General features: G+C 38.0%; 187 protein-coding genes, 1 tRNA gene and 11 pseudogenes. 98 read left to right on the plus strand and 101 right to left on the minus strand.

Annotated elements, in window-relative coordinates; genetic code table 11:
- Positions 1–1,223: 1,223 nt before the first annotated feature.
- The 7 genes from ANA_RS09635 to arfB all read left to right on the plus strand — a co-directional run bounded on the left by ANA_RS09635 (position 1,224) and on the right by arfB (position 9,467).
- Positions 1,224–1,607, plus strand: coding sequence for a HetP family heterocyst commitment protein (locus tag ANA_RS09635; RefSeq protein ID WP_015079882.1), 384 nt, complete (start codon positions 1,224–1,226; stop codon positions 1,605–1,607).
- Positions 1,608–3,192: 1,585 nt separating this feature from the next.
- The gene (locus ANA_RS09640; protein WP_015079883.1) at positions 3,193–3,789 is read left to right on the plus strand and encodes a helix-turn-helix domain-containing protein; all 597 of its coding nucleotides are present in this window, start codon (positions 3,193–3,195) and stop codon (positions 3,787–3,789) included.
- Between the two features lie 21 nt (positions 3,790–3,810).
- The gene (locus ANA_RS09645) at positions 3,811–6,531 is read left to right on the plus strand and encodes a peptidase domain-containing ABC transporter (RefSeq protein ID WP_015079884.1); all 2,721 of its coding nucleotides are present in this window, start codon (positions 3,811–3,813) and stop codon (positions 6,529–6,531) included.
- 70 nt (positions 6,532–6,601) lie between these two features.
- Complete coding sequence (locus ANA_RS09650; protein ID WP_015079885.1) at positions 6,602–8,140, plus strand: HlyD family efflux transporter periplasmic adaptor subunit; 1,539 nt, start codon at positions 6,602–6,604, stop codon at positions 8,138–8,140.
- 140 nt (positions 8,141–8,280) lie between these two features.
- Complete coding sequence (locus tag ANA_RS09655) at positions 8,281–8,550, plus strand: hypothetical protein (protein ID WP_015079886.1); 270 nt, start codon at positions 8,281–8,283, stop codon at positions 8,548–8,550.
- Positions 8,551–8,624: 74 nt separating this feature from the next.
- Positions 8,625–8,882 (plus strand): hypothetical protein, encoded by a 258-nt coding sequence (locus ANA_RS09660; protein ID WP_015079887.1) that lies wholly within the window; start codon positions 8,625–8,627, stop codon positions 8,880–8,882.
- 171 nt (positions 8,883–9,053) lie between these two features.
- Positions 9,054–9,467, plus strand: coding sequence for an alternative ribosome rescue aminoacyl-tRNA hydrolase ArfB (gene arfB / locus ANA_RS09665; protein WP_015079888.1), 414 nt, complete (start codon positions 9,054–9,056; stop codon positions 9,465–9,467).
- Between the two features lie 132 nt (positions 9,468–9,599).
- Here arfB and uvrB read toward each other — a convergent pair whose 3' ends face one another.
- On the minus strand, positions 9,600–11,597 hold the full coding sequence (uvrB, locus tag ANA_RS09670; RefSeq protein ID WP_041457899.1) for an excinuclease ABC subunit UvrB: 1,998 nt from the start codon (positions 11,595–11,597) through the stop codon (positions 9,600–9,602).
- Between the two features lie 246 nt (positions 11,598–11,843).
- The gene (locus ANA_RS09675) at positions 11,844–12,407 is read right to left on the minus strand and encodes a Uma2 family endonuclease (protein WP_015079890.1); all 564 of its coding nucleotides are present in this window, start codon (positions 12,405–12,407) and stop codon (positions 11,844–11,846) included.
- A 291-nt stretch (positions 12,408–12,698) separates the two neighbouring features.
- Here ANA_RS09675 and ANA_RS26520 point away from each other — a divergent pair, with 291 nt between their 5' ends.
- The 5 genes from ANA_RS26520 (at position 12,699) to ANA_RS09695 (ending at position 17,166) form a co-directional block, all read left to right on the plus strand.
- On the plus strand, positions 12,699–12,872 hold the full coding sequence (locus tag ANA_RS26520; RefSeq protein ID WP_015079891.1) for a hypothetical protein: 174 nt from the start codon (positions 12,699–12,701) through the stop codon (positions 12,870–12,872).
- Positions 12,869–14,935 (plus strand): AAA family ATPase, encoded by a 2,067-nt coding sequence (locus tag ANA_RS09680; protein WP_015079892.1) that lies wholly within the window; start codon positions 12,869–12,871, stop codon positions 14,933–14,935. The genes ANA_RS26520 and ANA_RS09680 overlap by 4 nt, the downstream gene beginning before the upstream one ends.
- Positions 14,936–14,994: 59 nt before the next feature.
- On the plus strand, positions 14,995–15,555 hold the full coding sequence (locus ANA_RS09685) for a Uma2 family endonuclease (protein WP_015079893.1): 561 nt from the start codon (positions 14,995–14,997) through the stop codon (positions 15,553–15,555).
- A 113-nt stretch (positions 15,556–15,668) separates the two neighbouring features.
- Complete coding sequence (locus ANA_RS09690) at positions 15,669–16,142, plus strand: DNA phosphorothioation-associated protein 4 (protein WP_015079894.1); 474 nt, start codon at positions 15,669–15,671, stop codon at positions 16,140–16,142.
- 34 nt (positions 16,143–16,176) lie between these two features.
- The gene (locus ANA_RS09695) at positions 16,177–17,166 is read left to right on the plus strand and encodes an HNH endonuclease (RefSeq protein ID WP_015079895.1); all 990 of its coding nucleotides are present in this window, start codon (positions 16,177–16,179) and stop codon (positions 17,164–17,166) included.
- 10 nt (positions 17,167–17,176) lie between these two features.
- Here the strand turns inward: ANA_RS09695 and ANA_RS09700 are convergent, their stop codons facing one another.
- The gene (locus tag ANA_RS09700) at positions 17,177–18,775 is read right to left on the minus strand and encodes a DGQHR domain-containing protein (protein ID WP_015079896.1); all 1,599 of its coding nucleotides are present in this window, start codon (positions 18,773–18,775) and stop codon (positions 17,177–17,179) included.
- A gap of 180 nt (positions 18,776–18,955) precedes the next feature.
- Here ANA_RS09700 and dndC point away from each other — a divergent pair, with 180 nt between their 5' ends.
- The 9 genes from dndC (at position 18,956) to ANA_RS09740 (ending at position 28,382) form a co-directional block, all read left to right on the plus strand.
- Positions 18,956–20,581, plus strand: a complete 1,626-nt coding sequence (gene dndC, locus ANA_RS09705) for a DNA phosphorothioation system sulfurtransferase DndC (RefSeq protein ID WP_015079897.1) — start codon at positions 18,956–18,958, stop codon at positions 20,579–20,581.
- A gap of 210 nt (positions 20,582–20,791) precedes the next feature.
- Complete coding sequence (gene dndD, locus ANA_RS09710) at positions 20,792–22,780, plus strand: DNA sulfur modification protein DndD (protein ID WP_041458349.1); 1,989 nt, start codon at positions 20,792–20,794, stop codon at positions 22,778–22,780.
- Positions 22,781–22,866: 86 nt separating this feature from the next.
- A complete protein-coding gene (dndE, locus tag ANA_RS09715; RefSeq protein ID WP_015079899.1) occupies positions 22,867–23,262 on the plus strand; it encodes a DNA sulfur modification protein DndE in 396 nt (131 codons plus the stop codon).
- 15 nt (positions 23,263–23,277) lie between these two features.
- Positions 23,278–24,807 carry an AmpG family muropeptide MFS transporter gene (locus tag ANA_RS09720; RefSeq protein WP_015079900.1) on the plus strand — a complete coding sequence of 510 codons (1,530 nt, stop codon included), beginning with the start codon at positions 23,278–23,280 and terminating at the stop codon, positions 24,805–24,807.
- A complete protein-coding gene (locus tag ANA_RS09725; RefSeq protein ID WP_015079901.1) occupies positions 24,792–25,196 on the plus strand; it encodes a hypothetical protein in 405 nt (134 codons plus the stop codon). Before ANA_RS09720 ends, ANA_RS09725 begins: the two co-directional genes overlap by 16 nt.
- Before the next feature lie 311 nt (positions 25,197–25,507).
- Positions 25,508–26,851: an RNA-guided endonuclease InsQ/TnpB family protein gene (locus ANA_RS09730; protein ID WP_015079902.1), complete on the plus strand. Its 1,344-nt coding sequence runs from the start codon at positions 25,508–25,510 to the stop codon at positions 26,849–26,851.
- A 49-nt stretch (positions 26,852–26,900) separates the two neighbouring features.
- On the plus strand, positions 26,901–27,038 hold the full coding sequence (locus tag ANA_RS27045) for a hypothetical protein (protein WP_168204386.1): 138 nt from the start codon (positions 26,901–26,903) through the stop codon (positions 27,036–27,038).
- 18 nt (positions 27,039–27,056) lie between these two features.
- Positions 27,057–27,581: a GNAT family N-acetyltransferase gene (locus ANA_RS09735; protein WP_015079903.1), complete on the plus strand. Its 525-nt coding sequence runs from the start codon at positions 27,057–27,059 to the stop codon at positions 27,579–27,581.
- 42 nt (positions 27,582–27,623) lie between these two features.
- Positions 27,624–28,382, plus strand: a complete 759-nt coding sequence (locus tag ANA_RS09740; protein ID WP_015079904.1) for a HEAT repeat domain-containing protein — start codon at positions 27,624–27,626, stop codon at positions 28,380–28,382.
- A 54-nt stretch (positions 28,383–28,436) separates the two neighbouring features.
- Here ANA_RS09740 and ANA_RS23515 read toward each other — a convergent pair whose 3' ends face one another.
- The 4 genes from ANA_RS23515 to ANA_RS09760 form a co-directional block, all read right to left on the minus strand.
- Positions 28,437–31,433, minus strand: coding sequence for a diguanylate cyclase domain-containing protein (locus ANA_RS23515; RefSeq protein ID WP_015079905.1), 2,997 nt, complete (start codon positions 31,431–31,433; stop codon positions 28,437–28,439).
- 113 nt (positions 31,434–31,546) lie between these two features.
- Entirely contained in the window at positions 31,547–32,773 is a 1,227-nt protein-coding gene (locus ANA_RS09750; RefSeq protein WP_015079906.1) for an EAL domain-containing response regulator, read from the minus strand.
- Between the two features lie 183 nt (positions 32,774–32,956).
- Positions 32,957–34,282 (minus strand): TIGR03279 family radical SAM protein, encoded by a 1,326-nt coding sequence (locus tag ANA_RS09755; protein ID WP_015079907.1) that lies wholly within the window; start codon positions 34,280–34,282, stop codon positions 32,957–32,959.
- Positions 34,283–34,564: 282 nt separating this feature from the next.
- Positions 34,565–35,491 (minus strand): undecaprenyl-diphosphate phosphatase, encoded by a 927-nt coding sequence (locus ANA_RS09760; protein ID WP_015079908.1) that lies wholly within the window; start codon positions 35,489–35,491, stop codon positions 34,565–34,567.
- Between the two features lie 292 nt (positions 35,492–35,783).
- On the opposite strand from ANA_RS09760, the gene ANA_RS09765 reads away from it, so the two are divergent.
- Positions 35,784–37,763 carry an ABC1 kinase family protein gene (locus ANA_RS09765; protein ID WP_015079909.1) on the plus strand — a complete coding sequence of 660 codons (1,980 nt, stop codon included), beginning with the start codon at positions 35,784–35,786 and terminating at the stop codon, positions 37,761–37,763.
- Positions 37,764–38,159: 396 nt separating this feature from the next.
- Here the strand turns inward: ANA_RS09765 and uvrA are convergent, their stop codons facing one another.
- Positions 38,160–41,102, minus strand: a complete 2,943-nt coding sequence (uvrA, locus tag ANA_RS09770; protein ID WP_015079910.1) for an excinuclease ABC subunit UvrA — start codon at positions 41,100–41,102, stop codon at positions 38,160–38,162.
- 165 nt (positions 41,103–41,267) lie between these two features.
- Here uvrA and ANA_RS09775 point away from each other — a divergent pair, with 165 nt between their 5' ends.
- The gene (locus tag ANA_RS09775) at positions 41,268–42,023 is read left to right on the plus strand and encodes a Uma2 family endonuclease (RefSeq protein WP_015079911.1); all 756 of its coding nucleotides are present in this window, start codon (positions 41,268–41,270) and stop codon (positions 42,021–42,023) included.
- 349 nt (positions 42,024–42,372) lie between these two features.
- Here the strand turns inward: ANA_RS09775 and ANA_RS09780 are convergent, their stop codons facing one another.
- On the minus strand, positions 42,373–43,269 hold the full coding sequence (locus ANA_RS09780; protein ID WP_015079912.1) for an alpha/beta fold hydrolase: 897 nt from the start codon (positions 43,267–43,269) through the stop codon (positions 42,373–42,375).
- 713 nt (positions 43,270–43,982) lie between these two features.
- On the opposite strand from ANA_RS09780, the gene ANA_RS09785 reads away from it, so the two are divergent.
- From ANA_RS09785 to ANA_RS09800, 4 genes are all read left to right on the plus strand, one after another.
- On the plus strand, positions 43,983–45,443 hold the full coding sequence (locus tag ANA_RS09785) for an S-layer homology domain-containing protein (RefSeq protein ID WP_015079913.1): 1,461 nt from the start codon (positions 43,983–43,985) through the stop codon (positions 45,441–45,443).
- Between the two features lie 373 nt (positions 45,444–45,816).
- Positions 45,817–46,545 carry an HAD family hydrolase gene (locus ANA_RS09790; RefSeq protein ID WP_015079914.1) on the plus strand — a complete coding sequence of 243 codons (729 nt, stop codon included), beginning with the start codon at positions 45,817–45,819 and terminating at the stop codon, positions 46,543–46,545.
- 45 nt (positions 46,546–46,590) lie between these two features.
- Positions 46,591–46,663 (plus strand) — tRNA-Ala (locus tag ANA_RS09795).
- 235 nt (positions 46,664–46,898) lie between these two features.
- Entirely contained in the window at positions 46,899–50,444 is a 3,546-nt protein-coding gene (locus ANA_RS09800) for a P-loop NTPase fold protein (protein WP_015079915.1), read from the plus strand.
- A gap of 378 nt (positions 50,445–50,822) precedes the next feature.
- On the opposite strand, the gene bchL is transcribed toward ANA_RS09800, so the two are convergent.
- The 3 genes from bchL to ANA_RS09815 all read right to left on the minus strand — a co-directional run bounded on the left by bchL (position 50,823) and on the right by ANA_RS09815 (position 54,959).
- Positions 50,823–51,725, minus strand: coding sequence for a ferredoxin:protochlorophyllide reductase (ATP-dependent) iron-sulfur ATP-binding protein (bchL, locus tag ANA_RS09805; protein WP_015079916.1), 903 nt, complete (start codon positions 51,723–51,725; stop codon positions 50,823–50,825).
- A gap of 73 nt (positions 51,726–51,798) precedes the next feature.
- Positions 51,799–53,496 (minus strand): ferredoxin:protochlorophyllide reductase (ATP-dependent) subunit B, encoded by a 1,698-nt coding sequence (gene bchB, locus ANA_RS09810; RefSeq protein ID WP_015079917.1) that lies wholly within the window; start codon positions 53,494–53,496, stop codon positions 51,799–51,801.
- A gap of 170 nt (positions 53,497–53,666) precedes the next feature.
- Positions 53,667–54,959, minus strand: a complete 1,293-nt coding sequence (locus ANA_RS09815) for a ferredoxin:protochlorophyllide reductase (ATP-dependent) subunit N (protein WP_015079918.1) — start codon at positions 54,957–54,959, stop codon at positions 53,667–53,669.
- Positions 54,960–55,358: 399 nt separating this feature from the next.
- Here ANA_RS09815 and ANA_RS09820 point away from each other — a divergent pair, with 399 nt between their 5' ends.
- The 5 genes from ANA_RS09820 to ANA_RS09840 all read left to right on the plus strand — a co-directional run bounded on the left by ANA_RS09820 (position 55,359) and on the right by ANA_RS09840 (position 64,607).
- Entirely contained in the window at positions 55,359–55,553 is a 195-nt protein-coding gene (locus tag ANA_RS09820) for a hypothetical protein (protein WP_323294530.1), read from the plus strand.
- 132 nt (positions 55,554–55,685) lie between these two features.
- On the plus strand, positions 55,686–58,835 hold the full coding sequence (drmD, locus tag ANA_RS09825; protein ID WP_015079920.1) for a DISARM system SNF2-like helicase DrmD: 3,150 nt from the start codon (positions 55,686–55,688) through the stop codon (positions 58,833–58,835).
- 348 nt (positions 58,836–59,183) lie between these two features.
- A complete protein-coding gene (locus tag ANA_RS09830) occupies positions 59,184–59,507 on the plus strand; it encodes a hypothetical protein (protein WP_015079921.1) in 324 nt (107 codons plus the stop codon).
- Positions 59,508–59,510: 3 nt separating this feature from the next.
- Positions 59,511–59,987, plus strand: coding sequence for a type II toxin-antitoxin system YhaV family toxin (locus tag ANA_RS09835; protein ID WP_015079922.1), 477 nt, complete (start codon positions 59,511–59,513; stop codon positions 59,985–59,987).
- 390 nt (positions 59,988–60,377) lie between these two features.
- Entirely contained in the window at positions 60,378–64,607 is a 4,230-nt protein-coding gene (locus ANA_RS09840) for an Eco57I restriction-modification methylase domain-containing protein (protein WP_015079923.1), read from the plus strand.
- A gap of 1,212 nt (positions 64,608–65,819) precedes the next feature.
- On the opposite strand, the gene ANA_RS09845 is transcribed toward ANA_RS09840, so the two are convergent.
- The 3 genes and pseudogenes from ANA_RS09845 to ANA_RS09855 form a co-directional block, all read right to left on the minus strand.
- Entirely contained in the window at positions 65,820–66,083 is a 264-nt protein-coding gene (locus ANA_RS09845) for a DUF4351 domain-containing protein (protein WP_041457907.1), read from the minus strand.
- Between the two features lie 68 nt (positions 66,084–66,151).
- Positions 66,152–67,037 (minus strand): annotated as a pseudogene (locus tag ANA_RS09850) (Rpn family recombination-promoting nuclease/putative transposase).
- 395 nt (positions 67,038–67,432) lie between these two features.
- Entirely contained in the window at positions 67,433–67,630 is a 198-nt protein-coding gene (locus ANA_RS09855; protein ID WP_148279040.1) for a hypothetical protein, read from the minus strand.
- Between ANA_RS09855 and ANA_RS09860 the strand changes: the two genes are divergently transcribed.
- On the plus strand, positions 67,629–67,883 hold the full coding sequence (locus ANA_RS09860) for a UPF0175 family protein (protein WP_015079924.1): 255 nt from the start codon (positions 67,629–67,631) through the stop codon (positions 67,881–67,883). The two genes, ANA_RS09855 and ANA_RS09860, sit on opposite strands and share 2 nt — an antisense overlap.
- Positions 67,873–68,361: a DUF3368 domain-containing protein gene (locus ANA_RS09865; protein ID WP_015079925.1), complete on the plus strand. Its 489-nt coding sequence runs from the start codon at positions 67,873–67,875 to the stop codon at positions 68,359–68,361. Before ANA_RS09860 ends, ANA_RS09865 begins: the two co-directional genes overlap by 11 nt.
- A 3-nt stretch (positions 68,362–68,364) precedes the next feature.
- Here ANA_RS09865 and ANA_RS28175 read toward each other — a convergent pair whose 3' ends face one another.
- Positions 68,365–68,490: a hypothetical protein gene (locus ANA_RS28175; RefSeq protein WP_256380178.1), complete on the minus strand. Its 126-nt coding sequence runs from the start codon at positions 68,488–68,490 to the stop codon at positions 68,365–68,367.
- Here ANA_RS28175 and drmA point away from each other — a divergent pair.
- Both drmA and drmB read left to right on the plus strand, forming a co-directional pair.
- On the plus strand, positions 68,479–72,360 hold the full coding sequence (gene drmA, locus ANA_RS09870) for a DISARM system helicase DrmA (protein ID WP_015079926.1): 3,882 nt from the start codon (positions 68,479–68,481) through the stop codon (positions 72,358–72,360). The two genes, ANA_RS28175 and drmA, sit on opposite strands and share 12 nt — an antisense overlap.
- A gap of 104 nt (positions 72,361–72,464) precedes the next feature.
- On the plus strand, positions 72,465–74,345 hold the full coding sequence (gene drmB, locus ANA_RS09875; protein WP_015079927.1) for a DUF1998 domain-containing protein: 1,881 nt from the start codon (positions 72,465–72,467) through the stop codon (positions 74,343–74,345).
- A 442-nt stretch (positions 74,346–74,787) separates the two neighbouring features.
- Here the strand turns inward: drmB and ANA_RS09880 are convergent, their stop codons facing one another.
- A complete protein-coding gene (locus tag ANA_RS09880; protein WP_015079928.1) occupies positions 74,788–77,316 on the minus strand; it encodes a mannose-1-phosphate guanyltransferase in 2,529 nt (842 codons plus the stop codon).
- Positions 77,317–77,415: 99 nt separating this feature from the next.
- A complete protein-coding gene (locus tag ANA_RS09885; protein ID WP_015079929.1) occupies positions 77,416–78,828 on the minus strand; it encodes an RNA-guided endonuclease InsQ/TnpB family protein in 1,413 nt (470 codons plus the stop codon).
- 515 nt (positions 78,829–79,343) lie between these two features.
- Between ANA_RS09885 and ANA_RS09890 the strand changes: the two genes are divergently transcribed.
- Positions 79,344–79,538, plus strand: coding sequence for a hypothetical protein (locus ANA_RS09890; RefSeq protein ID WP_015079930.1), 195 nt, complete (start codon positions 79,344–79,346; stop codon positions 79,536–79,538).
- Between the two features lie 299 nt (positions 79,539–79,837).
- Here the strand turns inward: ANA_RS09890 and ANA_RS09895 are convergent, their stop codons facing one another.
- Positions 79,838–80,107 carry a YciI family protein gene (locus ANA_RS09895; RefSeq protein WP_015079931.1) on the minus strand — a complete coding sequence of 90 codons (270 nt, stop codon included), beginning with the start codon at positions 80,105–80,107 and terminating at the stop codon, positions 79,838–79,840.
- A gap of 339 nt (positions 80,108–80,446) precedes the next feature.
- Here ANA_RS09895 and ANA_RS24455 point away from each other — a divergent pair, with 339 nt between their 5' ends.
- Positions 80,447–80,650, plus strand: coding sequence for a hypothetical protein (locus ANA_RS24455; RefSeq protein WP_015079932.1), 204 nt, complete (start codon positions 80,447–80,449; stop codon positions 80,648–80,650).
- Positions 80,651–80,859: 209 nt separating this feature from the next.
- On the opposite strand, the gene pheT is transcribed toward ANA_RS24455, so the two are convergent.
- A complete protein-coding gene (pheT, locus tag ANA_RS09900) occupies positions 80,860–83,295 on the minus strand; it encodes a phenylalanine--tRNA ligase subunit beta (protein WP_015079933.1) in 2,436 nt (811 codons plus the stop codon).
- Between the two features lie 323 nt (positions 83,296–83,618).
- Here pheT and ANA_RS09905 point away from each other — a divergent pair, with 323 nt between their 5' ends.
- The 3 genes from ANA_RS09905 (at position 83,619) to ANA_RS09915 (ending at position 89,315) form a co-directional block, all read left to right on the plus strand.
- On the plus strand, positions 83,619–84,293 hold the full coding sequence (locus ANA_RS09905) for a Uma2 family endonuclease (RefSeq protein WP_015079934.1): 675 nt from the start codon (positions 83,619–83,621) through the stop codon (positions 84,291–84,293).
- Between the two features lie 71 nt (positions 84,294–84,364).
- Positions 84,365–88,327 carry an Eco57I restriction-modification methylase domain-containing protein gene (locus ANA_RS09910; protein WP_015079935.1) on the plus strand — a complete coding sequence of 1,321 codons (3,963 nt, stop codon included), beginning with the start codon at positions 84,365–84,367 and terminating at the stop codon, positions 88,325–88,327.
- Between the two features lie 268 nt (positions 88,328–88,595).
- A complete protein-coding gene (locus ANA_RS09915) occupies positions 88,596–89,315 on the plus strand; it encodes a Uma2 family endonuclease (RefSeq protein WP_041458352.1) in 720 nt (239 codons plus the stop codon).
- Here ANA_RS09915 and ANA_RS09920 read toward each other — a convergent pair.
- Positions 89,310–89,627, minus strand: a complete 318-nt coding sequence (locus tag ANA_RS09920; protein WP_015079937.1) for a hypothetical protein — start codon at positions 89,625–89,627, stop codon at positions 89,310–89,312. The genes ANA_RS09915 and ANA_RS09920 overlap by 6 nt on opposite strands.
- Before the next feature lie 17 nt (positions 89,628–89,644).
- Here ANA_RS09920 and ANA_RS09925 point away from each other — a divergent pair, with 17 nt between their 5' ends.
- Positions 89,645–90,004 (plus strand): hypothetical protein, encoded by a 360-nt coding sequence (locus ANA_RS09925; RefSeq protein WP_041457915.1) that lies wholly within the window; start codon positions 89,645–89,647, stop codon positions 90,002–90,004.
- Between the two features lie 14 nt (positions 90,005–90,018).
- Here ANA_RS09925 and bchI read toward each other — a convergent pair whose 3' ends face one another.
- Positions 90,019–91,137, minus strand: coding sequence for a magnesium chelatase ATPase subunit I (gene bchI / locus ANA_RS09930; protein ID WP_015079938.1), 1,119 nt, complete (start codon positions 91,135–91,137; stop codon positions 90,019–90,021).
- 491 nt (positions 91,138–91,628) lie between these two features.
- Here bchI and ANA_RS09935 point away from each other — a divergent pair, with 491 nt between their 5' ends.
- From ANA_RS09935 to ANA_RS09950, 4 genes are all read left to right on the plus strand, one after another.
- A complete protein-coding gene (locus ANA_RS09935; protein ID WP_041458353.1) occupies positions 91,629–92,996 on the plus strand; it encodes an AAA family ATPase in 1,368 nt (455 codons plus the stop codon).
- A gap of 170 nt (positions 92,997–93,166) precedes the next feature.
- Positions 93,167–97,996: an nSTAND1 domain-containing NTPase gene (locus ANA_RS09940; RefSeq protein WP_015079940.1), complete on the plus strand. Its 4,830-nt coding sequence runs from the start codon at positions 93,167–93,169 to the stop codon at positions 97,994–97,996.
- Positions 97,997–98,650: 654 nt separating this feature from the next.
- On the plus strand, positions 98,651–99,115 hold the full coding sequence (locus ANA_RS09945) for a hypothetical protein (RefSeq protein WP_015079941.1): 465 nt from the start codon (positions 98,651–98,653) through the stop codon (positions 99,113–99,115).
- A 47-nt stretch (positions 99,116–99,162) separates the two neighbouring features.
- A complete protein-coding gene (locus tag ANA_RS09950) occupies positions 99,163–101,043 on the plus strand; it encodes an ABC transporter ATP-binding protein (RefSeq protein WP_015079942.1) in 1,881 nt (626 codons plus the stop codon).
- 85 nt (positions 101,044–101,128) lie between these two features.
- On the opposite strand, the gene rnhA is transcribed toward ANA_RS09950, so the two are convergent.
- Both rnhA and ANA_RS09960 read right to left on the minus strand, forming a co-directional pair.
- Positions 101,129–102,037 carry a ribonuclease HI gene (gene rnhA / locus ANA_RS09955; RefSeq protein WP_015079943.1) on the minus strand — a complete coding sequence of 303 codons (909 nt, stop codon included), beginning with the start codon at positions 102,035–102,037 and terminating at the stop codon, positions 101,129–101,131.
- Between the two features lie 33 nt (positions 102,038–102,070).
- Complete coding sequence (locus ANA_RS09960) at positions 102,071–102,481, minus strand: GNAT family N-acetyltransferase (RefSeq protein WP_015079944.1); 411 nt, start codon at positions 102,479–102,481, stop codon at positions 102,071–102,073.
- Positions 102,482–102,990: 509 nt separating this feature from the next.
- On the opposite strand from ANA_RS09960, the gene ANA_RS09965 reads away from it, so the two are divergent.
- Positions 102,991–103,842 (plus strand): universal stress protein, encoded by an 852-nt coding sequence (locus tag ANA_RS09965; RefSeq protein ID WP_015079945.1) that lies wholly within the window; start codon positions 102,991–102,993, stop codon positions 103,840–103,842.
- A 146-nt stretch (positions 103,843–103,988) separates the two neighbouring features.
- Here ANA_RS09965 and psbM read toward each other — a convergent pair whose 3' ends face one another.
- The 5 genes from psbM to ANA_RS09980 form a co-directional block, all read right to left on the minus strand.
- On the minus strand, positions 103,989–104,093 hold the full coding sequence (gene psbM / locus ANA_RS24460) for a photosystem II reaction center protein PsbM (RefSeq protein ID WP_015079946.1): 105 nt from the start codon (positions 104,091–104,093) through the stop codon (positions 103,989–103,991).
- An 89-nt stretch (positions 104,094–104,182) separates the two neighbouring features.
- Complete coding sequence (locus ANA_RS09970) at positions 104,183–104,479, minus strand: 2Fe-2S iron-sulfur cluster-binding protein (RefSeq protein WP_015079947.1); 297 nt, start codon at positions 104,477–104,479, stop codon at positions 104,183–104,185.
- A gap of 133 nt (positions 104,480–104,612) precedes the next feature.
- Positions 104,613–104,750 carry a photosystem II reaction center protein K gene (locus ANA_RS24465; RefSeq protein ID WP_006195022.1) on the minus strand — a complete coding sequence of 46 codons (138 nt, stop codon included), beginning with the start codon at positions 104,748–104,750 and terminating at the stop codon, positions 104,613–104,615.
- 75 nt (positions 104,751–104,825) lie between these two features.
- Positions 104,826–105,962 (minus strand): tRNA guanosine(34) transglycosylase Tgt, encoded by a 1,137-nt coding sequence (gene tgt, locus ANA_RS09975; protein ID WP_015079948.1) that lies wholly within the window; start codon positions 105,960–105,962, stop codon positions 104,826–104,828.
- A 253-nt stretch (positions 105,963–106,215) separates the two neighbouring features.
- On the minus strand, positions 106,216–106,668 hold the full coding sequence (locus ANA_RS09980; RefSeq protein ID WP_015079949.1) for a hypothetical protein: 453 nt from the start codon (positions 106,666–106,668) through the stop codon (positions 106,216–106,218).
- A 211-nt stretch (positions 106,669–106,879) separates the two neighbouring features.
- Here ANA_RS09980 and cobS point away from each other — a divergent pair, with 211 nt between their 5' ends.
- The 3 genes from cobS to ANA_RS10000 all read left to right on the plus strand — a co-directional run bounded on the left by cobS (position 106,880) and on the right by ANA_RS10000 (position 108,554).
- Positions 106,880–107,656: an adenosylcobinamide-GDP ribazoletransferase gene (gene cobS, locus ANA_RS09985; RefSeq protein ID WP_015079950.1), complete on the plus strand. Its 777-nt coding sequence runs from the start codon at positions 106,880–106,882 to the stop codon at positions 107,654–107,656.
- A 255-nt stretch (positions 107,657–107,911) separates the two neighbouring features.
- Positions 107,912–108,277 (plus strand): hypothetical protein, encoded by a 366-nt coding sequence (locus tag ANA_RS09995; protein ID WP_200863818.1) that lies wholly within the window; start codon positions 107,912–107,914, stop codon positions 108,275–108,277.
- Entirely contained in the window at positions 108,267–108,554 is a 288-nt protein-coding gene (locus ANA_RS10000; protein ID WP_015079952.1) for a type II toxin-antitoxin system PemK/MazF family toxin, read from the plus strand. Before ANA_RS09995 ends, ANA_RS10000 begins: the two co-directional genes overlap by 11 nt.
- Before the next feature lie 431 nt (positions 108,555–108,985).
- Here the strand turns inward: ANA_RS10000 and ANA_RS10005 are convergent, their stop codons facing one another.
- From ANA_RS10005 to psbA, 6 genes are all read right to left on the minus strand, one after another.
- Positions 108,986–109,441, minus strand: coding sequence for a PPC domain-containing protein (locus ANA_RS10005; RefSeq protein ID WP_015079953.1), 456 nt, complete (start codon positions 109,439–109,441; stop codon positions 108,986–108,988).
- Positions 109,442–109,497: 56 nt separating this feature from the next.
- Positions 109,498–110,157, minus strand: a complete 660-nt coding sequence (locus tag ANA_RS10010; protein ID WP_015079954.1) for a ComF family protein — start codon at positions 110,155–110,157, stop codon at positions 109,498–109,500.
- Positions 110,154–110,630 carry a GNAT family N-acetyltransferase gene (locus tag ANA_RS10015; RefSeq protein ID WP_015079955.1) on the minus strand — a complete coding sequence of 159 codons (477 nt, stop codon included), beginning with the start codon at positions 110,628–110,630 and terminating at the stop codon, positions 110,154–110,156. Before ANA_RS10015 ends, ANA_RS10010 begins: the two co-directional genes overlap by 4 nt.
- 33 nt (positions 110,631–110,663) lie before the next feature.
- Complete coding sequence (locus ANA_RS10020; RefSeq protein ID WP_015079956.1) at positions 110,664–111,170, minus strand: hypothetical protein; 507 nt, start codon at positions 111,168–111,170, stop codon at positions 110,664–110,666.
- Positions 111,167–112,399, minus strand: a complete 1,233-nt coding sequence (locus ANA_RS10025) for an AAA family ATPase (protein ID WP_015079957.1) — start codon at positions 112,397–112,399, stop codon at positions 111,167–111,169. Before ANA_RS10025 ends, ANA_RS10020 begins: the two co-directional genes overlap by 4 nt.
- A 146-nt stretch (positions 112,400–112,545) precedes the next feature.
- Positions 112,546–113,628 (minus strand): photosystem II q(b) protein, encoded by a 1,083-nt coding sequence (gene psbA / locus ANA_RS10030; RefSeq protein WP_015078361.1) that lies wholly within the window; start codon positions 113,626–113,628, stop codon positions 112,546–112,548.
- A 276-nt stretch (positions 113,629–113,904) separates the two neighbouring features.
- Here psbA and cofG point away from each other — a divergent pair, with 276 nt between their 5' ends.
- The 5 genes from cofG (at position 113,905) to ANA_RS10055 (ending at position 117,528) form a co-directional block, all read left to right on the plus strand.
- Complete coding sequence (cofG, locus tag ANA_RS10035; protein ID WP_041457922.1) at positions 113,905–114,873, plus strand: 7,8-didemethyl-8-hydroxy-5-deazariboflavin synthase subunit CofG; 969 nt, start codon at positions 113,905–113,907, stop codon at positions 114,871–114,873.
- Positions 114,874–114,954: 81 nt separating this feature from the next.
- Entirely contained in the window at positions 114,955–115,797 is an 843-nt protein-coding gene (locus ANA_RS10040) for a hormogonium polysaccharide biosynthesis protein HpsJ (protein WP_015079959.1), read from the plus strand.
- 109 nt (positions 115,798–115,906) lie between these two features.
- Positions 115,907–116,410, plus strand: coding sequence for a hypothetical protein (locus ANA_RS10045; protein ID WP_015079960.1), 504 nt, complete (start codon positions 115,907–115,909; stop codon positions 116,408–116,410).
- Positions 116,411–116,547: 137 nt separating this feature from the next.
- Positions 116,548–116,964, plus strand: a complete 417-nt coding sequence (locus tag ANA_RS10050) for an MAPEG family protein (RefSeq protein WP_015079961.1) — start codon at positions 116,548–116,550, stop codon at positions 116,962–116,964.
- A 72-nt stretch (positions 116,965–117,036) separates the two neighbouring features.
- A complete protein-coding gene (locus tag ANA_RS10055; protein WP_015079962.1) occupies positions 117,037–117,528 on the plus strand; it encodes a YajQ family cyclic di-GMP-binding protein in 492 nt (163 codons plus the stop codon).
- Positions 117,529–117,572: 44 nt separating this feature from the next.
- Here ANA_RS10055 and ANA_RS24470 read toward each other — a convergent pair.
- A pseudogene (locus ANA_RS24470) lies at positions 117,573–117,683 on the minus strand (glutathione S-transferase family protein); the annotation flags it as partial.
- A gap of 593 nt (positions 117,684–118,276) precedes the next feature.
- Positions 118,277–118,453, minus strand: coding sequence for a hypothetical protein (locus tag ANA_RS26525; RefSeq protein WP_158310520.1), 177 nt, complete (start codon positions 118,451–118,453; stop codon positions 118,277–118,279).
- Between the two features lie 324 nt (positions 118,454–118,777).
- Here ANA_RS26525 and ANA_RS10060 point away from each other — a divergent pair, with 324 nt between their 5' ends.
- Complete coding sequence (locus tag ANA_RS10060) at positions 118,778–119,488, plus strand: tetratricopeptide repeat protein (RefSeq protein WP_015079963.1); 711 nt, start codon at positions 118,778–118,780, stop codon at positions 119,486–119,488.
- A gap of 142 nt (positions 119,489–119,630) precedes the next feature.
- On the opposite strand, the gene ANA_RS10065 is transcribed toward ANA_RS10060, so the two are convergent.
- Positions 119,631–120,041 (minus strand): slr1601 family putative cell division protein, encoded by a 411-nt coding sequence (locus tag ANA_RS10065; protein WP_015079964.1) that lies wholly within the window; start codon positions 120,039–120,041, stop codon positions 119,631–119,633.
- Between the two features lie 243 nt (positions 120,042–120,284).
- On the minus strand, positions 120,285–120,380 hold the full coding sequence (psaM, locus tag ANA_RS10070; RefSeq protein ID WP_006196319.1) for a photosystem I reaction center subunit XII: 96 nt from the start codon (positions 120,378–120,380) through the stop codon (positions 120,285–120,287).
- 82 nt (positions 120,381–120,462) lie between these two features.
- Here psaM and ANA_RS27580 point away from each other — a divergent pair, with 82 nt between their 5' ends.
- From ANA_RS27580 to ANA_RS10085, 3 genes are all read left to right on the plus strand, one after another.
- The gene (locus ANA_RS27580) at positions 120,463–120,720 is read left to right on the plus strand and encodes a hypothetical protein (protein ID WP_235081776.1); all 258 of its coding nucleotides are present in this window, start codon (positions 120,463–120,465) and stop codon (positions 120,718–120,720) included.
- On the plus strand, positions 120,698–121,990 hold the full coding sequence (locus ANA_RS10080; RefSeq protein WP_015079965.1) for an FGGY-family carbohydrate kinase: 1,293 nt from the start codon (positions 120,698–120,700) through the stop codon (positions 121,988–121,990). Before ANA_RS27580 ends, ANA_RS10080 begins: the two co-directional genes overlap by 23 nt.
- 101 nt (positions 121,991–122,091) lie before the next feature.
- Entirely contained in the window at positions 122,092–122,763 is a 672-nt protein-coding gene (locus ANA_RS10085) for a hypothetical protein (RefSeq protein WP_235081777.1), read from the plus strand.
- A 3-nt stretch (positions 122,764–122,766) separates the two neighbouring features.
- Here ANA_RS10085 and ANA_RS10090 read toward each other — a convergent pair whose 3' ends face one another.
- On the minus strand, positions 122,767–124,110 hold the full coding sequence (locus ANA_RS10090) for a protein kinase domain-containing protein (RefSeq protein ID WP_015079967.1): 1,344 nt from the start codon (positions 124,108–124,110) through the stop codon (positions 122,767–122,769).
- A gap of 542 nt (positions 124,111–124,652) precedes the next feature.
- Between ANA_RS10090 and ANA_RS10100 the strand changes: the two genes are divergently transcribed.
- Complete coding sequence (locus ANA_RS10100; RefSeq protein ID WP_015079968.1) at positions 124,653–125,501, plus strand: Rpn family recombination-promoting nuclease/putative transposase; 849 nt, start codon at positions 124,653–124,655, stop codon at positions 125,499–125,501.
- Positions 125,502–125,679: 178 nt separating this feature from the next.
- Here the strand turns inward: ANA_RS10100 and ANA_RS10105 are convergent, their stop codons facing one another.
- The 3 genes from ANA_RS10105 to ANA_RS10115 form a co-directional block, all read right to left on the minus strand.
- Positions 125,680–125,973 carry a type II toxin-antitoxin system RelE/ParE family toxin gene (locus ANA_RS10105; protein ID WP_015079969.1) on the minus strand — a complete coding sequence of 98 codons (294 nt, stop codon included), beginning with the start codon at positions 125,971–125,973 and terminating at the stop codon, positions 125,680–125,682.
- On the minus strand, positions 125,970–126,236 hold the full coding sequence (locus ANA_RS10110) for a ribbon-helix-helix domain-containing protein (RefSeq protein WP_015079970.1): 267 nt from the start codon (positions 126,234–126,236) through the stop codon (positions 125,970–125,972). The genes ANA_RS10105 and ANA_RS10110 overlap by 4 nt, the downstream gene beginning before the upstream one ends.
- Before the next feature lie 594 nt (positions 126,237–126,830).
- Positions 126,831–128,162: a serine/threonine-protein kinase gene (locus ANA_RS10115; protein WP_015079971.1), complete on the minus strand. Its 1,332-nt coding sequence runs from the start codon at positions 128,160–128,162 to the stop codon at positions 126,831–126,833.
- 595 nt (positions 128,163–128,757) lie between these two features.
- Here ANA_RS10115 and rpmI point away from each other — a divergent pair.
- The 5 genes from rpmI (at position 128,758) to ANA_RS10135 (ending at position 133,015) form a co-directional block, all read left to right on the plus strand.
- Positions 128,758–128,955 (plus strand): 50S ribosomal protein L35, encoded by a 198-nt coding sequence (gene rpmI, locus ANA_RS24480; RefSeq protein ID WP_015079972.1) that lies wholly within the window; start codon positions 128,758–128,760, stop codon positions 128,953–128,955.
- Positions 128,956–128,975: 20 nt separating this feature from the next.
- Positions 128,976–129,332 (plus strand): 50S ribosomal protein L20, encoded by a 357-nt coding sequence (rplT, locus tag ANA_RS10120; protein ID WP_015079973.1) that lies wholly within the window; start codon positions 128,976–128,978, stop codon positions 129,330–129,332.
- A 110-nt stretch (positions 129,333–129,442) separates the two neighbouring features.
- Positions 129,443–130,225 (plus strand): transporter substrate-binding domain-containing protein, encoded by a 783-nt coding sequence (locus tag ANA_RS10125; protein ID WP_041457928.1) that lies wholly within the window; start codon positions 129,443–129,445, stop codon positions 130,223–130,225.
- A 73-nt stretch (positions 130,226–130,298) separates the two neighbouring features.
- Complete coding sequence (locus ANA_RS10130) at positions 130,299–130,823, plus strand: tetratricopeptide repeat protein (protein ID WP_015079975.1); 525 nt, start codon at positions 130,299–130,301, stop codon at positions 130,821–130,823.
- Positions 130,824–131,032: 209 nt separating this feature from the next.
- On the plus strand, positions 131,033–133,015 hold the full coding sequence (locus ANA_RS10135) for a primary-amine oxidase (RefSeq protein WP_041457930.1): 1,983 nt from the start codon (positions 131,033–131,035) through the stop codon (positions 133,013–133,015).
- A gap of 77 nt (positions 133,016–133,092) precedes the next feature.
- Here ANA_RS10135 and chlP read toward each other — a convergent pair whose 3' ends face one another.
- A complete protein-coding gene (gene chlP, locus ANA_RS10140; RefSeq protein ID WP_041458359.1) occupies positions 133,093–134,313 on the minus strand; it encodes a geranylgeranyl reductase in 1,221 nt (406 codons plus the stop codon).
- Positions 134,314–134,509: 196 nt separating this feature from the next.
- Between chlP and ANA_RS24485 the strand changes: the two are divergent.
- The 3 genes and pseudogenes from ANA_RS24485 to ANA_RS10150 form a co-directional block, all read left to right on the plus strand.
- A pseudogene (locus ANA_RS24485) lies at positions 134,510–134,656 on the plus strand (zinc finger domain-containing protein); the annotation flags it as partial.
- Positions 134,657–134,692: 36 nt separating this feature from the next.
- A complete protein-coding gene (locus ANA_RS10145) occupies positions 134,693–135,700 on the plus strand; it encodes a hypothetical protein (RefSeq protein WP_015079979.1) in 1,008 nt (335 codons plus the stop codon).
- Positions 135,701–135,964: 264 nt separating this feature from the next.
- Entirely contained in the window at positions 135,965–136,180 is a 216-nt protein-coding gene (locus ANA_RS10150; protein ID WP_015079980.1) for an NAD(P)H-quinone oxidoreductase subunit O, read from the plus strand.
- 149 nt (positions 136,181–136,329) lie between these two features.
- Here ANA_RS10150 and ANA_RS10155 read toward each other — a convergent pair whose 3' ends face one another.
- The 4 genes from ANA_RS10155 to cysS form a co-directional block, all read right to left on the minus strand.
- The gene (locus ANA_RS10155) at positions 136,330–137,679 is read right to left on the minus strand and encodes a TldD/PmbA family protein (RefSeq protein ID WP_015079981.1); all 1,350 of its coding nucleotides are present in this window, start codon (positions 137,677–137,679) and stop codon (positions 136,330–136,332) included.
- 3 nt (positions 137,680–137,682) lie between these two features.
- Entirely contained in the window at positions 137,683–138,426 is a 744-nt protein-coding gene (locus ANA_RS10160) for a Uma2 family endonuclease (RefSeq protein WP_015079982.1), read from the minus strand.
- A 93-nt stretch (positions 138,427–138,519) separates the two neighbouring features.
- Entirely contained in the window at positions 138,520–139,956 is a 1,437-nt protein-coding gene (locus ANA_RS10165) for a TldD/PmbA family protein (protein WP_015079983.1), read from the minus strand.
- A gap of 128 nt (positions 139,957–140,084) precedes the next feature.
- Positions 140,085–141,545, minus strand: a complete 1,461-nt coding sequence (cysS, locus tag ANA_RS10170; protein ID WP_015079984.1) for a cysteine--tRNA ligase — start codon at positions 141,543–141,545, stop codon at positions 140,085–140,087.
- A 149-nt stretch (positions 141,546–141,694) separates the two neighbouring features.
- On the opposite strand from cysS, the pseudogene ANA_RS27585 reads away from it, so the two are divergent.
- From ANA_RS27585 to ANA_RS10180, 3 genes and pseudogenes are all read left to right on the plus strand, one after another.
- Positions 141,695–141,820: pseudogene (locus ANA_RS27585) on the plus strand (Uma2 family endonuclease); the annotation flags it as partial.
- Between the two features lie 210 nt (positions 141,821–142,030).
- Positions 142,031–143,134 (plus strand): CobW family GTP-binding protein, encoded by a 1,104-nt coding sequence (locus ANA_RS10175; RefSeq protein ID WP_041458360.1) that lies wholly within the window; start codon positions 142,031–142,033, stop codon positions 143,132–143,134.
- A gap of 179 nt (positions 143,135–143,313) precedes the next feature.
- A pseudogene (locus ANA_RS10180) lies at positions 143,314–143,475 on the plus strand (Uma2 family endonuclease); the annotation flags it as partial.
- Between the two features lie 5 nt (positions 143,476–143,480).
- On the opposite strand, the gene ANA_RS10185 reads toward ANA_RS10180, so the two are convergent.
- Together ANA_RS10185 and ANA_RS10190 are read right to left on the minus strand one after the other, a co-directional pair.
- Positions 143,481–143,900 (minus strand): hypothetical protein, encoded by a 420-nt coding sequence (locus tag ANA_RS10185; RefSeq protein WP_148279042.1) that lies wholly within the window; start codon positions 143,898–143,900, stop codon positions 143,481–143,483.
- Between the two features lie 514 nt (positions 143,901–144,414).
- Entirely contained in the window at positions 144,415–147,108 is a 2,694-nt protein-coding gene (locus ANA_RS10190) for a plasmid replication protein, CyRepA1 family (protein ID WP_015079988.1), read from the minus strand.
- A 431-nt stretch (positions 147,109–147,539) separates the two neighbouring features.
- Here ANA_RS10190 and ANA_RS24490 point away from each other — a divergent pair, with 431 nt between their 5' ends.
- Positions 147,540–147,716 (plus strand): hypothetical protein, encoded by a 177-nt coding sequence (locus ANA_RS24490; RefSeq protein ID WP_174783459.1) that lies wholly within the window; start codon positions 147,540–147,542, stop codon positions 147,714–147,716.
- A 337-nt stretch (positions 147,717–148,053) separates the two neighbouring features.
- On the opposite strand, the gene ANA_RS10195 is transcribed toward ANA_RS24490, so the two are convergent.
- From ANA_RS10195 to ANA_RS10210, 5 genes and pseudogenes are all read right to left on the minus strand, one after another.
- Positions 148,054–148,572: a GNAT family N-acetyltransferase gene (locus ANA_RS10195; RefSeq protein ID WP_015079989.1), complete on the minus strand. Its 519-nt coding sequence runs from the start codon at positions 148,570–148,572 to the stop codon at positions 148,054–148,056.
- A gap of 153 nt (positions 148,573–148,725) precedes the next feature.
- Positions 148,726–150,657, minus strand: coding sequence for a WD40 repeat domain-containing protein (locus ANA_RS10200; RefSeq protein WP_015079990.1), 1,932 nt, complete (start codon positions 150,655–150,657; stop codon positions 148,726–148,728).
- 3 nt (positions 150,658–150,660) lie between these two features.
- Positions 150,661–150,774, minus strand: a pseudogene (locus ANA_RS28510) (hypothetical protein); the annotation flags it as partial.
- Positions 150,771–151,328, minus strand: a complete 558-nt coding sequence (locus ANA_RS23520; RefSeq protein WP_015079991.1) for a toll/interleukin-1 receptor domain-containing protein — start codon at positions 151,326–151,328, stop codon at positions 150,771–150,773. The pseudogene ANA_RS28510 and the gene ANA_RS23520, both read right to left, overlap by 4 nt.
- A gap of 13 nt (positions 151,329–151,341) precedes the next feature.
- Positions 151,342–151,839, minus strand: coding sequence for a hypothetical protein (locus ANA_RS10210; RefSeq protein WP_015079992.1), 498 nt, complete (start codon positions 151,837–151,839; stop codon positions 151,342–151,344).
- A gap of 588 nt (positions 151,840–152,427) precedes the next feature.
- Here ANA_RS10210 and ANA_RS10215 point away from each other — a divergent pair.
- The gene (locus tag ANA_RS10215) at positions 152,428–154,053 is read left to right on the plus strand and encodes a hypothetical protein (protein ID WP_015079993.1); all 1,626 of its coding nucleotides are present in this window, start codon (positions 152,428–152,430) and stop codon (positions 154,051–154,053) included.
- 45 nt (positions 154,054–154,098) lie between these two features.
- Entirely contained in the window at positions 154,099–155,289 is a 1,191-nt protein-coding gene (locus ANA_RS10220; RefSeq protein WP_200863819.1) for a hypothetical protein, read from the plus strand.
- A gap of 195 nt (positions 155,290–155,484) precedes the next feature.
- On the opposite strand, the pseudogene ANA_RS28515 reads toward ANA_RS10220, so the two are convergent.
- The 5 genes and pseudogenes from ANA_RS28515 to ANA_RS10240 all read right to left on the minus strand — a co-directional run.
- Positions 155,485–155,793, minus strand: a pseudogene (locus tag ANA_RS28515) (transposase); the annotation flags it as partial.
- A 24-nt stretch (positions 155,794–155,817) separates the two neighbouring features.
- Positions 155,818–156,126 (minus strand): annotated as a pseudogene (locus tag ANA_RS28520) (transposase); the annotation flags it as partial.
- Positions 156,127–156,150: 24 nt separating this feature from the next.
- Positions 156,151–156,702 (minus strand): type I restriction-modification system subunit M N-terminal domain-containing protein, encoded by a 552-nt coding sequence (locus ANA_RS10230; RefSeq protein WP_041457935.1) that lies wholly within the window; start codon positions 156,700–156,702, stop codon positions 156,151–156,153.
- A gap of 442 nt (positions 156,703–157,144) precedes the next feature.
- Complete coding sequence (locus ANA_RS10235; RefSeq protein WP_015079995.1) at positions 157,145–157,531, minus strand: CopG family transcriptional regulator; 387 nt, start codon at positions 157,529–157,531, stop codon at positions 157,145–157,147.
- Positions 157,528–158,181: an AAA family ATPase gene (locus tag ANA_RS10240; RefSeq protein ID WP_015079996.1), complete on the minus strand. Its 654-nt coding sequence runs from the start codon at positions 158,179–158,181 to the stop codon at positions 157,528–157,530. Before ANA_RS10240 ends, ANA_RS10235 begins: the two co-directional genes overlap by 4 nt.
- 129 nt (positions 158,182–158,310) lie before the next feature.
- Between ANA_RS10240 and ANA_RS24505 the strand changes: the two genes are divergently transcribed.
- Genes ANA_RS24505 through ANA_RS10250 form a run of 4 tightly spaced genes read left to right on the plus strand, consistent with a single transcriptional unit; the run spans position 158,311 to position 160,150 of the window.
- Entirely contained in the window at positions 158,311–158,907 is a 597-nt protein-coding gene (locus tag ANA_RS24505) for an IS607 family transposase (protein ID WP_015079997.1), read from the plus strand.
- A complete protein-coding gene (locus ANA_RS27590; RefSeq protein ID WP_235081780.1) occupies positions 158,810–159,115 on the plus strand; it encodes a helix-turn-helix domain-containing protein in 306 nt (101 codons plus the stop codon). The genes ANA_RS24505 and ANA_RS27590 overlap by 98 nt, the downstream gene beginning before the upstream one ends.
- Positions 159,093–159,971 (plus strand): zinc ribbon domain-containing protein, encoded by an 879-nt coding sequence (locus ANA_RS10245; RefSeq protein WP_235081782.1) that lies wholly within the window; start codon positions 159,093–159,095, stop codon positions 159,969–159,971. Before ANA_RS27590 ends, ANA_RS10245 begins: the two co-directional genes overlap by 23 nt.
- Positions 159,965–160,150, plus strand: coding sequence for a hypothetical protein (locus ANA_RS10250; RefSeq protein WP_041457937.1), 186 nt, complete (start codon positions 159,965–159,967; stop codon positions 160,148–160,150). The genes ANA_RS10245 and ANA_RS10250 overlap by 7 nt, the downstream gene beginning before the upstream one ends.
- Positions 160,151–160,203: 53 nt before the next feature.
- On the opposite strand, the gene ANA_RS23525 is transcribed toward ANA_RS10250, so the two are convergent.
- Positions 160,204–160,695 (minus strand): hypothetical protein, encoded by a 492-nt coding sequence (locus ANA_RS23525; protein ID WP_200863820.1) that lies wholly within the window; start codon positions 160,693–160,695, stop codon positions 160,204–160,206.
- A 1,068-nt stretch (positions 160,696–161,763) separates the two neighbouring features.
- On the opposite strand from ANA_RS23525, the pseudogene ANA_RS27595 reads away from it, so the two are divergent.
- From ANA_RS27595 to ANA_RS10265, 3 genes and pseudogenes are all read left to right on the plus strand, one after another.
- Positions 161,764–161,883 (plus strand): annotated as a pseudogene (locus tag ANA_RS27595) (toxin-antitoxin system HicB family antitoxin); the annotation flags it as partial.
- A 60-nt stretch (positions 161,884–161,943) separates the two neighbouring features.
- Entirely contained in the window at positions 161,944–163,425 is a 1,482-nt protein-coding gene (gatB, locus tag ANA_RS10260; protein ID WP_015079999.1) for an Asp-tRNA(Asn)/Glu-tRNA(Gln) amidotransferase subunit GatB, read from the plus strand.
- Positions 163,426–163,713: 288 nt separating this feature from the next.
- A complete protein-coding gene (locus ANA_RS10265; RefSeq protein ID WP_051155171.1) occupies positions 163,714–164,064 on the plus strand; it encodes a hypothetical protein in 351 nt (116 codons plus the stop codon).
- Between the two features lie 129 nt (positions 164,065–164,193).
- Here ANA_RS10265 and ANA_RS10270 read toward each other — a convergent pair whose 3' ends face one another.
- A complete protein-coding gene (locus tag ANA_RS10270) occupies positions 164,194–164,667 on the minus strand; it encodes a type II toxin-antitoxin system YhaV family toxin (RefSeq protein ID WP_015080000.1) in 474 nt (157 codons plus the stop codon).
- Positions 164,664–164,864 (minus strand): type II toxin-antitoxin system PrlF family antitoxin, encoded by a 201-nt coding sequence (locus ANA_RS10275; protein WP_235081791.1) that lies wholly within the window; start codon positions 164,862–164,864, stop codon positions 164,664–164,666. Before ANA_RS10275 ends, ANA_RS10270 begins: the two co-directional genes overlap by 4 nt.
- 350 nt (positions 164,865–165,214) lie before the next feature.
- Here ANA_RS10275 and ANA_RS10280 point away from each other — a divergent pair, with 350 nt between their 5' ends.
- Positions 165,215–166,147 (plus strand): STM4504/CBY_0614 family protein, encoded by a 933-nt coding sequence (locus ANA_RS10280; RefSeq protein WP_015080002.1) that lies wholly within the window; start codon positions 165,215–165,217, stop codon positions 166,145–166,147.
- Between the two features lie 109 nt (positions 166,148–166,256).
- Here ANA_RS10280 and leuS read toward each other — a convergent pair whose 3' ends face one another.
- From leuS to ANA_RS10295, 3 genes are all read right to left on the minus strand, one after another.
- Positions 166,257–168,833, minus strand: a complete 2,577-nt coding sequence (leuS, locus tag ANA_RS10285; RefSeq protein ID WP_015080003.1) for a leucine--tRNA ligase — start codon at positions 168,831–168,833, stop codon at positions 166,257–166,259.
- 407 nt (positions 168,834–169,240) lie between these two features.
- Positions 169,241–171,418 carry a caspase, EACC1-associated type gene (locus ANA_RS10290; protein WP_015080004.1) on the minus strand — a complete coding sequence of 726 codons (2,178 nt, stop codon included), beginning with the start codon at positions 171,416–171,418 and terminating at the stop codon, positions 169,241–169,243.
- On the minus strand, positions 171,411–171,806 hold the full coding sequence (locus tag ANA_RS10295) for a hypothetical protein (RefSeq protein WP_015080005.1): 396 nt from the start codon (positions 171,804–171,806) through the stop codon (positions 171,411–171,413). Before ANA_RS10295 ends, ANA_RS10290 begins: the two co-directional genes overlap by 8 nt.
- A gap of 782 nt (positions 171,807–172,588) precedes the next feature.
- On the opposite strand from ANA_RS10295, the gene ANA_RS23530 reads away from it, so the two are divergent.
- Positions 172,589–172,984, plus strand: coding sequence for a hypothetical protein (locus ANA_RS23530; RefSeq protein WP_051155172.1), 396 nt, complete (start codon positions 172,589–172,591; stop codon positions 172,982–172,984).
- 100 nt (positions 172,985–173,084) lie between these two features.
- Here ANA_RS23530 and ANA_RS10305 read toward each other — a convergent pair whose 3' ends face one another.
- Positions 173,085–175,277: a hypothetical protein gene (locus ANA_RS10305; protein ID WP_015080006.1), complete on the minus strand. Its 2,193-nt coding sequence runs from the start codon at positions 175,275–175,277 to the stop codon at positions 173,085–173,087.
- Positions 175,278–175,335: 58 nt separating this feature from the next.
- Here ANA_RS10305 and ANA_RS10310 point away from each other — a divergent pair, with 58 nt between their 5' ends.
- Positions 175,336–176,649, plus strand: coding sequence for a proton extrusion protein PcxA (locus tag ANA_RS10310; RefSeq protein ID WP_015080007.1), 1,314 nt, complete (start codon positions 175,336–175,338; stop codon positions 176,647–176,649).
- On the opposite strand, the gene ANA_RS27600 is transcribed toward ANA_RS10310, so the two are convergent.
- The 11 genes from ANA_RS27600 to aspS form a co-directional block, all read right to left on the minus strand.
- Positions 176,608–178,062 carry a hypothetical protein gene (locus ANA_RS27600; protein ID WP_015080008.1) on the minus strand — a complete coding sequence of 485 codons (1,455 nt, stop codon included), beginning with the start codon at positions 178,060–178,062 and terminating at the stop codon, positions 176,608–176,610. The two genes, ANA_RS10310 and ANA_RS27600, sit on opposite strands and share 42 nt — an antisense overlap.
- Positions 178,063–178,100: 38 nt before the next feature.
- A complete protein-coding gene (locus tag ANA_RS10320) occupies positions 178,101–178,457 on the minus strand; it encodes a transposase (RefSeq protein ID WP_051155173.1) in 357 nt (118 codons plus the stop codon).
- A 192-nt stretch (positions 178,458–178,649) separates the two neighbouring features.
- Positions 178,650–179,840, minus strand: a complete 1,191-nt coding sequence (locus tag ANA_RS10325) for a TRC40/GET3/ArsA family transport-energizing ATPase (RefSeq protein ID WP_015080009.1) — start codon at positions 179,838–179,840, stop codon at positions 178,650–178,652.
- 43 nt (positions 179,841–179,883) lie between these two features.
- Entirely contained in the window at positions 179,884–180,276 is a 393-nt protein-coding gene (locus tag ANA_RS10330; RefSeq protein ID WP_015080010.1) for a DUF2358 domain-containing protein, read from the minus strand.
- 77 nt (positions 180,277–180,353) lie between these two features.
- Positions 180,354–180,833: a hypothetical protein gene (locus tag ANA_RS10335; protein ID WP_015080011.1), complete on the minus strand. Its 480-nt coding sequence runs from the start codon at positions 180,831–180,833 to the stop codon at positions 180,354–180,356.
- Between the two features lie 91 nt (positions 180,834–180,924).
- Positions 180,925–181,488: a hypothetical protein gene (locus ANA_RS10340; protein WP_015080012.1), complete on the minus strand. Its 564-nt coding sequence runs from the start codon at positions 181,486–181,488 to the stop codon at positions 180,925–180,927.
- Positions 181,489–182,219: 731 nt separating this feature from the next.
- Positions 182,220–183,482: a YcjF family protein gene (locus ANA_RS10345; RefSeq protein WP_015080013.1), complete on the minus strand. Its 1,263-nt coding sequence runs from the start codon at positions 183,480–183,482 to the stop codon at positions 182,220–182,222.
- 151 nt (positions 183,483–183,633) lie between these two features.
- Positions 183,634–184,101 (minus strand): EVE domain-containing protein, encoded by a 468-nt coding sequence (locus ANA_RS10350; protein WP_015080014.1) that lies wholly within the window; start codon positions 184,099–184,101, stop codon positions 183,634–183,636.
- Positions 184,102–184,192: 91 nt separating this feature from the next.
- The gene (leuD, locus tag ANA_RS10355; RefSeq protein WP_015080015.1) at positions 184,193–184,801 is read right to left on the minus strand and encodes a 3-isopropylmalate dehydratase small subunit; all 609 of its coding nucleotides are present in this window, start codon (positions 184,799–184,801) and stop codon (positions 184,193–184,195) included.
- An 82-nt stretch (positions 184,802–184,883) separates the two neighbouring features.
- Entirely contained in the window at positions 184,884–186,287 is a 1,404-nt protein-coding gene (leuC, locus tag ANA_RS10360) for a 3-isopropylmalate dehydratase large subunit (protein WP_015080016.1), read from the minus strand.
- Positions 186,288–186,439: 152 nt separating this feature from the next.
- Positions 186,440–188,227, minus strand: coding sequence for an aspartate--tRNA ligase (gene aspS / locus ANA_RS10365; RefSeq protein ID WP_015080017.1), 1,788 nt, complete (start codon positions 188,225–188,227; stop codon positions 186,440–186,442).
- 256 nt (positions 188,228–188,483) lie between these two features.
- On the opposite strand from aspS, the gene ANA_RS10370 reads away from it, so the two are divergent.
- On the plus strand, positions 188,484–190,529 hold the full coding sequence (locus tag ANA_RS10370) for a pentapeptide repeat-containing protein (RefSeq protein ID WP_015080018.1): 2,046 nt from the start codon (positions 188,484–188,486) through the stop codon (positions 190,527–190,529).
- 284 nt (positions 190,530–190,813) lie between these two features.
- Here the strand turns inward: ANA_RS10370 and ANA_RS10375 are convergent, their stop codons facing one another.
- The 3 genes from ANA_RS10375 to ANA_RS10385 form a co-directional block, all read right to left on the minus strand.
- Complete coding sequence (locus tag ANA_RS10375) at positions 190,814–192,157, minus strand: TRAP transporter large permease (protein WP_015080019.1); 1,344 nt, start codon at positions 192,155–192,157, stop codon at positions 190,814–190,816.
- Positions 192,158–192,165: 8 nt separating this feature from the next.
- Positions 192,166–192,789: a TRAP transporter small permease subunit gene (locus ANA_RS10380; RefSeq protein ID WP_051155174.1), complete on the minus strand. Its 624-nt coding sequence runs from the start codon at positions 192,787–192,789 to the stop codon at positions 192,166–192,168.
- 273 nt (positions 192,790–193,062) lie between these two features.
- Positions 193,063–193,827: a Uma2 family endonuclease gene (locus ANA_RS10385; RefSeq protein WP_015080021.1), complete on the minus strand. Its 765-nt coding sequence runs from the start codon at positions 193,825–193,827 to the stop codon at positions 193,063–193,065.
- A gap of 165 nt (positions 193,828–193,992) precedes the next feature.
- Between ANA_RS10385 and dctP the strand changes: the two genes are divergently transcribed.
- The gene (gene dctP / locus ANA_RS10390; RefSeq protein WP_015080022.1) at positions 193,993–195,132 is read left to right on the plus strand and encodes a TRAP transporter substrate-binding protein DctP; all 1,140 of its coding nucleotides are present in this window, start codon (positions 193,993–193,995) and stop codon (positions 195,130–195,132) included.
- A gap of 54 nt (positions 195,133–195,186) precedes the next feature.
- Complete coding sequence (locus tag ANA_RS28525) at positions 195,187–195,462, plus strand: type II toxin-antitoxin system HicB family antitoxin (RefSeq protein ID WP_371260333.1); 276 nt, start codon at positions 195,187–195,189, stop codon at positions 195,460–195,462.
- 73 nt (positions 195,463–195,535) lie between these two features.
- Here the strand turns inward: ANA_RS28525 and ANA_RS10400 are convergent.
- A pseudogene (locus ANA_RS10400) lies at positions 195,536–195,834 on the minus strand (type II toxin-antitoxin system RelE/ParE family toxin).
- On the minus strand, positions 195,831–196,058 hold the full coding sequence (locus ANA_RS10405; protein WP_015080025.1) for an addiction module protein: 228 nt from the start codon (positions 196,056–196,058) through the stop codon (positions 195,831–195,833). The pseudogene ANA_RS10400 and the gene ANA_RS10405 overlap by 4 nt, the downstream one beginning before the upstream one ends.
- A 194-nt stretch (positions 196,059–196,252) precedes the next feature.
- Between ANA_RS10405 and ANA_RS27605 the strand changes: the two genes are divergently transcribed.
- The 3 genes from ANA_RS27605 to ANA_RS10420 all read left to right on the plus strand — a co-directional run bounded on the left by ANA_RS27605 (position 196,253) and on the right by ANA_RS10420 (position 198,016).
- Entirely contained in the window at positions 196,253–197,251 is a 999-nt protein-coding gene (locus tag ANA_RS27605) for a hypothetical protein (RefSeq protein ID WP_015080026.1), read from the plus strand.
- A 140-nt stretch (positions 197,252–197,391) separates the two neighbouring features.
- Positions 197,392–197,610, plus strand: a complete 219-nt coding sequence (locus ANA_RS10415; protein WP_015080027.1) for a hypothetical protein — start codon at positions 197,392–197,394, stop codon at positions 197,608–197,610.
- On the plus strand, positions 197,588–198,016 hold the full coding sequence (locus ANA_RS10420) for a putative toxin-antitoxin system toxin component, PIN family (protein ID WP_235081796.1): 429 nt from the start codon (positions 197,588–197,590) through the stop codon (positions 198,014–198,016). The genes ANA_RS10415 and ANA_RS10420 overlap by 23 nt, the downstream gene beginning before the upstream one ends.
- Positions 198,017–198,193: 177 nt before the next feature.
- Here the strand turns inward: ANA_RS10420 and ANA_RS10425 are convergent, their stop codons facing one another.
- Positions 198,194–200,548, minus strand: a complete 2,355-nt coding sequence (locus ANA_RS10425) for an arylsulfatase (protein ID WP_015080029.1) — start codon at positions 200,546–200,548, stop codon at positions 198,194–198,196.
- 243 nt (positions 200,549–200,791) lie between these two features.
- Between ANA_RS10425 and ANA_RS10430 the strand changes: the two genes are divergently transcribed.
- Positions 200,792–201,067 carry a hypothetical protein gene (locus tag ANA_RS10430; RefSeq protein WP_015080030.1) on the plus strand — a complete coding sequence of 92 codons (276 nt, stop codon included), beginning with the start codon at positions 200,792–200,794 and terminating at the stop codon, positions 201,065–201,067.
- Here the strand turns inward: ANA_RS10430 and ANA_RS10435 are convergent.
- The 8 genes from ANA_RS10435 to ANA_RS10465 form a co-directional block, all read right to left on the minus strand.
- Positions 201,047–201,292, minus strand: coding sequence for a DUF4926 domain-containing protein (locus ANA_RS10435; RefSeq protein ID WP_015080031.1), 246 nt, complete (start codon positions 201,290–201,292; stop codon positions 201,047–201,049). The genes ANA_RS10430 and ANA_RS10435 overlap by 21 nt on opposite strands.
- Positions 201,293–201,313: 21 nt before the next feature.
- On the minus strand, positions 201,314–201,424 hold the full coding sequence (locus tag ANA_RS28530; protein WP_371260403.1) for a hypothetical protein: 111 nt from the start codon (positions 201,422–201,424) through the stop codon (positions 201,314–201,316).
- 240 nt (positions 201,425–201,664) lie between these two features.
- Positions 201,665–201,904, minus strand: coding sequence for a DUF6883 domain-containing protein (locus ANA_RS10440; RefSeq protein WP_083881455.1), 240 nt, complete (start codon positions 201,902–201,904; stop codon positions 201,665–201,667).
- Between the two features lie 632 nt (positions 201,905–202,536).
- On the minus strand, positions 202,537–202,974 hold the full coding sequence (locus tag ANA_RS10445; RefSeq protein WP_015080032.1) for a YidH family protein: 438 nt from the start codon (positions 202,972–202,974) through the stop codon (positions 202,537–202,539).
- Between the two features lie 42 nt (positions 202,975–203,016).
- On the minus strand, positions 203,017–203,358 hold the full coding sequence (locus ANA_RS10450; protein ID WP_015080033.1) for a DUF1622 domain-containing protein: 342 nt from the start codon (positions 203,356–203,358) through the stop codon (positions 203,017–203,019).
- A 167-nt stretch (positions 203,359–203,525) separates the two neighbouring features.
- Entirely contained in the window at positions 203,526–204,380 is an 855-nt protein-coding gene (locus ANA_RS10455; protein ID WP_015080034.1) for a bile acid:sodium symporter family protein, read from the minus strand.
- Between the two features lie 241 nt (positions 204,381–204,621).
- The gene (locus ANA_RS10460; protein ID WP_015080035.1) at positions 204,622–206,514 is read right to left on the minus strand and encodes a GTPase family protein; all 1,893 of its coding nucleotides are present in this window, start codon (positions 206,512–206,514) and stop codon (positions 204,622–204,624) included.
- A 202-nt stretch (positions 206,515–206,716) separates the two neighbouring features.
- Positions 206,717–207,433 (minus strand): biliverdin-producing heme oxygenase, encoded by a 717-nt coding sequence (locus ANA_RS10465; protein WP_015080036.1) that lies wholly within the window; start codon positions 207,431–207,433, stop codon positions 206,717–206,719.
- Between the two features lie 210 nt (positions 207,434–207,643).
- Here ANA_RS10465 and glmM point away from each other — a divergent pair, with 210 nt between their 5' ends.
- On the plus strand, positions 207,644–209,080 hold the full coding sequence (gene glmM, locus ANA_RS10470) for a phosphoglucosamine mutase (RefSeq protein ID WP_015080037.1): 1,437 nt from the start codon (positions 207,644–207,646) through the stop codon (positions 209,078–209,080).
- 108 nt (positions 209,081–209,188) lie between these two features.
- Positions 209,189–209,827 (plus strand): peroxiredoxin, encoded by a 639-nt coding sequence (locus ANA_RS10475; RefSeq protein WP_015080038.1) that lies wholly within the window; start codon positions 209,189–209,191, stop codon positions 209,825–209,827.
- An 86-nt stretch (positions 209,828–209,913) separates the two neighbouring features.
- On the opposite strand, the gene ANA_RS10480 is transcribed toward ANA_RS10475, so the two are convergent.
- From ANA_RS10480 to ANA_RS10490, 3 genes are read right to left on the minus strand one after another with little or no spacing between them, the layout of a single operon-like run.
- Entirely contained in the window at positions 209,914–210,804 is an 891-nt protein-coding gene (locus ANA_RS10480) for a hypothetical protein (RefSeq protein ID WP_051155175.1), read from the minus strand.
- Positions 210,788–212,233 (minus strand): AAA family ATPase, encoded by a 1,446-nt coding sequence (locus ANA_RS10485; RefSeq protein WP_015080040.1) that lies wholly within the window; start codon positions 212,231–212,233, stop codon positions 210,788–210,790. Before ANA_RS10485 ends, ANA_RS10480 begins: the two co-directional genes overlap by 17 nt.
- Positions 212,234–212,272: 39 nt before the next feature.
- Entirely contained in the window at positions 212,273–212,530 is a 258-nt protein-coding gene (locus tag ANA_RS10490; RefSeq protein ID WP_235081798.1) for an antitoxin family protein, read from the minus strand.
- A 257-nt stretch (positions 212,531–212,787) separates the two neighbouring features.
- Here ANA_RS10490 and ANA_RS10495 point away from each other — a divergent pair, with 257 nt between their 5' ends.
- On the plus strand, positions 212,788–214,899 hold the full coding sequence (locus tag ANA_RS10495) for a bifunctional arginine dihydrolase/ornithine cyclodeaminase (protein ID WP_015080042.1): 2,112 nt from the start codon (positions 212,788–212,790) through the stop codon (positions 214,897–214,899).
- Positions 214,900–215,198: 299 nt separating this feature from the next.
- Positions 215,199–215,816, plus strand: coding sequence for a hypothetical protein (locus ANA_RS10500; protein ID WP_015080043.1), 618 nt, complete (start codon positions 215,199–215,201; stop codon positions 215,814–215,816).
- A gap of 48 nt (positions 215,817–215,864) precedes the next feature.
- Here the strand turns inward: ANA_RS10500 and ANA_RS28535 are convergent.
- Positions 215,865–216,852 (minus strand): annotated as a pseudogene (locus tag ANA_RS28535) (Rpn family recombination-promoting nuclease/putative transposase).
- Between the two features lie 664 nt (positions 216,853–217,516).
- A complete protein-coding gene (locus ANA_RS10515) occupies positions 217,517–219,505 on the minus strand; it encodes a bifunctional serine/threonine-protein kinase/formylglycine-generating enzyme family protein (protein ID WP_015080045.1) in 1,989 nt (662 codons plus the stop codon).
- A 108-nt stretch (positions 219,506–219,613) separates the two neighbouring features.
- Here ANA_RS10515 and ANA_RS10520 point away from each other — a divergent pair, with 108 nt between their 5' ends.
- Both ANA_RS10520 and ANA_RS10525 read left to right on the plus strand, forming a co-directional pair.
- Positions 219,614–220,390 carry a Uma2 family endonuclease gene (locus tag ANA_RS10520; protein ID WP_015080046.1) on the plus strand — a complete coding sequence of 259 codons (777 nt, stop codon included), beginning with the start codon at positions 219,614–219,616 and terminating at the stop codon, positions 220,388–220,390.
- A gap of 77 nt (positions 220,391–220,467) precedes the next feature.
- Positions 220,468–220,965: a DUF2085 domain-containing protein gene (locus ANA_RS10525; protein ID WP_015080047.1), complete on the plus strand. Its 498-nt coding sequence runs from the start codon at positions 220,468–220,470 to the stop codon at positions 220,963–220,965.
- Positions 220,966–221,043: 78 nt separating this feature from the next.
- Here ANA_RS10525 and ANA_RS10530 read toward each other — a convergent pair whose 3' ends face one another.
- Complete coding sequence (locus tag ANA_RS10530; protein WP_015080048.1) at positions 221,044–222,042, minus strand: N-acetylmuramoyl-L-alanine amidase; 999 nt, start codon at positions 222,040–222,042, stop codon at positions 221,044–221,046.
- A 164-nt stretch (positions 222,043–222,206) separates the two neighbouring features.
- On the opposite strand from ANA_RS10530, the gene bchH reads away from it, so the two are divergent.
- A complete protein-coding gene (bchH, locus tag ANA_RS10535) occupies positions 222,207–225,899 on the plus strand; it encodes a magnesium chelatase subunit H (protein WP_015080049.1) in 3,693 nt (1,230 codons plus the stop codon).
- A gap of 13 nt (positions 225,900–225,912) precedes the next feature.
- Here bchH and ANA_RS10540 read toward each other — a convergent pair whose 3' ends face one another.
- The 3 genes from ANA_RS10540 to ANA_RS10550 form a co-directional block, all read right to left on the minus strand.
- Positions 225,913–227,118, minus strand: a complete 1,206-nt coding sequence (locus ANA_RS10540; protein ID WP_015080050.1) for an ABC transporter permease — start codon at positions 227,116–227,118, stop codon at positions 225,913–225,915.
- A gap of 137 nt (positions 227,119–227,255) precedes the next feature.
- Positions 227,256–228,578 (minus strand): efflux RND transporter periplasmic adaptor subunit, encoded by a 1,323-nt coding sequence (locus ANA_RS10545; protein ID WP_015080051.1) that lies wholly within the window; start codon positions 228,576–228,578, stop codon positions 227,256–227,258.
- A gap of 97 nt (positions 228,579–228,675) precedes the next feature.
- On the minus strand, positions 228,676–230,487 hold the full coding sequence (locus ANA_RS10550; RefSeq protein ID WP_015080052.1) for an ABC transporter ATP-binding protein: 1,812 nt from the start codon (positions 230,485–230,487) through the stop codon (positions 228,676–228,678).
- Positions 230,488–230,686: the final 199 nt, after the last annotated feature.

Genomic DNA, 230,686 nt, shown 5'->3' on the forward strand with positions numbered 1-230,686 from the left:
TAATAGTGAAAGGTTCATGGTGATCCAGTTTTTGCTGTCCAGATATAGCTACAGGTATTTTTTTATATAAAAGCAAACATATTGGTAATTTAGATTAATATCGAAACCCAGAGTATTAACAATAAACAATACTGTTAATTATGGAATTATTTTGTAATTGATATTTATTTTTATTGTCGTCAGAATTTTAGGACTTAAAGCTTTAGAGTGCCTACAAAGCAATGATTCTCATTAAAGTAATTATTATATAAAAATTAAATTTGTGGTAATTAAAGTTCATTTGTTTTTGAGCTATAGTTGCGACGACTATCTATATGCTACGGAGCATAGACAAAGGTGATTCGTAGTTTTTTTGCTTTGTATAACGATGATAACATCTGCCATTGAGATTAAAGTGGGGGGTAACACCCCTCATTTTTTGCCAACTGGGGACAAAAATCAAACTTGCACAAGACATAAGTAAATATCTAGATAAGTTCAGTAAATTTAACTTAAATCTTGCCACCTTGGCAGATGACATTAGCGACAAAAAATAGTATAAATAAAAATGTGGCTTTTGAAATTGAGAAATCAATGGTTTTCCTGATTCCATTCAGTAATTGTGAGCTTTTACAGCAAAAGCACCACAATTAATGGTAAGAAGTTATACAGCAGTAACTAGGGAGAAGCAGAAAATTTCCACTTGGAAATTTCAAGAGGACATAATTGCATCTACGAAAAGCTACGCCAAACTCAATTCCTCTAGGTAGAAACCACAGAAAAGGTAAATTTTTACCTTTGATTCATTGGTAAGTATAAATCTACAGCCCAGACACAATTAATACATATTATTTCTGTGATCTATAGATATTACTAAATGAAAACTGTAAGACTGCCCAGAAAATCAGGGTATACACGGCAAGGCACAGCAGTACACAGACTTGATTAAAAATAGTCAGGTTTTCAATCACAGGTCAGGTTATGGAAAAAATCATCAGGTCAAATGCGCGTTTTAGCTTAGTTAAATGGGTAATCGTAGAGATCCAGTTTTCTGATTCCCATTCCCGTCAGGTATCAATATTCGCAAGTACCGGACTTTTATCGAAAGTTGTTACTTTTCTCAACATCTGCCACCAATTGATTACCTATAGGTTCCGGTTGTTCCCGCAACAGCAATTTGGCTGAAGACCATCGCATTTGCTCCCAACTGGACTAATTTACTCAATTCAAAGATAACTAAGATTATGAATCAAGATATTGCTGGCAGTGGTAACAACTTAGAAGCAAAAATCCATCCTGAACAGTTAGACCAAGTCGTCGAAGCGATTTTGGCAGGGAAGTATTCTTGGGCTTGTGTTTTAATGTTGCGGTTTGTGGGCTATAATCCCATGCACTATATTCCTTATCGCACTTATAACCGCATATTGAAAGAAAACGCTCGCATGAGTCGCTTGAATACACAAAATCATGAAACTCTCAAAATTGCTAAACCACCCACAGAGAAAAGATCCGAAGGCAATCTGGCATCTAACTGTTTAAGCAAGATTAAGGATTTAGCTTATATGGAAGTTGGCGGCAAGCATCATGCTGAAGCACGCGCCAATGGTCGGGGAAAAAAGTCGGCATAGTTGCTGATTATATCGTAATTGCTTGTTACTCAGTATGATGCTCAATGTGAGTAACTGCAATTACTGAATCCTTCGTAAAGTTCTGCCACAATGGCAAATATACACTGGTAACATCTTATAAATTAGAAATAGCAACCTAAATAAAGGTTCATAGCAGACAAATTGCATTTTTCCCAAAAAACTGTTTGTGTCTGTACATGAAACATATAGGCTGATTGCTTTTGCATTCAGTTTTTCAATAATTAAATTCTCCATCAAGACTGATGAACCATGACTAAAGGTGGTTATTTTTCCTCAGAGGATGTTTGAAAACTTTCTCGTGTGGGATCTGACACCCGCATATCCCCCTAAATCCCCCTTTTTAAGGGGGACTTTGAGGAATTTAGCCCCCCTTTGTAAGGGGGGTTGGGGGGATCTCGATTAATTCTGATACTTTTCAAACATCCTCTCAGAAGCTTGAGCAGTTTTCAATTAGGGTGGTGGGTTGCCCTAATTAAATTGAGATGGCTAGATAACTTTTTCTAGCAAATTTCCTGTGACTAAGGTTTGGCTAACTTTGGTAATCAAGGTAGATGAGGAAACGGAAGGTCATGGTGAAATCATGCTCTTATTTGCAAATTTTTACTGTTATGTCAACTGGCAATTGATATAACTGCAATTAGAAGTTGTAATAATTTTACAGCTTCTTTTTCATGGATATAAAATTCTACAATAGGATTTACTAGAAATTACTAACCATATTTATAAGTAGGTGAACACAATAAAACCAAACTGTGTAAAGAAATGTAAAATCGCTGAAAACTTCTTTACTCTTGCCTCTGGTTACTGAGCGAAGTCGAAGTATTGCCTCTTGCCTCTTGCCTAGTGCTATGACGACAATTTTCAACGCCAACTTACTTATCAGCTTTAAGTTGATATAAATTTTATATGAAGAGATGATGAAGTTTAGATGAAGATTTTATTTTTTATATAAATTTTAGAAGAAGATATAGCAGAATTTAAAGATAACAATCAAAGCTTCATCACTTTTTTATCTAAACTGAATGGCTCAGTCTTAGCTATCGAGTAGACGATTTCATATTTAAGAACGTCTGCTGATGAGAGTTTTCTCATTTTAGGCTAGTGTAAGAGATAGATTACATCTTTCTGAGCTTATCTATTTTGGGGCTGCAATTTTTAGTACAATTGTTCCATAATTATTGGGTAATTAGAACTGCATGAACTTAAATATTTGAGGATTGATTAACTTCAATACCAGTGTTTACGAATATCTGGAAATCTAAATTAGAGATAGTATCATGCGCTAGGTAAATTTTGAGAATGATTAACTAATGCAGATAAATTTGGCATGAGAAAGCGAATTTTTTGGACTTTATTTATGGGTGTTTTACCAGACAGTGCTGTTTATTGAGGGACATAACAGCTATGCCTGCTGCATAGATATTGAGAATCACATAAATACTCATGAAACATCCTCCAAATTAAATACTGAATATCTGTGAAATTTCTGGCATCTGTCTTTGAGCAATCGATGTAACAGATAAATTTGCCCAAATTTGAAAGTAGAAGGCAACTGGTAAGAATTATGTCATCTTATTCTCATCAAAATCGGGTTATTGATATTTACGATGGTTATGAAAGTAAGTTTTTAACACCTTTTCAGCGAAAGGCATTGCTAAAAAATTTACAAAGCAATTCACAACCAGAATATCGGCGACGAATTGAGATTATGTTGTTAGCAGATATGGGCAAATCGCAAACTCATATTTGTGACATGATTGGTTGTTCTCAGGAGATGGCTAGGTATTGGATAGGTACTGCTGAGGCGGGGATGGCTCACAAATGGAATCAGCGCCCATTGGGTAGACCAAAGATTGTTAATCATCAATATATTGAAAGATTGAAGGAATTAGTCAATTCTAGTCCCCGTGAATATGGCTATGCTTTTGGTGATTGGACGGCGCAATGGTTGAGTAAACATTTAGCGAAAGAGTTGGGAATTCAAATTAGCGATCGCCACATTAATCGCCTCCTTAAACAAATGGGACTTTCTACTAAACATAAAAGTTCCCCATTGATAACTACTGAAAATCAGGATTTAGCAATTAAAATTAGTGATTTGCATTCTCCGCCTGAACCTAGTTTTCATTGGTCATTGAATCTCATGCAGACCAATAAATAATAGTGTTTTGGAGGTTAGGAAATGCTATCAGCGTTTTCTCAGGAACAGTTAGTTACACACATTAGGCAAGTCTTGGGTGATGGCTTATCAGATCAAGCAGTTATAGATTGTACCAAGGCTTTAGAAATTATTGAACCACCAGTAGCAAAGCAATTTTGGCAAGCGACAACAGCAAAGCCGGGAATTTATGTTGTGCTGACTGGTAAGGTGAGATTACTTGATAGCTCGAACAATTTAATTAATACTCTCACTTCAGGGTCATCATTTGGGGAGTTAACTTTATTTCCAGAACAAGATTTTAGCAGTTATGTGGCTAGAGCTTCTATGAATTTAAAGGTTGCCTATCTTCCCCAAGCAATATTAACTAAGGTAATGGGAGAGTTTCCTAGTGTTTATCATCTTTTGCTGAATAAGGCAGAGCTAATTAACACTGCGAATTCTTCAGAAATTCCGCTGATTGAAGCCCCAAGAACTGTAAATAGTGCCAATTTACCTCAACCAATAATTCCCCCACCAACACAAGTAAAAAAACGCCCTCAATACTTTCCTATTCCTACGGTAGTTGTTGGTAATTGGTGGCGTAAATTTACTAAACGCTATCCATTTTTTGAACAACAAAGTGCTGCTGATTGTGGTGCTGCTTGCTTAGTTATGGTTGGCCGTTATTGGGGAAAAAACCTGAGTATCAATCGGCTGCGGGATCTGGCTAATGTTAGCCGGAGTGGTGCATCCATGCGAAGTTTGAGTGCAGCAGCAGAAAGCCTTGGTTTTGCTACCCGTCCGGTGAAAGCCAGTTTGGATAAATTTGCCCAACAATCTTTACCAGCGATCGCTCATTGGCAAGGTAGACATTACATTGTTGTCTATGAAATTACCAAAAAACAGGTAATTGTTGCTGATCCCGCTATTGGCCAACGTCAGCTTACTATTAAGGAATTTCTTGCAGGTTGGACTGGTTACGCTTTACTATTACAGCCTACAACTTCACTCAAAAAAACGCAAGAAGCTAACACGCCATTTTGGCAGTTATTTGATTTAGTTAAACCGCATTTTCAGGTTCTCTTAGAAGTATTTATTGCTTCGGTATTAATTCAGGTATTTGGATTAATCACACCTTTATTTACTCAACTTTTATTAGATAGAGTCATTGTTCAAGGTAGCATCTTAACTTTAAATACTGTCGGGTTTGGATTGTTAATTTTTGGGTTGTTTCGGGTTGCTATTAATGGGTTAAGACAATATTTACTAGATCACACCGCTAACCGCATTAGTGTGGCTTTAATGGTGGGATTTATTAAGCATACATTTGGCTTACCTCTGTCATTTTTTGAGTCTCGTTATGTGGGAGATATTGTCTCTCGTGTTCAGGAAAATCAAAAAATTCAACGGTTTCTGACGGGTGAAGCTCTATCTATTGGCTTGGATTTATTAACAGTTTTTGTTTATGTGGGATTAATGTTTTGGTACAGTCCACCAATGGCATTAATGACATTGGCAATTGTGCCACCCTTTGTGTTATTAACATTCTTTGCCACACCATTTTTGCGGCGGATTAGTCGAGAGGTATTCACAGCAGGAACTTTGGAAAATAGTTATTTGATTCAAAGCTTGACGGGAATTTCTTCGATTCGCTCAATGGCTATTGAACAAACAGTTCGTTGGCATTGGGAAGAGTTGCTAAACAATTTAATCAAAAAGAACTTTAGTGGTCAAGTAATTAGTAATCAACTGCAATTAATTAGCTCTACTATTCAATCTTTAGCAAGTACAGGGTTGCTCTGGTTTGGCGCTTGGTTAGTCATTCAAAATCAACTTACTATTGGTCAGTTAGTTGCTTTTAATATGTTACTGGGTAATATTATTCAGCCTTTCCAACGATTAATTATTTTGTGGAATCAGTTACAAGAGGTGATTGTTGCTACAGAACGAATTAATGATGTACTGGAAGCACAACTAGAGGAAGATTTAGAACATAACCCTCGACAATTTTTACCGAGATTAATCGGGAGAATCCGTTTTCATAATGTTACCTTTCGCTATCATCCCGAAAGTGAGATTAATATTTTAGAAAATCTCAGTTTTGAAATTTTACCTGAGCAAACTGTAGCAGTTGTTGGGCGCAGTGGTTCTGGAAAAACAACACTTTCTAAGTTAATTTTGGGTTTATATCTAGCGACAGATGGAAGAGTTTTAATTGACAATCAAGATGTTACTAGTATTTCCTTACATTCTTTGCGATCGCAAATAGGAGTTGTTGATCAAGATACATTTTTATTTGGCGGAACAATTCGGGAAAATATCACAATTGCCCATCCAGAAGCCTCTTTAGAAGAGATTGTGGAAGCTGCCCAACTTGCAGGTGCAGATGAGTTTATCAAAAGGATGCCAATGGGTTATGAAACCCAAATTGGTGAAGGAGGCGGAATGTTATCTGGAGGTCAACGTCAACGGTTAGCAATTGCCCGGGCTTTACTGGGAAATCCGCGACTTTTAATATTAGATGAAGCTACAAGTCACCTTGATGCTGAATCTGAACGGATTATTCAGAACAACCTCAAAAAAATTCTGCAAGGACGTACAAGTGTAATTATTGCTCACCGTCTTTCTACAGTTCGTCATGCTGATCTAATTTTAGTTTTAGATCGTGGTGTTTTAGTAGAAAGCGGTACACATGAAGAATTAATTACCAAAAAAGGACATTATTTCTATCTCAATCAACAACAATTAGCACAAACAAATTAATTGTTTAATAACCAGATCCCCGACTTATTGAAGAAGTTGGGGATCTATAACCAGAATTCTAAAATTATTTATGCCACAGTCAGTTTACACACAACCAACAACTACCATAAAGCCGCAGAATCAAACTGAATCTACTGCTTTTATCCAAAATCAACCTCAGACTCAGACATTAAATAAAGCCCAAGATTGGTTTTATGGTACAGAAGAATTATTAGATGCTTTACCAAAAGTATGGACTCGTTCCATGTTGTATTTATTAGTCAGTTTTGCCGCAATTATTTTACCTTGGGCAATGTTAACTAAAGTTGATGAAACAGGAAGTGCTAGTGGCAGAATAGAACCCAAAGGGGCAACACAAAAATTAGATAGTGCGGTAACTGGTAGTGTAGTTGCTGTTAATGTTAAAGAAGGTGCAATCGTTAAAGCTGGACAGGTATTAGTAGAAATGCAATCTGATGTTTTACAAACAGAAATACAGCAAATAAAAGATAAATTAGATGGGTTAAAAAATCGACAATCTCAACTGGAAATACTGAAGAATCAAGTCTTCATGGCAATTAATATTCAACGTCAGCAAAATCAATCTCAATCATTAGAAAAACTTGCTCAACTTAATCAAGCCCAACAAACATTTGAGACTAAAAAAAGTGCCTATAATTTCCAGGATTTGGAGAAATTAGCCCAAATTGATCAGGTAAAACAGAATATACGATCTACTCAAACTAACTATAGATTAGCTACAAGTCGGTTACGTCGAGATGTTTCTGAAGTTGAACGTTATCGGCTGTTGTTAAAGCAAGGAATAATTTCTCAAACTAAAGTAGTAGAATTGGAAAAAATTGCCGAAGAAAGTCAACGTTCACAAGAAGAAGCAAAATTTAATCTGCAAACAGCACAGTTACGGCTAAAAGAAGAGGTCAGCCGTTATCAGTCACTAATGAATCAAGTTCGCTCAGATATTGAACAGGCAAAACTACGTTTACAAGAAGAAGAAAATAGTTATAAAAGTTCTATGCAAGGAGGAGAATTAGTTTTATTAAAAAGTCAGGAACAGTTTAAAGACATCCAAAATCAAATAATTTCTCTTCAATCAGAAATGATGCAAACAAAAGGACAGCTTGCATCTTTAAATTTACAACTAAAACAGCGAATTGTCCGCTCTCCTATTGATGGAATAATTTTTGAATTACCTATTAAAAAACCTGGTTCTGTGGTACAATTAGGACAAATGATTGCTCAAATTGCTCCCGAAAATACCGCTTTGATTTTGAAAGCCCGTATGCCCAGTCAACATAGTGGTTTTGTCAAGGTAGGAATGCCAGTAAAAATTAAATTTGATGCTTATCCTTTCCAAGAATATGGAATTGTATCAGGACGGATTAGTTGGATTTCACCTAACTCTAAAATTCAAGAAAATAGTTCTAACCGAATAGAAACTTATGAATTAGATATCGCTTTAGAAAATCCTTATATTCAAGTTGGTAGCAAACAAATTCCTCTTACACCTGGACAAACAGCAAGTGCGGAAGTAATCATTCGTCAACGTCGAGTTATTGACTTTATTTTAGATCCATTTAAGAAGTTACAGAAAAATGGTTTAGAGCTTTAAATAAGGTATTATACTGAAGACATAATTCAATAAATTATGTCTTTTTTAATAGACGTTAATATGCAACTTTTTGATTATTCCTAAAAGAAAAATGTCAGAATTAAGTAGTTAAATGAATTAAGGATTTCGAGGATACGATAATGGAGAAAATAGTAATTAATGACTTATATCCTAGTCATTTAGTAACCTTTATTGATGATTTAAAAATATCAAAATTAGGTATTTTATTAGGGGGAGGTTTTTGGGGAGGCTATCCCAGTTTAGGGCTAAGTCCTAATGTTTTTATAACCACCGTTTATGATGGACTAAACAGCATATCAACAACTTATGAAGGAGCCGGTAGTTTTCATGATAATAAATTTAATACGATAGATTACGCTCGGACAGTTAATGCTTGGGTAAATCGGTAATTATTTTAGCAGATTCAAGGGCAATTTTGTCAAGTTTACCAGAACTATTCACTGTTTGATGAGGCAATAAGATCATGGCTACAATCATAATTTCTGACTTACAGGAAAAGACATTTTTGGATGACTTAAATTCAGAGCAAATACAGCAAATTTTAGGTACTGGTATTTTACCTTTACCTTTCTTGGGTGGACGTGGTTCTAATGTTGCTTTAACCACTGTTTATGATGGTATAAATACCCTGGAAACAGCATATCGTGGTCCATTTAGTTTCTACGATAATAAGATTTTTACTCTTGATCTTGCCAGAAGTGCTGTTTATTTAGTATTGTGAATAATTTTTAGTTGGTTGTTTTTTCTTCTTTACACCCCATAATGCTTATTTCTGAGGAAGTAACAACTTCCTTTTTTGTTGTTTTTGCTGATAGCTGATAATTGTTTACAGTTATGTGAAAATTGTTTTATGTTAAGATATAGTATTGTAGGTATGAATTACTGTATATAAATGATAGAAATTTCCCAGACAGTAATTATTCCTGATAGCGATATGGAAATTACTGCGATTCGTTCTCAGGGTGCAGGTGGTCAAAATGTTAATAAGGTGGCTACTGCTATTCATTTGCGCTTTGATATTTGTGCTTCTTCTTTACCAGAAATCTATAAAGAACGGCTTTTGAAGTTGAAAGATAACCGCATTACTCTTGAGGGAGTTGTGGTGATTAAAGCGCAGGAATACCGCAGTCAAGAACAGAATAAGGAGGAAGCTTTTCGACGACTTCAGGAACTGATTAAAAGTGTGTCTGTTTTACCGCGAAAACGCAAACGAACTAAACCAAGTCGCAATTCTCAAAGAAAACGTCTTGATAGTAAAAATAAGCGCGGACAAATTAAGTTGACTAGAGGAAAAATTACAGAATAATCACGATGCTATTACTGTGATGATAATATATAGCAATCCTAATAAAATACAAACATCTCCTTTCTCTCTTTCTCTGTGTTCTCTGTGCCTCTGTGGTTCGTTGAAAAAAATCTTGTACATAAATGCTATATATTAACGTCCCAACATTTTATCTCGCAAATGCTTAATGCGATCGCGCAATTTTCCAGCTTCTTCAAATTCCATCTTCTTCGCTGCTTCCTTCATCTGTTTTTCTAAAATTGTAATTAACTCTGGAATATCTTCCACCGATAATTCATCTAAATGTTCATCAACCATTTTTAAATCAGTGGCATTTAAACGACGAGAAGCATCTAAAAAAGATAAAATCGAATTAGTTTGTTTTTTAATAATCGGTTGCGGCGTAATTCCATGCAGTTTATTATAAGCCGTTTGAATTCCTCTTCTTCTATCAGTTTCATCAATGGCTTTAATCATACTTCCTGTTAATTTGTCAGCATATAAAATTGCCTTTCCTCTAATATGACGCGCAGCCCGGCCGATAGTTTGAATTAACGAACGTTCAGTCCGCAAAAATCCTTCCTTATCTGCGTCCATAATTGCAACTAACGAAACTTCAGGTAAATCCAAACCTTCCCGCAATAAATTTACACCGACTAACACATCAAAAACACCATTTCGCAAATCCTGTAAAATCTCAATCCGTTGGATGGAATTGATTTCTGAATGTAAATATCTGATTTTAATTCCCCTCTCTGCTAAATATTCAGTCAAATCTTCCGCCATGCGTTTAGTTAATGTAGTAATTAACGTTCTTTCTTGACGGTCAACTCGATCTTTTATTTCTCCTAATAAATCATCAATTTGTCCTTCCGTGGGACGCACAAATATTTCTGGGTCAATTACTCCCGTCGGTCTAATTACTTGTTCAATAATATTCTCTTCCGAAATTTCCAATTCCCAATTTCCTGGAGTTGCAGAAACGAAAATACATTGATTGACTTTTTGCCAAAATTCTTCCGCTTGTAAAGGACGATTATCCGCCGCACTGGGAAGCCGAAAACCATGATCTATTAATACTTTTTTTCTTGCTTGGTCTCCATTATACATTCCGCGAATTTGGGGAACGGTAACATGAGATTCATCTATCACTAATAACCAATCTTTGGGAAAATAATCAATTAAACATTCTGGTGGTTCTCCTGCTTGTCTACCTGCTAAATGACGGGAATAATTTTCTACGCCGTTACAATATCCCACTTCTCTTAACATTTCCAAATCATAACGGGTGCGTTGATCAATGCGTTGTGCTTCCACTAATTTCCCCATTGATTCTAATGTTAATTGTTGCTGTTTTAATTCGGTGGCTATATCTTCACAAGCTATTTCTACTCTTTCTTTAGGAGTAACAAAGTGACGCGCAGGGTAGATATTTACTGCTTCTAAACTGTGGAGAATTTCCCCACTCACAGGATCTACATATCTAATTGCATCAATTTCATCACCAAAAAATTCCACTCTAATAATTCTATCTTCGTAAGCAGGAGAAATTTCTAAAACATCACCCCGAACTCGAAATTTTCCTCTCCCCATTTCTATGTCATTGCGAGTATATTGAACTGCTGTTAAATCCCGTAAAACTTGACGCGGATCAATTTCCATTCCCAATTGTAATCGAATTGCGGCTTTCAGGTATTCCGCCGGCATTCCTAAACCGTAAATACAACTAATTGAAGCCACAACAATCACATCCTTGCGTTCAAATAAGGAACGGGTGGCGGAATGTCGTAACATATCTATTTCTTCATTTATCGCTGATGTTTTCTCTATATAAGTATCAGTAACGGGTAGATATGCTTCGGGTTGATAGTAATCGTAATAACTGACAAAATACTCAACTGCATTATGAGGAAAAAACTCCCGCAGTTCGTTACACAACTGGGCGGCTAATGTCTTATTATGGGCTAATACTAGGGTAGGTCTACCGACTTTTTCAATGACTGCGGCTATGGAGAATGTCTTACCGGTTCCTGTCGCACCCAGTAATGTTTGATAATGATTTCCTGTTTGAATACTAGCAGAAAGTTGTGCGATCGCTTGTGGTTGATCACCGGTGGGGACAAAAGGCGCTTGCAGATTAAAATCCATTATCTAGCTTGAACGTTACACCTAGCAATTCTACACAATTTCTCAGTTTTACGTTTGGCGCGAAATTTTTTTTTCGGGGTTTGGCTTGCAACATCGCCGGCGATGTGCTATATTAATATAATGGAGTGGTGATAAAATTTTTATAAAAGCACACATTCCCATTATCATAATATCACGCCTGGCGGCGCAAGTCAACCCCCAAAGCCTGAATTTATTTTTGCCGGCTCAAAAAAGCCGCACCCAATTGATTTATTGTGAAAATCCTTGTAGTAATCGTTGAATAGAAATTTTAATTTCTGGAAATGCTAATGGAGATATTTCACCGCAAGTAAAGGTTAATTCTCTAGAATAATTACCATTTATTGGTTCTCTAAACACTTTTAATTGTTGATTTTTTAAGTCTACTACCCAATACTCATTAATTAATCCAGCAGCATAGGTTTTGCGTTTTATCTCTAAATCTTTACTTAGAGTAGTTTTAGAATATTCGATTAACCAAAATATATTTTCAGGATAAGGGTGGTGACTGCGATAAATAGCACGCAGTGGTTCAACTATTGCTAAATCTGGTGCTGGTTCTGAATTGCTATTAGGTATTGTAATCGGTTTTGCATCTCTTACCAGTGCTTTTGAACCGAGTAATTCCCGCAAATATTCAGCAGAATCAGTATTAATTTGCGCGTGTTCTGGTCCTTCTGGTGCCATGTTGATAATTTCTCCATTTAGTAGTTCAACTTGACGACCAGCTAAAAGGCCAATTTCAATCATACGATGATAGTCGTCTAAACTCCATTTAGCAATAGTAACTGTCATGGTTAGTTTTCCTAAAGCTAGGGTACGATTTTGATTTTAACTTGAATTTGATACAGCAACTGTGTATCTAATCCAAGTGCATACCCCTATAATAGTCGGTTTTAACCGACTTGAGCTATTAGACAGGGAATTTATTCCCTGGCTTCTGGCTTCTGACTGCGTTAAAATTTGTAATATGCTAAAGGCTGGTTGTGTATACCGATTATATCAAGTGCAATGGGATAAGAGCAGATAGATAAAAATAGTATCAGAACTGGTTAAAATAGAAAATAAATCTATTGCTGTTTTGAAATGATACCAGAAGCAAATATTGAAGATGTTCAAGAACCAATTACCAGCGCACCACCGGAAGTGAAGCAAATTATTGAGAAGGTATGGAGGTTGGAGAAAAGTCGGTTAGATAGAAAGAGTAAGGGTCATATTAATGATGATATTCTCACTATTGTGAAGGAAGCGGTACAATGAAGCTAACTTCGATTAAATTATGTAATTTTCGTTCTTTTTATGGGAAAACTCCAGAGATAACTTTGGCTGGTGGAGATGTTCGCAATACTACGATGATTTATGGTAGTAACGGTGCAGGTAAAACTAGTATTTTGAATGCGTTTACTTGGGTTTTATATGAAAAATTTAGTGCGGCTTTTGCGTCAACGGAACAGTTAGTAAATAAACGCGCAATTTCAGAATCTCAACCTAGTCAACCTGTGGAATGTTGGGTGGAAGTTGGTTGGGAACATGAAGGTAATCGTTATCGTGCTACTCGTGGTTGTCGGGTTTATAAAAATGAAAGTGATGTGATTGAAGCTGGGAAAACTCAGTTAAAAATTCAAGTTGCTGGAGATGACGGAAAATGGTATTTCCCACTTCAGCAAGCTGAGGAAATTATAACTCAGATTTTACCAGCAAGTTTACATCAATATTTTTTCTTTGACGGTGAACGCATTGAAGAAATTGTCCGTTCTGATAATAAAGCGGAAATTTCTGAAGCCATTAGAACTTTTTTGGGTGTGGAAGTTATTGAACTTTCGATTAAACACTTGAAAGATGCTAAAAAGAGTTTAGAAACTGAGTTAAAACATATTGGTGACGCGGAAACTAAACAGTTATTGAATCAGCAAGAAAAGCAAGAACTGGAAATTGACAATATTAATAAACGTCAAACGGAAATAAATCAAGAGTTGGAATGTCAACAGACTTTCAAAAAGGAAGTTAGTAACAAGTTACGAGAATTGAGTGCTGTTAAGGAATTACAGGAAAGAAAGCAAAGTTTAGAATCTCAAAAAGATAGTTTGCGGGAAGAGTTGAAAAAAACACGGGAGAATTTGAAAAAGGTTATTTCTGCACGGGGTTATACTGTTCTGTTATCGGAAACTACCGCTAAGTTTCGGGAAATATTTACAGATTTAAAACAAAAAGGTGAATTAACTGCGGGAATTTCCCGGGAATTTGTCAATGATTTACTCAATACTGGACGTTGTATTTGTGGTGCAGATTTAAGGGAAGGAACTCACACCCATTTTCATGTCAAAAATTTAATGAGAAAATCTGGTTCTTCCACTGTAGAAGAAACCGCAATTAGAATGAGCGCGCAAGTTGATGAAATTGATAAACAAGCAGTTGCTTTTTGGGAAGAAGCGGACAGGGAACAAGTACGAATTCAACAGTTACGGGAAAATCTTAATCAAGTTGAATTGGAATTAGCAACTATTCAAGAACAACTCCGAAAAGATCCCAATGAGGAAATTAGTAGTTTACAAAAACGTCTTGATGAAATTGAAGCTAAAATTGATGACTTAAATCGAGAACAAGGTGCAAATCAACAGGAAGTTTCTCATCTAAAAACAGCTATTGATGCTTTGATAAAACAAATATCTAAGCAAAAACAAAATGAGGAAAAACAATCTTTAGCACAGCGTCGCATTAATGCTACTCAAGATGCAATTGACAGATTATCGGAAGTTAAAAACCGTCAAGAAAATCAATTTCGTCTCCAATTGGAACAGCGGGTACAGGAAATTTTCTCAGATATTTCTTTTACTCCTTATGTTCCCAAAATTAGCGAAAAGTATGAGTTGAGTTTGGTGGAAAATACGACGGGATTTGAAGCACCAGTCGCAGCTTCTACGGGAGAAAATCAAATTCTCAGTTTATCTTTTATCGCTAGTATTATTGATAAGGTGCGTGACTGGAGTGAGAAGCGGAAAATGATGATGGTTCCTGATAGTAGCACTTTTCCTATTGTTATGGATTCTCCTTTTGGGAGTTTAGATGCTAATTCTCGTCGTCACATTGCGCGAACTATTCCTAAGTTAGCAAATCAGTTGGTTGTGTTGGTGACTAAGACTCAGTGGCGGGTTGAGGTTGAGGAGGAAATTGCTGATAAGATTGGGAAGGAATATGTTTTGGTTTATTATTCTTCTAAGCCTAATTGTGAACAGGATTTTATTGAGTTGGGGAGGGAACGATATGCTTTGGTTCGTCAGAGTTTGAATGGTTTTGAATATACTGAAATTGTTGAGGTTGAATAAATAATTTTTGTTTCGCGCAAAGTCGCTAAGAAGCAAAGTCGCAAAGGAGGAAGAAAGAAATGGTTGCTAATTTTGAGAAAAGTTATATGAGTCCTCTGGAGTATTTGGAATGGGAGGAACAGCAAGATATTAAATATGAATATATCAATGGTGAAGTTTTTGCTATGACTGGGGGAACTATTCCCCATTCTACTATTGCTTTAAATTTGGCTTCTGGGTTAAAAAATCATTTGCGGGGTGGTAATTGTCGTCCTTTTATGGCAGATGCTAAAGTGGGTATATCGGAAAATGGTCCGTTTCATTATCCTGATGTCATGGTAAGTTGTGATGAACGGGATAAACAAGCTATTAAGTTTATTCAATTTCCTTGCTTAATTGTTGAGGTGCTTTCTCCGAGTACGGAAGCTTATGATAGGGGGGGTAAGTTTCAGCTATATAGACGGATTCAAACTTTGCAGGAATATGTTTTAATTAGTGCTGATAAAATCGGTTTGGATTGTTTTCGCCTAAATGATAGGGGTTTATGGGAGTTACATCCTTTTGTTGAGGGTGATGATGTACATTTAGTTAGTGTTGATTTTACTTTTCCTCTTTCTCTGGTTTATGAGGATGTTTTTTGATTTTTTGTTTCGCGCAGAGACGCTAAGGAGCAAAGGCGCAAAGAAGAGGATAAGATTGTAGTATTAGTAGGTTAGGTTTGGTTTATGATGTTAAGGGTGTATATTTTATAATTATGGCGGAAACTGGTAGAATCAGGGTTGCTAGGGATAAAGCTGAGTTGGTGAAAAGTTTAACTTCTGCTGATGGGGGAACTGGTCCTTTTCAGACTTTCGCTGATGTCATTGTTTTTGCTGCTGCTTTGGGTGTAAAGTATAAAAAGCGTGTTCCTTTGGGGGAAATTTCCAAACGTGAACCATCACCAATTCCTCAAGAACAATTTATTGTTAGAGGCTATGATACGGTAATAAATCTTTTAGGACTTATTGAAACTGAAGATATAGGAATTTTATCTTTCCAGGATGGTAATAACAATGAAAAACGTAATCATATATTTGAAGAGTATGCTAATGGCGGTTTAGAAGTATTAGAAGTGGAAATTCGAGGCGCAATAGATTATTCTGATCGAATTTTATTATTTATCAATTCTGAAAGGTTTAAGGATGATTTTGAGGGTGAAGATTATGATCTGAGAAGATTTAGACCATAAATCAAAAATTTAGATATTCATAGTAATAGTAAAAATGACTAAAGTAAAACAATCATCCAATCAGAGAAGTTTAGCTGAGTATTGTCAATCTTTCTCTAACCTCAATGTATACAAAACTGATAAAAAAGGTTATGCACTCAACCAACCAATATTGCTTTTATCTGTAATTGATCTAATTTCACAAAATGTAATAAAGGATGAAAAAATTTATATTTCTGATGATTTAATTGAGACATTTAAGAAGTATTGGCAGGTAATTGCATCTAGCCCGTTTAAAGGTAGCGATTTTGCCCTTCCGTTTTTTCACTTGAAAAATGTGAAAAATAATCAATGTAAGTTTTGGCATCTTCAGTTTAGTTCTGAATATGAGGGTGGTCGTCCTCAAACAATTCCTAGACTTAGACATGATGTTAACTACGCTTTTCTGGATGATGAACTTTTTACTTTAATACAAAATGAAAGTACCAGAAAAGAATTAATTGATGCACTTGTATCAAGTTGGCTTTCATCTGATGAAAATGAGATAGGAGAAATTTTAAAAATTAATGAAAATTTTCAAAATGAATCCTTAGAACAAGAAACTATAACCGAATCAACAGATACATTAAAAACTATTCCTAAATGGAGTTTAAAAAAAACACTAATTAGAAATGCTTTTTTTAGAAAAGCTGTTGTTTCTGTATATGATTGTCAATGCGCTTTTTGTGGCTTAAAAGTTACTAAAACTGGTAATCAAAATATTGTTGACGGCGCACATATAAAGCCATTTTCTGCATTTTATGACAGTAGAATACATAACGGAATAGCACTTTGTAAAAATCATCATTGGGCTTTTGATAGAGGTTGGTTTGCTGTTGACGATAAATACAAAATAATCGTTAGTAAAGAATTAGAAGAAGTATCTCCCCATGCTAGAACAATAACGGAATTTCATGGGGAAATACTCATATTACCGAAAGTAGAGAAATATTTTCCAGATATTGAAGCTTTACAATGGCATCGTCATCATATATTTCAGCCCTAATTGGCCATTATTATAAAATAACCGGAAGTCCTACATCTTGTGGTTTGACCAACTTTCCATCAAAACCTATAGTTTGTTCTTCTGTCGTCCTAGCATTAGCTAAAGCTTTACGTAAAGCCGTAACTTCCATTTTTTCAGTCATTCCTCCCAACATATAAATAAATAACTTCACAGCTAAATCTTTTCCTACTACCTGTACCCGCTTTTTATTGGGGTCATATAAAACCCCATACCATAAAGAGTGAGGATATTCCATACTACTAAAACCCCCTTGACGGTCAAATTTCTCCAACTTCTTAAAAATATCCGTCAAAGCAAAATCTTTTTTAAACACCAAAGTTCCCAAAGCTTGCGCTAAAGCAACTTGAGAAACTGGACGAAATAACATATTTCCCTCACCTCCGTCTTTTTCAAAATGGAAGCGCCGCAAAACAGTTGTATCTTCGTGTTCCAATATTTTATAACTGGGAAGATTAGCTAAATGATCAAAAAGTAGTCTAAAATCTGCAATTCCTTCCTGAATTTCTTCATTTTCTGGACGCATGGGAATTAACCCTTTTTCCAAAGGTTTCCAATGGGGGAACTTTTGCCCCAAATATCTTTCAGACATATCTTGTAAGGCTTGCAGAGTGGTTAAAACTGTAGAATTAGCGGCTACTGTGGCACTATTCCAATTAACACGGGGATTGCGATTTGGTTTTTGTTCTAAAAGTGGATGTGTAACCGCAATCTTTCGTGCTACAATAGCAAAACCATCATCTTCATTTAATTGTGCTAACTGACCTTTAGTTAAAGGTGCAGCCATTAAATTTACATGAACAAAAATTGATCTTACCCGTCGTTTTGCTTCTGTATGAGTTTCCCCGGTATTCACAGCACAAATAAACTCAATGCCAATTTTTTCTTTAGATAAACCTTGTAAATAAGCAGGTTCTACTTGATATTTCTCAATCAAATCAGATAAGGTAATAAAACTATCATCCGCAGTTTTATCCTTTTTATAACGTTGAAGTTTACCAGATTTAATTAACTCCATTAAACCTTGGACACCCATTAATCTATGCTGACCATCTAAAGCATAAATTGTCACATTCTCTTCAGAAATATTCAGTAAACCGACTTTACTATCTTTATCTAAAGGTATAAAATCAGTAGTCGCTTTTTTAGCCCGTCCTTGACTATCCCACTCCGCTGCTTTGGGGTTATCTACCCAAGGTTGATTAATTACTACCAGCACAGCCGGAAATTTATGGTTTTTTCGCGCAGCTAAATACTGTACTAACGGTGCTTGACGCGACCAGTCAACAGGACGTTGTTGAATGTCATCAATACTATCAGCATCAATTTCAATATTCTCTGTCTCTGGGTTGTACTTTTTTTGCAGCAGGGGTAAACCAGACGCAAAATGTACCCGTCCCGCGAACCATTCCAATGTCACAGAACCTACATAAGCCTCAGTACCACCCATTTCTGTCTTTTGGACAAGAATTTGGTCTTTCTTCTCTAAAAACCTGTCTAGCAGTAAAGCTAATACCTGTTTATCCTGATTTTCCCGTTCTAAATACTCGTTAGCGAGTTGATTATTTAGTGTATCTGTATTATCATTCATGTTAATTTTTGAAAACTTAGTGACTAACTCTTGCTTTATTGTCCAAAAAAATGGATACTAGGGATGCGATTTTTAAAAATATGCTGCACGCATAGCTTAGATTTATTTATATACTAGATGATTTCATGCCCCCAAAGGGAAGTATTGATTCTATGTTCATGTATCCACAGGTAGGGAAAAATGACTACAACACAACAGCCAGAAAATAAAAATCAGCCGAATCGTACTGTACCAGAGTTAGTGGAGTATATCCAAGCTTTGACGACAGAAATTCAAGAATTGTATTGTTTAGATGAGATACCTTGGGTAGTAGGCTATTCAGGTGGAAAAGACAGCACTGCTACTTTACAGCTTATTTGGAATGCGATCGCTGAACTCCCACCGGAAAAAAAAACTAAGCCAATTCATGTAATTACAACAGATACCCTAGTAGAAAACCCTGTAGTCTCTGTTTGGGTACGCCACTCTTTAGAACGAATGAGAGTTGCTGCTGAAGAACAAGGAATGCCAATTCAAGCCCATCTGCTTTATCCTGCAATTAAAGATACTTTTTGGGTGAACTTAATAGGTAAAGGCTATCCAGCACCACGTAATCGTATGCGTTGGTGTACCGACAGATTAAAAATTAAACCCACTGACAGCTTTATTCGGGAAGTAATTCAAACTAACGGTGAAGTAATTCTTGTATTGGGTACTCGTAAATCTGAAAGTATCAAACGTTCCATCACAATGGCTAAACATCGAGAATGGCGGATACGTGATCACATGAATTTGAATCCAAATAGACCTAATTCTATGATTTATCTTCCTATAGAAGATTGGATTACTGATGAAGTTTGGATTTATCTCAATCAGCTTGAAAATCCTTGGGGATATAGCAATAAAGATTTATTTACTATGTATCGAGGTGCAACAGCAGATAATGAATGTCCTTTAGTTGTTGATACTTCTACACCTAGTTGTGGCGATTCTCGATTTGGTTGCTGGGTATGCACAATTGTTAGTAAAGATAAATCAATGGAGGCCATGATCCAAAATGATGAAGAAAAAGAATGGATGCAGCCTCTATTAGATATTCGCAATGAATTAGATATTAAAGATGACAGAAGTAAAAGAGATTTTCGTCGTATCTGGGGAGAAGTTCAATTATTTGAACGTAATGTAGATGGTGGAACGTCTATTGAACCCATTCACGGACCTTATACAAAATATTGGCGAGAACATTGGCTAAGACGAGTATTAACAGCGCAAACACAAGTTCGTCAAACAGCACCTAAAAACATGGGTGATATTACTCTGATTACTCTAGAAGAATTAAGTGCTATCCGTCGAATATGGTTAGAAGACAAACACGAATTTGATGATAGTTTACCCCAAATATACGAAGAAGTCACAGGAGAAGTATTTAAAGATCCTCGTCCTGGTGCAGATCAAAGCATACTTGGTAGTGATGAATGGGGAGTATTAGAAGAAATTTGTGAAGGTGACGGAATGCACCTAGAACTAATGGCCAGACTATTAGATACAGAAAGACAATTTAAGAAAAAAACCCGCCGTGTGGGTATCTACGAAAGCCTAGAAAAATGCTTTGATACAAGTTCCCGTTCACCAGAAAAAGCGATCGCAAATGCCCATTTAAAACGGGATTTAAGACAAGCAGCATTAGAAGGTGATGTTGCGACAATTCGGGAAAAATTCAAACAATTAAGTTTAGGAGATACCGCCGAAAAACAAGAGAGTAAACCACAAACTTGGGCTAACTTCAAATATGCACAAAAGAACCCAGATGATAACCCAGACCAATAGAATATCCTCCCCACCCTCGTTCCTAGCCTCTGGCTGGGAATGCCAATTTTGAGGTTTTACCTCAACTCATTATAACCGAGGCAGAGCCTCTTGACAGCATTCCCTGTCAGAGACAGGGAACGAGATAAATATCTCCCTTCTCTCTTTCTCTGTGTCCTCTGTGCCTCTGTGGTTCGTTTAAAAAAACTAGAATACCCAACCCAAAAACCCATGATCTTCCTAGAACTAGTCTTGCAAAACTTCGGTCCTTATGCTGGAAAACAAATCATCAACCTCAACCCCCAAATTGACGAAGACAACGCCCGTCCAATTATCTTATTAGGAGGAATGAATGGCGGCGGAAAAACCACCCTCATGGATGCCATTCGCCTCGCATTATATGGACAACGCGCCCAATGTTCAACCAGGGGAAATTTGAGTTATAGTGATTTTCTTACCCAATGTGTAAATAGTAAAAGTACCCCTACAGAAAAGACTAGAATTGAATTAGTTTTTGAACATATTGAAGAAGATAGACCAATAAAATATCGCGTTGTCCGAACTTGGGAAAAAAATCCCAAAGACGGAAAAGACCAATTAGGAATATTAGGAGATGATGAAACATGGCCAATTGATTCATTAGTAAATATTTGGGATGAATATATAGAAAATATTTTACCTATAGGTATTTCTAATTTATTTCTCTTTGACGGTGAACAAGTTAAAGAACTTGCAGAACAGGAAATACCCCCGCCCATAGTTGTAGATGCTATTAACGGACTTTTGGGTTTAGAATTAGCTGATAAATTAGCAATTGATTTAGAGATATTAGTAAATCGCAAAAAACGAGAATTTGCAGATACAAAAGATTTAGAAAAATTAGCAGAAATTGAAACCCGACTTCAGGAAAAACAGGCAGAATATGAAAACAATCAGATAAAACTAGCAGATATAAATATTGAAGTTACAGAATTAGAAAAAGTTCATGAAGAGGCTTTAGATAGATTTGTGAATGAAGGTGGTAAAATTGCTGCTGAACGTAGTCAGTTGGAACAACAAAAGGAAGAGAAAATTAAAGTTGCGAATAATGTCCGTGAATCTTTGTGTGAACTAGCTGCTGATGTTTTACCTTTAGCCTTAATTAGTCCTTTATTATCTCAAGTGCAAAGACAGGGAGAAAAAGAACTGAAAACTCAACAAATTCAATTAGCGAAAGATGTCTTAATTGCTAGAGATGAAAGATTATTGAATTGGCTACAACAATTAAATCTAGAAAATAATAAAGTTACTAATATTCAATCTTTTTTAGCTGAAGATATCAATAACTTATATACCAATAACTTATCAACAGAAAATAATTGGTTAAATGGAGATGAAGAAAGTTTAAGTTTACTTGACAATATAACTTATCGTTTACAGGTTTCCCAAAACACCGCCCAAAAGCAATTAGATGAATTAACTAATTATGAAGAAGAAATTCTCACCTTAGAAAGACAAGTACAAACTGCGGCTGCACCCGAAGAATATACAAAACTACAAAAAGCAGTAAAAGAGGCACAAACTGAATTTAATAAAATTAAATCTCAGTCAGACATAATGACTCAAAAACTGATAGAATTAGATACAGAAACCAAAAAATTGAGACAAGAACTAAATGAATATACTGTACAAAATATCAAATATCAAAATAGTGAACATATTATTGATTCTGCATTAAAAGTTCAACAAACATTAAAAGTATTTCGAGAAAGATTGACTTTGAGAAAATTGAATAAATTAGAAGAAGAAGTCAAAAACTGTTTTCTATATTTATTACATAAATCAGACCTAGTACATCGCATAGCTATAGACAGCAAAACCTTCGGCTTATCATTATATGATTTAAACGGAAAACAAGTCCCCAAACATCGGCTTTCCGCCGGTGAAAAACAACTATTAGCGATCGCATTTTTGTGGGGATTAGCCAAAGTATCAGGAAGACGCTTACCTATCGCCATAGACACCCCATTAGGAAGACTAGACTCCTCCCACCGCAACAACCTAGTAGAAAGATACTTTCCCTCAGCCAGCCATCAAGTAATCCTCCTTTCCACTGACACCGAAATCGGCAAAAAAGAATATCAAAACCTGAAAGAAACCGAAGCCATAGCCCGCGAATACCTACTCCAATATAACTCCAACAAAAGAGAAACCACAATCAAAGCCGGTTATTTTTGGTAAACTCCAACTCCTCTTAATTTCTTCCTTTGCGTCTTTGCTCCTTAGCGCCTTTGCGCGAAACTCAATTCATATTTTTTACCAAAATCATGGAATCACCAATAGAAAGAATCAAACTCTCCCAAACAGCCAAAGAACAACTCCTCAAACTCAAACGCAGCACCAAAATAGAACAATGGAACATATTATGTCGGTGGGCGTTTTGTCGTTCCCTAGCAGAAACCGCTGCACCTTCCCCCGTACCTATCCCCCAAGATAGCAACGTCGAAATGACATGGCGGGTTTTTGGGGGAGAAATGTCCGATATTTTACTTTTAGCCCTCAAACAACGCTGCTACAACGACGGATTAGATACAGATAGAGAAACCCTAATTACGCAATTTCGCTTACATTTACATCGAGGTATTGGTTACTTAGCCGGAGATCAGAATATTAAGAAAATTGAAGATCTAATTGAACAGGCCACAAAAAAAGTAAAATCCTGATTTTGCACTTATTGTATGAAAGAAATTCAAGCACTCCGACAGGCCTTCCAAAGCCAGAAAATGGGTGCTTTATTATTACTAGGTTTTGCATCAGGTTTACCACTATTCCTCACGAGTAGAACCCTACAACTATGGATGCAAGATGCCAAAGTTGATATTGCCAAAATCACCTTATTTGGGTTATTAAGTTTACCTTATTCCTTAAAATTTCTCTGGTCGCCGCTATTAGATAGATTTACACCACCATTATTAGGTGGGAGAAGAGGTTGGTTAATTATTACCCAAATTGGGTTAGTATTAGCGATCGCTGCCCTTGCCCTTCAACAACCAGCCCAAAGCGAACAAGTATTACAAATCCTCGCCATCAATTGCCTGATTATTACCTTCCTCAGTGCCACTCAGGACATCGCTGGTGATGCCTACCGGACAGACATTTTAAACCCCCTAGAGGCGCAACCAGGGGCATCTGTGTGGGTATTAGGCTACCGGATCGCCCTATTTATTACCAGTTCCCTCGCCTTAGTGTTAGCAGATTATCTACCTTGGAATGTAGTATATTTGCTCATGGCAGTGATTATGGCGGGAAGTATATTTACTACTTTGTGGTCGCCCGCAGAACACAAACTACAAAATAAAACACAACTAGCCCCCATTTCTGGAAAAGACGTGATTTTTATAGTCATGATCACGTTACTAGTAGCAGGGTTAATAGCTGGCGTTTTTGTCGGCTTCATTCCCCAACCTGTATTTTATTGGTTATTAGCAGGATTATTAGTGGCTTGGATAACGACATCCGTATTATTACCAAACTCCCTCCTAAATGAAGTTAGCGAAGATAGTCCACCTGAAAACTTACAAACAGCTATTTTCCTACCTTTCAAAGAATTTTTTCACCGCTTTGGTATCAAACAAGCGAGTTTAACACTAGGTTTTATATTACTTTATAAACTAGGTGATTCCCTCGTCGGCATCACAGCCAACTTATTTCTGAGAGAAATAGACTTTACCAAAACCGAAATCGGCGCAATTCAAGCTGGGATGGGATTTCTTGCCACCACCGTCGGCGTATTAGCTGGGGGTGTGATCATGACCAAAATTAACTTAAATCGCAGTTTGTGGGTATTTGGGGGGCTGCAATTATTGAGTAACTTAGGTTATTATGCCCTAGCGATAGCTCCGCGCGCCGAAGGCATCGCTGATAAAAAAGATTATTCCCTGTTAGTCATAGCCGTAAACATTGAAAACTTCTCGGCTGGATTAGTCACAGTCGCTACAGTCGCCTTTTTAATGCGTCTCTGTAACCACCGATTCACAACCACCCAGTTTGCGTTATTCTCCAGCCTCATGGCCATTAGTCGAGACGTACTTTCCGCACCCGCAGGAAGTTGGGCAAAAGCCACAGGTTGGCCGACATTTTTCTTACTTTCTCTTGTGGCGGCGCTACCTGGTTTGCTACTATTACCTATTGTTGCCCCTTGGAATCCCAAAGTATTGGCAGCAACTAGACCAGGACTAGAAGAAGAAGATATATGGGAACACAAGTAGTTATTCTGGTCGGTACATTCGTTCTGATAGTCACAGGTCTATTACTGGGCTATGTCCTCTCACAATTAGTTTTACAGAATCTGGCTTTTAATTTCCTCACACTCTTGGGAACTATTAGCTTGATTCTAATTTTTGGGACACTTTATTACGTATTATTTTGGCAACTGCGCCGTGAACCGCTGCAAGTCATCAGTCCCACCATCCCCAACCAACCAGATGAAGAAGTGACCGGCAACTACCTCAAAAATCGCCTCATCGCTAGATTATCTGGGGACGTAGCGGCAGCGGAAAGACTAATTGAACAAGCCAAACAAAACGTTCCGGGAATGCCCGAAAATTGGTACTGTGAAAAAGTCTTAAATGAATTAGACCAGGATCAGCAATCATAGAACCTCGCGGTAAGTGGGAAACTCAGACACTTTAGTGCTGAGAGGAAAACGGCACGAGCGGTTTTAACCGCTGTGGTATTTTCTACTCTAGCTTGTATTCTCTGATCAATCTTTGCGTAGCCGATGACTGAGACACTCCCCAGTTTGCGGCAATTCTTTCTAACTTTGCCTTATCTTCGTCAGACAAATAAATAACAGTTCCTTTTTTTCTAGACATACACTCAATCTGCTATTAATATGATATGATTATATTGTCACAGCATTGGCGGTCGAAACAATGTCTAAACTCAATGTCTAAACTCAAAAAGTCAATGGGAGTACAGGAGATTTTGTTGTCTCCCGATCATGAAACAAAAGCGGTATTAGATTATCTCTGTCAGCAGTCAGGGAAGTTGTACAACAGCGGTATTTATTTCGCTAGACAAACTTTTTTTAAAACTGGAAAGTTGTTAACGGGTAAATTTGATTTAGCTTACGAACCTTCAGTTTCTAAAACTATGGTTGCGAAATCTTTGCCTTCTACACCCGCACAACAAACTTTATTGTCTGTAATTGAGGCATTTAAATCATTTAAAGAATTGCGTTCTTTGTTTCTTAAAGGACAATTACACTTTCAACCCAAAGTACCCGGATATCTAACAAGTTCTAAACTTTTTAAAGTCGCCTATCCTAATAGCGGTGGACAAAAACCAACTCTAGTTAATGGACAACTTAGATTTTCGTTGGGATTAACAGTTAAAAGATGGTTTGGAATTTCTGAATTTTTTCTACCAATGCCGTCAAATTTAAACATAGCAAATGTTAAAGAGTTTACTATCATACCTAAAAATGGTACTTTTTATTTAGAGATGTCTTACGAAGTTGAGAAACAACAGCATGATTTAGACATTAATCAAGCTCTGTCTATTGACTTGGGAACGGCTGATAATTTAGCGGCTTGTGTTGATACATTGGGTAATTCCCTATTGATTGATGCCCGGTCAATGAAAGCCATGAATCAGCTTTGGAACAAGAAAATATCAACAAGAAAAGAGGGGAAATCAGAAGCTTATTGGGATGCTTGGTTAGACCGTGTAACCCGTAAACGTAACCATCAAATGCGTGATGGTATTAATAAAGCAGCGAAACTAATTATTGACCATTGCTTAAAATATGGCATTGGCACATTAGTAATTGGTTGGAACGAAGGCTTTAAATCTAATGCCACCATGGGTAGAATCAATAACCAAAAGTTCGTTCAAATGCCTTTGGGTAAACTCAAAGATAGGTTGAAACAACTTTGTGATTTGCACGGTATTAGATTTCAAGAAACTGAAGAAGCATATACGTCAAAAGCTAGTTTTCTAGATGGAGACTCCCTACCCAAGTATGGCGAAAAGCCAGAAGGGTGGAAAGCATCAGGAAAGCGTCTTAAACGTGGCTTATATCAGTCAAGTAATGGCTCAATAGTTAACGCCGATTTAAACGGCAGTGCGAATATTTTAAAAAAAGTAGCCAGCAATCTAAGCTTAGACTTAGGCTTACTGGGTAGACGGTGTTTGACGACCGTAGCGAGAATCAGGCTTTGGGTGTTACCCAAGTCTATTCTGTCCGCAGAATCTCAGTGGCTTGGCTCCCTGAGAGTGTCAAAGCCATGCTTTGCTAAACCCAAATAATTGCTAGAATCAGTTCAATAACTTCTGCTATTTATTTACAATCAACAACATGGCTATTCTTCGTCAATACATCGCCCCAATGCTGGCAATCTTGATATTTACCTTTGCCTTAGTAGCAGTCAGCGCCCGCATCTTTTTACCCTCCGATATGGCAGCCCCTGCCCCCATTGGGATGATAATCAAGTAATTGGGGAATAGGTCTATTGTGAATTTACTTCCAGGCTATTCTTTTCGCCAAGGTTCTACTCTCGATAAAGCCCTCTTGGTTAAGTTTATGCAAAGGAGTTACCAAGAACAATTCCCTGATCAAGATTTTTCCCACTTGGCACATACAGTTGAGCAATACTTCTGTCGTGATACCCCTGTATGGTGGGTTTATGAAGAGGCAGGGGAGGTAGGGGAGGTAGGGGAGGAAATTATTCACCAATTACCAATTACCAATTACCAATCACCCGTAGCTTGTTTATGGGTGGGGAATGCGATAGATCAGGTTAGTGGCGATCGCCATCCGCACATCTTTCTCCTCTATGTCATCCCAGAATATAGACACAGAGGCATTGGTAAAGGATTGATGGCTTATATAGAAGATTGGGCTACACAAAAAGGTGATCGCCAAATCGGACTACAAGTATTTCAATCAAATACACCCGCATTAAATCTTTATCATCAACTTGGTTATCAAGAACAATCCCTCTGGATGGTAAAATCACTTGAGTTAGGGAACTCTTAACAGGGAACAGGGAACGGGGAATAGGGTTACAGTGAAATAATTATGTACGACGAATACGAACTCAGCCTACTCGATACCGAAGCGGAGCTAGGAAGCCCCTTAGATAAAATAGAACCACTTGCTGATGAATCAGAAGTGGAAAAACCTGATCCCGAATTAATGCTGGTACTTTTAGAAAATCCCCAGCCTCAACAACGGATGTTAGCAGCGCGTGCTTTTTGTGATATTCAAGATGAACGGGCAACACCTTATCTCATCCATCTTCTAACAGATAATTGTCCCCTAGTGCGAGTCAGTGCAGCCTACGGTATTGGCCGCAACCCCGCCAAGGAAGCCGTAGAACCGTTGATTATGCAACTTAACCGCGATTTTAATGGTTATGTTCGTAAAGGTGTAGTTTGGGCTTTGGGTAATTGCCGCGATCGCCGTTCCTTAGCACCCCTCACTAATGCCCTGAGAACCGATATTCCCGCCGTCCGTCTCTGGGCAGCCAGCGCCCTAGCACAGATGACAGAAGTAGGTTATGAAGCCATCGTCGGCGCAATTCCTGCCCTAATTGAAGCCTTAGTTACAGACCCCATCGCCGCTGTGCGAAGTAACTCCGCTTGGACAATTGGCCAGCTTTGTAAAGAACTACCATCTAACGTCGTCTATGCCACAGCTATAGACGCATTAATCCAAGCTTTTGCCGAAGATAAAGACTTAGGAGTGAGAGCAGATACCAAAGCCTCACTTCTAGGCGTAGGAGATCCTCGCGGTTTACAATTAATCGAAACCCTCGAACAAGAAGGATGGTTTTAGGAGGAATCAGGAGTCATTAATAAAAAATCATCAAAATCATCAAAATCCCAAAAATCACAGTACAGACTGATTGCGTCCCTGTTGTTTAGCTCGATAGAGTGCTTGATCAGCTTGTTCAATCAGGTTTGATGGTGATAATTCGGAAGTAGGTATCAAACTGCTAATGCCGATACTAATAGTAACTATATTACTTACTTTCGAGGCTTGATGAGGAATTGCTAAATCTTGAATTGCAGTATGAATTCGTTGAGCGATCACCATCGTCCCATCAATGTCCGTATTGGGTAAAATAACCACAAATTCTTCCCCACCATAGCGAGCCAATAAATCCGCCGGACGGAATATAACCTGTTGTACAGACTGAGCAATTTTAATCAAGCATTCATCCCCTAGTAGATGACCGTAGGCATCATTATAGCGTTTAAAATAATCAACATCAAATAACAATAAAGATAAAAATTCCTGTTCTCGGTATAGTCGCTGCCATTCTTGCTCTAAACGATGATCAAAACAGCGACGATTGGCAATTTGCGTTAACCCATCAATATTGACTAGTTTTTCCAGTTCCTGATTTGCTAATCTGAGGTTATATTCTGCTTCTCGCAAAGCTAATTCTACTTTTTTGCGTTTGCTGATATCTTGGGACGTTCCTAAAGTTTGCTTTAGCCTACCATCCGCAGTTCTAGAAAACACCATATCTCGACTATAAAGCCAACACCATTGCCCTTGAGCATTCTTAACGCGATACTCTACTTCCACGAACTCACGATCTTGCAGACTATCAAGCTGTTGCATGGACTGATAGACCAGATATAGATCATCGGGATGACAAATAATAGGAAACAAGTTAGCTCCCATGGACTGAATCGCTGTGGCAGAATAGCCCAATATTTCGGCAACAGAACGATTTATGTAAACATTACGCTGTTCGATATGGTCGTAAATATACAGTAGGTTTGGCGTTAGTTCTGTAATCTGTTCAATAAAATGCTGACTCGCTCGCAGTTGATCTTCTATTTGTCTGCGCTCAGTCATGTCTTGGGTTGTGCCAAACAGCCGAATCACTTGTCCTTGGGCATTGAGTTCGGCCTTGCCTCTAGCTTCTGTATACTGAAAAGAGCCATCTGCCTTGACAACCCTCAGTTCCAATTGATAGGATTCTCCTGTAGAGAGCGATCGCTCAACTGCCTGGTGTAACTGTTCGGCATCTTGGGGATAGTGAAGCCGGAGAATTTCTTCGTAAGTAGGTTCACCCAGTGTCTGGTCACGTCCTAAAATCTGGAATAGCTGAGTAGACCAAGTAATTTTACCTGTGATCACATCATAGTCCCAGTTACCAATGTGAGCAAGCTGCTGGGCTTCTAACAACATAGCTTCACTTTTGTGCAAGGCGATTTCTGTCTGTTTGCGTAAACGAAGTTCATCGTAGAGATCGCTAACATCTCTGATGACACCAATCAGACAATCCTGTTCACCCAAGTATTGCACCTTAGCTGAGATGAGAACGGTTTTAGTTTGCTGGGATTGAGTACAAATTACCAGTTTAAAATTGACGATACTGCCTTCATTAATTAGTCTCTCTTTGAAGTGGTGTAAATTCTCTATATTCTTCCACAATCCTAATTGCTCACTGGTTTTGCCAAGGATATTTTCTGGTGTATCTCCCCAAAATTGGCAAAAACTTTCATTAACATTCAAAAATTTTCCTTCTGCTAAGGTGGCAATCCAAACAGGGTCAGGAGTAGTATGAAAAATGGTCGAAAATTTAGTTTCTGATTCCTGAAAAGCTTTTTTGACTTGAGTGGACATCTGGTTAAAGGATGTTGCTAAAACCTTGAGTTCTGCAATTGTTATATCTTCAGATAAAGACTCTTGCCATACTCCTTTGGACATAGCTTGACTAGCTCGACTCAAGCGTAAAATTGGTTTAGCTATCCAGTTTGCAGTGAAACTACCCGTTCCCACAGCAATTAGCAGTGATAAACTACAGATAATCAGGGTTCTGTGGGCATTAGCATGAATTTCTGCCATAAATTCCGATTTCGGAATCACCGTCACCACGAGCCAATCTAAGCCGTAATCGTCGCGGTATGGTGTCACTCTCACAAAGAGTTTTTGTGACAAAGACGGGTGAAAAAGTTGGGTTTTGGAGATAGCTTGCAAATTGCCAAACCGCTGGATTAAATCCTGAGTTATGTCACGAATCACAGGTTCACGGCTATGCAGGGCTTGTAATCTTGTCGCTTTGCCATTGACAGTAGGGGCAGAAGATTCACCTTGGGAACTAGCAACAATCAACCCTGATCGCTCGATAATAAAAATATGACCTGATTTTCCATAATCCAGTTTTTTCAGAAATTCACTAATGTGCGAAAGTTCGAGATCAATACCAAGTACACCTAATAATCCTTTCTGCTGGTCATAAACTGGAGTGCTGGCGGAAATGCAGATGCGACCAGGTACATTTGCCCATGTATAAATAGAACTCCAAATCGGTTTACCAGCTTTGGCCGCATCTAAGTACCAGGCAGCATTATTATATTGCGGGTTTTTGAGAGTAGCTACTAACTTGAGGCGATTTCCTTGGTTATCTACTGAGTAGCTGAGGCTTTTGCTTTGGTCCGATATGGGAATTTCTCCAATGTCGAATTTATTACCCAGCCCATAACCAGCACCGATAAATCCTCCCTCTTTAGTGCCAAAGTTAACATAGGCAAAATTGAAAGATCGCACCTGACGATAAAAATATTTTCCCAGGGCGTTAAAATCATTTAAATCTAAGACTCCTGACTCGAAAGCATCTATATTAGTGCGGTTGATTTCCTGGGCTTTGCCTAAATAACTATTTAAATGTTGTTCAATGCGATTATCTACCTCGGTAATTAATTGATCTGCTAGACTTTCCACAGCCTCCTGTCCACTACGGTAGGAAAAATAACCCACCAGTGTTACTACCACCACGGTTTGCAAAACAAATGGCACTATCAACAAGGTTTTTAGCGGGACTTTGATGAATATTTTAGCGAACCAATTAAGAGAGGGAGAATTCATAAAACCTCGCGGTAAGTGGGAAACGAGCCGCCCAAACCCTCTTCACTCTTGCCTCTTGCCTCTTGCCTAGTGCCATAACGACGATTTTCAATGCTAACCTACTTAAATCTATTCTAACCATTAGGATAAATAAATAAAGATTTATTGGTCAATAAGAGCTTCTGGAATTCTAATGCAGGTAATGGTGGACTACAGATAAAGCCTTGAATAGCATCACAGTTATTTTCTCGTAAAAATGCTAGTTCTGCTTCAGTTTCTACCCCTTCAGCAATAATTTTTAGCTGCAAATCATGTCCTAGTTGAATCAAGTTTTTTGTAATTGCTGCTTTGCGGTAATCATCATTAATATTTTGGATAAAATCACGATCAATTTTGAGTGTATCCATTGGTAATTGCTTGAGAGTAAGCAATGAATTATTACTAACACCAAAATCATCCAGGGCAATCTTTACCCCTAAAGAGCGTAGTTTATTCATAGCTACTCTTGCCATATCCACATCTTCCATAATCATTCTTTCTGTTAGTTCAAGCTCTAAACAATTTGATTGAATATTATGGCTAGATATCAAATTGATAATTTGGGGAATTAAATCTGGTTGATTAAATTCAATTGATGCAAGATTAACCGCTATGGTTAAGTTATAAATGCCAATATCTTGCCAAGTTTGCATTTGCTGACAAACTCTATTTAACACCCATTTACCAATATCAATAATTAATCCATTGGTCTCTGCTAAAGGAATAAATTCCTGTGGTGATACTCTTCCTAGTTCCGTATTTGTCCAACGTAATAGACTTTCTGCGGCGGTAATTTTGCCAGTATTAATATCGGTAATTGGTTGATAATGAAGCTCAAAATCTGCAAAATTTTTCTCTCTTATTGCTATTTTTAAATTATTTAAAACCAACTGCATTCTTGGTGTTAATTTATTAATATTAGCCAATAAATTCTTCTTTAAATTTGCATAATTTTTCAACTTATTTAGGATAGCACTCAATAATTCAGCCCTGGTAAATGGCTTAGTCAGGTAATCATCTGCTCCCATATTCATCCCTTGACGGAAATCAGATTTAGCCGAGTTAGCAGTTAAAAAAATGAAAGGAATAGTTGATATTGATGGCTCTTGCCGCAATGCTGTTAATACGCCATAACCGTCTAATTCTGGCATCATCATATCACAGAGAATTAAATCTGGATATTCTGACATAGCCATATTTAAGCCTATTCTCCCATTAGCAGCAGCAACAACTTCAAAATTCTCAGATTCTAGCAAATCTAATAGATGTTCCCGCACTGATTTTTCATCTTCAATAACTAAAATTTTTGTCTTTCTATTCATTAGTCAGTTGCCAGTTGTCAGTTGTTATACTCAAAACGGTTGGGACATGGACTTTTGTAAAATCACGAAAAACCTAGATTTGTAGGGGTTTAGCATTGCTAAACCCCTACCCGCTTAAATCAAATAATTAAGCCGTGTTGAGTATGGTTGTCGAATAGGAAAGACTTTGGTAAATCATCAATCCTATTGAAGACAAGTATTGATTAATTCCTCAACTCCCGCCACAGGGAAAATACTGACATTTAATTGTTGGGATACTTCTGCAACCGTCATATCATCTAAAAATACCAGTTCCCCATGTTTAAGCATGACACTAGGTAATAAAATTCCCTCTCCTAAATCTTGTCCTTGAAGATTTAACAGTAAATCATGTCCCGTTAATAACCCAGTAACACTGATACTCTGTCCCCAATAATCGCTACATAAAGCCCGCATATTCACTTCTAACCCTTCTACAGTATTTAATTGTTGTACCAGGGGTTGAAATGCTATTTCCACTGCATTACCGACAACCCAAGTCAATCTGCGTTGGTTGGTAATTTTCGGTGGTAATAACTCAGTTGCAGTTTGGGTAAATTGTTTAATAAATAAGCGAATTGAACCCACACCATTATCAATTTGGGGATACTCTTCATATTCAGCTTCGCTAGGTAATTCTTCCCCGGCAATTAAAAACCATTCATCAGCTAACCACACTACACTAGAATTATATTTTTTGCGAAATTTCTGAGAGAGTAATTTAACTTGAGAAATTACCTCTTGTGCTTTTTCCTTAGTTACAGGTATGAGTTCATCTTCCTGGGGACGAAATCGCGTTAAACCCACGGGAACAACTGCTATTGATGCTACTGTTGGTAATTCTCCAGGATGAAAAGATGTTAGATCTTGTAATGTCTTTTCTAAATGTTCACCATCATTTATCCCTGGACAGACAACAACTTGAGCATGAATTTGTAATCTTCGTTCTTGAAACCAGCGAATTTGTGATAATATTTCTCCACCCCGATTATTTTTTAAAAGTCTAATTCTTATATCTGGTTCTGTAGAATGCACGGAAACATACAGAGGTGATAATCGCATTTGTTCAATTCTTTGCCATTCTTTCGCGGTTAAATTCGTTAAAGTTAGATAAGAACCATATAAAAAGCTTAATCGGTAATCATCATCTTTTAAATATAAACTAGTCCGTTTTCCCGGTGGTTGTTGATCAATAAAGCAAAAGGGACAACGGTTATTACACTGAATTAAACCATCAAATAAAGCTGTTGAAAATTCCAGTCCTAAATCATCATCATAATCTTTTTCAATTTCGACATGATGGGTTTTCCCTGTCGCATCTAAAACTTCTAGTTCCAGAATTTCATCAGCGCACAAAAATTGATAATCAATTAAATCACGAGGTTGTGTGCCATTAATGGCCACAATCGCATCACCGGCTGTAAAGCCAATTTCCTCCGCAATTGAGTCAGCAAGCACCTTGGTAATTTTAGCAGGTTGAATGGTAGTCATGAGTTAGTTGTCAGTTGTCAGTTGTCAGTTGTTAGTAGGGGCGAAGCATTCATTTGGAAGATAAATTATCGATCTGTCAGTTGTCAGTTGTTAGTTGTCAGTAGGGGCGAAGCATTTGGAAGATAAATTATCGGTCATTGCCAAAAATAGTTCTCCAAATGCTTCGCCCGTACAGTTGTTAGGGGATAAAAATTTTAGATAGAAGTTAATTTAACATGATCCAAAATCTAAAATTTAATATCCAATCCCCAATCCCCACCTAGTGTAAATATTCTATCAGAGTTATCCTGGCCAACCAGCAGCGATCGCTAATAAAATGGAAATACCAAAAGCCAACCTATACCAAACAAAAACCAATGTGTTTTTAGTTTGCAAGTATTTGATTAAAAAAGCAATTGATAAATAGGAAAAAATAAAAGTAGAAATGATGCCAACAATTAACAGAATCACAATATTATCTGGTAATTCACCTGATTCAAACATTTTGAAGATTTTCAGACTTTTATATAAAGTCGCAATTGTCAAAGTGGGAAATCCTAACAAAAATGAAAATTTCGCGGCTGCTTCTCTTTCTAATCCTAGAAATAAGCCAGTAGTTAAAGTGGAACCTGAACGAGAAACGCCCGGAACTAAAGCTAAAGTTTGTCCCAATCCTACTAAAATACCATCTCGAATTTCCAAAGTAGCAAAACCCCGTTTACGACTCCCAATTTTTTCCGCTAACCCTAGCAAAATCGCCATAATAATTGACATGATCGCAATAATTAAGGAACTTTCTGGGATCACATCTTTTAACAAAAACCCAATAGTTAAAGCGGGAATTGTCCCCACCGCAATCCCGACAACAATTTTCCATTCTTCGCTTTCCCAGTCTTTAGTTTTAAAAGCTGTAATTGCACCTTTCACTAAACTAGAAATAACAGCCCAAAAATACCACAAAATTGCAATTACGCTTCCAAATTGAATAGCATCAACAAAATCTTTAGAACCCAGTTCTTTCCAACCAAATACCTTCGTCACAATGATTAAATGTGCTGTACTACTAATTGGTAAAAACTCTGTAATCCCTTGCACAATCCCTAAAATAAATGCCTGGATTACTCCTTGAACTAAATCAACTTGACTAGTGGCTGCTTGGGTAGGCATTCCTACCTGTAACAATTGCAGTAATAGTAAGTTTGTACTATTTACTTCTAAGATTGTTGTCATTAACAAGACTCCCAAGATCAATAGGTAATTCTAGCAAACTATCCAACTTTACCTGGTTGTTGTCAGTCTTTTTAGCAAAAATATTATAGGAATGTGGGTTACAAAGTGATTATTGGTTTCTGCCTGAACGTCCTTAAATATATTTAGTTATGTTGTTTTCCGCCTAAATATACTATGCTGCGTTTATTGACAAAAAATATCAAAGCATTAATTTATAATTTTTGAAGATATCCCGAAAAGACAAGATATTGTTACAATATTTAACAACGTTGATCTAACTGGTGGCTTCTTCATGATGGTTAAGACACTTCCCTCTAGTTCTCGAACAAGTCAGGAGGACAGTCGCGGAGGCGAATTGTCCGTAATTGAGGTAGTAGCAGAACAAAATCCACAGACTGTAGCAATCAAATCGGCTGAAGCTTCTCCACAGCCCAGACATCGGGTGCGGGTGGGATCTGAACCGGAGTCGATGCTGTATGATCCTGTGGAAATACAAGCACAGTATAGTGGGCGATTCCTGCAAGTTATCGGGCGGATTTTGACGGTTTTAAAACCAATTCTGTCCTTTGTCTTTGGGTTATGGTGGGATAAGCAATGGGGAATTTTGGTTAAAAATGAACGTCGTCGCGCTGTTCAGCTCAGAGATTTATTAACAAAGTTGGGTCCAGCTTACATTAAAATTGGTCAGGCTTTATCCACTAGACCAGATTTAGTCCCACCAATTTACCTGGAAGAATTAACTAGACTCCAAGATCAATTACCAGCTTTTCCTAATGAAATAGCTTACCAGTTTATTGAGGAAGAATTGGGAGCAACACCATTAGAGATTTATGCAGAATTGTCTTCACAACCGATTGCGGCGGCTTCTTTAGGACAGGTATATCAGGGAAGATTGAAAACTGGCGAAGAAGTAGCGATTAAGGTACAACGCCCAGATTTACGAGAAAAAATTACTATAGATTTGTATATTTTGCGGAATTTGGCTGGTTGGATACAGCACAATTTCCAGCGAGTCCGCAGTGATTTAGTGGGGATTTTAGATGAATTAGGCGATCGCATTTTTGAAGAAATGGACTATATTCATGAAGGCGAAAATGCGGAACGCTTTTTTGAATTATATGGTCACATGAAGGATATTTATGTCCCCAAAATTTACTGGGAATACACCAACCGTCGCGTTTTAACGATGGAATGGATTAACGGCATTAAATTAACTCAACCCGAAAAAATTGCCGCTTTAGGAATCAATGCGCGGTATTTAATTGAAGTTGGTGTCCAGTGTTCTTTACGTCAATTATTAGAACATGGATTTTTTCATGCTGACCCTCACCCAGGTAACTTGTTAGCGACAATGGATGGTAAATTAGCTTATCTCGATTTTGGCATGATGAGCGAAGTTAAACCAGCCCAACGTTATGGTTTAATTGAGGCAATTGTCCACGTTGTCAATCGAGAATTTGATAGTTTAGCAAAAGACTATGTAAAGTTAGAATTCCTCAGTCCAGAAACAGACCTTACCCCCATCGTTCCCGCTTTTGCAAAGGTATTTGCTAATGCCGAAGGTGCAAGTGTCGCGGATTTGAATATTAAAAGCATCACCGATGATTTATCAGCTTTAATGTATGAATATCCTTTCCGCGTCCCTCCCTATTACGCTTTAATTATTCGTTCTCTTGTGACTTTGGAAGGGATTGCAATTTATATAGATCCCGATTTTAAAGTTCTCAGTGAAGCCTATCCTTATGTTGCTAAACGGCTTTTAACAGATCCGGCAAATGAGTTAAGAACATCATTACAAGAATTACTGTTTAAAGATGGTAAATTTCGCTGGAATCGGTTGGAAAATTTGTTAAAAAATGCCCGCAGTAACCAAGAATATGATCTTAATTTGGTTGTTAATCAAGGAGTAGAATTTCTCTCTTCTGACCGAGGTTCATTTATTCGTGACAGATTAGTTGATGAATTTTTCAACGGTGTAGATGCTGTTAGTAAAAATGCCTTGCATAACTTGACTTATGTACTGCGAGAAAGGGTAGGAATCACCGCAATCAATCAAATTCCTTCAGCAAGTGTTGAACAACAACAAACTTTAGAATATATTAAACGCATTGCTGGGATTTTGCGAGAAACTAAAGGCTTTGATGCGACAAAGTTAGCCCCCCAATTAGCCCAAATCATTGTTAATCCAGGAGTTCAACTTTTAGGTCAACAAATTGCCACTCGTGTTACTCAAAAAGCTGTAACTCGGATAATTCGAGAATTATTAGCATAATGTCTAAACTGTGATTTTTCTGATTTAGATGATTGGGATGATTGAAATAATTAATTAATCACAAAAATCAAATTAATCAAAAAAATCATAGTTTAGATGATTGGGATGATTGAAATAATTAATTAATCACAAAAATCAAATTAATCACACAAATCATAGTTTAGATGATTGGGATGATTGAAATAATTAATTAATCACAAAAATCAGATTAATCAAAAAAATCATAGTTTAGATGATTGGGATGATTGAAATAATTAATTAATCACAAAAATCAAATTAATCAAAAAAATCATAGTTTAGATAATTAATTAATCACAAAAATCAAATTAATCAAAAAAATCATAGTTTAGATGATGAATTAATCAAAAAAATCAGATTAATCACACAAATCATAGTTTAGATAACTGCTGGATATTGCGCCAACACCTGCTGTAAATATTGACCAGTATAAGAACGAGGATTTTTTGCCACATCTTCAGGCGTTCCCGCAGCAATCAGTTCTCCGCCCTTATCTCCACCTTCAGGTCCCAAATCTATCACCCAATCAGAACAACGAATGACATCTAAATTATGTTCAATCACTAAAATGGAATTTCCCTTATCTACCAATCTTTGTAAAACGTCCAACAATTTGTGGACATCATAAAAAGATAAACCTGTAGTTGGTTCATCTATTAAATAAAGTGTTTTCCCAGTCGCGCGTCGAGATAATTCCGTGGCTAATTTCACCCGTTGGGCTTCTCCACCAGATAAAGTTGTGGCTGGTTGTCCTAATTGCACATAACCCAAACCAACATCAAATAAAGTTTGTAATCTAGTTAGGGCTTTGGGAATATTTTGACAGAAATCTAATGCTTCTTCAACCGTCATATTCAAAACATCAGAAATTGATTTATCCTTATATTTAACTTGGAGAGTTTCCCGGTTATATCTCGCACCTTTGCAAATTTCACATTGTACATAAACGTCAGGGAGAAAATTCATTTCGATGACATTTACACCTTGTCCACTACAAGCTTCACACCGTCCACCTTTAACATTAAAAGAAAATTGTCCAGGTTTATAACCTCTGGTTTTAGCTTCAACAGTTTGGGAAAAAACATCACGAATAATATCGAAAACTCCGGTGTAAGTTGCAGGGTTAGAACGGGGAGTTCTCCCAATGGGTGATTGGTCAATGACAATGGCTTTATCAACGCAGTTTAAACCCTTGATTTCATCCATGTCTTTGGGTGCGGGAGCTTTTTTCAGTAAATGATGTTGTAAGGCTGGATAAAGTAATTCGTTAATTAAGGTAGATTTTCCTGAACCAGAAACACCTGTAACGGAGACAAGTTTTCCCAAGGGAATTTCTACATCTATATTTTGTAAGTTGTTACGATGGGCATTTCTAATAGTTAAGGCGCGGCCATTTCCTTCTCGTCTTTTAGCTGGGGTAGTGATGACTCTTCTTCCTGATAGGTAAGCACCAGTTAAAGATGCTTCTGCGTTGAGTAAATCCTCAAAACTGCCTTCGGAAATAATATTTCCCCCATGAATTCCTGCACCGGGACCAATATCAACTATATAGTTAGCAGCGCGGATAGTTTCTTCATCATGTTCCACAACTATTAAGGTATTTCCTAAGTCGCGTAATTTGGTTAATGTTTTGAGTAATTTTCCGTTATCTCTTTGATGTAACCCAATACTTGGTTCATCTAAAACGTAAAGAACTCCTGTTAGTCCTGAACCGATTTGTGTGGCTAATCGAATGCGTTGGGCTTCTCCACCTGATAATGTCATAGCGGGACGATCTAAGGTGAGATAATCTAAGCCAACATCTAATAAAAATTGTAATCTGGCTTTAACTTCTCTGAGAACTAAATCAGCTATTTGAGTTTGTCTAGTACTCAATTTTAATTTTTCGATTCTTTCCCGACATTCTCGAATGGAAACACTGGTAAAATCTAAAATTCCATATTGTCCTAACTTCACAGCTAAGGCTTCCGGTTTTAATCTTTTCCCACCGCAAACTTCGCAGGGTTGGTCAATTAAATATTCTTCTAATTTCTGTTTAACTAACTCCGTTCCCCCTTCATACTGTCTTTGTAAAATGGGAATTACACCCTTAAAACTCTGCGACCTCTGCGCCTCTGTGGTTCGTTTCTCTTCCCCATACAAGACAACTTTTTGCTGTTCCGGTGTCAACTTCCCCCATTGAGTTTGTAACTCAAAGCCATAATTCAACCCCACAGCATATAACAACTCCAAATAATAGGAGTTTTCCTTTTCTGACCAAGGAGCGATCGCTGCATACATGGGCGAATCTGGATTAGGTACAACCAACTCCGGGGAAAATCTTCTTAAAGTCCCAATCCCATGACAATGGGGACAAGCACCATAAGGGGAATTAAAAGAAAACAATCGGGGGGATAATTCTTCCATTACCGCACCATGTTCGGGACAAGCAAAGTTTTCCGAAAACACCATTTCTGTGGGTAATTCTTGTGCGGAAATACCTTGATTTTCTGCCTCAGTTGCTATATACTTACTATCAGACCGCTCCAGCGCTATCTTATCCGATGTGTCTTTTAATACCTCAATTGTGGCGATTCCGTTAGATTGCTTAAGACAGGTTGCTAGAGAATCCACCAAACGCTCTTGAATACCATCTTTTTTAACTAATCTGTCAATAACCAGTTCTATAGTATGTGTGTTATTTTTGTCTAACTCGATGGAATCTGATAGCTCTCGCACCTCTCCATTTACCCTAATGCGGACAAATCCTTGCGCGGCTAAACCGGAAATTAATTTGCGGTGAGTTCCCTTTTTCCCCCGGACTACAGGGGCTAGAATTTGGAAGCGGGTACGGTCGGGAAGTTCCATGATGCGATCGCACATCTGGTCAATGGTCTGAGGGGCAATAGAGCGATCGCAGATGGGACAATGGGGTTCACCAGCGCGACCATATAACAAGCGCAGATAATCATAAATTTCCGTGACTGTCCCCACCGTCGAACGGGGATTATGGGAAGTTGATTTTTGGTCAATGGAAATTGCCGGACTTAAACCTTCAATTGCTTCAACGTCGGGTTTATCCAACTGTCCCAAAAATTGCCGAGCATAGGCGCTGAGGGATTCTACATAACGGCGTTGACCTTCAGCGAAAATGGTATCGAAGGCTAAAGAAGACTTACCCGAACCAGAAACGCCAGTAAAGACAATCAGGCGATCGCGGGGTAATTCCAAATCAATATTTTTCAGATTATGCTGCCTAGCGCCCCGAATGCGGATAGTATTCTGGCTATTGTGAGCGGTTGGAAGCACATCGTTTAAAGAAGCAGCTAGATTTTCTGACATATTGACAGGCTAAGGAAAGGTTACACAGTGAAACAATCCTTAATAATACTATCTTTGTTCAGGTTATAGTAAAGTATCAATCATCTTAATTTCCTACCCAGGATATCACTTGATATTTCCTTGATTTGGTAGATAATTAGAAAAAATCTTGCTGAGGATAGAGTTATGGTTTCACAAATCGCAGCACCAGCCCAGCCAGAGGTCATTTACCCAGATTGTGACGGACAACCGGTGGCAAACAATACGATTCAGTTTCGCATTCTTGTAGAAATTCAACAAAATTTAGATTGGCTGTTTGCTGATAACCCCAATGTATTTGTCGCTGGAGATTTATTTTGGTATCCAGTTGAAGGCAAAAATACCATCGTTAATGCTCCTGATGTTTTCGTAGTATTGGGTAGACCAAAAGGCGATAGACTTTCCTATATGCAATGGAAGGAAGCAGGTATTCCTCCCCAAATCGTCTTTGAAATTATTTCTCCTAGTAATACGAGAGCGGAAATGGAGAAAAAATTACTTTTCTATGACCGTTATGGTGTAGAAGAATATTATATCTATGATCCTGACAAAAATAATTTACAAGGTTGGTTAAGGGCTGAAGATGGTTTGGATATTATTACCAAAATTACAGACTTTATTAGTCCCCGGCTAAAAATTCGGTTTCTGTTGGGCGAGGAGACTTTACAGCTTTATCATCCTAATGGTAATCCATTTTTAACTTACGCGGAAATTGCTCAACGCGCTGAACAAGAAAGACAACGGGCTGAACAAGAAAGACAACGGGCTGAACAAGCAGAACAAGCCAGAAAAAATGCCATACCCAAATTATTAGAAATGGGTTTGAGCGTGGAACAAATAGCCACTGCTTTGAGTTTATCAGTTGAGGAAGTAAGTATTCAGCAATTATCATACACAGATTAAATGTCCTGCTTGTAATAAATTAAACTATGTGAGAGGAGATGAAACAGACTATAATTGTAAGTTTTGTGATACTAATATCAATGTTTATGCACGCAAGAATGATCTAATTTTCGATATACCTAAGTAGAACGGCTTGAATAATTCAAAGTTTGTAGTGAGGAATTTATTCCTCATTTGAGGGCTGAAGCCCTTACTACGAAATCATCTCCAGATTTTTTACATTACTTAATCTACTTTGATTTATTTTCGTCTACTTACCTAATCAAAATGATAAATGAGGTAATAGCAAAGGTAAAACCCTTACCTTTTACCAATTACCCATTACCAATTACCAATTACCCATTACCCATTACCCATTACCCATTACCTGTCCTAACCAATCAATAATTTCACTATTCACAATATCTGGAACTTCATCATGGGGACAATGACCAGCGCCGGGAATAGGAACAACTTTAATATCTTGACCATTTTCTCGCGCTGCTTCATAGATATTCGCTCCCGTAATTGGTGTCCAAGGATCTTCTGCACCCCAAATTACTAATAACGGAAATTTCAACTTAGGTAATAATTCCTCTGGACCTGGACCGGGAGGTGCAGTGAGAATAGAAGCAAAAACTTCTTGCGCTCCGGGGTCACAAGATGGGTTATAAAGTAAATCTACAAGTTCATCTGTCACCGCAGTGCGATCGCTATATACTTGATATAAAGTCCGGCGAATTTGTGATTTTTGGCGAATCCGGTTAAAAACGAATTTACCTGTCACTGGGTTAGCCACCAACTTGTTAAAAGTTGCCATTACAACTCGCAAAATTGGATTTAATTCATGGGGACGGTGACTCAAACCACCAGCAGAGTTAATTAAAACTCCTCCAGCCGCAATTTCTGGAGATTCTGTTAAAACAATTAAACTTAAAAGAGCGCCAATAGAATTACCAATAAATATTGCTGGTGTTTGAATATGTGCATTGCAAAAATCCTTTAATAATTCCGCCCACACTTCCATGCTATAATCTATAGTTGCTTTATCAGAACCACCAAAACCCAGCAAATCTAAAGCGAACACCTGATAACCAGCAGCAGCTAGAATCGGGATATTTTTGCGCCAGTGACCAATAGAAGCGCCAAAACCGTGAATTAGCACCAAAGGCTGACCTGTACCCATCACAGTATATTGAATTTTGTAATCTCGCCAAGTCCAAACCTGTTTTTCTAATGTCTGCAAATCCTGGATTGTAGTTGTCATTTGTGAAGATTCCTAAATTATTATTTATTTATATTATAGTCAAAATGACTTAATTGTTTGATTGTATAGGTAGGGGTAAAGCAAAAGCTAAACCCCTACACATTATTATCAGTTATCAATTGTCAATTATCACTTGCCTCTTCCCTATCTGACAAAAGTAATATAAAATGCCCTGTGTTACCAGTAGAGTTCACTAGCATCAAAAATTTTTGATCTAGAGAATATTAGTCCATTGGCCAGGTGTGAGATAAAATACTGTCAGTAACTCAGTCCTAAAGAGACTGAGCTTGTAAGAAATTGCAAGCTGTACTGACCAGTCTAAGTCTTCACTGACTACGTTTTTTGAGTCACGACACCCTGGAATGCGTAGCTAGTTCCCTGCTCTGTCGCTTGTGATTAAACAGTTTCAAGGTCACTGAAACAGTGTTGCAAGCCTAAAAAGCTCTTAAAACATTGACGTTCGCGCAAGCGTGCCGGAGGCATTCAGCTAACATCACCCCGAAAGGGAGGCACATCGCGTGCAACACATTATGCGTACAGAGTTGGGAAATTTGAATCGGTAATTGTCCCGTTGAAAGTACACCACAAAAGTACCCCGAATTTCTTAACTCCAAGGCGGTAATGAAAAAAGATTCAAAGCGGTTAAAACCGCCCGTGTCGCTTTCCTCTCAGGGAGCCAAGCCACGCTCGTTTCCCACTTACCGGATATCCTTATGAATCCCATTAACTTAAGTTGGAGTAAACTGGTTGTTACAGCCGTTTCTGTTGTCGCATTATCGCCAATATCTTCTGCATTAGCAGTATCAAGACTTTCTTCCCCAGTTGCATCAAAATTAGGTAATTCTCCACAAACGCAACTTTTAGTGGGTCAATCTGAAGGTGAAGCAATTGATATTCCCGTTAATACGAGTTTTTCACCAGAGAAGAAATCAGCTTTCACGCTTTATATATGGCAACCTGGGGGGACAATCAAAGAAGTAATTGCCCGGATTTCTATTAAGAGTAAATATGGCAATAAATATCGCCAAGAAAGGTTTTTAGGTGATTATAAATATAAGATTAAGCAAAAGGCTAAGTTTGTTAAAGGATTTAAATTAGGCGATCGCATTGTTGTCCGTTTATATGATAACACAAATCGCTTTATTGGTTACAGTGAATTTGTTTGTTTGCCGGAAAATACTGCGGTTAACTTGATTTTATCGGCTAATCCCACAGAAAACAAAGTAGTCCGCACCTTTTATGGTTTTGATGTCAATAATGATAGCATTGTTGATAATACCAATGCCTACGATTATTTCACGGAAGTTAATAACCAAAAAGTTACTTTTCTGAGTAGTTCGGAAAAGATTAATATTGTCCAATATCAAGCCGCAGGATTTGCCAAAGTTGCCACCACTGGTACTTATCCTACCTCCTTTAGCGAAGGTGATTTTGCTGTAGTAGGTAAATCTATAAATGCCTTTGATTCTAACTTAGCAAAAGCTTTAACAGCTAATCCTGGTAGTTTGGTAAAGTTGACTCCAATTCAGGACAACTCCAGTTTTGAACTGGGGAAATTATTAAGTGAATATCGGAAAATAGGTGTAGGTAAGGGTATTCAAGTCTCATTTTCTGATATCTCCAAAAACTATTGGGCTAGGGAATATATTTCTGAATTGGCTGCAATGGAAGTAATTGGCGGATTTCCTGATGATTCTTTTCGTCCCAATGCACCAGTAACTCGTGCCGAATTAGCTGCCCTTTTGCAAAAAGTCTTTATTAAAAGTAAAGTTCGAGAAGCAATTAATTTTAAAGATGTTCCTAAGCGATATTGGGCTTATGATGCCATTCGAGAAGCTTATGAAATGGGCTTTTTTACTATTCTCAACAGCAAAAACTTTAACCCCACACAAAAGCTGAGTCGTCTAGATGTTTTAATAACTTTAGCCAAAGGATTGAATTATAAATTTACTGGTTCAACAGAAAATATCCTTTCAGTTTATAGTGATGCTTCTAGTATTAGAAGTGAACATCGTAATTTTATCGCCGCATTGACAGAAAATGGTGTAATTACTAATTATCCTAATAAAAAATTACTAAATCCTAAAAAAGTTGCCACTAGAGCCGATGTTTGTGCTTTATTGTATCGGGCAATGGTGAGCGCTGGAGAAGTGGCAGATTTACCTGCAAAATAAATTGGACAAACAATATCTTGTCAATTTTCTGCTTTGTTGGGTTAAGCGACAGCGCAACCCAACAAATGCGTTGGGTTTCATGCTAATTGCTCCGCGAACGTTCACGTTCCACAACCCAACCTACAAATCAAGGCTATGGGTTTTACGTTAAGTTTAATTTAAAGATGCGTCCATTTTGGGTATAATTACAAGTAAACGTAATTTTACAAGGTTGTGGAATATCTCTGTCAAGCTATGACAACAAGATCCCCGACTTCTTGAAGAAGTCGGGGATCTGACTCTTGTATATTTTCAAAAATGGGTTAATCTTAAATGTATTCCGGTAATTTACTCTGATAAATAATCATCTGGAGGATTGTTTCCAGTTTGCACTATGAGTTTAAAGGCAGTTTTATTTAATTTTAATGGTGTCATTATTAAAGATGGATTAATCCATATCCAACTGATAGATGAGATTCTTATACAGGAAAATCTTCAACCTCAACGGGTAAAAGAACGTGAAGACTTTTTAGGGATAAGTCATCGCGCTTATCTGCAAAACCTGCTGAAAAATCGTGGTAGGGTGGTGACGGAAGCTTATATGGCTCAATTACTCACTCGCAAAGCTCAAGCTTATGTGTTGGAATTGGAGAAGCTGGAAAAATTGCCTTTGTATTCGGGAATTGAAGATGTAATTTTTCAGATTCGTTCCCGTCATCTCAAAATGGCGTTAGTCAGTGATGCTTTATCCCTAGAAATTGAAATGGTATTAACATCTGCTAAATTAGCTGAATACTTCCCTGTAATTGTGTCGGGGGATGATATCAGCAGCGATAAACCTAACCCGGAAGGCTATTTGCTGGCGGTTGAACGTCTAAATCAGACATATCCAGAATTAAACTTAGAACCTGATGAGTGTTTAGTGATTGAAAATACCCCCGCAGGTATTCAAGCAGCTAAACGCGCCCAAATGCAAGTGGTAGGAGTAGCGAATACTTACCCTTTCCAGATGCTACACCGTCAAGCTAATTGGACGATTGATTATCTGATTGATTTGGATTTACAGCGAGTACAGGAAGTTTTTTTAGAAAAAGATGTGCAATCTGTCGTTCCTGAGTGTTAGGATATAATATGTTTATGAGAGTTGTTAACTTATAAGCACGAATAAGGGGAATTAGCTCAGTTGGTAGAGTGCTGCGATCGCACCGCAGAGGTCAGGGGTTCGAGTCTCCTATTCTCCATTTGTATTAAGTAATTGTCCGCGTTGCCAAATTAATTGTCAATCAGTAACTCGCATTTCAGGTAGATAAAGATTGGTTTCCAAAGGTGATTTTCCAAAATTCTCCCAGTTCCTAGGGGTGCAGGAGGCAGGGGATAAAAAAGAGAAACGTAAACAAACGTATAAAACTCTTTACAACAAAAGAGCAACATAGTATAAACCAGTAACATCCACACGCGACTGGTAACACTACTGGTATGGAAGCGCCCCAAGACCTAGAACCAACAACCCCAGAACCAGAAAAGCACCTTGCTGAGTTCAAGAGTCCGGTATATACATTAGCGATATCACCCCAGGGACGGAAACGCGTTGCTGTGGGTTTAAAAGATGGCACTATTGAGATTTGGAATTTGCTAACTGAGACAAAGTTGTTAAGTTATCAAGGTCATAAAAGTCCGGTCTGGTCAGTAGCATTTAATCACGACGGCAGTATGCTAGTTAGTGGTGGTAGTGACAGAAAAGTACGGTTATGGGATGTCACCAGTGAAACAGCTATAACAGCTATAGATAGACCTTCCTGGTTTCATGGAAATTATGTCAAGTCAGTAGCCTTTAATCACGATGGCAGTATGGTTGTCAGTGGTGGTGATGATACCAGAGTGAAGTTATGGAATGTCACAACTGGACAAGCTATAGATAGACCTTCCTGGTTTCATGAAGATTTTGTCAAGTCAGTAGCTTTTAGTCCCGACGGTGGTAAGGTTGTCAGTGGTGGTCGTGACAACAAGGTGAGGTTATGGGATGTTGAAACTGGAGAAGCTATCGGTCAACCTTTCCTTGGTCATGAAAATTATATCAGGTCAGTAGCGTTTAGTCCCGACGGTAGCATGATTATCAGTAGCAGTTGGGAACGCAAAGTGAGGTTATGGGATGTCAAAACTGGAAAAGCTATCGGTCAACCTTTCCTGGGTGATGCAGATGATGTCAGGTCAGTAGCGTTTAGTCCCGACGGTAGCATGATTGTAAGTGGTAGTAGTGACAATACAGTGCGGTTGTGGGATATTTCCGACCCCCAGCGCAAGCGGCAAATAATTATCGGAAAACATAAAAGCCCGGTTTATTCTGTTGTCTTTGATCCGTTGGAAGACTACATCATCAGTGCTAGTACAGATGGTATCAAAGTTTGGCGTTGGCAGGGGTTAAATATTCATCGTATTTCCCAAGCTTTTAGTAATGATAAAGCAACTGGTGAAGACTCTCTAGATGTAACCAAGGAACTAGAATCTTTAGCTGATGTGTTAATGTTGCGAAGTCTTGAACCTCCTTTAGCGGTGGCAATTTTAGGCAGTTGGGGTAGCGGAAAATCCTTTGGAATGCACCTGATAGAAAAACAAATTACCAAAATTCGTTGTCAACAACTAAATGGAAAACAAACGTGGGGTGAACCGGGAAAAGAAAAGGATCTTTCTCTTTATGTTGGTCATGTTTATCAAATTAAATTTAACGCCTGGAGTTATGCTAAATCTGATTTGTGGGCAAGTTTAATGCAGACTATTTTTGAGCAACTTGACCGACAATTAACGTTAGAACAGCAGTTAAGAGATGTTGGAGAAAATGATTTAGCAGGAGGTGATATTTGGGGTGTCCTCAATCAGATGAGTGGTAGTGATAGAAAGGCATTAGAGTCTAACTTTCAGGAAGTATTTAAGAAGTTAAGAGGAAAAAATGTTAATGGGAATACCCTTTGGGGTATTTTTAGCCTAGTTAGAAAAGAACAACAAGAAGAACTACAAAATTTAGAAATCGAACTTCAACAAGAAGAATTAAAAATAAACAATAAGAATCAGATAAATGAAAAACAAGTAAATAAAAAATATCACCGCATAAATATAGTTATTTCGTTTCTCATTCAACTTGATAAATTGAGTAAAAATAAAGATGCTTTCAATTTTTTATTAAAATTATATGGTTTTGAAGATAAAGAAGATTTAGAAAAGAAAATTCCTATTTTTAACCAATTCAATAAATTAAATAAATATCAACTAATTAAAGAAGTCGGAGATTTAATTGATAATGAAAATTCACCTAAAGATAATCCAATAAATAAGATATTACAAAATCATAAAACAGTTAATAGTTTTTTATCTCAAATAAAAATAAAAATAATTGGATTATGGGAATTTTGTCAAGACCAACAAAATTTAAATAAGTTATCTGGCATTATATTAATAATATTAGTTGTCATACTCATAGCTTATATTTTGGGATTTCATGTTTTACCTTATATTTTACCAGCACTAAAACCCTGGATTGCTAGTGTTATAGCTTCCTTAACTACATTTTTAACAGGTATAGTTAGTATATATACTTTATTCAAAGACAATAAAAACTTTAAAGAACACATTAATTTTATATTCAAGATTTACAAAGATTTTCAATCAGCGAAAAAAGATACCGAAGAGATAAAACAGAAACTAGCTGCTAAAAAGGATAAAGCAATTAAAGATGCAAAAGATAAAAACCAGCAGAATATTGAATCAATAAAAGTAAAAATTGAGGAACAGAAACAGCGTGTTGGGTTAAGCTATCAATATCCATCTTTATTAGATTTTGTCAATAACAGATTAGAGGATGATTCTTATCAAAAACGACTGGGATTAATGAACCAAGTTCAAAATGATTTGAAAGATTTATCAGAACATTTAACCTATATACCAGCACATACAAATCCCGACAAACTCGAAGTTCTTAAAAAATATTTCCCCAGAGGACCAGCGAGAATAGTTTTATATATAGATGATTTAGATCGTTGTCCTCCTGATAAAGTTGTTCAAGTTTTAGAAGCAGTACAACTATTGTTAAATACGAATATTTTTATCATTGTCTTAGCAATAGATGACCGTTATATTGGTCGTGCTTTAGAACAAGTTTATAGAGGAGTTTTAAAACGTGGTGGTACTCCTTCAGGTGTTGATTATTTAGAGAAAATTATCCAAATTCCCTACAGAATGCGACCCATTAACAAAGATGTGACAGGAAAATATTTAAGTTCTTTGATAGATATTGAAGATCAACCTCAAAAAGATCAACCTCAAAAAGAAAAAATAACTATGTGGGAGGATTATTCTGAAAAAGGACATATGGAATTCTATACTTATTCTGATAAAATTTCTGAACCCAGAACTAAAGAAAATAATAACAAAGAAAATGATGGTGAAAAAAGCCCAAATTCTGAAAATCCAACCTCGTTAGTTGATTGTCAGAAATTCACTTCCGAGGAGTTCGAGTGGATATCAGAATGTTGTCAGCACGTTGATTTAACTCCCAGAACCGCAAAGCGACTGGTTAATATTTGCAAAGTCATTAAAATTATCTGGACTCCAGCAGCCAATGACAAAACATGGAAACAAGAACCAAAAAAAGAATACAAACAAACATTAATTGCGTTTCTCGCTTTAGCTGGAAGATATCCCAAAGAAATGCGGAAATTATTAGAAGAGATTTATTTAAAGTTTGAAGAAAACGATGAAGATACAATCAAAATACCCAAAGATGAATGTCTGAATCACTTACAGAATTTAGATATATTTATGGATAGACATAACCAAAGAGAATGGAAAAAGTTTAAAAACGACTTTCGTAAAATGCCACCAGAAAAAGAATTTGTATTTGAAAAAAGAACCTTTAACTTAGCTGTTTCCTTCTGCTTTGTTGGCGATATTGGCTATGATCCAGATGATAACTACAACCGTGAATATAGATTTGAAGACCGTCAAAAACAATATGGATTTCAAAATCCTTAAACCAAACTCTTAATTCCTCTCTGCGTCTCTGCGTGAGAAAAAACATCATACAGCGGTTTCCGCTCTTATGAGGTACAAAGTTGAATCATGAAACTCTTGTAGTGCGGGCATACTTCGACCCTTCGACAGGCTCAGGGCATCGCTTGCTCAGTACAAGTCTTGCCCGCTAGATATGTACCTCATAACACCGGGAAGTACTGTATAGCAATTGATTAATAGTTTAATCGAAAATTGCGGCAATGGCGCGTTCAAGTCGCTACTATAGTGGCTTTTAGTTAAGTATGACACAAAAAATGCAGGTGCAATTCATGGATTACGCCTGCATTTTTTCGTTAAATTCCAAATCAAAAAGCCTTCGCTTAGTGAGTTTTTTGATGATTAGTCAAAACCTAGTAGATCAAAAATTTCGCGATCCTTGAGGGGTTGAGCATACAAGGGTGTCGCATCTTCAAGCATCCCTTTCGCCAGCTTGAGATATTCTTGCTGTACTTCCAGAACCTCAGGATCAGGCTCCATTTCAAACACAGTACATTTTTTCAAACGACTGCGGCGAATTGCGTCAACGGTGCGGAAATGCGCCAAGGTTTTCAAGCCAACGCGATCGTTAAATTTGTCAATTTGATCAGTTCCTTCGCTACGGTTAGCGATGATGCCACCGAGGCGAACGCGATAGTTTTTCGCCTTCGATTGGATGGCGGCGACAATGCGATTCATGGCGAAGATCGAGTCAAAATCGTTAGCAGTAACGATCAAGCAGTAATGAGCATGTTGCAAAGGAGCCGCAAAGCCACCACAAACCACGTCGCCAAGTACATCGAAAATCACAACATCGGTGTCTTCGAGCAAGTGATGTTCTTTGAGCAGCTTCACGGTTTGACCTGTAACATAGCCACCACAGCCAGTACCTGCGGGAGGTCCACCAGCTTCAATACACATTACGCCGTTATAACCTTCAAACATGAAGTCATCGGTTTGCAACTCTTCGGAATGGAAGTCAACGGTTTCGAGAACATCGATGACCGTGGGAACCATTCTTTTGGTGAGTGTAAAGGTGCTGTCATGCTTAGGATCGCAACCAATTTGCAATACTCGTTTACCGAGGTGCGAGAATGCTGCGGATAGATTGGAGGATGTTGTCGATTTACCGATACCGCCTTTGCCATAAACGGCGATAACTAAAGCACCTTCAATTACCATTGATGGATCTTGGAATACCTGAACGCTACCTTCTGATTCTTCGCATTTGGTAACTGATGGTGGATGTGATGTTAAAACTGCCAAAATAGACTCCTAATATCAATAATTTTTTTGCTCCCCCTCTCCCTATGGGAGAGGGGGCTGGGGGGTGAGGGTTTTACTTGCCGATCGCTGCTTTTGCTTCGTAGAGAGTTTCTGAAGTAATCGAGGTGATCCCGCGATCGCTGGCAAATTTCTCGGTATTGCGCTTGATTTTGCCGCGGACAAAGAAGGGGATTTTCTTTAGCTCGGCTTCACCGTCCGCACTCCAAGAGACTCCTTCAAGGGCTTCCGCTAGGGGCGTGAGAATAACTTGATCGGAATTATTGGAGAGAGTATTGGTGAGATTACTGATAGAGGCGATCGCCTGTTCGGGAGATCTGGACTCTAGGGCGCGTGATTCTTGCGATGGGGCAGTATGCAGATGGCTGATATGACCTTCGGCAAACTCGAAATCTTCCTTGAACATACCAATTAAATGTTCTTCCAGACCCATCATCAAGGGATGTACCCAGCTATCAAAAATCACATTCGCACCTTCCCAACCCATTTGGGGTGAGTAACGCGCAGGCACATCTTGAACGTGAATCGGTGCAGAAATTACCGCGCAAGGGATACCCAAGCGTTTGGCAATATGTCGTTCCATCTGAGTGCCAAGCACTAGTTCTGGAGCAGCTTCGGCAACCTTGGCTTCGACAGCTAAATAGTCATCACTAATCACGGCTTCGAGTCCATGTTTCTTGGCAACTTCGCGGACTTCCCGCGCAAATTCACGGCTATAGGTTCCAAGCCCGACAAGGGTAAAGCCTAATTCTTCCGTAGCGATTCTGGCGGCGGCGAGAGCGTGGGTGGCATCACCAAAGATGAAAACGCGCTTACCTGTTAAATAGGTAGAGTCAACTGATCGCGAATACCAAGGAAGTCGAGAAGCGTTAGGATTAGCGGCAGTAGAAATACGCGCTGCATCCCAGTTTCCCAACGTGTCAGACTGCGATCGTGCTAGAGCGTCACTCACATCAATGTCGGCAACCTTGCCAATTTCGGCAATGAAATCACGGGTTGCACCGACACCAATGGGAACGGTCTTGATCACAGGCTGTCCGAAACTACGGGTAAGCCAAGTGCAAGTTGTCAAGGCAATTTCGGGATAGAGGCAAATATTAAAATCCGCATCAGGAATCCGCTTCAACTCATTAGGAGTCGATCCCATCGGGGCGATCACATTCACATCTACGCCGATCTCAGCAAGTAACTTCACGACTTCGCGAATATCGTCACGACAACGAAATCCTAGCGCTGTGGGACCAATGATGTTCGCTTTAGGACGAATCTGGGGATCGCGTTTAGGTCTTGGTGTATTCGGTGGCGGAACCACAGGTAATAGTAGCGTGCGGACTAGGTGATACAGCGTTTCACTAGCGCCCCAATTTTCCTTTTTGGAATAGGCAGGTAATTCCAAACTCACGACTGGGATCGGCAATCCCATGCTCTTTGCTAATGAGCCTGGTTGATCTTGAATCAGTTCGGCAGTACAGCTTTCACCAACGAGCATCACTTGTGGCTTAAAGCGATCGTAAGCGTCGCGAACCGAAGTCTTAACCATTTCGGCAGTGTCACCGCCAAGATCGCGAGCCTGAAAAGTCGTATAGGTGACAGGCGGACGGCGATCGCGTCTTTCGATCATCGTAAATAGTAAGTCAGCATAGGTGTCGCCCTGGGGCGCATGAAGCACATAATGCACTCCTTCCATAGCTGTCGCGATTCGCATAGCCCCGACATGGGGAGGACCTTCGTAAGTCCAGAGAGTTAGTTCCATAGGTTATACTGAACACGGTTTAATTATTTGATTCTATAGGGTTTAGTAGTGCTAAACCCCTGCACATCTAGGGTTTTTGTGATTCTCTAAAAGTCCATATTTTAGCCGTGGTTAGTATATGTCAATATAAAAAAATCAATAAGAATATAGAGTGCTTCGCGCTCTATTTCTTAGACTGTTAATCTTCTACGTCTCTCAAGCGGACGCGCAAACAACTCGGCTAAATCGGCGGCTTGGTCGTAACCGTGAATCGGTGAAAATACCAACTCGATTGACCATTTTGTAGCCATCCCTTCAGCTTCGAGAGGATTGGCTAGGCCAAGCCCACAGACTGTGATATCGGGTTTCGCCTCACGACAGCGATCGAGTTGCTTTTCCACATCCTGACCTTCTGATAAAGCTGTCCCAACTGGCAACAGGTTAATTTCGCTGTCCATCAATAGGCGATCGATATAAGGTGTGCCAACTTCGACTAGCTCCATGCCACATTCTCTCGATAAGAAACGGGCTAAAGGTATTTCTAATTGTGAGTCGGGAAATAGGAAAGCCTTGCGACCTGTCAGGGCTTGACGATAGCGATCTAGCGCAACTTTGCCACGACTAGCGGCGGGGGCGATGGCCTGTTCAAATTTATCGTTATCAACATTGAAAGCATCGGCGGCGGTTTTTAACCAAGCAGTCGTCCCTTCGATCCCAAAGGGATAAGGCGATGGTAATAATGTCCCACCAAGCGAAATCAGCGATCGCACGGTATCGCTTAAAAATGGTTGGGCTAATAATAATTTTGTACCCTTGCCGATGGGGGGCAAATCAGCAGCACGGCGCGGCGGGAAGAAATAAACCGGACCCATCCCCATTTTGTCAAAAAGTCTTTGGAACTGGTCTTCTACGACATCTGCGAGGCTACCAACTATCATCAGGCTTGGCTCATCGCTGCGGGGCAGTACGGGAACCATCGATCCCAAACAGGCATCTTCGCCTTGGGTAAAGGTGGTTTCGATGCCACTACCTGAATAATTAAGAATCCGAACTTTAGGAAAAAATCTCTGGTTGAGTCGTTCCGCAGCTTTGGCAAGATCGAGCTTAATTACTTCAGAGGGACATGATCCCACTAAAAATAATGTCCCAATGTCAGGGCGGCGCTCTAGTAACTGATCAACAACACGGTCTAATTCGTCATTAGCATCAGCGAGTCCTGCCAAATCCCGTTCACCGAGAATGGCTGTACCAAATCTTGGCTCCGCAAAAATCATTACGCCAGCCGCAGATTGGATCAAATGGGCGCAGGTACGCGATCCCACCACCAGAAAAAAAGCATCCTGCATTTTGCGGTGCAGCCAGACAATACCTGTCAAGCCACAAAATACTTCTCTCTGTCCTCGTTCTTTGAGTACGGGGATATCAGCGATAGCTTTGGGACTATATGTTTGAACAGGAACTTCCGTGCAAGGCTCTAGAGCCATGTTTTGCTCTCCTTTGGGGCTTAAATCCCTAATGTTTCGTTTTTATGACCGCCCTAAGTTTTGCAGGGCTGAGTCATGTCATGGTTGCGGAAATGCGCGATAGCGTTCGCATTGCGTCCCGGAGGGAACTAGCGCGACCTAGGAATCGCATGGCGATCGATAAGTTAGTTGTCTTTACTATATTGACTAAAACCTAGAGATGGGGCAAAAAGTTGCAAAGGTTTACAGGAGTATAAGGATCTGCAATTTCTTTTGAGGCGACAATGAGTAAATATATTTAGGGAATACAAGCTAATAATCGTCAGCCCAATAGTTTTTAATTTGATGGTTTGTTCTTTAATCGAAATCAAGATATGTAATGACTTTTGACTTCCGCCCTGCGGTACTAGTCGTTTGCCATTGTTGAATTTACCCGATGATGTCTTGGAAACCTTGCGGCAGGGTCAACGAGAATCCACCAAAGCTAGGGCGATCGCTAAAGTTAAAGATGAAGATGAACGTAGGGAACTACTAGATAAAGTTATTCATGAAAATCTATCTTTAAGTGAGATTAAGCAGTTACTAAAGGACGGAGACTTGGCCCGAGGCAACTGAAACTTTAGAAGTGGAAGACCCGAAAGTTGGACGAGTGAAAGTCATGCGTTGGAGTGGATTTCATATGATGTGTATTTAAATGCTAAATTACCAACAGGCTAAACACCAGACTCATTTTATCTTGAATTACTTATGACCGTAGTTAGAGCTATTCCCGAACAAGGTCAACTGGTGAATGTGCGTTCCCGTCAATATGTTGTCAGTGATGTTCATCATACCAGCTTACCTACTAACCCCGTGTTGGGTGGAGTGACAAAAACCCAGCATTTGGTCAAACTCTCTTCTGTAGAAGATGATGGTTTGGGAGAAGAACTACAGGTTATATGGGAATTGGAAGTGGGGGCGCATATTTATGAAAAAATGGAATTACCCCAACCCAAAGGTTTTGACTCACCAGAACGGTTAGATGCTTTTCTCGATGCAGTACGATGGGGTGCAGCTTCCACGGCTGATATTCGCACTGTACAGTCACCTTTTCGCAGTGGTATAGATATTGAAGATTATCAATTAGATCCGGTAGTACGGGCAATTCAAATGCCCCGTGTTAACTTATTAATTGCTGATGATGTGGGTTTAGGTAAAACCATAGAAGCTGGTTTAGTAGCCCAAGAATTAATTATTCGTCATCGTTGCCATCGGATTGTCATAGTTTGTCCATCTTCGCTACAAGTGCAATGGCAAGAACAGATGCGGGATAAATTTGGTTTAGATTTTCGGATTGTTGACAGTGCATTAATGAAAGAACTGCGAAGGAAACGGGGTATTCATGTAAACCCTTGGCAACATTTTCCCCGGTTAATTACTTCCATAGATTTTTTGAAACGCGATCGCCCTTTACGTCTGTTGGGAGAAATATTACCAGGTGAAGGGGAATCTCTCTACCCCCGCAGGTTTGATTTATTAATCGTTGATGAAGCCCATAACGTTGCCCCCTCTGGTGGGGGCAAATATGCCGTAGATTCCATGAGAACGGCTGCTATTCGGCTATTAGTCCCCCACTTTGAACATAAGTTATTTTTGACTGCCACACCCCATAACGGCTACCCCGAAAGTTTTACCGCTTTATTAGAATTACTCGATTCTCAACGGTTTGCACGGGGGGTAACACCAGACAGGAAACAATTACAGGTGGTGATGGTACGCAGGTTAAAACAGGAAATGCAAAATTGGGATGGTTCACCACTATTTGCTAAACGCCAATTAGCAGCCATTTCTGTAGATTATCCAGCCGCAGAACGTCAAGCCCACGCTGCCTTAAAAAGATATACAGAATTACGCTGCAAGGGCGTGGCAGATAATACAGAAAAATATGCCACTGAATTTGTGTTAAAACTCTTAAAAAAACGCCTATTTTCTTCACCAGCAGCTTTTGCTAGTACCTTAGAACAACACCAACAATCATTAACTACTGCCCGTCGTCGCACAGCATCTAGTTTATCTCGACCCAGTGAAGGAATTTTGCGGCGACAGTTACAAGAAATTGAAGAAGATTTTGCTGATGATGATGTTTATGAAGAATCTACAGATGAAGCAATTACTCATACAACTCGGTTATTTAGAGAATTAAATCCTGAAGAACAAAGTTTATTAACCCAAATGTTGCAATGGGCAGAAACAGCAGCGAGATTAGCTGATGCTAAAGCCAAAGAACTCCTCAACTGGATTCATACTTATATTAAACCAGATGGAAAATGGTCTAATGAAAGAGTCATTATTTTCACAGAATATCGAGCCACACAAAAATGGTTATATAACCTCTTAGCGGCACAAGGATTAGTCCAGGAAGAAAGGTTAATGACTCTATATGGGGGGATGAAATCAGACGACAGAGAACAGGTAAAAGCGGCATTTCAAGCTCATCCTGATATTTCCCCAGTGCGAATTTTATTAGCTACAGATGCAGCCAGTGAAGGTTTAGATTTACAAAACTTTTGTTCGCGGTTAATTCATTATGAAATCCCTTGGAATCCTAACCGCATGGAACAAAGAAATGGGCGGATAGATAGACATGGACAAAAGGCTTCAGAAGTATTAATTTATCACTTTGTCGGTAAAGATTATCAGCAAAATAGCACCCAAGGAATTAAACCGGGAGAACTAGAAGGGGATTTAGAATTTCTCATGCGGGCGGCTTTAAAGGTTAATAATATTCGGGAAGATTTGGGAAAAGTTGGCCCAGTTATTGCTGCCCAAGTAGAAGAAGCAATGATGGGAAAACGGACTATTTTAGATACAACAGTAGCAGAAAAGGAATCAGAACCTGTCCGCCGGATGTTAAAATTTGAGCGTCAAGTCCGGGAACAAATTGAAAAATTACGAGAACAATTAAATGAAACTCGTCAACATTTACGACTGACACCAAATAATATTGAAGCAGTGGTAAAGATTGGGTTGGAATTAGCAGAACAACCAGGGTTAATTGAGGCTAATTTAGCAGAAGTAACCGGGAAAGCTTTTTATTTACCACCTTTGAAAAGTAGTTGGGCAGCTTGTAGTGAAGGGTTAGCACATCCCCATACAAAAGTAATTCGTCCTATTGTTTTTGACCCTGAATTATCCCACGGTCGAGATGATGTAGTATTGGCGCATTTGAATCATCGGTTGGTGCAAATGTGTTTACGTTTGTTAAGGGCGGAAGTGTGGTCAAAAGAGGGAAAAAAATCATTAAATCGCGTGACGGCGCGATTAGTTTCTAATTCAGTTTTAGAGACACCGGCGGTAATTGCTTATGGGAGATTGGTAATTTTAGGAAGTGACCAACAGCGATTACATGAAGAAGTAATTACGGCGGGAGGTTTATTAAAGGAAGGTAAGTTTAACCGCATGGGTGTAATGCAAATTCAAGCAGCTTTATCGGCAGTTTTACCAGATTTAGCACCGGAAAAGATCAGAAAGACTTTAGAGAGTTTATGGAATAGTCATGCAGATTTATTAATGCAATCTTTGCAAGTGCGAATGCAAGATAGGGCTAAGAGTTTGCAGCGAGATTTAAGCAATCGGGCGGAAAAAGAAGCGGCGGATATTACTGCTATTTTAACAGAATTACAAAGGAGTATTGAACAAGAATTAAATGAACCAGAGATTAAGCAGTTGGAATTGTTTAATACGGCAGAAAAAGAACAGTTTGAGCGTAATGTTAATAGTTTAAAGGTGAGATTGGCACAAATTCCCGCAGAAGTTGAAAGGGAGGTTGCAGCAGTGAAAGCGCGGTTTACAAATCCGACACCTAGACTATTTCCGTTAGCGGTTATTTATTTAGTTCCGCAGAAATTGGCGAAATAGGGAATTGGGATTAATTTTGTCAGAATCAGGATGTCCAGGATTTGAGGATTTACAGGATGTAATTTTAGGTTTTTTCATGGGGTGTTTTTGATTTTTTTATCTGAAATGGCTAACGCCACGCTGCGCGAACAGGATGTCCAGGATTTAAGGATTTACAGGATGTTATTTGGATATTTTCTGGGTGGTGTTTGATATTTGTTATTTGTCTGATAGCGTGGCGTTAGCCATATCAGGATAACCAGGATTTAAGGATTTTCAGGATGTGATTGTTAAGAATTATAACATAAGTTATAACTTATGTTATAATAAAAATATATACTTGGGAAAAACCAGTTACATAAAAACATTATGGCTGATAAAATTTATCCTATTAATCCTGCAAAAATTGGTAATCAAAATGGGTTTCGTCTCCCGCAATCTTTTTTTAAAGATTATCCCCATTTAGCTAATGCTTCAGGTTATTTACAGGTATTATCTGATAACACATTGTTAGTAAAATTAGATACGGATGATACTAATAATGATGATGAAGATGAAAGTGTGATGTTAAGTTTATTTTTAGATTTTCTCATGCAAGATGCTATGAAAAATCCTGATAAATTGGTTATGTACACCCAGGAAATGAGCGAAGAAATAGATGATTTAGTAGCAAATGTAGAAATCGGGGAATAGGAAATGGAGAATAGGGAAGCTGCATTTACTTGTAATGGGTGGCAGATATTTTTTGACCCATTATTTAATACCCAATGGATAGAATTGCGTGATAAGGTGAAAAAATTAAAAGATGAATTACCCAAAGAGGAATTTATCAAACATCCAGACGCGAAATTATTAAAAGCGTTAAATATTGGGATTAAAGAAAAAATTACCCAAGACCCTTTTGCGTCATATTTCATTTTACAAAAACCTTTACAAAAGTATGGTCGTCTCAAAAAAATGGGACTACCAGAAAGATATAGATTGTTTTTTAGGGTTTTTAAAGAACAAAAGATAATTATTATTCTGTGGTTAGGTTTTCCGCGTAAGGAAGGGGATAAAAAAGATTGTTACCAAGTGTTTACTAAAAAAGTTGAAAATGGTGATTTTCCTGAAAATGTGGATCAATTTATGATTGAATATATGAATGAAGCTAATTTAGATAATTTTAAATAGGGAATTGTCTGATAGCGTAGCGTGGCGTTAGCCATGTTTAGACAATAAATAAGAAAATTTCTCATAAAAATAGTCGGTTTTAACCGACTTTAGCTTTTAGACAGGGAATTTATTCCCTGGCTATTATAATGAGTTGACTATTAAGGTAAAAGTATTTTATAATGTCAACTATTCACAGACAATTTATCAAAAACATCCTGAAAATCCTTAAATCCTGGATATCCTGATTCTGACAAAATACTATCTACAAATAATAGATGATTGAACGCGGATAAACGCCGATAAACGCGGATTTTTAACAGATAATTAATTTTCAATTGTTATCCCATCCTGTACATCCTTAAATCCTGGATATCCTGATTCTGACAAATTATTCCCCATTTCCCAATTATGTCTACCGCCCGTCATCACGCTGAATGGTTATCTTTAGTTGAAGCTTCTGGTCCGTTTCTGAGTTTACCCGTACTTTTAAAGGCTTTTCCCACTGGTTTGGATGCCCATGATCCAGAACATTTAAAAATGTTACGGTTAGCTTATCAAGAATGGCAAGATAATCAAAATGGTGTGAAACCAGAGGTAGCAATTCATCGCGCTTGGGTGAATTTTGTTTTACAACAGACTTTAGAATTACCTGATGAAGTGCTATTAAAAGGGCAAAGTATCCCCACAGGTCTTTATGCTAATATTGCCCAACATGGTGAAACTTTACGTCCTGACTGGGTGGTAGTTGAACCTGCACCTCTGGGGGGAAAAGGAGGTGTGGGGAAAGTCCGGTTATTGGTGCAGATAGTCCCCGCTAACCAAAGTCTAGAAAAATCTTTAATTGATAAGCGTTGGAAAGCTAGTCCTGCTACAAGAATGATGGAGTTACTGCACGCTTGTAATGTGCGGTTGGGGTTGGTGACAAATGGCGAACATTGGATGTTAGTTAATGCACCCAGGGGAGAAACTGCTGGTTATATTTCTTGGTACAGTAGCCTGTGGTTAGAAGAACATATCACATTGCGGGCTTTTAAAAGTTTGTTGAGTGTTTACCGCTTTTTTAGTGTTGATAATTCGCAAATTTTAGAACAACTTTTAGCTGATAGTCTCACAGACCAACAGGAAGTTACAGACCAACTGGGGTATCAAGTCCGTAAGGCTGTGGAGGTGTTGGTACAGGCTTTAGACCGCATAGACCAAGATAGAAACCGGACTTTATTAACAGGAATTTCCGAAACTCAACTTTATCAAGCGGCCTTAACTATTATGATGCGGTTGGTATTCCTGTTTTCCGCAGAGGAACGGGGTTTGCTATTGTTGGGCGACCCGATTTATGATCTGTATTATGCGGTTTCGACGATTCGGGAACAGTTACAGCAAAAAGCAGATAAGGAAGGGGAGGAAATTTTAGAACGGCGTTATGATGCTTGGTGTCGGTTGTTGGCAACTTTTCGGGCGGTTTATGCTGGTGTAGATCATGATAGTTTAAAGTTACCGGCTTATGGTGGGAGTTTATTTGACCCCGATAGGTTTCCGTTTTTGGAAGGAAGGACGGAGGGGACAAGCTGGGAAACGAGTTCAGCCGCACCTATTCCCGTAAATAACCGGATTGTGTTGCATTTGTTGGAAGCGTTGCAGATATTACAAATTAAATTTGCTGGAACTGTAGAACCACGTAGGTTATCTTTCCGGGCTTTGGATATTGAACAAATTGGTCATGTGTATGAAGGGTTACTTGACCATACGGCAGTTAGGGCAACTGCGCCGGTGTTGGGACTGGTGGGGACTAAGTATCAAGAACCGGAAATTGGGTTGGGGGAATTGGGAATAAAGAATGAAGAATTTAGAATGAAGAATTTAGAAATGGGAGTGGGAAATAAAAAGCCTAAGCTGGAAGATAATCAGGATTTGATTAAATTTCTCAAAAAAGCTACTGGCAGGTCAGAGACGGCTTTAAAAAAGGCTTTGCAGGTGGAATTAACAAGCTATGAGGAACAACGTTTATCAACTGCTTGTAATAATGATCTGGATTTGTTTAACCAGGTGCGTCCCTTGGCGGGGTTGGTGCGGTTGGATACTTTAGGTTATCCGGTGGTGATTCCTGCTGGTAGTGTGTATGTGACTCAGGGGACTGATAGAAGGGAAACGGGAACTCACTACACACCCCGGAATTTAACTGAGGAAATTGTCAAGTACACTTTAGAACCTTTGGTATATGAGGGTGTAGCGGAGGGGAAACCGCAGCAGGAATGGCAACTTAAATCTGCGGCTGAGTTATTACAGTTGAAAATATGCGATATGGCTATGGGTTCGGGGGCGTTTTTGGTGCAGACTTGTCGCTATTTGGCGGAAAGGTTGGTGGAAGCCTGGGAAAATGCGGAAAAGGCTAATCCTGGTAAGGTGGTGGTAGCGCCGGAGGGTACGCTGTCTAAATCTGTACCGCAGGAGTGCGTAATTCCCAAGGAAGCTGATGAACGCTTGACGGTGGCGCGGCGGATTATTGCGGATAGGTGTTTGTATGGGGTGGATAAAAACCCGTTGGCGGTGGAAATGGCCAAGTTATCTTTATGGTTGATAACTTTACAAAAAAACCGTCCGTTTACGTTTTTAGATCATGCTTTTAAATGTGGTGATTCGTTAATTGGTGTGAGTTTGGAACAGTTGCGTTATTGGAATTTGGATATTACGGGAACACCGGAATTATTTGCAGAGGAAATACGCCGAGAAATTGATAAGGTGGTGGAGTTACGGCGAGAAATTGCGGCTTTACCTGTGTTGACTCCAGAGGACCAAAATCGCAAGGCGTTTTTATTGACAAAGGCTGAAGCAATTAGTTTTGATTTACGTCAAGGTTGTAATTTATTGGTGGGGAGTTATTTGAATAATTGGAATGAGAAGGAAAGGGAAGGTTTAAGGAAGACTTTATTAAATTCGTTTCGGGAAGGTGCGGATATTCCTGATGGTATGGGTAAGGCTTTACCCAATTTTGATAAGTTGCGTCCGTTTCATTGGGAGTTAGAATTTCCTGAAGTTTTTATTGATAGTTCTTTATCATTGGTTGCTAATTCTTCGAGTTCTCAAAAATCAAAGTCGTCAAAATCTAAATCTTCCAATTCCCCATCCCCAATTTCCCATTCCCAAAAAGGTTTTGATGCTATTGTCGGAAATCCGCCGTTTATGGGTGGACAAAAAATTACTGGTAGTTTAGGTACAGAATATCGAGATTTTATTGTTAAATGGATTGGTAATAATAAAAAAGGTAGTGCTGATTTTTGTGCTTACTTTTTCCTCAAAGCTAAACATTTATTAAATGAAAATGGTGGGTTTGGGTTAATTGCTACAAATACTATAGCCCAAGGTGATACTAGGGAAGTAGGGTTAGACCAGTTAATAGAAGATTGTACCATTTATCGGGCTGTTCCTAGTAGAACTTGGCCAGGTAGTGCGAGTTTAGAAGTTGCTTATGTTTGGTTGAGAAAAGGTAATTGGAATGGTGATTTTATTTTAGATGAAAAGCCTGTAAATGGGATTACGGCATTTTTAACAAATCCTGGTAAAGCATCTGGTAATCCTTATCGGTTAGCAGCAAATCAAAATAAATCTTTTATTGGTTCTTATGTGTTGGGTATGGGTTTTGTTTTGACTCCAGAGGAAGCACAAGCATTAATTGAAAAGGATGCAAAAAATAAAGATGTATTATTTCCTTATTTGAATGGACAAGATTTAAATACAAATCCTGATCAGTCTCCTAGTCGTTGGGTAATTAATTTTAAAGATTGGCCTTTAGATGCTGGACATGATGATCCTACAAAGCCTAAAGGTAAACCCTATGCAAGTGATTATCCTGATTGTTTAGCTATTATTAGAGAAAAGGTAAAGCCTGAGAGAGATAAAAATAATCGTAAAGAAAGGCGTGAAAAATGGTGGCATTATGCAGAAAAATGTCCAGCACTTTATAGTGCGATCGCAAAAAAGGAAAGAGTGTTAGTATCACCTAGAGTTAGTAAATTACTGATTTTTTCTTTTGCACCTGCTAAACAAGTTTTTAGTGAACAATTAGTTGTATTTCCTATAAATTCTAACAATATATTTGCCTTGTTAAATTCTTCTATTCATAGCTTTTGGGCGTGGCAATTTTGTTCAACAATGAGAGATGCAGGTATTAGATATTCACCAACAGATGGTTTTGAAACATTCCCCTTTCCCACATCAACCGCAAACCTAGAAGAAATAGGCGAAAAATATTACACTCACCGCCAAAAAATCATGTTAACCCGTCAAGAGGGATTAACCAAAACCTACAACCGTTTTCACAACCCCGACGAAACCAACCCAGACATAGAACAATTACGCACATTACACATAGAAATGGATAACGCGGTAGCTGCTGCTTATGGTTGGGAAGATATAGAATTAGATCATGATTTTCATGATACAAAACAAGGTATCCGTTTCACCATTTGCGAAAATGCCCGCAGAGAAATATTAGATAGATTATTGCAATTAAATCATCAAAGATACGCGGAGGAAGTCGCCGAAGGTTTGCATGATAAAGGGAAGAAAAAAGCGAAAGGTGGAGGGAAGAAGAAGGTACAGGAGGAAGTGAATAATGATGTGAAACAGATTGAGATGTTTTAGGGAATGGGGAAATTGTCAGAATCAGGATGTCCAGGATTATAGGATTTACAGGATGTGGTTTTGATATTTTCTGTTTGGTGTTTGGTAATTTTAATTGTCTGAATCAGGATTTCCAGGATTATAGGATTTACAGGATGTTGTTGATAAATTTTCTGTTTGGTGTTTGGTAATTGGTAATTGTCTGAATCAGGATGTCCAGGATTATAGGATTTACAGGATGTGGTTTTGATATTTTCTGTTTGGTGTTTGGTAATTTTAATTGTCTGAATCAGGATTTTCAGGATTATAGGATTTTCAGGATGTTGTTGATAAATTTTCTGTTTGGTGTTTGGTAATTGTCTGAATCAGGATTTTCAGGATTATAGGATTTTCAGGATGTTGTTTTGATATTTTTTGTTTGGTGTTTGGTAATTGGTAATTGTCTGAATCAGGATGTCCAGGATTATAGGATTTTCAGGATGTTGTTTTGATATTTTTTGTTTGGTGTTTGGTAATTGGTAATTGTCTGAATCAGGATGTCCAGGATTATAGGATTTTCAGGATGTTGTTTTGATATTTTTTGTTTGGTGTTTGGTAATTTTAATTGTCTGAATCAGGATGTCCAGGATTATAGGATTTTCAGGATGTTGTTTTGATATTTTTTGTTTGGTGTTTGGTAATTGGTAATTGTCTGAATCAGGATGTCCAGGATTATAGGATTTTCAGGATGTTGTTGATAAATTTTTTGTTTGGTGTTTGGTAATTGGTAATTGTCTGAATCAGGATGTCCAGGATTATAGGATTTTCAGGATGTTGTTTTGATATTTTTTGTTTGGTGTTTGGTAATTGGTAATTGTCTGAATCAGGATGTCCAGGATTATAGGATTTTCAGGATGTTGTTTTGATATTTTTTGTTTGGTGTTTGGTAATTGGTAATTGTCTGAATCAGGATGTCCAGGATTATAGGATTTTCAGGATGTTGTTGATAAATTTTTTGTTTGGTGTTTGGTAATTGGTAATTGTCTGAATCAGGATGTCCAGGATTATAGGATTTTCAGGATGTTGTTTTGATATTTTTTGTTTGGTGTTTGGTAATTGGTAATTGTCTGAATCAGGATTATAGGATTTACAGGATGTTGTAAAAAAATAGTCGGTTTCAACCGACTTTAGCTTTTAGACAGGGAATTTATTCCCTGTCTATAATGATGATAAAATGACCAATGTTGGGGATGATTAATCTTGATTTGAATTTAACCAAGTTCCCAAATCATTGATATTTGAAAAGTCTAATAAAGCATCTGCTAAATTATCCAACTTTTCAATATTCAAAGTTTTGATTCTATCAACCAATGATGAATCTAATTCTCCAAACCGACGATTAAGTTGACGGATAATTGTCCGTTGTTCACCTAATTCTCTACCTCGTTGTTCACCTTCTTTTCTACCCTTTTCTTCGCCTTTTTGCAAAATATCTTGATAAATTACTGATTCTCGCATAATATCCTCGTCTTATAGAGAAAGTCCGTTTTAACGGACTCTCATAAAATTACAGTTGTTAGTGTTGATTAATTTTGACCTTCATGTTGATTGTCATTTAACCAAATTACCAAATCATTGATATTAGAAAAGTCTAATAAAGCATCTGCTAAATTATCCAACTTTTCAATATTCAAAGTTTTGATTCTATCAACCAATGATGAATCTAATTCTCCAAACCGGCGATTAAGTTGACGGATAATTGTCCGTTGTTCACCTAATTCTCTACCTCGTTGTTCACCACGTTTCTCACCTTCCTTTCTACCCTTTTCTTCGCCTTTTTGCAAAATATCTTGATAAATTACTGATTCTCGCATAATATCCTCCCTAAGTAATTGACTAATCAGTTGTTTCTCAAACCGTAAACCTGCTAAAATCTCAGTACAGGCTACAATATCCCGCTTGATTTCTATTTCCTCAATTTTAGCAACACTTTCAGCAACCTGCGATAATAAACTTTGAGGTGCATTTGTGCGGGTTAATGGTGCTAATGGTAAAAGTGCGGGATTATTAAGAAATAAAACAGGGTCTTGTTCCCACATTCTAATTACTTGATAATGGTGGGTAGTATTTACATCTTGGTAAACATTGATAAAAGCATTTTTATCTTCTGTTTCCTGGAGGAAAATCACGACTTGGATAATGGTACATTCGGGATATAGTCTTTTTAACCGAATATAATAATCTAGGACGCGGAAAGGAATGGGTTTTCGAGAAGTTGATAGTGTCTGAAATTCGATGTGTAAAATTTGGTTTTCACTTTTCGTCAAACGTGACAAAATCAGCACGAATTGGTTCAATACTCAATTCGGTTTTTAAAACTTTGACGCTTTGTGGTTCTTCTGGTAGTAACCACCGGGCAAAATCAAGAGGGTATTTTTCAGCTAATAGCTTACAAACGTTGTCAAAACTCACAGCTTGAACAGAATTTATATAGTATTTTTAATTATAACTTAAATTGGTAATTGTCTGATAGCGAAGCGTGGCATTAGCCATATCAGGATTTCCAGGATTATAGGATTTTCAGGATGTGATTTTGGTATTTTCTGTGTGGTGTTTGGGAGTTGTTATTTGTCTGAATCAGGATTTACAGGATTATAGGATTTTCAGGATTATAGGATGTACGGGATGTAAGTGTTTTATTGTCTATGAGACATACAGATTTGAGGATGACATATAATGAATAAATGATTTGATGATTTATCTGCTATTATTAGTTGACTATGATGGTAACTCTATTTTATAATCTTAAATATTCACAGACAATTTACCAATAACACCCTGTAAATCCTTAAATCCTTAAATCCTGGTTATCCTGATTCAGACAATATAAAATTATTATTACCCAATTCCCAATTCCCAATTCCCAATTCCCAATTCCCAATTCCCAATTCCCAATTCCCAATTCCCAATTCCCAATTCCCAATTCCCAATTCCCAATTCCCAATTCCCAATTCCCAATTCCCAATTCCCAATTCCCAATTCCCAATTCCCAATTCCCAAACCATGAAAACCATACCTATTCAATTACCAGAAACCGCATTTTCTGCACTGCGAAAAAATCCTGAAGAATTTGTACAAGAAATGAAAATTGCAGCCGCCGTAAAATGGTACGAATTAGGTGATATCTCGCAAAATAAAGCAGCAGATATAGCCGGACTAACTCGGACAGAGTTTATTTATGCTTTATCTCGTTATCGAGTTGATTTTATGCAATATACAGCGGAAGAATTAGCTGAGGAAATGTCAAATGTTGATTAATCGCATCATTATTAATTCCTCGCCTCTAATTGTGTTGTTTAAAAGTCAACAAGCAGAATTATTACCACAATTATTCACGGAAATCTTAGTTCCAGAAGGTGTTTTTGAAGAAGTTACTCAGGGAAGAAAAGAAGATATTGCATCAAGACAATTATCTACTGTTCCTTGGATACAAAGAGTAGTAATTGATAGCATAGCACCTGAAGTAGCGGCTTGGGATTTAGGAAAAGGAGAATCACAGGTATTGAGTCTAGCGTCAAAAAATTCAGATTATGCAGCTATTGTAGATGATAGAGCAGCACGGCGTTGTGGTCAATCATTAACTATTATTACTATGGGTACAGGAGGTTTATTAATATTAGCGAAAAGGAGGGGATTAATTTCTAGTGTATCTCCTAGAATTGAGGCTTTACGTAATGCTGGATTATGGTTATCAGACAGTATGGTTAATATACTTAAACACCAAGCTGGTGAATAAAAATTAGCAACCTAAAAAACAAACTTCCCAATTCCCAATTCCCAATTCCCAATTCCCAATTCCCAATTCCCAATTCCCAATTCCCAATTCCCAATTCCCAATTCCCAATCCCCAATTATGATTATCCAACTTCCTGCAATTCTCCCCGGTGAACTTAATTTAGTAGAGATAAATAAAAAACTCCGTCAACATCAAATTATCTTAGATTGGAGTAGTGTAATTTCTGCACCAGAATCACAATTAGAAATACTTTTAGAAGGAATTGATTCAGTAGAAGATGTTGATTGGTTAGGAATAGATGGAGAAATTAGTGATCATATTGCTGCGGATATTAATAATTATATCAAAACCCATACCAAAACCGAAGAACAACAACCTATTTTATCATCAAATATACCTTCAGCTTATAAAATTCGAGAAGAATTAGAAGCAGCAATAATAGCAGATTTACTCGGTCCTGCTGGTGGTGAAGATGAAGAATTAGATGAAAAGAGTGTAAGCGATCGCTATTTAGTAGGACTACTTGCACCCCAACACCGTCGCATCACTGAAGAAACAATAGAAAAATCCAGTGTTGTTAATCAAATATCCAAAGATGATAATACGGATAAATTAGATGATAAATTAGATGATAATTTACGGGAAGTAGATTGTTATTTACCCGGAAATAATGATGAATTAGCTATTAGTGGTAAAGGTACTGTGGAAGATGGTAGTACAGAAGTTAATGTCCCTCCATTAGAAACTATGTTTCCATCCTCTCTAGGAATGACATTTTGTGTTAATGGTACAGCTAAAGCATTACAAATTACCGCAGGATGGGGACAGTATCACCGCACTGATAGTGAAATCTTGACCAAAGTAGATGGTAAACTTAAAAAGGTTTGGAAACGGGAACAAATTCGCGCTAATTCTCCTACTATTCCTTTAATTGAGGGAGTAATTAATAATTGGATAGTTGATCCACAATATCCAGAAGTTTATGTCAAAGGACAAATCAGGAAACAAAGTAACGGTGATTTTATTGTCAGTTTATTTTTAATCAATGGACAAAGAGAAACAGCTAAATCACGAGATGAGACTTGGTTATTTCAACCAGAATTAAGGGTTAAATCCGCCGATTCTCAACATCCTGATATTTTCTTAAAACGACATCAACCCCGATCATTAGGAAAATTAGATCCTGTAATTTATACTGAAGAAAAAACTATGGCCATGCTTTACCGTAAACAGGTAGAATTTGCCATTGGTCATGGTGTCAGTGTCCATGCAAAAACAGCATCAAGAACTGAAGAACGTGCTGTTGAATTATCAATTTCAGTAATTCCAGCTTATGAAGTTCCTAAAACCTCTCCTCCACAAGTAGACGAAATTCCAGAATTAGCAGGATTGGTTTTAGATATGCAAGAATTATCTACAACTGCAACTGGTGATCTTGCTAATAAAATTAGTCCTTTAATTACAGCTTATCAGAGTTGGATTAATACCCAAAAACAACGGATATCTGACCCCGCAACCGGATTAACAGACTATGAAAATGAAGCGAAAACTGCTATTCAAAAATGTGAACAGACTTTAAATAGAATTAGGGAAGGACTGACATTGTTACAAACCGATGAAAAAGCAGCAGACGCTTTTCGGTTTATGAATCAAGCAATGTATTTACAGAGAGTTCATTCTATTTATTCAGAACAAATCCGTCAAAATAAAACCGCAGATTTACAGCAAATTTCCCTTTCTCAACCTCGCTGGTTTCCCTTTCAGTTAGCATTTATTTTACTCAATTTACCCAGTATTACCAATTTACATCACCCAGATAGAAGTCATCCCCAGGATGCAGTTGCAGATTTACTTTGGTTTCCTACTGGTGGGGGTAAAACTGAAGCATATTTAGGTTTAACAGCTTATACTCTGGGTTTACGCAGATTACAAGGTAATATTGCGGGACGTTCTGGAGAGTATGGGGTTGCTGTTCTCATGCGCTACACGCTACGATTGTTGACTTTACAGCAATTTCAACGCGCTACGACTTTAATTTGTGCTTGTGAATCTATCCGCAAAACAAATGAAAGTAGATGGGGTAAAGAACCTTTTAGAATTGGTTTATGGGTAGGTCAGCGCACAACCCCTAATCATACCAATCAAAGCGAGGAATTTTGTAAACAAGAACGGGGACAGTATCAGCAAAGCGGTAGCGGTTCACCCCATCAATTAAATAATTGTCCTTGGTGTGGTACTAAAATTAACCCCGGTAAACATATAAAAGTTGAATCTGTTGCTAAAGGAAGGGGACGGACATTAATATACTGTGGTGATGATTTAGGACGGTGTTTATTTACTGAAAAACAATCTCCGGGTGAGGGTTTACCCATTCTGGTGGTTGATGAAGAAATATATCGCCGTTTACCAAGTTTACTAATTGCTACAGTGGATAAATTTGCCCAAATGCCCTGGAAAGGTGAAGTACAAATGTTATTTGGTCAAGTGGATGGCTATTGTCAGCGTCATGGGTTTCGTTCTTCTAATATAGAAGATACAGATTCACACCGTAAAACTACTAATTTAGCTGCTGCTAAAACTATCCCCTTTAACAAGCTGCGACCACCAGATTTAATTATTCAAGACGAGTTACACCTAATTAGTGGACCTTTGGGGACTTTAGTGGGACTCTATGAAACAGCCGTAGATGAGTTAGCATCCTGGGAAGTTGATGGTAAAAAAGTACGCCCTAAAGTTGTGGCTTCTACGGCTACGATTCGCCAAGCACAAAGTCAAATATATAACTTATTTTTGCGAGATTTACAGGTTTTTCCTCCCCAATGTTTGGATGTGGAAGATAACTTTTTTTCCCGTCAACGTCAACCTAGTGAAATTAATCCCGGTAGGCGTTATTTGGGAATTTGTGCCACAGGACGCAGGTTAAAAGCGGTATCAATTCGCGTATATATAGCGATTTTATCAGCTTCCCAATTTCTGTATGAAAAATATGGCGATCGCGCTGATCCTTGGATGACCCTAGTAGGTTATTTTAATTCCATGCGAGAATTAGGAGGAATGAGAAGGTTAGTAGATGATGATGTGCGTATTCGTCTAGGAAAAATGGATCGTCGGGGACTAGCAAAAAGACTGAGAATAAATTTAGAAGAACTGACATCACGCAGAGACTCTACAGAAATTCCAGAAATTTTAGACAGACTCGAAACCACCTTTGATCCGCAAAAAGATGCCGAAATTAAAGCCAAGCGGAAAGCAAAACAAACAGTTAATCAATTAGAACCATTAGATGTTCTCCTAGCTACTAACATGATTTCCGTAGGTGTGGACGTAAAACGGTTAGGTATTATGGCAGTAACAGGACAGCCAAAAAACACAGCCGAGTATATTCAAGCTACCAGCCGTGTAGGGCGGACATATCCAGGTTTAGTATTAACAGTGTATAATTGGGCGCGTCCTAGAGATTTATCCCATTATGAAAGATTTGAACATTACCACGCCACCTTTTACCAGCACGTAGAAGCCTTATCATTAACACCTTTCGCGCCCCGTGCCATTGATAGAGGTTTAGCAGCATTATTTGTTACATTAGTGAGGTTAGCAGGTAAGGAATTTAATGGTAATGACCAAGCAGGAAGAATTGAACGCCACCATCCTTATATTAAAGCTGCAATAGAGACAATTTGCGATCGCGCCGGATTAGTAGGGGATGCTGAAACCCAGAAAATGGTAAAACAAGCACTAGAAGCCAAACTAGATATTTGGTTAAGCAAAGCCCAAAACATACAAGGTGGGGGCATTCTTAAATACCAAATAGAAAAGCGGGACGGTTTAACCATAGAACTATTAAAATCAGCAGGTCGAGAAACCTGGCAAGATTTTACTTGTTTAAATTCCCTACGCAATGTAGAACCAACCGTAGGATTAATTTTACAAGACCAAGTACCCGACGACGACATTAACCGCCTTCCAGAAAAAATGACCAAACAGAAACAGAATTTGTAAACATATTCCCAATCCCCAATCCCCAATTCCCAATTCCCAATTCCCAATTCCCAATTCCCAATTCCCAATTCCCAATTCCCAATCCCCAATCCCGAATCCCCAAAATGTATAAATACAAAGTTGGCGAATTACGCCCCAGTCAAATATTATTTTCCTTCGGTGTCGGTGCTGTACTTGACCTACCCAACCTCTCAGTTATGGTCATGGGTTTAGAAGACTGGAACACTCAAAATGCACTCGAATTAAATGAACCAAGACTTTTAGCTGCTGTTCGTAAAGAATTAGGTTCACAAGTAAAACGACTGCTTTCACCTCCCACGCCTCCAGAAAATGTCACATCATCTGGTCCCTTTGATGAAGTCAACAGAATAGGAATCCCAGTCGCACCTTTTCCTAGTTGGATGGTTTGCCCTAAATGTCATTTACTTGCTTCCCTAAAATCAGAACTTTTTCAATTAAAAGAAAATCCTTACCGACCAGATCAAACTAAATATGTTCATAAAAATTGTCCTAAAAGCAAAAAAGAACCAACAGCCATACCCTCACGGTTTCTTGTTTCTTGTGAAAGAGGACATTTAGATGATTTTCCTTGGAGTTACTTTGTCCATCGAGGAGAAAATATTAACTGTAATGGCGCTTTGAGATTTGAAGAATATGGTGTATCTGGTTCTCCCAGCGATATTTTTGTAATATGCAGTTGTGGTCAACAACGCCCTTTATCAGATGCTTTTGGTGAAAGCGGAAAAGAAAATATGCCTCGTTGTCGCGCCCGTCATCCCCATTTACGTGACTTTGATGATACCTGCGACAAACAAATGAAAACCATTTTATTAGGTGCATCTAATAGTTGGTTCCCCATTACCCTTTCCGCTTTGTCAATTCCTGAAAGTTCCCATCAATTATTCCAAATAATCGAGCAATATTGGCACGTTTTAAATAAAGCTACCAGCCAAGATATTTTAAAAAGTAATCTAGATTTATTACAAGCGATCGGTCAATTTCCTGAATTATTAACCGAATTATCAAAACATCCCCTAGAAGAAATCTGGACAATAATTGAAGAAAAACAAAATCAACAAGAAAGTAATTCAGATGATAAAAATGCCAGGGACTTAAAAACTCCAGAATGGGAAATTTTTTCCCAAGCAGACCCCAATTTTAATACACCAGATTTTCAGTTAAAACCAGTCAAACCTCCTGCTGGCTATGAAGATTATTTTTCCCAAGTTGTATTAGCAGAAAGATTGCGGGAAGTTCGCGCCCTAATTAGTTTTACACGGATTCAATCACCGGGTGACTTTATAGATGAAGGGGAAATACTCACGGAACATTTAGTAGACTTGAGCCGGAAAAATCCTCAATGGGTTCCCGCAAGTGAGGTAAAAGGGGAAGGTATTTTTATTCAGTTTAACGAAGAAAAATTGAGTCAATGGGAACAAAGTCAACTATTACAAGATTATCAAAATCGAGCTTTTGAAGCTCATAAACAGTGGTGTAAAATTCGTTCTCTCGACCCAGTGAAAATAACATTCCCTGGAGTTCGCTATATTTTACTACACTCTTTCGCCCATGCCCTCATGCGACAAATGGCAATAGAGTGTGGCTATAATGCTGCCAGTTTAAAAGAACGAATTTACTCCAAACGTCCTCAAGAAGAAGGTAGTCCAATGGCAGGTGTACTGATTTACACCGCAGCACCTGACAGCGAGGGAACTTTGGGAGGCTTAGTAAGTTTGGGAGAACCAAAAAAGCTGGGTTATCATATTGACCAAGCTTTAGAACAGATGCAGTTGTGTACTTCTGACCCCTTGTGTGCAGAACATACCCCTTTGAAGGGAACAACTTCTCTACATTGGGCAGCTTGTCATGGGTGTTTATTCAGTCCAGAAACCTCCTGTGAACGGGGAAATAAATATCTAGACCGTGCAGTTTTAGTTCCCACTGTACCAGGGGAAACGCATCTAATTTATTTTGACAAAATGTAACTTATATGAATGGATAAAAAGGGTACTATTAGTAGCGTAATATCAATCTAAGAAATGTATGCGAAGAAAAATTGAAGTCAATAGACCTCTGGTGAAAATGAATGTAGAGACGTTCTATAGAACGTCTCTACAAGGGTTTCAAACCACGCACATTTAATTACCGGAGATGTCTAATGGGAAAACGAAGGTTGAGACAGGTTATTATATCAGTAGTTTGACAAATAATACCCAATTAAGAAAAAACTATGGGTTTCAAAGTAAACGCGGTTTAATCAAGGATTTTGTAAGCATTTGAATTCAATTATATGTTTTCTTCGCTATTGATACACTAAAATAGTATTTTGTCAAGATAATTTAGATGCGTTCCCCCTGCTCTGGAGTGCCTCTGCGTCTGTGCGTGAGAAAAAACATCATAAAAGGTGGGGAAACCCCACCCCAAAAATTACATATCCAACCTGTAATTTTCCTGTTCACGTTCCACAAAATGCTGGACACGGGCGCGGTAATCTCTGAGGGTTTCATCAACCCAATCCCGATCGCTACTGTTAACATAGAGATGGACTAGCGGCTCACTGGCATCAGGTAAAACCAACAGCCAATTGTCATCATAGGGTTGACGGATTTTCACACCGTCAATTAACTCCAAATTTTGCGCTGGGTGGGTTTCCACCAAATAGCGCATTAACGCCCCCTTAGCAGTCCAAGGACAGCGAACTGTGTAACTTCTATTAATCACACGAGGTAATTCAGAACGTACGGTTGCCAGCGATCGCTCTTGAATGGTTAACATTTCAATTAGCTTGGCAATGCAGAACATCGAATCAAAGCCTGGATGTAATTGGGGAAAAATAAACCCAGTTTCCCCACTCCCACCTAAAACCACATTGGGATTTTTCTGACAAGCTTCCATTAAAGCCGTCGGATTCGCTTTAGTTCTAATCACATGACCATCATGACGATGGGCGACCAATTCCACCGCACTAGAAGCATGAACCGGCACAACCACCGAACTTCTGGGATTTGCAGTTAACATCATATCAACCATTAACGCCGTTAGCATTTCCCCCCGAATGGAAAAACCCGATTCATCAACTAATATGAGTTGTTCCCCATTAGCGGATACCTGCACACCAAAATTAGCATTTACCGCTTCCACAACATGGCCTAATTGAGTTAGCAGTAATTCTCTATCAGCGTTGGAAATGGCCGTTTTATTCAAACTAGCATTTAGCACCACCGCATCAGCCCCAAATTTATCTAACATTTGCGGCAGAACTGCCCCAGACACAGCGTAAACATAGTCAATGACCACCTTTGCCCGACTGTTCCGCAGAGTATCCACATTCAATAATTTTTCAAAAGCCTTACCATAGCAATCCACTAATTGACTAGAATAGACGACATCACCAATTTCATGACTTTGGGAACGACGCATATCTTCTTTAAAATACGCCCCTTCAATTTTCTTTTCTTGGGCTTTAGAGATATTAATCCCCTTAATATCCATAAATTCAATCAAGATATAATCCCGACGTTCTGGGTGAACCCGCACATGAATCCCTCCGGCTACTGACATTGTGGGGATCACAGTTCGAGCGATGGGAATGGCTGTAGTATCTAGATTCTGGACATCCACACCGACAGACATTAAACCAGCAATTAAAGAACGTGTCACCATGCGGGAAACATTGCGCTGGTCACGAGAAACCGTTACCACTGAACCTGGTTTCAAAGTCGAACCATAGGCAGCGCCCAACTTCACCGCAAACTCTGGGGTAATATCAATATTGGCTAAACCCTGGACTCCGCGCTGTCCAAATAAATTCCGTTGGGCAGTATTTCCCCAAATCAGATTAATATTTAAAATTGCCCCAGACTCAATCTTTTTACTCGGCCACACCCTCACCCCAGGGCTGATTTGCGCTTCTTCTCCCACGGTAGACAATGAACCCACTACAGCCGCTTCTAATACGTGAGCGCGTCTGTCTACACGAGTCCCACGAGCAATTACACAAGCCGATAATTGGGCTTCATCACCAATAATTGCTCCATTCCAAATAATTGGTCGCTTTAAATGAGCATCAGCACCAATTGTGACATTATCACCAATTACTGTCCCATCTTCAATTTTTACTCTCGCGCCAATGCGGCAATTGTTACCAATTATGGCTGGGGTTTCAATTTTGGCTGTAGGATCAATATAAGTATTTGCTCCTACCCATAAACCGGGAGCAATTTCTGGATAAGCCACTTCTAATTTTACCTTTCTTTCTAAGCCATCATACTGAGCTTGTCTGTAGGCATCCAAGTGACCCACATCGCACCAGTAACCCTCGGCAATATAACCATAAATTGGCTCGTTTTTGGCTAGTAATAAGGGAAATAAATCTTTAGAAAAGTCGCATTCAATATTTTCTGGTAAATAGTCTAAAACTTCTGGTTCTAAAATATAAGTTCCAGTATTAACAGTATCAGAAAAAATTTCACTAGTAGAGGGTTTTTCTAAAAATCGGTTAATCCGTCCTTGGGTGTCGGTAATTACCACACCAAATTCAATGGGGTTAGGCACACGGGTTAAAATTAAGGTGGCTTTTGATTGTTTTTGTTGATGAAATTCAATGGCCGCAGTTAGATCAAAATCTGTGATACTATCACCGCTAATGACTAAAAAGGTTTCATCTAATAGTTCAGCAATATTTTTTACACAACCTGCTGTTCCTAATGGTTGGTCTTCTTCGATAGCATAGGTCATTTGTACGCCAAAATCACCACCATCTTGAAAGTAATCACGGAGAACATCTGGTAAATAATGTAATGTAGCAATTACTTCATAAATCTGGTGTCGTTTCAGGAGGTTGATAATATGTTCAGCAATGGGACGATTTAAAATAGGCACCATTGGTTTGGGTAAATCGCAAGTCAAAGGACGTAACCGCGTTCCTGAACCACCTGCCATTAAGACTGCACGCATAAATCCTCCTAAACTTGGCTAAAACTATAATGTTTTTCTTCCTTTAGTCTCATACAGATATTGAGATCTAAGGAACTTCCCTAAGAAATATCTTATGAACTACCCCTGGCTAACTTCGTTTGAGCCAGGGGTTTCTACATCCCCTAGCGGAGCCTGAGATTTTTGACGCTTCGCACGACCCAGTTGCTTCATACTTCCAGCATTCTTGCGTTTGCTGGTGTTTGAAGTAGAGCTAGAATCATCCACGTCTGAGAGGCTAGTTCCTAACCCCTGTAGATTATTTGAGTACCAAAGTAGCATTACTTCTGCGGCGGCGATATCACGCTGTTGGGTATATCCGCAGTTATGGCAAACATGAGTTCTTGCGGCTAAACTCTTCTTTTCTTGATTTCCGCATTTTGGACAGGTTTGAGATGGTTTTACCTTCTTTGTAGGAACTTCTACAAATAAGCCACCAATGTCTGATAATTTCGCTTTTAGAGCGTCCCTTATCATCCCCATTCCCACATCAAGAATTGATTTATTTAGTCCTGCCTTTTGTTTTTTACGTTTACCCTTCGACAAGCTCAGGGCATCGCCTTTCTTAGCTTTGGCACTCATTTTTTTGACTTCTAATTTTTCAGTAACTACCGTGCTATTACCGCTGATTATTCGTGTAGTTTCTTGGTGAACAAAGTTCTGTCTTTGGTTAGCAACTTTTCTCGAAAGTTTACTAACTAACTTCTGAACTTTCTTCCACCTTCTAGAAGCCTTAACTTTCTTTTTGACCCTTGGGCTTCGCTCAGGGTCAACAGTGAGCGAAGCCGAACTGTTGAAATTGGGAGAACGTTTTCGACGTTTTGATTTACCCAACTCTTGATTTTTTTGTTCTGCTTTTCGGAAAAACCGAGGTGCAGCTACTAAACCATTTTCTTCACCATTTGTCCAAGCAATTGCATCATTACAACCTAAATCAATGGCCATAACACCATTATCAGTTTTGCGGCTATTCTTTAACAAAGTATCATCAATTTCTAAGACGATGGAAGCATACCATTGACCATTGCGGTTAACGATATCCAAAGCTTTAGGATGATCCCAAAGTCTAGCTTTACCCCGCATTTTAATTTGACCAATCTTTGATAATTCTAAATAGCCGTTATCCCCTGTGCTATGTACTTTCCAACCCGTAAAAGATGGGTAAGTCCAACCGGAATAATGGCGAATTGACTTGAATATAGGATACTTTCCTAGTCCCTTGAAAAACCTTCCAAAAGCAAAATCAACCCGTTTTAATGTGGCTTGTAATGCTTGGGAATTAATTACTTTATATTCTATCCAGACTTCTTTGAAATCCGGTAAACAGTTCTGTTGTTCAAAGTAAGAAACAGTTTTACCAAACTTTTTATATGAAGTAATGCGGTTAGATACAACAGCATTATACAAATCTTTATGAAGTTTGCGGTGGTAGTGCAACATCTCACTGACTTGTTTATTAGGATATAGCCTGAAAGTTGCTCTACGTAACGCCATTGATAATTACCTCTTATTCACTTTCTTAACTTATGCTATATTAGCATTATAAAGGACAGATGCCTGTTGCGTTATTTCCGCTGGTGGAGCGCCATTAGAAATACTAAAAGAATACATAAGATATCAGGAAATGCCGACAACCTAATATTTTGTCAAAAACTCAACTGTCCTCAAAATTCTTTTACTTGCAGTAAAAAACATTTTAAGAACGTTTCGTTTTTGACTTGCTTACATCCCCACCCTATGAGTACATTGAGGGTGGGGAATTACGCAAAACTGTTAAATAATTCAAAATTCAAAATTAATACAGCATGAACTTTTCAGGCATTGAGAATGGGTAGTTTATTTAGGCTATCATGTAATAGGACGAATGGTGGCAGTCTGTGATCCTAATTTAAACTAGAATTCAGTAAGGACAGTGCCGATAAGTAATGAAAGAGGTTTTAACTTTCCTGTAGTCAGCAATCAAGTTTCTTTACATAAAATTATGCCAGTTATTAAGGGAGTTGATGGTCATGATTGATTTACTTGTTTTCGGAATAATCGTGGTTTATCTCGGTGGTGTTTGGAAGTTTTGGACTGGATTTGGTAGAACTAATTTTAATCAAACTTTACCTAATCGGATTGGTTTGGCTTTGCTATGGCCTGCTTTGTTTTTAGCTAATCCATCCTATCGTCGCAATTTTCAAAAGGCACTCAAGGGTAATTAAGTGATAATAATTCAGGTAGGCCGATAAAATCCCCGACTTCTTTTATTTATTGTGTCTACAAATTTAAGCATTCAGCCGTCAGCTATCAGCTATCAGCAAGAGTTGAATTGATAAGCATTCTGAATATTAATTACTGATGTCAGTTTTCCTATTTCAAAACCCCTAAAATCCAGTTTTAGCTGACTGCTGACGACTGATAGCTGAATGCTTACCTACAAATTATAAATTGATGTTAGAAGTCGGGAATCTGGGTATGGTAATTATCAATTAATTATCTTGGTTAAAATTGTACCAATTGACTAAAAAGCCTGAATCCATTCTTTAACAAAATACTCTGTCCAAATGCCGTTTTGCCAATAAGGATCTGATTCCACTAATTGACGAACGGTGTTTTCGTCTTCGGCTTCATAAATGGCAAAAACTTGAGTTACATCTTTTGTGGGTCCAATGGTAATTAAAACCCCAGATTCTTTCTGTTGTGCTAATCCTGTTAAATGGGCTTGACGATAAGGTTCACGTTTGCTGAGAACGTCTTCGCAATAGCTTCCCCATAGAATGTATTTTGTCATAATTTCTGATTTGATTATTGATATTTGTTAATAGAATATAGCAACTTTATCTGAATTTTTGACTATTTCCGGAAAATTTTGCCATACTTGGCGATTTTTTACTTTGAGTCTTGTCATTCTAACACTTCTGATACATAAAATAGTCAACTTTTATGCTTTCAGAACTGACGCACTGTAACAATTAACCGTAGTGGATTACGAATAATGTGATTATATCATCTATGGCAAGTATTGATATGGTAATAGCCTATAAAAATACAAAATAAATTATTCAACATCATAAGTATGTGGTAAATAAATATGTGATAGATACATTTGTCTTCATACAAATAAGTAAAAATGATTAAATTATTGATTTTTGGCATCACCATTTATTTGATGGTTTATGTTGGTTATGCTTGGAATTTTTGGCATGGGTTTAGGCGGACTACTTATGAGAAAACTCTGTCTAATCAGATCAAACTTACGTTGCTATGGCCTGTTTTATTTGTCGTTGATAGAAGATTTCGCCGCAATTTTAAAAGGGCTAAGAGAGGATATTGATAGTAATTAAGAATCAATTATCGTGTTAAAAAGCCCTGTGCGCGATTTGTAGAAACATACAAAGATACAATTCAATTGATAATTGATAATTAATCATTATCAATTATCAATAGACATCTGGTAAAAATTAAATATGCGTGACCCGTACCCTTGTAGAGACGTTCCATAGAACGTATCTACATTCTTTTTTGGAGATGTCTAATTATCAATTAACTTCTGAGACTAACACCAAATTTTTCAACTAAGGCTGTCCGCACCTGATTATGAACCGGTTCAATTTCAGTTTCAGTGAGAGTGCGATCGCTGGCACGATATACTAACCGAAAAGCTAAACTGCGTTGTCCTGTGGGGACGTGTTCACCACGATATTCATCAAACAATTCCACCGAATTTAATAACCCTTTCCCAGCTTTATTAATGACCTTTTCAATTTCGGAAACTGTCACTTTCACAGAAGCAAAAAATGCCAAATCTCTGTCACTAGCTGGATAGGTAGAATAGGAACTGAATTTGGGAACTAGCAAATCATCATGATCCCAAGCATCCAACAGAGCATCTAAATCCAATTGAAACACATAAACGGCTTCTGGTAAATCTTTCTCTCGACGTAATTGGGGGTGAACTTGTCCGAATGTTCCCAGTCTATTACCCTTTACCCACAATGAAGCTGTGCGTCCAGGATGTAAACGAGAATCTCGATTTTCAGGTTGAAATTCTACAGTTAATTTTAGTTGTTTAAAGACACTTTCTAAAATACCTTTGGCTTCAAACCAAGTAATCGCTTCTTCCTTACCACCTCTTGACCATTTACCGGAAGTTATATCACCACCGATAATTCCAGCCAGCATTTCTGCTTCTTGTAAACCGATTTCTTCACGCCAGAAAACGCGCCCGATTTCAAAACCATTTAACGCCCCATTTCCCTGCTCTAAATTGTATTGAAAAGCGGAAATTAAACCGGAAATTAAATCAGTCCGTAAAGCTGAATATTCGGCAAACAAAGGATTACTTAAAACGATTTGATTATCTTCACCCGGTTTCACCAAAGAATAATGAATTAATTCTGTCAAACCTTCAGCGCGTAAATAACCGCGTAACCTACGAATTAATTCTTGTTCTAAAGATAGATAACCAGCTTCGGATTTTTCTGGTAAGGTATCACAGAATTTATCATAACCATATAACCGGGCAATTTCTTCAATTAAATCAATTTCCCGTTCTAAATCGCGGTAACGATAGGGAGGTACGGTAACTGTCCAATTCCGGTCATCAATTTTGACTAATTCACACCCTAAAGCTGTGAGAATTTTTTCGACATCTTCTGGTTGTAATTCTCCTGTTTCTTGTCCTAATTCAATCGGACCTAACACTTCATTAACTTTATCTAAACGCAGGTTAATAGAATGTGACCAGGTAGAAGCATCTGGACGATAATCGGAAATTTCTTGTTGAACAATCACACCCGCAGCTAATTCACTAATTAAGGATAAAGCCCGGTGACAAGCTATTTCTAATTCTGCTCGATTTACACCCCTTTCGTATCTACCAGAAGCCTCACTTCTTAACCCCGCACTGCGAGAAGAACGCCGAATAGCCACAGAATCAAATAACGCAGCTTCTAAAACTAAACTTTGTGTACCTTCATGAACTTCTGTTTCTGCACCACCCATAACACCTGCTAAAGCCACGGCTTTGTTATTAGCAGTAATTAATAAATTTTGGGGCGATAAATTCCGAATATTTCCATCTAAGGTTGTTAAAGTTTCTCCAACTTCCGCAAACCGGACACCAATAATTAAATTTTCCCCCTCACCTACAGATTGTAAACGCTCTTTATCAAAAGCGTGGAGAGGTTGTCCTCTTTCTAATAAAACGTAGTTTGTGATATCAACTACATTATTAATTGGTCTGACTCCCGCAGCGCGTAAACGTTGTTGCAACCATTCAGGAGAAGCAGCAATTTTGATGTTTTCAACAACAGTCCCAATATAAGCAGGACAAGCTTGGGTTTCGGAAATTTTTAAAGTTAGGTTTTTTGCAGTTTTGGTATTTTCAACTTCTGCAACTGGGGGAATTGATAATTTTCCGCCAGTTAAAGCCGCTACTTCCCGTGCAATACCCACCATAGATAAAGCGTCAGCCCGGTTAGCAGTAGCGGTGACATCTAAAATCACATCTTCCAAACCCAACAGGGGACGCACGTCACTACCCACAACCATGTTTTCTTCAGGGAAGATATGAATACCGTCAATATCAGTGGGTAAACCGAGTTCTTTTAAAGAACATATCATCCCATTGGAGGGAACACCACGCAGTTTTGCGGGTTTGATTTTTAAATCAATGTTGGGTAAATAAGTTCCTGTGGTGGCTACGGGAACATAGATATCTGCGCGGACGTTCCCAGCACCGCAAACGATATTTACAGTCTCAGCAGCCCCAATATCTACGGTACAAACGCTCAATTTATCGGCGTTGGGGTGGGGTTGACGTTCTAGCACTTTCCCCACAACTACGCCATTAGCCCAAGTGCGACGATCTTCTATATCTTCTACTTCAAACCCTGCCATTGTCAAGGTTTCCGCCAGTTCTTCTGGGGTGAGTTTGATTTCTACGAGTTCTTTTAACCAGTTTAGAGAAATACGCATGGAGTCTGTTTGTTGAGATTTGTCTTTGGCTCTAATTTTATATATTAAGTGAAAATTATGAGATTTTTTGGTTTCATCTACAAGTAGAGATATTATCTCAATTTTATATGAGACTGCACAGAATCATGAAATCCATGAATTCATCCGTATTTATCTGCGTTCATCTGCGTTTATCTGCGTTCAATAATTCTTGAAATCTGATTCTATGCAGTTTCATCTTAATCTAGTATTACACAAAAAGCCTCTACATTTTTTTCACCGGATGTCTATTATGATTAATTTAGTAGATATCAGAATCTATTCCTATGGGAGATATGTCCAATATGGTACAGCAATTATCAGCAGAAACCACACCAGAAATCATCTACCCTGACAGCGACGGTCAACCAATGGCAGATAATACTAAACAATATCAATGGATTGTTAAAATTAAAGAAAATTTAGAAATATTATTTGCATCAAATCCAGATGTATTTATTGCCGGTGATTTACTTTGGTATCCTGTGGAGGGAAATCCGAAAATTCGTCAAGCACCTGATGTATTAGTAGTTTTTGGCAGACCAAAGGGAGATAGAGGTTCATATCAACAATGGAAAGAAAATAATATTCCTCCTCAAGTAGTTTTTGAAATTTTATCTCCAGGAAACCGTACTCCTGCGATGATTAATAAATCGCTTTTTTATCAACGTTATGGTGTAGAAGAATATTACATTTATGATCCTGATACTTTAGAATTATCCGGTTTTGTGCGTTATCAAGATGCTTTTATAGCCATTGAAGATATTAATGGTTGGATAAGTCCGAGATTGGGTATCCGGTTTCAACTTGTACTTGATAATTTAGAGATTTATTATCCTGATGGTAACAAGTTTCTCACATCTGTGGAATTTGATCAACTTGCTAAACAAGAACGTCAAGAAAAGGAAGCAGCTATTCAGCAGTATCAAGAATTATTAGCCAAGTTGCAAGAAAAGGGAATTGATTTAGATAATTTATGATTATATGGTAGGGTATTACGTAAGGTGGGCATTGCTCACCCTACAATATACATGATTTTGGAGTTTAAATTATGACAAATGCAAAAAACATCAATAAACCATTATTTTCTCAACATTATTTAGACTATCGAATTCAAGAATGTCCAGAATGGAAATTAGATATTAAACTAGATTTTGAGAAACTAAATAAACTCTATTTATCAAAAAAAGCGATTTTACCGACTCTCAATGAAGCGCAAACAGAAGATGTATTTATTAAACCTGTATTAGATATTTTAGGCTTTTCTAATATTCCTCAAGTCGTGACTCGTGGTAAAGGTAGAGCCGAACGTCCTGATTATGCGTTGTTTGCAAATGAAACTGAAAGGGATACAGCTTACTCTTTTCAAAATAATGAAACTGCTTTTTATGGTAGGGTATTAGTTATCGCAGAAGCTAAATATTGGGAAAGACCATTAAGTAAAGTTTCTGCTAATGATAAAAGAGATATTTTCAAGAATGAAAATCCATCTTTTCAAATTTCTAGTTATTTGACTGGTACGGGAGTTGATTGGGGAATTTTAACCAATGGGAGAGAATGGCGTTTATATTATCGTCAAGCATCTTCTACCGCAACGGAATTTTATCCTATTGATTTGGTAGAATTATTAGAAACTGAAGATTTGGAAAAGTTCAAATATTTCTGGTTATTTTTTAGAAGTGCTGCTTTTGAAAAAGATAGTTACAATAAAAACTTTTTGGAAAGAGTCAGAGAAGGAAGTACAACCTATGCGACTCAAGTAGGAAATGAATTAAAAACATTGGTATTTGAGCAAATATTTCCTGACTTAGCAGGGGGTTTTGTTGCAGACGCTATCAGACGGGGAAAAACTGGAGAACCAAAACAGGTTTATGCAGCTACTTTATCATTTTTATATAAGTTGTTATTTCTATTATATGCTGAAGCGAGAAACCTATTACCAATTACCACAGCTTACCGTGATTATAGTTTGATTAAAATTACTCAAGAAATAGCGGAAAGTGTTGATAAACAAAAAACATTAAGTGGAACTTCAACAAAGATTTATAAGAGTTTATTAGGTTTATTTGAAATAGTAGATAGAGGTGATTCAGCTTTAGAAGTACCTCGTTATAATGGTGGTTTATTCCATTTTGATTTTCATGAAGTTGAGGATATCAAAGATTATCCAGATAATTATTTCTTGTATGAACATCAATTATCTGATGCTGTCTTATTTCCTGCTTTGGATAAATTAGCACGGTTTGAAAAATTACCCATTGACTACAGCTTTTTAGGTGTGCGACAATTGGGTTCAATTTATGAAGGTTTATTAGAATATCGCGTAGTGATTGCAGATGGAAATACGGGTAAAGTTTATTTAGAAAATGATAAGGGTGAACGCAAAGCTACGGGTTCTTATTACACACCTGATTACATTGTTAAATACATTGTTAGTCATACTCTCAAACCGATTTTAGAGGAGAGAAAACAAAAATTTGCGGATTTGATGACGCAAATTAGCCAATTACATGAAAAAATGGCAGATGGTAGATTAGGAGTACAAAGCCGTAATGGTTTACAAAAAGATTTACAACGTTTAGAAAGAAAAAGTACAAATACTCTCCTTGATATTAAAATATGTGATCCTGCAATGGGAAGCGGACATTTTTTGGTAGAAGCTGTTGATTATTTTACAGATGAATTAATCAGTATTTTAAATGAATATCCTGAACATAATCCGGTTTTGGAGATGTTGAAACAAACCCGCGAGGGGATTTTAGCAAATTTACAACAGCAGGGAATTACTATTGATGTCAATAAGTTAGAAGATACTCAACTTTTGCAACGGGTGGTAATGAAACGCTGTATTTATGGTGTGGATTTGAACCCAATGGCTGTAGAATTAGCAAAGGTGAGTTTATGGTTACATTCCTTCACAATTGGCGCTCCTTTGAGTTTTTTAGATCATCATTTGCGCTGCGGAAATTCCCTTATTGGTACGACTGCGCGAGAAGCAGAAGCGAATATGGTAAAAGAGGAAAGTGGACAATTAAATTTATTAACTGGTCCCTTTGTCGGGTTGTTACGTGCTGCGGAAATTATGCGCGGTGTGAGTACGTTAAGTGATGCAACTTTTGCGGAAGTGGAAACTAGCGAAAGGTTATTTAAGGAATTTGATCAAGCTGCGAAACCTTATAAACGGTTATTAGATATTTATGTTTCTAAATATTTTGGTTTGAAACGTGCTGATCATTTCTTACGGGTTTATGGTACAAATGCGATTAATGCTAACCCTGAAAGTATGAATGCTGCTGATATTGCAGTATATGAAGACGCGAGAAAGTTATTTGAAGAAAAGCGGTTTTTTCATTGGGATTTGGAATTTCCAGAGGTTTTTATTGATTTAGAAAATGCAAGTTGGAAAGAAAATCCTGGTTTTGATGCTGTGATTGGAAATCCTCCTTATGGTTCTTTTTTAAACGAAATAGATGCTAATTATCTAAAGAATAATTATCAATATGTTCAGTATAGAGCAGAAAGTTATGTTGCTTTTATGGAAAAAACTTTTTTGCTATTAATACGTCATCTTGGTTTAGTTTCACTTATTGTACCAGATAACTGGATGTATCTTGATTTTACGGAAAACTTAAGAGTTACTTTTTTGAAAACAGGTTATTTGAAAGCAATAGTAGCACTTCCTAAGACAGTTTTTTCTGACGCTACAGTTGATACAAGTATTTATGTAATTCAGAAGAAATTATCTGATCAATTAGAGTATAGTGATGTTTTGATTATACCATGCCATAAAAATAAATCTTTAGTGAATCTTGATGACACAGACCAAATAAATTATTATAGAACCCAAGATTACTGGCTAAAGTTTCATCAACATATTATTAATCCATATCTTTATCCAAAAGAGGCTTTAATACTTGAGAAAGTTGCTGATAAGAGTGATGACTTAAATAAAATTGTAACTATTAGCTATGGACTTAAAGCTTATCAGAAGGGAAAAGGGAATCCTCCTCAGACTTCTAATATAATGGATTCTAAACCATTTACATCATTAACAAAGGTAGATAATTCATTTAGTCCTTTCTTTGAAGGTCAGTCTATAAATAGATATTCTATTATTTGGAATAATGATAATTGGATTAAATGGGGTAAATGGCTGGCCGAACCAAGAAATGAGGATTTATTCAATAAAGAACGCTTGCTTTTTAGAAAAGTTGTTGGTACTAGATTATTTGGAAGCTTTTATGAAAAAGAAGCTTATAGTAATACTTTATTATATATTATCAAGACTATTTATCCACCAGTGTCAAATTATCACCTTAAGACATTACTAACTATATTAAATAGTAATCTTATAGGTTTTGTTTTTCGCAAAAAATTTGCTATTAGGGAAGATGATACATTCCCTCAGATCTTGTTAGATGATTTTGCTGCGCTTCCCATTCCCAAAATCTCCTTTACAACTCCCCTAGAAAAACGCCAAGCATATCTAGAAAATATTATTAGTTTTTACCAACAATATCAAATCAATCATAATCCAAATATCCTATTTACCCAAATTGATTACCACCTCAATCAACAACCATCAGAAGCGGATGTAATTCATGATTTTCTCGCATATTTAGCCGAACAAATGATAGAACTAAATAAACAAAAACAAACAGAAACTAAAGGCTTTTTGACATGGTTAGAAAGATTTATCGGTACTGATATTGATAATCTTACCAATAAATCGAAAATTCAAAATTATTTAGGTGATTATTATAAACAAAAGCAAGGAGATAACCATTTAACCTTTGATGAATTAATTGGTATCCTCAAGAAAAATCAGAAAAAACTAAAAATAGATCCCACCGCGAGAAAAGAACAGGAAACATTAGCAAAAGAATATCAATCAAGTTTAAATACACTCTTACCAATCAAAAAACAACTAAAACAATGTGATTGGTTAATTGATGAAATCGTTTATCGGTTGTATGGTTTAACTGAAGAAGAAAAAGCCATAATTCAAGGATAAAAATATCCCCGACTTCTGTTTTCATTTTGTAAATAAATGATAGATTTTTGTTAGAGGATGTTTGAAAAGTCCCTCATGGTGTATCAAATATTTTTAGATCCCCCTAAATCCCCCTTGAAAAGGGGGACTTTGACTCTAGTTCCCCCCTTAGCAAGGGGGGTTAGGGGGGATCTGTAAGTGCCTAAAATCACAGCCTAAAACTTTTCAAACACCCTCTTAGAAGTCGGTGATTTGGATTACAATGAAAAAAGAATTGGTAATATCAATCATGCTAAAATACAGCCAATTAAATTATTTACCCTCATCTAAGGAATTACCCGACTCTGACGACACACCAGTGGATAACGAACTACAAGATTTAATTCCCGGTTTATTAAAAGCCATGTTAGCCTTAATCTGGTTCCAAAGATGGGATTGGTTTTTTGGCGTAGACATGGGAATATATTATGATCCAGATAAACCTGCAATTGTCCCAGATGGATTTTTAAGTATTGGTATTCCCAGATTAATTGATGAAGATTTACGCCGCAGTTATGTATTATGGGAAGAACAAAAATTACCGATTTTAGTGTTAGAAATAGTGTCTCATACCTATAGGGGAGAATATAGCACTAAGAAAGATTTTTATGCTCAAGAATTGGGGATATTATATTATGTAGTTTATAATTCTCAGCGTAAAAGAAAACAACGTTTAGAGGTTTACAAATTAGTCAATGGAGAATATAAATTACTGTCAGGAAACCCTGTTTTTCTACCAGAGATAGGGTTAGGAATAGGAATGGAAAAAGCAACATATCAAGGAATAACTAGGGAATGGTTATATTGGTTTGATGAAAATGGAAAACGATTTTTAACACCGGAAGAAAGGATGCAACAAAGTGAGGAAAAACATTTAGAATCTGAAAGAAAATGGTTAGAATCTGAGAAAAAAGCTAATAAATTAGCAGAGATGTTAAAAAAATTAGGAGTTGATCCTGAAAATTTATAGCGTGTGAATTAAATCTGCAAAACCGTAAATACTAATTCCTAATAACAGTAATGCGGTAAATTGGGTAAGGCGTTGTTGAGTTAAAACTGTCTGGTTGTTGCCGGTGGGAGACATTGCTTCCCGGACTAATATAGAAGTTGATGCTCCCACGACAAAACTTAAACCTAGTATGATGTAGGGTTTATCTGGGACAATGATGGAGACTGTCAGCAGAGCGATCGCTAATGTTAACATTAATAACTCCACAAATCGGGGTGGATGATGTTGAATCAATAAAATCAAGCTGTTTAACCAAAAATTCCAAGTTCTCATAATTTGTCAGTTGTCAGTTGTCAGTAGGGGCGAAGCATTTGGAAGATAAATTATCGGTCATTGCCAAAAATAGTTCTCCAAATGCTTCGCCCGTACAGTTGTCAGTAGGGGCGAAGCATTTGGAAGATAAATTATCGGTCATTGCCAAAGATAGTTCTCCAAATGCTTCGCCCGTACAGTTGTCAGTAGGGGCGAAGCATTTGGAAGATAAATTATCGGTCATTGCCAAAGATAGTTCTCCAAATGCTTCGCCCGTACAGTTGTCAGTAGGGGCGAAGCATTTGGAAGATAGATTATCGGTCATTGCCAAAGATAGTTCTCCAAATGCTTCGCCCGTACAGTTGTCAGTGGTTAGTAGACAGTTTACTTTCCACTGACATCTACATTATCACTAACGAGCGCCAGCTTTCATCCCTGCACCATTTTTCTGGGTTGAATCTTCTGGAAGTTCCACACCAAAAACCCGACAAAAGACCTTTTCCACTTTATAGCCAGTATCAATAGATTCTAAAGGATCTTTCCGCAAACGGTGACGCAGACATAAAGTAATTACCCGACGGATATCGTCAATTGTAACTTCTGTCCGACCTTCAAAAGCTGTCAAGGCTTTAGCCGCACGGTTCGTCACGATGTCACCCCGCAACCCGTCCACATCTAATTCTGAACAAACTTCGGAAATTTTCACCCGGAAGTCATAGTCTAAATTAACTTGTGGTAATAAGTTTTGGGCATTGACAATTTTCTCTTGTAATGCTACTTGTGGTGCTTGGTGTTTTTCTAAATACACAGGCGGATTTTGGTCAAATTCACCCCGTTCCTCCACAATTTGTACCCGTAAAGCTGGTTCTTTAACGGTATGAATTTCCGCGTGCATTCCAAAACGGTCGAGAAGTTGAGGACGTAATTCCCCTTCTTCAGGATTTCCTGAACCAACGAGAACAAACTTCGCAGGGTGACGGATAGAAATTCCTTCCCGTTCCACGGTATTCCAGCCACTAGCAGCGGAATCGAGGAGTACGTCTACCAAGTGGTCATCTAACAAGTTGACCTCATCAACGTAGAGAATACCCCGGTTGGCTTTGGCTAGGAGTCCCGGTTCAAAAGCTTTGACACCCTCAGATAAGGCTTTTTCAATGTCAATTGTCCCACAAACGCGGTCTTCTGTAGCGCCCAATGGTAAATCTACCATTTGCACCTTTTTGTGAGTGATGGGAATTTCTAACCCCTGTGCTACCTGTTGACGGACTTCATCACTCATCAAGTCCGTGTCGTTGGGGTCACTGTTGAAGGGGTCATTGGCGACAACAGGGATTTCTGGTAAAAGGTCCGCCAAGGCGCGGATAGTTGTAGATTTTCCGGTGCCGCGATCGCCCATAATCATTACACCACCAATTTTGGGGTCAATGACATTTAACAGCAGTGCCAGTTTCATTTCTTCTTGACCGACGATGGCTGTAAATGGGAAGACCGCACGACGCGCACTCGCACTAGCTTGAGCAGTTGAAGTCACTAAATTACCTTAACAATATTTTTTATGACAATTCTTTATTTTGACACATTTTGCGAATGTGGGTCAGTTGTCAGTTAAAAACTGAAGGCTATAAGTTTTTTAAATCAGACTTTTACAAAAAAAGCACAAGACTATGTTTATTGAGAATAAGTCTGCTTCATTCTCAAGATTATTGAGAATGCTTGCAATAAGATAACCATTTTACTAGGTTCTTGACCTCTTGACTTTTTGTGCTATTATCAAGGTGTATGATCTGGCTGTTATCATATCTAGATTTTAAAATACAGAAATTGTCAGCATTAGGATAACCAGGATTTAAGAATTGACAGGATGTGAGTAAAATAAAATCCTGTTCATGGTTTGATCTTGTAAATCCTGATTCTCATAAAATTATTAAAATTATGGGAAAAATAACTGAAATTACTGAGAAACAAGTATTATTGTCAGTAGGGATATTCCTCAACTATCAGGACAATTATACTACTAGCAAAATGGATATTAAGGATTTTTATAAAGCCACTAACCCCGCACGCACTCTAAAAGCGCAGAATGTAGAAGATCAAAAATGTTATATTGACTTTTCTAAAGTGCGTGGTGAGGATATCATCAGCACTATCAAAGATAGTATTACAGTGTGGAATCCAGATGAGCCTACCTGTAACCTATTTACTGGACATATAGGTTGCGGTAAATCCACAGAATTATTACGATTACAGGTAGAATTAGAAGCAGCAGATTTTCATGTTGTTTATTTTGAATCTAGCGAAGATCTAGAAATCACAGATATAGATATTGCTGATGTATTTTTAGCCATTGCTAGTCGCATTAGTAAAAGTCTTGAGAAAATTGTTCTCGAAGAACCGAAAAAATTTCAGGAATTACTTCAAGGTGCATGGAACATCTTAAACTCTGAAGTTACAGGTGTTAAAGGTAAATTTGCTGGTCATGATATTGGTTATACTGTTGACGGACAAAAGTTGTCTCTGTCTTTGGGTATTGGGGAAATCACCACAAAAATGAAAAGTGATTCCACATTAAGAACCAAAGTAAATCAATATTTAGGACCACAGAAAACCAACTTACTACAAGCAATTAATCAAGAACTTTTAGAACCTGCTATTTCTAAACTCAAACAACAGGGTAAAAATGGTTTAGTGGTCATAGTTGATAACCTAGACCGTATAGATAATAGTGTTAAATCCTGGGGTCGGACACAACAAGAATATCTATTTGTTGACCAAGGAGAATATCTCACCAAACTGAATTGTCATGTTATTTATACCATGCCCCTGGCTTTGAAATTTTCCAATGAATATGGCACACTAACCCAACGATTTCCAGAAGAACCAAAAATATTACCAATGGTTCCCGTCAAGTCTTCAGATGGTAAAGTCCATGAACAGGGATTAGCACTAATGCAACAGATGATTTTAGCTAGAGCATTTCCTAATTTAGCCCCAGAAGACCGCTTAAATAAAATTACTGAAATTTTTGATGCTCCAGCAAGTCTAGACCGCTTGTGTCAGGTTAGCGGTGGTCATGTGCGCGATATTTTGCGGTTATTAAACCCCTGGATTATGAAAGATAAAAAATTTCCTCTCCAGAGTCATACCTTAGAGCAGATTATTCGTGAACGACGGAATGAAATGTCTTTAACTATTTCTGATGAAGAATGGGAATTATTACGCCGTGTTAAAAAAACTAAGCACGTTAGTGATGATCAAGGATATCAGAAATTAATTCGCAGTAGATTTGTATTTGAATATCGAGATCAGGGTGAATTATGGTTTGATGTCAATCCGATTTTAGCAGAATCAGAAAAGTTGTTTGAATCAGGATATCCAGGATTTAAGGATTAACAGGATTTAGATCCCCGACTTCTGAGATCAATTTATAATTTATGGACACAATAAATCAAAGAAGTCGGGGATCTTATCATCTCACCTGAATTATTGCCTTCGATCAATGTTATTATTTATCGAGGTTAAAGTTCAGAAGTCGGGGATCTTGTTTATCACAAATTAATACTATGAACAACTCACAACAACTAGAAGATTTAGCATGGTCTATAGAAGCATCCCAAGGAGACTTTAAGCTGATTTTAGCTAAATGTAATTATCTCAACTTACAAAATCAACTCATTCAAGAATTACAAAAAATCTGTCAAATTGAAATTCAGATTTTACGACTTCAAGCATCAGAAAGAACATTATATAATGCGATTCAAGAAGAATTTAATCAGGAAATTGCAGCATTAATGATTGTCGGTTGGGAATCTTTACCGAATTTATCAAAGATGTTCAGTTCAGCTAATCAAGTCAGGGAAGAATTTAGAAATAATTGTTCATATCCCCTAGTGCTATGGATTAATAATCAAATATATCAACAAATCATGGAATCTGCACCTGATTTAGAAAGTTGGGGAATTACTATCAATTTCTCTCTTCCTTTTGATGAATTAATTGATTTACTTAAATCAATAATAGATAAGATATTAAATGATGATTTGAATGTAAATCTACAAGAACTTGAATTAGCATTACAAGACTTACAAAAATATGATCAAAAATTAGAACCAGATTTTCAAGCTAATTGTAATTTTCTAAAAGGATTTATTGAGTATAACAAAGAACGATTGGATACAGCTATTAATTACTATCAACAAAGTTTAGATTTTTGGCAAACAACCGATAATTTAGAAATTCCAGGGAAAATACTTTATCATCTGACAATTTGCAATTATGAAAAATTAAGACCTAACCCCCCAACCCCCTTCCCTACCAGGGAAGGGGGAGAAATAATAAATTGTATTCAACAAATATTAGAAAAGTTTAAAAATGCTCAACGTCTGGATTTAATTGCTAATTCTTTATCAAAATTTGGGTTAATTCTCCAAGATTTAAAAGCATGGGAACAATTAAAAACATTATCTCAACAAGCTTTAGAAATACATCAAGCTGAAAATAATATCTTGAAAATAGCGGAAGATTATCTATTTTTAGCAATAGCTAATTTTGAACAATCAAATTTTTCAGAAGCAGCAAAAATTGCTAATCAAGGGATAGGGGTAATTCATGAGTTACCCCTAATAAATTATTATCGTCAAAGTCTACTTTTAATTCTAGCACAAGCTCAAGAAAAATTACAACAATATGAACAAGCAATTAGTAGTTTAGAATTTGCTAAAGATATTGGGGTTATCAATAATCAACCAAAGCTTTATGTTAAAATTCTCAATCTTTTACAAAAACTATTATTTCAAAAAACAGAATATCTGAAAGCTTTTAATACCAAATTACAATCTCGTTCTATTGAACAACAATTTGGTTTGCGGGCGTTTATTGGTGCGGGTTGGTTAAAACCATCAAAAAATACAAATCTAAATGTAGAGACGTTCCATGGAACGTCTCTACAAACAAATTACGGAACGTCTCTACAAACAAATCAAACCATTAAAAAAGAAAATATTTCTCCAGAAATTGAAGCATCTGGACGGAAAATAGATGTAGATGAATTACTAGCAAGAATTGGTAGAACTGATAAAAAAATTATTGTCATTCATGGACAGTCGGGAGTTGGTAAAAGTTCTCTAGTTAATGCTGGGTTAATTCCTGCATTGCAAAATAAAGCTATAGGTTTTCAAGATAATTTACCTGTGACGATTAGAGTTTATAATAGTTGGTTTACAGAATTAGCAAAAGAACTATTAGATGTATTACCAGAAAACTTAAAATCAGAAGATTTAAAATTAGATACTCAAGAAGAGTTTATTTTAAAATTGGTAGAAATTGAAAAATACCGAAGAACAGTATTAATCTTTGACCAGTTTGAAGAATTCTTCTTTGTGTGTCCTGACGATAAAGATAGAACAGAATTTTTTCAGTTTTTAGGGAAATGTCTAAATCATAAAAATATTGGATTCTTGCGAGTAATTTTATCTTTGCGGGTAGATTATTTACATCTTTTATTAGAATGTGATGAAATTACCGATATGAATATTATTGGTGATGGTATTCTGAGTAAAAATGTGTTGTATAAATTAGGGAATTTAACCCCAGAAAATGCTAAAACTACAATTGAGAGTTTAACTAAAAAAACTGATTTTCAATTAGAACCGGATTTAATTAAGCGACTGGTAGAAGATTTAGCGGGAGAAGTAGGTTCAGTTCGTCCCATTGAATTACAACTTGTGGGGGCGCAATTAGAAACAGAAAATATCACAACTTTAGTAGCATATCAGAAAATCGGTAACAAACAAGAATTGGTGAAAAGTTATTTAGGAGAAATAGTCAATGATTGTGGTGAGAAAAATCAAGAACTTGCTGAATTATTACTTTATTTTCTCACAGACGAACAAGGAACAAGACCGTTAAAGACTAAGGCAGAATTAGAAGAAAATTTACAATCATTATTAGAACGAGATAAAAATGAAACTGAGAATAACTTAGATTTAGTATTAGAAATATTTGTCAAATCTGGTTTAGTGGTGTTGTTACCAGAAAATCCCTGTGACCGTTATCAATTAGTTCATGATTATTTAGCAGCTTTTATTCGTCAGCAACAAGAACCACTCAGCCAAAAACTAGAATGGGAAAAACAACAAAGAAAAATCGGTGAAGCTAAACTCAATCGCTTTCTCAAAATTGCCCTGGCAGGTTCAGTAGCCGCAGGAATAGCATTAACCTTGCTAACAGTCACAGCTTGGAATGCTGCAAAAACAGCAGAAACTCAAAAACAACAAGCTGATATTAATGCAATTCAAGCCTTAACTAAATCTAGTGAAGCCATGTTTGCTTCAGGAGAACGCGGTAATGCTTTGATAGAAGCATTAAGAGTAAATCAAAAAGTCAAACTGGCATCTTGGGCAACATTGGATACTCAAGAACCAACGACAGCAGCATTACAGCAAGCAGTATATTTGCAACGTAATGAAAAGCCAGAAAATAGAGCCTTAGCAGTTAATACCCTGAAAGGTCATGAGAGTTGGGTCAGGAGTGTGGGATTTAGCCCCGACGGACAACAACTGGCTTCTGGGAGTGGTGACAAGACGATCAAAATCTGGGACGTGACCACAGGGAAAGTCCTGAATACCCTGAAAGGTCATAAGGGTTGGGTCTCTAGTGTGGGATTTAGCCCCGACGGACAAAAACTGGCTTCTGGGAGTGCTGACAAGACGATCAAAATCTGGGACGTGACCACAGGGAAAGTCCTGAATACCCTGAAAGGTCATGAGGGTGTGGTCTGGAGTGTGGGATTTAGCCCCGACGGACAACAACTGGCTTCTGGGAGTGGTGACAAGACGATCAAAATCTGGGACGTGACCACAGGGAAAGTCCTGAATACCCTGAAAGGTCATGAGAGTACGGTCTCTAGTGTGGAATTTAGCCCCGACGGACAACAACTGGCTTCTGGGAGTGCTGACAAGACGATCAAAATCTGGGACGTGACCACAGGGAAAGTCCTGAATACCCTGAAAGGTCATGAGGGTGAGGTCATTAGTGTGGGATTTAGCCCCGACGGACAACAATTGGCTTCTGGGAGTGATGACAAGACGATCAAAATCTGGGACGTGACCACAGGGAAAGTCCTGAATACCCTGAAAGGTCATAAGGGTGAGGTCTATAGTGTGGGATTTAGCCCCGACGGACAAAAACTGGCTTCTGGGAGTGCTGACAAGACGATCAAAATCTGGGACGTGACCACAGGGAAAGTCCTGAATACCCTGAAAGGTCATGAGGGTTGGGTCAGGAGTGTGGGATTTAGCCCCGACGGCAAAAAAATGGCTTCTGGGAGTGCTGACAAGACGATCAAAATCTGGGACGTGACCACAGGGAAAGTCCTGAATACCCTGAAAGGTCATGAGAGTACGGTCTGGAGTGTGGGATTTAGCCCCGACGGACAAAAACTGGCTTCTGGGAGTGGTGACAAGACGATCAAAATCTGGGACGTGACCACAGGGAAAGTCCTGAATACCCTGAAAGGTCATGAGGGTTGGGTCAGGAGTGTGGGATTTAGCCCCGACGGCAAAAAACTGGCTTCTGGGAGTGGTGACAAGACGATCAAAATCTGGGACGTGACCACAGGGAAAGTCCTGAATACCCTGAAAGGTCATGAGGGTTGGGTCAGGAGTGTGGGATTTAGCCCCGACGGCAAAAAACTGGCTTCTGGGAGTGGTGACAAGACGATCAAAATCTGGGACGTGACCACAGGGAAAGTCCTGAATACCCTGAAAGATAATGAGAGTAGGCTCATTGTGGGATTTAGCCCCGACGGCAAACAACTGGCTTCTGGGAGTTTTGACAACACCATCAAAATCTGGGACGTGACCACAGGGAAAGTCCTGAATACCCTGAAAGGTCATGAGGGTTTGGTCTATAGTGTGGGATTTAGCCCCGACGGTAAACAACTGGCTTCTGGGAGTGATGACAAGACGATCAAAATCTGGGACGTGACCACAGGGAAAGTCCTGAATACCCTGAAAGGTCATGAGCGTGAGGTCAGGAGTGTGGGATTTAGCCCCGACGGCAAAAAACTGGCTTCTGGGAGTGCTGACAAGACGATCATTTTATGGGATTTGGATTTAGATAATTTAGTCACCAGTGGTTGCAATTTGCTGAATAATTATTTGATTGGTAATCCTCAAGTGTTGGCAGAATTAAAGGATTGCCAAACTCCATCTCGGTTATTATTAGCAGCAACGGTGTTGGTTATCCAAGGTGAGAACTTGGCAGCAAATGATGATATGAATGGGGCTTTAGCTAATTTCCGCCAAGCTAAAGAATGGGATAAAAATTTACAATTTGACCCCCAAGCAAAAGCACAGGAGTTTGCTAACAAAGGCAAAGCTAAACGCAAGTGAGCGGAGTGAGGAAGTGTTGTCCAAAAAGGGCAAATTAGGGATTTGAAGGCGGGGAAAAATCCCTTTACTGATGCGGTGTTGAAGGAATTAACCCCACCCCATTGGTGTCAACTTAGGCTACAGATGGCTTATTTGTTGGCTTCCACACCCACCCAGAAATGAATTTCCGGGCTAATAGCGAAAGTAAACTAAAGTTTACTCAAAAATTTCCGGGTTATTTAGTCATCTTCAGATGACTTCTGCTATTAGACTGGGAATTCATTCCCAGGTGGGCTATGGGTTTTAGGTTAAGTTGACACCAATGAAGCTCTTGCTTTACCCCTACGTTTAGAATCAAACAATCCAGCCGTTTCGAGTATAACTTGTGTGTACACGATAGCCTCACAAAGGGGAGGGGACTGGATTTTCTGGTTTCCCCCCAAAGTATCGAGGGATTAAAGGGGGTAATTATCGGATATCAACAATAATTAGCATATAGTAATCCTATTTGATTTGTGAACATTGCCAGAGTCAGATCCCCGACTTCTTAGAGAAGTCGGGGATCTTGTTTTTCATAACTAATTTACGATCGCTATATAGGGCTTGCTGATTAAAAATTGCCTAGTACAGTGTATATTAATAATTGACAAAATCATTAAAGGAGAAATTTACCCCATGAACAAATTATTAGATGAAACCCTATCTAATGAAATTGCCAAAGCCATCAAAAGTAAAGCTAAAAAACCTTTTGATAATGCTTATAAAGCAGTTTTAATCACCCAAGGGGCAAAGTATATCCAAGGCTTTTTAGTATTTGCTGGTCAGCCCTATAAACCAGTTGAACATGGTTGGATTGAAGTTAATGATGTAATTATAGATCCGACACTTCCTTATTTACAAAAAAATCCCCAAGAACTTTATTATTTTCCGGCTCAAGCTCTAAGTACCAAAAAACTCAAAGCCATTGTGGAAGAATCCAAAGAAGATTATCCAGAGGATGATCCTTTACCTATTTATGGCGAAGCCCCCTATGATTATTATGGTGATGTTATGTTGGGGGGGCTAGAATATTTGACAGCTTATCAAGCCGCACAGGCCAAATGTCAAGAAATCAATGGCTTAAATTTTGAAAAAAATTAGTCTCCCAGGGCAGAATTTCACATTATTTTTTTCCTAAATTGTTATTTATGGGCATCTCTCCATCTCCAACTAAATCCAATCCCGAATACCGTCGTCGAGAAAATGACTGGCGGTTATTTTTACGCTTAGTCCCCTATGGTCGTCGTCATGGCAAACTATTAGCAGTATCCATGTTAATGCTTGTTCCGATTGCTGTTGCTAGTGCTATCAAACCCCTATTAGTGGGACAGGCAATTTCGTTAATTCGCAAAGAACCAAGTACATATCAATTTCTGCAAAATATCCCTCTGGGGCAAGGTTTAAATATCTTGATTGGAATGTTGCTCATTGCAACTACTATCCGCTTAGTATTAATAAGTGTCCAAGGTTATTTAGTGCAAAAATTAGGGCAAAAAATCACAGCAGATATTCGTGAAGATTTATTTACTCATGTAACATCTTTAGCTGTGCGGTTTTTTGATCGCACACCTGTAGGTAAATTGATTACTAGACTAACGAGTGATGTCGAAAGTTTAGGAGATGTTTTTTCCACTGGGGCTGTAGGCATTGTTTCTGATTTACTATCTATGGTAGTAATTGTAGGATTGATGTTTTCTATTCAATGGCAACTTGCTTCTTTGTTGATATTCATCCTGTTTCCAATAACTTGGTTGATGATTTATTTTCAACAGCGGTATCGAAGGGCTAATTATAAAACCAGGGAAGAACTTTCTGTACTCAATTCTCAACTTCAAGAAAATATTGTCGGGATTAATATAGTTCAATTATTTCGCCGCGAAAAATTTAATGTTGAGTTATTTCGAGCTGCTAACCAACGTTATATTAAGGAAGTAGATATTAGCATTTGGTATGATTCCGCAGTTTCTGCAACCTTAGAATGGGTTGGTTTAATTGCTATTGCTGGAGTATTATGGTTAGGTGGTTGGTTATTGTTAAATCAACAAATCTCCTTTGGGATTTTATCAGCATTTATTTTATATGCCCAACAATTTTTTGAACCATTACGGAATTTTGCGGAAAAGTTTACGGTGATTCAATCTGGGTTTACGGCTATTGAAAGAGTAGTGGATATTTTAGATGAACCTATCGAAATTAAAGATTATTCTCAGCCTCAAAGTTCAAATTTAGATTTTGAATTTGGCTATATTAATGAGATAGTTTCTAAGTTAGAATCTCAAGATTTTACACCCGTTCCGGCTTTGGGAGCAATTAAGTTTGAAAATGTTTCCTTTGCTTATAAAGATGATGATTACGTTATTAAGAATTTAGACTTTACCATTCACCCAGGGGAAAAGGTGGCTTTAGTTGGTCCCACAGGTGCGGGTAAAAGTTCAATTATTCGGCTGTTATGTCGTCTTTATGAACCAACCCAAGGACGCATTCTGATTGACGGTGTGGATATCCGCGAGATTCCTCAAGTGGAACTACGACGTTATATGACGGTGATTTTGCAAGAGGCGTTTTTGTTTGCTGGTGATGTTAAAAGTAATATTACTTTAGGTGATAATTACAGTTTTGCAGAAATTCAACAAGCAGCAGAAAAGACGAATGTAGCGACGTTTATTAACCAATTACCCCAAGGTTATGATACTCAATTACGAGAACGGGCGACAAATCTTTCTAGTGGACAAAAACAACTTTTAGCCTTTGCGCGGGCGGCTATTCGTAATCCCCAAATTTTGGTATTAGATGAAGCCACAGCTAGTTTAGATGTGGGGACGGAGGCTTTAGTTCAATCAGCTTTAAATCAGTTGTTAATCCAACGGACTTCAATTATTATTGCTCACCGTCTCTCAACAATTCGCAATGTAGACCGGATTTTTGTGTTGAAACGGGGGGAATTAATTGAACAGGGAAGTCATGAAGAATTGCTACAACAACAAGGATTTTATGCCACTTTGCACAATTTACAAATGTTAGGAGCTTAATCAAAGGTCTTGAAATGCAATCAAGGGCGCATAGCCTGCGCCCCTACGGGTTTTAAGATTTAAGGAAAATCAAAAATTATATTTTTCAATCTATTTCTGTGGCTATTTTGTCCCCACGTTCGAGTTCCCAAAGAATTTGATTTCCTTCCCGTCTTACCCGTGAAACTATCCAATTTCGCCACCGCCATTCATCACCTCGGCTGGTAACGGCGCTAGAGTGAACACCCATTAAGTCTGCTAATTCTGAACTGGTAATTAGGTAGCCTTTTTCGGCAATTTCGTCTGCAATCCGTAAGGTTTCCACCAAGTTGCGAAGTTGTAAAACCCTGATTTCCGTGGGTTGTTCGTTGGTTGTAGTCGCAGTTGGTGTTGTAGATAGTTCCATAGTGCTTGTATCTGATGCAGACGGACTGCTTTCTAGTGTGTTTTTATTAGTTATTGTAGAGTTTATTGGATCATTAGATACTTTTGCTGGGCTTATTTCCCCAATTTTAGGTAAATTTTCGTGAAGAAGTCCAGGTAATAATTGTTTGAGGTGAGGGATTTTATGGTTGGCGAAGGAACGCGCAATGACATCACAGCGTTCATTGCCAATATTACCAGAATGTCCGCGAACGTGTTCCCATTGTACCAGTCGGCTATTGAGTTGATCCAGAATTTCTAGGAGGTCTTGGTTTTGGACGGGATTCCCATCTGCTTTTTTCCAGCCGTTTTTTTTCCAGCCTTTTACCCATTTTGTCACACAATCAATGACATATTTACTATCTGTGTACAGGGTAATCGGTTCAGTTTGTCGAGATGATTTGAAAAATTCCAAGGCAGCGATCGCAGCTTGCATTTCCATTTTATTATTAGTGGTGTGCTGGGATGAATCACCCATTTCATGCACTGAACCATCATGAAAATAGACAACTGTACCCCAACCACCAGGGCCAGGATTACCTGTGCAAGCGCCATCTGTATATATACTTTGAATTAGACTTTGGGTAGACATGATCAAATTAGAGAATTCTCAAGGATTGATATATTATTGATAACGATACATTAATTCTAAGTTCACAACTTCATTAGTGAAACCCCACTGTTGATAAAATGGTATCATCTCTGGTAAACAGAACAAAGCCATATTTTCAACTTCTTTTAATTGGGGATGATTAACGACTTCATCTAATAACTTAGCACCAAATCCCATTTTTCTGTAACTAGGTTTAACAATGACATCATAAAGAACTCCGCGATAAACAAAATCAGTCAAAATACGACAAAAAGCAATTAGTTCTTTTTCCTCATTTACTAAAGCGATGATAATATCAGATGCAGCTAACATTTTGACAACACCTGGATATGTTCGGTTGTGACTCCAGAACTCATTTTTGTATAATTCCACAAGTTCGGAAATTTGGGTTTCATCTAATTGATTAACAACTTGGTAATTCATTTTTTTGATTTTATCAATCCTGTAAATCTCAAGCAGAAATTAAATTTATCTTTTTACGAAAAGCTGAAAATTGACGGCTGAATGCTGACAATATAAACGGTATTTTTGCTCTCATTTTTTCAGCATAAGCTTGATATTCTGCTATTTGTTGTTTAATTTCCGAAAAATGATCATGGTAATAATTAACTTAAATTAAAAAAAATTAACATAGATGACAAATCATAACTAACATCATCTTTTATTAATTTCATTAGACACAATTAGTTGTATGATATGAATGATAGGCAACCTGGTTGTCACTTCACGTAGTTAGGCGTAAATAAACTTAATATTAATCACTCTTCTGCTTGTTGGTATTAGTTTTACTGCTAATCAGTTAATTTATGCCTAAATACTTAACTTGGTTATTTAGCACATCAGAAAAAAACATTCTGATAGCTTGCCTGACGCAGCCATAGCTCAATACTAGCAGCAAAAACCACAAAAACCTTCACGACAAAGACGGAAAAATGATCCAAAAAATTTTGTTGGCTGTCTCCGGTTTAGGACACGCGGAAGAAATGCTCAAGAACTTGAAAGAACTACCTTCATTTCGAGGAGCAAAGGTCACAGTTCTCCACGTTGTCACCCCACAAAGCACTGCGGCTGTAATGACCGACAAATGGGAAGAAGGGGGCAAAATTCTCGCTAAGGCTATTCAGTATTTAAACTTAGACCCCAGCCAAGTTTCTTCTATTTTACGTCAAGGTGATCCCAAGGATGTAGTTTGTCAAGTCGCTGACGAAATGGAAGCTGACTTGATTATTATGGGTTCACGGGGAATGAAGCGGCTACAATCTATTTTCTCCAATTCCGTCAGTCAGTACGTTTTCCAACTGTCTTCCCGTCCCATGTTGCTAGTGAAAGATGACATTTATGTCAAAAACATTAAGCGCATTATGGTGGCCATGGATAATTCTGAATCTGCCAAAAACTCTTTAAATTTGGCTTTGTTCTTACTTAGGGGTGTTGCGGGTGGACAATTGGTTTTAGCTAATGTTAATGCAGATTTAGGTGGTAAATTATCAGGTATTACTGATCTTAAACCAGAGAGAAATTCTGTGTTAGGAATGGCTGTGGCAGAGGCAGAAAAGCAATCTGTAGCAGTGCGTTGTATTACTAGCAGTGGTAAACCTGGGGAAGAAATTTGTCGTTTAACTAATGAGTTGAATATAGACTTATTATTGATTGGTTCCCCGGACCGTCGCCCATCTATTGCTAAGAGTTTTGTTGATATAGATCGGCTCATTGGCTCGTCTTTATCTGACTATGTTCGTGTTAATGCTACCTGTCCAGTTCTCTTGGCACGCACTATTGGATAATGTCTTCATATTAGCGATGACTAAATAAAAACCCCTACACTATATGAGTTTAGGGGGGTTTTTATTTTATAGCCCAAGTATTAACTATCTTTTCCACCGATTTTAAAATGCTCACAAAAGCTAATAGCTGTTCGCAAGGCTGTTAATTAACCTTCAGTCTTGGAGGTTTGGATGTAAAGCATGATTAAAAACACGGCGGGTACTAATACGAACAAAATGCTCGCTACGAAACCCAAATCATTAACTTGCATAGCAAGATAGCCTTTTGTGTAATTTCGAGTCAACTATTCTAGAATAGCATCATCCATGACAGAGTGAAGCCAAATTTTTTTATCAGCCTTTAAGGTTTGGTGATAACAGTCACGGGTCCATTAACTAAGGTTTGACAAGCGAGACGGTAGTTATCAGGCTTGTTTTTGAATTTTTTGGTTTCTAAATCTGTACGCGGAGACAGGTTTTCTAATCCTTCAGTGATTTGGACAACGCAAGTAGTACATTGTCCAGCACCACCACAATTGGTCATTTTGCCGAAAAATTTATATATATCAATGCCATTTTCTACAGCTTTAAGTCGGAGATTAGCACCATCTGCGGCGACTATTTCTTGATTTTCTTTAACAAATTTGATATTTCCCATCGTAGCTTCCTGGTAATTTAGTATGTGACTGGATTAATTATATGGATTTCTTGCAAAATATTAAGAACTATTAATTTTACCAAAAAATAGGACAGGTGGATGTTACCTGTCCAAAAAATTGGCAATGGGTAATTTATCTAAAACCCACTGCTGCTTGCCAAACAAATGCAAGTAACAAGAAGAAGACGGGAATAACAGGTAAAACATCTACCAAGGGGTCGAAGATTTGGTAAGCTTCAGGCAATTTCGCTAGTAATAGTGCTGCTTCCATGTTTGTTTAAATCCACCTAATAATCAAATACAGATTTTATATGCGAGATATATTTTATCATGATTAGCTCAATGATCAGTCCTCAGTTTTTTCTAAATCAATTGCTGATGGTTCTAACCAATGACCAAAATCGGTAACAAAACGATCGCTCAAAATTGATGCGCGAATCTTTTGAGTAAAGCGAATTAATTCGGTGATGTTATGAATAGTCAACAAAGTATATGCTAATATTTCCTGCGATCGCACTAAATGAGATAAATAAGCCCGACTGAAATTTTCACAGGTGTAACAAGGGCAATCTGCATCCAATGGTGTAAAATCTTCACGAAACTTAGCATTTTTGATATTCCAGCGTTCACCGGAGACAATAGCCGTTCCATGTCTAGCCCAGCGGGTGGGAATAACGCAATCAAATAAATCTACACCAGAAGCGATCGCAATGGCCATTTCTCGATAAGTTCCCACACCCATCAAATAACGGGGTTTATTCAGCGGTAACAACGGCGCTGTAGTTTGGACAATTTGCGCCATTAAATCCGTTGGTTCACCCACGCTGACCCCACCAATGGCATATCCCGGCATATCCAACTGCGCCAATTCTTGAGCAGCACGGGCGCGTAAGTCTAAATATACTCCCCCCTGGACAATGGGAAACAATGCCTGATCCTGGCGTTGATGGGCGGATATAGAGCGTTTTAACCAGCGATAGGTTCGGTCAGTGGCGGCTTCAACTTCCTGACGAGTGGCAGGATAGGGAGGACATTCATCAAAAGCCATGATCACATCCGCCCCTAAAATATTCTGAATTTCAATAGAGCGTTCTGGCGTTAATTTAATGATTTGCCCATCATGAGGAGAACGGAAAGTTACACCTTCTTCAGTAATTTTCCGCATTTCGCTCAGACTGAAAACCTGAAATCCACCGGAATCGGTGAGCATGGGACCAGACCAACCCATGAACTTATGTAATCCACCACCACCAGCAACAATGGCTTCTCCCGGTTGGAGATGTAAATGATAGGTATTAGCTAAAACCATCTGCGCTCCTGTTGCTCCCAGTTGGGCAGGGGTGATAGTTTTGACATTAGCTAATGTTCCCACAGGCATAAACCTGGGTGTTTCTACAATTCCGTGGGGAGTAGAAAATATTCCGGCTCTAGCTTTGGTCTGGCTACAGGTAGCGAGACTTTCAAAGGAAAAATTGGCGCTCAAGGCAAAAATACTAGTTAGCTAAATTTATCCATCAACTTAACATTTTTGGTGTTACTTAGGGCGTTCGTGGGGGTTTTTGTCTTGTGAGGGTCATACCCCGCAATCCACTATGACCCCAAAGAGGATATGATTTTTTTGTTAGGGTTTGCTAATACCGTAGGGGGATCTACAATTCCTACGTTGTTACATCCTTTCTTTTTCTCCTTCTTCTGACTCCTGACTCCTGACTTCTGACTCCTGACTCCTGACTCCTTTAAAAAGAATCACAGCAGTCGTCATCAATTTCCGCATCCCATCTAGCTGCTAGGACTTGATCCATCATCGCTTCTATAACCGTAACGTTAAATTGGCGATCGCGTCTTGCTTGCAAAGGAGTAGAAAGAGGAATCAACCGTAAACACATTTGCTCTTGAACTAAGTCGAAGTAGGTTTCTTGCTGTGGGGATAGTTTTAACTCCAGATAATCAAAACTATCCACATTCACATATAGTGCATTATTGGTGACTAAAGTAGAGCGATGGGAATTAGCGAATACTTCCATTACATCCCCGTCACCCTCACTCAGTAGCTTATTTTCTTGGGTGTAGATGTAGTGGACTCTACCTAAATCATTCAGCAATCGGCGGATATCGAGTTTGTTGACAACTATGCCCATGTTGACTATACACGGAGCTGGCGTTTTGGTGTGGGGTAGATGATGACTCATAGAGAAATAGCGGTTTATGAAAGGTGAGTGACAACGCAGCCAGACTATCAATAAGATGGATTGTTAATTTCCCATAGTTCCAAAATATCAAGTTTAGGAGGCGATCGTCTCATCTTTTGAGGTAGATTGTCAGTCTGGGAGTGATTTATGATGAGAACATTTATATTCATGAATACTGGAAGTATTTGACTGATGGAACTCTATATAAAGTATGGCTAACGTTTTGCGCTGGTGGCAACAGCAATTGCTAAATTTAGTTGCGGCTGTGATTTTCTATACAGCTATTCCCTTACCCTATCTGCAAAATTTGGACTTCCAGAAGGTTGCTTGTTTTGCACCGGTGATTGGGTTAATGATTGGGGGGATTTTAGGTGGATTAGATACGGGAATGAATTATTTGGGTGTCCCCGTGCTAACTCGTAATGCTTTGGTAGTAGGTGCGTGGATAGCAATTACGGGAGGGTTACATTTAGATGGTGCGATGGATACGGCTGATGGTTTAGCGGTAGGTGATCCTGAACGCAGGTTAGAGGTGATGATGGATAGTGCTATAGGTGCGTTTGGGGCAATGTCCGCTATTGTAATTATTATTTTGAAAACTTCTGCTTTAGCAGAGATAGCTGAAAACCATTATTTTGTATTAATGGCTGCTTGTGGGTGGGGACGTTGGGGACAACAAATGGCTATTTGTCAATATCCTTATCTGAAACCGACTGGTAAGGGTGCATTTCATAAACTAGCTATTCGTTCTTATTTGGATTTGTTACCAAGTTTATTTTTATTGTTAGGTTTGAGTGCTGTTGTTTGGTTAATTAATCCGCAGAAATTAGTTTTATCTGTGGGGATGGTTTTGACTGGAAGTATAATTTCTGTTGTTACCGCAGCTTGGTTTGATTATCAGTTGGGTGGACATACAGGAGATACTTATGGCGCTGTGGTGGAGTGGACTGAAGCGTTATTTTTGTGTATAATTACCAGCTTTCTGTGATAATATATACCATCTTTCTATTGAGATAAATTTTGTAATAAGGAAGGTATGTATGTATGTATCATAATGATGATGAACAGGATTTTTATCATTTTCTAAAAGTGGAGTCCAGAAAAATTATGATTCTTAATGAACCTCAAGCACTAAAACCAATCTACAAAATGGAAGGTTTCAGCCATCCTTTGCTTCTCCATTCAGGCTCAATAGAGTTGAATGATACGTCGAATCCTCTTTACTCTGATAATGATTGAATTTATGCAATATTTACTTGATACTTGTGTAGCTAAATATCGCCAAATTGTCCGCGAGTTACTAATTTCTCATGCGACAATAAACGAGCCAAATAATGTTAGAATAAAATCACCCCTCTTAGATTTAGCTATGCGTGCGATTGAAACCACTGGTATCCTAAATACCCAAGGGCAAATCAAACTTGATCATCCCATTCCCCAAGCAAAGGACAGGGTTGTGCGCGTTATTCTTTTAATGCCAGAAGATGAACTTAATGAACAAACTTGGTTAGATGCTGTTTCCAATAACCCTAGCTTTGCTTTTCTGCATGATCCAGAAGAAGATATTTATACCCTGAAAGATGGACAACCTGTAGCTCATGAAGGGTAAAATCGTTTTAATTCAATTTCCCTTTGACGATTTATCTTCCAGTAAAGTCCGTCCTGCCTATTGTCTAACCAATACAATTGGAGCATATCAGCACATTATTTTTGCCCTCATCACCAGCCGTATTCCCGAAAATCCCCTTCATACAGATATTATTCTCAGACCAGAAAATCCAGATTTTATTATGAGTGGTCTTCGTAAATCATCAACCATCAGACTTGATCATTTGGTAACACTTCGATTGATGTTTCTCGGATTGTGGCATATCGTGGTAGTCTGACATCAGACATATAAGTTTTTTCAATCTCTCTTTTTCAAAAAAATCACATCCTTGTGTTTATTGAGAATATTCTGAGTTAATTCTCAAGATTATTGAGAATGTAATCAATAAGCTAACGAGTTTACTAGGGTATTGACATCTTGAAATTTTGTGCTATTGTCAAGATATATAATTAGCGGATTTTTATATTCAAAATTGATGTTCCAAAATCCAGGGAATAAATTCCCTGTCTTATAGCTAAAGTCGGTTAAAACCGACTATTGAAAACATAAAATTTTATTTTCTTAGTTTTATTGAGTATAATTTGTGATAAATTAATCAAAAACTGCCTGCTTCTGCTTCATATATGATTACTTGAATTTTCATAATTTATTTCGTTTAACTCGTCAATTCAATTATACCCAATTAAGGATGGATTGAACGCGCAAACCCTACTTCACAGGTTGCAGTTTTGTCACCTTGAGTTTAAACTTCCCTACCCCAGTTTCCCCAAAAGAATGAACGCGCACAATGTAAGTTCCTGTTTCTGTAATGCGGGTAAATAATAGAGAATTACTTGTACCGTCGGGAGCATCATCATTTTCTCCTGCTGTTGAACCATTGGGTGCTAATAGTGTAATAATGCTGTCAAAGTTTTCCGATGACAAATCAATAGATAAATTATCACCCTGATTTAATTTGATTGCATAATCACGAGCAAATCCCCCTTGTCCTGTGGGAATATCTTTGTTTGATAAGGTATCAGAAATTTCTGTCAAATTAGTTAACGGAATAGGGCTATATAACTTATTTTGTGCTGAGGCTGTTTTGATCCAAATCCCCATTGTTAGCAATGTAATAGGAATAATTAAGATGTTTCTGAAACCCACTGCAAAAATCTTTTTCATAAATTGAAATACTGTTCCCAGAAATACAGGGTAACTAATCTAATATAGCTTGATTTTTATTTATTTGTCGTGGCAACAGCAGCTACACCCAAGACTGTAATTTGATGTTGTTCAAGAGTCTGTACAGCAGCTTTAACAGTAGCACCAGTAGTATAAATATCATCCACTAATAAGATTGGTATATGGGGATGACGACGCAAATCTTTACCAATCACAAAAGCATTTACTAAATTTTCTTGTCTTTGAACTGCGGATAAACTAAATTGTGCTTTGGTTTCTTTGATGCGTTCTAAACCATTGATTTTCAATTTGTATCCTGTCACATTACAAAAACCTTCAGCTATTAATGCAGCTTGATTAAAACCCCGTTGTTTTTGTTTTTTGGGGTGCATAGGGATAGGAACAACTAAAAGCTGTTGTTGTGGTTGCGGTGAATGTAATAACCATGATTCCCCTAACCATTCTCCTAACACATAACCAATTTGTGGCTGATTCTCATATTTTAATGCAGCGATCGCTCTTTTGACTGCACCACCATAATTTCCCCACACAAATATTGGTAATGGTTGTTTCCATAAATAAGCAGGATTTTGTTTGTGACAACTTTGAATTTGCTTAATGCAATATGGACAAAGTTCCTTATCTGTAGAACGCTGACACAGGGGACAAGAGGATTTAAGAAAAAGACTCAGAAGGTTTTGGAATATCTTGATCATAGATATTTTACATAGACTAAATCACATCTGCTAGTTTCTACACCTGTTGTTGGTAGATAACCATTACTTTCATAAAGTTTAACAGCTTCAGCTAAAATACTGGCGGTTTCAATCCAAATTTGCTCAAATCCCCGCAAAGCAATTGCTGTTTCTAGTTGTTGTAATAAATATTTTCCTAATCCTAAACCGCGTACTTTTGGTAAAAGATACATTTTTCTAATTTCTACCGCTTTTTCGCCGCGATTGATGGGATAATAGGCAGCAGTCCCGACAATCTGATTCTGGTGTTCAATTACCCAAAATTCCCCACCAGTTGCTAAATAATATTCTTCAATATTTAATACATCCTTGTCTGCTTCTTCTGGTTGCCAAGGTAAACCATATTCTGATAATATAGAACTAATAACTGTGGCTGCTAAAACACGGTCTTTTTCTTGCCAATTACGAATGATAAAATCTTGGTATTGATACATAATAAAATGTGGTTGATAAAGTTACAATTCAATCTAGGAACCTTTTATAGTGTTTTGAATGATTAATCTAAAACCAGTATCAGTTCTAAATTTTTGCATTTTCTCTTTGTGTGAATATGGAAATTGTGGCTTTTTACTATTAGCTATATATGCCATTTTAGATTTATAAATAGCTAAATCATTATGATTAATAAAGACAGCAATTGTCTTTCTAAGTTGCCTATCTCCATCATCTATCCAAACACTATTTGTATACTTTCTGGCTTTTAATTCCACAAAAATAATACTATTGTTGTAAGTAAGCATACCATCACAACGACTATCCATTTTACCATCTGATCTGAGAATTTCAATACATTTATCAATAGCGGTAAATATCACCTCTATTTCTTGAGTATTCTCAACAATAGCAATCCATTTGCTACAATCAACAGTGTCAATATAAGCAGGATTTTCTAAAGGTGGTGGATCATCACACAGCCCAAATTTAGGCTGATTTATCTGACTTTGACAATTAGCATCAAAAAAATTTATACTCATATTTGTTCCTCAATTTCTAGTAAATCATCAAAAAGGTTATTAGTCTCTGCTAAGAAAGTATTGAGATAATTTTCATCAGAAGGTAATCCTTCATAAGTGGAAAGTTTGATAATTTCTCCACTTTCTGTTAATTCATATACAATTGAATCTTCATCAGATACACAAGATGTTTGAGGAACAATATTTTCTAGTTGTGCTTTGAGTAAATTGCTGTTTGGTAAATCTAAAATTTTCTGTAAAACATTATATCCTTTTATTGCTAATGTCAGATAATTAATAATATAAGGACTGTGGGTAGTGAGAATTAGTGTATTACCTTCTGTAAGGTTAGCAAATTCTAATAATTTATATAAAACGTCTTTTTGCGATTTTGGAAACAGGTTTTGTTCTATTTCTTCAACAATATTTAAAAAACATTCATTTTTATATTTAGAAGATAATACTTCTAAAGCAGCTTTTTTAACTTCCTCAGAAAGATTATCATTGGAGAGGATTTTTTCAATTTCTATTTTTAATCTTTGTTGTTCTTCTCCACTCAATTCACTTTGGGAAGAATCTTTATTTTGACCAATAGACAACGCAATATTTCTAGAAACTAAAAACAAAGGAATAAAAGACTGAAACCCGCTTGAAGATTCGGAAATATTTAATTTATAATCCTGTCCTAGAATATTTAAACTACTATTAATTTTATCAAATTCCAACTTTACATCACCCACTGGTAAAGTCAGACTTTCTGATAATTCCTGTTGTGAACGCTCTAATTCCTCAAAAAAAGTAGATAATGATTGAGGTAATCTTTTTAATTTTTCTGCCCCTTTAACTACACTAAAAAAATTTCTCTCTGCTGGTACATACATAATTTTTGGCAGAATATACTTTTGACTATTATTACGTAAACCATATAATTTTCCATTGACATAATTAAAAATATAGGCATTACCACGATATTCTATTTCTGTTTCTGGTAAAAAATAATTTTTTAAGTTTTGATATTTAAAGCACGTATTAAAAAATCTTTTATTGCTTGTAACATCATTTATTTCTAAATTTTCACGATATAACTGTTTTTCCAACCAACTTAATGTTGAAATTAGTTTAGCAATACTACTTTTTCCCGTTCCTTGATTACCGATAAAAACAGTAATTTTGCGAATGTCTATAAATCCATTATTTTCTGCAAAACCCGACTTAATTGGTCCGAAATTTTTAACTTTTATTTGACTCATATATCATCTTTATTTGCTGTATTTACTTCGTTTTCCTTTTCTAGTAAAAACATTATAATTCAAAATCTGATTAACAATAATTTATTTTTCATAATAAAAACGCCCCCCTCGTGGAGAGCGTTTTTTATTTAACTAGACTCTAGTTATTAACCGTTGATAGCAGGAGCGCTTAAAGCAACAGGAGCAACATCAGCAGCAGCCAAGTCTAGAGGGAAGTTGTGAGCGTTACGCTCGTGCATTACTTCCATACCTAAGTTAGCGCGGTTGATTACGTCAGCCCAGGTAGCAATAACACGACCTTGAGAATCCATGACAGATTGGTTGAAGTTGAAACCGTTCAAGTTGAAAGCCATTGTGCTAACACCCAAAGCTGTGAACCAGATACCAATTACAGGCCATGCAGCGAGTAAGAAGTGTAGTTGACGGCTGTTGTTGAAGGAAGCGTATTGGAAAATCAAGCGACCGAAGTAACCGTGAGCAGCAACGATGTTATAGGTTTCTTCTTCTTGACCGAATTTGTAACCGTAGTTTTGTGATTCGTTTTCGGTTGTTTCTTTAACCAAGGAAGAAGTTACGAGTGAACCGTGCATTGCAGAGAACAAAGAACCACCGAAGACACCAGCTACACCTAACATATGGAAGGGGTGCATCAAGATGTTGTGTTCTGCTTGGAACACGATCATGAAGTTGAACGTTCCAGAGATACCTAAAGGCATACCGTCTGAGAATGAACCTTGACCGATTGGGTAGATTAGGAATACTGCGGTAGCAGCAGCTACAGGTGCGGAGAATGCTAGGCAAATCCAAGGACGCATTCCTAAGCGGTAAGAAAGTTCCCATTCACGACCGAGGTAGCAGAATACGCCGATCAAGAAGTGGAATACTACTAACTGGTAAGGACCGCCGTTATACAACCACTCATCTAAAGAAGCAGATTCCCAAATAGGGTAGAAGTGTAAACCGATAGCGTTGGAGGAAGGAACTACTGCACCGGAGATGATGTTGTTTCCGTAGAGTAGAGAACCTGCAACTGGTTCGCGGATACCGTCAATGTCCACGGGAGGAGCAGCGATAAATGCAATTACAAAGCAAGTAATTGCAGCGAGGAGGGTAGGGATCATTAATACTCCGAACCAACCGATATATAAACGGTTGTCAGTGCTGGTGATCCATTCGCAGAAGCGATTCCATACGTTAGCACTTTCGCGCTGTTGTAAGGTAGTTGTCATGTGTTTATAATTGCGTTTGAGTTATGTATGTTTCGGTAGGTGTTTCTACCTCATGAATTTATATTAAGCGATATGTTTCGATTTGTAAAGGGGTTTTCGGAATATTTTTTAATAAATCTTGTAAGTTGGGTCATAGAGAAGGTTATATTGTAGACAGGCTGGGGGTTTCAGGCATTAATTATTTTTGTGATAATTTCTGATTTTCTGGGAACGCAACTCCCTACTTCATTCATGAACCCCTGCATTTTTGGACGCAGACCCTGCTCCCTACTATATATGTCTCTATCTAGTCAAAATATTGTTACCTATAGCCCTGCTTATACTATTGTTCCCACTTATGAGTGCTTTAACCGCTGTTCTTATTGCAATTTCCGCACTGAACCGGGTAAAAGTCCTTGGTTGACTCTTGGGGAAGCTAAAGAGATTTTTTTACAACTTAAACAACAAAATGTCTGTGAAATCCTGATCTTGAGCGGTGAAGTCCATCCCCATTCAGCCCGACGGGAAGCTTGGTTTGAGCGAATTTATGATTTGTGTGCCTTAGCAATAGACATGGGATTTTTACCCCATACCAATGTTGGTCCACTGAGTTGGGTAGAAATGCAAAAACTGAAAACGGTGAATGTGTCCATGGGGTTAATGTTGGAGCAGTTGACACCAAAACTATTAAGTACAGTCCATCGTCATGCACCAAGTAAATTGCCCCAAGTGCGATCGCAACAATTACAATGGGCAGGAGAGCTAAAAATCCCCTTCACCACAGGGTTACTTTTAGGAATAGGGGAAACAGAGACAGATTGGTGGGAGACGTTAGCGGCTATTTCTGAATCTCATGCACATTACCATCATATTCAAGAGGTAATTCTCCAACCCCACAGCCCCGGAACGGTGCAAACCTTTGACGCACCACCATTTAACCCTCATCAATTACCAGAAATTATCGCCAAAGTGCGGGAAATTTTACCAGCAGACATTACAATCCAGATTCCCCCGAATTTAGTTAAAGATGAAAATTGGTTACTTGCTTGTATAGCCGCTGGAGCGAGGGATTTAGGGGGAATAAGTCCCAAGGATGAAGTTAATCCTGATTATCCCCATTTACAGGAACAGGAACTCAGAAACATCTTAAAATCTGGGGGCTGGGAGTTAGTACCACGTTTACCACTGTATCCCCAGTTTGATGATTGGTTGGGTGCAGGTTTACGACAAAATGTAGAAGAATGGCGAGAAAGATTTAAGCTCTAGACACTGAGCTTTACGCTTACTGGGTAATCCTGTAACATTAAATATGCTAATTAATTTAATGTATTCACACTGTAAACCAATATGGCTACTAATACATCCTCTAACACATCCTTCTTGCTCCAGTTAATAGGTATAATCTGTATATTGTTCTTTTCTGTAGACTGTCTATTTTTATTATTCCCTTTGCAATTTACAGATAAACTCTGGCAAATTAACTTGTGCAGAAGTCTTGTAAATCAGGGTATTGTACCATTGCTTGGTCTGGGAACAATTCTAATTGCATACTGGGTTGGTAAATCTAGTGGATCTAGTGAAAGTAGTCGTTCCTCGTCTTCTGGTCTAAAATTGCCAATTTTTATCCTCTCTAGTTTGTTAGGACTGATATTTTTGTTGATTTTTCCCCTACATCTGAGTAACGTCAATCAACTAAAGGCAGAGGGGTTAGCACGGATTGAGAAAGAAGCGGAACAGTCAGAAACCCAAGTGAAAAATCAATTAGCACAACTCCAAAATCAACTTGGTAATGATCAGGTAAAAGCATCTGTAGAGAAACAACGCGCTGCATTAAAAGAGCAACTCAGAACCCAGCTAAATGAACTGGTTAAGGATGACAAAAAGTATAATCAGGCACTTAGCGATAGTCAATTACCTGAGGCACAGAAGGATCTACTCAAGCAGTATAAAACAAATCTTAACTCTCTTGATAATTTTATCGCCCAGCAAACAGACCCTCAAAAACTAGCAACCCAAAGACTTAACCAAATTCAGACTCAAACACAACAACAGTTGCAGAAAACCCAGGAAGATGCCTGGAAGGAATTGCGAACTGGTATTAATAGTTTATTATTGTCAATTGGTTATATCGTCATCGGCTGGAGGGGATTAAGAGGTATGGGTATTTCCAAAAGTAGTTCTAGAGGTTGAGTAGCTCCTTAGTAATTTGCTAACAAATAATAATGTAACCCTGGTTAGTATCCTATGTACACGCTGTTTGGTAGAATGTCTAGGTTGTTTAATCTCATGATCTTCATCTTTGAGTCAGTCAATAGATACTATTAAACTCGATACCTTAGCCCAAGAACTAGCAACCATCCAGCAAACAGGTTCCAAGCGGATTGCCTTGCTAGGTTCTCGTCATGTGCCAATTACCCATCAGAACCTCATTGAAATGATGACTTATGCCCTGATTCTATCGGGCAACCGCATCATTACTTCTGGTGCTACAGGCACAAACTCTGCGGCCATCCGGGGCGCAACCAAGGCTGATCCCAACTTACTCACGGTTATTTTACCCCAAAGTTTGGAACGTCAACCCCAAGAATCGCGCCAGCAATTAGAACAGGTTATGCACTTAGTGGAAAACCCCAGTAATGATAACTTGTCCCTAGCTGAAGCGAGTTACCTATGTAACAAAGAAATCGTCTCTCGTTGTCAACAACTAATCTGCTTTGCATTTCACGATAGTCGCACTTTGCTACAAACTTGTAGTGATGCCGAAGACCAGCGAAAAGTGGTAACACTCTTCTACTTTGACTAGAGTGAACGGCAGTTTTTGCAAAGCTAATGATAGAGATGGAAAATCATTGGGTAAAGGGTAATGATTTCACTAAATTACCCCTTATCCATTGACAAAAATGATCAATACCTGACCAAGTACCCTATTAAATTAGTTGAATGTCTTTATCTCTATTACCAGTACCTGCTATTTTTTTATCCTCTATTGTCGTTGCGGCTATTCTCATTTATCTACCCTATTTATTAGTAGCTTTTGCTAGAGTGCAAGTAGGATATGATTTGTCTGCACCTCGCGCCATGTTTGACAAGTTGCCTCCCTATGCCCAACGGGCAACATGGGCCCATGAAAACTCCTTTGAAGCGTTTATGGTTTTTGCCGCAGCCGCACTAATGGCTTATGTCACTGGAGTGAATTCTCCCCAAGGAGTGAATGCAGCCATCGCTTTTCTGATTGCTCGTTTGCTATACTCTATTTTCTATATTGCAAATATACCTTTGTTAAGATCACTCATGTTTGGTATTGCTTCTTTTAGTTCGGGAACTCTGTTTTTCCTCAGTCTCATGCAAGTTAAATAATTAAGCTGAGGGAATAAGGATTTTTAATTTTGCCTCTTCTCTCTTACCAATTACCAATTACCAATTTTATTTATGGCTGCTTCTTTTTCCTTTGATATCGTCAGCGACTTTGATAGACAAGAATTAGTTAATACTATTGATCAAGTCATCAGAGACGTTAAAAGCCGTTACGATCTTAAAGATACTAAAACCACAATCGAATTAAGCGAAGAAAAAATTACCGTTGGTACTGACAGCGACTTTACCTTAGAATCTGTCCACACCATTCTCCGAGAAAAAGCCGCCAAGCGGAATCTTTCTCAAAAAATCTTTGAATTTGGCAAAGTTGAATCTGCCAGCGGTAGCCGTGTTCGTCAAGAAATTACCCTGAAAAAAGGCATTAGCCAAGAAATTGCTAAACAAATTTCTAAGATAATTCGGGACGAAATTAAAAAGGTGCAAGCCTCAATTCAAGGTGACTCTGTGCGGGTAATAGCTAAATCAAAAGATGACTTACAACTCGTGATTCAACGGCTTAAACAAGAAGATTTCCCCGTCGCTTTGCAATTTACAAATTATCGCTAGAAAATATAATTGACAACTAACAGTTGTCAATTATTAATTGTCAATTACTTCCGTCCCCCAATACTTTTTTGAAATGCCGGACGTTCAGATATAGACTGAATATAATTCACGACTGCTGGGTAAGCACTCAAATCTAATTTGAGCATAATCGGAATTTGACACTCCCCGGTCTAAAGACACGGGGATTCTTGGTTCAACGAGACCACTTAAACTAGACTCCTTGCGTTATCTAGGTCAGAGGTGGGACTCTCCCCAAGCGTTAACTTTCGGTCTGCCCGACCGTAGTTGCATTATTGCAAGTCCTGTTTAACTTGAAACGAGAAAGTTTCAAAATCCTGATTCGTCTAGTCCCTATAAATCTTTTACCTACTGCTAGAAGGAAACTAGAACAATGCAGTAGAACCACATAGATTTAATTGTCAAGGTACAGATTACCGTTAGGCAGTTAGGTTTTTATACAGGTTGATTACCTTTCCTGTTACAAGTAGTATAGCACAGGTCGCTGGGGGATAAATCCCCTCTTGTAGCTTTCATCCCCGGCTTAAAAGACATTATACTAAACACGGGTGAGATTTAAACTTTTGCCAAATGACAAAGAACCCAGATGTGTAGGGGTTTAGCAGTGCTAAACCCCTACGTTTAGAATCAAACAATCAAGCCGTTTTGAGTATAACACCTAAAAATCCTAAAAATTTTTAGGTGACAATTCTAGCCGCATTTAGTACCCGTTTGCGCTCTATCGAATAATTTAAGATGTGGGAATTTGTTTACAGATAGCTTCTAATGCGGCTGAAGGAATGGGTTCTATCACTTCAATTTGATCCACTTCCCCATCTTCTTTATATAAGCACGTAGCTAAACAAAGCACAATATAGTCATCGGTATTGAGGGCGGTAGCATCAGCATAAGCAATTATTGTTGTCATGAGAAATGTCTCTTCTAGAATTGGTAAATAGGGGTTGGTTAGTTGTTAGTTGTCCGTTGTCATTGGTAAAACTCTTATTGCCTATTGCCTATTGCCTATTACCTCTTCCCTCTTCCCTCTTCCCCTGATCATTAAAATTTACACTTCAATTCTTCAGAATTTTACTGATTCGGGAATTGAACTTGGGTATGAAGTATACATTATTAGATTTATGGCTCATCTGTTGTTGGATGTAAAATCCACGTCCTTCAATCATCCTAGAGTCATTAGGACACAAAAACTGTAACTTTATTTGACAAACCAAGTAAACCAAATAGGCAAAGTATGAATAAGCACTCTTTTTTAAATTCTGGTATTCAAAACAATCAAGTATGTCTTTCTGATCAAAACAATCCTTGTCATCAATGTGCGCCGTTACAGGATGGTAATGAATCAATGTTGGAAGAACGTTATTTACGCTCTTGTGCTTTGAAGTTAGCACAACAAGGGGATTATACTAAAGCGATCGCACTGTTAAGTCACCTGATTGACCATCATCCCGAAAATGCGGTCGATTACAATAACCGAGGGCTGATTTATTTTCAAAGTGGTGATAGCCAAAAAGCTATCTCTGATTATAACAAAGCCTTGGATTTAAATTCTAAATTAGCTAGTGCCTACAATAATCGGGCTAATTATTACGCTGCTTGTGGTGAATTAACAGCCGCATTGGCTGATTATGAACAAGCATTGGATCTAAATCCCCATCATGTTCGGGCTTGGATTAATCGTAGTATTACTTTACGCGACTTGGGAGACTATGCAGAAGCTATTGAAAACTTAGAAATTGCCATGCTGTTTGGTCAACTCAAAGGCAACATTTGGGCGGAACAGGGACGGACTTATCATCTCTGGGGTGATTGGAATTGTGCAATTGCGAATTATCGTCGCGCATTGGCAGAACTACCATCTTTAAATCATCAAGATGTTTCCGGTTATCGCTTACGGTTACAAATCGAAAACTGGTTAAACGAGTTGCTCTTTTTTGAAGACTAATTTAGTAGATGGCTTAATTCAGAGTTTTAGGCATTCAATTTGTAAAACTGACTCAAAAATTTGAGTTTCATGACTAAATATAAAGTTGTATCATTTGGTAGTCACCCTAATAACCGTGATGATTAATATATTTTCTGCACTTTTATGGTGCTGAGTTAGATTGTTCCGTTCCAGTCTGCTCTTGATTCATCAATATAACTGGACGCTGATTAGGGTCAAAGCGAAATGATTTTTGTTGCATAATACTTTTAGCTTCCCCAGGATCAAAGTTGCGGCTAAATTCTGTCTGCAAGTTTTGCACACGCCCTTCCATAACTTTTACTTCGGTACGAACTGTTCGCAACTTATCCTGTTGTGACCAATGATAAGGTAATAATTGTACTAAAGCAGATACTGCTGCTGCACTAATAACTATATTAACTGCTACTTTGGCTGTAGTTTCCAGTGCCATTATTTGATAAGCACGTTGGCGTAAATGTCGTTTAGGTCTGGGTACAGTTCGGCGTTGTTCTACGGGCTGTAGAGGAGGTTTAGATGGTTGAAACGCATTCATGGTGCTAACAAAAAACTCGCTGATTTACGGTAATTACCGTCAAAAGCAAACAGGTGCTAATTGCGGCTTAATTTAGCTGCCATATTACTCCATTTTCTGGAAATTTATACAAGTATGAAGATGAATAAAATATTACCTAGTAAAGTAGGGGCGATTCCTAAAATTCCCATAGTTTAGAACTACAAGTATTTGAAATCTACTCCTACTTATGGATTAAGCACCTGTAACAGCGTTACACTGGTGTTATTTGTATAGTTCTGTAGCTAAACGCCAAGCTAGAATTCCTGGAATTAGCGCTACAGCTAATGCAATGTAAACTTGGGTATCTGAGATAGGCATGATGGAAATCCTCCTAAGTTGAACTTGATTTTCAAGACTCCGTTTACTACTTTTCCCTGTTTTGCCAAAATAAGGAAACATCTTGTTACAAGATGCAACAAAAACTGGGGATTTGTCAGTTGTTCATTGTCCGTTGTCATTGGGAAGAAATATTCCCCTACTTCCCCTACTTCCCCTACTTCCCCTACTTCCCCTACTTCCCCTACTTCCCCTACTTCCCCTACCTCCCCTACTTCCCCTACCTCCCCTACTTCCCCTACCTCCCCTACCTCCCCTACCTCCCCTACCTCCCCTACCTCCCCTACTTCCCTTAATTTATGACTTTATCGCTTGGTATTGACTTTGGTACTTCTGGCGCACGGGGTGTGGTAATTGATGAAGAAGGTCGGATTCTGTCCGAAATGCGCCATTGTTGGCAGGTTGGGACTGTTGATTGGGTTCAATGTTGGCAACAGGCTTTATGGAGTCTATTAGGGCAAATTCCGGGGGTGTTAAGGGGGGAAATCGGAGCGATCGCTATTAATGGGACTTCTTCCACTATTTTACTGACTGATGGGGCTGGAAAGCCTGTGGACGCGCCACTATTGTACAATGATGGTCGGGGTGCAGTGGTTTTAGAACGATTGAGCAGGATTGCGCCAGCAAATCACACTGTATTAAGTGCTACATCTAGTCTAGCGAAACTCCTCTGGATGCAAGAATTACCTTCCTTTGCAAAAGCCAGATATTTATTGCATCAAGCCGATTGGCTGGGATTTCTCTTGCATGGAAAGTTAGGTATTAGCGATTACCACAACGCCTTAAAATTGGGTTATGACGTGGAAAAATTGCAATATCCAGCATGGTTGGAACAGCTAGAAATTCCCCTCCAGTTACCGCAAGTCTTAGCGCCGGGTACAGCCATTGGTGAATTACTTCCCCAGATTGCGGCCGATTTTGGCTTTAAAGGCGATTGTTTAGTGGTTGCTGGCACAACAGATAGTATTGCGGCTTTTCTAGCCAGTGGAGCTAAATTTCCGGGGGAAGCGGTAACTTCGCTGGGTTCAACTTTGGTACTAAAACTTTTAAGTCGGCATAGAATCGAAGATGCGCGATATGGAATTTATAGCCATCGTTTAGGAGATTTGTGGTTGACTGGAGGTGCATCCAATACGGGTGGTGCTATTTTGAAGCATTTTTTCAGCGATGTTGAGTTGGTGAGGTTAAGTGCGGAAATTGATCCAACTCAAGCCAGTGTGTTAGATTATTATCCATTATTGAAACCAGGCGATCGCTTTCCCATTAATGATCCCCAATTATTACCCAGACTAGAACCACGTCCAGATCAACCTCAAGAATTTCTACATGGTTTATTAGAAAGTATGGCTAGAATAGAAACTAGAGGATATGAACTATTACAAAATCTAGGTGCAGATCCTTTAACTCATATTTATACTGCCGGTGGTGGTGCTGCTAATTCTACTTGGACATCTATTCGTCAACGTTGTTTAAAAGTACCAATTGTTTCATCAATTAATACAGAAGCAGCTTATGGAACGGCACTTTTGGCAATGGGGAATAAATTAATAGAAAAACGAACCACAGAGGACACAGAGGACGCGGAGGAATGAGGAGGGAAAGAATTATTTATAAGTTGTAAAGTTAAGTTTAATTCAGTATTCAATTGTTAATTTATATGGTTATGAATCTAATCACTAAGCTAGTTTCCCAAATGTATAACAATTTCAAGTTTCCGCAAATCTTGGTCTTTGGTTTGATTATTACCAGCTTGTTTGCCTGTGGTTTAGATGTCACTGAAAATAGTACATCTGCAAATGCTAAAAATCCCGAACAGTCACAATTAAACCACAATACTTTACCTAAATCTATTTCTCAAAAATTGCTAAGGGATGCTGCTAGAGTTTCTGGGGTGAAAGTTTCTGATTTGCAAATTACTCAAGTTACATCTACTATTTTTAGCAATCCCTGTAATTTTCAATTTGGGGAAGTTTGCACAAGGGAATATAATCCTATTCCCGGTTGGATTGTAATTGTGCAAGTCAAAGAACAATCTTGGACTTATCATGTGAATAAATCCGGTTCACAAATTCTTCTAGATCCGAAAATTAGCAGTAATCAATTACCGAAAAAAATTGCTAATGCGGTTTTGAGTAATGCTTCTAAACGTTCTGGTTTAGCAGTAAGTTCTTTGAAAATTACCCAGTCAATTCAGAAAACTTTTAGTAATTCCTGCGTTTTTAATTTTGGTGAAGTCTGCACCCAGAATTTTGCTCCCATTAAAGGTTGGGAAGTAATTGTCAAAGTTAAAAGCCAGTTTTGGACTTATCATGTAGATATCACTGGTACACGCATTGTTTTAGATCCTCAAGTTACTAAGATTTAAGAATCAAACACATTTTAACAACGCTGCTTTAAACTCAGCCGCAGTTTGAAAATAAATTTTTGGCTTTTCTGTTAAAGCCAAATCTATCACTTCTGCTAATTTTTCAGGAATACTACTATCACGTTGACGAATGGGGACAGCCTCCTTTCTTAGCACACAAGTCCAAGGTTCACCGACAAAATCACGGGGGAAATATCCCGTTAATATATTATATAAACAAGCAGCACTTGCCCACACATCAACCTCTGGTAAGGAATTTTTTAAATCTAGTAATTGTTGACGACACATAAACGCAGGAGTCCCCATTTTCGCACCTGTGAAAGTGTGTCCACTTAAACCTGCTAAATCAAAAGCTTTGGATAATCCATAATCTCCTATTTTCGCCACCATTTTACCGTTGATATTGGTGATAAAAATATTATTCGGTTTTAAATCTCGATGTACTAAACCTTTTCCTTTTCCTAGTCTTCCGTCTGCTAATTTCACACAAGGAACTTCAACATTATGGGTATAGATTAACCCGTCAAGAACTTGCAGAATAATATCAACAGCTATATTAACAGGTAAACGTCCTCCTAATTTCTCCATCAAATCCCAAACATCCCCACCTTCGCAATATTCCATTGTGAAGAAAAAGGTATTTTCTGCATAGCCATGATCTAACATTTTCACCACATGAGGATGTTGTAAATATTTAGTGTTTTCTGTTTCTCGCAAAAACATTTTTACACCCAGTTCTTTAGCCGCGACTTTAGGCAACATTAACTTTAGTGCTACCCGTTTTCTAGTGGGGATATGTTCAGCTAAAAATACTTCTCCACATCCACCTTCACCTAAAGATTTTATAATCTGATAATTAGAAATTTTCTGGAGATTTTGATTACCTTGATTTGCTAAATTTAGGAGATTTTTAATAATTTCAAAAAAGTTCGGTTTATTATTTTCTTGTTCGACTGGAATATAAGGAGTTTTCTGTTTTTCCAGTTCTATTTCTGTACTAATATCAAAAATAATATCTCCTACCGCTACCTGATCATTATTGACTAAATCATATTCGGGAAAAATTGCCTTTAATGCTTCTTCTGGAGATTCACCCGCTTTCCTTTGTCCGATTTTTTTATCATTAACAATCGTACCGTTTAAACTCCCTAAATCACGGATTCTCATTTCAGGAGGATTGATATCTAATAAGCAATGATAGCGGGAAACTGTCATATCAATATTATCAGCAATTTGCAAATTGCAATCTTCACCTCTACCGATAATACAACTGCTGCGGCTATCAAATATATATTGTTTTCCTGAAAGTTTCCCTGTAGTAATGGTGAGGGTAACGGTAGATGGCATTTTTTATAGTTGATTATTTAAGTTTTCCATAAATATTATAGTAGGGTTGTGCTTTTTTTGTTCAACCGATTTAGATCCCCGACTTCTAAATTAAATATTGATAAATCACAACATTAATCAAAGAAGTCGGGGATCTTGTTATTAAGATATAAGTTATTTGTATGGGATTTTGGCAAAAAAGAACATTCTCAATTATTGGGGGTTTATTCTCATTATTATTGAGAATTTTATCAATAATCTAACGAGTTTTGGTAATTTCAGCTAGGGGGGTTGACAGTGTTCCGAGTTTCGGGTATGCTTATGATATGAGTGGGAAAGTGTGCGCCCATATATATAGAGTTTTTATTTATCAAGATAATTATTTCCCAAATAAATCCCTCCAAGCAGGGAAATAAGAAAATAAAATTTGTCCTCATAACCAAAATACCAAGACGTTATCTCGTATCTGAGAATGAAGATGCAATTACAGTAGATGGAGAACTGGGAAAGATGGTTAAAATCAGCAGATAAATAAGTAATAAGAAATTTCAAAATCAGGAATAATGCACACAGACACAATATTTTATCAAATCTTCCTCACTTTTCACACCCTATTATTTGAAATTCTGGGAGAACCTACAGAAAACGCCACAGATTATAAATTTACCTCTGTGGAAGTGAAAGAAAAAGCATTTCGATTTGATGGAATTTTTATGGCAGATAGTGTAGAAAAACCCATCTATTTTGTAGAAGTGCAATTTCAACTAAAACCGGACTTTTACTGGGAATTAATCGCCGAAATCAACATTTATCTTAATCAATTTAAACCTGTACAAGATTGGCAAGCAGTAGCTTTATTTGCGAAACGGAGTTTAGATGTAGGAGAATTGACTGCTTATCAACAAGAATTTATTAATAGTGGGAGAATTAAACGAATTTATTTAGATGAATTACTACCAGGTTCAATTGGTATGGGGTTAATTGAGTTAATTGTCAGTAAGGAAGCACAAGCACCGGAATTAGTTAAAGCTCTCTTGGACAGAACTAAGACAGAAGTTGAGAATGACAGAGAAAAACAAGGTATTATAGAATTGTTGGAGACTGTTTTATTGTCCAAATTTTCACAATTAAGCCGTCAGGAGATAGAAGCAATGTTTTTAGTGAGTGATATTAAGCAAACAAGGGTATATCAAGAAGCCAAGCAGGAAGGGAGAGAAGAAGGTAGACAAGATGGTGAGATGATTTTATTGATACGTCAGTTATCGAAAAGATTTGGAAAATTGAAAGATATTTACATCGAAAATATCAACAGTTTGAATATAGAACAACTGGAAAAGCTGGGAGAAGCATTGTTGGATTTTACAGATATTAATGACTTGAAAACATGGTTAGAATCTGAGATAGACAAGTAGGTTTATTTAATTGTCTGATAGCGAAGCGTGGCGTAGCCATATCAGGATATCCAGGATTTTAGGATTTACAGGATGTTCGTTTGCGTTGAAGTTTTTTGGATGTCAGGATTTTTGTGATGTGGGGAATTTTTTAGATATTATTTGATTGATGATCAAGATTCTCATTTAATAAACTATCCTATTCTGCAAATAAAGCTTCTAAATCTTGACGACCATTTACGACTCTAAGAATTTCCACATTATTATCAACAACTTGATAAAAAATGATGTAACCATTTAAAGGAAGTCCACGCATTCCCTGTCTTATGTATTCGTAACTGCGTCCCATATTAGGAAATTGCAGTAATTTTTCACACTTTTTTGTGAAATCTTGAAAGAGTATTTCTCCCGCTTCAATATTTCTGTTTAAAAAGTATTCAGAAATGCTATCTAAATCTCGAATTGCTAGAGGTGAAATCAAACATTGATTCATTTTTTCTCCTCTCGCGCATGACGAAATTTTGCCTGTATCTGTTCAACAACTGTTTCTAAAGGAACTCCTTCCCCTCGTTCTAGTTCTGCTGCGGCTTCATTAACTTTAATTTTCACATCTTCTACCCAGTCTTCATATTCTCGTTGTTTTTCTTGTAAAAGTTCTAGAGCTTGATTAATGACTGCTTCAGCATTAGGAAATCTCCCTTGAGCTAACTGGTTGTGAATAAACTGTTCTTGTTCTGGTTTTAGGGTAATATTCATTGTCTATTTCCTATAACTGATAATTTTCATTATAAACGTAATTGTCTGAATCAGGATGTCTAGGATTTGAGGATTTACAGGATGTTATTGGATGATTTTTGGTGGGGATTTGGTGATTTTTATTTGTCTGATAGCGTAGCGTGGCGTTAGCCATATCAGGATTTCCAGGATTTGAGGATTTACAGGATGTTGTTGGATGATTTTTGGTGGGGAGTTGGTGATTTTTATTTGTCTGAATCAGGATATCCAGGATTTGAGGATTTTCAGGATGTTATTGGATGATTTTTGGTGGGTATTTGAAGGTTTAACTCTCATGTTTTCAATTTTAAAATTGATGATTACATATTCAATAAATATTCTTTAATAATTTAGAAATTTAAAATATTATATTGTAAATCAAACATTTCAAAATAATATCCTGTTAATCCTTTAATTCTGTACTTCGACTTCGCTCAGTAACCAGTTATCCTGATTCTGACAAATACAACTTTCATCACCAACAAACCATCTAAAAATTACCATCCTGAAAATCCTTTAATCCTGGACATCCTGATTCAGACTTAATAATTTACTGTAATCCTTAAATGCTACAAGTTACAAGTCTGGACGCGAGAGAAGAACCAAGCAAACCCTCCACCGCAACAACCAATACCAATCAACCACCCCCCAAAAATAATCCTCGTCCCAAAACAACACAGGGAGGTGTCCTTTTGCTGCTTTTATATCAAAAGTAATATTTTTGTAGTATAAGCAATCGTCTTCTTTTCTCCATCCTACCTTGTCCCCGAACTTCTCCCAGATTTCAGAGTTATATTCTCTCGTTCCCCCAAAACCTTGATAAATACGCTTCTGAACAGAAAACCCAAATTTATCATTACTGTATTTTACCCACAATTGGTCAATGCTTCGCAGGTCTGCACAAGGAAAATTATCAATATCTTTAACATTTAACCAACCTTCCTTTTCCCGCTTCGCAACTGCTAACATTACCCTTGCTGTTTCCTTGTCTGCTTCCTGCCATTTCTCTTGTGCGAGGAAGTCACGCAGTTGTCTGTAGTCCATTCCACAGGATGATTTTAATTCTACCTCTTGGTTTATTAAACCCAAAATTTCCCGAAACTCCCGCACAGTTTGGGGACGGTTTACAGGTTCTAACTCCATGCCTTTGAGAATAGCAGCATTTACTTTATCGCTAATCTGCTGATTATATTTTTGCGGTGGTGATAACTTAACATCTTCCTCAGCGCGATAATTAGCAGGAATGGGAACTCTATTCGTTAATAAACTATATAATGTCGCTGCTAAAGCATAAACATCTGTATAATAACCAAAATCTCCACGCCGTTGATATTGTTCTATCGGTGCATAACCTTCTGTTTTCGTCGCTGTCATGCTTCTGATTTTACCAGGTTGAAATTCCCGCGCTAACCCAAAATCAATTAATACCGCTTCCTTGCTTTCCCGTCGCAACAAAATATTATTGGGTTTCACATCTCGGTGTAAAAGTTTCCGTTCATGAACACATTCTAAAGCTTGTCCGATTTGGTCAATGTAGCGCAAAGCTTCGGTTTCTGACAAGTAACCATTTTCAGCCGTGTAGTTTTCCACATAAGCTGCTAAATCATCACCGTCAATGTGTTCCATGACAATAGCCCAAAGTCCATCTTCGGGAAAATTGTCGTAAACTTGGACAATATGGGGATGATAGCATTTTGATAAATCTAAGGCTTCTTTTCTAAACCTCTTTTGTCTTTCCGCAAAGTCTGGTTTTTCGCGTTGTTCGCGGTTGAGGGTTTTAATCACAACCAACCTGTTTTCTTCTGTATCTTCTGCAAGATAGGTTTCACCAAAGCCACCGCCACCGATCGCTCTTTTAATGATATACTGTCCGTTCTGTAGTGGGGTGTTAGGTGTCCAGGTTTGCATATTGTCAGAATCAGGATGTCTGGTTACTGAGCGAAGTCGAAGTACAGGATTGGGAGAGAAATTAATAATTAGTATAACATCCGCGTTTATCTGCGTTCATCTGCGTTTAATTGTCTTAATCAGGATATCCAGGATTTAAGGATGTACAGGATTTAGATCCCCGACTTCTAGGATAATTTATTTTGATACAGAATCACCGATAAAAGAAGTCGGGGATCTTTAGTTATTAGTTTAAAAATTGACTCTATATATGCGCGGATATATTTCTACTCCTAACATTAGTGTAAACCAATTATCGCATCTTGTCAAGTCTTGATGTCAAGAATCATATAAAAAACTGAAAATCAAAAATCTCCACCGCAAACCAACATCCTGTAAGTCCTAAAATCCTGTAAATCCTGATTCAGACAATCCAAAAGTTTACTATATATGCGCGGACAGATTTCCACTCCTAACATTAGTGTAAACTAAAATTTTCTCCTTGTCAAGTCCTGAATTAAGATATTTTGGGAATCCTTGCCGATCTTGCCAAGGGGGCATACAATTTGCCTTTTCTCATATATAATAGTAGATTGTGTTGAATTAAAGCCAGACCATGCCTAAATTAAAGACTCGCAAGGCTGCGGCGAAGAGATTCCGCGTCACCGGTACCGGTAAAATCGTCCGCCGTAAACCGTTCAAAAACCACTTGTTAGAGCATAAATCCTCTAGCAAAAAGAGCAATATGTCCAAGATGGCAATTGTTCATGAACGGGACGAACCTAACGTGCGTTTAATGCTTCCATATTTGTAAAAGATCACAGGTAATAAGATATGACTCGGGTAAAACGCGGTAATGTAGCTCGTAAACGCCGCAATAAAATTCTCAAATTAGCTAAAGGTTTCCGTGGTTCTCACTCAACTTTGTTTAGAACCGCTAACCAACAAGTAATGAAGGCTCTTCGCAGTGCTTACCGCGATCGCAAAAAGAAGAAGCGTGATTTTCGCCGTCTGTGGATAGCGCGGATTAATGCAGCTTCTAGACAACACGGTTTAAGCTACAGCCGTTTGATTGGTAATTTGAAAAAGGCCAATGTGGAACTAAACCGCAAAATGTTGGCACAATTGGCAATTCTTGATCCTGCAAGCTTCGCTAAAATTGCCGAACTCGCTAACTCGGTTAACGGATAAAGGTGGCAACGGATGAATAACGGATGTAACAGATGGCACTTCGGAGAATTGAAAATTAAAAATCAAGAAACTTTTTGGCATTTTTAATTGGAGTAAAACGCAGAGCGATTATGAATAAGTTACATCTGGTATTATCCGCTACCCTATTTTTGATTTTTTGGCTGTCTTTTCTCAGTGGAAATTTAACTGCATCTGCCGCAACAATGGCGGAAATTCAGCAGCGAGGCTATTTAAATATGGCAGTTAAGGATAATCTTCGTCCTTTGGGATTTAGGGATGACAAGGGCAATTTACAAGGGTTAGAGATTGATTTAGCCAAACGTTTGGCCAGTGATTTGTTGGGTAAAGCTGATGCTGTGAAATTGCAACCAGTAGCCAATAGCGATCGCTTACCTGTAGTCTTTAATCAACAAGTTGATTTGGCTATTGCTGGAGTCACAGCCACAGAGTCACGTTCCCGCATTGTTAGCTTCAGTGTTCCTTATTATTATGATGGGGCGGCAATAGTTACAAAAAATACATCTATTCAAGAATTAAAAGATATAGACAAAGGGAAAATAGCCGTTCTCAACAACTCTAGCACTGTTGGATACTTAAAATATTTTACACCGTCTGCTGAATTGGTCGGCGTAAATTCTTACGCCCAAGGCTGGGAAAAAATAGAAAATAATCAGGTAGATGGTTTTGCAGCGGATGTCAGCGTTCTTAGTGGTTGGGTGCAAGTACATCCTGAATATCACATATTGACAACTAAATTATCAGCACAACCATTATCTGTAGTTATGCCAAAGGGATTGCAGTATGATGAGTTAAGACGTAACGTGAATGAAGCGATCGCTCGTTATACAGTTACAGGTTGGCTAAAAGAACGGATAGAATATTGGGGATTGTAGTATTTTAGTGAGAAATATACAACCTAATAACTGATAATAGATAGGGTATTTTAATAATTTGTATTTGTAGAAAATGGATAGCAATTTAGTCGTCATTTATCTGTCAATTTTTGTTGGTTTACTTGCATTTGCAGGTGTGAGTGTTTTTCGTCAAGTATTCAAAACCCGCAAACTTGAAAACTCTCTAGGTAAGTTAAAAAACAAATTAACTAAAGAAAAAGGTACGGCTCAAGAATATTATGAATTAGCTAGTATCTATTCAGAGAAAAAAGTATTTAGCCAAGCCATACCCCTATTTCAAAAATCTCTCAAAGCAGCCGAAGAAGAGGGAGAAGAATCTATTGCTCCCATTTACAACGGTTTGGGATATGTTTACTTTGCTCAAGAGCAATATGACTTAGCAATTCGTCAGTACAAAGAAGCGATTAAATTGAACCCAGATTATGTATCAGCCTTAAATAATCTCGGACACGCTTATGAGAAGAAAAAATTGAATGCTCAAGCCTTGGAAATGTATGAAGCAACACTCAAATTATCACCTAATAACCCCGTTGCTAAACGTCGGGCTGAATCTTTACGTCGCTTAGTTTCTATATAAGTAAATTATCTCGTTCCCAGTCTCTGACTAGGAATGCTATCATAGATGCTCTGCCTCTACTTTTATCAAAGGCAGAGCCTTCTAGAATTCATTCCCATACAGAGTATGGGAACGAGGAACGAGGAAAGTTAAAATATCCTCTTAATCTTACTGTTTCTCATCTTTAGTTGAGGAATCAATAAATGTACTTTTTCAGAAAAATGTGCAAGATGATTAAGAGGCTAAATCTTTTTTACAGGCTAACTATTAGCATTATTATTTTCATTAATATCTGCTGGGGATTTTCTAACATTGTATTAGCTGAAGAAGCGATAATTCCACACCCTCTCAACCCCTTAACAGAACAAGAAATTAATACAGCAGTTACCATAGTTAAAGAGCAAAAAAATCTCAGTGAAACCGCAATTTTTCCCATAATTGCCTTACAAGAACCCGATAAAAAAGCAGTCTTAAATTTTACATCTGGCAAATCATTTATCCGCCAGGTTTTTTTGCAAGTTTATGAACGAGAAATTAATAAAACTTTTACAGGAATAGTTAATTTAAACACTAAAAACCTCACTTCCTGGCAAGAAATACCTCACGGACAACCTGCTATTTTAAACCCAGATTATGCCATAGCTAACGAAGTCGTAAAATCAGATTTACGTTGGCAAATAGCTATGCAAAAACGGGGAATTAAAGATTTTGAAAATGTAGAAATAAGTTGTTGGGGAGCAGGAATACTCAATAAAGCAGAAGCAAAATCTGGTAATCGAATTTGTCGAGCATTATCTTATTATCAAGGTAAACATTGGAATTTTTATGCCCGTCCCATAGAAGGCGTTTTAGTTACAGTTAATTTAAATAAAGGTGAAGTTGATAGCTTTGTTGATAATGGGATAGTTCCTCTTTCCCAAGAAAATTGGGATTATGATGTTAATGCTTCTAGTCAAGTAATTGCACCACCAAAAACATTAAATATTAATCAACCAGAAGGAACAAGTTTCCAAATTAAAGGTAATGAAATTACTTGGCAAGGTTGGAAATTTCGTTATTTAATGCACCCCCGCGAAGGTTTAGTTTTGTATCTTGTCAAATATAATGATGGTGAAAAAGATAGATCAATTTTATATCGTGGTAGTCTTTCAGAAATGGCAGTTCCTTACGGTCATCCTCAGCCCAATTGGTCATTTCGTAATGCCTTTGATGTGGGAGAATATAATTTGGGATTATTAGCGAATAAACTAGAATTAGGTAAAGAAATTCCTGAAAATGGAGTTTTATTAAATACAGTGTTTGCTAATCCTGAAGGAGAACCTTTTACCATACCTGGATTAATTGGTATCTATGAAAGAGATAACGGTATCCTGTGGAAACATTTTAATTACAGAAATCAACAAAAATATATCCGTCGTAATCGTGAATTAGTCATGAAAATGATGGCAACAGTTGATAACTATGATTACAGTATCAATTGGATATTTAGGCAAGACGGTACTTTAGAAGTAGAGAATGAGTTAACGGGAATTGATTTAGTCCAGGGAACAGCCAGCATAAAACAAACTGAAAATAAGTCATTTGGTAGATTATTAGCTAAAAATATCTTTGGTGTAAATCATCAGCATTTTTTCAATTATCGCTTAGATTTAGATATAGATGGACAAGCTAATTCTGTAATGGAAATGAATGTAGAAGCGTTACCAATGGGTGATAAAAACCCGTTAGGCAATGCCATAACTGTAGAAGATACTCCACTAAAAACCGAAAAATCTGCTGTGCGTGATATGGATATTCAACACAGTCGAGAATGGATGATTGCTAGTGCAGATAAACAAAATAATTTAGGTGTTTCACCTGCATATATGTTAATGCCAGGAGGAAATACAATTTTGTATGCGGTAGAAGGTGCCAATATTAGGAAAAAAGCAGGTTTTGCAACTCATCATTTTTGGGTGACAAAATATAAACCCAATGAAATGTATGCAGGTGGAGATTATCCCAATCAAACGCAATTGGGGGAGGGTTTACCAAAATATATTGGTGATAATGAATCTGTGAATAATGAAGATCTAGTTGTCTGGTACACAATGGGAATCACTCATATTCCCCGTCCAGAAGATTGGCCTGTAATGCCCACTCACCGCGTTGGTTTTAAATTGATGCCCAGGGGATTTTTTAAGAGGAATCCCGCGATTAATTTGGGTGAGTGAAACAAAAATAATATGTAATTTATTCACCCAGAAAAAAAGAAGCCCAGAAATAAATTTTGGGCTTCTCATGTCCCCTTTTAGGGCGCAAGGGCGTTACCACGAATTAAGCTACCAAGAGTTTTGGCAGTAATTTTTAATTGGGTGAAGGGGTTAGCGGGAACTACAGTTTTATAAAGATAACTATCAAAAGTTAGCTTTTGTACATCCATGTCATCACACATTTCTACAAATGCTTCGCGGGTAGCATCGGAACGATAGAAGACGTTTTGGAGAATGTCTAATACTTTGTAGGTGAGTCCGTATTTCTTATCCCAACGTTTCAGGTATACTTTGAGGTCGGCTTCTGTGGGAATCCGCGCACCGCCGTTAGCTGCTTCTACAATGGACTCGGCGCACATTCTGCCAGATTTAGCCGCAAAATAAATACCTTCACCAGAAGACTTGGTAACATAACCAGCAGCATCTCCTACCAAGGCTATGCGTCCAACAACGCGACGGGGACGGGGATGTTCCGGGATGGGGTGTGCCTCTATTTTGATGATTTCACCGCCGGCTAGTTTTTCAGAAGCACGGGCGCGAATACCAGCTTGGAATTGTTTGATTCTGGCTTTGTTGATGTGCATTGTGCCAGTACCTACCGCTACGTGATCATATTTGGGGAATACCCAAGCGTAGAAGTCGGTAGAAACATCATCGCCAACGTACATTTCGGCGAGTTCATTGTAATAGGCCATTTTGTCTTGGGGAAGACGAATACGTTCTTGGAAAGCGATCGCATAATTGTAATCCCCAGCACCCATATCCTTAGCAATGCGGGAATTTGCCCCGTCCGCACCAACGATTAAATCCACTTTCAGGGTTTTAGTAACGCCCTGCGCTCCTTCTCCTGTATGGTCAACGTAGTGGATTGTATAGGGGTCAGACTTGCCGGCAGGAATATCAACTTTATGAACAGTGGCGTTAATTAAATTTGCCCCTAATTTTTCCGCCCGGTCTCGCAAGAAGCCATCCAACACTTCTCTGCGGCACATTCCTATGTATTCATCTTGATTTATTAGATTGATATCAACCTCACGATTAGAGGGAGAAATCATTTTCATTTTGCGGACTTGACGGTCAATAATTTCTGGAGGTAAGTCAAATTCCTTCACCATACAGAGGGGAATAGCACCCCCGCAAGGCTTGGCGTAATCTAGCTTCCGCTCAAATAAATAGGTTTCAATCCCAGCTTTAGCTAGTGTTTCAGCAGCGCATGAACCCGCAGGTCCTGAACCAACAACAGCAACCCGTAGTGTCAAAGGTTTTCTCCCAATTATAAACATTTTCCCAAAGTATCCTATCACGGACTTTTGGCTGAATTCCTTCTATAGCTCTATGTTTTGATAGAAATGCAATATTCCTTAATATTTCGATATAAAAACCCCACATTTCTTATCCTATAAGTAGAGATTAATCAATGGTAATTAACAATACCTTCACTATTTTCTGTTGATGAATTTATTGAGTGTTAAAGGCGTTAATGGTAATTATGGCGGTGAAGCTTACCGCACTGGCGAACTTTGTAAGGTTTGTGGTAATATTATCCAACGCATTAAATTAGGTGGGCGTTCCAGTCATTTTTGTTCTCAATTTCAAAGTTAGTGTTAAATTCATATTTCTGTCTTCAAATCAACTTAAATGACTCGCTTTATCCATGATCAATTTGCCAAACAATATCTAACTGAACTATTAACACCCTATGGTCAAGTAGAAACCAGTAAAGATATCACAGCAGAAGTCAGACAAATTGACGTTGTATTTATTCCTTCACCCCAACCAACACAAAGCCTGGAAGCCCTAGGAATATTGGGACGGATGGTGAGAAATTATGCTATATTCGAACCATTCCGTAATGCTGTCACTAAAAGTGAAATTCGCAGTTGCATGGGTAAATTATTTGACATCCATGGAGACATAGAGCGTCAATCTAATCGCAATAATAACCGTATAAATGAAGCCGAATTACCCCGGCTATGGATTTTTTCTCCTACTGCGTCAGCGGAACTTCTCACAAGTTTTAATACAACTGGAGATGAAGAAAACTGGGGAAAAGGGATTTATTTTTTGGGAGAAGGCTTAAAAACCGTAATTATTGCGATTCACCAACTCCCCAACACACCAGAAACCCTATTTCTGAGAATTTTAGGGAAAGGGAAAGTACAACGACAAGCGATTGAAGAATTAGAAGCACTGGCAAATAATAGTCCCTTCCTTGCGGATGTCATACAATTGGTACATAACCTAATTGCTGTGTTATCTGCACGTCAACGACAAGAACACGATATTGATAAAGATGATCAGGAGTTGATTATGAAATTATCGGAAATGTATCAACAACAATTAGAAGCACTTAAAAAACAAGGACTTCAAGAGGGACTTGAGGAAGGACGACAAGAAGGACGACAAGAAGGACGACAAGAAGGACGACAAGAAGGACGACAAGAAGGACGACAAGAAGGACGACAAGAAGGTGTAGAAAGGGAACGACGCGCTATGATTGAAAGTATCATGCAAGTCCGGTTTGGACAGGTTGATTCTCAGCTACAAACAATTATCAACCCTCTAATTGCCATGAATAGGGAAGAATTTACTCCTTTGCTTCTACAATTATCTCGTGAGGAGTTATTAGCTAGATTTGCACAATAATTGAGGCGAAAATCAGCAACCCCCCGCAGAATTTACAAATAAATCAAAGCGCGAAAATAGAGAATTGGGGGGTTGACAATTGCTTTGGGATTTGTTATCATGAAGTTGATAAGGAAGAACTATCTTGAACTAAATATTAATTTTTCCTAAACCGCTTACTACCAAAATAGGCGGTTATGTTTTTTGAGGAAAGAAATTACCTTTGTGTCTGGGTACAAGATAAAATTTTGAGTAAAAGCGTTTATTTTGGAACGAGGGGAATTTATGGCTGTTAAAAAAGGAAATATGGTGCGGGCTATTCGGGAAAAGTTGGAAAATAGTCTAGAAGCTAAAGCTAGTGATTCCCGCTTTCCTAGTTATTTGTTTGAAACTAAGGGGGAAATTGTCGATATTAAGGGTGATTATGCTTTGGTGAAGTTTGGACAAGTGCCAACGCCAAATATTTGGTTAAAGTTAGAACAGTTGGAAGAGTTTGTTTAATTGGTAATTGTGCTTTAGCTTAACCGACAGAAGCCCCACGCCTGACCCTAAGGGCAGCGTGGAACTACCCAACAAGTGGTAGAATCAAGATTCAGCCCCAATTCCCTCCCTAATGTATATTGCGGTTGGGAATCTAAGGTTGATAAGGTTTATAATGTATAGGTGAAATTTTTCACCAACATACCAGGAACTAAACTTCCTCCTAATTGTCGGCTTTCGTAAGTTCCGACTTCGGGAATAAATTCCTGGAAGTTTGTTAAATCAATGAGATTTTCTGCGCTCCAAAAACGATAGAGACTTTCATCAAAGCGTAGGTTAGCAATGGGGGCAATAATTTCGCCGTTTTCTACCCAAAAGCAAGCATAACGAGTCATCCCTGTAATTCTCCCAGATGGGCGATCGCTCCAGTTTAAATAATGTAAATTAGAAACATATAACCCTGTATCTAAACTGGGTAAAATCTTCTCAAATGCCAAATTACCAGGATTAATTTCGGGAGAACGTAAGGTTTCTGAACCATTCGCACCATTAGCGGGTTTATGATATTCTTTCGCTGTGCGAGAATTAACTAAGCTATTAATTAAAATCCCTTTTTCAATTAAAGTTAATTCGGATGCAGCCATTTCTCCTAAATTATTAAATCTGGGAACTAAACCACTTTGAAAATTTTCTTTTAAAGTGAATTTTGAAGAAAGTTGTTTTTCTTGACGTGATAAAGCAGCTAAAGCACTATTACCTTGTTGAATACTAGCTTCACTGATAGCACCCCAGGAAAGCATACCCAATAAATCAGCCACCGCAGCGGGAGCAAAATAGGTTTTATATTGTCCTTTTGGTAATTCTTTAACTGGACGAGATAGCATTTCTAGCTGCTGTTTCCCATCATTTATTTTAGCTAAATAAGCAGCTTCATTCCATTCACTGCCGGCAAAAGTTCCTTTTACAGCTTGTCCTGATGCCATAAATAAGGAATAATCTAAATTAAAGGAATCAGTCACAAACCAGTGTTTTTGTCCGCTAGAATCACCATAACCTCTGATGACAATTCCCCCAGCATACATCCCCGTAAAATCTAAATTAGTCACAGTTTCGAGAATACTAGGAACTAATATTTCTGGAGTTAGTAATTTACCAGTATTAATTTCTCGACTGCTATGATTTCCTGATGGTAAAACTAAATAAGGATCAATTGGTAATAATGGTAATTCATCACGTAATTCTTGTAAAGCTGTGGATGATAATTCCCAATCTATATCCCAATTTCCAGTCAAAGGAAACTGACGAAAACTACTGCGTTGATTGGCCATTAAAGTTAGTTGAATCGAACCATCATGAACATAACCTGTTTGTCTAACTTTGGCAGAATTAAAGCGAGTAAATTGACTGCTTTCGCTGCTAAGTCGCACAGTAAAATGTTCATTTTCTGCTTTTTTAATCAGCAGGGTTTCCACAAGTTGATTAAAAGTTTTTTCTAGCGTTGATAATTCTTCTGGTTTCATTTTTTAAATTGTATCTGGATCAATATTTAATTCTCGCAATTTTGCTGCTAAACGTTCTGCTTTTCTAGCTTCCCGTTCTGCTCTTTGGGATTCTATTTCTGCTCTTTGAGTTTGTATTGCTGTTTTTTTAATTTCAGCTTCTGCGGTTTCTTCTGGTGTAGATACTAACTCTCCTGCTGGAGTAAAATACCTCAACAATCCTTGATGGATCCCTAAGTATAAACCTAACTGTTCACTCCATAAATGTCCCTTTTCATTTAGTCCTAAAGGTTGATATTTATTATCAACTAAATGAAAACCTGCAAATTCTAATGTATAAGGGTCAAACCAAAAATAATCCGGTGTGCGGAAAGTATTTTGATAAAGTTCCTTTTTATATTCTCTATCAGTATTAGCTGTACTGGGTGAAAGAATTTCTAAAATGAAATTAGGATATTTACCATCTTCTTCCCACACTATCCAGCTTTTGCGGGTTTTGCGTTCAGTTTCCAAGACCACAAAGAAATCAGGACCTCGGAAATATTCTGATTTTTTCTGGTTAGGACTATAGTAAATACTAAGATTTCCCGCAGCATAGAAATCATATCTATCTTTCCACAACCATTTGAGACATTTAATTAAGAGCATAATCTGCTCTAGGTGCAGTTCTGATTCCACGGGAGGTTCATCACTATATAAATCACTAGGAGGAAAGATGACATCTGCGGAGATGTCTTGTTGAAGTTCTAATTCTTGAGCAATGATCATATTGATATGGCATCAAGTAGTTACTTGTTCATTGTAGCATTAATTAAACTTTGCGCCTTTGCTCCTTTGCCTCTTTGCGCGAAACATAATTCATTAACCACCACCAAAAACCTCCACATTTGCAAATTCACAAACTGGTGAACCATGACCTACAGAAATGGCTTGATTTGGTTCTCCTTTGCCGCAATTAGGCGCTCCATAAATTTGCCAATTGCTATTATCTCCAACTTGAATTAAACTATGCCAAAATTCTGGTGTAGTAGCGCGATAATTAGGATTCCGGAGGGTTTTGGTAAGTTTACCATTTTCAATTAATCTTGCATATTCACAACCAAATTGAAATTTATAACGTTGATCATCTATTGACCAAGAACGGTTAGATTCCATGTAAATTCCATGGTCTATTCCTGAAATAATTTCCTCAAAAGTGGCATTTCCTGGTTCTAAATTTAAGTTAGCCATTCTGTCTATGGGAGGACGATTCCAGGAAGAAGCCCGCGCACAAGCAACACCGGGTAAATTTGCTCTGGTTTGACTTTCTAAACTACCTAAACCTCGTTGTAAAATCCCTTTTTTAATAATAAATTCTTTGGTAGCTACTGCACCGTTATCATCAAAACTATAACTGGCAAATTCACCTGGTACTGTAGGATCAAAGGTGATATTCATGAGCGGTGAACCATATTCTAATTTACCAAAATCATCTTTGGTGACAAAACTACCTCCAGCATAGTTGCGTTCATCTCCTAAAATGCGGTCAATTTCTAAAGGATGTCCGATACTTTCATGAATTTGTAGCATCATTTGATCTGGTGCTAAAACTAAATTAGTCCGAGTATTTGGACATTCTGCTGCTGTTAATAATTCTAATACCTGTTCACCAACTTGTTGAACTTGATGCCATAAATTATCTTGTTTAAACAGTTCCCAACCACCTTGATAGGAGTTAGCGTAAGCACCATTGTTGGTGCGTTGTTGGACAATTGTACCATCTTGAGCGATCGCTCCAAAATGATGACTAAGAGATAGAATATTCTGATATATTTCGGAACCATTACTACTCACAAACCAAGTTTCTTTTTGATCTGTGCCGACGGTGGCTGTAGTTTGAATGATTTTATCGTTAATTTTGAGTTGCTGACAAATCCGAATTAGTAAGTTGTTGATTTCTCCAGGACTAAAAGCGTTAAATGGTTCTAAAAATGGTGAGTTATATTCACCAACTACTTGAGGACGGGTATTTTCACTCAGGGGATATATCCACCATTTACTAGCTGCTAATGCTTGTTTATAGGCGATTTCCGCAGCGTTTTGTAAGCTGGAAATATCTAAGGAGTTGGTGGCTGCATAACCTAAACAACCATCAACTATGACTTCTATCATTGCTCCCATGTTTAATGATTTACCATTGCTTTGGGGTAAACCATCACGCACGGAATGATGGGTTGAAGTTGTTTTTACGGCTCTAATTCCTACCCAGTCAGCGGGGATGTTTAAATGAGAAATTGCGGTTGTTAATTGTTTCCACATTGTGTTAAGTAAAAATTGAGAATTATTTTTTTTGCACGCAGAGACGCTCCAGGCGCAGAGAGGAATTTTAAATTTATTATCTGTGCCAGCGTGTAGCTTATTTCGTATCAATTAAATTAAACTAATGGTCATTTTGTTAAAGGTATAATCTCAGGGTGCCAAAATGTTCCATCTTTTGTGTCAGTTAAGACCACTCCCTTTTCTAAAAGTTCATCACGAATGCGATCACTTTCTGCAAAGTTTTTTGCTTTTCTTGCTTCCCATCTTTTTTGAATTAACTCCTCAATTTCTGCATTACTTATACCATCCTGTTTAGGAGTTTCTGTTTCTGGTTTGGCGGTTAAACCTAAAACTTCTGCTAATGTAATTAGGGTTTGCCATTTTTGCAGTAGTTCGTTAGCTGGGGTTGTTGTTTTTCCTTGATGAACAATGATGTTTCTTTCCCGATTTAGTTCTTTGGCTAATTCAAAAATTATTACTAAACCACCAGGAAAATTAAAATCATCATTAACGGCTTCTTGAAATCTCTCAATCTCGGAATTTTGGATTTGGTTAGATTCATCCCACTCTAGTTTTTTACCATGTTGATGTCCAAATAATAAAGCTTCTTTGATAGTATGCCAGCCGTTGGTTGCTGCCAATATAGCATCATCGGTAAAATCTATGGGTTTACGATATTGTGCCATCATCACAAATAAACGCACGGCCATTGGATCTACACCCCGATCTAATAATTGACGAATGGTGATAAAATTACCCAAGGATTTGGACATTTTTTCCCCATCTACTTTGACCATGCCGTTGTGTAACCAATAATTGGCTAAAGGTTTGCCGGTAACGGCTTCCGATTGAGCAATTTCGTTTTCATGGTGGGGGAAAATTAAGTCAGCACCACCAGCATGAATATCTATGGTATCACCCAAGCGATCGCGTACCATGGCCGAGCATTCTATATGCCATCCGGGGCGACCTTTTCCCCAAGGAGACTCCCACGCGGGTTCACCGGGTTTTGCAGACTTCCACAGGGCAAAATCAAAGGGGTATCGCTTCTTTTGATATTCTGGGTCTTCGACGTTTACCCGTTCACTTGCACCGGCTTGCATATCTTCTAATTTCCGTCCCGAAAGTTTGCCATATTCGGCAAAATTCTGGACTGCATAATACACATCACCGTGAGACGGATACGCAAAACCTTTATGTTCTAAATCGTGAATTAATCTCTGAATACCATTCATTGTATGTGTAGCGCGGGGATATTCATCAGCTTCTTTAATTCCCAACCGCGACATATCTTCAAAATATGCTTGAATATATTTTTCGGCGACAACTTCCATGGAAGAACCTTCTTCTCTGGCGCGTTTGAGAATTTTATCATCAATATCCGTAAAATTTTGGATATAGCGGACATTATAACCGATAAATTGCAGATAACGACGCACTACATCCCAAACAATACAAGCTCTAGCATGACCCAAATGGCAGTAATCATAAACCGTCACGCCGCAATAATACATCTTAACTTTGCCAGGTTCAACGGTGGTAAATTGTTCTTGACGACGGGTGAGGGTATTGTAAATAGATAGGGTCATAATAGAGGAATAAGGCAATCTGACGATAAACAATGATAACGCAAGTTGATGACAATGGCGTAAATGAAAATTTTAGTAGCTAATAATTGGCTATGATTATTGTTAGTAATACTTCGTAATCTTGTCAACACCTGGAGGTAAAGTATGATTCAATCTATCATTTAATCAATGGAGAATATCGAGTTAGTCAATTTAGAGAAAATCAAACTATAGTATCACCAACTTTCCCAGAGCTTACCCTCAGTGTTAACCAGATTTTTCAAGCTGGTATGTAAATATGTTATACCAATTTTATATGAGACGGCACAGAATCATGAAATCCATAAATTCATCCGTCTTCATCTGCGTTTATCTGCGTTTATCTGCGGTCAATTATTCTTGAAATCTGATTCTATACAGCTTCATCTTAATTTGGTATTACTCTAACGCCGAGTGGACAAAATCAAGATAAAATTTAGAATACACCAAAATCCTCCTTTATGACTATGACATCATCAGTTACTACAGAATCTCACCCAATGGCAGCGACCAAACAAGGTTTACCAGTAACAATTATTACGGGTTTCCTTGGTAGTGGTAAGACGACTTTACTCAATCATATTCTCACAAATCAGCAAGGTGTAAAAACTGCTGTGTTAGTGAATGAATTTGGCGAAATTGGTATTGATAATGAATTGGTTGTTTCCACTGATGAAAACATGGTGGAATTAAGTAATGGCTGTATTTGTTGCACAATTAATAATGACTTGGTTGATGCTGTTTACAAGGTTTTAGAAAGGGAAGAAAAGCTAGATTATCTAGTTGTAGAAACAACTGGTTTAGCAGACCCTTTACCCGTAGCTATGACATTTCTGGGTTCAGAATTGCGAGATTTAACTCGGTTGGATTCTATTATTACTGTAGTTGATGCGGCAAATTATAGCTTAGATTTATTCAATTCTGAAGCGGCTTTGAGTCAAATTACTTATGGTGATGTCATTATTCTCAATAAAACTGATTTAGTTGATGAAACCACTTTGCAGGAATTGGAGAAAAAAATCAACAATATTAAGGAAGGTTCCAGAATTATTCGCACGACAAAATCCCAAGTTCCCCTACCTTTAATTCTTAGTGTTGGTTTGTTTGAATCTGATAAATATTTTGATGACCACGCAGAAGAACATCATGATCATGATGATTGTGGACATGAACATCACGATGATCATGATCATTCTACCTGTGGCCATGACCACCATGATCATCAACATCATCATCATTCTGACCACTTAGAAAATGATGGTTTTATCTCTATTTCTTTCCAAAGTGATAAACCTTTTTCGATTAGAAAGTTTCAACATTTCTTAGATAACCAATTACCCACAAATGTCTTCCGTGCTAAGGGAATTATGTGGTTTGATGAAAGTCCCCAACGTCATATTTTCCATCTTTGCGGTAAACGCTTCACTATTGATGATGATCAATGGAAAGGAGAAAAGAAAAATCAGTTAGTGTTAATTGGTCAAAATCTGGATACCGAAACCTTACTTCAGCAGTTAGAAAACTGTATTTGTCTTCCTTCTATTAGTAAAGGTAAAGGATTTGGGAAGTAGTAATTAAATAATATCCAGAACTCCGACTTCTTCAAGAAGTCGGGGTTCTTGTTTTTTGTCAATGCTATAATACAGCAGATTTCGCTCTAATGAGGTACAAACTTGAATTATAAAACTTTTGTAGTGCGGGCATCTTGCCCGCTGGATATGTACCTCATAACACCGGAAAGTGCTGTATAAGGAATTTTATTGGTAATCCTAAACAACCGACAATCTCTGTTTGTAATTTAATTGATCAAGAATATCAAATTAGCAAGTTTCGAGATCATGAACGGATTATTTCCCAAACTTTTCCTGAATTAGATCTTACTGCAAATCATATTTTTAAAGCTTATATATAATCAAATCATAATTTATGAATAAATTGTTCCATGACATACTCCCTGAGAACAGGTTGCAAAGTGTACTTACCCGCTTCTTTCTCTATTAAAGAGCGTGAATATAGCCTTTCTATTGCTTGTAAAAGTTGGGATTTAGAAACAGTCGGTAATATATTTTGATTTGGTGCTAAATCAGTAATAGTTGTTAATTGCTGGTCAGTGGACAGACAGTACATAATTTGCCATTCTAGAACCGAGAGGGGATTTAACTGCTGTTCCAGTAAGCTGTTAATATAATTACTGACTAATAATGTATCTTGTTCTAGGAATTTTTCAATATTACCATTAAATAATTCAATGATGGTATTAACAACAATTTTAACTTTCAGAGGATTATTACTATACAGATGACATAATTCAAACTTTTGTTCTTCAGTCCCTAACAATTGTTTTGATTGTATCTGTAGCGACCTGCAATTATAAATCCCTAAACCTGCAATCATCGTTGTTTTCAGCCAGGATTATTTGCAACTATAATTTCATTTGAACCAGAATTAACTGCAACTGAGCCAGGATTAATTGCAACCAGCCTGCAATCATCCGTTTCGACCAGGATTATTTGCAAATAGACTCAACGCTTTGCCAGAACTGAGTTTTCAGTATTGACAGAGGTTTGTTAAAAAACTCATTAGAGAATTTGATAGATTAACTTTGAATTCAAGACCCAAGTTTTTTAACTGAAAAACCAACGGTTTTAGGTTCTCTAAGCCTTACCAGTGTGGCAGTAAAGAAAACATTCGTTTGTTTTACTTTTATAGTTGCAGATAATCCTGGTTCATACCGATGATTGCAGGTTGGTTGTAAATAATTCTGGTTCAGTTGCAATTAATCCTGGCTGAAGCACAATTATAGTTGCATTTAATCCTGGTTTGAAAGTGTCTTAATTGCAGGTTTGAGTGATTAGTATTGCAGGTCGCTACACTTATCTGCCATGTCAACTAGCAGTGGGTGAGTTTGTGTAAATTTGTCCAGTTCTAAGATTTGGGGGATGTTGAGCGATCGCAATAGATTGACTATTGTTGAACTTTGGGACTTGTTAAAGTCTGGTAGGAAAACTGATTGATTTTCTCTCATCTTCTTAGCAGATGTTTGATCCTTTTGTGGGATGCTCTCAAATCCCATTGTCAGAAAATAATGGAGACGTAATTGGGGAAAATATCCGTCGTCATCTTTCAAAATCAAGTCAGGGGTAACATCAACTTGGTAACGCTTTTTAATTGAGTATTTTCTTTGTCTTTGTTTGTCCGTTTTAGTTTTCGCCTTTTGATTTGATAGTCTTTCGTAAGACCGATCATCTAAGTCATCAATATTAATTGAAGCTATATTGTCCAGTTCCTCAAGGTAGTTCTCATCTCGTATGCTGGTTATCTCTTCCTTGATAATTTCGTCGTCGTCGTCACATTTATTAGTGAGTGTATTGCCTTCACTGACAAGATTTTTCAGGATAATTCCCCTATAATCGCTCATCTCATTATTGATTCTACAAGCCATTTTCGCGTAACAGTTCAATGCTGAATCATTTGTATTTATATAATCCTCTAGTATCTCAAAACCAACGTTTTTTAATTGCTGAAGATGTATTTTAAATTGCTTTCTGTTACTGCTCAGAATTGAATATAGCGACGTTGATCCGTCCCCCTGCCACGATAAACCAATGGGAGCTATCCATAGGTGACGGGGGACATTATCACGAAGTCTCATTAATTGTTGACGAACCGCATTTTCACTTTGCACACCCTGAAAACATCCCCGCACACTATCAAAATGATTCTTGACATCAATTGATATTCCAGTTCCCACAGATGGAGAAATTAAGACTACATGATATTGTTTGATAATGTTGTTAATTTTGGTGATACAACCATAAGCAGGATGTTCGGGATCTGCAATTGTTTCTGAATCAATTCTCAGGATTAAATCTTTCAGGTGTGGGAATTTTTTGATAATAATTGACTCAATATTTTGAGTAGAAAATTTGCCATTGATTTTCTGAGAGTCAGTTGCTATAAGGATTTTATCGCCATTATCAATTGCTGCCAACAGGTCACGCAACAAGTTTACCGGGGTGGTTTCTTGGTAATTATTAATCTCATATCCCCCTTCTTTGTACTCGTTATTGATGATAAAGATATCGTCATCTTTGCAGTTGGCAGCACTTTGCACAAAGTCTAAAGATACATCTGTTAAGTCTGCATCTAAGCACACTATTTTATCTGCATTAAGTAGTAGTAGTTGAAGCTGTTTAATAACTTCTGTTCGGTGTTCTTTAACTTCTGTAGTTGAGTTGAGTAAGTGCCATAAAACTTGTTCTATCTCATCAAGGATAACTACATATTTATTAGTTAGTAAATATGTATCATTCTCAACATCAAACTGACCCTTACCTTGACCGTGTAATGAATCAACTACTACGCCAAAACCTTGAGAGCGATCTGTTTTCCCGTTGATAATATCGTCAATGTAAGGAGCGCCCAAGCGACTGCATAAAGCTTGACATAATTGGACTCTATGAGAGATTAAATAAGCGCTATAGCCCTCGCTAGCCAGCTTATCAACTAATGGCTTTAATGCTTCCGTTTTTCCCGTCCCCTTGGGAGATTTTACCCCTATAATTTTGTGGGGAATGTTGGTCAAGATATCCCCTAAATATCTTTGGTTAAGGGTGAGGTTAATCTTCCTTGATAGCTGGTAATAGGGCTGCGTCTGCCACTGGGAAACGGGTAAAGCAGTGGTAATAATGTTCTCTACAACTTCTCTACCATGAACTACTAGGACGTCATCTATACCTTTTTCTGGTATATTTTTTTCTTTTGTCCAGTCACAGATTTTGACTTGACATTTTTTGGATTTTAGCAGTTTAGCAGTAACGTTGATCGCTATCCTGACATTTTTTCTGGTAGTTGGTTTGGGGTCATTGTCAAAACAAATTGTTATTTCTCGTTTTGGCGTTGCAAATATTTCTATGTCAGGAATTAAATTGTGTTTTTTCTGGTTGGTTTCAACTTTGCGATATGCTCCGTTAATTCCGGGTAATGCCACTGCGATAAATCCACAGGATAGCAAAGCAGCGGCTTTCTTCGCGCCTTCACAAAAGATGATGGGTAGGTTGTTTATTAACACCCACTCCCAAAACTCCTCATAATCCCCAATGGGTACACCGTGAATATCGCTGATCATCTGCCAAATACGTTTGGGCACTCGCAGGAAAAAAGCACGGGTAGCAACGCCGGGGGGATGTTCATACTTGATGGGTTTATTTTTCTTGTGGTCAAGCCTTGGGGTGTCGGGCTTGAAACATCCCCATTCCATCGGGGCGTAATTGTTCAACGGGTCAACACCGGCACACCACCAACCACCATTTAAGGTGTGTTTGTATCTGTATAGAATCCTGCTTACTTCTGAAGTGGTGTATTGGCTACTGTGGGGTGTTTGTTTGCCGTCTCCCAGTTTTGCTAAGGCATCCGATAACAAATACTCATGGGTGATGTTTCCTGCTAGGGATTTGACGTTAAGAGCGATAAGTTCTGGATCTACACCACAAGAGAGCCATTCTTGCCAGTCGGTAAAGTTGATGTGGTCAGGTGGTTTAATCATGGCTGCACCTCCTGTAATTTGTTGAGGTCAGCACATATCAAACAAACTTGATTGACTATACTACTTTGTGTTACAATAGTAATATAAGAAAAAACTTGCTCAATAACTGCGATGCAGTTTAATATAAAAATATCAAACTGCCATGATTTGCTATTCATGGTTCTTCGTGAATTAGATCCAGCCCCTTTACTTAGTTCCGTCGCCAAACATCGCTAAGTGAAAATGGATTGGGTGAATTTTTAAACAAACTAAAACTCCCTGGTTGCTTATGTAGCTTGGGAGTTTTGATTTAGGCACTGATTGACAAACTTACTTTGTTTTTCTTGTGCTTGGGAATCTATTATACTGTCTATTGACTGATTAATGTGCGTTACAAATTGTGATATTTTAATCGAACTAATACAAATGTATTTGTTGGTGGTGATTTATCGGTGGAAGACTTTGACACTTCAATTTTACCGCGTGACCCTTACCAATTTAAGTTTATTGACGCATCACCTAGTAATATTAAATTAGAAGCTGCACCGTTAAAAACTGTGGTTAGATTTTTAGGAGATGAGTTTGCCACTGGTAGTTTGCAAATCCGGTCAATAGTTAGTAGTCAATAAGGTTAGACTGTGCCGAAACGGGAGAGAAATTGGACAGTAACCACGATAATTACTGTCCGTTCGCTGATTTTGAAATCGGGAGGGGAATTAAAGCCCTAATGCAAAAAGAAATCGGTGATTTTCAAGTAACCTGTTAATTTTAAGTAAAATTTGCAACCATCACAGAAGGCTTCCAAAGGTGATTATTTAAGGTACAGGGATAGCATCAATCATAAAATGGCAAAAGCTCTATATAAGATGAAAATGCCTGAATCAATTGAATAGCATGGATTACAAGCCCTGTAGGGCTTAATTAAATCTTGCAAGTTAAAAATGAGCGAACGGACAGTTATTAAGCTCAAGCCTCTCTATAAAAAACTACTGCCAAAGGATGAAAATCTTTTTTCTCAAACAACCGATGAGCAAGTTCATTGTCTATTCCAGATTCTAAGAGGAAATATTTAGCATTATGCTTAGTACCCCATTCAATTACTTTGTCAACTAATTGACTCCCAATTCTTCTACGTCGATAATCAGAAAGCACACCGAGGTCATTCAACCAGCACTCAATATGACCAGCTTTAGTAGTCTCAAGATTAGCTAATGCAAAGCCAGCAATAACATTATCAACAATACCAACAAACTGTTTAACTTCTGAATTTTCAGCTTCAGACTTAGAAACTAGCCCAACAACCTCTTCCCGGAAAATTTCGAGAGCATTTTCAGCACGCTCAAAATGAACACCACTTTTAATTGCCAAGCCAGCAGCCAATTCGCCAAAACTGATGTACTTAGAGTTATAAACTCTATCGTAGATTTCGATAACTGAATCTACATCATCAATTGTCATTTCTCTAACAGAGATAGCTTGTTCCATAATTTTATTCCACACAAAATAACAACACTCAATGAACTGTTCAAAGATGAGATTCAGCTAAGTTCATTAGTTGAATCTGGAAAAATACTCACTCTATTCAATAAAAATACTACTCTAAAACTCAACAAACAAATCAAGTCTTACCTAAATTTGCTATTTTTCGACTGCCCCTAGACTAATCAAGGAATTTTTTATTGGTTCTGTTAATTCTTTTAATTCAGTCTCCGTATTACTCTGTGTAACCCATTTAGCCCTTCTAATATTCATATCTTCATAAGGTCTCTTAGCTCTCAGATCAGCTTTCAAATTAGCATTTCTAGGATCACTAACATCCCAAACCTTAATTGTTTCATCTGAAGAACCACTTGCAAGCATCTGACTATTATGGCTAAAAGCAACAGTCCAAACGCAATCTTTGTGATCATTAAAGATTTGGAGGCATTCACCTGTTTTTACGTCCCATAGCCTGACTGTATTATCGCCACTACCACTTGCCAGAAGTGTTCCATCATGGTTGAAGGCAACTGACCAAATCCATTCACTGTGTCCCTTTAAAATATGTAAGCAAGTTACAGACTTAGGATTTCTGATATCCCTGATATCCCACAACTTAACAGTCTTATCTTCGCTACCACTTGCCAGAAGTGTTCCATCATGGTTGAAGGCAACTGACCAAACCTCATCTTTGTGATCTAACAACGTAATGCACTCACAAGTGGTAACATCCCATAACTTGATTGTGCCATCGGTACTGCAACTGGCTAGGAGTTTACCGTCTGGACTGAAGACAACAGACCAAATCTGATTTTCATGTCTTCCTAATTCTTGACATTCTTCCAACCTTGGATTACTTTCAGAATCAACATTCCAAAGCATTATTTTTGCGTCATAACCTGCACTTGCTAACTTTGAACCATCAGGACTAAAGCAGACACACTTGATTCTATCTTTATGCCCTTCTGAGTTAGTATTAATACATACTAAGTTTGTTATACTCCCTTCCTGGTCTTTTTTCATACTCCAAAGCTTAATATTCTGATCATCACTACTACTGGCTATAATTTTTCCACCTTTTCTAAAAGCAACTGACATCACTGCACTTGTATGCTCTTTTAGAGCTAGGCAACACTCTTTTTGTTTCTCAATATCCCACAATCTGACTGTCCCATCACCATTTGCGCTTGCTAGATTACGATCATCAGGACTAAAAGCAACAGACCAGATCCAATTTGTGAACCCTCTTAATGTTCTCAGACATTGTTGTTCCGATACACTCCACAACCTTGTTTCACGATCTTCTCCACCACTCGCTATCATCAGTCCATCGTGGCTAAATCCAACTGATTCGATAATGTCCGTGTGTCCCTCTAAGGTTTTGATATACTCTAGTTTATTTACATTCCACAGCATTATATTGCTATCACTACTTCCACTTACTAGTAGTTCTTCACTTAATGGGCTAAAACAAACTGATTTAACTTGTTTTTGGTGTTCATCAAACGTTTTGATGCACTTATCTTTTTCATCTTTTTCCAAATCCCAAATTTTTATAGTTGCATCTTTGCTTCCACTAGCAAGATACCGACCATCTTTACTGAAGCTGACTGACTCCACACCATCAGTGTGTCCTTTTAAAGTTTGAGTACACTTACGCATTTTTACATTCCAAAGTTTTACAGTTTTGTCAGCACTACCACTGGCAATAAACTGACCATCTGCACTGAACGAAATTGACAGTACCTCATTTTCGTGACCTTTTAGGTCTCTTAAAAATTTGGGTTTTTTAACATCACTTACATCCCAAAGTTTCACAATGTGATCAGCACTACCACTCGCTAGAAGAGTACCATCAGGGCTAAAAGCAAGAGACCAAATCCATTTAGTATGTCCCTTCAAAGATTCTCCAATACATCGCCCTGGAGCATTTCTATCATTCAAACTTGCTTTCAGATTCCAAAGTCTGATCGTTTGATCATCACTCCCAGTAGCAAAGAATTCGCACGTAGGACTGAAAGCAACTGCGCGAATCCAATCTGTATGCTCATGGCAAACAAATAGAAGATTACCATTTTCAACATCCCACAAGCGAGCTTTTTTATCAGAATGTCCTGTTAAGAGGTAAACTTTTTCGCGTTCTGGATGTTTTGGGCTAAAAGCTAGTGATGTTATTCTATCAAAATCCTGAGTAAAAATTGAATTTATAAAGGTACATTGAGAATTTTCAGCAAATTAAAAGCCAATTTTTTCGGCACAACACTTAATGAAGACTGTTGTTGTGGTGATGAATAGATAACTTCAGCATTAGTCTTACCTCCTAACGGAGGTTTACCAGACTCACCTCGAATACCTCTAACAAGTTGCTGAAAACCATTTTCATAATTGTGATCATTTATACTGACGTATAGAAGAGGTTTTATAAAAGCTGGCTTTTCGCAATCTTTATAAAGAACAGGTATCAAGCGACGATTGGGAGTACGCGATTCTTGTTTTGCACGCATCTCTTCCTCAATTAGTTGAGTCAGCCATACGTCTTTTTCATAGCTAACCCACTTTGAATTTACACTCTCTGGCGAGAGGATTAGGAGAAAAATACTTGCACTAGACAGAGCCTCTTCCAGCTTTGTTGCTATCCTGTCACCAGGAAGAATTTCCCATTTATCAAGCCAAGCATCAATACTTTCGCGGGTGCGTAAATCTCCAGCTAGACGCTCAACAAATGGTTTGTCTATGCCACTATGACTCATGAAGACTTTCATTCATTTTTCTCCATTACTGTTCCACTCCAGCAATTAGTGCCAACGCATTCGCATACTGTTCCAAATCTTGTCTCAGGGATTCCAGTTCTTCTCTCAATTTTGGTTCTTCAGACCATTTGCGCTCATGCTCTCTAGGACTCAGATGTGGGGGAAGCTGGGCTTCCCAGGTTTGCAAAAGTGGATGCCATTTTGATAAAAAAGGACGTAAACCATTATTCAACACGGCTATGGCAATTCCACCAACCGAATCATGAGATGCCCCCACATCTGGACCACCTTCTTTGAGGACTTGTCGGGTTACAGGAAACAAGCTATACAGAGATGCCAAGGCTTCTCGCAAAAGTCCTTGGTCAGATGCCAAAGGTTGCACAGCAATGCGGGTAACAAGTTCGACATATAAAGACCAAGCTGCTTTACGTTCAGTTGAGTCGGCTTCCCATTCGGCTGAACCAATGCCAAAGGGAAGACTAACAGATACTTTTTTTAATTTTGCTGGGTCAAATCTAGGCATAAATGTATAGTAATTAATTGATACTGTGATTGTTTCTAAACTCTAATTGGGGCTGTTTCTGTACGTTTGCGACACTAATGTTCATAACTAGGGTTATTCAGGGATTTTTCTATACTATTATTCACTTTACTATAAAGATCGCATTAAGCAACCCCTGAATTAACCTTCATGCGTGTACTTTTAGGTGCGGAAACGCCAGTAAATTGTAAAATAACTTCAAGTATAAAGTATAATGAAAAGGGTTGATAAATCGCCTCAGTAATTTATATGCCTAAGCCATTACCACAAGCGATACTTAAACCACAAAATAAAGTAATTGAGAAAGAAAAATCGCACTCTGGAATATTCTTAGGCGATAAATGCTATTAGAATCTGGCTAATTTACGAAATGGTCATGCAGTTGTTTTAGGGACTTCTGGCAGTGGTAAGACTCAAACCTTAAAATCAATGAATAAAAATCTGCTGTACATTAGTAACTTCTGAATTTTTACCAATTAACATCATTTAATTATCGGTAAATTCCACTGTTATAGTGTTAATAATTTTCAGAATTATGTTAAAATACATAAATAGTTATTCTGTAAAAATATGACACCAGAAGAATTATTAAATCAAATATCAGACGGCATCTGGATTAATAAAGGTGGGTTGAAAGTTCCCGATGATGTCGTTCAGGCTTTGCAACAAAAAGAAGATTGGTTTGATGGATTAAACCCCGTTGTTTATTCAAAAGACAATCTTCCTGATATAAAAGGAATTTTAAATTTTTTCTCCGAACAGGAATTAGATCAAGAAGTTGGTTTCGCTGCAACTGAGATTTTACAATCTTGTTATGGTGTGAATAAAGTAGTTAATTCAAAAGTTCACGATAATCCCCAAGCATCAGGAGAGAATAAATTAGATTTACTTGCTGGTCAAGCTACTAAACCGGACGATTACACAGCAGCAGTAGAAGTAAATAATTTATTTATGAATTGGGGGAATATTGTCAAAAGTAATTATACAAATAATAGTGATGATATTTTTCTAAGAATCAAAAGTATCGAAGAGACTAATAAAAATTGGTTTCAAGATAAAGTTGATGATTTGAAGGCACAAGTATTAGCTGCTTATGATGATTTAATGTACCAATTTGATGAACAAGAAGATCCTGTACCCCAAGAGGTAAGGAATCACTTTATTGCAGTTAGACAAAAAACTGAACAGAACTTTTCTGAAGCCATAACTGACTTTCCACAAGACAACGACAATTTAGTAAATATATTTCTAGAATTATTTAACAAACTCAAAGAAGAATTGAATAACATACTTCAGCAAATTAAAGAAACAATATTTGGGAAGGATGAATCTAAAGCTGCCAAGGCAGAGGCCAAACAAGAAAATAAAGGCAAAGTAGATATAATCAAATTCCTAAAAAGTAAAGTCATTCGTCCTGCTATGGTAGGTATCAGAAGGCTATTTACACAGGGTAAAAAGTTGGTTGAGTTCAAAGACCAAGCTAACTATGCTCAAGATAATCTAAAATCACAGTTTGGAAGTGTTGTGAGTAATTATGGTGGAATCACACCATTACCAACGCCAACTAATTTAGATGTTGTCAATGTTCTTGGTAAAATAGCCGAAAGTTTGCTATCAACATTTATATTAAAAGGCATTTCATTACCAAGAGCATTTTTTGATGCTATTAAAAATACTGTAGTTTCAGTCATCACCAAAAGATTATCTATCCCTGCTAGTGAAGCAATTCGATATATTACCGGAGGGTTATTAAGAACAGTCAAAGACTTATTACCAGCAGTTTTCAATAATACAGGAATGTTTGCAGGTGCATGGGGACTTTTAACAGCTTGCGCTCCTTATATTTTAGCAGCAGCAATAATTATAATTATTGCTATCAATATGGCTAAAAAGAATCAGTTAGGTAATTTCATTTGGTTGTTGGGAATTAAAGAAGGTCGTCCTGAACCTGACTTGGGAATTGCTAGAGTAAGCGGTGATTCTTTGGAAAGGATGAAGGATTTTGAAGAATTTAGATTTCAGTTTCTTGAAGAAACCAACAAGCAATATCAATACTTGTATGCTCTAACTTTTAAAAGTGAAAAACTTGGCAGAAGTTTTGACATGACTGGAGAAACGCCAACGATACTATCAGAAGAAGCTGCTAAAATTATCCATCAAGGGTTTTCTTACCTAGAAGATATGCCACCTTACTAGACTAGAATTGACAATTAAAACGATAGGGTAAAATAGGGTAAAATCATGTCTACACAATTCACAAATATCAAATATGAACCCGATGGTTCGACGGGAGAAATCCAAGTAGTGACAGAATGGCCAGTGTGGAACTGCAAAAAGCAGGAATGGATTAAAGGAGAAAAAACTACACTGAGAAATATATTACTTTCAGCAATGCACCCTGGATTAATTTTCGCCATTGGGGAAATTCCCACTACAGAGAAAAATCCATCAACATTAAATCCGTTTAAGCCAAAAAATTATGAAAATGCGTTCTTTCTGGATTTAGCCAGTGGTTCTAGAAATCATGGTAGATTTACCTTTACCAATAAGTCTACAGTTGGTAAATATTACTATGGTACTGCTGATAAAGAGCAATGGAAACGCATAATTTACGGTTCAATTCTTCATACTGGCTGTAAGAAAATCATCTATTTAGAAATGAAATACATTGTTGTAGATGATGAAAATCGTGATCCTGATGGTAATTTGTTAGATGACCCAGTAAATAACATTCATTGGAAAACTGGCGATTCCCATGCTAAAGCTAGTCTGCGTCTGATGAAAATATTAGGTTTACCTGTAGAAGAAACTGAGAACGTAGATATAGACAAGCCAATTCAATTTAGAGCAGCTTTATTTAAAGAATGGATAGGAAAAGGTACACTTGCCTATAATCCACATCTGGATACTTCAGGATTTGATTTAGCAATTCCATTATCTTCACTCAAGGGTAATAAGCCAGCGTTAGGAAACCATCAAGGTAAAATATTAATGGGATTAGTATTTGATGGGGAAGTTCGTAGGGCTAAACCTGGTTGGATGCTTTTACAATGGTTTTCGTTTGAAGTCTTAGAAAAAGACAACATTATTGATAACCTGCGGGGAAAATGCGAACTGCTTGCAGCAGCGCTTCGCTATCGCCTATCTCAAGCCTACAATTCCATTGTTGATTTAGCTGAAATTCTCAGAATTGACCAATCAGAAGCTGAAGCAGAATTACAAGAAGGAAGTGAAGAATTACAGTCTGAAGCCGAATATGAAAATACCATGATTCGTGTCGTCAGAGTTGATAAAAATGGTGTTTTGTTACTACATCCCTACATCGTCAAACGGATTAAGGAACGATTACGGGCTTTATCCCGGATTTCTCACAAGCGAAAAAAAATATTCATAAAAAGCGAAAAAAAGGAAGTTTATTTGATACATAAATAGCAAAGATGAAAAAAGGAAATCTTCTAAGTATATATTTGAGAAACTCAGTTAAATATCAAGAGCTATTCAGGCAATATATACTGATATAAATAATTTAATAGTAAAATTAGGCATCTGAAAACAGAGTGAAGAAAAAACTTTTATCCCCACCCTAAATTAAAGCTAAAAATGAGCGTAATAATCGTCCCAAAAGAATTAACCAGGATTGGGTAACAACTGCAAACAACGGTAAGCAGTAGCATAAATATGCTGATAGGGACAAGAACTATTAATCGCAATTAAAACTCGTCTAGTTGTTATTGTAATCAAAGCTCCTAACTTCAACAACTTGGTACGGATAGTCCCAACTTGAGCATTCTGTAATTCAGTTTTAACTAAACATTTATTTCGCAAAGCATTCATCAAAACATAAGCAATGGAAGAGAACCACAAACGTAATTGATTACCTGCAAATGTATGGGTACTGGTTCTATCACTAAATAATTCTAATTGTTGTTCCTTCTCTTGACTAATGCTTTTTCCTAATGCCAGTGCGAACATGGGATCATGACGTAATTCTTCATGGTCATTTAAGTCTTCATATCCCATGATTAAGCCATATATCCGTTGTGTTAATAAGCTTTCTATGGGATGTAACGTCTTATTTGGCTTTCTGTAGTCTTGGAAACCCAAAGCTAAACGTGATGTTATTTGCAATTTTCGGTCTATTTCCGCAATTAAACTTAGACCTGCATCCGATGTTACTTTACCACCCTGGAAATTCACTACTACTGGAGGGAGTTTTTCTTGTTTAAAAGTGAACTGTTTTGGTGTACTATCTGTTCTTATTGGGGTCATATTTTATAATTGCTGAAATGCTTTTTACATATACATTTTCGCAGTTTTTGACCCCTTTTTTTCTTTTCTTTGTGAGAAATCCGGGTTAAAGGGTTTTAAATCTATACCACTCCATTCTTTTGTATAGCCCAACAACACCTTTTTGGCATTGAGTTTCGTAATGACACCTTTAATATCTAAAAACTTCTCTCCGTCTGTTGCATCAACCCCTAACAGGTCTTTTGTTTCGTCGTCAAAGCCATGTAGATAGGCTTCAAAGTCAATGTTGAAGGATTTATCGTTCTGGCAAATATCTTTAAGGGTTTGGCTTTTCTCAAAGATATATTCGTTATAACCTTGCCCTTTATCTTGAATTAGGTCGCTTTGGTCTTGTTTATCCATTTCAGCCCAAGCTTCTTCGCCGATTTCTGCTCGCTCTTCATCAAGCATTCTTACAAGTCGGCTTTCAATCATCACCAGGGCAAAAAACGGCATCATAAATGATGGCCATTCAGATTCCTTAATGCCACAGCCCCGCAGTAGATCCGCAGTTGCCCAAATTTTAGATTCGTATTGAAGGATGTTGCTTGTTGTCATGTAGTGATTTTGCCATAGATTGAGGGTGCGGGAGGGTAATTTGTCGTATTCTTTTTTTAAAGGGGTAGGCGATCTCAATCCAGTTGTGATAATTGTGCGATCGCCTCAAATTACACGAAAGTGCCATTTCGTTGAATTAGAGGTAAGTGGGTGCGTTACTAGGGGCAATTTTTGTAGATTCTCCAGGCGATTATCGCTACCCTACTTAAAATTTCCCCTAAGAAAATTTTGTCATTTTAAATTGTTTTAAATTGGTACTAACTCAATCTTAATTACTGCATTACTGCATTACTTACTGCGTCATGTAAGTTAAGAAAGTTTCTGAAACTGTATCTGTGCCTGGACTGGTGTGGCCGTTAAAGAAATTGCCAACAAAGTCAGAACCAGATATTTGTACATTATTTACTTACTGCATTACTGCATTGATTACTTAACTACTGCATTACTCATCTACTTCCTGAAGTGCTTCATCAAGTAAGAAGCGAACAATTTCAGCCTTTTTACGCCCTGTTCTAGCAGCCATCATAGATAATTTGCGGTGCATTGATTCAGTTAAATCAACGGTTAAACGCACTGTTGCTTCTTTGGGGGGAACTTGTTGGAGTTGAGACATAATTGATGATTTAGGTTGTGGGGATGGAGTGATAGTTGGGATTATGGCTGATGCTTCCGGCAGGGATACGCCACTCAAGCTATCGGTTGTCGGTGCTGATATGGTTTCTGCCACGTTATCAACCTGGGGCTGTTCTGTTTCCGGTGGTGTACTGCCAAAGACAAACTCATTTGCCAGGGCATCATCGAGGGACTTTCGAGGTTTCTTGGTACTCACTTCAGCATCCCCACAATTTCTTTAAACAGTTTTTCATATTCCTTTTGTGATTCTGTCGCCGGACGACCGGACAATCCCCAAATAGTTGTACCTTGACCAAAGGTATCGGCTATTGCTTGTTTTTGGTGAATCACCGTTTTTAATACCGACACTTCTTGGATTTTTGATAGCAGGGCGATCGCCTCATCTTTTAACTTAGTACCCTTAACAGCACGACTAATAAATACTGCCGCTGTTGGTGAACCACCTCTAACAGATTGAGCTTGTTTGATTAAGCGCACGGCATCACTGGCAGACTGTAAATCTAAACCAGTGGGTTGACAGGGAATAACAGCTAAATCAGTCCTAAATAATATTGCTCGACTGGCTTCTGATAAACCTGCTGGTCCATCCACAATTAAATAGTCACATTCGGCTGCTAACTCTGGGATTTGTTCTAAAAGTTCATCGGGTACGTTTAATACCGTTGTGGCAATTTCCGACTCCATAGACTTCAACCACACTGAACTACTGCGCTGTGCGTCGGCATCTAACAACCTGACCTTATGACCCTTGCGCGATAACCAATAAGCTAAATGCACGGCTGAGGTGGACTTTGAGCAGCCCCCTTTCTGATTGATAAATGCAATTACTGATTTACTTACTGCCATACTGCATTGATTACTTAATTACTGCATTAAGTATATACTATATATAACTAAATTAAAACTAAGTTGGCTTGAGGAAATTAACTAGTTAATTATTTGCTAACTTTCCCTAACTAATGCTATATTATCCTTATGGCATACATACCACTCAGAAAAGCGGTCGAATTTCTGGGATTGCATCCAAACACTTTGAGGAGATATGCAGATGAGGGGAAAATCAAAAGCATTAAAAACCCAGCAGGACAAAGATTGTATGATGTCGAGTCATACATCAAAGGGAGTTCAACTAGCACTCCCTCTATTTGCTACTGCCGAGTCAGTTCCTCCAAGCAGCGAGATGACCTCGACAGACAAATCGCTTATATGCAATCCCTCTACCCAGAAGCCGAAATTATCAAAGATATCGGCTCAGGACTCAACTTCAAAAGAAAAGGTTTGCGCTCCCTATTGGACAGACTTTTGCAAGGAGATAAATTCACACTTGTTATTGCCTGTCGGGACAGACTCGCAAGATTTGGATTTGAGCTTGTACAGTACATGGTTGAACAAAACGGTGGACAAATCGTGGTTCTCGACAAAACTGTACATTGTCCACAATCAGAACTTACTCAGGATTTACTCTCAATCCTTCATGTCTTTTCCTGTCGAATGCACGGACTTAGAAAATACTCTAAAAAAATCAAAGAAGATTTATCTCAAACTGAGTCCTATCCAGAAGCGGAAAATTAAATATTGGTTTGGTGTCGCTAGATTTGTTTACAACGAGACAATTCGTTATTTGCAAAAACCAGAAACAAAAGCCAATTGGAAAGGAATAAAAACTGGAATCATCCAAGAATTACCTGAATGGTGTAAAGATGCACCGTATCAAATTAAATCTATTGCCATCAAAGATGCTTGTCAGGCTGTTAAGAATGCCAAGAAAAAAATATATTGATGGTGGTGGAATTAGTAAGTGTAAATTTAGGACTAAAAAAGATCCTGTACAATCTTGTTATATTCCTAAATCTGCTGTAAAAGATGCGGGAATCTATCACACCGTACTAGGTAAATTAGAGTACAAAGAATCTTTACCTGATGGGTTTGGAGATTGCAGACTAGTTTCTTTTTATGGAGATTACTACATCTGTTTGCCTATAGAAAGTCCACGACATAGAACCGAGAACCAAGGGCGTGTTGTGGCTTTAGATCCCGGAATTAGAAATTTCTTAACCTTCTTTTCTGATAATTGTTTTGGATGGTTAGGAGAAAATGCTAATTTAAAAATCCAAAAACTTTGTTTTAAATTAGACAAATTAGTTAGCAAGATATCCAAAGCCAAAAGTAAACAAAAGAAAAGATTAAAAAATGCGGCAACTCGACTAAGAGGAAAGATTAAATATTTAGTAGATGAGTTGCATAAGAAAACAGCTAGATTTTTGGTTGATAATTTTGACGTAATTCTACTTCCAACTTTTGAGACATCTATTATGTCCCGAAAAGCTCATAGAAGAATTAGGTCTAAATCAGTCCGACAAATGCTTACTTTAAGTCATTACAAGTTCAAGAAATTTATTAAACACAAAGCTAATGAATTTCATAAAATAGTAGTTGATGTCAATGAAGCATATACTTCAAAAACAGTGAGTTGGACCGGTGAAATTATCAACAATCTAGGGGGATCTAAAATTATTAAATCTCGGATAGATAGTCAATCTATGAACCGAGATTTGAATGGTGCGCGGGGAATTTATCTTCGTGCATTGGTTGATACGCCTTGGTTGAGAGATAATCTCAACTTATCTATTTGTTAGCATTAGTTAGCAAAAAAGTATCGGTTGGCGATATTGTCAGATTTATCAATTTAGTTAATATTGAGGTGATATTGGCAAAAGCTGAAGTTAGCGAAAATATAGCCAACGATTTTGTCATTTCATTTCACCCCGCACCCAAACGGTTAAGCCGTTACGCAACTAAATTTAATATTTTGTAGCCTAGAGTTCTTGTAGTAAGGCTTTTGGGCATAAAAAGTAAATGGGTAATAGCTTAACAGACAGAAATCTGGGAAGATTCCCAAATATATCTGTCTAGCCCGTTCCAAAGGGTAACGAGCGCCTTATAAGTGCCATTAGCCAAGGTTTCAGCCGTTTTGAGAACCCCACCGACCCAGGCTTGACCTTGAGCGTCCCAAACAAAACAATTTTGGGGGATGTGGTCCTGTTGGGTAGTTTGGTGGTTAGCGTCCTGATTTATGGTCACGTCCTGATTAGCAATATTATTAATATTAGAATTTTGGGACGGATTTGGTATAGTATTGATACAGTTTTCATTTGCATTTTGTAGCAATACGATACATTTCACGGACTGAGATTTTGCCAAGTCGGACTCGTACCACTTCTGGAATATTTCACTCCGTCCATCGGTGAGGCCACATATCCTATATATCCGGTGGCGATCGCCAGAACCCTCGCGCCCTGCTTTGTCAAGTTTCAGTCCCAATAGTTTCAGTATTTTTCTGAGAATTTGAATAGGAGTCATGTCTGGGTGCAGCTTCCCAAGGAACATTCCCAAATCCCAAAGATGATTCTTGACCTTATCTGTAGCGACCTGCAATTATAAATCCCTAAACCTGCAATCATCGTTGTTTTCAGCCAGGATTATTTGCAACTATAATTTCATTTGAACCAGAATTAACTGCAACTGAGCCAGGATTAATTGCAACCAGCCTGCAATCATCCGTTTCGACCAGGATTATTTGCAAATAGACTCAACGCTTTGCCAGAACTGAGTTTTCAGTATTGACAGAGGTTTGTTAAAAAACTCATTAGAGAATTTGATAGATTAACTTTGAATTCAAGACCCAAGTTTTTTAACTGAAAAACCAACGGTTTTAGGTTCTCTAAGCCTTACCAGTGTGGCAGTAAAGAAAACATTCGTTTGTTTTACTTTTATAGTTGCAGATAATCCTGGTTCATACCGATGATTGCAGGTTGGTTGTAAATAATTCTGGTTCAGTTGCAATTAATCCTGGCTGAAGCACAATTATAGTTGCATTTAATCCTGGTTTGAAAGTGTCTTAATTGCAGGTTTGAGTGATTAGTATTGCAGGTCGCTACACATAATTGTAAATCGCTATCATATAGTTTATGAGACATCTTTTAGGTGTACTCCCATTAATCAGCCATACTACTACTGTAACTTACAAATTTTTTGTGATCTGCACTTTAGTACCATAAATTAACTTATTTGTCAACAGTACATTTTTCTCCCAGTCAACTTCCATAATTTCTTGGCTAATTTTTGTCCAAATTTCTCTCGGAAATTGCCGCTAATTTATGAAGTTTTGTATTCTTTTTAGGGATTGATTTCTGAAACGACTACAAATAAAGGGTTCTGAAGATCATCTTGTCAGACACACACAAAATTGACAATATAAACCCAATTATGAAAATCTCCATAATTGTAGCAAATCGCCGAAAGTATTGCAAGCTCGTTGCTAAATAAAAATAATTCTCAATTAATTATTAAGAAAATCTAAACTTGAATTATGATGAGTTATGAATATTAAAAGTATTGTTATATTTTCATAAGTTTTAATTATATTTTATTTCTACTATAGCTTTAGCAGAATTTGATGCTTATACCCGATTCAAAGCAATGACTGTCACAGGAAACCCAGAAGCAGGTTTAAGAATACTGTCTAAACTTGATAATCTCACAGAATAGCGCGATCGCCCTACCCGTAATCTAAAATAGTACCAAAGAGTAAAAACCGTAAATCTGGATATGACCACAGCTACACCCGTAAAAACTGAATACGAAGCGATTATTGGCCTAGAAACCCATTGTCAACTTAGTACCAACACCAAAATTTTCTCCAACAGTTCCACAGCTTTTGGTGCTGACCCCAATACTAACATTGACCCAATATGTATGGGTTTACCAGGAGTTTTACCTGTACTGAACGCCAAAGTTCTCGAATACGCCGTGAAAACTGGTTTGGCGCTAAATTGTCAAATCGCTCGGTATAGTAAATTTGACCGCAAACAATATTTTTATCCTGATTTACCCAAAAATTACCAAATTTCTCAATATGATTTACCCATAGCCGAACATGGTTGGATAGAAATTGAATTGGTAGATGATGAGGGAAATCCCAGCCGTAAACGCATTGGTATTACTCGCTTACACATGGAAGAGGACGCGGGGAAACTCGTCCACGCAGGTAGTGATAGGCTTTCCGGTTCTACCTATTCTCTCGTAGATTATAACCGAGCTGGTATTCCCTTGGTGGAAATTGTTTCTGAACCTGATTTGCGAACCGGACAAGAAGCGGCTGAATATGCCCAAGAACTGCGGCGGATTGTGCGGTATCTTGGTGTCAGTGATGGAAATATGCAAGAAGGATCTCTGCGTTGTGATGTGAATATTTCTGTCCGTCCGGTGGGACGAGAACAATTTGGTACTAAGGTAGAAATCAAGAATATGAACTCCTTTAGTGCGATTCAAAAAGCGATTGATTATGAAATTGAACGCCAAATTGCTGCTATTGAATCAGGAGAAAAGATTGTTCAAGAAACCCGACTGTGGGAAGAAGGTTCACAACGCACCAGCAGTATGCGGATTAAAGAAGGTTCTAGTGATTATCGTTACTTCCCAGAACCAGATTTAGCCCCCATTGAAGTCACTCAAGCAGAATTAGATTCATGGTTAAGTGAATTACCCCAACTACCTGCGATAAAACGCCATCATTATGAAAATGAGTTGGGACTTTCGGCTTATGATGCGCGGGTCTTAACTGAGGATAAACCAGTTGCGGACTATTTTGAAAGTGCAATATCTAAAGGTGCAAATCCCAAATCTGCGGCTAATTGGATTACTCAAGATATCGCTGGGTACTTAAATAAACAAAAACTCACCATCTCTGAAATTAAACTGACTGCTGTTAATCTAGCAGACGTGATTACTCGCATTGAAAATGGTAAAATCAGCAACGCTCAAGCTAAGGAAAAACTCACAGACTTATTAAATGGAGTTTCTCCAGAAACAGCTTTTGCTGGTCAAGAACTTATTTCAGATCGTACCATTCTCGAACCGATTATTGATGAAATCATGGCTGCTAACGCCCAACAAGTCGAAAAATACCGCAAAGGTAACACCAACCTCAAAGGCTTTTTCGTCGGACAAGTCCTGAAAAAAACCGATAAACGTGCAGAACCCAAACTCACCAATCAATTGTTAGAAGAGAAACTCAATGCCCCAATGTAGGGTGACACCCCTCACCCTGAAAATGGTATAGTGTGATAATAAGACGCAACTTGATTATCAGGAGAGCTAGTTTAAATTGGCTCTCTTTCTTTTTAGAGGGAACAGGGAACAGGGAACAACGGACAACGGACAACGGACAACGGACAACGGACAACTGACAAAAATAAAAAATAGGGGGTTTGACCCCTTGGTGCTAGAATTATATAATGTGCTAAGTAGATGCACCCTGATGATTTTAGAGAGCTATCCAAGTAGCTCTCTTTATTTGCCCTAACTTGGCGACGACAAATGGTAGCAAAGAAAAAATGGAACTATCTAGAAATATTAATAAATGATAGTTTATGGACTGAGATAGAAAGTATTGCTGCTAATGTTGGCAATAAAAGAATTGCAGAAATGACAAAAGATTTATGTTTAATAGAAGCAGCACTAGCAACAGATAAAATTGTTATATCATTGGATGATAATACTGCGAGAAAATTTTTTAGTGAAGCATCTGTAAAAATAGATGAACTCAAGGATATTGTATGGGTAAATCCAGATAAAGTAGATGAAGAACAACCAATTGAATGGTTGAGAAATGGAGCAAAAGTAGAAAGCGATCGCCTACTCATGAAGTATTGTAAAAACAAAATATAGAATCTGTAGGTTGGGTTGACGTAAGGAAACCCAACATTAACCAACAATAATACATAAGTTGGGTTGCATTTCATTTAACCCAACCTACAAACTAAAAATATAAATAACATTCCTAATTCAAGTTATAAATTAACCATTATCAACATCTTCTGAAACAGATTCTAGATCGTCTGAAGCCTTTAAAAGATCATCCCAACTATCTGGAGGATTACCACTTGCAAGCATTTTAGTAAAAATGTTGTATGGATCTGTTTTTGCTCCCTCTTTCCGCAGCGAATATTCATCATTTATCCAAGCATAAATAATAACTTTTTCCGTACTGCTATAACGAAAGAATAAACGAAATCTTCTATTAAATTTAGCTCGAAACCAATGCTTTTTATCTGTTCCTAATGTTTTACCTTGCCTAAATTCTGGTGCGCTGGGATCTTCAGGTATTCGCCTAAAAATAAACTCATTAATATTGTTGAGAAACTTTGTAGCTGGATGTTGCTGATATTCTTCAGGATTTTTTTCTTTAAGTTCCTCAACCTGAATAATTAATTTTTTATATTTTTCACCAAAGGCAGGATGAATTTTTAACGTCCACCCATTAACATTCATACAAACATGAAATCCTCTGGTAATTCTTCATCCAGATCAGCTTCCATACCTTCTGTTAGTATAGAGGCACGATGATACATTTCTTCTGTAAGTGTTTCAAGATTGCTAGAATTTTTCTTGATATCTCTAGCCAGGAAATCTAAGAACGCCTTGACAAAAGAATGCTTTTCCATATTTGGAGACAATATTCTATTCATTCCTAGCGTTTCTCCCTTTTTATGATAAACAACCGTATACTTAGTGAAATGATTTACACCAGTGCGAGAAGAATTTGCATTGTTACGAAGCTTGACTTTCATTAATTGAACGGATTTTTATTGAGATCCAATGATTTATATACTCACTCCTTATAGTACCAGATTTTTCTAAAAAAGTCACTTATAAAATTGTAGGTTGGGTTGACGCGAGGAAACCCAACATCAACCAACAATAATAAATGTGTTGGTTTGCATTTCATTTAACCTAACCTACAAATTACTAATTGCTACATACAACATAGTTGAAAATATTGTATCATATATGTATCGTCTATATAGTTTATTTAGTTATGAAAGTCTTTGATATCTACTCAAAACGGCAAAAAAAACTCCCTGATGTGTATCAGTGTGATAATATTCCTGAGCCTCTCCGTATACAGATTGTTCATATTATAAAGGATCTTATTGATCTTTGTGGGAAAGATAAAAGTGAAGAAGTTTTTCTGCATATTGACAATATGATATGTCGTGAACATGGGAGATTGAGTTTGGTTTCAGATCTCTCATTGGCTTTGAGTCCAGATATTGTGCAATACAATATGAAATACACTAAAGGAGTATTGAATTTTATATTAGAAGAGGAAGAAATAGAACAGGTTCTTTCTAGCGTTGAATTAACCTTTAAATTTTTTGAAAATTTATATAATAAAGGTGATACAACAAAAAATATATCAAATACAATTGATCAATTAATCAAGGAATTGAACTTTAGATTTAGGGAACACGGAGTAGGTTATCAATATGAATCAGGTAAAATTATAAGAGTTGATTCTCAAATGATACATTCTGAAGCAGTCAAGCCAGTTTTACACTTATTAAGTGATCCTCGATTTCAGGGAGCAAATGAGGAATTTTTGAAAGCCCATGAACATTATAGACATGGTAATTACAAAGAATGTCTTAACGAATGTCTGAAGGCTTTTGAAAGTACCATGAAGATTATTTGTAACAAGCAAGGCTGGATTTTTCAACCTACAGATACAGCCAAACCACTTATTAAAATTTGCTTTCAAAATCATCTAATTCCAATTTATTTACAAGATCAATTTTCATCACTCAAGCAAAGTCTTGAAGGTGGTATTCCTACTATAAGGAATAAACAATCAGCGCATGGACAAGGTTCTCAACCTGTTAATGTTCCACAATATTTTGCAGCTTACCAGCTTCATCTAACAGCAAGTACAATTTTGTTTTTGATAGAAGCCGAAAAATCGCTTTCTTAAATACTAAAAACACATATTTTGTAGGTTGGGTTGACGTATGTTACCCAACATTAACCAATAATAATACATAAGTTGGGTTGCATTTCATTTAACCCAACCTACAAAAATATTAACCCAAAACGAAATTCACCAACTTACCAGGAACAACAATCACCTTTTTGATTTCCTTCCCTTCCAGATAACGTTGTCCGGCTTCCGACTCCCGCGCATACTTCTCCAACTCCGCTTTATCAGATTGGGAAGGAACTTGAATAGCACCGCGAGTTTTACCCATAATTTGAATTACCAAAGTAATTTCATCAGCTATCAAAGCCGCAGGATCAAAACTTGGCCAAGTTTGGGTATGCACAGAATTTTTATTCCCCAACAATTGCCATAATTCATCACCAATATGGGGGGCAAAAGGCGCTAACATAATCACCAAAGTTTGCATCCCTTCCGCGTAAATTGGCGAATTATGACAATCAGCATCAGTCAAGGCATTGCTTAACTTCATCAATTCCGAAATTGCCGTATTGAATTGATATTCATCTACCACATCTTCCGTAATTGCTTGAATAGCAATATGAATGAAGCGACGTAAATCTTTTTCGGCTTTTGTCAGTTGTCCGTTGTCATTTGTCAGTTGTTTTGGACTTGCAGCATAATCTGTAACCAACCGCCAAACGCGATTTAAAAAGCGGAATTGTCCCTCAACATCTGCCTCATCCCATTCTAAATCTTTTTCAGGAGGTGCTTTAAATAAAATGAACATTCTCGCCGTATCTATGCCATATTTATTAATCACATCTTCCGGTGCTACACCATTGCCTTTTGATTTGGACATGGTAGCATAGAGACGTTGTAAAGGTTCTCCAGTTTGTGGATCTATAGGATTATTAGCATCAACTAAATTTGAAGGAATCCATTTATCCTTACCACCTTTATTTGGGTTCATGTAAGTTAAACCCTGTACCATTCCCTGAGTCAACAGCTTTTGAAATGGTTCATCAAAGTTAAATAAACCTCTATCTCTTAATACTTTGGTGAAGAAACGCGAATACAATAAATGTAAAATTGCGTGTTCAATTCCCCCTACATATTGATCTACGGGCATCCAATCATTTACCTTACCAGAATCAAAAATCTTTTCTTCATTCTTTGCATCTGGATAACGTAAGAAATACCAAGAAGAATCAATAAAAGTATCCATTGTATCGGTTTCCCGTTTCGCAGGAGTACCGCAACTTGGACAGGTCACATTTACCCAACTTTCCAATTGTGCTAAAGGTGAACCACCACGTCCACTTAATTCAATATCTTCTGGTAATTGTACAGGTAAATCTTTGTCAGCTACAGGCACAATTCCACATTCAGGACAGTGAATCACAGGGATAGGTGCGCCCCAATAACGTTGTCGAGAAATTAACCAATCTCTGAGGCGATATTGTATTCTTAATTTACCAAAGTTTTGGTTTTCGGCAAATTCGATAATGGCTTTTTTCGCATCTACAGAATTCATGCCATTGAAGTCACCGGAATTAACTAAAATTCCCGTTTCTGTATATGCTGATTTTAAAGTTTCTTCTGCACCAATTTCCGGGACAATGACAACTTTAATAGCTAAATTTTGTTCTTTAGCAAATTTGAAATCTCGGACATCATGTGCCGGTACACCCATTACCGCACCTGTACCATATTCATAGAGTACATAATCTGCAATCCATATTGGTACTTCTTCCCCAGTGAAGGGATTCACGACTTTTCCCCCCGTAGGAATACCCCGTTTTGGTTTATCTTCGGCTGTTCTTTCTAGCTCGCTTTGGTTGCTGACTTCCTTGATAAAGGCTGCTACTGCTGCTTTTTGGTCTGAAGTTGTCACCACTTGAGTTAAGGGGTGTTCTGGGGCTAAAACGACGTAACTCACACCATAAACAGTATCGGGACGGGTGGTATAAACGCCGATTTTTTCATCTAAGCCGACAATAGGAAATTCTAAATAAGCGCCTGTGGATTTTCCTATCCAGTTGGCTTGCATTAATTTAACTCGTTCCGGCCAACCTGTGAGTTTATCTAAGTCATTTAATAATTCTTCGGCGTAGTCGGTAATCTTGAAAAACCATTGACGCAGTAATTTACGTTCTACTATTGCTCCACTGCGCCAGGAACGTCCTTCGTTATCAACTTGTTCGTTTGCTAATACAGTTTGGTCAATGGGGTCCCAATTCACTGCGGCTTCTCTTTGGTAAGCTAAACCTGCTTGTAAAAATTGCAGAAATATCCATTGCGTCCATTTGTAATAATCGGGGGAACAGGTAGCAAGTTCAGTTTCCCAATCTAAGGATAAACCCAGACGTTGTAATTGTTGCCGCATTTGGGCAATATTTTGATATGTCCATTTGGCAGGGGGTACACCTCGATCAATGGCGGCGTTTTCTGCGGGTAGTCCGAAAGCATCCCAACCCATTGGATGTAATACTCGATACCCTTGCATCCGTTTGAGGCGAGCAATCACGTCTGTAATTGTATAGTTACGGACGTGACCCATGTGCAAGCTACCGGAGGGGTAGGGGAACATGGAAAGCGCGTAGAATTTGGGCTTGTTTGTATCTTGAGGGGTTTTATCTAAGCCAAGTTCTAACCATGTTTGTTGCCATTTTTCCTCTATTGCGGCTGGTTGGTATGACGGTTTTTGGGGGGACTCCACAATTAAAACTCCTAATGCTTTTATCTAGTTTCGCTATTGTGGCATAATCTAGATATATTTTTTTCTCACGCAAAGGCGCAAAGACGCAAAGGTAAGAGGGTAAATTGTCAGAATCAGGATATCCAAGATTAAAGGATAAACAGGATGAAAATCAGAGATTTTATCACCAATTAGCAATTACTTTAAAGATATCTTAGATGTTGCCAGATCCCCGACTTCTTTAAGAAGTCGGGGATCTATTCTATGCTATTATCTACTTGACTAAATCTAAAGTTTTCTGTATTATGGACGAAGCACTCATCAAGCATCCGAAAATCTAAAAAAATATTTTTTATCGCTCCACTCCGTTACGCTAGGGAAGGGAAAAATCAAGAGCGCAAAGTGTAAGAGGGGAAAAGTATAAAGGGCTACTGAAGAATTCTCCCAACAACGCAGACAACACGAAAACCAAAAGAGTAGTAGTGGTTGTCGCGGTTGCCGTAGCTGCGATACGCGGAACGGCAGAGCTGAGGATTGTTGAACCAAGACCCGCCCCGCAGCGTTGCGTAAGAATTGCTACCATCTGACCATGCACTACCGTCAGTAGGAGCATTTATATAATTTTCGTGCCACTCATCTTCGCACCATTCCCATACATTACCACACATATCGTATAAACCGCAAGGGTTAGCAGGAAATTTTCCTACTTCTGTGGTTTTTCCTCGATATTCTCCTTTTGCACCACCACCATAGGTGTAGTTACCATTATAATTTGCCAATTCTGTGGAAATTGTTTCCCCAAAATAAAAGGGTGTAGTAGTTCCTCCACGACAAGCATATTCCCATTCGGCTTCACTAGGTAAGCGATAGGCTTTATTTGTCTTGCGGGAGAGTCTGGCGCAAAATTCTTGAGTATGATTCCACGATACACGCTCAACTGGCAGATTGTTGGTGAGCGAAGTCGAACCATCACCTTTAAACCTCGATGGATCAGATTCTAAATCAATCTTAACCTTGGGTAAAGCAGCTACAAGTCGCCATTGTTTTTGAGTGACTGGATATTTACCCATAAAGAACGAAGGAACGGTAACTTGATGTTGTGGACTTTCAGAAGAATTTCGGTCTTTCTCATTTTCTGGAGAACCCATAAGAAAAGTCCCTCCAGGAATATGTACCATTTCCAGTAATACACCATTTCCTAAGTCTTGGGTAAAATACTCGGCGCTTTTGGCAATACGTTTAATTTCCGGTGTTTTTACCAAACCAAGCATTGAGCTTTTTAAAGTTATCTGAGCAGTTTTAAACTGAAAAGTCTTTAACTGATAACTAGATTTATTTTTTTCTGCTTCTGCCTCTCGCTGACGTTGCAATCTTTCTGCTTCTTCCTGCAATCTTAGTTGCTCGGCTGCTTCTGCCTCTCGTTGGCGTTGCAATCTTTCTGCTTCCTGCTGCAATCGTAATTGTGATAATGCTTTTGCTTGTTGCTGAAGTTGCAATGCTTCCTTTTCTTGCTGCTTTTGTATTTGAAGTTGTTTCTGATATTCTGCTTCTTTAACAGATGTAGTTTCTAACTTAATTGATGCTACATCCTCATCTCTCAACCCTAAAACATCTTGCTGATAATCTTTAAGTATATTTAAAATATGTTCATCTAGCGGATATTTTTGCTCAACAGCTTTAGCAAAGGCTTGTTTGTAACTTTGCAAATTTGCTAACCGTCTACGAAAAGGTTCGAGAAATTCTGTTTCTATTTCTTCGGCTTTTGTATCTGTGATTCCCAGAATTTTCCGTTTTGGCTTTAAGACTAAAAAAGCCAATTCATTTAGTTCACCATTTGGAGCATATTGTTCAACCAATTTGCGATACTCTGCTTCTGGATTTTTGGGAGCATAAGCCAATAAAATATTGTATCCTTCCTTATCCAGAATAATATCTGGTGTCATGTTAGGCTTCACCGCTTGGACTTTGGCTTTAGCGTAAGTGTGTAGTTCCTGGACATGAATATTGCCATCGTTATCTGTATCTGCTGCACCTGTCTCGATTCCCTCAACTAAATATTGAGTATAGAGGGAAAGTGTTGCACCTTCTTGTGCAAAGGAAGTTTGAGTTGCACCAGAAGATGTAAGCACAACTCGTCCTTCTGCACCTAATTGCTTTTTGATATCTACTCCAATACTTTTTGTGTGCCAACCATTAGCAAAAGCACCACTATAACAAGCATCTAAAATTAAAACTTGTCGTTTAGAATAACAACTTTTTGATTGTGTTTGAATAAAATTTGCATCTACAGCAGTGGCTTCAAAGTCATTTTTAGCTGTATTGCGAGTTGCTAAATAGAGATGATTGTCATCATTAGTAATCCCATGTCCAGAAAAAAAGAATAATAATAAATCTTCTTTACCTGCATTCTTAAACAGCTTTTGAATTGCTATTCTCATAGCTACTGAATCAGGATTCAGCAGCCGTTCTACCTGTGCAAAATTTCCCAAGTTGGGATTTTGCAAAACTCGTTCCATAGCCTGGACATCATTGAGTGCAGATAATAGGGGTGGGATACCTGCACCATACTCACTGACTCCAATCAGTAGAGCCATTTTTTTAGCCATTGTCACCACCCATTGCGGCTAATAGGTCTTTTGCTATTTTTTCGCTTTCTAGCAGTTCTTGGCGGCTTTTGGCTTTGATACTGACTTCTTTATCACCGACTTTGACAGTCAGTTCGATGGGTTTGTCTCCCAAGCGATCGCCCAAAAAGGCTAAAAATGTTTTAATATTTTTCATACTGACTTGTGCTGTCAGCACTCCGATCAAAGTTGCAAAACCTGGCTTACTTCCTGCTTCTGGGTTAAGATCTTCAGCACGGTCTGCTTTTTCCACTTCGTCGGAATCTCGTAATTCCCGCAGCAACTTACTTGCTATTTTTAGCCGTCTGTCATCATCTAATTCTGGGTCATTAACAGCAAAAGTAAATTGAATTGTGTAATCATCTGTCATATTCACCACCACACTCCGATTATTTCCCTAGTAATATAGCATACGGTAAAACTCTCCACTGTCTTGTCAAAAAAAGCCGAGAATTTTTTTGTTCCCTATTTTCTTACTACTCACATTCCGCACTTCATTTTCTAGTACAGACATAAGTGTAATAAGTAACAGAAATAGCTTAAATATAAAGTTGCGTAAGAGGATGTTTGAAAAGTGGTATTCCGTAATTTTCATCACATTGCTACCCCCCTTTCCCCTATGCTTTGGGGGGAAACAATAAAAATCCAGTTCCCTCCCCTTTACAAGGGGAGGGTTAGGGTGGGGTAAAAAATATTTGATACATCAACCATAACTTTTCAAACACCCTCTAAATCCTGTTAATAAGGTATTGACAATAAATTCAGAAGAAAAAATGAGAAAATGAGTCTGAATGAAATCAAAATACCAAAAAATATAAATAACCAAAAAGAAGAATTTGAGTTTCTTCTTTGTGAATAATGACTTTTATTTTCATAGTTTGAATTTCAAGTTTTTCAGTAGGGGATGATTTTAAATCCTTATATCTTAATAATACGGTTGAGAGCCTGTTGTTCGTACTTTCGTAAAACCTATCTTGAAAAGCAATTGTTCTAGGTCAGGAAACTGAATATCTCTCATCATATTAATGTCAGTCATCTATCTTAGGGTTAATTTAAAATATCTAACTCAGGATTAATTAAATTACTTTTATTAAAGCATAATCTGTTTATAGCAGGTTAATTCCAACTATTTTATTTTGGAGATATAAGATTATGTTGCAAGCAAATTTGACGACTTCCCAGACAAAAAAAGATACTTCTTTAAACGCTTTTGATGAAAATTGTTTATCGGAATTAAGTTCGGAACAAGCTTCTAATATTGCTGGAGGATTTACACTTAAAAATAATACAGAAGCACCGAGGATTTTTTATAATTTTGGGGAGAAGTCACCCCTACAACAACAAACTTTAAAACCGGGAGAAAGCGGCACTTATCCAGGAGAGTTTCTTTTGTATAATTCTTCAGCAGGAAGTTCCGGAATTAGCCCCGCAGTATTCAAAGCAGATCCTTCCGGTACATTCAGTTTAAATCAATCAGGAACTAAGATAATTCCTACTGATCTTAACTCTTCTAATGGAAATGGGAATGGTGGAAATGGGGATTGCTAAAAAAGCAATGAAAAGCTAAGAGTCGGTAAATAGATTTTAAATAAAAAGCCTCTATAATTCCATAGAGGTTTTATTTATAGTTATGGAAATTGCCAATTATTTACACCACTTCACAAGCATGAACTAAAGGTAATAAAGGGCCAATTTGTTCCTGTCCATTGACAGCCAAATCACTGTGACACAAATACAATTTATCAGACACCCGCGCCAGCAAATCAGCGACAATTCTTTGTAATCTTTCTTCTTCGGCTAATTCTTCATCTGCTGCTGTCCAAGGTTGTCCTAACCTATCCTGTAAAAATAAGGTAGCACCAAACAATGTAGCTGCACCACCTTTTGCCCACAAAGGTGAACCAATATCTAACCAAAAATGCCAACGGTGATTTTTTCTACTTGCACGATACTGAAATATAGTTGCTAAAGTTACAGCTTTTCTACTGCTACTGATAGCACCTACAGGATAGGGATTTGCGGTAATTGTCCCCCGTCGCAGCAGTTGAATAAATATGGCTATCGCCACGCTATCGCTATCAATAATGGTAATACTGAGAGTTTCTGGTGTATGCAGCGAAAGAAATAGAGGATCAGTTTGTTTTAAGCGGGTGTCTATTTCCCAATAATGTTGGGCTGTTTCTAATAATTCTCTTAATGCTGCTAATTCTTGATATGAAGGGTTTTTATCATTACACACAAAGTCTTGAATAGCTTGGTATAAGAAAAAAATAGGTGTGAGGAGAAGGCGCTGGTGATATTGCTCCCGTTGTGCTTGAATCCATTGTAATATTTCTTCATAGGACTGAGTAGCAATATAGCCAATTCTATCCCAACGTTCAAAGGTTTTCACGGGTAACAAATTGGGTGTGTCGGGGTGGGGAACAAAACAAGCATCGGCGATTAACCCAGCCCGCACTGGATCTATTTTAGAATGATGGAATTCTTTTTCCTCTCCATTTTGAGTTTGATATTGACTCAAAACCACCAACATTTCCGCCACCGCATCCCTATCTACTAACCGTCCTAAACCGGGGTAAACTAGAGCCATGAGGGTAAGTAATGCTCTGACTACCGAGGAACTGATTAAAGGGCGTTGTTCGTTGAGAGATGCAACTTCGATATTTTGTTTAGTTAATATTTCTACCAAGGTATAACGAGCGATCGCATCTAAACCCGGTGCAATAATTGCTACCTCATCTGCCGCTACTTCCCCGGATTTAACCCCATCAATAATCATCTCGGCTGTTTGGCGTAATAGCTGGGCGCGGGAAGTGGTTTGAATCGGCTGGACATAACTGGGTAAACTCAACATCGTCATCGGCTGTGTTACCAATTCTACCATTTGACTGGTGAGAGAATAACCCAAACTATCCAAAGGTGGGTTAGTTAAATTTTCTACTTGACAACGGGCAGATAATCTGGATAGATATTCAGGATCTCCACCTAAACCCCAGCGTACCTTCCCATGAAAATTGTAGCTAAACGCGCCCACAGCCCCAGCATCTAATAAAAATTCAAATAAGTTAGCAGCGATCGCCGGATAATCATCTACATCATCTGCTATGATGCCCTGATAGCGTTGTTTTAGATGTTCCTGATAGCTACTATTAGTTAATAATTTTTGGTGATACAGTTCAGTAATTAGCGCATAAGTCAATAACCCCCGTTCTAAACACCAATTCCGCCAATTTAGTAGTAAAGAACCCAAAAACTGTGGTTCTAAATTGATAGAACTATCTTCTAAACCACTGTGCAATATTTTAGGAATGTCTTCACAGGGTACACCGCTATAAGCTGCTAATTGCCATAAATCCAGGATACGTCTGACTAAACGATTTTCATTCATCCCTACACGCCGCAAAACCTCTGAATCTAACTGACAACTCCAGAGTTTTGTCGCCAATTCTTGTTCCGTTTCTGGGCGTAATCTGACGGGAAATTGAGCTTTAATTGACAACGAATCAATTAGTAACGGCCAAAATAAAATCACCTCATCTTGGAAAAAACCCAAAGCTGTTTTAACGCGAATAGGATATTTTCCTAATGTTAAAGTGGTAACTCTATCAGCTAATTCCCTGCGGTTATCATCATTAGCAGCTAACAATAAAATACCTAGTTCTTTTTGGTGTAAATTCACCTTTGAATCTATAGGTTGAGGTTGGGAATTGTGAATATTTTTATTATAAAATAAATCAGGTACTTGACTATCAATTTGCAACCAAGCACTAAACTGGTTTACCAAGCGAGTAGTTTTACCACTACGACTAGTACCAAAAATCCAAAGGGAATCAGAAAGCATGGTTTTTGCGTTAACTTAAGTTTAAGAATTTAGTGAATAATGCCAAATAATTGTCTCGATGAAAAATACCGTGTTTAGCCAAAAAATATACCCCTTTTTACTAGCTGCTTACAGATGGTATCTACTGACACCAGAACGTTCTTTAGATACAGCTTATCAAGCGGCTATACAAATTAAGGAAATTGAAGATAAACACTTCAATGGTAACAAAATAGACTCCGAATTTACCATGCACAGCACCAGCGTCATGGATTATTTTCAAGGAGATTTGCAAAAGTTATTAAAAACTGTCCAAATGCGGCTGACGGAATTCAAAGCCAGTCGGTGGTTTGCGAATGAATCTAAACAAAAAGCTGCTATCAAAGTGGGGATAGAATATTCTAGCCCAGCATCAATTTTACAGAAACTAGAATTCATTGATCAAATTACATCTAAATACACTAATAATGATATAGACGCAAATTATAAAAATGTCAATTCTCAACCTGTTGAATCTTCCACAGATTTAGTTAATTCTCCACAATTTATCCCTAAAACATCAAATAAATCCCCCAAAAATATAACGAAAGGAAAAACTAATACTACAGGTATTTTACCCCGCTCAATTTTAAGCACAATTACGCGGCTACAAGTAGAATTAGATCCAGAATCTGAACAAAATGTAGTTAAAAATTTTCGTAAAGCCCAACAAAGAAGTATTATCTCAATTCGGTTTATACTGCTACTTATTATCGTTCCTCTTCTGACTCATCAATTATCCAAAGCTTTAATTGTTGGTCCATTGGTAGAACATTTCCGAAATGAGAAAACAGTAGAAGTTTTCTTAAATGGAGAAATGGAAGAAGAAGGATTATTAGCATTACAAAGGTTTGAAGAAAGAATCAAATTTGAAGCCTTAATTAGTAATGCACCTGCGCTTGGGGCTGAAGAATTAGAAACAAAAATGAAGGAGAAAGCAGAGGAAGTAAAAAAGGAATTTCGCAAAGAAAGTGATAATGCCATTAAAAATGTATTTGCTGATATTTTCGCGGTAATTACTTTCACTATCTTATTACTTGTTAGCAGATCTGATATCGCTGTATTAAAAGATTTCTTTGATAATGTAGTCTATGGTTTAAGCGATAGTGCTAAAGCATTTATTATCATTTTATTCACCGATGTTTTTGTCGGCTTTCACTCTCCTCACGGTTGGGAAGTTCTCTTAGAAGGAATATCACGGCATTGGGGATTACCAGCCAATCGAGATTTTATTTTCTTATTTATTGCCACATTTCCCGTGATTTTAGATACGATATTTAAATATTGGATTTTCCGCTACTTGAATCGGATTTCACCTTCTGCCGTTGCTACCTACCATAACATGAATGAATAACCAGCATTTTGCTAACATTACTATTAGGTATCCGCTCAATATATCGGGGAAAGAGTTCTGTTGATAACCACTTTCTGTAGAAAAAAGCGTCCAAAATTCCGACCTGAGTTCGTCAGCTTGCTCCTGACAAGGAGAATCTCGATAAGCTAATAATTTCCGGTAATATTTCCAGAAATTATCCAGGAAATCTTTTAAAATCGTTTGGTGACAAGCAATAAACGGACTTAACTTTTTATAATGTCGTCCCTCATGCACCCAACATAAAGCAATATTATCAGTCAGTAACTTGAATTGGGGGGCATCATCACAGACGAGCGTTTGCACCACTGGCCAATTAGTTTGTTGATGATAGAAGGCAATAGCTGCGGCTTCCATGATTCGAGTTCGTTGTTGAGAACCCAGTTTGGGTAGATAGGTATCCAGTAGAGCAAGAAACTGTTCGGAGTTCAACACGGTTTCTTGCGGTAATAGTTGGAGAGCGTCTTTATATTTATTCGGTAGCGGGAAATTTATCAATAACTCATAAGTAAATTGATTGAGAATAAATTCCAGTTCTTTAGCATTCTGCAAGCCTTTGAGTACAGTCAATCGGTCTTTCTTGGGAGTTGTCAAGTAGACTGTATATAAAGGGTTACAGATGACATTAGTGGTATGGTTGACCCCACCAACGCGGGCAGCAGTCTGGTCAAAGTGTTGCCAAGGACTACTCTCTAGTCCTGCTGAATATACTTCTGTTTTTTCTGTTTCAAAATCAGCATGGTTTTTAATCAGTAGATTAGATAAATACCCCGCTGACATGGAAATACCAATATCCTCTAAAAATTCTAACAACTTGCCTTGGGTCATGTTGCCCCCGTAATACAAGCTGATAACTAAGGTTTTTATTCCTGGACCGAATTCTCCTTCGTAACCGCTTGGCAGTTCTGCCAAATAGGTTTTCTTTTCTAAGGGTGAGTAGTATTTCTCTTTCCGAAATAGTACGTTATCGGTTGTCAGGATGATGTCTTGGACTATTACTTCTTCATATCCTTTAAACTCTGCATCTGCTGGTAGTTTGTCTTGGGGGTATTCTAATATTTCTTCTCTGTTTATTTTAATTGCTTGATTTTTACTGCCCTTGGAGTGCTTTTTTGGGGTTTTTCTTTCTTGTTCTGATGAGTGCTTATTCTCAAACCCTTTCTTATTCTTGGCTTTTATGTCTGGCTGACCTTGTTCTCCCTTCAAGCGGTTGAAATCATCTTTTAACCGTTGATTTTCTGACTCTAAGCCTTTGACTTTTAATTCTAATTGCTCTATTAGATTCAGTAATACCTCTACTGTATGACGCATTGATTCGTCTGCAATCCCTTTTGGCTCGATGGTTTGCAGTAAATCTGATATTGATTTGTCACTCTCAATATTTTTTTGCTTCATGTCTCCTATTCTATGACACTGTGTGTACCTCGTTTCATCTATTTTCCTCTCTTACCCCTACTTATTGAGCCGATACAAATATTGTTTGTAAAGTAATTAAGATCATGACGTAATTCTTCATGGTCATTTAAGTCTTCATATCCCATGATTAAGCCATATATCCGTTGTGTTAATAAGCTTTCTATGGGATGTAACGTCTTATTTGGCTTTCTGTAGTCTTGGAAACCCAAAGCTAAACGTGATGTTATTTGCAATTTTCGGTCTATTTCCGCAATTAAACTTAGACCTGCATCCGATGTTACTTTACCACCCTGGAAATTCACTACTACTGGAGGGAGTTTTTCTTGTTTAAAAGTGAACTGTTTTGGTGTACTATCTGTTCTTATTGGGGTCATATTTTATAATTGCTGAAATGCTTTTTACATATACATTTTCGCAGTTTTTGACCCCTTTTTTTCTTTTCTTTGTGAGAAATCCGGGCATGAGAGCGATCGCTCTGATTATCTCATTTATCTGCCGCTATAGATATTTTTGCACAACAAATAAACAGATCCCGGACTTCTTAAAGAAGTCCGGGATCTCAAATCCTACATGGAATTTACATTGTCAGCAAAGCGAATTTTCAGATAATCATCTTCCATTTTTGCTCCTGCTGGTTGCAGTGCTGCCAAAGCTTGAGGTAATACCAAATTACGGCGATGATTGCCAATAGTAATGTTTAATTCATCTCCCGTTTTTTTCAGTTGAATTTGGCTTTTAGGAATATTGGGGAGATAAAGTTCCAAACTGTATTGGTTATTATCTTTTACCACTCTGATTGTGGTTTCTTTATAATAAATCTGAGTTGGATCTTCATCTTTGTACAGAGTTTCTTTCAACCTTTCCAAAGCTGCTAAACCACACAGTTCTTCAGAGTAGAGAGGGACTTCTTTGACTGGGAGAGGGAGAAAATTGTCGTGAATTTCTTGACGGTATTGTTCTTGATTTTCCTTCCACCGTTGGAAAAATGGATCTGTAACTTCTTGAGGAATAATCCGGTTAGCAATAACTAAATCTGTGGCTACATTATACAAACTTAGATAAGCGTGAGCGCGAAGAGATTCCTTAATTACCATTTTTTCGGGATTGGTAACTAGACGGACTGAGGTTTGAGTATTATCAGTTAAAACTTTTTCCAAAGCTTCAATTTGCTCGTAAAACTCATAAGGTGCGTCCATTACCTCTTTATTTGGTAAAGAAAAACCAGCAATGGGTTTAAAAATAGGTTCTACAAATGGTCTTAGGGCTACGGAAATATTTTGGAACGGTTTATAAAAACGACGCATATACCAACCGCCAACTTCAGGCAAACTTAACAGCCGTAATGCTGTACCAGTCGGGGCAGAATCAATAATTAAAACGTCAAATTCCCCTTCATCATAATGACGTTTCATTCTCACCAAGCCGAAAATTTCATCCATGCCTGGTAAAATTGCTAACTCTTCCGCTTGTATCCCGTCTAAACCACTGGCTTGTAAAACTTGGGTAATATAGCGTTTGACAGCCCCCCAATTACCTTCTAATTCTCGCAGTGCATCCAATTCTGCACCCCATAAATTAGGACGAACAAGGCGGGCATCATGGACTAATTCAACGTCAAAGCTATCAGCAAGGGAGTGGGCTGGGTCCGTACTTAAAACCAATGTCCGATAGCCGAGTTCTGCACAACGGAGTCCAGTGGCTGCGGCAACGGAGGTTTTACCCACGCCACCTTTCCCTGTCATTAAAATTACTCGCATCAATGATTCCTTACTGCCTGAATTTTGTTTACATTTATTTACATTATGATTGATTTTTCACAGAAATGAAATGCTGCTTAATGACATCCAAACGGGAACAGTGCCAATAATCAATATGGGAAACGATTAAACCGTCAGCATTTAGACGTAATTCACTCCAACCAGAAACAGAAATGTGAGGTTTCCAAGGTAAAGGAGAATTCCAACTCATAGTCCATTCAGTTTTAATATTTTCTTGCTGAGATTGGATAGTATGTAAATCTAGTTTGAGATTGGAGAAAAAAGTTTGAATGAATTTAATCATCCATTTGTAAAGTTCAATTCCCCGAAACTTGAAAACAGCATCTTGAAAATAAACATCATCGGCATAAATGCTGTAAGTTTGATTTACCGGAAATCTAGCATAATCGGCTTTAAGAGTTTCAACAATATCCATAAATTGATGTTTTGCTGGTGGTAATAAATTTATTGCGGAAGTTAAGCAGTTTTAGGAATTGATCCGGAAGTTTATTACTACTTTACAAAATTACCTATGATAGATTGTAGCTTTACTCTTGCACAATCTCTTTCTTCTACAGGTAAACAGGATAAAGCAAATTCAAAATCATCTAGTTTCTCCGTTAAGGCATTGACCAATTCTTTTTGACCTTCTGCAATACTAAGTTCAGATTTTTCTAGATCAATTTCTATAGACCCTAAAATTAAACTATTCTGGTTATATTCTTCTATGTCAAAGTCATTTTCTCCTTCAGGGCTAATCATTTTTGATTTAGTGATGTCGAGAATATCTTCATTCGTAAACTCTAAATCAGCTTGGGCTTCTCTTAATAACTGGACGGCTGCTTTAATTTTTTTGTATGCTACTTGTTCCATGATTTTTTTCTTCTCCAAAAGCAAAGATAATTCTTTTTGAGAATCTAACAATGCTTGTTGTTGCTCTTCAATTTTAGCTACTTGGTTTTTGATTTGAGTTTGGATTTCTGCAAGTGTCATTCCCCGGATTCCTTAGAGTTTGCTTTAATAATTTTTACGATGTTGTTATTTGTAATTGGTAAATATCTCCCCTATTTCCCGATTACCTTCTTTACATTTCCACCCAAAGACGTTCTAATTGTCGTTGCCAAGCCGCTAAAACTTGTAATCTTGTCTCGGGATTTTGGTCAATATCTCCTAATAATCCTTCCGCATAAAAACGGTCTAGATTTTGCATAGTGGCTTCTAGAGATTGTCCCTGTTGTTTAGCTGCTTTAATAATTTCGCGCATACGAGCTTCCACCAAATTATTAAAAACATCATTAACACCGGCTTGATATAATGAAATCAGGCGAGCGATGGCATTAGCAAAATCTGCATTACTTAAAGTGCCACTATTATGCTGAAATACCCCCCATACTACCCCGTCATATACAGCATACCGTGCTTCTTGGGTATCATCAAAATTAGCTTCTAGAAACTGGGTGAGAAATGCTGCGGCCTCTTGTAAAGGCATAATTGGCAGCAATACTCGCAACCAAGAATTATCATCTGAAAGCAGCACCAATAACCGAAAATCAGGAGTTTCTACCTGCCAAGAACCAGGGGCAATAGATTTTACAACTTCAGCACTAAATAACTCTGTTAACGTACCTGCTATTTCTTCCGGTGTCATAAAACTTCGCGGGATGTGGGAAACTCAGTCACAAAGCGTGCTGAGAGGGAAACGGCACGAGCGGTTTTAACCGCAGTCAGTCTTTGCTTAACCATTACCGCCTTGGAGTTGTTCGATTCGGTGTGCTTTTGTATTGCACTTTCAATGGGACAATTACCATTTCAAATTTCACAACCCTGTACGCATAATGTTTTGCTCAATAGAGCCTCCCATTTCTGGGGTGATGTTAGCTTCGACCTGTTATAAGAGCTTGTTAGGCTGAAAGCACTGTTCCAGTGACTTTAGAACTGTTTAACTTACAGCGACAGAGCGGGGAACTAGCTATGCCTGACGGCACGCTGGCGCGAACGCATTCCGAGGTGTCGTGACTCAAATAACGGCTACCCTTCGACTACCCTTCGACATCGCTCAGGGCAAGTCGCTCAGGGTGGTCTGGTCAGTACAGCTTGTTTGATTTCTCTTACAAGCTCAATCCCTTTAGGGTTGAGTTACTGACAATAATATTTGAACTTTACCGTCTAGAGTAACGCTTATTGGATAATTAAAACTTCAAATTTCCAAAAATTTCTTCCTTTGCGCCTTTGCTCCTTAGCGTCTGGGCGCGAAACCCTCTTTAACTTACCTTTGGGGGTTAAAGTCCCCTGCTTCTACAAGCAGCGGGTTTTGCGTCGGGGTAAAATCCCCGTTGCAAAACGTAATTCTAAATTCTAAATTCTAAATTCTGCATTCATTTAACTTTTCATCCCCTTAAACCGTTCTTTTGCCCCTGTAAAAGCCTCTTGCATGACTGCTTGAATTTTTTGAGGATCGGGTTTTTTCCCACCCATTAAATCGCCAAAATACACACAAGCAGCTTCACCTAAAGCCCATGTATAAGCCCCTGCCCACGATGCCGCAATAACGCTGCCAAAACCAGGGATAAATTTAATTAATTCCCGTGCTACCGCTTGGGCGACAAAACCACCGGCAATGGTACTGACAATACCCCCAGCTTGAGATGGTGTGATAGTCTGTCCATATAATTTACCCAACAATCCCACCATGGACACCTGCAAGGCAGTTAAAACGGGCATAGTCGCAAAAGGTAAAGGCACAGCGGACAAAGTTGCCGCCATGATAGAAAATGGCAAAATATAACGTCTGCCAGCGTTTCGATAAATATTACCTAATTTTTCGCCAGCTTGTTGATCTAATAATTGATAAATTGCCTTTGATTCTGCTTCTGGGAGGAGTTGGGATAAATTATCTCGCAGTCCTTCTAAACCGTAAAATACAGGATTATAACCATCTTCTTCTAAAGTGAAATCAATTAAAACCGCACTATTATATAAACCTGAAAAATTTTCTTTAATGGCGATAAATGCCCGCTGCAATTCTAGAAAATCTGGGGGATAATCAGGATGATTGGCAACTTCTGACGGATAAACTTCATGTAAGCAGGTTACTACTAATAAACAGGGAATATCTGGATATTGCTGTCGTAATTTTTCAGCAATTTGCCGCAAAGTATCAGTTGCAAAATCATGAATTTTGACAGTGATAATCAAAACTCTAGCTTTATTTGTTTCCTGTTGTAAATCGCCGATTAATTCCTGAATAATAGCTTCAGTATCTTGACTGACATCTCCTAAACCTACCGTATCTGTAAAAATCAGCAATGGTAAATCATTAGCAGGATATGCGTAACGTTGGGTATTTTGGGTATGAGGACGAAAACCCTGTCCGATAATTTCCGCAGATACCCCAGTTAAACCCCTGACAATCGAACTTTTACCCGCTTGGGGTTTTCCTAATAGCAAAGCTTCCGTAGTTGGTAATTCAGCCCGAATAGTTTCGAGAATTTCCGCAACTTGAGTATCACTCACACTAAACCATTGTCCTACAGTTTGTGTAACTTGTTCTATTGGTAAAAGTTGGGTTAATTTATCGGTAGCTTGATTAAACACCCCAGTTATCTTTTTTTTCCAGGAGTTATTATTATCTTGTTCAGTCATAAATTTCACTCCCTACAATTTGATAGAGAATATTTTTAGGAACTATATATATCATACTATTTTACCGACAAAGAACTGATATCGAACCACAGAGGCACAGAGAACACAGAGGTAGAGAAGGAAGAAATTTTAATATCTTATTTTAGGATTGCTAAATATCTCTTCCCATTTCTAATATCTCTCTTCCGACTGATTCTATGACAGGATTGATTGATAGACGATTACCTTTTTTCACTACTAATAATTCATCATCACTAAACTTTAATTTGAGTGTTGATAGTGAAAGTGGATTACTAAAAACTTCCACAAATTCCACTTTCACAGTTTGCCAACGGGGAGATTCAAGAGTTGATTTGCTATCATAATATTTACTATTTATATCAAATTGTGTCGGGTCAGCAATACCTGTTTTCACAACTCGCATTAAGCCAAAAATCCCCGGAGGTTCAGCATTAGAATGATAGAAAAATGCTAAATCTCCTATGTGCATTTGTCTGAGAAAATTCCGGGCTTGATAATTACGCACACCGTCCCAAATTGTTTCTCGTTGTTGTTCTAAGTCAGTAATACTATAAACTGCTGGTTCTGACTTCATTAACCAATAATTAATTGCATTCATCTAATAATTAATTCAATATGATCTTTTCTCTGTGTTCTCTGTGCCTCTGTGGTTCGATAAAATACTACCACAGAGGCAAAAAGATCACCGACTAACTAGCTGCTAAATGACCCCAAGCAATGTAAGGTAATTTTGCTGCTGTTGCTTTTACCTGTTGGGCATTTGCTACCAACTGTCCGCAAGCGTCCCAAGTTCCCGCAATAAAAGCGCTTCTTGTGCCTTCACTCATGACAACTGAGGCAGTAAAATTACCAATTTTTACTTGCAATTTTTCCAAATCTATGGTAAGGACTTCTTGAGGATTAGCGATAACTAATTCTTGCAACTGTTTAACTACTTCAAATTCAGCAGTTACGCATGGTATCCCCATTGCCACGCAGTTACCAAAAAAGATTTCCGCGAAGCTTTCACCAATCAGGGCTTTAATTCCCCATTTAGCCAGGGCTTGGGGCGCGTGTTCCCGTGATGAACCACAGCCAAAGTTGCGGTTAGCGATGAGGATTTTCGCGCCTTGGTAATGGATTTGGTCAAATGGGTGTTCACCATTTAAGGCTTTTCTATCGTCCACAAATACGCCTGCTCCTAAGTCGTCAAAGGTGATGGCTTTTAAGTAGCGGGCGGGGATAATTCGGTCGGTGTCTATGTCGTTACCAATGAGGGGAACGGCGTTACCGGATATTTGTTTTACTTCACTTACCATAGTTTTGAGTTAATAAAAGGCTCACGCAAAGGCGCAATCACGCTTCGTGATCTCGAAGAGTAGGCGCAAAGGAAGAGGAGGGTTACAATAGTTCGCGCACGTCGGCGATTTCGCCTTTTATGGCTGCTGTGGCTACCATTGCGGGACTCATGAGTAAGGTGCGACCGGAGGATGATCCTTGTCTGCCTTTAAAGTTGCGGTTGGAGGAGGAGGCGCTGATTTGTCTGCCTTGGAGTTTGTCGGGGTTCATGGCTAAACACATGGAACAACCTGGTTCTCTCCATTCAAAGCCAGCTTGAACAAAGATTTTATCTAGTCCTTCGGCTTCGGCTTCTTTTTTGACTCGTTCTGAACCGGGAACTACAAAGGCTTTTACACCTTTGGCAACTTGGCGACCTTGGGCGATTTTGGCGGCTTCTCTGAGGTCGCTTATGCGTCCGTTGGTGCAGCTGCCAATGAAGCAGATATCAATTTTTGTTCCTTGAATGGGTTGACCTGGATATAAATCCATGTAGCGATATGCTTCTTCGGCGATAAAGCGGTCTTCTTCTGGGAGTTCTGCGGCTGTGGGGACTTTTTCATCTACACCAATTCCTTGACCTGGTGTAATTCCCCATGTGACTGTGGGGGGAATGTCTTCGGCATTAAATACTACGACATCATCATATTCGGCATCAGCATGACTACTGAGAGATTCCCACCAAGAAACAGCTTTTTCCCAGTCTGCACCTTTGGGGGCAAAGTCTCTATTTTTTAGATAATCGTAAGTAATTTTGTCGGGGTTGACGTATCCGCATCTTGCCCCACCTTCTATGGCCATGTTACAAACGGTCATCCGTTCTTCCATGTTCATCTGCTCAAAAGTAGTGCCGACAAATTCGTAAGCGTAGCCTACACCACCTTTTACGCCCAGGATTCGGATAATATGCAATATTACGTCTTTGGCGTAAACTCCGGGTTTTAATCTGCCGTTAACGGCGATTTTGCGGACTTTTAATTTTGATAATGATAGGGTTTGGGAGGCGAGAACGTCTCTAACTTGGCTTGTACCGATACCAAAGGCGATCGCTCCAAATGCACCATGACTTGATGTGTGGCTATCTCCACAAGCGATGGTCATTCCCGGTTGCGTCAGTCCCAATTCCGGGGCAATGACGTGAACTATACCTTGATTCCCTGAACCAATATTGTAAAAAGTTATATCATTTTCTTGACAATTCTTTTCTAATGCCTGAATCATTTCTTCGGCCATGCTATCCACAAAGGGACGGGCTTGGTTTTCTGTGGGAACAATATGATCAACTGTGGCTATAGTCTGTTCTGGAAATAATACTTTTAAATCCCTTTCTTTGAGCATCGCAAAGGCTTGGGGACTTGTAACTTCATGAATAAGATGTAGTCCAATAAATAGTTGCGTTAATCCTGATGGCATTGTACCAACGGTGTGTAAGTCCCAAACTTTGTCAAATAGTGTACCCTTGCTCATACGTCAATCTATGTTAAAAGAGTCGGATTTTTGATTGTATCAGAAAAATGTCACATTAGAGAATCTAGTTGATCATGATCTGATAGTGTTTCTTTGGGCAAAGTCTTGTCAAAATTAAACCCCCCACAAAAAGCAGAGGGAATAATCAAACCTTACACCTTAGGTTTAAAAGTCGAAGCAACGTGCAACTCTTTCAATTGTTTTGCGTCTACACTTGCAGGAGCATCTGTTAACAAACAACGAGCTTGTTGAGTCTTGGGAAAAGCAATCACATCACGAATTGATTCTTCTCCAGATAACAACATTACCAAACGGTCTACACCGTAAGCAATACCACCATGGGGAGGAGTTCCATATTCAAAAGCTTCTAACAAAAAGCCGAATTTACTTTGTGCTTCTTCCGTTGATAAACCAATAGCTGAAAACACCTGTTCTTGAACTTCTCGCTGATAAATTCGCAAACTTCCCCCACCAACTTCAAACCCATTTAAAACCAAATCATAAGCTTGAGCGCGGGCGGTTTTTAAATCATTGATATCATCAGGATGAGGCGCTGTAAATGGGTGATGTAATGCTTCTAAACGTTTTTCATCAGCATTCCATTCAAACATGGGGAATTCTGTCACCCACAGGAAGTTAATTTTGTCTTTCTCAATTAACTTAAATTCCTTAGCCACAAATTGACGGATTCTGTCTAAAGTCTTATTAACGGTGTTTGTATCAGCAGCCGCAAATAATAACAAATGTCCAGCTTTTGCACCTGTTCTTGTTAAAATTTCCTGCTTTTGTTCCGGTGTCAAATTATCTTTAATTGCGCCAATGGTGTCAATTTCGCCATTTTCCCGCACGCGGATATATGCTAAACCTTTCGCACCTGCTTCTGCGGCTTCTCGGAAAATATCTCCACCTGGTTTAATGCGAACATTAGAAATTGCATCGTTACCGTTAGGAATGGGGAGAATTTTAACAATCCCACCGTTAGCAACAGCTTCTCGAAAAACTTTAAAACCGGAATCTTTTAAAACGTCAGAAACATCAACTAATTCTAAACCGTAACGGGTATCTGGTTTATCGCTTCCGTAACGGTTCATAGCTTCCGCGTAAGGAAGACGAGGAAAAGGACGAGGTAAATCAATTCCTTTAACGGTTTTGAAAATATGACAAACTAACTTTTCGTTAAGTTCGATAATTTCATCTTCAGACATGAAACTCATTTCCATGTCTAATTGAGTAAACTCCGGTTGTCTATCAGCCCGTAGATCTTCATCTCGAAAACATCGCGCAATTTGATAGTATCTATCCATGCCTGATACCATCAATAATTGTTTGAAAAGTTGGGGAGATTGCGGTAAAGCAAACCATTCACCCTCATTCACGCGACTGGGAAGAATATAATCTCGCGCCCCTTCGGGAGTAGAACGGGTGAGAATGGGGGTTTCAATTTCAATAAAACCTTCTAAGTCTTCCAGGTAGCGCCGCATGGCTTTGATGACTTGATGACGCAATTGCATATTTTGCGCCATGCGTTCCCGTCGTAAGTCCAAATAACGATATTTTAACCGCAAGTCTTCCCTGACTGTTTCCGTGTCTGCGGTGGAAACTTGGAAAGGTAATTGTTTACGGACGGCGTTGAGTAGTTCTATTTTATCCGCATAGATTTCCACTTCGCCAGTAGGAAGTCGAGGATTTAGAGATTCTGGAGGACGTTGGGTAACTCTACCGGTGATAGCTACAACATATTCATTTCTGAGTGCGTTAGCCTGTTCATAGGAGTCTGGGGTGCGCTGGGGGTCGCTGACGATTTGGACAATACCAGAGCGATCGCGCAAATCTAAGAATATCACACCACCGTGATCGCGGCGACGGTCTACCCATCCGTAAAAGGTAACAGTTTCACCAATATGTTCTTTTCGGAGTTCGCCGCAATAGTGAGTTCGCATAGTTGTTAGTTCTTTGGTTCCGGGCTAGGTTGGGTAAATGTCAAGGCTTCCCCATTATCTAGCATTAACATTCATTGTAGTCATTTTCGGTGAAGAAAAATCAGCAAAAATCCTCAACTGGTTATTTTCAGTCTTTATCTCTGGCATAGGTAGTAATAAGCAATTTTCACAAAATTTAACATAATTTGACTAAAACCTGGAATAATACTCGCAAATAAGTGTACAATTTAACAGATAATCTCTTGCGGATGTGATTATGCCACCAGACTACAGCGGTCAAAATCTTCAGGGACGCTCTTTTAAAGGTCAAGACCTGACAGGTGCGAACTTTAGTCAAGCTGATATTAGAGGAGTAGATTTTACCAACGCTACCCTTAAAGGTGCTGATTTTACAGGCACTAAGGCTGGACTACAAGGACGTTGGATAATTGGGTTACTAATAATTACGTTGTTACTGTCAGCGCTATCAGGGTTCTTTTCCACGGTTTCTGCTGTATTGTTATCCTCTGCTTTAAGTAAAAATATAATCGCTGGTATAGTCGCACTCATTACATTAGCTATTTTTTGTATCATTACTGCTCGTAAAGGTTTATTGGCAGGTTTAGGAATGGTCGCCGTCGCCTTTGGTGTCGTAGCAGTTTCGGCTGTTACCTCGGCTTCACCCATACAAGGAATTTCAATGGGATTACTTGTTTTGGCTTTTACTGGTGTAGTCACCTGTTCTGTAACCTTCACGTTTGTCTTCTCCTTCGCTTTCACCTTTATTTTTGCCATTTTCTTTACCATTTTCTTTGCCTTGATCTTTGCTGTTATATTGAAACACTGTTTTGTATTTCCCGTCGCTGTAGTTTTTGTAATTTTTAGTGCTTATATCGGCTGGCGTAGTTTAAAGGGAGACGAAAGAGATCCTTGGATTCGCTCTTATGCTATTGCTTTTGCTGCAACAGGAGGCACAAGTTTTTATGGTGCTGATTTAACTGACGCTGATTTTACTGGTGCAATCCTGAAAAACACGGATTTCAGAAAAGCAAATCTAACGCGCACTCGTTTTTATGAGGCCAAAAAACTCGATTTTGCTAGACCGGGAAATACCATATTAAGTAACCCTGCTGTTCTCAATTTGCTTATTACTTTAAATGGTAGAAATAAATCTTATATTGGTGCTAACCTCAGAGGTGCAAACCTAATAGGTGGAGACTTGAAAGAAGCTAATTTTAAAAATGCTGATATTATAGAAGCCACCTTTCAAGAAGCTAATTTAGAATGGGCAAATCTGACTCTTACTCAAGCCATTGGTACTAATTTCACCAAAGCTCAAATGACAGGTGCTTGTGTGGAAGCTTGGAATATTGAAAGTACAACGATATTAGATCATGTAGATTGTCGTTTTGTCTATCTTTTAGAAGATCCCAAACCGGGAACAGATAACCGGGAACGTCGTCCGAGTAGTGGAGAATTTCAACCAGGAGAATTTACTAAATTATTTGAAGAGGTTTTAAATACTGTTGATTTAATTTTCCGTAATGGTATTGACTGGAAGGCTTTTATTACTGCTTTCAAAAAAGTGCAAGTTGAAAATCAAGATACAGAATTAGTTATCCAAAGTATTGAAAATAAAGGTGATGGGGTAGTTGTTGTTAAAGTTGCTGTTCCTGAGAATGCGAATAAAGAAAAGATTCACAGCGATTTTACTGAAAATTATCAATTAGCATTAGCAGCAGTTGAAGAAAAATATAAATCACTTTTACAAGCAAAGGATGAGCGAATAGACGATCATAAACAGCAAATAAAAGATATTAAACAATTTTACTCAGAACTTGTTAATATAAGTAAGTCATTAGCAGATCAACAGACAAGTATTGAAAACAAGATTATACAGGAGATTAACAACGTGAATAATGATTCTAGCCGTAAAATTGAAATTGGTAATATCGGTAGAGATTTTAACGCCAGTGGACAAGCTTTGAATTTAGGTGAAATCAGTGGTACAGTCATAAATACTATTAATGAATTAGCAACAGCACCCGAACCCGATAAACCAGGAATTAAAGAATTATTGACACAATTAAAAACCGCAATTGAAACTGATACTGATTTAACAGCAAAAGACAAAGAAAAGGCCTTAAAACAAGTCAAATCTTTAGCAGAAGCCGCCCAAAATCCTCAAGAAAAACAGGATTTAGCAGATACAGCAATCACAATGTTAAAAGGAACAATTGCTAATTTACCAACGGCGGCCAAATTAGTTGAAGAATGTGGTAAGTTATTACCGTTAATTGCTGGTTTTTTAGGTTTAAGTTAGAAACCCATTTTTTAGCCTAAAAGATTGATTATATAGCGGCTATACAAACAAAGTCCTTCCAAGAGGAATTTAACCCACGAAGGTGGGTTTTGTCTGTGTAGACGCGGTTTCTAACCGCCTAGTTTGTATAATTCTAGCGGGCAAGATGCCCGCACCACAAAGTTCAAGTAAATTATGGTTATCAAATTTAGCTGCGTAACAGCTTATGATAAGAAAGAAATCTTTTAACCTGCGTAGGCAGATTTTGCCCGTGTAGACGCGGTTTCCAACCGCCCAAAAATGCCTTAAACCCCAGTCGTTGCTGAAATATCAATTAACCAGCGAACTGTTTGCGGGAAAATAATTACAATTAACAAGACAATAAACTGTAAAACCATAAAAGGAATCGCACTTTTATGAATATCCAATGTACTCACTTCTTTAGGGGCAACACTTTGTAAATAAAACAAAGAAAATCCCACAGGTGGAGAAATAAATGCGGTTTGTAAATTCACTGCCATAACCACACCAAACCACACCATATCAATATTTAAAGCTTGGGCTGCTGGTACTAATAAAGGCATAGCAATAAAGCAAATTTCAATAAATTCTAAAAAAGCTCCCAAAATAAAAATCACGATATTACTAACAATTAAAAACCCCCAATATCCTCCAGGTAAACCTACTAATAAATTAGTAATCAGAGTTTTGCCACCCAAAGCATCAAACACCAAACTAAACATCGAAGAACAGAATAAAATCATCACAACTAAAGCTGTAATTACTGCGGTAGAATGAGCAGCATCACGAATTAATTGTGGTGTGAGACGTTTATTAAAAGCGGCGAGAATAGAAGCCCCAACAGCACCTACAGCCCCCGCTTCTGTGGGAGTGGCTACACCAAAGAATATACTTCCTAACACTGCAAAAATTAAAATAATCGGCGGAACAACAGCTTTGAAAACTTGTTTAATTAATTGAGTCCCTTGAGGAATTACCACATCATCAGGAATCATTGGGACTTTTTCCGGTTGAAAAAAAGCTAGTCCTAAAATATAGAGAATATAAGCACCAGATAACATTAATCCGGGAATTAATGCCCCTAAAAATAAATCTCCCACAGAAACACCAATTTGATCACTGAGAATCACTAAAACTAAACTGGGAGGAATTAACTGGGCTAAAGTACCAGAAGCAATAATAACTCCTGAAGCTAATTTTTTATCATAGCCATAGCGTAACATTAACGGTAATGATAACATTCCCATGACAATTACTGTGGCGGCTACGACTCCAGTTGTGGCTGCTAAAACAGTTCCCACTAAAACAACTGCTAAAGCTAATCCTCCCCGGACACGACTTAAAATAATGCCGATAGTTTCTAATAATTCTTCTGCTAATCCTGACTTTTCTAGAACTGCACCCAGAAAGACAAAGAAGGGAATAGCAAGTAAGGTAAAGTTGGACATTGTGCCAAACCAACTATTAGGTAATAGGAGGAGACGCGCCGGATTAAAAGCCCCAACTGCTGTACCAATAAGTCCAAAAACAATGGCTGTGCCGGCAAAGGAAAAAGCGACAGGAAAGCCACTCATAAGAATAAAGAAAAAGCCGACAAACATTAAAATTGCTAACCATTCAAAACCCATATTTTCTCCTATTCAATATTGATATTTTCTGAAGTTTCTAAACGAATTTGTTCCGCTACTTGTTGATAGCCTAATAATACTGCTAAATACTTAATTGCTTGAGAAATACTTTGCAAAAGCAGCAGTAATAAGGCTATAGGAACCATAGTTTTGATTGGGGCGCGGGGTAAACCATTAGCGTCAGAAGATATTTCCCAAGTTCCCCAACTACCGTCACTTAATCTGCCCCAAGATTGTAAAACCGGATTGATTGTTACCCAAATACCAAGTAGACAAAAGGGAATTAAAAATAAAACTGTTCCCACAAAATCAACTAAGGCGCGTTTTTTTTCACTCATATTAGTATAGAGAAAATCAACGCGGACATTTTCCCCATGACGTAAAATATAAACGAAGCCGAATAAGAATGTGAGAGAGAATAAATACCATTGCAGTTCTAATAAGGCATTAGAAGACAATTGTACGCCAATGAAGCGACCCATATAACGGGCGACAACATTAAAAAAACCAACTCCAATTGTTAGTAAAACTAGCCAATTCGATAACCATCCCAATTTATCAGCACCATTGTCAATAAACTGCGAAAATTTTAAGAGTTTACGAATTAAAGAAAATCTGCTTGAGTCACGCATAGAACATAATAAATTAAAGGTAAGACTTGAGAATACAGTCAGCCAGTCAGCCAGGGAATAAATTCCCTGTCTAATAGCTCAAGTCTGTTAAAACAGACTCAGAAATTTTCCCAGTGTTTAGTCATCTAAAAATGACTTTTACCTCGTTTCCAGTCTCTGACTGGGAATGACTTAACGGAGGCTCTGCCTTTGCTGTTATTGAAGGCAGAGCCTTCTGGAATTCGTTCCCATACTCTGTATGGGAACGAGAAAAACTTTAGTGAATTTTTACTATTAATTCATCAATTGTTCCACCTCCAAAATATCTAAATTTGTCAATTGTGCCACTTGTTCTATAGACATTCCATTCTGTAACAAATTAATGGCAACTGCCCTTAATTGCAATTCAGCTTGTTCTGCCCTTTGTTGTGCAATTCCTACCATTTCTTGAGAAGTGGGAAATAATTCACCGTCCAAAGTTGCCCAGCGTAACCAAGTGGCATCAACGCCTCTATAATTACCTTCCCAACGTACCAAAGCTAAATCTAAAACTTTACTTATCAGTTGGTTTTTATCATTTAGAGCAATCTGTTGATATGCACCACTGTTAAGATCAAAACCTGCAAAATCATCTGGGTTAAACGGGTCATACCAAAAATATTCAGAAACGCGCATTTGATTTTGATAAATCAATTTTTTCTGATTTTTATCATTATTAGATGTGCTTTCTGAAAGTAATTCAATTACTACATCTGGGGGTTTTCCTTCTTCCCAAACTACCCAAGACAATCGTTCTGTTTTCGGTACACCCAAAACAGCAAAGAAATCTGGACCTCGAAAATCTTGATTTTTCAATTGTGCTAAACTGTAGTAGACAAACATATTGCCACCTACGTATCCATCAGTCCTTTGCTCTAACCAAGGCTGAATGGTATCAATTAAAATATCCATTTGGAATTTATGTCTTTGTGTCTCCATGGGGATACCATCATCACAAGGAAGTTCTGCCTGGGTGGGTGGCAGTTTAATGCTAGGTTCAGCTAAAACAGTTTCTAACATAGCCGTTAAATTTAGTTAGAAATTACTTAATATTTTTATACTAATCGGAAATGATCAGCAATTGGCAAAATTATAAGAAATAATAAGTTTTCAGTGTATTAACACAATCAAATCAAACATGATATTGTAGTGAAATCCTCCAGTTAGTCAATAATAGTAACTTTTATGAAACGCCGAGCTATTGTTAACAGATTATCTCAAAGTGCGATCGCTGCCACAGGAGTAGCAATTATTGGTGGTTGTCAAAAAGCTCAAAATAAAACAGCAACCGCTCAAACCGACACCAGTAATCTACCGACAATAAAATGGCAAATGGCGACAAGTTGGCCATTGTCCTTAGAAACTATATTTGGTGGAGCGCAGGTATTAGCAGAACGTGTCAAAGTTCTCACTAACGGTAAATTTATTATCGAACCCCGTGCGGCTGGAGAAATAGCCCCCGGTTTAGAAGTTCTGAATGTGGTTTCCCAAGGTGCTGTACAAGCTGGACATACTGCCGCTTATTACTATATTGGTAAAAGTCCTGCCCTCGCTTTTGGTACATCAGTACCATTTGGACTCAATGCCCAACAACAAAACGCTTGGTTATATGAAGGCGGAGGTTTAACCAAACTGCGAGAAATCTATGCCAGTAAATTTAATGTGATTCAATTTCCTGCGGGAAATACGGGGACACAAATGGGGGGATGGTTTCGCAACGAAGTGAAAACCCTCAATGATCTCAAAGGCCTAAAAATGCGAATTCCCGGTTTAGGAGGGCAAGTTATGGCTAAATTAGGCGTAACTGTGCAGACTCTTCCAGGGGGGGAAATCTTTCAAGCTTTACAAACAGGGGCTATTGATGCGGCAGAATGGGTAGGCCCCTATGATGATGAAAAACTGGGTTTAAATAAAGTCGCTAAATTTTACTATTATCCAGGTTGGTGGGAACCAGGTCCAACTTTAGAAGTACAAGTGAATTTAGACGAATGGAAAAAGCTACCACCGCAATACCAAGCAGCATTAGAAACTGCTGCATTTCAGTCGAATACAACAATGTTAGCTCGTTATGATGTCCGCAATAATGAGTCCTTAGAGAAACTATTAAAAACGGGTACTCAACTACGTGCTTATAGTCAGGAAATTTTGGAAGCTGCGGAAAAAGCCTCTTTTGCTTTATATGATGAGTTTGCAGCTAAAGACGCTGATTTTAAAGCCGTTTATGAACAGTGGAAACCCTTTAGAGATCGGATGTATGCGTGGAACAATCTCAATGAAGGCAGTTTTGTTCGTTATGCTTATGGAAAGATGAAAGCAGGGAATTGAGAATTTCCTAAATTATAATGTAGAGACGTTTCATGAAACGTCTCTATCGAAGTTGTGAAATACATACAAGTGGCATTTTGTCAAAAAAAATTAGATGCGTTTCCCCTGAGTATAGAGAAGTTGCTAAAAAATTATCTAGGCTGGGATGTGATGAAGGAGATGAAAATAAAAGTCATTATTCACAAAGAAGAAGCAGGTTACTGGGCAGAAGTTCCTGCTATTCCCGGTTGTGCTACCCAGGGAGATACTTTTGAAGAATTACTACAAAATTTATATGAAGCCGTTGAAGGTTGCTTACTCGTTAATGTTGATTCATTAGAATTTGATTAGAAGATGATATTAAAATTTTTCTATATTTTGTGCCTTAATCTAAAACTTGACACGCTACGAACAAAGAGAAATTTTATTGAATTCTATCTAACCACTGTTTTGGGTTGCGTTTTGCATGGAAGCAAGCAAATATAAAAACAGTATCTTGGTCAAAAATGTAGAGAATTACATAAGGAAATCGGCGGATTAATACTCTTCTTACCTGTTTATAGGTAACTTGGTAAGCAAGGGGTTGTCTTCCAATTCCAGACAGACAAGCATCAACAGCACGAACAAATTCCGAACCTAAACCCGGATTTTGGGATTCGTATATTCAAAAGCATTTTGGATATCGTATTCTGCTTCTGGCTGAATAATTAGGTTATAGTTCATTGGGAAAATCCTAACCGTTTCTTAACATCTTCCCAACTAGAACCATTTGTAGGGTTTTTTTTATAATTTTCTAACCGTCGCTCTAATTCTTGTTGTTGTGCTTGACTCAAGGGAAGTTCTTCTTGCTGTTCTAAGATGCTGTCCCATAAATCTTCAGCAAGTTGGATACGTTCGGCAATGCTGAGTTCAGAAATATCAAATTTTAAGAGGGGATGGAGACTCATGAGTATAGAGTGAGGGGTGAGATTTTATCTATTTTATAACATTGGGGCTTTTGAATCTTGTAGGGAAAATTTCTGTATATGAATGAGGAATATGCTGAAAAGACTATACTTACGTAGAAGATCAGGTAGTTGTGTGGACTAATTTTGTATAATAGCTGTATATTGATGATCTACAGAAAAAAGATTTAGTTATAATGCCGAAGGTACTTATTATCCCACACTACCATTATGAGAGTGAATTTGAAAACTTTCTGAATGAGGCAAACTCAACCCAATCAGACTTCAAATTCTATCTTCTGCCTCCAGAAGGTGGGAGCGAGTCACCCTTAAAAAAGCCGATTGCTGATTATCTTGAAATTTTGAACTTTCTGGATTCTCAGAAAAAACAAATGGGATTAAATGCAGATGATCTTCTAATTGCTTTATATGATGGTGTAATCACTGCTTTAGATCATGGTTTCGTCAATTTGTTCATAGCCGGAGCAAACGCAGAAGATTCTTATCCGTGTACGGCTACTATTTCTCTACAATTTATATCATGGGGTATTCTTGAGCAGAAATATGATTACTCTCTTCAACGCCATGCTTTATTTCATCTTGTAATTTGTGCTTTGCTTGGTGCATACACTAAAGTTAAAGCTCATTATCAAACTCATGGATGTCTTCTTGATTTCAATAATCAACTTATTGATTTTAATCGTAAACTTCAGATGGGTTATTATTTATGCTCTGTTAATCAGAGTAATTGTTATAATACTGTCAAGGCTGAACGGTATGGAAATTCAATCATAAGACTATGCACAGTTATAAAAAATGGCATTGATCAAAAAAAGCTGGAAGTTATTATTAAGGAGTTAGTTATGGGTGATAAATTTGAAAATGTTAGTAATTCCACAATTGTTAGCCGTTCACAGGTAGATAATGCTTTTAATAGCAGTACCTCTGAACCGAAGAAAACTCTTGCAGAAACTGCTGCTGAAATTCAAGAACTTTTGAAACAGCTTGAAAAAAGGAATCCGACTGCAACTGAACCAGAACAGGTTGCTTACATTAACATTGCAAGCAAACCGGATCTAAAAAGACGTGCAATTGCTGCATTAAAGGAAGCAGGAGATACGGCAATTGACGAGTTCATTTTAGAGAATAAATATCTCAAAGTTGTGAAAGCAGTTGTGAAGGGTTGGTTACAGTAGAGTAATTAAAAAATGGTAGTTGCGATCGCCTGTGAGATTCCTGAAAGCGATCGCTATCCTTCTGTTTTGCGTAAGTCCTGTATTTATATAATGTAAAATGCTATAATTAAACAAGTGTAACTTATTCTTCTTCTGAAAATATGGAAACAATTGCCATTAAAGTTGATGCTGAAATAGCCAAAGCTTATCAAGAAGCAGCACCACAAAAACAGCAAAAAATTCAGACCATTATTAACGATTTGCTCAAATCAATTATTCAAGATAAATCCCTAGATGACATTATTCAAGAAATGCAAGAACAAGCTCAAGACAGAGGGTTAACTCAAGAAATTTTAGATGAGATTCTTCAGAATGGATGAATTACGTTTCGTTATTGATACAAATATTCTAGTGAGTGCAGTCTTGATTAAATCATCTGTTCCTGATGTGGCATTAAAAAAAGCCAAGAATTTAGGAACAATGTTATTTTCAGAGGCAACTTTTCAAGAACTACAAGAAATTCTCAATCGCTCAAAATTCGATAAATATATTTCTTTGAGTATTCGTACTCAGTTCTTAGCCAAATTAAAACTTGAATCAGAAGGAGTGGAAATAGTCAAGATTATTAAAGAATGTAGAGATCCAAAGGATGACAAATTTCTAGAAGTTGCTATTAATGGTCATGCAACTCATATTATTACAGGAGATAAAGATTTATTAGAACTTCATCCATTTAGAGGAGTTGATATTATTACAGCTACCCAATTTTTAGAAATTTTTTCATAAAATGGAGAATAAAACCAAAGTTTCGTAACTTAGGAGATATTGACTAAAACCTTATTTTCTTCTTTGCGCCTTTGCTCCTTAGCGACTTTGCGCGAAACAATATTTAATATTCTAGGTAAATATGAATAACTTGATTAATGGTGGGTAAGATAACCCACCCTGCAAAGTATTTTATCCTTACTGTCGCGCCATAATAGTCCGCATTTCAGCTTCCCGATCTTGAATCAAATCACCACTAACATCCACCATCACACTATAAATCTTACCCGTAAACTTAAAAGGCGGTTCATAATCCGGTGTAACAGGCGCACCAGGGGCAATTCCACAGGTGACACCACTGGTCAAACCTAATGCTAAAGGAGTAGTTACAGGCACATCAATTTGCCCGACCAAATTCTCATCAATATACAATTGGCCGCGTCCTGGCGTTCCTTTTCCCTTGGCTAAATCTGGTTGTCCCGTGACCTTAAACTCAAAGCGCAACTGGTGACGACCTACCGGCACAGATGACCCAGATTCAACATGATACAGCGATCGCCCCACATAATTATGAACCCAGTGCAGTTTACCACTTTGGACATAGAAAGAATAGCCACTATCATTACCTCCGTGTGCCAGTAATATCCCTTCCGCGCCACCTGGGGGAATCTCCACATCAGCCGTAATACTGTGGGGACGATTTAACACCCTCACCGCACTACCGGCGGGAATCGCTTGAGTATCAGGATAGTAAACATAGCGGCTACGATTGACAGCAATTTGCGGGCGTTCTTCCGCGAATCGTTGCACGCCACGTCCATCCACAGGCAACACATTATACTTGCCAGCCTCAATATACCAAGTGGCAATCATCTCTATTAACTTAGGACGATTATCAGCCGCAATATTGTGATTTTCCGCAAAATCTGAGGCAACGTGATACAGTTCCCAATGATGAGTATCCAAATCCGTCAAAGTTTCCGCCGAAATTGCCTCCCCAAAAAACTGCCCCGCTTCCGTAAATGAAGGCCCCGGCCAAGGACAAACCGCCCGCCAACCATCATAGTAAAGAGAACGATGTCCCATCATCTCGAAATACTGGGTAATATGCTTAGTAGGTGCGGTACTATGATTAAAAGTATGGGCAAAACTGACACCTTCAATGGGAGATTGAGTCACACCCTTAATCGTTGTCGGTGGTGCAATTTCCAGTAATTCTAGCACCGTCGGTACAAGGTCAATAGCATGAGCGTACTGAGTCCGAATTTCCCCTTTAGCCTCAATACCCTGACTCCAATGCACAATTAAAGGGTCGCTGATTCCCCCTCGATAGGTTTCCCGTTTCCACCGCCGGAAAGGTGTATTCCCTGCCCAAGTCCAGCCCCAAGCATAATGGTTAAAAGTTTCGGCACTGCCTAATTTATCCAATGCTTTGAGATTTTCCTCTAGGGATTCTGGCACATTGTTAAAAAAGAGGTTTTCATTTACTGAACCGGTTGGTCCCCCTTCGGAACTTGCACCATTGTCTGAAATCACCATAATGACGGTATTCTCGAACTCACCGATAGATTTAAGAAAATCGAGTAAACGACCGATATGATAGTCAGTATGGGTTAAAAAACCAGCATATACTTCCATCATCCGGGCATAAAGCCGTTTTTCTGCGGCTGAGAGAGTATCCCAGTGCGGGACATCGGGATCATGACGAGAAAGTTCGGCATCTGCGGGAACAATCCCCATTTCTTGCTGACGGGCAAAAACCTTTTTTCTGTAAGCTTCCCAACCATCATCAAATTGTCCAGCATAGGCATCAGCCCATTCTTTGGGGACATGATGGGGGGCGTGCATTGCCCCTGGACAAAAATACATGAAAAAAGGCTTATTTGGGGCAACCTGCTTGGCATCAGCGATAAAGCTAATGGCTTTGTCTGCTAAATCTTCTGTTAAATGGTAGCCTTCTGCGGGGGTCTTTTCTGGCTTAACGGTGTGGTTATCATAAACCAAGTCTGGATAATACTGGTGGGTTTCTCCGCCCAAAAAGCCATAAAAACGCTCAAATCCACGACCGAGAGGCCAGCGATCATAGGGGCCTGCGGCTGAAAGTTGGTCTGAGGGGGTTAAATGCCATTTTCCTAACGAGTATGTGTTATAACCCTTCTGGAGTAATATCTCTGAGAGAAACCCATTTTCAAAGGGAATATTCCCATTACCTCCGGGATAACCTGTAGAACCTTCTGTAATGCAGGACATGGCGTTAGAATGGTGATTGCGCCCAGTCAGAAGGCAAGAACGGGTGGGAGAACACAGTGCCGTTGTGTGTAAGTTGTTGTAGCGTAAACCATTGGCGGCTAGTGTGTCTAGGTTGGGTGTTTTGATGGGACTTCCGTAACTTCCAAATTGTCCAAAACCTGTATCATCAAAGACGATAAATAGGACGTTTGGTGTATTTTCTTTTGCCCGCAATGGTTCTGGCCAAGCTGGACTGGATTTATCAACTGTCCGACCGATGACTCCAGGGAAGGTAGTTCCGGGTTTGTATTCACGCAGAGACATAAATCTGACCTCTTGAGAATATTTAATTTTTAACAAAAGCCCCGAAATTCTATATCCTCTTTAGGAGGGGTTAATTGATAAATTTATGGACTGAATTACCATACCAAGAAAACTAATTAAGGGACTTCCAGTAAATAAATTATCCTATCCCAATAAATGAATGAATAAACGAACCACAGAGGCACAGAGAACACAGAGAGAGAAGAAATAGAGAGGGTTTTTGGCAAAAAGGGCTATTTAGTTATGAAAAACACGACTCAATTAACTCAGCTAGAATTTATTTTACTAAAATTAGTTGAGAAAGGAAAAGGTCAATGGAGTTGGTATGAATTAGCGAATGCGCTTTCCCGTCAAGATGTTCCGAGAGAACCTGACATGATGGAAGTTTTAAAAAATCTTGCCCATCGGGGATTAGTCAACCGTTCTGTAGAGCAAGATTCACCACGCGATCGCTGGGAATTAACGTTAGAAGGAATTGTCGTTTTAGAGGCGTGTAAACTAGGCAATATTAGCCATTAATCTGACTGCGGGTCTATCGGCACAAGTTGGCAAGCGAAAACAACTCATTGGCAATGTGACAATCGCCACAGTATTGCCAAGCATATCGAAAAACTCAACGCTGTAGCCTGTTTCTATTCCGGGAACATCATGTTGTTCAACTACTGTGCCAATATCTCCAGCATATACATTGTCTTCGGCAAGATCACGCAATAAGATTACATCTGAGTAAAGAGTGAAATTCATTGCAGCCTCCAATATTGCTTGCTAATCAGGAAATAAAGTGATCAATCGCGGAAAGTCTGTACCTGTATCTATTTGCCAGACTGTCTTAACAAGGAGTGGCCTGTTAATAGGGGTAAGCAGATTTGCGCTCACTTCATATCTTGTACCCAATACTATTGCCAAAATAAGAGCCTTGATAATTTTTGGCAAAAACGGCAAAAATAATCATATATAAGCGTTTCGATGAAAAGGTAGTTTAGAATCTAAAACCCTTATCCTACCGTCAATACATTTAAAAAATCCTTGTCGGAAACCTTTAAGGAATTTTTAGGGGTGATTGTTTTTGCCAAGCAAGAGCGAGGAACGGGAGTTCATGGTTAAAGCATTATCATCTCACCCTCGTAATTTGACTAAGGTATTGGTACCATAAGCAGTTTCTTTAATTAGATTAACATCTACAGTTAGATGAAACTTACGGATATCTGATTCTAGCTGCTGCCAGTTATCGGGAGAATAGCCAAATTGGAGTAGTAATTTCGCTTTTGTCCCACCACGTTTATGTTCAGTATTCAGTAAATACTCAGTCAGCTTGGATGGTTCGATTACTGCGCGATCGCTATTTGGGATTTTCATCGGAAGCATTCTCCTTAATTTTACTGGAGACTGCCCTTGAAGAGAGTTAACTGCAAAAGAAAAATTGAGAAGCGAATTTTGTAGATTTGCAACTCTGGTTTTTCGCGCATTACAACTCAATCACAAATTACCACCATAAAAATTGGTAAATCGTGACCAGCACTAAAAAACTGTATGTACTTACAATACAGTGATTGAGTGTTTCTTCAAGGCGCAGCCTTAAAGTTAGGTTGTGAATGCTACGAATTGACCATTGCTGCTGCTTCCTTAAAATCCTTTTGCAATCCTTACATTGCAAACTCCCCACCCTTTTTACATCTGTTTTACCTTTGTTTTACCTTTGTTTTACCTTTTTGGTGTGGAAGCACACGCAAAGAATTCGAGCGTCGAGCGTGAATGAAACTAGGGTGGGAAAAAAGGAGTAAGTTAAATATAACACAAATTTTTTGGCAATGTCTAACAATTCTCTAGCGGGGTTATCCTATTCCTAAACTCAATGGCAGAAAATAGCCAACACATTTTGGCCAAACGATGGTACTAATGACAAAATATCAGCCTGAAAAATTCTCATCCTTATATCGTAATAAGGAGAGAAAATAGAAGGGGAAGTAGTACCACCGTGAAATCAAAAGTCAAAAATTCATTGCCCGAATTACCACACCAATAAAACTAACTAAGCCAATTACAAGTAAAGCCACTCCGATAATTTCCGCACTGTGAGAAGTTTCGTAGGTATAGCGATCGCTTTGAATTTGTTTAAGTAACTTACGGTGTTCTCTCAACCCTAAAACCATTCCCAACATTCCCGTAACAATAAAAGACAGTCCCACAATTACCGAAAATCTGACTGGGTTCAGGTGATGACTCAGACGAGTATTTTCGATCGCTCTGACAATGGTGGGAATACCAAAGCCAAAACCAATTAACGATAAACAGGTGCGTATCCACGCCATTAATGTGCGATCTGCTGCTGCTCGACTGCGGTATTTAGCTAGTTCTGTCCGATCTTCGGCTAAATCGTTGGTAGACAATTGTTCAGGTGTTTCTGATTTGATAAGTGGCTGATTCATTGTGTTAGGATGTGCCTGTAAATTACCTCTGAATAATTACTTTTATTGTTGTTTATTGAGTTCTTGATTCAGAAAATAATTGAGGAAAGTTCTAATTAAGGCAACAATTCCTAGTTTTCCTAGAGACTCAAATGTTGAATGGTAGGTTGTAGACAGAATATCTGCTCCTAATTGAAATTCTAATGCCAGCACTAGCCAAATGCCAAAGTTGAGCCGGATTTGCAGAAATCGGTTTTGACTATGATGATGATTTAGAGAAATCGCTATTTTTCCGCTTTTTAATACACCCAATAAAATACAAAAAACAGAAATTAATTCTAGTAAGAATTTGAGCAAAGTCACAACAAATGATAACCCGCTCTCTAGCTGTTCAAATAATGCCATAATTTAGCTTTTTTCACGCTCCAGACATAGAGATTAATTACAATAGCCTTAGTAAATCAAAGTATTAAATTGGAAAATATCAAATCTCAAACTTTGCGTCTTTGCTCCTTTGTGTCTTTGCGCGAAACATAATTTATACCGCCATTATGTAACGGAAAAAACCGCATTTAGCTAGGTTGTTGATCTAATTTGCGTTTATTCCAAATTGAGTAAAAACTACCTAGAAATGCTCCTAAAATTACATAAGCTATGAGTGTGGGAATTACCTTTTGTTCCACGTTATTCAAAATAGCGATAAACAAGGCTAAACCAACATTACGAGCAATACAGGAAATTGCTAAAATCGGTCGTGTATCATCATTGTTACCTCCTAAACTGTGTCCTATTGCTAAGGAGGCAATTACCATGATGGTAATAACAACCATTGGTAATCCCCAAACTTTGAAAAATAGGGGAATCCCTAAAATACCAGCCAAAACAACCAGTACGAAAAAAAGACTATTAGCCATAAAATTTAAAGGTTGAGCGATATTTTCGACAAATTTAGGTACAAACTTTTGCAGCAACAGACCGATACTGACAGGCAATAACTGTACCATGATCACTTGTCGGGTAACTTCTAAAATTGTCACTTTTTCTGAAATATTCTCAAATAGGGTGACAAAAATTTCCAAGGTAATAGGAGTAACGCAGACTGCAAGTATAGCGAGGGTTAGCTGAAAACTCGCTGAGTAGGAAAATCTACATCCAGCCATTTGCGCTCGTTTTGTGGTCAGAGGCGCACCTGGAGAAGCCGCTAACAAGGCTAATCCTGTCATTACTTCTGGGGGTAAGTTAAACAGTTTTAGCAGGACAATAACCACTAGAGGAACTAGCACCACAACGGCTAAAAGCGCACGGAATAGTAAAGCAGGTTTTCGCCATAGGGAAAGCATTTCTTCAAAACAGAGATTGCTTCCTATGGCTAACATCAAAGAAAAAATCGTGATTTTAACGAAAATCAACAGTAAAGGATGGTGCATAGCTGGAAATTGAACCTCTTTCCTCTGCGTCCTCTGTGCCTCTGTGGTTCGATAAATTACTTCTTAAACCGCAGAGGAAAAAAAGATATTTTTCGGGTCACTTGTTAACTACTATTGAACAAATAATATCTCTTAACCCAACTTTGTATTACTATCCCTGGTCATAGATATCTCCGAAATATTTATTGTGATAATTTCTACTCAAGCGGATAAAAGAATTACATAAAAAATCCTTAATTTCTCATTGCTGAAGATAATAATCAAATCTAGTTCGCAATTGTTCTATTGTTAAATCTTGCGTCCAATATTCTATTAAAGCATGACCAAAAGCCCAAGCATTACGACCTGGTGTAGATGGGTTTTCTAACAACAATGGCCATAGAGATAATAAATCAAAGTTGCGGGATTTGGAATTGTCTATATTTAATAGGGGAAAAAGTTCATAAGCCATTTGTAATTTGCCAATTACTATGGGTAATTGTTCAATGGGTATTTGTTCTGCGAGTAAATGAGCAAGAGTAGGAGAACCTGTTGATAATGTGGAAATAAATTGCAAAACGGGACTTTTTAGTAATGCAGCAATTCCTTGGGTAGTTGTCATCTGAAATGTGTAATGCTCAATAATATTAGCTGCTGCTGTGGTGCGAGTTTCTAAATTCCGTAAAAAGCGAGTTAGTCGTAATTGTTTAGCCGGATCTATTGCTGCTAATAATCCTGAAGATAAGGCTTCTATATTCCAATCATTGCGATTAGTTTTTGGGTCATTTGTAACGACTGGTAAAACTAAATTAGCAAAATTTCCTAATAGGTGTTGGCGATATTTTGTCGCTTCTCGAATAGAAATATCTTTTGGTTTTTCTCCGTTTTCCCAATCATAAGGAGGTTGCCATTCACGGATAGGACGTAAACGATCTACTTGAGTTACAATGGTAATAATCGGTAAATCTGCCACTTCTGATTTGACATCTTGGAGAAAATCTACATCCATTTGTAAAGCTGGATCTAGTGCTGGAGTAACTAATAATAATAAATCAGCATTAATAGCATAATCAATGACTAAATCTCGCAAATCTTCCCGTTTTACCTGTTCATAACCGGGAGTATCCCAAAGGTTGAGAGTTTCCCCATTTTCTGTTTCCCAATGATAATTTTGAATTGTATCTGTACTGGGTAAAACATCAACCGCAGCCAATTCATTTTGAAAAAGAGTATTAATTAAACTACTTTTACCTGCACCTGTGCGCCCAATAATGAGAATATTTACGGGTTTTTGGGCAACGATTTCCGGGGGTTCAGCTTGGGTGAGAATGTCCCGCAGGGTTTGGGTTTTAACTTGGGGTAGGGTGGGGATAGGTAATTCAATTTTAGTTCCTGCATAGAGAGCGATAGCTTGTTTACATAAGTTCCGCAAAGCTGCTTCTCTTAATAGTTGACTCAAGTTTATTAATAATTCCTGAGAAGCGCGATTTCCCCTGCCTTCACTAGCTTTTTTTGCCACCGCAGTAAGAGGATTTAATACCCATTGCGCCCAATTCCAAACTTTCCATAATTTACGGGCAGATGGTTCTAATTTACGATAAACTTCATAGGTTTGATAAGCTTGGCCAACGGTAACTTGATTGAGAACAGGAGATAATTTTTGCATCCATTGATCCATATCATCTACTGTACCCCGAATTAAACCGTAAACTTGGGGAATATAAATATTTAAAAGCGGATATTTAACTTGAGGATTATAAATATGAGAAATTGCTACCACTAAATCTTGACATCTTCGCCAAAAAGTTTGCCAATCTTCCCAAATAGGTAAATCATTTGCGGCTGCGGTGAGAATATTTTGTAATGCGGTTTCTACTGCTTTAGTCCTATCTGTTTCGATGACTAAATTATTCTCTGTGGTAGTTTCTAATTCTTCTCGAACTTCTGCAAAAACAGCTTCAATTTGATTTATTGCCGGTTTAGTCCAGCGTACCAGCAACCACCGCCAACCGACAAATACAAATGTAAATAAAGCCCAAATCCAACTTAATCCCCAAGCGTGAATTTGCGTTCCTGCGGAAATGAGAAGGAAGGAGATAATTACCGCAATTGGTGAAACTAAGATTATCCATTGCCAGGGTTTTAAACGGATCATTGTTTGATAACTTTTTGGGTTGTGGATGTTGGATTAGTAATTTATTACTTATTTTACCAGGGAAATTTACCAGGAAAATAACACTCACGGTAGGTGATAAAAATTTAGGGGCAACTTCCCTCTGGTTGCTTTCCTCCATAGAAAACAATCATAAGGCTGTTACCCCTAGATATTGTGAAAAAAGTGAATATTTCTCAATTCATTATTCCGCAGTTACCAATTCAGTGCTACCTTTTGTCCGTTTCCGAGTCATGGCATTGTAAACCATGATGCCAATGGCTTTAATCAAATTACCTTCCAACTCTTGGAACATCTTCATGTTCACACCAAAAGCGGCATTTGCTTCTTCAGTAATGCGATCGCCTGTAGTATCATCAATAGGCATAGCATCTAAATTGGCTCTATACTTAGCCTTAAATGCCTTCTCATCGGTAATATCTGCAAATTCATAAAAAGCAGTTCCTTCACCTTCACCCAATTTCATCGCCGTTTGGGCAATATTTTTGAGGATTTGTCCCCCGGATAAATCACCTAGATAACGGGTATAGGAATGAGCAATTAATAATTCTGGTTCAGTCGCAGAAATTTCCCGAATCCGGTTTACATAAGCCGCACCCGCAGCAGATAATTTGATTTCCTCTCGCCAATTGTAACCATAGTAGTAAGTTAAGTCTTGCTCCAAGGTATGCTTGCGGTTAAGTTCAGGAAAGTAAATTTTGCTCAAAATTTGGTGATGCTTGTGTTTTTCCATTTCCTCTTCCATAGCGGAGTAAATGAAGTAAAAGTTAGCAACCAACTTGCGGTAGGAGTTTTTTTCCACAACTCCCTTCAAAAAACACTTGACAAAACCCACGTTTTCTGCCATTGTGTGTGCTTTCTTTGTACCCACGCGTAATTTGCTTGCTAAATTGCTGCTCATATTAAAATTCTCAACTGTAAAAAAATTAACTGTGAAAGTTTTCTGTCCGTAATGGTGAAAAAACCCCATTAAAACGTAAGATTAAAACTATTTGATGAGAATTTATATTAAAAATAATTAAGCAATGAGTTCCTTTGGCATTTTATTAACGTCAAGAATGATGGAAGAAAGTGCTATTCTCCTGTGTGATTGTGTGGAGTTTTTAAATTTATGGTTTCATCAATGGCTCGAACTCAAGGCTGCATTTCCGAAGTTGAAAATAGTGGGATGTTCAATTCCATACCACTGCCAACCAACGCTTTATTTGGTACAGATGGCATTCGCGGCAAGGTGGGAGACTTACTGAATGCACCTTTGGCTTTACAAGTGGGTTTTTGGGCGGGAATTGTCCTCCGTAATTATGCCACTGATCTAGGACCAATTATCCTGGGACAAGACTCCAGAAACTCCAGTGATATGTTAGCCATGGCTTTGAGTGCTGGGTTAACCGCTGCTGGTTTAGAAGTGTGGTATTTGGGATTATGCCCCACACCTTGTGTAGCCTATCTGGCCAGCATCACCAATGCCATTGGGGGAATCATGATTTCCGCCAGCCACAATCCCCCAGAAGACAATGGAATTAAGATCTTTGATGCCCAGGGTGGAAAGTTATCTAAAGCCCTACAAGGCGAAATTGAGGCGGGATTACGAGGTCAATTATCCCCCGATTTGAACATAAATAATTGCGGCAGACATTATTCACGAACAGAGTTAATTAAAACATATAGCCAGTCTATCCAAACACCTTTAGCATCTGGACTGACTCTCCAAGGCATGAAGATTGTTTTAGATTTAGCTTGGGGTGCAGCGGTGGGTTTAGCACCTGCGGTATTTACAGAAATGGGTGCGGAGGTCATTTGTTTACATAATGAAGCTGATGGCGATCGCATTAATGTCAATTGCGGTTCTACACATTTGGATATTCTCCAAGCCGCTGTAGTCGCCAATCAAGCCGATATGGGTTTTGCTTTTGACGGCGATGCAGATCGGGTTTTAGCTGTGGATAATACGGGCAGATCCGTTAATGGTGATTACATTCTTTACCTTTGGGGTCGCCATTTACAACAAAAACAACAACTCCCAGATAATCTAATAGTTTCCACTGTTATGGCTAATTTAGGCTTTGAAAGAGCTTGGGAACAAATAGGTGGTAAATTAATTCGTACCGCTGTTGGTGATCAATATGTGCAAGCGGAAATGCAGAAAACTGGGGGAATGTTGGGAGGAGAACAATCGGGACATATCCTGTGTAGTCATTATGCCATGACGGGGGATGGCTTATTAACAGCCTTGCATATTGCAGCGGTAGTGAAAGAGGCTAATCTTTCCTTGGGAGAAATGGTAGATCAAAGTTTCCAAACCTATCCCCAAATCTTACGGAATGTGCGAGTATTAGATCGGGAACGACGGTTAGGATGGGAAAGTTGTCAACCTGTGCAACAAGCGATCGCTATTGCCGAAGTAGCAATGGGTGATCATGGTAGAATCCTAGTTCGGGCTTCGGGAACAGAACCCGTAATTAGAGTTATGGTAGAGGCCGCTAATGCTGAACTTGTCCACCATTGGACAAATGAATTAGTTGCAAAAGTTGAACAACACCTGGCTTAAACTTAAAATTTTGTTGCAAACCGCGACAGCCCGATGGGGTAATCGGTCTTTTGTGTCATACTGTCACGGTAGAATATAGATGTTTTCTTAAAATACAGGGAATCTTACATGACTCTTCGTCTTGGTGATACAGTACCTAACTTTACTCAAGCCTCTACTCATGGGGAAATTGACTTTTACGCCTGGGCTGGTGATAGCTGGGTGGTACTATTTTCTCATCCTGCTGACTTTACACCAGTTTGCACCACCGAACTCGGCACAGTTGCCAAACTCAAACCAGAATTTGATAAACGCAATGTGAAAGCGATCGCTCTCAGCGTTGATGATGTAGAATCTCATAATGGCTGGGTTGGTGACATTGAAGAAACCCAAAGCACCACTCTCAATTACCCAATTTTGGCAGATCCAGATCGTAAGGTTTCTGAACTTTATGATATGATTCACCCCAACGCAGCGGCTACTGTCACTGTGCGTTCTGTGTTTGTCATTGACAATAACAAAAAACTGCGTCTTTCTTTCACCTATCCTCCCAGCACTGGCCGCAACTTTGATGAAATCTTGCGCGTCATTGATTCTCTGCAATTAACTGATAATTACAGTGTTGCTACTCCCGCAGACTGGAAAGATGGTGAAGATGTGGTGATTGTCCCTTCTTTGAAAGATCCTGAAGTCCTCAAAGCTAAGTTCCCTAAAGGTTATGCAGAAATTAAACCTTATTTGCGGATGACTCCTCAACCTAACAAATAGGTTTCCATAACAGTAAATATTTCATTGTCGGGTGGGTTAGCAACGGTGTAACCCACCATTACTTGTTTTATTGTATAATAGACAAGTTAGTTATTAGGCTCTGATATTTGCCTATTTAAAAACTTTATTACTAATCTATTTATCAGATTAAGTGCCTCTAATTCATTTTTTATTTTCTCATTGTATTCATTTTCATCTATATTAATTTCAGTAAATTTTGTATTCGATAATAAAGTTATATAATTTGTTGCATCTGGTAATAAATAATTAATATAAATCCCTTTTCTATCCTTCTCAATTACAAAATTTCTGGAATAACATTCATCCTCTATACGTTTTGATAATGCTGTTTTTGTGAAAATATCTTCAATCAATAAAGCCATTGATTCAGTAATTTCTTGATGATTATACTTATCTGTTATCTTATTTGACTTTGAAACATAAGGATATAACTCGGCTTTATGATCATATTGAATAGGTAAAATAATAAAGCCATTTGAAGCTAACTCCGCTATTTTTTTAAATGGAATTTGTGAATTATATGGAGTTAATAAAATTCCTTGATATTTAATTTTTAGTTTACTAGGTAAATGATTAGATATCTCATTTTGTAAAATTTCTTTCAATTTTAAAATTTGTTCAATTCCATTTTCTAAAGAGTTGTGATTCTTCCCTTTCATTTCAATAATTGTGCAAATACAAGAATTAGAATCAAGATAAAGAGACATATAATCTGGACGCTTTAAGGCTTGATTTCTAATAAGAGGATCATTTCTTCTATCTATTTCAAACAAAATACATATAGCTTGATTTTCAGAATCTAAAGTTATCCGAAAATGTACTCCACTTTCTTTAGGAACGCTTCTTCCTGGTACTGTACAGAAAACTAGGAGATTTTCTAGAAAGTTAAAATTTTGCCAATCAAGTTTATCTTTTTTGTCTTTGAGAATTTGAGCAGGATTATTCTTCTGTTTCATCTGCTTTTTCTTGTCCTGCTTCATAAATTTCAAAAAACTTTTGTTGTATATCTACAGAAACATCACTTAAAGTATCCCATCTTATACCATAATCTGGATCATTTAATGAAACTAATTTATTATCTTTCATTTCATAAGCACTAACTTTATCCTTATGTAAAAATGCTCTTTCGTCTTGAAGGTATAAAGATGAAGATTGACGTTTTAATATTTCATGATTTTCATGATTACCATTAACTAAATTATTCAAATGTGCCATAACATAAGGACTATGGGTTGTGAGTAAAATTCTCACACCAAGATTAACAAGAATAGATAATGCTTCCAGCAGCTTTGCTTGTGATTCTGGGTGTAAGTTCATCTCTGGTTCATCTATTACCAGAAAATCACCTTTACTTGCACGATATCTTAAATATAACAGTAATGGTGCAAGTTGCCTGATAGAAGATGAAGCATTATATAGATCAATTTCTAAACCTTTTTTAACTAAAACTTTTATTTCTTTTCCACCTAGCTTAGTAGGTTTTAAATTAGTTTTATTTTTGTTTTGTAGCTGTTTTTCAATCTCATCTGCTAATTTCTGAAATTCGTTTTTATTGCTTGAATTAATCTTGGTTGTTTCTTGAAGTTCTATTTCAGATAGAAAATCTAAAAAATCTTCTACTGGTTGTGGATAACGGATATCTATTGCTATTAGCGGTTGAGGTAAGCCAAATTTCTCTTCAGAGGTACTGTTGATAAATGACTCTCTTTGTTTTTGTTTAAGAATTCTATATCTTTTAGTTTCCAATATTTTATATATATTTATAAACGCATTTCGTTCAGCAGGAAATGGAAAAATATTAGAAAAAAGCACTTCTGCAACACTAGAGATAAATCTATTGGTGATAAATCTATTGGTAAAATGTAATGTTTGATTTTTACTTAGTTCTTCATTTTTAGGTTGAATTTCAAAGAATAAAACATCCTCTTTACGAGTAAGTTTAAGAGAAATTTCATCTGTCAGAGGAATAGCATCTTTATGAATTAATTGATTGATAGCATCTTCTACTTCTTGTTGAGAAATTATCATTTCAAATGATGTTGTCGAGAAAAGTTTACGACTTGAATCCTGAAAAAATTGTTGTACACCAAAATATTTGTCTTCTCCAAAACGTTTTGCTGTTTTTTCAATATCTCTGATAAAAAAATCAAGCAAGTTATGATCTATTTTAAGCGACCACCTATCGTGTTCTTCGGGCTTAAGTTCTAGTTCTGATTTATTATCACGTCGTAAGCTTAGACTGCTTCTAGCACGCTGCCACAAACCGTAGGTAGAATAGGCAATATAGGTTTTATTTGAATTATTCAGTCCAATAATTACTGTTAAAGGACGCAAATCTAACTCTGTTTCTTGAATACTACCTAAGTTTGAGAATTTGATTTTCATTTTTCGCCTATATTCCAAATAGAAAATACCATTTTAGTATTAACAGCCTTCATGCAGCATCTCCCGTGTAAAATGAGGTGCATTTAATGGAATCGGATTTTGCTGCATTCGTGAAATTAGAGATTTGAGAAAACGTTGTTTACTTTCTACATCTGAAATGGGAGGTGAAACAACAGAACTTGATTGGATGAGTAATTCCACCTCAGAACCTTCAGGTAAATTACAGGCTGTTTCCAAAATGAATGTGCCGTTACGATAGATTGCTTTTAGTGTAGGGGGCATAATAGAAAACTTCATAATTTAATTATTGTAGAGCAAGTTAAGCCAATAATCAGAATCACCCATCAATTAACAAGTTAATATTGCATTCAAACACAACCATTTCTCTCCTACCTATCACATTGTCCCTAGCAGTAATAGAATAATAACGATATCCTTGTAAAGCCTACCAGGAACAAAAGGTAGAGGTTAAGTAGCAGATTTGACAGAATTGGATCGCCAAAACTCTGTATCCAGAAGACATTAGTAGCATTTTAGAAATTAGCAAGATTTTTATGGTTTCCCAAATTCGTTTTTTGATGTGCGCTCCTGACCATTATGATGTGGATTATGTGATTAATCCTTGGATGGAAGGGAATATTCATAAGTCCTCACGCGATCGCGCCGTAGAGCAATGGAATAAATTATACAATGTCATTAAAAATCACGCCATTGTTGATTTAGTTGCCCCAGAGAAAGGTTGGCCTGATATGGTATTCAGTGCTAACGCGGGTTTAGTCCTTGGTGAAAACGTCGTTCTTAGCCGCTTTTTACATAAAGAACGTCAAGGTGAAGAACCGTATTTTCAACAGTGGTTTGAGAATAATGGTTTTAATGTTTACACTCTTCCTAAAGACCTCCCCTTTGAAGGTGCTGGTGATGCACTCCTCGACCGGGAAGGGCGGTGGTTGTGGGCTGGATATGGTTTCCGGTCAGAATTAGATTCTCACCCCTACCTGGCTAAATGGCTGGACATTGAGGTGATTTCTCTGCGGTTGATGGATGAGCGTTTTTATCACCTGGATACCTGCTTTTGTCCTTTGGCAAATGGTTATTTGCTGTATTATCCTGGCGCGTTTGATTCCTACTCTAACCGCGTGATTGAAATGCGCGTCGCACCGGAAAAGCGGATTGCTATTGAAGAAGCTGATGCTGTTAACTTCGCTTGTAATGCGGTGAATGTGGATAGCATCGTGATTATGAACAAAGCTAGTGATAATTTAAAATCACGTTTGGCTGAAGTTGGTTTCCAAGTCATTGAAACACCGTTAACAGAATTTCTCAAAGCCGGTGGGGCGGCTAAATGCTTGACTTTGCGGGTAACAGAACCTATTGGCGAGGAAATTCACGCTAATGCTTCTGTAGAAAGTCGTGTCATTCGCATGGAAGGACACTTGCTAGATGCAGGTTTAATTAACCGCGCTTTAGATTTAATTGTGGAAATGGGGGGAAGTTTCCAAGTTCTCAAATTCAACTTGGGAGAACAACGTCAAAGTACATCTGCGGCTGAGGTGAGGGTATCTGCACCATCTCACGAAGTGATGGAAGAAATCATCTCCCAGTTGATTGATTTGGGTGCGGTTGATTTACCCCAAGATGAGCGCGATTCTAAGTTAGAACCTGTGATTCAAGCGGGTGTAGCTCCTGATGATTTCTATGTCAGCACGATTTATCCCACTGAAGTCAGGGTAAATGGAGAATGGCTGAAGGTGCAAAATCAACGCATGGATGGGGCGATCGCTATTTCCACAACTGCTAATGGTATAGTAGCAAAATGCAAACTCCTCCGGGATTTAGAAATCGGCGACAAAGTAGTTGTAGATGTATTGGGTATTCGCACCGTCCGCAAAGCCGAATCACGCGAACAACGCAATTCTCAAGAATTCAGCTTTATGTCTTCTGGAGTTTCCAGCGAGAGACGAGTGGAATTAGTCGTGGAACAGGTGGCTTGGGAATTACGTAAAATTAAGGATAGCGGTGGTAAAGTAGTTGTTACGGCAGGTCCTGTGGTGATTCACACAGGTGGGGGTGAACATCTCTGTCGCTTAGTGCGAGAAGGCTATGTACAGGGTCTTTTGGGTGGAAATGCGATCGCTGTTCATGATATGGAACAAAACCTGCTGGGAACATCCCTGGGTGTGGACATGAAGCGGGGTGTAGCTGTCCGGGGTGGACATAGGCATCATTTAAAAGTAATTAATACTATCCGCCGTTTTGGTAGCATTGCTAAAGCTGTGGAAGCGGGAGTGGTGAAAAGTGGGGTGATGTATGAATGTGTGAAAAATAACATCCCCTTTTCCCTCGCTGGTTCAATTCGGGATGATGGTCCGTTACCAGATACCCAAATGAACTTGATTTTAGCACAACAGGAGTATTCTAAAATCATTGAAGGTGCAGACATGATTTTGATGCTGTCTTCCATGCTGCATTCTATTGGGGTGGGAAATATGACTCCGGCTGGTGTGAAGATGGTTTGTGTGGACATTAACCCGGCTGTGGTGACAAAATTGAGCGATCGCGGTTCAATAGAATCTGTAGGTGTGGTGACTGATGTGGGTTTGTTCCTCAGTCTGTTAACTCAGCAATTGGATAAGTTAACAAGTCCTTATGTTGCTAATGTAGGTTAAGAAATATCTCACGCAAAGGCGCAAAGACGCAAAGGGTTTTTCTGGGCGTTTTTGTGTCTTTGGTTTGGAAGTTTTTTTCACGCTCCAGGCGCAGAGGACACAGAGAAATATAATATAAGCAGTACCATTTATTCCTGTACTCACTATCAAAGCTAAGGTATTATTGGAATTGGAGAAAGAAAAAAATCATAATTTTCATTTACAAGATTTACCTTCTCAATTTGAATATCCGTTAATTATGGAGGTATAATGGGGGGATTAGCGGGTTTTTCCTATCGAGAAGAGTTAAAAATAGAATTATGGGAAAAATACAAATAATTGACTCTAATCAATCCTACACATTTGCTGATTATTTCAAATTGAATTATGAACCAGATGAAATTATAGGATATTTTGGCTATAAGTTTCAATCACAATCTCTAACTTTACCAACAACTCAACAAAATTTAGAAAGATTAACAGACCTAAAAAATCGTATTGAAGAAAGTTTACCCTATATTAGTTTAACCAGTGAAACCGCCAGAAGAGAATTTTTAATTGCTCCTGTAATTATGGAACTAATTCACTATACCCATGCTAAAGTTAGAGTAGAGTATGGGTTAAATATCAATAATCAATTAAAAGGAGTTGTTGATTATTATATTAAAGCTGATAACCAATTATTAGTTATTGAAGCTAAAAATGCCGATTTAGAAAGGGGAATTGTCCAATTAGCCGTAGAATTAATTGCCTTTGATAATTGGTCTCCTATTGATAATCCTATCCTGTATGGTGCAGTTTCTATTGGTAATATTTGGCAATTTGTAATTTTACATCGGGAATCAAAAGAAATTACTCAAGATTTAAACCTTTATCGTGTCCCCAATGATTTAGAAATTTTAATGAAAATTTTAGTAGCTTTAATGAAAAATTTATAATTATCAAGTAGGTTGGGTTGCAAAACCCAACACCACAAATTATTATTTCTAATGATCTTGTTGATTTAACCAAGTTACTAAATCAGCAACTTCAGAAATATTAAACAACGCAGCACCTAAATTTTCTAACTGTTCAACAGGTAAACCTTTGACTTTTTCAACTATTAAAGAATCAATTTCCCCAAACCGTTGATTAAGTAAACGTAGACAAAATTTAACTTCTCCTCTTTGTTCTCCAATTCTTTCTCCCTTCTGCAAAATGTCCTGATAAATGACTGATTCTTGCATAATATCCTCACTTAACAATTGACGAATAAAGTCTTTCTCAAACCGCAAACCTGCTAAAATCTCTGTGTAAGCTGCAATATCCTGTTTAGTCTCCCTATCTGCAATTTTAGCAACATTATTGGCAATCTGGGATAATAGGCTTTGAGGTGAATTTGTCTGTGTTAATGGTGCTAATGGTAATAATGCCAGATTATTGAGAAATAAATCTGAATCTTGTTCCCACATTCTGATTACACGATAACGGTGTCTGGTTGTTTCGTTAACATATTCTTCAGTAAAAACAATTGGATCATTTGTTTCTTGCAAGAAAATCACGACTTGAGTAACAGGAACTTGATATGTACGGATTAATCTCAGAGGATGTTTGAAAAGTATCAGAATTAATCGAGATCCCCCCAACCCCCCTTACAAAGGGGGGCTAAATTCCTCAAAGTCCCCCTTTTTAAGGGGGATTTAGGGGGATCTGCGGGTGTCAGATCCCACACGAAAAAGTTTTCAAACATCCTCTCACTGAATAATCTAACTCTCTAAACGGAATTGGAGGTTTAGATTGTGGGTTGGTTTGAAATTCAATATGTAAAATCCGATTTTCTGTTTGTAAGAAGGTGACAAAATCAGCGCGAATTGGTTCTATACTCAATTCGGTTTTTAAGACTTTGATGGTTTTTGGTGCTTGGGGAAGTAACCATTTAGCAAAATCAAAGGGATATTTTTCTGCTAGTAGTTTACAAACGTTGTCAAAACTCATGAGGTTATAAAATTAAATTGTCAGAATCAGGATATCCAGGATTTAAGGATTTCCAGGATGTTTGTTTGAGTTGTGTTTTTAGGGTTTAAGAGTTTATGATTAATGTTAATATATACGATTTTCAACATAAAATTTTCAAAATAAAAATTATAAATACTCAATTCATTTAAAATAATTTAGGGATAGGGATATGGATATTACAAAAATCCTGATTCAGACAATATTCATTTTCACGCAAAGACGCAAAGGAAAACCAGCAATTTATCAATAACATCCTGTAAATCCTTAAATCCTGGATATCCTGATTCTGACAATATTGAATATTCATTTTCACGCAAAGACGCAAAGGAAAACCAGCAATTTATCAATAACATCCTGTAAATCCTCAAATCCTGGATATCCTGATTCTGACAATATTGAATATTCATTTTCACGCAAAGACGCAAAGGAAAACCAGCAATTTATCAATAACATCCTGTAAATCCTTAAATCCTGGATATCCTGATTCTGACAATTTAAAAAATGTGTGCTATCCTAAGCAAAGACACCACAATCTGCTTTATTGTCGAAAGAAAAAATTTTATTTTTCCGCCTAACGGCGGGGGTTAAGAAGGGAAAAGAGAAAGAAAAGAAAAGGGCAAAAGAGCAAGAGTGTAAAGGGCTACTAAGTCCTCGCCGCACCACTACATACAACCCGAAAACCAATACTGTAGTAGTCGTAGACGAGAAGGTCGTTGAAGCGATAAGCAGAACGGCAATAGTCAGGAGTGCTGCGCCACGAACCACCGCGCAGCAGCTTTGTACTGCTTTGCCCTGTCAAGGCACTACCATCTGTAGGCGCGTTATTATAACTATTTATATAATTATCCTGACACCATTCCCACACATTACCGTGCATATCATACAAACCAAAAGCGTTAGGGGGAAAAGAACCTACATCTGTGGTTTGTTGACGATACTGGCCTTTTGGTGCAGAAGCATAAGTGTAATTACCATCATAGTTTACCAATTCTGGGGTAATACTTTCACCAAAATAAAATGGTGTAGTAGTTCCGGCTCTACAAGCATACTCCCATTCAGCTTCACTGGGTAATTTATAGTTTTTTCCTGTTTTTTGACTTAACTTTTCACAGAATTTAACTGCATCATTCCAACTGACTCGTTCAACTGGGCGATTATTGCCTTTGAATCTAGAACGGTTACTACCCATGATAGCTTGATATTGTGCCTGTGTCAATTGATATTTTCCCATGAAGAAACTAGGAACAGTAACTTGATGTTCGGGACTTTCGTCTGAATCCCTTCCTGCTTCGTTTTCCGGTGAACCCATGATAAATTTTCCCCCTGGTATTTCCACCATTTTCAATGTCACACCATTTCCTAAGTCTTCTGTGAAGTATCTTGCACTTTCATTGCGTCGGTTGATGATGTTACCTGATGCGTTGGTGCTGACAACTTCAAAACTAAAGGTTTTCAGGTTATTTGTAGAAGTTTTATTTTCAGGAGTTGGTGTATTTTCAGGAGTTGTTGTATTTTCAGGTGTTGTTGTATTTTCAGGTGTTGGTGTATTTTCAGGTGTTGGTGTATTTTCAGGTATTGAGGTTTGACTTTTCTTCCCAGAAAATAAACTTTGTCCTACAAATGCGACAGTTACACCACCTAAAAATAATCCTCCATAGATAAAACCGCGACGATTGATTGTAGTTGGAGAATTTCCCAAAGATTGATTTTTATTTCCCCCTTGAGGTACATAAATAGTAGGAGGAACTTGTAAATCTTTAATAACTTCATCCGCAGATTGATAACGTTTTTGAATATCAACTTTCAACAACTTATCTAAAACTTTACCCAATTCCTGACTCACCGGACTAGGTAAATGTTGTCGCCAATTATTCACCCAACTAAAACCATTTATTGTCCATAAATTAAAAGGATGAACCCCTGTTAAAAGATGAAAACAATTTGCACCCAAAGCAAATAAATCACTGGCTGGATAAGCTTCACCAAGCTGAATTTGTTCCAATGGACTATACCCATAAGAACCTATTTGTGTTCCTATTTGGGTGTGAACTGTGGTAGTTAATTGTTTAGAAGCCCCAAAATCAATTAAAACCAACTTTCCATCACTGGCTCGGCGCATGATATTCTGTGGTTTAATATCCCGATGAATAACCTGGTGCTCATGAATAAACTTTAAAGATGGTAATAAATCTAGTAATAATTCCCGAATTTGGGTTTCCTTGTATTTTCCCTTTTGTGCTAATTCATCTAATAAATTTTCCCCTTTAATAAACTGTTGTACCAAATAGAGAAACCCATTATCTTCAAAATAAGCAAACAGCGTTGGTATTTGCGGGTGTTCTCCTAAATCTTGTAAACGGTTAGCTTCTTCAATAAATAATTCTGTGGCTTTTTTTAAAGCGTAAGTTCCTGACTGTTTAGGTGCAAGTTGCTTGATTACACAAGTTTCATTGAGTTTCTGGCTATCTTCCGCTAAATAGGTTCTCCCAAAACCACCTTCAGCAGAAAGCACCCGCAATACTCGAAAGCGATTGATTAATAATGGTATTAACGGGGTTCTGCAACTTTGACAGAACTTGTTATGATCAGGGTTGATAGGCTGGGAACAATCCGGGTTTAAGCAGCAGATCATAATCTGTGATAGATGACTGTATAACCTTTATAATACAATATTCAGTAATTCCGCGCTTCCTGTTCTCTGATATAATACTAAATAAACAACTGCAATCTTTTAAACAGTATGAGTGAAACCCTGGCTGATATTGCTATACCACCGCAGTTTCCTGATCATACTCAACTACCAGAGTCTGATGGTACTTTCGTGAAAAACTTTCAAGAACATCCTCAAAGTATAATTATCACAGATTCAATAATTCAAACTTTACAAATATTACATCCCGATGGACAATTTTGTATAGGTCAAGATTGTGGTATTTATTGGCGCGAAACAGAACCACCAGAAAAAGGTACAGTTGCACCAGATTGGTTTTATGTCCCTGATGTAGCACCACAATTAGCAGGTAAAATTCGCCGTTCTTATGTTTTATGGCGGGAATATATTCCCCCATTAATTGCTATAGAATTAGCTAGTGGTAATGGTGAAGAAGAAAGAGATACAACTCCTCTACCGGGTTTAAAAGAAGGTGAAAAACCTGGTAAATTCTGGGTATACGAGCGCATTATCCGCATTCCCTACTATGCTATTTATGAAGTGAATAATGGCAAATTAGAAGTTTATCATTTGGTTGATTTTTCTTACCAAAAAATGCAGCCTAACGAACGCGGACATTATCCTATTGCGCCATTAGCTGTAGAATTGGGACTATGGCAAGGAAGTTACTTAAATAATCCTGAACAACTTTGGCTACGCTGGTGGGATTTAGATGGTAATTTGTTATTGGTAGGTCAGGAAGAAGCCCAATTACAAAAATTAAGGGCTGAAAAAGCAGAAGTTAAAGCTGCACAATTAGCAGCACGTTTACGGGCAATGGGGATAGATCCAGATGATGATTTATAATCATTTTGGGTGTTTTCTACCCTATAATACTAATTGCAGAAAACGAACCGCAGAGGCGCAGAGGACACAGAGAGAATATGGAAAGGGTAGTTTTGTTAAGAGGGTTACAAGTTAATTGGGTGAGTTTTTTTGCGGATTTCCTATTAGCTGGGATGGTTTTTGGTCCCCCTCTTGCTCCTTTTTTGGCTGCGTCTGGCGTGTTTTTGCTTCCGGGGATTGCGGATATTATTTACTTTATGGGTAATCATGTATGTCCCCAGCCTACTATGGGTTTGGAGTTATCTCCACCTTTTATTATGGCGGTTTGTATGCGCTGTTATGGAACGGTATCAGGTTTATTGATGACTCGGATTTTGTATGGTTTAACTAATGGCAAAGGCGTTTTTTGGTTAAGTCAATATGGTTGGACTGGTGCGGCTTTTGCTAGTGTATTAATGATGGCTTATCCGTTGGAGTTAGCAGCGCAGATTTTCGGTTTATGGGATTTTAATAATTATATTGTTACGCCTTTTGGTTTGATTACGGGTTTGGCTTGGGGTTTATTTGCTATGCCAATTTTGCATTTTCGCAGATAGGAAGAGGGAGATTTACTCCCTATTTATCAGTCGTATTCTTTGAGGAATTAGGGATCAATAAATTAAATGAAAATTTATCTAACCTACCAATTTTTGCCAAGTAATTGCCCCAATAATACCATCAGCAGTTAAACCGTTTTGTTGTTGAAATTTCTTGATTGCTGCTTCTGTTTGTGGACCATAGATACCATCAGGATCAGCACCGACACGATATTGTAAATATCTGATAATTACACCACTAGTATGAGTTCCTTGCACAACTCGTTTAGCTAATATTTGATTGATAGCATCCCAAGTAGTATTACCTGCTATTCCTGTGGGTAAAACTCCCACAATTCTCTGAAATTTTTCCGTTGCGGAAGATGTAGCTTGTCCCATGCTATTATCTTCGACTAGGGTCCGATTATTTTTATCAGTAATTTTCAGCCGATTTAAAGCTTTTTGTAGTCGGAGAATGCTCTTATCTTTATTCTGTTCTTCATCTATAACAGTATTTACAGAAGCATTAGGAACAGGAACAGCAATAGGAATAGACACACCAGGAACAGGATTTACAGGAGTATTTGCTACTTTACCTGTTAAGCCGGCAACTATGGCATTAGCCATTGTTTCACCATCATATAGTTGTATATCTTTGGCAGAATCAATGAAGCAACATTCTATAAGAATTCCTGGCATATTTGTTCTTCTGAGAACATACAAATGTGAGCCACTTTTAACACCACGATTAAAAAAGCCCAATTTGACAATTTCATCTAATACTTTTTGGGCAACTTTTTTGCCAGCGTCGCTAATAGCAAATACTTCTGTTCCATTAGCTTGTCCATTAAAAGCATTAAAATGAATAGATACAAAAATATCTACTCGGTTACTATTGGCTTTTTCGCACCGGCTACCTAAAGATTGATTTACTGTCCTGGCACTATTCGGTTTACAGGCAATTACTGTATGTCCTAAATTTTCTAATTTAGCTATAACCTTATTACCCACTTCCATTGTTAACTTATTTTCGGATTTAATTCCCTCTGCACCACTATCGGGAGGGCAATTGTGACCAATATCAATACCGAATTTCATTTGTATCTCCTTAATTGACTTTTTTACTATGCCAAGAGTCTGCTACTGGTTAATATAGTTCCAAAAAGCATAGACATTATTTTAATCTCTAGGTAGAGATTCCCCCATTAATCTCCAAAAATGTTTAAGATCAATGTAAAGAAATATTTCGTAGCAAAAGCATAATGAAACGCATTGTCTTGATTGCTGGGTTTGAATCGTTTAACGCGGACTTGTACCGAAAAGCGGCTGATTTGGCTAATTCCCGGTGTCCAGAGTTGGATATTCGAGTATTTAGCGATCGCAATATTACCACCAATAGCACGGAAGTAGCAGCGGCACTTAAAAACGCAGATGTATTCTTTGGTAGCTTACTCTTTGATTATGACCAAGTTGTATGGTTGCGGGAGCGTGTCGCTAACATCCCTATCCGGCTCATTTTCGAGTCAGCACTGGAATTAATGAGTTTAACCAAAATAGGAGCATTTGCGATTGGTGACAAACCCGCAGGAATGCCCAAACCCATTAAATTCATCCTGGACAAATTCAGCAACGGTAAAGAAGAAGACAAACTTGCCGGTTATATCAGTTTCCTGAAAATCGGACCAAAGTTATTAAAATTCATCCCCGTCCAAAAAGTCCAAGACCTTCGTAACTGGTTAATTATCTATGGTTACTGGAACGCCGGCGGTTCAGAAAACGTCGCTTCCCTATTTTGGACAATTGCGGAAAAATACTTAGATTTAAAAGTTGGAGATATACCCCCACCCATGGAAACCCCCGATATGGGGTTATTACATCCTGATTATCAAGGATTTTTTACATCACCCAAAGCATACTTAGAATGGTATCAAAGAAGGAGTCAGGAGTCAGGAGTCAGGAGTCAGGAGAAAGAAAGGAATAAAATTACCCAGTCCCCAATTATCGGTATTTTACTTTACCGAAAGCACGTCATCACCAAATTGCCCTATATTCCCCAACTAATCCGCTATTTTGAAAAAGCGGGTTTGACTCCCTTACCCATCTTTATCAACGGTGTAGAGGGACACGTAGCCGTTAGAGATTGGATGACCAGCGACTACGAAACCCAAGAACGTCAAAGAGGTAAAATTGAAACCCTTTCCCTTTCCGCAGAATCGGTAAAAATTGATGCCATAGTTTCTACCATTGGTTTTCCCCTGGTTGGTGGTCCGGCTGGTTCAATGGAAGCCGGAAGACAGGTGGAAGTAGCTAAACGCATTCTCACAGCTAAAAATGTCCCGTATATCGTCGCTGCACCCTTATTAATTCAAGACATTCATTCTTGGACAAGGCAAGGCGTAGGCGGTCTGCAAAGTGTTGTCTTATATGCTTTGCCAGAATTAGATGGCGCAATTGATACAATTCCTCTCGGTGGTTTAGTTGGGGAACAAATTTATTTAGTTCCTGAACGAATACAGCGATTAACTAATAGAGTTAAAAGCTGGATTTCTCTCCGCCAAAAACCTATTTCTCAACGGAAAATTGCCATTATTTTATATGGTTTTCCCCCTGGTTATGGTGCTGTAGGAACTGCTGCATTATTAAACGTTCCTCGCAGTTTAATTAAATTACTTCATGCACTGAAAGAACAGGGTTATACAGTTGGTGAAATTCCCGAAGATGGTGAAGAATTAATTCGCCAAATTAAAGCAGCGGATGAAATTAATCCCCTGGTAGAAAATAACATAAAAGACATCACAACTGTTAATGCTAGAACATTAGAAAAATGGTTAGGCTATCTTTTTACATCTCGCATTGAAAAACAATGGAAATATCTGACTGGTAGCGGCATTAAAACCTATGGAGACGAGTTTAATATTGGTGGTGTGCAATTAGGAAATGTGTGGATAGGTGTCCAGCCACCTTTGGGAATTCAAGGTGATCCCATGCGGTTAATGTTTGAAAGAGATTTAACCCCCCATCCTCAATATGCAGCTTATTATAAATGGTTACAAAACGATTTTCAAGCTGATGCAGTTGTTCATTTTGGAATGCACGGAACGGTAGAATGGTTGCCAGGTTCACCATTAGGAAATACTGGCTATTCTTGGTCTGATATTCTCTTAGGAAATCTGCCCAATCTCTACATTTATGCCGCAAATAATCCTTCAGAATCAATTTTAGCCAAACGTCGCGGTTATGGCGTGTTAATTTCTCACAATGTCCCTCCCTATGGACGCGCTGGTTTGTATAAGGAATTGGTAAATATCCGCGATTTAATTGCAGAATATCGAGAAGATCCAGAAAAGAATTATCTGTTAAAAGAAGGCATTTGTAAAAAGATAGTTGATACTGGATTGGACGTGGATTGTCCTTTTGATGATGCGAAAAGGTTGGGTATTCCCTTTACGCCGGAAAATGTGAGGATGTTTAGTAATCACGCTTTTGATCATTATTTGGTGAAGTTGTATGAGTATCTCCAAGTTCTCGAAAATCGTCTTTTTTCTTCTGGTTTACACGTTTTAGGTGAAGCACCAAATCAGGAGGAGTTAACTGGGTATTTGGATGCTTATTTTGGAAACGAACCACAGAGGCACAGAGAACACAGAGAGGAGGAGGAAATTACAAGGTTATTAAATCAATCTACTGATGAGTTAACGAATCTTTTAAGGGGTTTAAATGGTGAGTTTATTCCTCCTGCACCTGGTGGGGATTTGTTAAGGGATGGTGCTGGAGTGTTACCTACGGGTAGGAATATTCATGCTTTAGATCCTTATAGAATGCCTTCTCCTGCTGCTTTTGCACGGGGTAAGGAAATTGCTAAGAAAATTATTTCTCAGTCTTTAGATGAAAATAAGAAATATCCCGAAACTGTAGCAGTTTTATTATGGGGTTTGGATGCTATTAAGACTAAGGGTGAATCTTTGGGAATTCTCTTGGAATTGGTGGGTGCTGAACCTGTGAAGGAGGGAACTGGACGCATTGTTAGATATGATTTAAAACCTCTTGCTGAGGTGGGACATCCCCGTATTGATGTGTTAGCAAATCTATCGGGTATTTTCCGGGATAGTTTTGTGAATATCATTGAATTATTGGATGATTTATTTCAACGGGCTGCGGAAATTGATGAACCGGAGGAAATGAATTTTATTAGAAAACACGCTTTGATTTTAAAAGCCCAAGGTGTGGAAAATTCTTCCGCAAGATTGTTTTCTAATCCCTCTGGTGATTTTGGTTCTTTGGTTAATGATAGAGTTGTTGATGGTAATTGGGAATCTGGCGAAGAGTTGGGGGATACTTGGGAAAGTCGCAATGTTTTTAGTTATGGTAGAAATGATAAAGGACAAGCTAGACCAGAAATATTGCAGACATTATTAAAAACTAGCGATCGCATTATTCAAGAAATAGATTCGGTAGAATATGGTTTAACTGATATTCAGGAATATTATGCCAATACGGGAGGTTTGAAAAAAGCTGCCGAAAAGCAAAGTGGAAAAAAAGTACAAGCCAGTTTTGTCGAAAGTTTTTCTAAAGACACCACACCCCGCAATTTAGATGATTTATTGCGAATGGAATACCGAACTAAGTTATTAAATCCCAAATGGGCTGACGCAATGGCTAATCAAGGTTCTGGTGGTGCTTTTGAAATTTCCCAACGCATGACGGCTTTAATTGGTTGGGGTGGTACTGCTGATTTTCAAGATGATTGGGTTTATGATCAAGCCGCAGAAACTTATGCTTTAGATCCAGAAATGGCGGAAAAATTACGCAAAGCCAATCCTGAAGCTTTTAGAAATATTGTGGGGAGAATGTTGGAAGCATCGGGACGCGGTTTATGGCAAGCTGATGGAGATAAGTTGGATAAGTTGCGAAAGTTATATGATTTGACTGATGAGGAATTGGAAGGAGTGACGTAAAAAATCTCAATAATCACCCACTTCTCAGGGCAACAATTGGGTCTAACATTGCTGCTTGTCGGGCTGGAAATACACCAAAAATCAAGCCTATACTCCCGGATATTCCCACGGCGACAACAATCGCATATAGAGGAAATTGAGGAGTCAAAGGCGTGAAGAAGGCTAACGGCATAGTTCCCCCAACTCCTACAATTATGCCTAGCAAACAGCCAGAAAGAGAGAGAATAATTGCCTCAATTAAAAATTGCGCTAAAATATCATTCTGAGTTGCCCCAACTGCCTTACGCAACCCAATTTCTTGAGTACGTTCAGTCACAGAAACCAACATAATATTCATAATACCAATGCCACCCACTAACAAAGAAATAGCCGCAATTAATGCCAATAATAATGACAAAACACCAGTTACCTGAACTACCAATTCTTGAAACTTCTTATTAGCAAAAACAGCCACATCTTTTTTCCCATGTAGTCGAGCCAGAATATTAGTAATTTGAAAACCTGCGGCGCGAATACTATCTCTATTTTTGGCAGTCACTAAAATATAACTGAGAGGAATATCAGATATTGATCTGCGTCCCACTAACCTATTAGCAAATGTTGTGAGGGGAACAATAGCAGTTTGATCAGAATTCTCCCCACCAAATGCACCCTTTGATTGCAATAAACCAATCACTTGAAACGATATATTATTAATGAGAACTTCTTGCCCTACAGGATTTTCATCGCCGAAAAGTTTCCGACTAGTTTCTGCACCCAAAACAGTAACTTGAGCCTGTTCTTGCTGTTGTATTTGGTTAAACATTCTGCCAGTGACAAGAGTAAGATTCTGCACAGCAAGCAAATCGAACGTAGTGCCTTTAACAGTTGTTGATGTTAACTTGTTATTAAAACTAATTGACATTTTTTGCTCATCTATAGGCGCAACTTTGCTAACACTAGGAACTTGAGCTTTAATTGCTTCTGCATCTGATAACACCAATTGAGCATCAGGAAATTTCATGCCTTCATCATCTTCAAAAGTGCTATATACCGTCAGTTGATTTGCTCCAAACGCCTCAAGTTTACCCAACACAAGATTCTGTGCGCCCTGTCCAATCCCAATCATACTAATAACTGAAGCATTGCCAATAATTATTCCCAACATAGTTAATCCGCTACGGAGTTTATTAGCAGCGAGAGTTGCAAAAGCCATATTCACACTTTCCAGCAAATTCATAATTTAAACTCATAAAAAGAGAAACTTACATAAAAAACACCCAACCACCTAACACAAAAAATCTCTTAAACTCTCATTCCTCCGTGTCCTCTGTGCCTCTGTGGTTCGTTTATTTAAATATTTTTTATTAGAAGTCCCTAAGATCCAGTAACACGATCAATACCATCAATTAATTGATTAGCTGGTGGTTGAATAAAAACCCGTTCACCCTCAGAAAGCCCGCTCAAAATTTGCGTTTTATCACCAGAAGTAATTCCTACCTGTACAGGATGAAATTTTGCTTGATTATCTTTATCTGGTAACAGTACACCCACCTGCCCTCCCTTCCCAGAAACCACCGCAGCCGAAGGAATAACCAAGGCATTGCGAATGTCATTCACCAAAAAAGTTAACTTCACATTTAGCCCTACCTTGAGTTTATCTTGACCCGTTGCCAAAGCAATCTTGACTCGCATAAAAGTGACATTTTCTTCCTTAACTCCTCTAGGAGCAATCAGACGGACTTTCCCTTGAAAAACTTGATCAGGAAAAGCATCAAGGCGAATTTCTACAGGCTGATTTTTCTGAATTTGCGCCATATTCACTTCGGGAACTTTAGCTTCTATTTCCAAACCACTGGATAATTCAGCAATGGAGGCACTAGTTCCCCCTTCATTGGTAGAAACAGAAGTATTTGGAGTTACGAAGTCACCTGCTTGGGCAAAACGTCGGGTAATTAAGCCAGCAAAAGGGGCGCGAATGAAAGTATTTTCTAACTGATTTTCGTAAAATTGTAATTGGGCAGTTGCTTGAGCTACTTCAGCACCAGCTTTGGTAATTTCCTCAGTTTGATAACCGGAAAGTAGTTTTTTCACTTGTTGTTGGGCAGATATCAGACTAAATTTAGCTTGTTGTAAGTTATCCCTAGCGCTTTTTTCTTCGTTCAAGACGGCATCTAAATCATCACGGGATACTGCTCCTTGAGATGTAGGATATTGCCTGCGCTTGACTCGTTGAGAGGCTAATGCCAAGCGAGATTGAGCTTCCCTCACTTGCGCCGTGTACTTACGCACATCAGCTTGAGCTATGGCAATTTCTTCCGGTCTGTAACCCTTACGCTTTTCTTGTAATTCGGCTTTTGCCTTCCATAACAGCGCTCGATACTGATTCACCTGGGCTTGAAAGGCTTGACGCTCCATTTCTGCGATTAATTGTCCTTTTTGGACAGAACTACCTTCATCTACATAGAGTTTGGCAATTCGACCGGCTTCTCTTGGGCTAATATTAATTTTGCGAACTGGTTGGACAACTCCATTGGTTTTGATTTTAATGTTTAAGTTGCTGGTAGTGACAGGGACTGTTAAATCTGTAATATCATTTTTGCTTGGTTGATACCAATGGCTGAAGTAAGCAATACCCATTCCAGATAAACCAAATGCAGTCAGCCCAATTAGCCAAGGAATCGGATTTTTGATGTTCATGACTGATGGAATAACGAACCACAGAGGCGCAGAGGACACAGAGAAATGAGAGTGGAAGATGATTTCTGCGTAAGTCCTAGAATTAAGTTTTTTTGTATTACACTCCGTACTGTTCTACCTGCATATTCCATAGGGATGTATATTCTCCTCCCAGTTGTAAAAGTTCTTGATGAGTACCATCCTCAATTAAATGACCATCTTTGAGGACTAAAATCCGGTCAGCCATTCGCACTGAGGCTAATCTGTGGGTAATTAGGATGGTAGTTTTGCCTTCAGCTAGTTCCACAAACCGCAGGTAAAAATCACACTCGCTGCGGGGGTCAAGGGCTGCGGTAGGTTCATCTAAAAGTAGTAGTTGGGCTTCTTTGCGAACAAAAGCACGAGCTAGAGCTAATTTTTGCCACTGTCCTCCAGAAAGTTCTGTACCGCCAAACTGTTTACCCAATTGTGTATCTTCCCCACTGGGAAAATCATCAACTAGTTTGACGATATCGGCTTTTTCTACTGCATATCTAAGAATCTCTCGATGTTCTAACGCTGCTAAATTTCCTAATGCAATATTTTCGCCCAAGGTAAGTGAGTAATGGCCAAAGTCTTGAAAAACCCCCGCAATTTGCCGCCGCCACTGTTCTAAATTTAAATCTCTAAGGTCTATCCCATCAACCATAATCCGTCCTGTGGTGGGGTCGTAAAGCCTCGTTAATAGTTTGACTAGAGTGGTTTTACCTGCGCCATTTTCGCCAACGATAGCGACTGTTTGTCCTGGGTAAAGGGTAAAAGAAATATCCTTGAGTGCTAATCTACCATCTGGATAGTGAAAATCAACTTGCTCAAAAGTAATACCTGCACGAATCGGAGTGGGGATTTTTTCTCCGGGTATGTTCAATACCATGGGGGTAGGACTGTCGAGAAAGTTGAAAAACTGCTGCATATAAATAATATTCTCGAACAAATCCAACCAATGACTGACAAATCTTTCTAAACTATTCTGGAAGTAAGTTAATGATTGTACGAACAGAAGTACACTTCCTGGACTTAACAGTCCTCTAAAGGCTTGTTTGACTACCCAATAGAAAGAAAATCCGTTTCCTAATGTACTCAAAATAGCTAAACTAGATGACCAAAATGCTTGTTTACCTCGCAAATGACCCATGGATTGATGTAACGATTGAAATGCTTGTCCGTAAAGCTGCATAAAAAATGCACCTAGCTGAAATAATCTAACTTCTTTGGCATAGGTGTCAGTTAGCATTAAAGAGGTGTAATACTGCATTTTTCGGGCTTGAGGACTGTTTTCAAATAAGGTGATCCAAATCTCTCTACCATATTGGGAAGAAACTACTATTTGGGGTATAGTAGCGATCGCAATTACCAATGGTATCCAAAAAGCCAGGGGAATTAATAGCCCAATTACCACGATTAAAGTAATCAATGAGCGACTTAATTCCACCAAGTTCTCAACTAAGTTTAAGGGTTTATAGCTAACTTGTTGTTGCAGAATTTGTAATTCATCATAAAATTCAGCATCTTCAAAACGGCTCAAGTCAGCAAAACTATCAGCTTTTCGCATTAATAATAAACTAATATGAGCCGCTAATTTATCATTGAGATTTCCTTGAAGTGCCAATATCCAAGGATAGAGAAGGTTTTCTAATAGCAAAGCTCCCACCCATGCTGCTACCAAATACCACAAAATTGAATCATCTAATGCTTGACCAGTTGTTAAGGCTGTAGCAACAGTATCTACTACCAGTTTGGTAATCCAAACACTAACCCCAGGAAGAAACCCTTGCAATAAAGTCACAGCAATTAAAAACACCATTTCTTGAGGTGCTGCTGTCCATAACAAGGGTAAAGAACGAAATAAAATTCTAGTGTAGTCTCCAAACCAAACTCTTAAATCGCTCATTAATTAAACCTGAATTTTTATAAAGGGTTAGATAATTCTCTGATTTCCGAAAGTTTGATATTTTCTGAGTAATAACTAGATTTATCACTTGGGAGAGTTTATTTTTCAAGAATCAAATTTTATCCTTTTCCAACTTAACCAGCAATTAGTCGCTGCAAAGTTGATCAGGAATTTTTTCGGATTCTGCTATCTATTACTT

The sequence above is a fragment of the Anabaena sp. 90 genome (assembly GCF_000312705.1).
In the GTDB taxonomy this organism is placed as follows: Bacteria; Cyanobacteriota; Cyanobacteriia; order Cyanobacteriales; family Nostocaceae; genus Dolichospermum; species Dolichospermum lemmermannii.

Coding starts and splice junctions, on each gene's coding strand:
- ANA_RS09780 (WP_015079912.1), bottom strand. CDS start 43,269: ATGACAACTACAATCCAGGATTTGCAGACATTAGAAAAACAGGTTTGG.
- ANA_RS10230 (WP_041457935.1), bottom strand. CDS start 156,702: ATGACAACAAGCAACATCCTTCAATACGAATCTAAAATTTGGGCAACT.
- ANA_RS09720 (WP_015079900.1), top strand. CDS start 23,278: ATGAAAGAAATTCAAGCACTCCGACAGGCCTTCCAAAGCCAGAAAATG.
- ANA_RS10150 (WP_015079980.1), top strand. CDS start 135,965: ATGGCTGTTAAAAAAGGAAATATGGTGCGGGCTATTCGGGAAAAGTTG.
- ANA_RS23530 (WP_051155172.1), top strand. CDS start 172,589: ATGTTGCAAGCAAATTTGACGACTTCCCAGACAAAAAAAGATACTTCT.
- ANA_RS09640 (WP_015079883.1), top strand. CDS start 3,193: ATGTCATCTTATTCTCATCAAAATCGGGTTATTGATATTTACGATGGT.
- arfB (WP_015079888.1), top strand. CDS start 9,054: ATGATAGAAATTTCCCAGACAGTAATTATTCCTGATAGCGATATGGAA.
- ANA_RS09860 (WP_015079924.1), top strand. CDS start 67,629: ATGAAAACCATACCTATTCAATTACCAGAAACCGCATTTTCTGCACTG.
- drmA (WP_015079926.1), top strand. CDS start 68,479: ATGATTATCCAACTTCCTGCAATTCTCCCCGGTGAACTTAATTTAGTA.
- ANA_RS10215 (WP_015079993.1), top strand. CDS start 152,428: ATGACACCAGAAGAATTATTAAATCAAATATCAGACGGCATCTGGATT.
- ANA_RS10415 (WP_015080027.1), top strand. CDS start 197,392: ATGGAAACAATTGCCATTAAAGTTGATGCTGAAATAGCCAAAGCTTAT.
- ANA_RS27605 (WP_015080026.1), top strand. CDS start 196,253: ATGCCGAAGGTACTTATTATCCCACACTACCATTATGAGAGTGAATTT.
- ANA_RS10240 (WP_015079996.1), bottom strand. CDS start 158,181: ATGGCAGTAAGTAAATCAGTAATTGCATTTATCAATCAGAAAGGGGGC.
- ANA_RS09785 (WP_015079913.1), top strand. CDS start 43,983: ATGAATCCCATTAACTTAAGTTGGAGTAAACTGGTTGTTACAGCCGTT.
- ANA_RS10060 (WP_015079963.1), top strand. CDS start 118,778: ATGAATAAGCACTCTTTTTTAAATTCTGGTATTCAAAACAATCAAGTA.
- ANA_RS09790 (WP_015079914.1), top strand. CDS start 45,817: ATGAGTTTAAAGGCAGTTTTATTTAATTTTAATGGTGTCATTATTAAA.
- ANA_RS10435 (WP_015080031.1), bottom strand. CDS start 201,292: ATGAATTTCACTCTTTACTCAGATGTAATCTTATTGCGTGATCTTGCC.
- ANA_RS09725 (WP_015079901.1), top strand. CDS start 24,792: ATGGGAACACAAGTAGTTATTCTGGTCGGTACATTCGTTCTGATAGTC.
- ANA_RS09945 (WP_015079941.1), top strand. CDS start 98,651: ATGAACAAATTATTAGATGAAACCCTATCTAATGAAATTGCCAAAGCC.
- ANA_RS10100 (WP_015079968.1), top strand. CDS start 124,653: ATGCACACAGACACAATATTTTATCAAATCTTCCTCACTTTTCACACC.
- ANA_RS24505 (WP_015079997.1), top strand. CDS start 158,311: ATGGCATACATACCACTCAGAAAAGCGGTCGAATTTCTGGGATTGCAT.
- cofG (WP_041457922.1), top strand. CDS start 113,905: ATGTCTCTATCTAGTCAAAATATTGTTACCTATAGCCCTGCTTATACT.
- ANA_RS09700 (WP_015079896.1), bottom strand. CDS start 18,775: ATGAATGATAATACAGATACACTAAATAATCAACTCGCTAACGAGTAT.
- ANA_RS24465 (WP_006195022.1), bottom strand. CDS start 104,750: ATGGAAGCAGCACTATTACTAGCGAAATTGCCTGAAGCTTACCAAATC.
- drmB (WP_015079927.1), top strand. CDS start 72,465: ATGTATAAATACAAAGTTGGCGAATTACGCCCCAGTCAAATATTATTT.
- ANA_RS09880 (WP_015079928.1), bottom strand. CDS start 77,316: ATGCGTGCAGTCTTAATGGCAGGTGGTTCAGGAACGCGGTTACGTCCT.
- ANA_RS09695 (WP_015079895.1), top strand. CDS start 16,177: ATGACTAAAGTAAAACAATCATCCAATCAGAGAAGTTTAGCTGAGTAT.
- ANA_RS09830 (WP_015079921.1), top strand. CDS start 59,184: ATGGCTGATAAAATTTATCCTATTAATCCTGCAAAAATTGGTAATCAA.
- ANA_RS10460 (WP_015080035.1), bottom strand. CDS start 206,514: ATGATCCGTTTAAAACCCTGGCAATGGATAATCTTAGTTTCACCAATT.
- ANA_RS10130 (WP_015079975.1), top strand. CDS start 130,299: ATGGATAGCAATTTAGTCGTCATTTATCTGTCAATTTTTGTTGGTTTA.
- ANA_RS10085 (WP_235081777.1), top strand. CDS start 122,092: ATGTATAACAATTTCAAGTTTCCGCAAATCTTGGTCTTTGGTTTGATT.
- ANA_RS10195 (WP_015079989.1), bottom strand. CDS start 148,572: ATGGAACAAGCTATCTCTGTTAGAGAAATGACAATTGATGATGTAGAT.
- ANA_RS10310 (WP_015080007.1), top strand. CDS start 175,336: ATGAAAAATACCGTGTTTAGCCAAAAAATATACCCCTTTTTACTAGCT.
- ANA_RS09730 (WP_015079902.1), top strand. CDS start 25,508: ATGGGAGTACAGGAGATTTTGTTGTCTCCCGATCATGAAACAAAAGCG.
- glmM (WP_015080037.1), top strand. CDS start 207,644: ATGGTTTCATCAATGGCTCGAACTCAAGGCTGCATTTCCGAAGTTGAA.
- ANA_RS10455 (WP_015080034.1), bottom strand. CDS start 204,380: ATGCACCATCCTTTACTGTTGATTTTCGTTAAAATCACGATTTTTTCT.
- ANA_RS10350 (WP_015080014.1), bottom strand. CDS start 184,101: ATGAATGCAATTAATTATTGGTTAATGAAGTCAGAACCAGCAGTTTAT.
- ANA_RS10050 (WP_015079961.1), top strand. CDS start 116,548: ATGTCTTTATCTCTATTACCAGTACCTGCTATTTTTTTATCCTCTATT.
- ANA_RS10245 (WP_235081782.1), top strand. CDS start 159,093: ATGCCAAGAAAAAAATATATTGATGGTGGTGGAATTAGTAAGTGTAAA.
- ANA_RS09740 (WP_015079904.1), top strand. CDS start 27,624: ATGTACGACGAATACGAACTCAGCCTACTCGATACCGAAGCGGAGCTA.
- rnhA (WP_015079943.1), bottom strand. CDS start 102,037: ATGTCTACCCAAAGTCTAATTCAAAGTATATATACAGATGGCGCTTGC.
- ANA_RS10080 (WP_015079965.1), top strand. CDS start 120,698: ATGACTTTATCGCTTGGTATTGACTTTGGTACTTCTGGCGCACGGGGT.
- ANA_RS10125 (WP_041457928.1), top strand. CDS start 129,443: ATGAATAAGTTACATCTGGTATTATCCGCTACCCTATTTTTGATTTTT.
- ANA_RS10405 (WP_015080025.1), bottom strand. CDS start 196,058: ATGAGTCTCCATCCCCTCTTAAAATTTGATATTTCTGAACTCAGCATT.
- ANA_RS10525 (WP_015080047.1), top strand. CDS start 220,468: ATGGAAAGGGTAGTTTTGTTAAGAGGGTTACAAGTTAATTGGGTGAGT.
- gatB (WP_015079999.1), top strand. CDS start 161,944: ATGACCACAGCTACACCCGTAAAAACTGAATACGAAGCGATTATTGGC.
- ANA_RS09935 (WP_041458353.1), top strand. CDS start 91,629: ATGGATATTAAGGATTTTTATAAAGCCACTAACCCCGCACGCACTCTA.
- ANA_RS10545 (WP_015080051.1), bottom strand. CDS start 228,578: ATGAACATCAAAAATCCGATTCCTTGGCTAATTGGGCTGACTGCATTT.
- ANA_RS09750 (WP_015079906.1), bottom strand. CDS start 32,773: ATGAATAGAAAGACAAAAATTTTAGTTATTGAAGATGAAAAATCAGTG.
- ANA_RS10020 (WP_015079956.1), bottom strand. CDS start 111,170: ATGAGTATAAATTTTTTTGATGCTAATTGTCAAAGTCAGATAAATCAG.
- ANA_RS10490 (WP_235081798.1), bottom strand. CDS start 212,530: ATGAAGTTTTCTATTATGCCCCCTACACTAAAAGCAATCTATCGTAAC.
- pheT (WP_015079933.1), bottom strand. CDS start 83,295: ATGCGTATTTCTCTAAACTGGTTAAAAGAACTCGTAGAAATCAAACTC.
- rplT (WP_015079973.1), top strand. CDS start 128,976: ATGACTCGGGTAAAACGCGGTAATGTAGCTCGTAAACGCCGCAATAAA.
- ANA_RS09635 (WP_015079882.1), top strand. CDS start 1,224: ATGAATCAAGATATTGCTGGCAGTGGTAACAACTTAGAAGCAAAAATC.
- ANA_RS26525 (WP_158310520.1), bottom strand. CDS start 118,453: ATGACAACAATAATTGCTTATGCTGATGCTACCGCCCTCAATACCGAT.
- ANA_RS09905 (WP_015079934.1), top strand. CDS start 83,619: ATGGTACAGCAATTATCAGCAGAAACCACACCAGAAATCATCTACCCT.
- ANA_RS10425 (WP_015080029.1), bottom strand. CDS start 200,548: ATGTCTCTGCGTGAATACAAACCCGGAACTACCTTCCCTGGAGTCATC.
- ANA_RS10190 (WP_015079988.1), bottom strand. CDS start 147,108: ATGATTAAACCACCTGACCACATCAACTTTACCGACTGGCAAGAATGG.
- ANA_RS10370 (WP_015080018.1), top strand. CDS start 188,484: ATGCCACCAGACTACAGCGGTCAAAATCTTCAGGGACGCTCTTTTAAA.
- ANA_RS10295 (WP_015080005.1), bottom strand. CDS start 171,806: ATGACAGATGATTACACAATTCAATTTACTTTTGCTGTTAATGACCCA.
- ANA_RS10220 (WP_200863819.1), top strand. CDS start 154,099: ATGTCTACACAATTCACAAATATCAAATATGAACCCGATGGTTCGACG.
- ANA_RS10040 (WP_015079959.1), top strand. CDS start 114,955: ATGGCTACTAATACATCCTCTAACACATCCTTCTTGCTCCAGTTAATA.
- ANA_RS09950 (WP_015079942.1), top strand. CDS start 99,163: ATGGGCATCTCTCCATCTCCAACTAAATCCAATCCCGAATACCGTCGT.
- ANA_RS09655 (WP_015079886.1), top strand. CDS start 8,281: ATGGAGAAAATAGTAATTAATGACTTATATCCTAGTCATTTAGTAACC.
- ANA_RS09685 (WP_015079893.1), top strand. CDS start 14,995: ATGGTTGCTAATTTTGAGAAAAGTTATATGAGTCCTCTGGAGTATTTG.
- ANA_RS09650 (WP_015079885.1), top strand. CDS start 6,602: ATGCCACAGTCAGTTTACACACAACCAACAACTACCATAAAGCCGCAG.
- ANA_RS09970 (WP_015079947.1), bottom strand. CDS start 104,479: ATGGGAAATATCAAATTTGTTAAAGAAAATCAAGAAATAGTCGCCGCA.
- ANA_RS24455 (WP_015079932.1), top strand. CDS start 80,447: ATGATTAAATTATTGATTTTTGGCATCACCATTTATTTGATGGTTTAT.
- ANA_RS10430 (WP_015080030.1), top strand. CDS start 200,792: ATGAAAAACACGACTCAATTAACTCAGCTAGAATTTATTTTACTAAAA.
- ANA_RS10485 (WP_015080040.1), bottom strand. CDS start 212,233: ATGAAAATCAAATTCTCAAACTTAGGTAGTATTCAAGAAACAGAGTTA.
- ANA_RS10265 (WP_051155171.1), top strand. CDS start 163,714: ATGGTAGCAAAGAAAAAATGGAACTATCTAGAAATATTAATAAATGAT.
- ANA_RS10110 (WP_015079970.1), bottom strand. CDS start 126,236: ATGAATATTACCCTAAAACCAGAACAAGAACAGTTTATTCACAACCAG.
- ANA_RS09755 (WP_015079907.1), bottom strand. CDS start 34,282: ATGACTACCATTCAACCTGCTAAAATTACCAAGGTGCTTGCTGACTCA.
- ANA_RS09915 (WP_041458352.1), top strand. CDS start 88,596: ATGCTAAAATACAGCCAATTAAATTATTTACCCTCATCTAAGGAATTA.
- ANA_RS10500 (WP_015080043.1), top strand. CDS start 215,199: ATGGGAAAAATACAAATAATTGACTCTAATCAATCCTACACATTTGCT.
- rpmI (WP_015079972.1), top strand. CDS start 128,758: ATGCCTAAATTAAAGACTCGCAAGGCTGCGGCGAAGAGATTCCGCGTC.
- ANA_RS10145 (WP_015079979.1), top strand. CDS start 134,693: ATGACTCGCTTTATCCATGATCAATTTGCCAAACAATATCTAACTGAA.
- psbA (WP_015078361.1), bottom strand. CDS start 113,628: ATGACAACTACCTTACAACAGCGCGAAAGTGCTAACGTATGGAATCGC.
- ANA_RS10375 (WP_015080019.1), bottom strand. CDS start 192,157: ATGGGTTTTGAATGGTTAGCAATTTTAATGTTTGTCGGCTTTTTCTTT.
- ANA_RS09680 (WP_015079892.1), top strand. CDS start 12,869: ATGAAGCTAACTTCGATTAAATTATGTAATTTTCGTTCTTTTTATGGG.
- ANA_RS10330 (WP_015080010.1), bottom strand. CDS start 180,276: ATGGATATTGTTGAAACTCTTAAAGCCGATTATGCTAGATTTCCGGTA.
- dctP (WP_015080022.1), top strand. CDS start 193,993: ATGAAACGCCGAGCTATTGTTAACAGATTATCTCAAAGTGCGATCGCT.
- ANA_RS09960 (WP_015079944.1), bottom strand. CDS start 102,481: ATGAATTACCAAGTTGTTAATCAATTAGATGAAACCCAAATTTCCGAA.
- ANA_RS10465 (WP_015080036.1), bottom strand. CDS start 207,433: ATGAGCAGCAATTTAGCAAGCAAATTACGCGTGGGTACAAAGAAAGCA.
- ANA_RS10000 (WP_015079952.1), top strand. CDS start 108,267: ATGAAGGGTAAAATCGTTTTAATTCAATTTCCCTTTGACGATTTATCT.
- ANA_RS09840 (WP_015079923.1), top strand. CDS start 60,378: ATGTCTACCGCCCGTCATCACGCTGAATGGTTATCTTTAGTTGAAGCT.
- ANA_RS10010 (WP_015079954.1), bottom strand. CDS start 110,157: ATGATCAAGATATTCCAAAACCTTCTGAGTCTTTTTCTTAAATCCTCT.
- cysS (WP_015079984.1), bottom strand. CDS start 141,545: ATGACCCTATCTATTTACAATACCCTCACCCGTCGTCAAGAACAATTT.
- ANA_RS10005 (WP_015079953.1), bottom strand. CDS start 109,441: ATGAAAAAGATTTTTGCAGTGGGTTTCAGAAACATCTTAATTATTCCT.
- leuC (WP_015080016.1), bottom strand. CDS start 186,287: ATGAGCAAGGGTACACTATTTGACAAAGTTTGGGACTTACACACCGTT.
- ANA_RS09675 (WP_015079890.1), bottom strand. CDS start 12,407: ATGACAGTTACTATTGCTAAATGGAGTTTAGACGACTATCATCGTATG.
- ANA_RS09815 (WP_015079918.1), bottom strand. CDS start 54,959: ATGGCTCTAGAGCCTTGCACGGAAGTTCCTGTTCAAACATATAGTCCC.
- ANA_RS10380 (WP_051155174.1), bottom strand. CDS start 192,789: ATGCGTGACTCAAGCAGATTTTCTTTAATTCGTAAACTCTTAAAATTT.
- ANA_RS09760 (WP_015079908.1), bottom strand. CDS start 35,491: ATGACAACAATCTTAGAAGTAAATAGTACAAACTTACTATTACTGCAA.
- ANA_RS10160 (WP_015079982.1), bottom strand. CDS start 138,426: ATGATCATTGCTCAAGAATTAGAACTTCAACAAGACATCTCCGCAGAT.
- bchH (WP_015080049.1), top strand. CDS start 222,207: ATGAAACGCATTGTCTTGATTGCTGGGTTTGAATCGTTTAACGCGGAC.
- ANA_RS23520 (WP_015079991.1), bottom strand. CDS start 151,328: ATGAAAGTCTTCATGAGTCATAGTGGCATAGACAAACCATTTGTTGAG.
- ANA_RS27045 (WP_168204386.1), top strand. CDS start 26,901: ATGGCTATTCTTCGTCAATACATCGCCCCAATGCTGGCAATCTTGATA.
- ANA_RS10325 (WP_015080009.1), bottom strand. CDS start 179,840: ATGCGAGTAATTTTAATGACAGGGAAAGGTGGCGTGGGTAAAACCTCC.
- ANA_RS27600 (WP_015080008.1), bottom strand. CDS start 178,062: ATGAAGCAAAAAAATATTGAGAGTGACAAATCAATATCAGATTTACTG.
- ANA_RS09645 (WP_015079884.1), top strand. CDS start 3,811: ATGCTATCAGCGTTTTCTCAGGAACAGTTAGTTACACACATTAGGCAA.
- cobS (WP_015079950.1), top strand. CDS start 106,880: ATGGCTAACGTTTTGCGCTGGTGGCAACAGCAATTGCTAAATTTAGTT.
- ANA_RS10420 (WP_235081796.1), top strand. CDS start 197,588: ATGAGATTCTTCAGAATGGATGAATTACGTTTCGTTATTGATACAAAT.
- dndE (WP_015079899.1), top strand. CDS start 22,867: ATGGAATCACCAATAGAAAGAATCAAACTCTCCCAAACAGCCAAAGAA.
- ANA_RS09800 (WP_015079915.1), top strand. CDS start 46,899: ATGGAAGCGCCCCAAGACCTAGAACCAACAACCCCAGAACCAGAAAAG.
- ANA_RS10345 (WP_015080013.1), bottom strand. CDS start 183,482: ATGACTGAACAAGATAATAATAACTCCTGGAAAAAAAAGATAACTGGG.
- leuD (WP_015080015.1), bottom strand. CDS start 184,801: ATGGTAAGTGAAGTAAAACAAATATCCGGTAACGCCGTTCCCCTCATT.
- ANA_RS10090 (WP_015079967.1), bottom strand. CDS start 124,110: ATGCCATCTACCGTTACCCTCACCATTACTACAGGGAAACTTTCAGGA.
- ANA_RS10445 (WP_015080032.1), bottom strand. CDS start 202,974: ATGAATCAGCCACTTATCAAATCAGAAACACCTGAACAATTGTCTACC.
- ANA_RS09765 (WP_015079909.1), top strand. CDS start 35,784: ATGATGGTTAAGACACTTCCCTCTAGTTCTCGAACAAGTCAGGAGGAC.
- dndC (WP_015079897.1), top strand. CDS start 18,956: ATGACTACAACACAACAGCCAGAAAATAAAAATCAGCCGAATCGTACT.
- ANA_RS09690 (WP_015079894.1), top strand. CDS start 15,669: ATGGCGGAAACTGGTAGAATCAGGGTTGCTAGGGATAAAGCTGAGTTG.
- ANA_RS10270 (WP_015080000.1), bottom strand. CDS start 164,667: ATGAATGTTAATGGGTGGACGTTAAAAATTCATCCTGCCTTTGGTGAA.
- ANA_RS09775 (WP_015079911.1), top strand. CDS start 41,268: ATGGTTTCACAAATCGCAGCACCAGCCCAGCCAGAGGTCATTTACCCA.
- ANA_RS09890 (WP_015079930.1), top strand. CDS start 79,344: ATGATTGATTTACTTGTTTTCGGAATAATCGTGGTTTATCTCGGTGGT.
- ANA_RS10385 (WP_015080021.1), bottom strand. CDS start 193,827: ATGTTAGAAACTGTTTTAGCTGAACCTAGCATTAAACTGCCACCCACC.
- ANA_RS09910 (WP_015079935.1), top strand. CDS start 84,365: ATGACAAATGCAAAAAACATCAATAAACCATTATTTTCTCAACATTAT.
- ANA_RS26520 (WP_015079891.1), top strand. CDS start 12,699: ATGATACCAGAAGCAAATATTGAAGATGTTCAAGAACCAATTACCAGC.
- psaM (WP_006196319.1), bottom strand. CDS start 120,380: ATGCCTATCTCAGATACCCAAGTTTACATTGCATTAGCTGTAGCGCTA.
- ANA_RS10275 (WP_235081791.1), bottom strand. CDS start 164,864: ATGAATAGAATATTGTCTCCAAATATGGAAAAGCATTCTTTTGTCAAG.
- bchB (WP_015079917.1), bottom strand. CDS start 53,496: ATGGAACTAACTCTCTGGACTTACGAAGGTCCTCCCCATGTCGGGGCT.
- aspS (WP_015080017.1), bottom strand. CDS start 188,227: ATGCGAACTCACTATTGCGGCGAACTCCGAAAAGAACATATTGGTGAA.
- ANA_RS10055 (WP_015079962.1), top strand. CDS start 117,037: ATGGCTGCTTCTTTTTCCTTTGATATCGTCAGCGACTTTGATAGACAA.
- ANA_RS10335 (WP_015080011.1), bottom strand. CDS start 180,833: ATGACACTTGCAGAAATCCAAACTCAAATCAAAAACCAAGTAGCTAAA.
- ANA_RS10320 (WP_051155173.1), bottom strand. CDS start 178,457: ATGACCCCAATAAGAACAGATAGTACACCAAAACAGTTCACTTTTAAA.
- ANA_RS10530 (WP_015080048.1), bottom strand. CDS start 222,042: ATGAAATTCGGTATTGATATTGGTCACAATTGCCCTCCCGATAGTGGT.
- ANA_RS10015 (WP_015079955.1), bottom strand. CDS start 110,630: ATGTATCAATACCAAGATTTTATCATTCGTAATTGGCAAGAAAAAGAC.
- ANA_RS10175 (WP_041458360.1), top strand. CDS start 142,031: ATGACATCATCAGTTACTACAGAATCTCACCCAATGGCAGCGACCAAA.
- ANA_RS09660 (WP_015079887.1), top strand. CDS start 8,625: ATGGCTACAATCATAATTTCTGACTTACAGGAAAAGACATTTTTGGAT.
- ANA_RS09940 (WP_015079940.1), top strand. CDS start 93,167: ATGAACAACTCACAACAACTAGAAGATTTAGCATGGTCTATAGAAGCA.
- ANA_RS10480 (WP_051155175.1), bottom strand. CDS start 210,804: ATGAAACAGAAGAATAATCCTGCTCAAATTCTCAAAGACAAAAAAGAT.
- ANA_RS10340 (WP_015080012.1), bottom strand. CDS start 181,488: ATGACACCGGAAGAAATAGCAGGTACGTTAACAGAGTTATTTAGTGCT.
- ANA_RS23525 (WP_200863820.1), bottom strand. CDS start 160,695: ATGACTCCTATTCAAATTCTCAGAAAAATACTGAAACTATTGGGACTG.
- ANA_RS09845 (WP_041457907.1), bottom strand. CDS start 66,083: ATGCGAGAATCAGTAATTTATCAAGATATTTTGCAAAAAGGCGAAGAA.
- ANA_RS09965 (WP_015079945.1), top strand. CDS start 102,991: ATGATCCAAAAAATTTTGTTGGCTGTCTCCGGTTTAGGACACGCGGAA.
- ANA_RS10540 (WP_015080050.1), bottom strand. CDS start 227,118: ATGAATTTGCTGGAAAGTGTGAATATGGCTTTTGCAACTCTCGCTGCT.
- psbM (WP_015079946.1), bottom strand. CDS start 104,093: ATGCAAGTTAATGATTTGGGTTTCGTAGCGAGCATTTTGTTCGTATTA.
- ANA_RS10155 (WP_015079981.1), bottom strand. CDS start 137,679: ATGAAACCAGAAGAATTATCAACGCTAGAAAAAACTTTTAATCAACTT.
- ANA_RS10475 (WP_015080038.1), top strand. CDS start 209,189: ATGACTCTTCGTCTTGGTGATACAGTACCTAACTTTACTCAAGCCTCT.
- ANA_RS09980 (WP_015079949.1), bottom strand. CDS start 106,668: ATGAGTCATCATCTACCCCACACCAAAACGCCAGCTCCGTGTATAGTC.
- ANA_RS10065 (WP_015079964.1), bottom strand. CDS start 120,041: ATGAATGCGTTTCAACCATCTAAACCTCCTCTACAGCCCGTAGAACAA.
- ANA_RS10550 (WP_015080052.1), bottom strand. CDS start 230,487: ATGAGCGATTTAAGAGTTTGGTTTGGAGACTACACTAGAATTTTATTT.
- ANA_RS10135 (WP_041457930.1), top strand. CDS start 131,033: ATGATTAAGAGGCTAAATCTTTTTTACAGGCTAACTATTAGCATTATT.
- ANA_RS09865 (WP_015079925.1), top strand. CDS start 67,873: ATGTTGATTAATCGCATCATTATTAATTCCTCGCCTCTAATTGTGTTG.
- ANA_RS27590 (WP_235081780.1), top strand. CDS start 158,810: ATGTCTTTTCCTGTCGAATGCACGGACTTAGAAAATACTCTAAAAAAA.
- dndD (WP_041458349.1), top strand. CDS start 20,792: ATGATCTTCCTAGAACTAGTCTTGCAAAACTTCGGTCCTTATGCTGGA.
- ANA_RS10115 (WP_015079971.1), bottom strand. CDS start 128,162: ATGCAAACCTGGACACCTAACACCCCACTACAGAACGGACAGTATATC.
- ANA_RS09885 (WP_015079929.1), bottom strand. CDS start 78,828: ATGGCGTTACGTAGAGCAACTTTCAGGCTATATCCTAATAAACAAGTC.
- ANA_RS10515 (WP_015080045.1), bottom strand. CDS start 219,505: ATGATCTGCTGCTTAAACCCGGATTGTTCCCAGCCTATCAACCCTGAT.
- ANA_RS09995 (WP_200863818.1), top strand. CDS start 107,912: ATGCAATATTTACTTGATACTTGTGTAGCTAAATATCGCCAAATTGTC.
- ANA_RS10305 (WP_015080006.1), bottom strand. CDS start 175,277: ATGCTTTCTGATTCCCTTTGGATTTTTGGTACTAGTCGTAGTGGTAAA.
- ANA_RS10105 (WP_015079969.1), bottom strand. CDS start 125,973: ATGAATCAATGTTTGATTTCACCTCTAGCAATTCGAGATTTAGATAGC.
- ANA_RS10165 (WP_015079983.1), bottom strand. CDS start 139,956: ATGTGGAAACAATTAACAACCGCAATTTCTCATTTAAACATCCCCGCT.
- ANA_RS09855 (WP_148279040.1), bottom strand. CDS start 67,630: ATGGTTTGGGAATTGGGAATTGGGAATTGGGAATTGGGAATTGGGAAT.
- ANA_RS10520 (WP_015080046.1), top strand. CDS start 219,614: ATGAGTGAAACCCTGGCTGATATTGCTATACCACCGCAGTTTCCTGAT.
- ANA_RS10440 (WP_083881455.1), bottom strand. CDS start 201,904: ATGAAAATCCCAAATAGCGATCGCGCAGTAATCGAACCATCCAAGCTG.
- ANA_RS10290 (WP_015080004.1), bottom strand. CDS start 171,418: ATGGCTAAAAAAATGGCTCTACTGATTGGAGTCAGTGAGTATGGTGCA.
- ANA_RS09920 (WP_015079937.1), bottom strand. CDS start 89,627: ATGAGAACTTGGAATTTTTGGTTAAACAGCTTGATTTTATTGATTCAA.
- ANA_RS09895 (WP_015079931.1), bottom strand. CDS start 80,107: ATGACAAAATACATTCTATGGGGAAGCTATTGCGAAGACGTTCTCAGC.
- drmD (WP_015079920.1), top strand. CDS start 55,686: ATGACCGTAGTTAGAGCTATTCCCGAACAAGGTCAACTGGTGAATGTG.
- ANA_RS10495 (WP_015080042.1), top strand. CDS start 212,788: ATGGTTTCCCAAATTCGTTTTTTGATGTGCGCTCCTGACCATTATGAT.
- ANA_RS09835 (WP_015079922.1), top strand. CDS start 59,511: ATGGAGAATAGGGAAGCTGCATTTACTTGTAATGGGTGGCAGATATTT.
- ANA_RS10280 (WP_015080002.1), top strand. CDS start 165,215: ATGAAAGTCTTTGATATCTACTCAAAACGGCAAAAAAAACTCCCTGAT.
- ANA_RS10210 (WP_015079992.1), bottom strand. CDS start 151,839: ATGCCTAGATTTGACCCAGCAAAATTAAAAAAAGTATCTGTTAGTCTT.
- uvrA (WP_015079910.1), bottom strand. CDS start 41,102: ATGTCAGAAAATCTAGCTGCTTCTTTAAACGATGTGCTTCCAACCGCT.
- ANA_RS10450 (WP_015080033.1), bottom strand. CDS start 203,358: ATGGCATTATTTGAACAGCTAGAGAGCGGGTTATCATTTGTTGTGACT.
- ANA_RS23515 (WP_015079905.1), bottom strand. CDS start 31,433: ATGAATTCTCCCTCTCTTAATTGGTTCGCTAAAATATTCATCAAAGTC.
- ANA_RS10025 (WP_015079957.1), bottom strand. CDS start 112,399: ATGAGTCAAATAAAAGTTAAAAATTTCGGACCAATTAAGTCGGGTTTT.